Below are 230,686 nucleotides of genomic sequence, written 5' to 3'. Positions count from 1 at the left end.
AGAGCTTGCGGCCAAGGGTTATGTCTCCGGGTACGAGAATAACGAGTTTCGTCCGAATCAGACCGTGACGCGGGCGGAGTTTGCGGCGATGCTGGTCCGCATGCTGATGTCTCGGGAAGAAGCGGCGGAAGTACCGTTCAAGGATGTCACGGCGGAGGATTGGTTTTACCGTGAGATCGGTTACGGCTACCGGGAAGGACTAATCCAAGGGTCGGAAGAGGGGAATTTCCGCCCGGGGGAGGAAATCTCACGGCAGGAGATGTTTGCCCTTGCGGTAAGAGCAGCGGAGAGGAAGCGTTCCGTAGCCTTGACGGAGGCTGACCGGAAGCGGCAGCTGGAGGCATGGAGCGATACGGAGCAAATCAGCGACTGGGCGGAGGACCTACTTGCCAAAGCGGCTCTGGCAGGTCTGGCTGCCGGTGACGAGACGGGGAGAATATTGCCTTTGGCGTCCGGTACCCGAGCCGAGGCAGCAGCCATTCTTCTCCGGGTTCTGCACAGGCAGGAAGAACAATAAATTTCCTCGCGAAAGAGGCAATCCATGGAGTGGGTATCCACGCCGAGGATTGCCTCTCTTTTCATTCGGTCTCTACGCGGAGGATGGTTTTTCCTCCGGCATCTCAGCCCATTTTTTCAGCGTAACATAGTCGGTCTTTCCGCTTCCCAGAAGCGGGAGCTTGTCAACGACACGCACTTGTCCGGGAAGCAATAACGGCGAGAAGCCGTGGCTGGCCAAATAACTCTTCAGGCCGGTCAGGGTGACCCCGGAGCCGGCGGCGAACAGGACGATCCGCTCGCCCTTGCGGCCGTCAGCGATCGAAACCGCCGCCACTGCACCTCCGGGAGCGGATCTCTCGGCTAATTCCTCAAGGAGCTGCAGCGATATCATCTCGCCGCCGATCTTGGCGAACCGTTTCAGCCGTGCCCGGATGGACACATAGCCCTCTTCGTCAATACTGACGACGTCCCCGCAGTCATACCACTCCGGGCAAGGGACGAAGCCCTGCCCATGAATCAGATAGCCCTTCATAAGGTTCGGTCCCCGGACCAGCAGGTTGCCCGCCCCCTCAATTCCCTCTACCGGCTTCAGCTCATATTCAACGCCCGGCAGGAAGCGTCCCACCGTCCCCCGACGATAGGACAGCGGGGAATTGATCGTCAGTACAGGTGCGGTTTCCGTCGTACCGTAGCCTTCGAAGATGCGGATGCCGAACTTGGCAGACCACAGCTCAATCACTTCATCCTTCAGCTTCTCAGCACCGGCAACCACATACCGTACGGAGTAAAAGTCGTACGGATGGGCTGCGCGTCCGTATCCGGCCAAGAAGGTGGAGGTGCCGAACAGGATGGTTGCGCTTCGGTCATATACCACCTCGGGAACGACCCGGTAGTGCAAGGGGCTCGGGTACATGAACACGCGGACGCCGGTCAGCAGCGGCAGCAGCGTTCCCGCCGTCAGGCCGAACGAATGGAACATCGGCATCGCGTTGAACACTTTATCCTTGGCCGTGAAATCAAACACCGAACGCGCTTGCTGAATGTTGGCATACAGATTAGAATGCGAGAGCACGACTCCCTTCGGCTTGCTTTCACTGCCGGAGGTGAACAAAATCACCTCGCGAGGCCCGGGCTCCGCCCGGCGTCGAAGCAGGAGCTGCATAAGCCCGCCCAGCTGATCGGTCCGGCTGACGCGGCTGCGGACGTCCTCCAAATACACGATTCGTACCTTGGCCGATAACGCTTCGATCACAGGGGACAGCTTCCCCTTCTCGACGAACTGTCGGGAGGTCAGCACCGTTTGGACGGAAGCCGTTTCGCAGGCATCCAGTAAGTTCTGCACACCGGCGGAGAAGTTCAGCATGGCGGGGGTCTTGCCGAGCCGCAGCAGAGCAAACAAGGCAATGACCGAGCCGGCGGCGTTCGGCAGCAGTACGCCGGCGGTTTGCTGACCGAGCAGCAGGGGGCGAAGCTTGGCGGCAAATACATAGGCGGCGATCAGCAGCTTCCTGTAGGTGAGCGCAAGCGAAACGTCCTCCAGCACCTGCAGCCGGAAGCCGCTGCGCGATGCTTGCTCGAGCAGCTCGTCGAACAGCTGTACCTGCGGCTGGAGCCGGGCGCTCAGGAGCTGCCGCTGCAGGGCGCGGAGAATATCATCCGCCGCGCGTTCCTTCTGAAGCTTCATGGGAAGGCCCGGCCGCGATTCAAGCTGAAACGGCTCCCCGATCTCGATGGCAATCCGGGGGAACCACACCGTTTTGATTTTATCGGTTATATAAGAAAGCCTGCTTTGTTCCGCTCCGTTGATAGCGATGGGATACAGCTTCGCGCCGGTCTTCATGGCAACATAGCCCACTCCGGCATACACCTTCATCAAACCGCCGGTTAAGGTCACGCGGCCTTCCGGGAACAGCACCAGCGGGACGCCGCTTTGTACTGTACGGATCATGGAACGAACGCTGTAGGGATTCATCGGGTCAACGGCAATATGGGGAAAATGCTTCATGAACGGAGCCAGTCTCCGCGCCCAGCCGGTATTGATGACGAATGTAGCCCCCTTCGGCAGGAACAGCAGGAGCAGCACGCCGTCAATCAAAGATACGTGGTTCGGCATCAGCAGGGCAGGCTGGCCGGGCACCAGCTTCTCGATCCCGCTAATGCGTAAGCGGAACAAACGTCTCAGCAGGCTGCGCAGTACAAGAAACAAGAAGGACATATTGAATCCGCTCCTCCAAACCGTATCGTTACTAAGATATGAGAACTACTGTTATTGTAGCGCGGTTCGCAAATAAAAAAGAGTACTAAATTGAAGTAGTACCCTAATTCGGGCAGGACGGTGTACAATAGGAAAAACGGAAGGGACGGTGAGAAGTATGCTTTCAGATGGCAAGCCTAAAGTGGGAGACGCCGTTGTGTTCTATGACGGGGAATGCGGTTTATGCGATAAAGCGGTCCAGTTTATCATCCCGCGCGATCCGCAAGGGCGGTTTCAATTTGCGGCGCTGCAATCGGAGATTGGGGGCAAACTTTTGCGGGAGCATGGTTACGATGAAGCAGACATGAAAACCTTCGTCCTTCTGGAATCGGGGCGTGTGTATACGAGGTCCACGGCGGCACTGCGTGTGGCCCGGCGATTAAACGGCGGCTGGCCGCTGCTCTACGGGTTGGTCATCGTACCGAGGCTTCTTCGTGACGGGGTGTATCACGTAATTGCGAATAACCGCTACCGGTGGTTCGGCAAGGCCGATGCGTGCCGGCTGCCGAAGCCCGGTGAAAGGGGCCGCTTCCTTGACCGTTAGAGCCTGGCGGCCCTTTGCTGCCGTACGCGTGCGCGAAGCAATCGGAAGCGGTAGCGCACCAGAGCGAGGCTCAGGCTCTCCACCGCCAGCAGGAAGCCGATGAGACCGATCAGGGAGACGACGACCGACACTGGAAATACCCAGACCGACGCAGGGTTGGCGAAGAACGGGATTAGGGCGACCGCCATAATCGGAGGTGCCTGCAGATGATATCGGCGCAGAAGATGAATGGTCAGCAAGGCAGTGGCCAGAAAGCCGAGAATGCCGATATCCGAACGGTATAAGAGGCAGCCCATGAACGAAGCGATGCCTGCGCCCATCACGAGCTTGAGCAGATCCTTAAGGGCGTACGTTCGGCTGACGAATAAGTACGAGAAGGCTCCGAGCGTAGGATAAAATAACGGCTTCAGCACCTCAAAGTGCAAGGAGAGCCAGTAAATGAGCAACAGATACAATGAAATCGTTATGGTCTTGGAGTCCATTTCACTTGATCCTTTCCAATCGGTCATTGTTCGAAAACAAACACCAGAAAATCATACATCGGGACCGTTGGATCGTCAATATGTGAATAAGCTGTGATAAACAATTTAGGCAGGGAGCATCCGCATGTGATGCAGATCACCGCTGCTTCCGGTATTGTCCCGGCGGAACGCCGACAAAACGCTTGAACATGCGGATAAAGTTGGAGTAATCGTTGAAGCCGGACTGCTGGCAGGCATCCGTTACATTGCTGCCCTCTTGAAGAAGCTTCTTGGCCCGGGCGATGCGCTTCAGGACGATGTACTCATGGACCGTACTTCCGGTGCTTCGGCGGAAGAGACGGCTCAAGTAATAGCGGTTCATATAAAAGTGGCGCTCCAGCGTCTCGAGTGAAAGATCCTCATCAAGGTGGGAATCGATATAATCGAGCACCGGGCCCAGCTTCTCATGGACATCCGTAGGGACCGTATCCTGCGAGGACTTGTCCGAGTGAAAGCAGCGGTTAATAAGGACGAGCAGCTCGATCATATAAGCGGTCAGCAGCAAGCCGGATTCGCTCTGAGACTCGGGAGACAGCTGTTCTATTTTGTGAAAAATAGCCTGAGCCTCCTCTAACTGCTGATGACTCAGCCGTATGAGATTGGACTCTCCCTGAGGACGGTTGATATAACAATCGAGCAGCGGAAAATCGGACAGCCCTGTCAGCGCCTCCGAGACTGCAGGATCAAAGTGCACAACGATGTTTTCGTAAGTGGCGTTGGAGCGGAAGGTCGCTTTGTGCAGCTCGCGGTTATTCATAATGAGCAGGTCGCCGTAGCGTAGCGGGTATACCTTCTTTTCTATTAAATAATGAACGTCGCCGGACAGGAAGAAATACAATTCGTAGGAATCATGGAGATGGAAATCCATCCGGGGAGGCTGCTCCGTGCGGCGATGGCTGTAATGAAAATACTGATTCTGAATGCGGAAATGCATGGTGCGTCTCCTCCCGGATAAGAAGTCAAAAAAAGCAAGAAACTAAGCAATTGATGCAAGGAATCTGCTCTAATTATACGGCAAGATGAAAAGACAAGCGAGAGCCTTCTTACGTAGGGAAGGTCACTCGACTACTACATTTTTCGGAAGCTGGGTGAAAACGTGAAAAAGCTGGGGATTGCTATCATTGGCTGCGGCGCCATCTCGGGCGTTCATTTGAAAGCGGTGTCGGGATCTAAGCTCGGAGAACTGAAAGCGGTTGTCGACACGAACCTGGAGCTGGCCCAACGGGCGGCAGAGGAATACGGCTGCGATTACTATAGCGATTATCACGAAATGCTGAAGCGCGAGGACGTTGATATCGTGCATATTTGTACGGCGCATTTCCAGCACTCGCCAATGGCTGTTGACGTGTTGAAGGCCGGCAAGCATGTGCTCACAGAGAAGCCGATGGCGGAGAACGACGCGGCAGCCCGGCGTATGCTGGAGGCGGCCGAGCTGTATCCGAACGTGCAGCTTGGCGTTATTTTCCAAAACCGATATAATCCATCCGCCCGGAAGATGAAAGATTACGTTGACTCCGGTGAGCTCGGCAGGCTGCTCGGGATGAAGGGGCTGGTGGCCTGGAGCAGAACGGCAGCCTACTATCAGTCGGAATGGAAGGGCAAGTGGGAAACGGAAGGCGGCGGCGCGCTCATCAATCAATCGATCCATACGCTTGATCTGCTGCAGTGGCTTGGGGGAGATATCGAGTATGTGAAGGGCTCGATCTCCAATGATTCCCTGGAAGGCGTCATTGAGGTAGAGGACTCGGCGCATGCCTACATTGCTTTTAAGAATGGAGCGAAGGCGGTATTTTACGCAACGAACGCTTATATCAAGAACTCGCCCGTAGAGATCGAGGTCGTATTCGAGCGGGGTACGCTGTATCAGCGGGGAGATTACCTATACCTGGAGCAGGACGGCAAGCAAACCCAGCTCTGCGAGCCTGTGGTGAATGATCTTGGAGTCAAATCCTACTGGGGCGTAAGCCATAAAGTCCAAATCGAGGACTTCTATGAGCACATCGCCGAAGGCAGGAAGTTTTGGCTGGACGGCCCGGAGGGCTACAAAGGCTTTCGTCTCGTCATGGACATCTACGATTCCTCCCGAAGCGGGCAGAAGATTTTGTATTGATAGCTATAAAGCGACGCCTCTTTCCTTATCGGGGGGCGTCGCTTTCTACTATGTGCAGGAAATTACTTTCGAAATCGATGATACAGGTAAGAGACTGCAGCACCTAGGATGAACAGAATACTAGCGTTGACCCATAATCCCGATGCCGCTCCCAGAACTGCGGACAGGATCAGAAGAGTCAAGCTGTGAAGTAGGAACCGAACCGTTCTGGCCGAGCTCAGCTTCTGCTCCTCCGGGAGCGGGTACAAGTAAGAGCGTTCAGAATGAAGATACTGGCGCTGCAGCTCCCCCAGTTGAACTGCGGTGATGAACGCGAAGAAGCCCCAGAGAACATAACCGAGGACGCCTCCGCCGCTACATGCTGCCAGCACAGCGCCGAGAATCGTCAGCCTCAGAAGAATGCCGAACGATTCCGACCGAAGAAATACAAGCACATACAGGTAAAGATAGGCCCGATTCGGCCGAAACCCGAGCCACTCAGGCAGGCGGCGCGGCACAGGACGCCGTCTGGCGCGTCCCTGCACGGAAGGGACGTCGATAAATAAATTGAGCAGCCGGTAAAGCACGGTTCGATGGTGACGCGCAAGCTCAATCAGATTCATCCATGGCAGTCGCCGTTCTCCGCGGACCAGGGAAGAGACCGCCAGTAGATAGACGGCGGAACCCCCGGCAACGATCAAAACGCCCCACAGATGGGGAAGCTTCAGCAGACCGTAGGTCAGCAGACCCGCCATGATCCATCGGGCGGCGCCCAGGATGCGTCTGATCCGCGGTTCTGAAGCATGAAGCTCAAGCCACTTGCCGTGAAGCAGCACTTTTTTGAGCACGATCACCATCAGCAATCCAAGGAGAAAATAGCTCTTGATATCGGCATCCGACATCCGAATCAGGCGCCATACGATGAGCCAGCCGGCAGCTGTTGCGAGCGACTGCAGCCAGAACGCCTTCCGCTGGGCAGCACGGAAGTAATCGGCGAGCTCCGCCTCACGCGGCAGCAGGAAGATGATGTCCGGCTTCTGCAGGTAAGTCAGAATCGGCGTGACAGCCAGCACCGGCAGCATAAGAAGAGAGGCCGTCAGCAGCGTAGGAAACTGCGGCGGGATGCTCCCCAGGAGCTGGTCGTACACGTAGGATGACAGGACAATGAGCAGGATGGAGGAAAAGGACAGGCTTTGCAGCGCATATTTTAAGTAAGGAAGGATCTCCCGCATAAAAAGAGAAGATCGATGATGCCAAAGCTTCAATGGATTCATGAGCCAGTCACCAGCCGGAAGAAGACATCATCGAGCGGCGCATTCTCCATTCCTTCTCCGGCGGCTTGGCGAAGCTCCTCCATCCCTCCGCGCGCGATGAGCCGCCCCTGATGAAGCACGAGAAAGCCGTCGCAATACCGCTCAATCGTCGTAAGGATATGGGAGCTGATCAGAATAGCAGCCCCTTCGTCTTTCACCTGGACCATCAGCTCGAGAAGCGAGCGAATGCCGAGCGGGTCGAGCCCCAAGAACGGTTCGTCGATGATATACAGCTCCGGCTTGACCAGGAAGGCGCTCATGATCATGACCTTCTGCTTCATTCCTTTCGAAAGGTGGCCGGGCAGCTGCTTGCGGTGAGGCGTCATCTGGAAGCGCTCCAGCAGCTCTTCGGCGCGTACGGCGGCGACGGAGGGTTCAAGGCCGTAAGCCATGGCCGATAGCTCCATATGCTCCCCTACAGTCAGTTCTTCGTACAGCAGCGGGTTCTCGGGCACGTAAGCATAGGTGCGGCGATACTCTCCGATGCCCTCCTCCAGTAGCCGCTCTTTGAGACGGATCTCTCCGCTATGCGGCCGCATCAGGCCAAGGATGTGCTTGATGGTCGTGCTTTTGCCGGCTCCGTTCAGACCGATCAGTCCGATCATTTGGCCTGCGCCGACCTCGAATGAAATGTCGTGCAGCACCGGACGCTGAAGGCTGTAGCCTCCCGTGATGCGATTCAATTGCAGAAGCTTCTTCATAAGGAATCTCCTTCCGGAGGATAATTTCAAATCATTACCCAATTTGGTGTTGCCATGCCAATCAAAATGGGTTATGTATATATAACAGAACAATGAACCCAGGTGAATCAGGATGATCCTAGTAGATATCCGAACCGAGGATGATATTTATTATGCGCTCCATTGCGTGCGCTTCCTTATGAGGGACGTACCCTTTAACGAAAGCGAGAAGCAGAGCGTTTCGGTTACCGTACTTGAGCTAGCACGCAACATCATTCAGCATGGCGGTGCCAACGGGACCCTTCGCTGTGAATTGACGGAGGACAAGCTCCAGCTTACCTTCACAGATACCGGTTCAGGCATATCGAATCCGGAGGAAATCATGAAAGGTCGGTACCGTTCGGCCAGCGGATTAGGTCTCGGTCTCGCGGGGGCTAAGCGGCTTATGGACGAATTCACTCTGGAATCCTCTACGAAAGGAACCATCATTCATGCTGCGAAACGGATCAATGGAAATCGAAGAAGAACATCAACATGACAGTCATCTATCCAGGCTCGTATCGGTAGGGCAAGTGGCTGCCGGCATCGCTCATGAGGTACGCAATCCGCTTACGGCGGTGAAGGGCTTCCTTCAGCTGCTTCAACAGCAGTCCCCCCACCCGTATCTCGATATCGCGCAGGGGGAGCTGGAGAATGCCATCACCACGCTGCAAAATTTACTTCAGGTGTCGAAGCCGGACTTAGATGATGAACCGACGCAAGAGATTTTTCTGTGTGTAGAGCTGGAATCCATGCTTCAGCTGTTTCAAGATCAGATTTATCGGGTAACGATTAAGAAAGAACTGCACGACGGCGATCAGCCGATCTACGGTAAGAAGAATCAGCTGAAGAAGGCCTTCTTTAATTTACTGAAAAATGCATTCGAAGCCATACCGGACCGTGGTGTTATCACCATAGAGCATGCTATGCGCGACGGGAAAATCCATGTACTGATCCGCGATACCGGGCAAGGCATCCCGGAGGACAAGCTGGAGCTGATCGGGACGCCTTTTTTTACAACCAAAGAACAAGGGACTGGCATGGGACTCGCCCAAGTCTTCTCTACCATATACCAACATCAGGCAACAATTCAAGTTCGCAGCCGACTTGGACAAGGGACGGAGTTTCAGATTGTTTTTCCGATTGTAAGCGGGGCGGAGTGGGGAGTGACAGAAATGGAATTGACTTACATGGAGAACCAGTCGCTAAGAGATTATTTTACGGTGAATCAGGACAAGTTCGACGAATACCTGCTGCGTGAGGCGGTCAATGTCAGGGAGAAGCTCGATGAGATCAATACCAAGAGCAGTATCAATCTGATTGAGAATGCGCATAAGCTGGTGGGCCTTCTTCTGGGAAGGCATGAGCACGAGCTGGTGCAGTTCGCCAAGGACGAGGGAAAGCTGTGGGCTCGCCATTCGCTGACACTGGCCCTCAAGCTGGAATGGCTTCAGGTGTTTCGCAAGGTATTGTGGGATTTCCTGTACCATTACGATTTGCAATGCGGCAAGCCTGCCGACCGGGAAGAGTTTTACCGCCAGGAGCGACGAATCAATGTATCGCTTGATTCCTTCCTCCGTCATTTTTTTATGTCTTATACCCAGTTTAAAGAGGATATACTGCAAGCTCACCGCGAAATGATTGATGATTTGTCCGTGCCGTTGATTCCGCTTGCTCCTACCGTGTCGATTCTTGCCCTGGTCGGGACGATCGATACGTTTCGGGCGAAGAAAATTCAGGAAAAGGTGCTGGCTCAAATCGGTACAACGAAGATCCGCAAGCTGATCATCGACCTGTCCGGTGTCGCATATATGGACACGGCCGTAGTAACGCACTTGTTCCGTATCATCGACGGGATTTCCATGATGGGCTGCCGGGCGGTCGTCACGGGCGTTCGGGCGGAAATTGCCAATACGATGATCAATATGGGGATTACGTTCGCCGACAAGGTTGAGACCAAGGGGAGCCTGGAGCAAGCCCTGGAGGAGTATGGGATGAAAGTGGAAGTATAAGCGTAAGGAAACCGCCGTTCGACGATGCCTTCGGGTTTCGGTCGGGCGGTTTTTTTGTGCGATGGAAAAAGCAAGCAGCCCGCTGCTGGGCGGGCCGCTATCCGAAGGCAGCCTATCCGAAGGCAGCCTATTCGATGGCTGCGAATAAGGCTCCCTCCCGCTCTATAACGGAAAGGCTCTTTAAGCTTGCCGAAGGCACATTCTCACAAGCGCCGGTCTCAAGGTCGAACGTCCAGCCGTGCACCGGACATTCAAAGCAATCGTCCGCGGCCTCCACCCGCGCCCCGGCATGAGGACAGCGGCGGGAGAAGAGACGGTAATCGGCTCCATCCTTTACTAAATAATACGCTTGATTGTCCAGACTCACTTCCGCTGGGAATGAAGTGAAATCCATTACAGCTCCAATACGAGTTTCGGCCATAAGCCTGCTGTGCCCCCTTACAGGAGAAGAGTATACTGCTTTAGCTTCATCATATCATGTCCCGCCGGGAGGACCAAACACAGCAAGAAGACCCGGGCAGGGGGCTGCCGGGTCTTCTTGCTGTGTTATTCGACGGATGGCGTCATCGCTGTGCCGCCTGTGCTTACATAAGAAGCATCGGCGTCGGCAAGTGCCCCTTCCGGCTGCAGGCCGGTAAACTGCTTCTCGCTCTTGGCGATGACCACCGTAGCCACGCTGTTGCCGATCAGGTTCGTGATAGCGCGTGCCTCGGACATGAAGCGGTCTACGCCGAGCAGGAGGGCCATGCCTTCCACAGGAATCGGTGTTCCCGGGATGGCCGTCAGCGTCGCAGCCAAGGTAATGAATCCGGAGCCGGTGACGCCGGCGGCGCCCTTGGAGGTAAGCATCAGAATGCCGAGCACGGTAAGAATTTGAATCCACGTCAGCTCAATGCCGTATGCCTGAGCGATGAAAAGAGCGGCCATCGACAAGTAGATGGAGGTGCCGTCCAGGTTGAACGAGTAGCCCGTCGGCACGACCAGGCCGACTACGGATTTGGAGCAGCCATATTTCTCAAGGCGATCCATCAAGCGCGGCAGGGCGGATTCCGAAGAGGACGTACCGAGCACGAGCAGGATTTCATCCTTGATGAAACGCAGCAGGCTGAACAAGTTAAACTTATAGATTTTCGCAACCGTACCGAGGATCAGCACGATAAAGAGGAACATAGTAAGGTAGGTGGCTGCCATCATTTTACCGAGTGAGAACAGGGAGCCAAGGCCGAACTTCCCGATGGTGTAAGCCATTGCGCCGCCTGCCGCGAACGGGGAGAAACGCATGATGATGCCTACCAGCTTAAAGAATACTTCATTGAGCTTCTCAAAAAATTCGGTAACCGGCTTCCCTTTCGGACCCAGCATGGAAAGAGCGAGACCGAACATGACGGAGAAGAACAGCACCGGAAGCATTTCTCCCTTGGATAGAGCGGCGATAGCGTTATCCGGAATGATACTCATTAAGAAGTCCATAAATCCGTGAGGAGATTCGGCCGCCTGCTTCGTATATTTCGCTACATCGGCCGCCTTGGCGCCAACCTTGCTCGTGTCGATACCGGCGCCCGGCTGTACGATCATCACAACGGCGATGCCGATCGCCATGGCGAAGGTGGTGATGATCTCGAAATACAGCAGCGCTTTACCGCCGATGCGCCCGATTTTCTTCATGTCGCCCATACCGGCGAAGCCGATGACGATCGTGAAGAAGACGATGGGGGCGATGACCATTTTGATCAGCTTAATAAATATGTCGCCTAATACCTTCAATTCCACACCGAAGGCGGGGAAAAACTGTCCGACTAAAATACCGATCGCGATGGCGATGAGCACCTGCACAGTCAAATTTTTCAGGTTGATTCTCACCTGGAATCCCTCCATTTATCTCGTGTTGGTAGTAGCTGCCTGCTTGCGGGCGACGCCGGAATCGTAGGCAGCCTGGATAACGGCCTCGCGGACCTTCTCGACGACCGATTGATTGAATACGCTAGGTATAATGTAATACTCGTTCAGCTCCTCGTCGCTAACGACAGAGGCGATAGCCTTGGCGGCGGCGAGCTTCATTTCCTCGGTGACTCGGGAGGCACGGCAATCGAGAATGCCGCGGAAAATGCCTGGGAAGCAGAGGACGTTGTTAATCTGGTTCGGGTAGTCCGAACGGCCGGTAGCCATAACCCGGACATAAGGCTCGGCTTCCTCCGGCAAAATTTCCGGTGTAGGATTCGCCATCGCGAAAACGATCGGGTCCTTAGCCATGCGCTGAAGATCTGTCGTCTTCAGGACACCCGGACCGGAAACGCCGATGAATACATCCGCGCCGGCAATAACATCCGACAGCTGGCCGGTGAGGCCTTCCGGGTTCGTATGCTCCGCATACCACTGCCATGCGGGATTGTCGTAGGACTGGCCGCTGGAAATTGCACCGGCTTTGTCCACGCCGATCAGGTTGCGGACCCCTGCAGCGAGCAATATCTTCGAGCAGGCGGTGCCGGCGGCGCCGATGCCGCATACGACGATTTTGCAATCCTCGAGCCGCTTGCCGACGAGCTTCACGGCATTCATCAAACCGGCCAGCAGAACTACAGCGGTACCGTGCTGATCATCATGGAAAACAGGGATATCGAGTTCCTCAATCAGCCGCTGCTCGATCTCGAAGCAGCGCGGAGCGGAGATGTCTTCGAGATTAATGCCTCCAAAGGTAGGCGCAAGCGCTTTCACGATGCGGATAATTTCTTCCGTATCCTGTGTGTCGAGGCAAATCGGGAAGGCATCTACGCCGGCAAACTGCTTGAAGAGAACAGCCTTGCCTTCCATAACGGGCATCGCGGCTTCCGGGCCGATATTGCCGAGTCCCAGCACAGCGGAGCCATCGGATACGACGGCGATCGTATTGCGCTTGATCGTCAGGGAATGGGCCCGCGAAGGCTTCTCATGGATCGCCATACATACTCGGGCTACGCCGGGAGTATACACACGCGACAAGTCGTCGCGGTTTTTGATCGGCGTTTTCGGCGTCGTTTCGATTTTGCCGCCGATATGCAGCAGGAAGGTATGGTCCGAGACGTGAAGCACCTTGACGCCGGGAACGGCGTTGACCGCTTGTACGATCAGGTCGGTATGCTTCTGATCATAGACGTTTACGGTAATGTCGCGCACGGTGGTCTCTTTATCGGATCGGTTGACGTCAATTGCAACGATATCGCCGCCGGTTTCCCCGATCGCTGCTGCGATTTGAGCGAAGGATGCGGTTTCTTTATTCAGCTCAAGCCGAAGAATGATACTGGTATGTGCGCCTGATGGAATGGACATGGGGTTCACTTCCTAACCTTGTTCTTTGTCTGTGGACCCATGATATCGCTTTCAAGAGGAGAAGGGAATCATTAGAACATAATGGTTGTTTTGATCATTTTGGTCAGGGGAGAGGAAGAGGAAGGAACTACTGAAGCAGTGGCCGCCGGCTCGGGTTGTATATGAAGTGAGACTGCGCTGCGATACGGGCAAAGCCGCCTGCTGCGAAGCGAGGAGACGAGCGGAACGCTGGACAGCGGAATCATTGCGCCCGGAGGGTACGCGATCAATGGTCCGCAGGGCGTGACCTTTGTCGGCACCGGCTACAGCGAGCCGGTGCTGATTGCCATCGCCTACGCATACGAGCAGGCCACCAAGCATCGGGTGCCGCCGTTTCTTTAAAGGGGCTGTTACCGCCCTGTATACACGTATTTGTTCACAGGGCGGCCCACGCCGTACTGGAGGTCGAGGCGGAAGACGCCGCTTTTCTCCAAATGGTCGAGGTATCGTCTTGCCGTCACGCGGGCGATCCCGACGCCCTCCGCTACTTCCTCAGCCGATAGAGGCGTTCCTTGCTGAACGACGTACTGCACAATCTGCCTTAAAGTGGCTGCTTGCAGTCCCTTAGGCAGATCAGGAAGCAGTGCGGCAGGGTCCTGAGCTGACGGGGGCAAGCTGGGGTAAAGCCCGGTTTTGTCTTTACCCGTACCGGCTTGTCCAAACAGTAAGCGGTCCAGCTCCGTCTGAGATAAGGTGCTTCCCTCCCGGGGCTCCAGTGCCTCCTTTTTGCTCCGGTAGTGCTCGAGCGCCTGCTTTACCCGTTCGAATTTGAACGGCTTAATGATGTAGTCCACCGCTCCCTGATGAAGCATTCGCTGAATTGTCGTCATATCGTTAGCCGCGCTGATCACGATGACATCGACCGCCAGAGCTTCGCTGCGAATTTGCCTGAGCGTCTGTAACCCGTCCAGCACCGGCATGAAGATATCAAGGAACACCAGCTCCGGCTGCTGCCGGCGGACCAGCTCGATTCCTTCGGCGCCGCTTGAGGCGACGCCGACGATCCGGAAGCCTTCCACCTGTTCGACAAACTGGCGGTTGACCTCCTGCACCATCGGGTCATCCTCGATCAAAATCACATCTATCGTTCGCATAGCTTGGTTTCCTCCTAGTGAGCAGATGGATCCGGATTACCGGCTTGATCTTCAGGCAGGGAATGCATAGGGAAGGTCAGCATAAACGACGAGCCTTCCCCGGGCGTGGAGTCGATTCGTATCGTTCCGCCGCCTTTTTCCAGGATACCGGCAATGAGGTGAAGGCCGATCCCGCGCCCCGGTCCGCCCTTCGTCGTGAAGCCCCGCTCGAATAGCCGTCCCCTCGTCGTCTCCTCCATGCCGCAGCCGTTATCCTCCACCAGTAAGGACAGCACGTCGTCATCCTGCTCCATACTTACAAATACCCGCTTGTCCCGCTGCACCGTCTGAAGGGCATCGAACGCGTTCTCCATCAGATTGCCGATAAGAATGACCATATCATGATGATCCAGCCGTTCCGGGAACTGCTCCAGCCGGCTCTGCGGATCAATTTCCACCTCGATGCCCAGCTCGCGGCCGCGACTGATTTTGCCCAGCAGCAGTCCTGTCAGGCTGTCATCCTTAAACCTTCGGCTTAGGAAACGCGTCAGTTCCTCCCGCTGCTCCATCACCTCGAATAAATATTCCAGGGCCTTATCCTTATTGCCCAGCTGAATCAATCCGCCGATCGTATGAAGCTTATTCATGTATTCATGATTCTGTACCCGAAGCGCATCGACGAAAGCCCGGACGCCTGTCAGCTCCTCCGCCATGCGGGTCACCTCCGTGCGGTCCTGGAAGATGGCGACGGCTCCGACCGTATTCGCTCCGACTTTTATCGGGACACGGTTGCTCACGATAAGAGCGGTGCCGATAGTAAGCTCCTGATTATAAATCGGGTGGTTCAGCTGTAAAATTTCGGGAAGCCGCGTATCCGGTATGACGTCGCGGATCGGCTGTCCGATGACTTCTCCTTCGACACGGAGCATTTGCTTGGCCTTCTCGTTAAAGACGGTCACCTTCTCGTCCTTATCGATGGCGATGACGCCCTCGTGCATCGCGTTGAAGGTGGCGGTGCGCTCGACGAACAGCCTCGCGATCTCGTGAGGCTCCAGCTCGAACATCTGGTGCTTGATATGCCCGGCCAGCTTCCAGGAGCCCCAAAGCCCGAACAGCAGCGAAAGCAGCAGCACGATGTACGCTTGGCCCGACTGCTCCAGCACAACCTGCCCAAGTGTCGGCATGATGCGCCCGACAAGCGCGACGCCGATCTGCTCATGCTCGGCGCTCATGATCGGCACGAACGCGCGCAGCGCCGTGCCGAGCTCCCCCTTTGCCTTGGACACGTACGTGTGCTCGGCAAAGGCAGAGCCCTCATCGGCCCCCGTGGAGACGGTGCCGATCATGCGCTCGATCGGGTGGGACAGCCGCACCCGATGCATATCCATCACGACGACATACGTTGCGTCGTTGATGATGCGGATGCGCTCGGCGGCCGCCTGCAGTCCGGCGCGCTTCGCCGGGTCGGCAAGGCCGGCCGTGACCTCCGGCATCGCCGCAACCGTTCGCGCCGTCACGAGCAGACGGCGGCCGAGCTCCTCCTCCTTCAGCTTGACGATGCCGCCGAGCAGGATCGTGCCGCCGATACATAAGGCGAAGAGCACGATGCCGAACGAGAGAATCGCGATTTTCCAATTAATCCGTAAACGCTGCAGCATGAGCTGGAGGCTCCTTTATCCTGACGGAATCTTGGTATCATCATACAACAGCATGCGCTCTATTGAAAATACGACAAACAACCGCCCTTGCCGTCGCAAGCACGGTTGTTTATGTCTCGACGGGTTAGTCCTGCTGTTTCCCGCCGCCGGATTTGTCTTTTTGCTTCGACTCGCCGCCGCTGTCTCCGCCTTGTCCCCCACCGCCGGACTTGCCTCCCTCAGCTCCACCGCCGCCGCCTGCCGAGCCTTGATCTCCAGCCTGTTCCTTGCCGTACATGCTGCCGCTCTTTCCTTCGCCCTTTTGCTGCTCTTCCTTCTTCTCCTGCTCGAATTCTTTTTCCGGACTTCTGCCATAGATCGTGATTCCGCTTTTCGTGCGAACCTTTTCTTCTTCCTCGACCTCGCGCTCCAGCGTCTCCTGCTGATTCTTCAGCATTTGCTTCAGCTGTGCCTTATCGGCCTCCAGCAGCTTTTTCTCCCGCTCCTGCTCATGCTTCTTAATTTCCTGATACATCTTCATATAGAGCTGAAGCTCTTTATTAACGGGGTCTTCGCTGCCGGAGGATTGGCTTTGCGCTTGCTGCCCGCCGCCCCCTTCGGATGCCTTGCCCGAGCCGCCCCCGGTATTACCTCCACAAGCTGTCAACAGGAGGAGTAGAGCCAGACTGCTATGGAGAAAAAATAACCGCCGTGTCATGCATCATACGCCCCTTTCATTGCCTTTACTCTTAGGATGGCCTGTTTCTTCGAGAATAATTTATGCGTCTATACCTTGGGGCGATTTGTTGTATACTGATACCACAAGCACACAGACTGCCGGGGAAGGGGGTGGCGACATGAGGCCTTGGGCAGGAACCCTTGTTTTTGTTTTGCTCGGCTTGACCGCAGCCTTATTCATCGGCTTCTATCCTGCATTTACATGGGGATCCGTCCCGCAGGACGATGAGCAGCAAGGGTACGGAAATGAGCTTATCATCAAATTCAGCCATGTTGTTGCCGAGAACACCCCCAAGGGGTTAGCCGCGCAGCGGTTTGCCGATTTGGTCAAGGAAAAAACGGGCAATCGCGTCAAGGTGGAAATTTACCCGAACGGGGTTTTGTATGCGGAAGCCGGAGAGGTGGAAGCGCTGATGCGCGGGGAGATCCAGATGATTGCTCCTTCGACCTCGCATCTGTCCGAGCATGTACCCTCTTGGCTGGTCATGGACCTGCCCTACGCCTTCCTGTCCCAAGAGGCAGTGAAGGAAGCAATGGAAGGTCCTATCGGGCAGCAGCTCTTCAGCAGGCTGGAAAAGAAGAACATGATCGGACTGGCCTACTGGGGCAACGGTTTCAAGCAAATGACCTCGAACCAGGGTCCGCTTCGGCAGCCGTCGGATTTTCAGGATCAGAGGTTCCGCATCATCCCAAGCCGCGTCATTGAGGAGCAATTCAAGCTGCTGGGCGTCAAATCCGTTCCGATGCCGTTCAATAACGTGTACCGCGGTCTGGAAACGGGTCTGGTCGATGGCGGTGAGAATACCATCTCAAATATTTACACTAAAAAATTTTATCAGGTTCAACGATTTATGACATTAAGCAATCACGGCTATTTAGGCTATGCCGTATTAATGAATAAGAAGTTTTGGGCGCAAATCCCTCCGGAGCTGCAGCGAGGCATCAGAGAAGCGATGGCGGAGACTTCCGCATGGGCGAACGAGAATGCGATTCGGATGAATGAACGGCAATGGAACGACATTAAGGCCGCCGGCTCGGTAGAAATTCATACTTTAACTCCGCAAGAGCGGACGGAGTGGAGAAAAGCTTGGGAGCCACTGTATGATCAGTTTGAGAGGGAGATCGGACGCGACCTGATCGGAGAAATCCGGAAACTTCAGGACAAGTACGAGGGACATTGAACGTTGGGGCGTTTAATTTGGGCCAGTTGCCTCGGGCCGATAACGGATTTTGAGGGACTTATTTTACGGTGAAAGGGGCTGTAAATCGAAATAGCGGATTTTCGGGGAGTTATTCTGGGAAACATCATGAAAAATGTAGTTTGTCGAGCCGTTTGCCCAAGAATAACACCTTCGAAATCCGTTATTTAGCGCGGATGCCCTTACAATGCCCAAATAGAACCTCGAAAATCCGTTATTGTTAATTTTGGAGCGTTTGCCTGAATATTAATAAAAGCTTTTCTTATGAACTCGATAAAATATGCTGAATTGTCGCTTTTCACCTCATCAGGTATAGTACTAGTTAATAATGTTACTTAAACTGACATGGCAAACAACGGATAAAGGAGGGGAACCCGCATGTCCAGACTAGAGGGCAAACGAATCGCTTTGACGGGACCGCGCAAGGCCGCCGAGCTCAGTGTGATCGTAGAGAAGCTTGGCGGAATCCCATTGGTGCGGCCGGCGCAGGGGACGGTCACAACCGAGCAGGAAAAGGTAGCCGCCGAGGTTAGGAGGCTGATCGAGCACGGCGCGGACTGGGTGATTCTGACGACAGGCGTCGGGACGGAGATGCTGGTGCAGACGGCTGCGGCCATCGGCAAGGAAGCGGAGTTTATTGAGGCGTTGAGCCGAACGAAGCTTGCCGCAAGAGGCTACAAGACGGTCAAATATTTAAAATCGCTGGGGCTCGAGCCCACAGTCCGCGATGATGACGGTACGACCGTCGGCATACTCAGAGCTCTGCAGCCTTATCAAGTAACAGGGAAGCGGATTGCTCTGCAGCTTTATGGAGACCATGCGCCGAAGCTGGTAGGCTGGCTGCGGGAGCAGGGGGCGGACTACTATGAAATCCTGCCGTATGCTCACGTACCGCCGGAGCTCGCCGTTGTCGATACGCTTCTGAGGGAAGTACTTGAGCATGAAGTGGATGCCGTTACCTTTACCAGCACGCCCCAGGTACGGTTCTTGATGGCTTACGCAAGGGAGAAGGGGTTTGCGGACCGGGTCGTTGCAGCCTTCCGCGACCGCGTAGTAGCCGTGGCCGTAGGGAAGGTTACGGCCGAGGCGCTTCGGGAGGAAGGGATCGGGCGGGTTGTGGCGCCGGAGGAAGAACGCATGGGAAGCATGATCGTTGCTTTAGCCAAATATTACGCCGGCGCGGCGGAGTCAGCTGCGGAATAGCATCAGGCGATACGCTTGGTGCTAACCTTAGGGTATGGTATACTTTTCCTAATCATGGGAAGGAACCATATCCTTTTCTTTTTGATGCAGGAGGTCTAATGAACGATACTTCTTCAGTGGTAGTATTGCAAGGCGTAACGAAGCGAATCGGCGGCAAAACGATTGTGGACGGGCTCTCCTTCGAGGTCAAGCCGGGGGAGGTATTCGGCTTTCTGGGGCCGAACGGGGCAGGGAAAACGACAACCATCCGCATGATGGTAGGCTTGATTACGATGAGCGAGGGCGAAGTAACCATTCGCGGCATAAGCGTGCGTAACCAATTCGAGCAAGCGATGCGGCATGTCGGTGCGATTGTGGAAAATCCCGAGTTTTACGGCTTTATGTCGGGCTATCAGAACCTGCAGCATTTTGCCCGAATGAACGAAGGAGTTACTCCGGAGCGCCTGGATGAGGTAATACGCCTAGTTCGATTGGAGAGCCGGATTGACGATAAAGTAAGAACCTATTCCCTTGGAATGCGGCAGCGGCTTGGGGTCGCGCAGGCCATATTGCATAAGCCCTCCGTGCTCATTCTTGATGAGCCTACGAACGGTCTGGATCCGGAAGGCATCCGCGAGCTGCGGGATTATTTGCGCAGACTGGCACGGGAGGAGGGCTTGGCGGTAATCGTCTCGAGTCACCTGCTCTCGGAGATGGAGCTGATGTGCGACCGCGTCGCCATTATCCAGAACGGGAGGCTGCTGGACGTACGCTCGTTCCGTGACGAACCGGCAGCGGGAGGCTTGCAGGAAATCGGCTTCGAGGTGGACCGTCCGGAGGAGGCGCTGGCCTTGCTTTCCGCAGAAGGACGGATTGAGAACGGCTCTGAGCTGGTCGTACTGCTGCCGGACCGTCGGGAGGCGGTAGCCGCAATGAATGAGCAGCTGGTCAAGAACGGCATTCGGGTGTATGCCATTCGCTCCCGAAACAAAACCCTTGAGGATCAGTTCCTTGAAGTGACGAGGGGGAATCAAATTGTCTAGTCTGCTTCGGCTCGTGATGAACGAGCAGCAAAAAATTTACGCCCGCCTAAGAACCTGGATCATGCTGGCTATTTTGGTTCTTTCGGTCATCTCCTTGGGGGCGCTGCTGAAATTCGTGATCAATGCCGGCATCGGGCATGTATTGACCTTCATGGATATGGCGGTGAGCTTGTCGTCGCTGGTGTTTATCTTTACGATCATTTTGGCGGGGGACATCGTTGCTTCCGAATTCAGCTGGGGAACGATCAAGCTGCTGCTGATTCGACCCGCATCCCGCAGTAAGATTCTGCTGAGCAAGTATATCGCGGTACTGCTGTTTCTAATCGTTCAGCTGATTCTAGTGCTCGTATTTTCCTACTTTACGGGACTGCTGCTCTTCGGAGTGAGCGGACCTTTGAATCCGGGCTTCAGCGTAGGGGAACTGCTGGGGAGCTACGGCTTGGAGACGCTCCAAATCGTCATGGCCGCAACGATGGCTTTCATGATCTCAACGGTGTTCCGCAGCAGCTCGCTGGCGATCGGCATCTCGATTTTCCTGATGTTTACGGCAACTACCATTGTGGCGGCTATGGCGAGACTCAACTATACCTGGGTGAAATACGTGCTGTTTGCCAATACGGACCTGACGCCCTATTTCTCCGGGGGCAAGCCGATCGTGCCGGGAATGACCTTGGGTTTTTCCGTTACGATGCTGGTCGTCTACTGGATATTATTTTATGCAATTTCCTGGCTGATCTTTACGCGGCGAGACGTAGCAGGCGCCTAACCCCATGAACAAACGAGACCTCTTTCGGCGGCAGCCGGGACAGATCTCGTTTTTCGCATCAGGGGCACTCGCGTATTCCACGGTCCTCTAGCTCGAGGCGCAACAATTGAAGGAAGCTGTGAATCGCTCGGCCGATGACTTGACATGATATAAGGGAGAGGTAGCCATGTTAGTCTTCTTTTGGGTGAACGGGGTATGACGGGGCAGCTGCTGATCATCTGCTGCTTAACGGCCGTCATCCATTTGGCTGAAACGTTAGGCTATGCCGTCAGGCTGGCCGGTGTGAGGGCCGGCAAGCTAGCCGTTGCTTTATCGATTACCGGGATTATTCTCATAGTAGCTCGTACGTCGAACATGCTTCAGGGTGCGCTCTCCGGCAGCATCATCGATGATGCAAAAGCCGGCATCGGAATGGACCTAAGGACACAGCTCCATTTTATAATCGGCTCCGCTTCCGTAGGAACCATCCTGGCCATATTGCTTTTTCCTACAGCTGTCTTTATCTCCATGCGGCTGGTTGCGCATCTGGAGGCTGCGGGCTCCATGCCGCAAATGCTGCACGGGGTAACCGTCCGGAAGCTGAGGCACGTGCAGGCTCATCTACGCCGGCCCCGGCTCGAGATGCTGTCCCGTCTGCGCATCGGGGGGATTCCGAAGAGGCTCCTGCTGCTGAATACCCTAGTATCGGGTATTTATACCGTGGGTGTGCTTGCGGCGCTGTACGCATCTTATCTGGTTCCCGCATCCGCTACAGCGGCCTCCCAGTCCTCAGGGCTGATCAACGGGATTGCGACCATCCTGCTGACACTGCTGATCGATCCTCAGGTGGCCCTGCTGACGGACCGGGCTCTGTCGGACCCGTCGCATTTGACCGAGATGAACAAAATGTTCGGGCTGTTGATGCTGTCCAGACTGCTTGGAACATTGCTCGCACAAGTGCTGCTTCTTCCCGGTGCCTACCTCATCGTATGGGCCGTCGGATGGCTGTGACTTATGGCATAAAAAGGCAAAGTTAATGTTTAGTAAAGATGTACTGTGCAAAGAGGAAATGTGCGATTCGTGTCGAATCATAGAATGTTGGCCATTTCAATTGAGAAGGGATTCGTACGCTATGATTGAATTTAAGAACGTTTCTAAAGTATATCCCAACGGTACAGTAGGTCTGAAGGACATTAACCTGAAGATGAATAAAGGGGAATTCGTAGTGATCGTGGGCTTGTCCGGCGCGGGGAAATCGACCCTGCTTCGTTCGATCAACCGCCTGCATGAAATAACCGATGGACAAATATTGATTGACGGAAAATCCATCACGGCAGCCTCCGGCGTCAATCTTCGGCATCTGCGCCGGGATATCGGGATGATATTCCAAAACTTCAATCTTGTGAAGCGTTCTTCCGTTCTTCGGAACGTATTGTCAGGTCGGGTCGGCTATCACTCAACCTTGCGAACCCTTCTGGGCTTGTTCCCTAAGCATGATGTCGAGCTCGCGCTGAAGGCGCTGGAGCGTGTCAATATCCGCGAGAAGGCATACGCCCGGGCGGATGAGCTGTCCGGCGGTCAGCAGCAGCGGGTTTCCATTGCGCGCGCTTTGGCTCAGGAAGCAAAGATCATTCTTGCGGACGAGCCGGTTGCCTCGCTTGACCCGCTTACGACCCGCCAGGTCATGGACGACCTCAAGCGCATTAATCAGGAGCTTGGAATCACGACAGTCGTAAATCTTCACTTTATCGACCTGGCGCGCGAGTATGCCACAAGGATTATCGGTCTTCGTGCGGGACAAGTGGTGTTCGACGGTCCGGTATCGGAAGCGACGGATGAGAAATTCTCCGAAATTTACGGACGCGCCATTAAGAAGGATGAGCTGCTGGGGGTGGAAGCGTGAGCAAGCCTAACGCGCTCTCCTCGTCCGCCCCGCTAAGGAAGCCGCCGCGGACCAAAACCTATGTTACCATCTTGATCCTCCTGGCGCTGATGGTCTGGAGCGCCTTCAAGACGGAGGCGACTCTTACGGATTTGATCACCGGCATGCCGGAAATGGGCAAGCTTCTGGCGGACATGGTTCCGCCCGATTGGAGCTATATTGACGTCATCTTTAAGCCGATGATGCAGACGATCCAAATGGCCGTCATCGGAACGACCTTCGGTGCGCTCCTTGCGATCCCGGTTGCCTTCCTGGCGGCGGGCAATGTGACGAAGGCACTTTGGCTTTACTATCCGGCGCGGTTCATTCTCAACCTGATCCGTACGATTCCGGAGCTTCTGTTCGCGGCGATTTTCGTAGCGATCTTCGGTTTGGGGCCTTTAGCGGGTGTGCTTGCTATCGTATTCTTTTCGTTCGGTTTGATCGCCAAGCTGACTTATGAGTCCATCGAAGCCATTGATCCGGGACCGCTGGAGGCGATGACAGCCGTCGGCGCCAATAAGATACAGTGGATTCAGTTCGGTGTCGTGCCTCAGGTGCTGGCTCAGTTTTTGGCTTATCTGCTCTATACTTTTGAGGTCAATGTTCGTGCAGCGGCAGTTCTCGGTCTGGTAGGCGCCGGAGGGATCGGTCTGCTTCTCGACCGCTCGCTCAACCAGCTCCGATATGACCGCGCGTCGTTAATTATTTTGGTCACTCTGATCGTCGTCATTGTCATCGATTATATCAGTACGCGGATTCGCGAATACTTGCTTTACGGCAAATCGACCTCGGCGGCAACGGCAAGCAAGCCTTCCGGCTTCCGCATCCGTTTCTGGCTGGTGGCTGTTATCATCTTCGCCTTGTATGCATGGTCCTTTACCGGCATTCAATTTGAGGGCATTAAAGAGACAGCCGGACAAATCTCCAGAGCGATCGTCAGAGGGCTGTTCCACCCGGATTGGGCCTATGTGTACATTCCCGAGGGCGAGGATTTGCTGCGCGGTCTGCTGGATACGCTCGCGATTTCCATTCTCGGCACGTTCATTTCGGCGATTCTGGCCGTGCCGTTCGCTTTCTGGGCAGCTAACAATATGAGCAAATTCAAGTCCGTAACCGGCAGCGGCAAATTCATTCTCAGCTGTATCCGTACGTTCCCGGAGATCGTGATGGCGATCATCTTCATCAAGGCCGTAGGTCCGGGCGCTTATGCCGGGGTATTGGCTCTTGGACTTCACTCCATCGGGATGCTCGCGAAGCTGTACTCGGAGGCGATCGAGAACATGGATCTCGGGCCGACCGAGGCGCTGACCGCTTGCGGAGCGAACCGGCTGCAGGTGCTGTGGTTTGCCGTCATACCGCAGGTGCTGCCGGAATTTTTCTCCTTCTCGTTGTACCGCTTTGAAATCAATATCCGTTCGGCTTCCATTCTAGGTATCGTCGGAGCGGGGGGAATCGGTACGCCCCTGCTGTTTGCCTTAGAGGCGCGTGCATGGCCGCGGGTAGGGATCATTCTGCTGGGAATCATCGTAATGGTCACGCTGATCGATCTCATTTCCGGCTATATTCGCAAACGACTTGTATAATTAAGGATAGCTTTCTCCCGGATCCAGGTCCGGGGGAAAGCTTTTTTTCAACTTAGCCGCCTCGTTTCGCTTCACCTGCTTAAAACATTGCCATATGTAAGCGTTTTAATATATAATAGTAGGACTTCTAACCAAGAGCTATCTGTGAGGGGTTCATCCATCATGCGCACAAAGTGGAAACTGACGGGGCACGTTCCCCAGTACATGAAGCTGCTGCTTGCATTTAGCTTGTTTATCGGAGCCATCCCGGTGATGGCCCTCGGCTTGTATGCTTATTACATTGCGGCGGAGGATGTGGAGCACAAAACGAAGGAAAGCCACATGCAGCTCCTGGCCCAGACGCAGATGAGCATGGAGCAGAATATGAAGCAGCTCGAGCTTACCGCTATGCAGCTTGCCAATTCGCCCTCCATCACAGCAGCGATGGCCGAATCGCTTACGCCTGCCAATTATCTCCGGATTCGTGAACTTCATTCAGGCTTGTACAGCTTGCAGACTCCATTCAGCATTCAAGAAAGCTACCTTATTCACCAGCAGCAGGGCTGGGCATTGAACTACACTTCCTTCAGCTCTTTGCAGGAGCTGGATATTAACAAGCATCTGGCCGATTATGCCTCACACTCGAACAATATGTTCTGGGATACCGGCTACAGTGTGTCCTCCTTACAAGAAGGAGGGGGAGTCCATCGCACCGATACGCTACGACTTGTAGTGAAGCTTCCGATTTTACCTTACACGATGCAGCCCAAAGGCTTCCTAATCATCGATCTTTTAAAGTCGCAGCTAAGAACCAAGCTGGCTGACAGCACCGAAGGACAATCGGGCCATATTTATATGATGGATCGCAATGGGATCGATTTCCTGGCGCGAAGCGAGGATACGGCCGCTCCCTACCTGCAGGTCAATGCACAGATTATCGATAGTATTGCACAGACAGGTCAAACCGTCGGTTTTATTCAAGGCAAGCTGGGGGACGAAGAGATGGTGTTCTCTTACCGTCAGTCCAAATATAACGGTTGGATTTATGTCTCCGTTGCTTCCTTGGATGAGATAACGCGAGAATCCAGGAAAATCGGTACGGGTACCTTGGTAGCCTGCAGCGCGGTGCTTGTTGTCGTCGGCTTCATTGCCTGGGTGGTCAGCCGGAGAATGTACAGACCGATCAAAAGGCTGGCCGAAATGACCCAAGCGGTGCAGACGGAAGGGATGTCGGGGAAGGACGAATTCCGTTCGCTTGAAGAGCGGTTTCTTACCTTGTTTAGCAACGGACAGAGGCTTCAGCAGCAGATGCAGGATCATCTTTCCCAATTGAAGGACTACTTCATGCTGAAGCTGTTTACGGGGCAGCTGTCGGAGAAGGATATCGCTTCCCGCATCCGGCAGTACGGCTTCCCGTCCGATTGGAAACAATTAGCGGTCCTGACGCTGCAGATCGACACCTTACAGGATACCCGTTACCGGGAACCGGACAAAGAGCTGTTGTTATTCGCTATTCACAACATGGTCGGGGAGCTGATTCCCGCCCATCAGCGGTTCAGTCATGTGTTACTGGAGCAGTCGCAGGTCACCCTGCTGGCCACGAACTTCGAGCAGGAGTCCGATTGGCTGGAGTTCACGTACGAAGTAAGCGAGCTGATTAAATCCAAGGTCTCGGAATTTCTTCAAGTCAGTGTCAGCATCGGCATTAGCCGTCCGTTTCTAAGAGCGTCCGAAGCGCCGCGGGCTTACAATGAAAGCCTGGATGCGTTGAAGAGCCGCATTTATTTGGGGAATGGCTTAATTTTGCACTACGAGGGTCTGCGCTCCGGCATGAGCGAGATGGCTGCTACGGCATACAATCAGCTCAAGTGGACGGAGGATCAGCTGGTTCAGGCGATCCGACAGGGCAATATGGCCAGCGCCGTTCCGTGGCTGGATAAGTTTATGAACGAGCTTACGGAAAGCCAACTGAGCGTCAAGGAATATCCGGCCTTATTGATGCAGCTGGTGTCGCGCTTATATCAGATTGTTCAGGAGAAAGGCGGCACAGTGCAGCATGTGCTTGGGGAGGGCGCTTCCTTCGGCCGGCTGCTGCGGATGAGCACGCACGATGATATTCGGGAATGGTTCAAGAGCGAGCTGCTGGAGCCGATTGAATCGTTCCTTCAGCTGCAGTCGGAATCACAATACCTCAGTATTGCCCAAAGGGTCATTCAAATGATTCAGGAGCGGTACGATCAGGAAATCACGCTGGAGAGCTGCGCGGCGGAGCTGCATTTTCACCCGGTGTATGTCAGTCGTGTCTTTAAGAAAGAGACGGGCATGACCTTCAGCGATTATGTAACGGACTATCGAATGACGCTTGCCAAGCAATGGCTGGAGTCCACCAGCATGAAGGTGTCGGATATATCGGATAAGCTGAACTACTCCAACACAACCGCCTTTATTCGTACATTTCGTAAAATCGTCGGCATGACGCCGGGACAGTATCGAGAGAGTAATAATCCATATAATCCCTAGATTGGTTTGAAATCCCGTTTAACGGAATAAGCAGCGGCTGCTGCTGCTCCGGCGGGATTTTTTCTTTGTGCGGACTTGGTTATCTTGGGATAGCTGATGGTTGCTTCCGGTTCATTTCTTGAGAAAAAGCCCGCAGGACAGGCGTTCACGGCGCTTCGGGTCAAGAGGTTATCCCCGGTGTATAGCATGTTACGGCCGGGGACGACATAATGAGACTCAGAAAGCGAAAACAACACATTCGGAAGGAGGCGGGAGGATGAGCACACTCCAAAAAAAATACGTCCAGCCAACGGCAGCCGCACCATCAAGATGGCAAGGATGGGGCAAAGCACTGCTGAAGGACAGGTGGCTTTACTTTATGGCCTTGCCCGGCCTGGCGTATTTTCTAGTATTCAAATATGTGCCGATGTATGGACTCATCATGGCGTTTCAGGACTTTAAACCGCATCTTGGGTTTATGGACAGCCCTTGGGTTGGTATGAAGCATTTCGAACGATTCTTCAGCGAGGATCAGTTCTGGATGCTGTTCCGTAACACGGCTTTGCTGGCCGTCTACAATCTCGTCTTCTTTTTCCCGCTGCCGATTATATTGGCGCTCATGCTGAACGAGGTCCGTTTGGAGAGATACAAGAGATTCGTTCAAACCCTCGTTTACATTCCCCATTTTGTTTCGTGGGTAGTCGTAGTCGGGATCTTCTATATCCTCTTCACAACCGAAGGGGGAGCGGTGAACGAGCTGCTCTTTATGATGACGGGGGAGAAAATCCCTTTCCTGCTCGAGCCGGACTGGTTCCGAACGATGATCGTCGGTCAATCGATCTGGAAAGAGGTCGGCTGGGGCACCATCATTTTCTTAGCCGCCCTTGCGGGAGTCGATTTGCAGCTGTATGAGGCGGCCAGGATGGATGGAGCGGGACGCTGGCGGCAATTATGGCATATTACGCTGCCGGCCATTCGAAGCACAATCGTCATATTACTGATTCTGAGGCTCGGCAATTTCCTGGATTCCGGGTTCGAGCACATCTTCCTGATGTTGACCCCTACAAACCGCGAGGTTGGGGAAGTGTTCGATACGTATGTGTATGTCAAAGGCTTAACTCAAGGGCAGTTTAGCTACAGCGCAGCCGTAGGCTTGTTCAAATCCGCTGTGGGACTGGTGCTGGTTCTATCCGCTAACTGGCTGGCCAAGCGCTTCGGCGAGGAAGGCGTTTACTAATTTATGAAGGAAAGGAGGACGGAACGCCATGAATTATGATAAAACATGGGGCAATCGGCTCTTCGATGCTTTGAACTATAGTTTGCTCGGTATCATGGGGATTGTTTGTATTCTTCCCTTCGTATATGTTCTGGCGGTCTCCTTCACGGCACCGCATATCGTAGCGGAAGGCGGCTTTATCTTATACCCGAAGGAAATCTCCCTTGCTGCTTACCAATACATCTTTTCCACGGATACGCTGGTTCGCAGCTTGGGGGTGTCCATCTATGTAACGGTGGTGGGGACCATCATTAACCTGCTGTTTACTTCACTGCTTGCTTATCCACTTTCTCGTCCACATCTGAAGGGACGCCGGTTAATGCTCCTTGCCGTACTCTTCACAATGTTATTCAGCGGCGGGCTGATTCCGACCTATTATGTGGTGAAGTCGCTAGGCATGATCAACTCCTTGTGGTCTCTCATGATTCCGACGGCGATCAGCGCCTTTAACCTAATCGTGCTTAAGAACTTCTTCCAGCAAATGCCGGACGGGCTGGAGGATTCCGCCAAGATTGACGGGTGCAACGACCTGGGTATTCTCCTGCGTATCGTTCTGCCGTTATCGCTTCCGGCCATGGCCACCTTCGGACTATTTTATGCGGTCGACCATTGGAACAAATTTTTTAGCGCCGTAATGTACATCAATGACAATACCAAATGGCCGGTGCAGGTGTTACTGCGAGAGATCGTTATCAATGCCAGCAGCCGGGTGGGTGATGTGAGCGTCGACGAGATGAATATTCAGCCTCTTACCATTAAAATGGCTGTCATCGTTTTCGCTACGCTGCCGATTATCATCGTTTACCCGTTTTTACAAAAGCATTTTGCCAAGGGCGTTATGCTGGGCTCCGTAAAGGGGTAAAAATCAAAACCATATTATGGGAGGTCATGTCAAATGAAAAAAGTAAAGAAGCGTGCGTTGGTCAGCACGGTAGTTGTCAGCTCCATGCTGTTTACGGTTGCCTGCAGCAGCGGCGGAGAGAGCAAGGCTCCTGCTGCCGGTCAGCAAGGTCAAAATCAGAGCCAGAATCAAGCTCCGTTAGACCTGAGCATTGCGATTTCTCAGGTAGGCGATATCCCTTCGAAGGGAAATCCGGTCGAGCAGGCCATCGAGAAGTTTACAAATACGAAGCTGGATATCCAGTGGATCCCTTCCTCCGCTTATAACGATAAAATCAATGTCATGCTGGCATCCAACGAAATGCCGAAGCTGCTTCGTGTGACTCAGGGCCCTACCATTGTAAATGCGATCGAATCCCAGCTGTTCTGGGAGATCGGTCCGTATCTGAAGGAATACAAAAACCTGAGTGCCCAAAATCCTCAATTCTTCGAGAATATATCTGTCGAGGGCAAGCTGTACGGGGTACCGCTCTATCGCAACATGGGCCGCGGAGCCGTTGTATACCGTAAGGACTGGATGGATAACCTGAAGCTCGCTTATCCTAAGACCGTGGACGAATGGTACAACGTCATGAAAGCGTTAACGCAGAACGATCCGGACAAGAACGGGAAAAACGACACCTACGGTATCATCCTTCACAAAAAATATAATGAAGGCGCAGCATCCATGACGACACGTTTTGCCGTTATGCTTGGCGGCGTCAACAAGTGGGGAGTCGATAAGGACGGGAACTTCACACCGGAGTACACGACTCCTGAGTTCATGGAGACCTTGAAGCTGTTCCGCCGCTTGTATGCGGAGAACCTGATGAATCAAGACTTCGCCGTGCTTGATGCTGCCGAAGCGGAGAAGTGGATGGATACAGGCCGTGTCGGCTTCCGATTCGGCGTAGCCACCAACGGGAAAAGCCAGCAGGATCGTCTGAACAAGACAAATCCAAGTGCAGTGATCGATGTGGCCAGCTTCGAAGGGCCGAAGGGTATCCGCATCGCCTCCGAGAACGGAAACAACGGATTCTTCGTCATTCCGAAATCTTCCGTGAAGACGGAAGCGGAAATGAAGCGTGTGCTCGGCTTCCTCGATAAGCTGATGGAGCCGGAGATGTCGACATTGCTGCTGCGCGGTATCGAAGGTACGCACTTCGGTAACACGGCGGACGGCAAGACAGAATTCATTGGCGACGGCTTTAATATCTTCCAGCGCGAAGTGAAGCCTTACCGCGATAACCTGACTGTACTTGAAGGCTACAATGTGAAGCCGCTGAAGGACGTGCCGATCGGGGAAAAAGGAACCAAGATGGAATCCGACGGCATCAAGTATATTGTCTCGAATCCGGCGCTGACGCTGAAATCCCCGACCTATTCGGAGCGTGGCCAGGAGCTTGATCTGCAGATGATGGATGCTCAAACCAAATTCATCATGGGTAAAATCGACGAAGCCGGCTATCAAGAGGAAGTTAACAAGTGGAAGAAAAACGGCGGCGATAAGGTTATGGCTGAATACAAGGCTGCTTATCAAAAATTAAAGAAGTAAGTGGAAAGGGGCGAATCCTTCAAGCAGACAAACCTGCTTGAAGGATTCGCCCCTTCTTGCATATCGGTAAAAAATCCCCGAAGCTCAGGAGCTCCGGGGATCGTTGTCGTCTTATTTTTTACCTGACATCAGCTTGTTAGCGTCGCGTACGACATCAAACTTCTTGTCGTCGGATGCTACGTAACCGCGGTGAGAGTATACCTCGAAGATGATCTTGGAGCCTTCCGGATCCTTACCGAGTGCGATGAACGCGTCGGCGATCTTCTTGCGCCATTCCGGATCCATATCGTTACGTACGGAAATCGTATCGTTAGGAATACCGGCAGTGAAGAACAATACGCGAGTTTTGGAGAACACATCCGGGAAGTCCTTCATAACCGTATTACGAGCGTCTTGGAAAATGGCCGCTGCATCCACTTCGCCGTTCAATACGGCGAGAACGCCTTTGTCATGACCTTTTACCGTGATGCCTGTAACGTCCTTATCCGGGTCTACGCCATTTTTCTTCATTTCCAGACCTGGGTAGATGTAGCCTGCGGAAGAAGTAACATCCTGCCATGCGATTTTCTTGCCCTTCAGGTCAGCAATGGACTTGATCGGGGAGTCGGCTTTAACGATAATCATGGATTTATAGCTGTCAGCCAGTTTCGTAGGATCTTCTTTGCCTGTAGCGTCGTCGATCGCATAACGCTGAGCCTGAAGCAGAAGATCTACAGCCTTCTTCTCATCGTGAGCCAGCACATAACCGGTAGGAGGGAGGAAGCCGATATCTACCTTCTTGGAAGCCATCGCCTCAATAACCGTGTTATAGTTGGTGGATACGGAAACCTTCACAGGAATGCCCAGTTTGTCGCCAAGAAGCTTCTCAAGAGGCTTTGCTTTGGCTTCAAGCGTTTCAGCGCTTTGGGATGGGACGAATTGAACCGTCAGTTCTTTAGGAACGTAGCCCTTAGCGGCAGGAGCTGCTTGGTTTTTGTCTCCCCCTGCCGGTGCTGCCGGAGTCGGCTCCGCCTTTTGGCCGCAAGCTGCCAAAATTCCTGCAGACAGCATAACGGATAAGCTGATTGCTGCAAACTTTTTAAACATGTAAATTGACCTCCTGTAGATTACGTTTTTCTTTGGAAAATCCTTTCTTACTATAACATAACTTTGCCGGGCGAACAGTAAATTTTTTGTGAAGCAAGGTGTTTTTTGTCGGTTACTGGGTAAACTTGTCGACATTGAATACAATTAGCAAAGTTGTTACTATGGGAGTATGTTAGGAATGTCCAACTAAAAGTGAAATTATACCAAATATATTGGAGTGATCGGGATGAAGCAGGAATATACTCTCACCCTATTGGAGACAAGTGACATTCATGGGAATATGCTACCCATTCTATATGCGAATCATCAGCCTACAGAAACGGGCTTTGCCAAGCTGGCCACAGTGATACGAGAAGAGCGCAAAAAGGGAGGGCCGCTGCTGGTCATTGACAATGGAGACTTGATTCAAGGCACGCCGCTGGCATACCATCATGCGAAGCTGAACGGGGGCGTAATCAGTCCTATGATCGACAGCTTGAACGAGCTGGGCTACGATGCCGCTGTAATCGGCAACCATGAGTTCAACTACGGCCTGGAGCTGCTGGAGAAGGGAATTCGCGAATCGGCGTTTCCTTGGCTGTCCGCCAACATTGTGAACGAGCAAACGGGGGAGCCTTACTTCGGGAAGCCTTATCTGGTGAAGGAATTTGAAGGCGGCCTGCGGGTAGGAGTCCTCGGACTGACGACGAAATATATCCCGAATTGGGAAAAAGCGGAGCATATCCGGGGACTGCGCTTCGAGGATGCCGTCGAAACGGCCCGGAAGTGGGTGCGGGTGCTTCGTGAAGTAGAGCGGGCTGATATTGTGGTGGTTTCGTACCACGGCGGCTTCGAGCGGAACCTCGCAACGGGCGTGCCGACGGAGGCGCTCACGGGCGAGAACCAGGGGTACGCGCTCTGTACGGAAGTGGAAGGGATTGACGTACTGCTGACGGGTCATCAGCACCGGGTGCTGTCGGGGATCGAAGTGAATGGCGTCGTTATTGTGCAGCCTGGGGTTGCAGGCGCCTTCCTCGGGCGCGTCGAGCTGAAACTGCATAAGGATGATACGGGCCGGTGGCGCGTAGCGGAAAAGCGCTCCGAGCTGCTGTCGCCCGAAGGCGTCGTACCTGACGCAGCGGTCGTAGAGAAGGTGCGTCCTCATGAGGAGCTGACCCAGGTATGGCTCGACCAGCCGATCGGCAAGCTGACCGGGGATATGCTCGTCCGCGACCACCAGCAGGTACGCCTGCAGGAGCATCCGTTGATTGAATTTATCAACCGGGTGCAGATGGAGATATCCGGCGCGCCGATCTCCAATACGGCATTATTCGATAACGTATCGCCTGGCTTTCCTGAGAACATTACGATGCGGGACATCGTATCCAACTACGTGTATCCGAACACGCTGCAGGTCATTCGCGTGTCGGGACAGGACATTAAGGATGCGCTGGAGCGATCGGCGTCCTATTTTGCCGAGTATCATGGGGAAGGTCCGATCGAAGTGAGCCCCGATTTCAGCGATCCGAAGCCGCAGCACTATAATTACGATATGTGGGAAGGGATAACCTACCGCCTGAACATTTCGCGGCCTGTCGGCGAGCGGGTGGAACGGTTGGAATATGAGGGGAAGCCGCTGGATATGAAGGGCGAATACGACGTGGTGATGAACAATTATCGTGCGGGCGGCGGCGGCAACTACTCGATGTTCCAAGGGAAGCCTGCTGTGAAGGACATCCCGACGGATATGGCGGAGCTTCTGGCGAACTACATTATGGAGCGAGGCACGATCCAGGCGACGCTGAACAACAACTGGGAGGTTGTGTGGGACGGGAAGTAGAGCGTTTGTTTGGGGGACGGCGATAATACCGGGCAAATGGCGAGACGTCGGAGCCAGGGGATGTGCGAGAGCGATAACGGCCCGCGGTGCCGTTAACCGGCGATGTGCGGGGTTCCTGGGCAATAGAGGTACGCAGGGACGTTAAAGTAGGGGGAGAAGGTCGAAGTCGGGGAGTGTGGGAGCAGTAACGGCATGCGGTGCCGCTAACCGGGCGAGCGAGCGGGGATCCTGGGCAATAGAGGTAAGCAGGGACGTTAAAGTAGGGGGAGAAGGTCGAAGTCGGGGAGTGTGGGAGCAGTAACGTCACGCGGTGCCGTTAATCGGGCGAACGTGCGGGATCCTGGGCAAATAGAGGTACGTAGCTTAGGGACGGTACAGGTGGGTGCGACGGTGGAGCCGAATCCGATTCCATAAGGAGCGATTGGGGGTTCTACATTAGTATAACGGACTTTGAGGGACTTATTTTGCCGCGATGTGTGCGTTTTGATGAAATAACGGATTATGAGGAACTTATTCGGCGGAAAAATAACATGTGGGGCATCTTCTCGCATGTTTCGGCCAAAATAAGTCCTCCAGAATCCGTTATTTTCCGTTTTGGGCGTTATTTGCCCCGCATAACGGATCGAAAATCCGTTATGCTGCCGGCAAACCGCTCACAGCAAAAAGGTTTTATTGTCTATCGTCAGCTGGTAGGAGCGAATTCGCTTGGTTCCGCTCGCCGGAGCGAACCATTGCTTGGAAACCAGCTGATGGAGCAGCTTATAAGCGTACTTACTCTCTATACCCACATGCTCGCAAAGATCGCTGGGAGTAACAGGACGGCAGAGCCGGATTGCCAGGGTAACGATATCCTTCTCGATCCGGGTAAGATTCGGCAGCGCACGATCCTCCCCCAGCCATTTGCCCAGAAACTGCTGAATCATTTGCTGACACAAACGGGGCCGCTCACTGACATCATCCGCCGAAAATCGCAGAATGCGCCAGCCGTCGATGATGAGGTGATTTTGCCGCTGCCATTGGTCGGAGAACCGGTGCCTGCTCACATGACGCAGATGCGGACCATAGCCGTCAATCTCCATACACAGCTTCAGATGAGGACGGATGTAAGCAAAGTCAAGAAATCTCGTACCGTCCTTGTAGTCATATACCTCATACTCCGGATGCAAATACTGAAATGACCCTGTGGCGGGCCACCACACCTCCTTAATAAAATGCCTTTCCGCATAGGCATGACCCTCTTCAAGCCGCCGCAGCCGCTCGCCCCTTCTTGCTATGCGATGCCGGGTTATCCACTCCTCATACTGTAGCTCGAACGCTGACAAAGACAAATCTTCTACTCCTCCCTAATAGCAAATAAGCCGCTCTCCTGAGGGAATGACCCCTCATGGAAAGCGGCGTGTGCTTCACTGCCGATCGTATTCTCCTTGATTATATTGGAAAAAGGGGTTATGTGCAAACGGAAGATAGTGTATGATCATTTTGTAGTTATCCATGTAACCATTCATTAGGGAGGCTGAATCGATGGAACGTGAAAGACTGCTGTTATGGCCCGAAGGAACACCGAACGCACTAGGGGAAGAGGCAGAGGATAAGCCTACACTGGTTCCCTATCTCATAGAAAGCAAGGAGCCGGCTGCGGCTGTCGTGGTATGTCCGGGCGGAGGGTACGCGCGCAGAGCGGATCATGAAGGAGAGCCGATAGCGCTTTGGCTGAACTCGCTCGGCATTTCCGCGTTCGTAGTGCACTACCGTGTAGCGCCTTACCAGCATCCGAACCCGCTCTCCGACGCGCAAAAAGCGATTCGTATGGTGCGCCATAATGCGGCGGAGTGGAATATCGACCCGCAAAGGGTGGGGATTTTGGGCTTTTCGGCAGGTGGGCATTTGGCTTCGTCGGCAGGTACGCATTATGACCTTGGACAAGCCGATGCGGCTGATCCGATCGAGCGTCAGAGCTGCCGCCCGGATTTGCTGGTGCTTTGCTATCCCGTCATTACGTTCGGGGAGCATGCCCACGCCGGGTCAAGACGCAATCTGCTAGGCGAATCGGAGCCTGCGGAGCTGGTGGAGCTGCTCTCGTCGGAAAAGCAAGTAACAGCGGATACCCCTCCTACGTTCCTATGGCATACGGCGGACGATGCGTCTGTTCCGGTGGAGAATGCGTTGATGTTTGCGGCTGCGCTTCGCCGCCACGGGGTACCGTTCGACCTGCATGTATATGAAAGCGGGCGGCACGGGCTTGGCCTGGCGAAGGAGCATGCGGAAGCATCGACATGGCCGGAGCTGTGCGGCAGATGGCTGAAGAAACACGGCTTTGCAGGCTAAGAGAGCATGGTGAATCAGGAGGAAGCTGGGGGGCGGCTGTACGAGCTGTACCCGCTCGGGGAACAGGCCGTAGTCATTCGCTTTCCGGGCGGTATGGAGGATAAGAACCAGAGGCTCGTGGATCTGACGGTGCATCGCCTGCGCCGCCAAACTCCCGCTTATGTGACGGAATGGATTCGCGCTTATACGAGTGTCACGGTGTTCTATGATCCTTTGATCCTGTATCGGGACATGCTGAAGCGGGGAATCGGAGATGACAGGTCACCTCATGATCAGATGACCCTTTGGCTGGGAGAGCTGCTGACCGGCATCGGGAGCGAGCAGCCTGACGAAGGAGCGCGAACGGAGGGTCGTATCGTCACGATTCCCGTCCTCTTCGGAGGAGAGGCGGGCCCGGATCTGGCGGAGGTTGCCGAGCGTGCCGGGCTATCCGAAAAGGAGGCAGTCCAGCTGTACTGCGAGCCGTTATACAGCGTTCAGATGATCGGCTTTCAGCCCGGCTTCCCGTATCTCGGCGGACTGCCGGAGCGGCTGTTCAGCCCGCGGCGAAGGGAGCCGCGGGCGCTTGTCCCAGCGGGGTCGGTGGGCATCGCGGGACACCAGACCGGCATCTATCCGCTGCCCAGTCCTGGGGGCTGGCAGCTGATCGGCCGAACGCCGCTCAGGCTGTTCGGCCCGGACCGGGAGCCGCCGACGCTGCTTACGGCGGGCGACCGGGTGCGGTTTGTGCCGCTCGACGAAGCCGAGTATGCGGAGCTGGAGCGGCTGCAGCGGAAGGAGGCGAGCGACGAGTGAGCATCCTGGTGGAAAGCCCGGGCCTGCTGACGACCGTGCAGGACCTGGGCCGGTATGGCCATCGCGGCATCGGGGTATCGGTCGGCGGCGCCGTCGATACCTTCGCGCTGCGCGCGGCCAACGCCCTCGTCGGCAACGAGCCGCAGCATGCGGCGCTGGAGCTGACAATGCTTGGCGCGACCCTGCGCTTCCGCGAGGATGCGCTGGTCGCGCTGTGCGGCGCCGAGCTGGACGCGCGCGCCGTGGAGGGGCCGCCGCTGCCCGGCTGGCGGCCCGTGCTCGTGCGCGCGGCACCACGCGCGCCTCGGCCCCGCGCGCCGGCTTGCGCGCGGTGCTCGCGGTGGCGGGCGGCATCGCCGTGCCCGCCCCGCTCGCGAGCCGCGCACGCTCGTGCGCGCGCGGCTCGGCGGCTTGGCCGGCCGGGCCCTGGCGACGAGGCGACCTGCGCCCGTCGGCCCGCGCCGGCCCTCGCCGCCACGCAGCGCGCGCGACTCGGCGCGGCCGAGGGGCCGCTCACGCCCGCCCCATGGGCGCTCGCGGCCCAGGCGCGTCCACCGTATGCGGAGCATCCGGTGATCCGCGTCGTGCGCGGCCGCGAGGCCGAAGCGTTCGAGGCGAGCGACCTCGAACACTTCTTCTCCGCGACCTGGCGCCTGACCCCGCAGTCGGACCGCATGGGTCGCCGACTGGACGGCTCGCCGCTTGCCCTGCGCGCGCCGCTCGATATGATTTCCGAGGCCGTCGTGCCCGGCACCATACAGGTGCCTCCGGCCGGCCGGCCGATCGTCCGCTCGCGGACGCGCAGACGACAGGGGGCTATCCGCGGATCGCCCAGGCGGCCGCCGTCGACCTGCCGCTCATCGCCCAAGTACGGCCTGGCGGAACACTGCGCTTCGCGGAAATCTCACAGGCTGAGGCGCAGGCGCTGTATCTGGCGCGGGAGCATGAGAGCCGCAAGTCCTTCAGGCATCGGTACGAGCAAGGATAAATTCGTTATAACCATTCCTTCCCTTGAGGCGGATCGGCGAATATGAGTTAATAAGTACGTAGCCGGCCAGCTGACATTCAAGGAAAGGAGTGATCAGAGCAATGATTACAATGACAGAGGTGGTCTCTGCGTAAGCAGAGATCTCAAGTTACGGGGCCTTCGGGCCCCTTTATAAATGATCTATAAGAAAAGCTTCTATCGAAGCCCTCTCGGGGATGTACATTCGTGAGCAAGAGGAAGCTTTTCTTGAAACATTAGAATCCTTGAGCTCCGCTCAAAACTTATAAATTCTAATGTTATAAGAAAATACAAACGTCCGATGGACATTTTTCCCATACATAAGGTATAATGAAACAATGAGTCGCAATTTTGCGATATTCCAAATTTCAGGTGAAAGGAGTGTCATCAATGAAGAAGATTGTTGGAGGCACATTTAACGGAGGCACATTGGCAGGAAAAGAGTTTTACGAAACTGAATAGCGTTTTCTCCATTACCGACACCTGATCGTCATGAGAATCATGACACCATATGCGAGGCATTCAGGACACGAGCGGTTGATCGTGTTTTTTTATTTTTATGCCCCCTACAAACGACGAACGACGCACGCTTAGCCCCTAGACGGCGAGGCGTTCAGGAGGAGTGGATGGGAATGCTGTTAACTTTCGAGGCTCTTGCACAAGAAAGCGCGAAAGGAGGCATTCATCAATGGGGTACAAGAACGGAAAGGATATTTTGCCTGCGAATCTGCTGAAGCAGCTTCAGGATTACATCCAAGGTGAGATTATCTATATTCCCAAAAAGGACCAGGTCCGCGCCGGCTGGGGCGAGAACAACGGCACCCGGCAAACCATTCAACGGCGTAATCATGAGATCTTCCGGCTGTATCAGAACGGCTCGACCGTACCGGAGCTCATTCAGCAGTTTCATCTGTCGGAGGACAGCATTCGCAAGATCATTGTTAAAACACGCGGCTTGACCGGTCGCCAAGAAGCAGCCGGCCAGCGGCACTAATATAGAACGAACCGGAGGCCAAGAGCGTGCGCTTTTGGCTTTTATTCTTTGTCCGGCACTTACTCTCACGATAAAGGAGGCTCTCTCTCGATGACGACAAGCCCAAAACCGATGACCATTGACCTCAATGCAGATATGGGAGAAAGCTTCGGTGCGTACCGAATCGGTGCGGATGAGGCGCTGCTGCCTTATATCAGCTCGGCGAACATTGCCTGCGGGTTCCATGCAGGGGATCCGGCGACGATGCGCCGAACGGTGAAGCTTTGCGCCGACAGTCAGGTGGCGATCGGTGCGCATCCGGGGCTGCCCGACCTTCAAGGCTTCGGGCGCCGCACGATGCACATTACGCCGGAGGAGGCATTCGACCTGATCGTGTACCAGACGGGAGCGCTTCTCGGTTTTGTCAAGGCTGAGGGTCTTACGCTTCATCACGTGAAGCCTCACGGGGCTCTCTATAATATGGCAGCTGCCAGCAGGCCGCTGGCGGACGCCATCGCGCAAGCCGTTTATCGGCTGGACCCGTCCCTCATTCTGTACGGCCTCGCAGGCAGCGAGCTTGTCCGGGCCGCCGATGCGATCGGGCTGAGAAGCGCATCCGAGGCGTTCGCCGATCGAAGCTATGAGCAGGATGGGTCGCTCACGCCAAGAAGCCAGCCCGGAGCCGTGCTGCATGACCCGGAGGCAGTAGCGGAACAGGCGAAACGTATCGTGGTTCAGGGTCATGTCTTGGCAAGGCAGGGACATGTAGTGCCCTTGCAAGCGGATACGCTCTGCCTTCACGGCGATGGGCCGGAGGCACCCCGACTGGCCGAGCGGCTTCGAGCTTCGCTGGGACTGGAGCAGATTCGGGTTGCGCCTCCGTACAGTGCATAAGTATGGCTTGAGCCTTATTCGGCCGGCTGCCCGGACGCTTTGCGCAGCTCATTGGCCAGCCGGTTGAATTCCTTCCGCGCTTCCTCCGACTCGGTTGTGAAATAGGCCGCCGACAGAAAGCGTATGATTTTGTTAGCATCCTCAGGACTTAGCATCTGTCATCCTCCCCTTTCTTTCTCTCCAGTTTATGTACCGCAAAAACAAATGGTGAATCGTCGGCGTGGCAGGTTCTGTGCGAGTCCAGGTAATTATGATATGATGTAGGGGACCGCTAACCAATCGAGGTGAGCCCAAAGCATGCTCCGCGTATTCGTCTATGGAACGCTGTTGACGGGTGAAACCAATCACCATGTGGTATCGCCCTACTTGCTGTCCGTAAGGCCCGGTGCTGTCCGCGGCAAGCTGTACGATGCCGGGGAATACCCTGCGCTCGTCCTCTCCGGTCCCGAGATCCGGGAAACGGTCCTAGGGGAATGGCTGGTTGTTACGGAAGAAGGGCTGGCTGCCATGGATCAGCTGGAGGAATATTACGGCGCTGGCTGCAGCAATGATTATGAACGGGTTTGGATTCGCGATAACAGGGAGGAGGAGCTGGAGGGCTGGGTGTACGTTTGGACGGACTCCCGCGGCTGCTCCTGTATTCCATCCGGCTCGTGGAGAGCGCACCGCGAAATAGAAGCCTGAACTCCACCTTTAGAAACGTTTGGCGGAGTACGGCTTCCAGTCTTCTTTTTCCGACTTCTTTATAATTTCGGATATGCGCAAAGCGATGTTGTGGGATTCTTCGTCACCGTAGTGCTTCTTCAGCTGCTCGAATGTCAAATTATCCTGCAGCAGCTTCCGGGAAACCGTGCTTTCCCGATACCAGGCATCGGTGATCGCGAAGAGTCCATCCTTCTTCAACCACACTTCGTGGTAATGATTTTTATCGTCTTCTAAAGCTTTAAGCGACAAATAATAGGCGAGCATGGGGATCCGAGGATCCGACACCCGCTGGGATACGACGGAACCGGAAGCGATCGGCTGGCCGAAGGACACATACTTGGACACCTTGCGAATTAAGTGATCAATGTTGTCCATTCGAATCATCCTTCCTCAATAGGGCGTTTTTCCTAATATTACTAAAATTTAAATCAAGAATCGTTTATGCATTGATCATACCATAGTTCAAAGGGTCTATACATCATACTTTTGGCCCATATGTTTAGGTGTATTTTCACACACACAAGGAATAGGGCCATGACATGCTTTACACGAAAGAATTCATGTAGAGGTCTGAGAATGGGGGCTAGTTGCGTATGGAAAACTATCGGATCCTGCTTGCCGACGATGAAGCGGCACTGCGTTTTTTATTGACGGAAACACTCTCGGACGAAGGGTACCGGATTACGGAAGCTGAGGACGGAGAGCAAGCGAAGCAATATTTGGAATCGGAGCGCTTCGATTTAATTATTTTGGATTATATGATGCCGGAGAGGACCGGGGTCGAGGTATGCGAGTGGCTGCGAAGCGAGGAGAATGCGAATCGGGAGGCTCCGGTTATCCTGCTGACAGCCAAGGCCTTGGATAAGGATCGGGAACGGGCGAAAGCAGCCGGGGTGTCTCAATATATCGTCAAGCCGTTTAGCCCTTTGCAGCTGCTGGACATCGTGGAGGAGCTGATCCGCAAGGGCAGCTAGCGGCGCTTACCGGTAAAGATACGTTATCTATAATGATGAGAGCGGGAAGTGAAGAAATTGAGACATGCATCGGAGGAGGAGCGCATTGAACGGGAGGCCCGTTTGCTTAAGGAGGGACGCAAGCGTTACATTGCAGTTCTGCACAAGCAGCTGGCAGAACTCCAGGAGCTTCATCAGCTTCAAGTAGCGGATGATGCTTTGCAGTATGCGCGGCGCATCCATCGGCTGGTGCATACCTTGAAGGGAAGCGCGCCGATGTTCGGCTTCGAGCGTATCGGTACGCTGGGACAAGCTTGCGTTAAAGTATGGCAGTGGACGGAAGAGAAGCTCGAGGAGAACTCGTCGGCGGAAGCTCTGCTCAAAAAGTATGCATTGAGTATCGAGGCAAGCCTCCCGATCGTGCAGGAGCTTGAGATGGAGACGGACATTTATACCCGCGAGCTGGAGCTTGATGAGCATCAGGTTTTTACGATGACTGCACCGAGTGGAGAGCGACTGCTGATCATTGATGATGATGAAGTGCTTCGCTCCTATTTGGTTCGTTTGCTGAAGCTGGATGGCTATACGGTAGATGAAGCCGCTGACGTCGAAACCGCAGAGCGGCTCCTTCGGGAGCATGTGTATCATCTTATCACTTTGGATCTGATGATGCACCCGCAAAGCGGCTACGAATTGTTCGAGCAGTTGAAAGAGGATCCGACGCTAAAATGGATTCCGCTTATTGTCATATCCGGGCGCAGTGATGTGAACGACAAGGTTCGCTGCTTTCATCTGGGGGCGGATGATTACGTGTCCAAGCCGTTCCAGTATCGGGAGCTCAGCGCCCGGATTTACAGCCTGCTGAAGCGGACCAAAACCTTCGAGCAGATGGCGTTTCGCGACCCGTTAACCGGGGTATACAACAGGCGGTACTTTGACCACCAGATTCAAGCGGAGCTGCAGCGGATTTCCCGATATCCGGCACCGATTTCCTTGGGGTTCATCGATATTGACCGGTTTAAATCCATTAATGATACCTATGGGCATCATATTGGCGATCTGGTTCTTCAGGGGCTGGCGCACATGCTTCAGCATCATCTGCGGGCGACGGATCTCGTTGCGCGGTTTGGGGGGGAAGAATTTGTCGTCGTGCTGCCGAACACCCATGCCTCCGATGCGAGGAAAACCTTGGAGCATATTTTGCAGCTTACGAATCAAGGACCGGTAGCCCAGTATGAGGGACAAGCTTTTCATATCACCTTTTCCGCAGGGGTTTCCGAGTGGATGCCGGGCATGTCCGTCCAGCAATGGATCGAAAGATCCGACGCGGCGATGTACGATGCCAAGCAAACGGGACGCAACCGTGTGCTAGTGAAGGATAACAGGCCTGTCGCCGCAGTCGCGGAGTCCACTGCTTCCATTGAACTGCGTAAAACCGTCTTAATTGCAGACGATGACAAAATCCTGCGTTCCATTCTCATCGCTAAGCTCAAACATCTGCCGGTTGATTTCCTTGAGGCAACGAATGGGGAAGAGGCTCTGCGTATTCTCAAGGACAAGCCGGTAGATCTGACCGTCCTAGACGGGGTGATGCCGCGTATGGACGGGTTCGGCGTTCTGGAGCGTTTGCAAGAGTCGCGCACACGAAGCGTGGATACGAAGATTCTTATGCTCTCCGGCCGCACCCGCGAGGACGATGTGAGCCGCGGCTTGCAGCTGGGGGCTCATGCCTTTATGCACAAGCCCTTCTCCATGGTGGAGATGGAGCTGAAGGTGAAGGAATTGCTGGACCTGCCATCATAACAATGTCCAATATAAAAAGGAAAGGACCTTCCGACAGGAGGGTCCTTTCCTTTTGTAAGGCATATAGCCAAGTGACCTACAGGTCGTCCCAGTTCAGGTTGGAGGACTTACTGTAGTTGGTTACCTTTTGCTCGAAGAAGTCGGTCTTCATGCTGTTCATGTTGCTGAAGCTCTCGACCCATTTCATCGGATGGTCTACGACTTCCGGGTATAAAATTTCCAGACCCAGCTTCTTCATGCGCTCGTTGGAAATGTACTTGATGTATTGGTCGATGATCTCGTTGCTGAGACCGTTAATTTTGTTATTGGTGATATACTGGCCCCATTCGATCTCATGCTGTACGGCGGTGCGCATCATGCCGCGCAGATCCTCGATCAGCTGGTCGGTGAACATTTCCGGATTTTCCTTGCGAATTTCACGGAAGATGTTCTGGAACAAGGCCAAATGCGTCAGCTCGTCACGCTGAATATATTTGATCTCGGATACGGTGCCCAGCATTTTGCCTTGGCGACCCAGGGCATAGAAGAAGCTGAAGCCGCTGTAGAAGTAAATGCCCTCAAGGATGTAGTTTGCCATAATTGTACGCATCAGGTTTTCCGTCGTAGGCTCATCGATGAAACGCTCGTAGAGGTCAGTAATAAACCGGTTGCGGCGTGCGAGATGCTTGTCCTCGCGCCATTGGTTGTAAATATCGTCTCGAACCTCTGCAGAGCAAACACTGTCCAGAATGTAAGAGTAGCTCTGGCTGTGAACGGCCTCCTGGAACGTCTGAACGGTGAGGCAAAGATTTACTTCAGGCGCCGTAATGTACTCATTGATGTTCGGCAGGTTGGCTGTTTGAAGCGAATCCAGGAAAATCAGGAAGCTGATGATTTTATCGTAGCTTTGGCGCTCTTCCGGAGACAGGAACTTGTAGTCCTTCGCATCCTGGGCCAAAGGAATTTCTTCGGGTATCCAGAAGTTGTTCATCATGGTACGGTACATTTTGGTAGCCCAATCGTACTTCACGTTGTTGAGCTCAATCAGGTTGGTCGTATTTCCGCCGATCATGCGGCGCTTGCCCCAGTCACGGTCGCCATCCTCGTTAAAAAGCTTTTTCTTTTGCAAATCCAAGGCTGAGTCATCCCTTTCCATCCGCCTGTCTTGGTATCTCGTGACAAAGGCGGTACTATTGTTTCTTATACATCGTGTAATGCAAGGGCCGCATATCGTATGGGAAGTCCCCTGCCTAGCGGCAAGGGACTTCCTAATACAAGCACTACGTTAGAGTGACCCGTGATCACGTTGAACATTCGTTTCTCCAAGGCTGGCGCTTAGCACTACTTCAATCGCCTTACGCCGAGCAGCTCACACAATCTTCCACTTCCAAGCTCTTATTGCGGCAGTAATATACGGTCTTCAAGCCGTGCTTCCATGCTGCCATGTAGAGCTCCAGGAATTCCTTCGCCGAAAGCTCCGGAGTAATGTACAGGTTGAACGATTGCGACTGGTCGATATGGCGCTGGCGTGCGCCCGCTGCCTTGATGCTCCAGTGCTGGTCGATGCGATGCGCTTCCTTGTAAAACCACATGGTCTCCGGTCCGAGGTTCGGTGCCGTTTGCGGAATAACCGCGTTCTTCTTCTCTTCCACGAAAAACTTGTTGAAGATCGGATCGATCCCTGCGGTAGAGCCGGCGATCAGAGATGTCGAAGCCGTAGGGGCGATAGCGAACATCCAGCCGTTGCGGACGCCGTGCTGCTTCACCTGTTCCTTCAGCTCCTGCCATTCGGAGCCGGTGTAGCCGCGCTGGTCGAAGTAGGAGCCATCCTGCCACTCGCTGCCTTCAAAAGCAGGGTAAGGGCCTTTTTCCTTAGCAATCTCCATGGAAGCCTTGATCGCGCAAAAGTTCATCCACTCATAGATCTCGTTAGCCTTATCCACATGCTCGTCGGATTCCCATTGAATCTTCATTTGAGCGAGCATTTGATGGTAGCCGCTGGAGCCGAGGCCGACGGCACGGTACTTCTTATTCGTAATTTCCGCTTGCGGAATCGGATAGTAGTTCAAGTCGATGACATTGTCCATCATGCGCATTTGGGTTGTAACTACGCGCTCAATGTCTTCCTTTGTATAAGTGCGTCCCAGATTCGTAGAGGACAGGTTGCACACGACGAAGTCGCCGCTCTTCATTTTGGTAGTAATAATGCCGTCTTCATGAGTGGTCTGCTCCAGCTCGGTGGCACTCATGTTTTGGCAAATTTCCGTACACAGGTTGGAGCAATAAATCATGCCTGCATGCTTGTTCGGATTCGCACGGTTGACCGTATCGCGGAAGAACAGGAACGGCGTGCCGGTCTCGAAGGAGCTCGTCAGGATCCGCTTCATAATGTCGATGGCAGGAACCTCGTCCTTGGACAGCTTCTCGTCATTTACGCAATCCCAATAGCGCTGTTCGAATTCCTCACCCCACGAGTCTTCAATGGAGTAGCCTTTCAGCTTGCGAACCTCGTGCGGATCGAACAGGTACCAGCTTTGACGCTCTTCGACGGCCTTCATGAAGATGTCCGGGATACAAACGCCAGGGAAGATGTCGTGCGCCTTCATGCGGTCGTCGCCGTTGTTCGTCTTCAAGTTCAGGAAATCGAAAATATCCTTATGCCACACATCCAAATAGACGGCTACCGCACCGGATCGAACGCCGAGCTGGTCTACCGCGATCGCGGTATTGTTATAATTTTTGATCCAAGGCACAACGCCTCCGGCTACATTCTTAAAGCCACGGATGTTCGAGCCGCGGCTGCGCACTTTGCCGACGTAGATGCCCATGCCGCCGCCATGCTTGGATACCTGCGCGAAGCTTTGGTCGACGTTGTAGATGCCCCAGAGGTTATCCGGAACGGTATCGATGAAGCAGCTGGACAGCTGGTGCAGCGGCTTGCGTGCATTCGCGAGTGTCGGCGTTGCCACAGTCATCTCCAGCTTGCTGAGCACATCGTAGAATTGCTTGGCCCAGTGCAGCTTGTCCTGCTCCTTCATGGCCAGATGCATCGCTACGCCCATGAACAGCTCCTGGGGCAGCTCCAGCACTTCCTTGTCCAAGCCGCGAATGAGGTAGCGGTCGGATAAGGTTTTCAAACCGATATAATTCATCAGATAGTCGCGCTCTGGCTTGATATAAGCGCCTAGCTGAGAGATTTCGTCTTTGGTGTAATGCTCAAGAATGTATTTGCCGTAGAGGCCCATATCCGTTAAGTAAGTAACAAGAGAATAAAGATCTCCATAGCCGAAGTGCCCGTATTTACGGTTCAAGCGGGCCTCTTTATAAAGATCGTAAGTAAGGAGCTTCGCGGCGACATATTGCCAGTTCGGTTGCTCGACGCTGGTTTTCTCTACCGCTACTTGGATCAGGAGACGCTGGATTTCTTTGGTAGTGATGCCGTTGCGGAATAAAGGCAGCAACGCGGTTTCGAGCTCGAGCGGGTCGCATTCTGGATAGCCCTCGCAGGCGAAATCGATGACCTTCTTCATTTTGGAGAATACTAGCTCTTCCTTCGTGCCGTCGCGTTTGACGATGATCATGAGTACTTATCTCCCTTTCCTTCGCAAATAAAAAGCATGCCCTCCGCCCGGGTGGCGGATACATGCAGATTGCCCTTCACTCTGGTTGTCGCTCATGCGTCTGGCGCATAAGTTCGTGCCGATATGACAAAAAATTACGAATCTCGGATCATCCTTCGGTATGCAGTCATAGCGAAAATAGTTTCCACACTGTTCCATGACAGTCACACAATATATCGTAGTTCGTTGTTCCTAATAACACTATATATTGTTTCCGTCGAAGGCCGTAAGAAGAATTTACCTCATTTGCACCACCCCTGTCAATCTCTTAAATTTGCCTAAAATTTCGACATTTCGGTAGATTCCTAGGTGCATCAAGGGGTTTCGCCGATTCATGAAAATAAATGAAAATAAAAAAGGATTCGTCTCGGAAATATACCAAGCTCGAACCCTATACAAGCTAGCCGCCCCACCTGCGGCGGAACCGGTACAGCGCATACCCGGCGAAATTAAGAAGGGAGAACAGAAGCACCCATGCCAAGGAAAGTCTTCGTTGATGGTAGGCGGTAATGATTCCCCAAAGAGCGAACAGCACCCAATATACGGCGAAGAAGGGCAGACTCCAGCCCTGACGGTAGCCGGTATGCAGAGCAGGGTCTGTCTGAGACTGCATAGCCCATTCCGGACCGCTACCGCCGCCCGCGCCATGATATTCGTCGTATACCGCATCCCGCGGGTACAGATAGACCGCCTTCTCCAGCGCGGTAGGGAACGGATCCTCCAGCAGTGTTTCCGCGCGAAAGAGAGCGATATATTCGGTCCCGTACAAATTCTCGGAAGCCAGGCGATCGAGCCGCTCGCGCAGCTGCGGCGTGATTTCCGTTTGACCTTTAAGAAGCTCCCATACACCTGTATCCAGCTTGGATTTCTGAGCCATGTGCAGCTGCTCTTGAGCGAAGAAATATCCGAAGATCAAGACACCGATCAGAGCGAATGCCATTGACACATACAGAAGCCTGCGCGCGAACACATGCTGCACGGAGAGGGTACTCAGCATTTCATGCTGAAGCTGCTTCCCGCTGCCGAATCGCTCAAGAGCGAGCGAAACGCCGGCCTCCTCCGATAGCCCCTCCTCCTGCAGCTCCTTTACGGCTTCCAGCAGATGGACTCGCATCTCCTCCTTGAGCTCCTCCAGTTCCTGGGGATCCCCCTCGAACCCTCGAAATACGCTTTGTATGTAGTCTTCAATTCGACGCTTTGTCTTGTCGTTCATTCCCGGCTCCTCCTCCGAAAAAAGTATCCATAATGTCGCGCATAAATCGCCACTCCGCCTGTTTCTGCAGGAAGCGTTCTTCTCCGGGACGGAGGAGGCGGTAATACTTGCGTCTCCCGCCCCCGGACTCGGCCTCCTCGCCCCAGAAAGCCTCGATATAGCCGTGCTTTTCCAGACGCTTTAGAGCAAGGTAAAGCGTTCCTTCCTTCAGCTCGAACTGTCCGCGGCTCTTCTCGCGAACCCGCTTGGAGAGCTCGTAGCCGTACATGGGCTTGTCCAGAAGGAGAGAGAGCAGCATCGAATCGATATTTCCTTTCAAAAGCTCCTTGTCAACCTCCACAGCCGTCAAACCTCGCCTTCATATGATTAAGTACATAATAATATAGAGTACCTGGTTATGCAACGGTTAATTGTAAATTTGGTTTGTATCTCTGGAATATGCTACATTTAGTATATTGAAGAGAGAGGAAGAGAAGGTATGCAGGAAAAAGATACCCTCATTCGTTTCGGTATTTCTATGCCGCAGACGTTAATGGAGCAGTTTGACGCGAGAATTGTCGAACAGGGTTACGATAACCGCTCGGAGGCAATTCGCGATCTGGTCCGCAAGGCGCTTCTTGAGCCTTCGCTGATCCGTGGGGATCAACTGGCGGCGGGGACTATCGTGATGGTGTACGACCACCACATCAGCGATTTGCCGATGGTGCTTACGGAGCTCCAGCACGATTACCATCGTGAGGTCAACTCTACCCTTCACATTCATCTGAATGCGAAGCAGTGTCTGGAGGTCATCGTCGTTCGCGGCATCGTTAGCCGTCTGCGCGAGCTCCAGCAAAGGATTCAGGTTCAGAAGGGCGTATATTATGCGGAATTATCCGTAACTCATGTGGAGGGCGGCATGGAGGATCATACCCATGATCATCCACACACGCATTCCCATCACCACGAACATCACCATGGATATGGCCATGGGCAAGGCCAAGGACATGAGGGGGAGCCGTCGTTATGAAGAAATATTTTACACGGGAGGAAGCTGACGCGCTTCTCCCGACAATTAAGCTGGACTTATACCAGATTCAGAAGGTAAAGCACCGCTTCGAGGCCAAGTACTCGCAGCTTAAGGCATTGAAAGCGCATGTGAAAAGGCATGGCATGACGGAGGGGGAGGATCCTTTCTTCACGCTGGAGGCAGAGCTCGAGTTTATGCAGATGGAGGCGGACACCCTGCTGCACAGCTTCCGTATGAAGGGTGTACAGCTGAAGGATATCGATTCCGGACTGATCGATTTCCCTGCAGTTATGAACGGGCGAGAGGTTCTGTTATGCTGGCGGCTTGGCGAGGAGCGGGTGGAGCATTATCATGGGATGCACGACGGCTTCGCCGGACGGAGGAAGCTGACGGGGGATGCGCAGAATGAGACATAGCCGTATGGGAAGCACAGCAAAAATCGTAGGCAGATGGCTGCTTGTCATGCTCCTGGTCCTGATGGTTCCGATCGGGAGTCTCGCCGGCGGCTCCGCTGCCGATGCGCATGCTTCGCTGCTCGAAGCCGTTCCTGCTGCCGATAGCGAGCTCTCCAGCCCGCCGAAGCAGGTCGTTCTTACTTTTAATGAACGTCTGGAAGAAAGCTTGTATTCATTACGCGTACTGGACCGAAACAAAAAGAGCGTCACCGATCGACCACCGGTAATGAGCCAGAACCGCATGCAGCTCTCCCTGGAGCTTCCGCCGTTGAATCCAGGGACGTATGTCGTCACGTATCGCGTCATTTCCGCTGACGGACATCCGGTCGAGGGGACTTACGTTTTTGCCTCCGGCACCTCGCTGGACAAGCCGTCCGTGGGGGCTGCTCCACAGCTGGAGCATACCCACAGGCAAGAGGAGGCACCGTTTCAAACCTCCGGCTGGAAGGATCAACTGACCTATGCCGTTCGAATCCTTTATTATTTCATACTCCTTTCCTTCACCGGATGGCTGCTCTGGCTACGCTGGCTGCCGAAGGACGTTTCCGCGTCCGGCAAAGAGCGGCTCCAAGGCATAGGTACACGCCTGCAGCAGGCTTATCTGCTGGTGTTTATCGTATTTATTTGGGTACACTTATTTGCCCTCATTGGAGACGGCGGGCGTGAAGAGCTGCTCAGTCTCTTTACCCGTACGACGATCGGCCCTGCGTGGCTGGGTGGCCTGATTCTGGCGCTAGTGTCCTTCCTTATGCTGCATAGAAGCAGCGTACTGGATTATATCTGGGTCGCTTTGGCGTGGTTCTGCAAGGCGCTGCTTGGTCACGCCGCCGCATTCGAACCGGTAAGTGAGACACTGACCTTGGACTGGCTGCATTTGGCCTCCGCGTCCATATGGACAGGCGGGCTGCTGATGCTGATATTCTTGTGGCGTTATAGCCGAGACGATGCTAAGCGGCTTTATCCTTCCTTCTCCGCCGTTGCGCTGCTCAGTATTCTGCTTCTAGCGGTGTCCGGTGTGTTGTCGGTGTTTCTTTTTCTCCCGGATGTAAGGTATGTCGTGGAGACGGGCTGGGGTCAATTTGTTATAGCCAAAACCGTATTGGTTCTCGCCGTCGTTATGACTGCTTTCCTTATTAGAAGAGGGATCCGCAAGGGGGATGAACGGTCGCCCGGCGTGCTGATGATGGCCGACGGGGTGCTGATGAGTCTGATCGTGATCATTGTCGGTATCTTCACTTACTTGTCTCCCTTGCCGCCGAACAAGCCGCTTCAATGGCATGTAATGGGGGAACGCATTCATATGACGACGCAGATAACGCCGAATGCACCGGGTGTGAACGATTTTACAGTCAAGGTATGGCTGCCTGAAGAGCTGGGGAAACCGAAGCAGGTGATCCTTAAGCTGCAGGAGAGAAGTTCTTCTAAGGAAATCGCTCCGCTTATGGTGCCTCTTCAGCCTGTGGAAGATACAAGCGCGGACGAATCCTACGGAATGCCCAAACATACGTACAAAGCGAGGGGGCCTTACCTGCCTTATCCAGGGCACTGGAAGGTGGAGGTTCGCGTCATGGATCGGGAAGACAATGAAACGGTGTACGAGCAAGAAATGCGCGTTTACTAAAATATGAAGTGAGAAGGCTCCTTTCGACAGTATTCGAAGGAGTCTTTTGTTGTATTATTGGGACTTAAGAACTAAATGTTCGCTTGTCCTTTTATACTCCTAACGTTACAATAGAGATACTATTCGTTTTATATGAAGATGAGGGTCCCTATGTCGAAAAAAACACGAGCAACATTCGTCGATACTTGGCAGCATTCTCCGCCGGAGCGACCCCAATTTCTTTGCTTATTGACGGTGCTGATCAGCACGGAGTTGATTTTCCTGCTATTCCGGCATATGATCGGGCAGCCAGGCGATCGGCTGGACTATTTGGTATCTGCTGTGATCGCACTGCTATTGAGCGGTGTGCTAATGATAGGGGCAAAGCATGGCTCGTCTCGGGGCATTCGCTATATCCCTTTTTTGGTGCTGATTTTTGTGGGCATGGCAGGCGCTGAGATGGCGCTTCGGTTGAACGGCGGCATGGGCGGTGTTTCTAGGGGAGATTGGCTGGAGGCATCCGCGAGGCTTTTGATTACCGTTCCGCTTCTGTACTTTCTGTTCTCGGTTCTGAGACAGAGGGAGATTACGGAGCAGAAGCTCCATTACTTGTCACAGCATGACCAGCTGACCGGGCTGCCCAATCGAAGCATGTTCCAATCCATGGTGCAGAAGGCGATCAGTCAGGCTAAGCAAGATGATAGTATGCTCGGTGTCATGTTTATTGACTTGGACCGGTTTAAGAACATCAATGACACATTCGGTCATGAGATTGGCGACCAGCTGCTGATGGAAGCGGCGGAACGGCTCAGGCAAGGGCTGCACTCCACGGACTGGATATCGCGGCAGGGCGGCGACGAGTTCACGGTGGTGGCGGTCGAGCTGACGCATGAGGAGGATGCCGAGAAGGTTGCCCGTAAAATCATCGACCTGCTCAGCAGACCGTTCCGAATCGAAGGTCATGAGCTTCGGATCGGCTGCAGCATTGGAATTTCACTTTATCCTTCGGATGGTGAAGACGCGGTAACGCTGATGAAAAATGCGGATACCGCTATGTATCGTGTGAAAGAGCAGGGGAAAAACCATTACATAAGGTATAAGCCGGAAATGAACGATTCCGTGATCCGCAAGCTGGTGCTGGAGGAGTGGCTCAACAAGGCGCTCGATCAGGAAGAATTTATGGTGTACTACCAGCCTCAGGTTGATATTGATGTCGGCGGCATTAACGGAATGGAGGCGCTTCTGCGCTGGAATCATCCGGGAGTCGGATATATTTCGCCGGCGGAGTTCATTCCTTTAGCGGAAGAGACGGGGTTGATCGTTCCCATAGGCAAATGGGTGCTGCGCACCGCATGCCAACAGAATAAGGCTTGGCAGCGTGCCGGGTATGAGCCATTGAAGATTGCTGTGAACATTTCGCCGATTCAATTTTATCAGCAGGACTTCGTACAGGTTGTTGTCGACGCGCTGCGGGAGAGTGAGCTGGATCCTCAATATTTGGAGCTGGAGATCACGGAAGGCGTCGCCATGTACCAGGTGGATCAAGTGATTGAGAAGCTGAACGAGCTGCGGACGCTGGGAGTTCAAATTTCCATTGACGATTTCGGGACAGGCTACTCATCCTTGACTTATCTGAAGAAATTCCCGATTCAGAAGCTGAAGATTGCCCAGCAATTTGTCCGTGACGTTACGTTTGACGCGGACGATGCCGCGATCGTACAGGCGATCATGGCGCTGGCCCACAGCCTTAAGCTGAAGGTCATCGCGGAGGGTGTTGAGACGGAGGAGCAGCTGCAGTTCCTGACCGGGATGCGCTGCAAGGAAGTGCAGGGGTACATCTATAGCCGGCCGATTCCGGCTCAAGAATTTACTGCGCTGATGGAGCGCAGAAGTGCATAAGTGCGTAAGGAAGGATAAGCGCCTTCGGATCCGGTAACAGCTGTGTGCTGCGGGTTCGGGAGGCGCTTTTTTTGTCGTAGCGGCGAGAGGAAGGAAGTGGGGGGGAGGTTGGGGTGCCATTCCCGGCAGCTCAGAAGAGAGGGGTGGTGTTGAGGTCCGTTGGGTGCTTATCCCGGTGGCTCAGAAGAGAGGGGTGGTGTTGAGTTGCGTTGGGAGCTTATCCCGGTGGCTCAGAAGAGAGGAGTGGTGTTGAGTTGCGTTGGGAACTTGCCCCGGTGGCTTAGATTTGTTGGAAAGGGGAGGATCGGTACCATAGCTTAGAAGTGTCGGAAGCTAATGAGCTATTGCTAAATAACGCTGAATCGCACAAGTACGACCTAGAGCGGTAGGAGACGAAATAATGGCAAATATGCGATAACAGGCACCGAAAGTGCCGGAATAGCACCAGCAGTGGCAGAATTGCGATTATACGCCGAGTTTGGCTACCCGGAGAGCGGAAAGAGGCGAAATAAGGGCATATCTGCCACTACAGGCACCGAAAGTGACGGAATACCACCAGCAGTGGCAGAATTGCGATTATACGCCGAGTTTGGCTTACCGGAGAGCGGAAAGAGACGAAATAAGGGCATAGCTGCCATTACAGGCACCGAAAGTGCCGGAATACCACCAGCAGTGGCAGAATTGCGATTGCACGCCGAGTTTGGTTTCCCGGAGAGCGGAAAGAGACGAAATAAGGGCATATCTGCCATTACAGGCACCGAAAGTGCCGGAATACCACCAGCAGTGGCAAAATTGCGATTACAGATTACACGCCGAGTTAGGCTTCCCGGAGAGCGGAGAATCTCACGCACCCCCTACCTCCCTGCCTGAACCCCCGAACCCGCCGCCTCGAGCATACCCGCAGGTGCTGCTGCTTCCGAAGGCTGGAAGGCAAAGTACATAACCAAACGGCTGACCGCAATGACCACAAAGCAGCCCCACAGCGGAAGGACGGCGATCAAAGCACCGGCGAGCAACGCCCCGACGGCATTACCTACATTCATGACCAGCTGGAAGTCGGAAAAGTAAGCCATCTCCTTTTTGTGCTTGGCCGCCTCGTTCATCATGATGGAGTTGGAGGCTACCTCGTATATGGCGAGGCAAAGCCCCAGCCAGCCTTGCACGATGAGCAGCGCCCAGAAGGAATTGATCCATCCGTAGGGCAGCACGGCGGCCGCCAGACCGATGACAGCAACGCCGTACACCTTCATGACGCCGTACCGATCCATTGCCCGCCGAGCGACAGGGAGCATCAAAGTGGACACGATACCGGCGGTGACGACAAAGGAGGCGATCTGGGAATTGCTTAAACCGAGTTGATTGACATGGTAAATGATAAACAGCGGTGCAACCATAGCGGTGCCTACATGATTCAAGCCCATCCACCAGGTGCGGCGGTCGCATTCCTGAAACGGCTTCACCCAGGTGAGACGGATCGGTTGACGTTCCTTTGGCGCTAGCTCCGCAATGAGTGCCATCCCGGCGAAGGTAGCGGCACAGCCGACGAGCATAGAGATCACGTAATTTTTCGGGAACATCCATTGGAACGCATCGAGAAAATGGCCGATCGCAAAGCTGCCGATGGTGACGATGACGATCCCGATCATTTTCGTATTGCTGAAGATCTTGGGAAACTCCGCCGGCTCGACCCATCTTCGAAGGATCGCAGGCTGCTGCGCGCCGGTAACCATGACCGCTACGGCGTTGATCGACCAGAAGAACAGCAAATACGGTATGGGATTCGGCAGCAGCACGCTAAGAGCCATGGAGAGGAAAGCAAACTGCCGAATGTATCCGCTGACAAGAAAAACACCTCTGGTCACAGGCAGCTGCCGCGTTAGAAACGCAAGGGACAGCGCACAGAACAGAGGTGGCAAGGAGTTGGAAAGCGCGATTTCAAAATTGCTGGCCCCCAAACGGGCAATCAGCACTTGTAAGAACGTGAAGAAGCTAACGCTTTTCATATTTTGCAAAGCAGCATCCATATAGATTCGTGTCGATAGCTTCATCCTCATCAGAACCCTTCCGCGCAGTTGTACCTTCTGTATTCCCTAGCATACCGCGCGTGAGAGGGGATTCCCATGGACGTACCGACTGAAAAACATGGACTATCGTGCTTTAAAATGAAAACTAAGATTTGACTGCCTGCGGATGATTTTCTCCGACATAAGCGGCCGCCGAAGCATTGGAAATGACCTGCTCCGGGCTTTTGCAGCCAGGGATGACGGAGGTAACGGCCGGATGCTTCAAGCACCAGGCGAGCGCCCAGGTAGCCATATCCATGCCTTGCGGAACTTCATTCTCTCGAATGCGTTCGACCTCCTCGAGCTTCAGGCGGGTTTGCTCCTGATCATGGCGATGGCGTACATCGCTCTCGGAGAATACTGCGCCCGGCTTATACTTGCCGCTCAAGTAGCCGCTTGCCAGCGGTACGCGGGCCAGCACGCCAAGATCCTGCGCCTGACAGGACGGGAAAACGCGCTCCTCCGGCTTGCGGTCCAACCGGTTGTATACGACCTGAATGGCCTTGGAACCGACCTTGGTGGAATTTTCAGTTTGGTGCAAATTATCGTTGCTGCCGATGGAGGTGCCCAGATGGCGGATTTTCCCGGCCTGCACTTGTTTATCTAACAGAGTCCAGAGCTCGTCTTGGTCAAACGCCTCGTCCGTGCCCGAATGGAACTGATAAAGGTCGATATAGTCGGTTTGCAGCGCTTTCAGCGAAGCATCCAGCTGATCCAGCACCTGCTGCGGAGACCACTCCTGATCCCGTTCGAAATTCCGATGGAACTTATGACCGAACTTGGTGGCAATCACCCAATCCTCGCGTCGATGACGGGCCACGTAGCTCCCGATCAGTGCTTCCGACGTATGATCTCCATAACATTCGGCCGTGTCGATCAGATTGATGCCGGATTCCTTGGCTTGATTCAGAATCGCGTCGACCTCATCCTGTGTGAAAGGCTTGCCCCATTCCCCGCCGAATTGCCAGGTTCCTACGCCAATAACGGATACATGTAGCTCGGTTTTACCCAATCTGCGATATTTCATCAGTCGCCCTCCCGGATCTTAGTACTTCTCCTTCATTTAAAACGATCTTCGCCGCAAAGTCAAAAAATGGGTCTAGAAACCGATAACAAATTTGACAATGGGTTTACATGATTTTTACAGGACATTAATAGTTCGTCTCTACAATAAGGTAGTAGCATAACCAATTATGGACTGGGGAGGAAAGGCTGACTTATGAAATGGTTCGTCCAATGTACATCCGCCTTATTGGCGGCAGCACTAGCAGTAACACCCGTAGCATCGGCATCGGCGGCCGACACCTCTGCTGTATGGACAAGCTCCGGCACAAGCGAGCTTACCGCGAAGCTGATTGCGCGTTATGACACAGGCTCCGGCGCCACAGGGGCAGAGATCGTACAATATGATGCCAAATCCAAGAGAGCTTTCGTTATTAACGGTGCCGAAAAATCGGTGGACATCGTCGATCTGTCCTCGCTAAAGTCAAGTCCGTCAACCACTGTTGCGTTGTCGGAGGCGAAGCGAATTAAGCTGGAGTCGCTCAGCGGCCAGATCGCAGGGATCGGCGATATTACCAGCGTAGCGGTGAGCCCAAAGGGAGATTTTCTGGCACTTGCGCTGCCTGCAGCCGTTAAAACGGATCCCGGCAAGGTCGTCCTGCTCGGCATGGACGGAAGCCTCATCAGCTTTGTGGAAGTAGGGGCGCTTCCCGATATGGTTACTTTTACCCCGGATGGACGTTATGTGCTTGTTGCCAACGAGGGTGAGCCGAACGAGGATACCTCCATCGACCCGGAAGGATCGGTTTCCATTATTGATATATCGGCTGGAGCCGACAAAGTAACTCAAGGCAGCGTGGTGCATGCGCTTTTTGACAACGATGCCATCATCGATGAGAAGGTCCGTAAGGCGAAGCCGGGTGCGACAGCAGCTCAAGATTTTGAGCCGGAATATATTGTTGTAGCGCCGGATAGCAAGACAGCCTACGTGTCGCTGCAGGAGGTGAACGCGGTAGCCGAGCTTGATTTGGCTTCAAAAGCTTTTACCAAGGTGACCTCGCTTGGAGTGAAGCAGCATTATAAACTGGGCAACGGTCTGGACGCCTCTGACAAAGACAAGAAAATCAATATTCAGCCATGGCCGGTGCTCGGCATGTATATGCCGGACGGCATGGATGTGATGGCCTTGAATGGGAAGACGTATCTCTTCACGGCCAATGAGGGCGATAGCAGGGACTATAAGGGCTTTTCCGAGGAGGCTCGTGTAGCTGACCTGAAAGATAAGCTTGCGCTTCAAGCGGTGAACTACCCGGGGCTTACCCAAAAGCAGCTCGATGAACTCTCCAAAGCGGCTGCCGACGATACCAAGCTGGGACGTCTGAAGACGACGACAACAGCTGGAGTTAACGCGGAAGGCAAATATGAGGCAATCTACTCCTATGGGGCACGGTCGTTTTCCATATGGGATGCGTCCACGATGACGCAGGTGTTCGACAGCGGAGATCAATTCGAGCAAACGCTGGCGGTTCAATACCCGAAGCAATTCAACGTTTCGAATGACAATAACAAATTCGACGACCGCAGCGACGATAAAGGTCCGGAGCCGGAGGACGTGAAGGTCGGCCGCATCGGTGATGAGGCTTATGCGTTTGTGGGCGTTGAGCGGATGGGCGGCATTTTCGTATACAATGTAACCGATCCGTTAAAGCCTCACTTCGCCACGTACTTTACCAGCCGGGATTTCTCCGGAGGGGAGAAGGACATCAAGGGCGAGAGCGGGCCGGAAGGACTCAAGTTCGTCTCAGCAGATCAAAGCCCTACGGGTAAGGCGCTTCTGCTTGTCGGCAACGAGGTTTCCGGTACGATGGGCGTGTATGAGCTGACGCAGGGCGATAAGGCTGCCAAAAAGACGATTACGATTCTGCATACGAATGATTCCCACGGCCGTGCGGAGGAAGCTTCTAACGATGGCATGGGCTTTGCCAAGATCGCAACGCTGGTGCGGCACTATGAGCGCCAAAACCCGAACACGCTTCTCCTGGACGCGGGCGATACGTTCCATGGCACAACCTTCGCTACGCTTGTTCGCGGGGAGAGCATTGCCAGGGTCATGAACCAGACGGGGTATGATGCGATGGCAGCAGGAAACCATGATTTCAACTATGGCTATCAACGCTTGCTGGAGCTGGAGAAAATTGTGGAGTTCCCCATTCTCGCGGCCAATGTGCGGAAGGAAGCGGACAGCTCCCGGATTCTGAAGCCTTATGTGATTAAAGAGGTTAACGGCATTAAGCTTGGTATTCTAGGACTTGCCACGCCGGAAACCACCTATAAGACACACCCGAACAATGTAGCCGGCTTGAAGTTCGTCGATCCTGCTGTGGAAGCGAAGCCCGTGGTTGAAGAACTGAAAAAGCAGAAGGTCGATGCGATCATCGCGGTCACTCACCTCGGCATTGACGAATCCAGTACCGATACCAGCATCAAGCTGGCCAAAGAGGTGCCGGGGATTGACCTCATTGTCGACGGTCACAGCCACAGCACGCTGGTAGAGGGAAAAACCACCGACAATAACACCCTGATTGTAAGCGCAGGCGAATACACCAAGAATCTGGGCGTAGTCGAGCTGACGTTCGAAGGGAACAAGCTGGTCGGCAAAAAGGCACAGCTGGTTGCTAAGGATGCTGCCGGTCTTGTTATGCCGGATCAAGCGGTGGTAGGAACAATTAACGACATTAAGAAGGCGCAAGACGTTATTCTGAATGAAGTGATCGGCTCCGTACCGGTGAAGCTTGACGGAGATCGTGAGCTGGTACGCGTTCAAGAGACCAACCTCGGCAACCTGATCACCGATGCGATGCTGGATATAACGGGAGCGGATGTTGCCTTGACCAATGGCGGGGGCATACGAGCTTCGGTGGAAGCCGGTCAAGTAACCAAAGGAAGCATCATCACCGTGCTGCCGTTCGGCAACTATATCCAGACCAAGAAGGTTACGGGCGCAGAGCTGAAAGCGGCATTAGAGGTGGGCGCTTCGGCGTATCCGAAATCGCTGGGAGGCTTTGCCCATGTCGGAGGTATGTCGTACTCCATCGATGAATCGAAGCCTGCGGGAAGCCGCGTTCACTCTGTGAAGGTGAAGGGACAGCCACTGGAGCTGGAAAAGTCATATGTGCTCGCGACCAACGATTTCCTTGCTGCCGGCGGCGACCAATATTCGTCTCTCAAGACGGCGCAGCACTTGGGAGACTTCCCTGCGCTCGACGAAGCGTTGATTGCGTATATTCAGAAAAAAGGCGCGGTCTCCCCTGTGGTAGAAGGTCGCATTACGGTGAAGCCGGATCCTGCGGGAGCTGCACCGATTGCCCCTGCCCCTGCTCCTGCTGCTGGTTCGCAGCAAGAGTCTGCCGGCAGCGGCACCTACACCGTTCAGCCGGGCGATTATTTATCCGCCATTGCCCAGCGCTACGGAACGACGTGGCAGACACTGCAGGAGCTGAACAAGCTGAACAATCCGCACTTGATTTATCCAGGGCAGATCATTCAGCTGCCATAAGCTCACATCAGAAACGGCCGCTTTCGGTTTATTACGCCGAGGCGGTCGTTTTTTTATGGGCGCTTTCCCTTTTTACCGTAAATAGCTACAATGGATGTTGTTGTTCATCGTTGCACAGCCGGGCTGTGTCGCGCGGGATGGAATGAGAGGGGAGTGGGCGTTTAGATGAAGGTAGAGGACAGCGGGAAAGGGCTAGGGATGAAGCCGTGGAAGGCCTATGGGCTTCTTGTGTTGTTTAATGTAGCGTTTACCGTACTGATTCAATATTGGGAGCGGTTACTCTATTGGTGTTTGGAAGGCAGGGTGCCTCCCATCCTTATCTTTGGATCGATAGGGTTGATCGCCGGCGCTTGGCTGCTGGGCAATCGGTTGATTGTTCGTCGAAGCTCTCTTGATTGGCGGAAGGGGATCGGAGCGGTGGCGGTGGTGGTGGCTATAGTGCTGCTGGACCCGTGGGTGCGCCCGTTATATATGAACCAGCTGGATAATCTGGCGATGTTTCAGTCGTTTCGGATTTTGGAACATTTTCGCAAGGGGTAGGACTGGACAATGAACTCGGAAGGCGATATAATGATGCTTACGTAACGCTTTCATTATCATCGCGCGGGTGTAGTTCAATGGTAGAACTCCAGCTTCCCAAGCTGGTGGCGTGGGTTCGATTCCCATCACCCGCTTACAAGAAAAACCCTTGTATATCAAGGGTTTTTCTTTTTTCTGAATCGTATGAGTACATAATTAACTTTTGACTATTAATTAGAATAAAAACTCAACTAACAGAATAATTGAAGCGAATAATAAAAGAAGGACCCCCAAGCACATATTTCCAGTTCTTCTACCAAATGATTTATAAACAACAATCAAAATGAGAGTAAAGAAACACAAAAGACCAAATACAAAAATAGAATACAGATTATCAAAAAAGAATAGTAAGAAGTAACCCTTAAATGGAAAGTGCATCACCGATAACCACCAATTATTCATGAAAGTACATATATTATAATCTATTATTTAGAACCGCAAGATGAACTTCCGAATGGAGTTGTTATATCATGGGCAAAGGTACATCAATAATCTTGCTCTTCTTAAGTTATATTATCACTAAATTATTAGTTTACATTAATAATCCATTTGGCATTATTTTTGGTGTCCCACTTACTCTATTCGAGAAATCAATTCCAATAATCGTAATTATTGTGACTAGTGTCATAACTTCTATTATTTTTATTACAAAGTATGATTTAACTGACATAAAAAGATTTCTGTTCATAAAGTGGATAGTTATTATTTTAATTACTGCAACAGATTTGGGACCTCATATCGTAGACGAAATAGAAAATAAAAGATATCTAAATAAAACCGCAAAAAGCCGGCTACTGTCATCAATGACATATAGCCGGCTTGATTTCGTTACACCGTAAACTTGCCGACCGCGGTTTTGACTTGCTCGGACGTCTCCTTCAGCCCCTGGGCGGAAGCAGCCATCTCATTCATGGTTTCCAGCTGCTGCTGGACGAATTCGGCTACGCCTTCCGCATAGCTGCGGGACTCCTGAGAAATTCGCGCCAATTCCTCCATCGTCGCTGCGATTTCCTCGGAGCCGGCTGACATTTCCTCGGTGGCTGCCGAAATTTCCTGAATTTGCGAGGTGATGCCCTGAACGGACCCGGCAATCCGATCGAAGCCGGCATGGGCTTCTTTGACGATAGCTGCTCCGTTCATTGCCTCATTGGCACCGGCCTGCATACTCTCCGCTATGGATTCGGTATCTAGATTAATGTGACCGATGAGCTCGGCAATGGTTTCGGAGGAGCTCTTGGACTGCTCGGCCAGCTTGCGGATCTCGCCGGCTACTACGGCAAAGCCGCGCCCATGCTCGCCGGCCCTTGCCGCCTCAATCGAGGCGTTCAAGGACAGCAAGTTCGTTTGGGTGGAGATGTCCCCAATCACATCCACGATGCCCTTGATGTCAGCGGAGCGTTCCAGCAGCCGCTGCAGCTTCTGCACGGCTTCCTGAACGCTTGCGTTGATGCGTTCCATCTGCTCCACCGTTTCGGCCATGAGCTTCTGATTTGCCGTCGTTTCCTCGGCGACGGAGTAAGCCTGCTGGCTCACTTCACCTGCGGACTCTGCGATGCGCTGAACGCCGACGGTCATCTCGCTGATCGCACGCTTCGTCTCTTCCGTCGACTCGGATAACGTGTGAGAGCCTGAGGCAATCTGCTTAACGGACTCGGCGATATCCCGCGATGCGGCCAAGGTTTGGCTGCTGCCCTGCTGCATGTCGTTCGAGGCGGCAACGACATTATTCGTTGACACGGCGATGTCTTTAAGCAGAGCCGACACGTTCGTAAGCATTGTATTGAAATTTCCCTTCAACCGACCGAACTCATCCGTACGCGTAACCTTCATCTGGAAGGAAAAGTCGCCGTTCGCCGCGCGGTTGGTAGCGTTCGTCAGCTCTCTCAGCGGACTGAGCTGCTTCGCGATGACATACCAGATTGTGGCCGAGAAAAGAATTCCAAAGGCTAGGGAGATGCCTACCGATTTAATAATTTCCTTTTTCAATAGTTCCTTGATGTCATCGTAATTATAGTCTAGGCCGAAGATACCGATCACATTGTTCTTGCTGTCTGTAATTTTGGATAAGCTGCTGACGAATGTTCCGTTCTCATCTGTGTATGTATCGGTAATTGCCAATTCTGCATTGTTCAGCTGCTCAATGCCCGCTTTAAAGATGTCTGGAAGCTTGTAGCTGCTCATTGGAGGTAGTGCGGCAGCCAGCGAGCTGCTCGTGCCGATCATTTTTAGAAAGGGCTCCCCGTTCTTGGTTTCTACCTCCGGGAAAAAAACGTAAGCGTTCTCCACGAGCTCCTTTTGCGTCATGGAATCCAGTATGCTGGTAAGCGTCTTTACGTTGACATCGTCCTTTAAATCCGCTCCCGTCTTGCCCTTTTCCGCCACACCGCTAATGTAGGAACCAACCAGCTTAGCCGTAATAGCATCCGTTTCATGTATCGTGACCAGCTTGTTCATGTGCATCTGACGCATGGAAAAATAGGTGAACGACGCCGATGATAAGGAAAACACAAGCAGGATTACAAAGACCATGAGGGTCAGCTTTCGAGCGACGTTACGTGTAACCGTACCGAACATGAATAAATCCTCCCAACCTAGATTTCTGTCGAATTGTTAAAAATAATGTCGAATAATGTATTTTGATGTAATTCTATCATCCGCAGCTGTTATCCGTAAAGAGAAATATTGTAAATAGATCCTAAAATCTGTTTAATCATGACATCGTGCGGAATGGCACTTATCTGTTAAAAAGCAAAAGCCTTAACCCGACAGTCGGGCTAAGGCCTTCTCCTAGTTGATCTAGTTACTCGGCAGGGAAAACGAATCGCACACCTTGGCGATAAAGCTCCTCATGCAGAGCGGCAATCGGCACATCCTGCAGCGTGCAGCCGCTGTCGATTGCGAGGGAAGCGGCAACGCCGGCAGCCTGGCCGAGCGCATAACAGGTGGCTTGCACGCGCATCGACGACATGGCGACATGCGTGGCGGAAATGGCGCGGCCGGCCACAAGCACGCCGTCCAGCCCCTTCGGGAGCATGCAGCGATACGGAATGTCGTAGCCGTCGATATCGCGCTCATCCGTGACCTTTGCACCATCCGGACTGTGGATATCGATCTCGTAGTTGGTCTGTGCAACAACGTCGGCAAATCTTCTTCCCGAGGTGAGGTCCTCCTCGGTCAGCGTGTAATGACCGACGATCTGGTTAGTTTCTCTGACGCCCGTCTGGCTTCCGATGTGAGACAAAATGTAGTTCTCGAAGCCGTTGCGCTGCAGGTAATTAGCGACGGAGAACACTTGGCGGAGCGATTCCTGCTCGGCGAAGCTGACGTCGTCGATTTTTGCGCCGTTCCCTTTCACCCGGGTCATGTTGACTAGCAGCGTGCCGTCTCCCATCCGCTCCCAATACAAATGGCGGCCTTGCGGCAGGTCCTCGACCTTTTCATAATAATAACAGCCTTCCGGCAAGTAGAGCTCTGTCTTTTGACCCGTTTTTTGCATCATAAACATCAGTGTCATCGGCTGCGTCAATCCGTCGCCATCGCGCCCCGAGGTATATGCTGCGCCGGCGTCGATAGCAACCCGCGCATCACCCGTACAGTCCAGAAACACCGCACCTTCCACGGCGCGCAAGCCTTCGCGGGTATTGACGATCACCGCTTTGACACGGCCTTCTTCGGTAACGGCCGAAACGAAGGACATGTGATAGCATACCTTGACGTTCTCCTGCTCCAGCTTCCGGTTCAAATAATAGCGGAGGCGAAAGGGAGAAAACTGCGGGGCCGTATTCAAATCTTGTCCTTCCGGGACATGCTCCTTGATCATTTCAGTTACGATCTCCCGGTAGATTCCCGTGACGTTGCCTACCTTCATAAAAATGCTTACGTTCCCGAGCGTACCCATGCCGCCAAGCTGTGCAGATTGCTCCAGCACAATGACTTTCTTGCCGCTTCGGGCTCCCGAAAGGGCAGCGGCTACTCCCGCGGGGCCTCCTCCAACAACGACCAGATCGGCGCGGTCATACACCGGGATATCCCGTTTCAGTTCATAGGTTGTCGACACCACGTTAACAGCTCCTTCGCTCATTTTGCAAACAGTATAGCATTCATTTTTGTTGAGTTTTAGTTACATTTTACTTACACTAATGGGAGTGAAGCTGAAGGAGGTGGGAAGCGATGCGAAGGAGCAAGCCGGTGACCTTGAGGGATATCGCTGCGGAGCTGGAGCTGACCGTTCATACGGTTTCTAAGGCGCTTAGGGGACTGCCCGGTATGTCGGAGCGGACGCGGCAGGAGGTAATCGAAAAGGCGAAGGAGCTAGGCTACCATACGAAAGAACAGGAACGCAGCATGGCGGTTGAAAGGATCCCCTATCATTCGGTTAAGCAGCGAAGATTCATGATGCTTCTGAATGAGGATTCCCACTTTAACCGGTTGATGCTGACGGGGGTACAGGAACGGATGATTGAATTCGGACATTCGGTTCATCCGGTTGTCGTGCCTCCAGCCTCTTCCGTCAAGCTGTTTCGGGAATGGATGAAGCGTCATGAGCTCGATTATTGCGACGGCCTCTTTTTGAGCCCGGTCCTTCCGCCTGTAGCGGAATCGGAGCTGCTCTCGCAGCCGGTTCCCAAGATCATGCTGAACTTCCCGCCGCATACGGTGGAGGTGGACAGCGTCGTCTGGGACGTATACCACGCCGTTCATCAGTCGGTCCGGTACTTCATCTCCAAGGGGCACCGCCGGATCATGTATGTCGGAGATATCGAGTCGCATCGCGGCTTTCGGCTGCGCTGGCAGGGCTTTCAGGAAGCGATGAACGAAGCGGGACTTACGGTTGATCCGAAGGCCCACATGACGGCGCCGCCCCCAACGAAGGAACAGTGGATCGAGGAGCTGCGGGAGAAGCTGACCGAAACTAAGCCGACGGCCATTCTTTGCGCGCTGCAGCGAGACCCTGCCTGGTTCTACTACGCGTGCAGCACAATCGGGCTGTCCATCCCGGAGGACGTATCCCTCGTCAGTCTGGAGCATGAGCGGCCGTCCTTTTTCCCCGAGCTGACGCGCCCGATTTTGCTCGTCAAGGAAGCGGGTGAACGCGCAGCCGAGCGCATGCTATGGAGAATCGCCAACCCGGGAGCGCCCTATGAGCATATTCGCCTGCAAGGGGCTTTTTATGAAGGAGAAACGGTGAGGGCATTAAGGGGTAAGCGTTAGCGTCATCTTATGTGATATTGGAGATGACGTTTTTTTATCCGCACCGGACATTTTTTGCTCCACCTGCCATCCGGTCGGACGTTTTTTGCTTTTCCCCCACAACTTGTCCTTCTACTCGTAGCCCGGTCCATGAAAACAAGAACTGTCGGTTTTGCAATCGGGCATTTTCTTTTACAATGAAGATAGGCTGTAAATAAGCAAGAAGCTGCCGGCAGAGGAGGGGACCCATGAAGAATTGGTTGAACCGCTGGAGACGATGGTTTGATTTGGGTCGTGACAGACGCAGCGGGACCTATCTGCAGCGGCTGATTTGGGTCGGATGCTTGTCGGTATGTATACCGATTATGATTGCGGGTCTGGTATACTACCAGGTTTCGATGGAACGGACCAGGGAGCAGATTATTGGCGAGAGCCAATCTTCGCTCGTACTGGCCAAGGACCGGGCGGAGCGGATGCTTCAGGGGATTGAGAAGGACTCGCTGCAGCTGGCGGCTGACCCGATCATCACGGATTTATTCGCCGGGCGGATTCAAGATATGCCGCTGATTTGGCATCTGGGTCTGGTCAACAAGATTACGCTGGTCAAAAATGCGAATGACTTCATCAAAGAAATTTATTTCTACAGCACGCTGGAAAGCATCGTTCTGACGAACAATTACGGTTCCATGGAGCTGGATCAATATAAATACAAGGCGGACATTCAGCAGCTGATGAACGATGCAAGCCTGACCAGGTGGACCTACTTGCCCGCGAGCCGACAGGAGGGCTTGATCACGTTTGTCCGCAAGGTGCCAGTCGGCTCGAGCAGTAATGCACAGGGCATCTTGGGGCTTCAGGTGGACATTGGAGCGATTATTCGCTTCCTGCCTGAGGAGGCGGCGGTCATTCCTATGGGCAAGGAGCTGGTATTCCTCAGCACGATCGGTCATCTTAAGCTAGAGGAGAGCCTTGGCAATCTGGAGTCATGGGCCGGTTACGAGACGATTGCAGCTTCCGAGGACAGCATCGGCAGCTTCTATGAGACCCGGCAGGATGGAAGCAAAGCGCACGTCTCGTATATGAAAAGCATGTTCGGGCGCACGTATGTCTCCGTCATTCCGGAGGATCTTATTGCGGACAAATTGGCGTGGATTCGGGTGCTGACGATTACAGCGCTGCTTTTCATCATTGCGCTCGCCGCCATGTTTACGTATTTCAGCACGAAGCGGGTGTACAGCCCGATTGAACAGCTGATCAAGCACAGCAGATCGCTTGGGGCCGGACGCATCCAAGGAAGCGAGAACGAGCTCGAATATATTCGGGCCTGCCTCGATTACTTGAACAAGGAATCCCAAAGGCTCGGCAAATATATGGAGAAGGTGCAGCCGACCTTGCGGGAGCGCTGCCTGCAGCAGCTGGTAAACGGCGATTATATTCTTAGCGACGCGCTGCTTCATGATTGCGAAACGTACGGACTGACGGTGAAGGCAACGTACGGGGTCATGGTCGTCGAGGTGGAGAATGCCATCAGGGAAACCCGGTTTCTGCCGAGCGACAAGCCGATTATTGCGTTTACGCTGGCGAATGTCATTCAGGAGCTCATGGAGAAAAATCCGGATCTGCAGGGCTACGTTTTCCCCTATGAGGGAAGAGGCGTAGGCCTCATTCGATGGGACGATATGGAGGAGCAGGGCAAGCTGCCGCAGCGGATGATCGCCTTCGCCCAATCGGTATGCGATTCGCTCCAGAGCTACCTGTCCTTCGAGGTGTCCGTAGGCATCGGACGCTGTTACTCCCATATCGCTGACGTGCCGGTATCATACAAGGAGGCGGTCGTTGCGCTGCAATACCGGATCTACCAGGATACGGCTTCGATTCTGTACATTGAGGATTTGGAAAGCTCGAAAACCCGTTCGGTCTTCCGCTACCCAAGGGAGCTGGAAGGAGCGATTGTCGACTCGCTGTCCAAAGGGGAAACGAAGCTGGCGGAGCAGTCGCTTGAGAAATTCACGAAAGCGCTGCAGCAGTCGCAGTCGTATCATTTTATCCACCAAAGCTATTCGGTTCTGCTGTCCGCCATTATTACTTCCTTGGAGAAGCAGGGCGGCAGCATTCTTGATATTCTGGAGCACAATCTGTTCGGCCAGCTGGAGGGCAAGCGAACCTCGAGAGATATCATCGATTGGTTCACTGGAGTGCTGTTCCCGCTGCATAAGCGATTGACGGAGGAAACGTTGAACGATAACGGGCAGTCGGCGATCCGCCAAATCTGTCTGCATATTCGCGAGCACTGCAGAGAGGACCTGACGCTGGTGCAGTGCGCCGAGCTTGTCGGGATGAGTCCGTCGTACGTCAGCCGGCTGTTCAAAAAGGAAATGGGAATCAACTTCCTCGACTTCGTCGTGGAATGCAAGGTGGAGGAGGTTAAGCGGCTGCTGCTGGAGACGGACCTGAGCATCAGTGAGATCGCGGGCGTCATCGGCTATTCGGAGCGGAACCTTACACGCATTTTCCAGCGCAAGGTGCAAATGACTCCAAGTATGTTCCGATCCGCATACCGGTAATATCGTAAGCTCATCGGGGCCTGACTTATGTCGGGCCTCGATTTTTTGTGTTCCAAAGGCCGGCTGACGGGCACAAGACAGATTTTGACCTGCTCCCGCCGGAGCTTGTCCAAAGCAAGGATTGTCGCTATGCTGCCATGCTCGGCTGACTTATGATGAGCTCACAGGGGGAAACGTTTAACCCGGACTAACCGAAAGAGGTGCATAGAAATGATGGAGACTTCCAGAGCCCGACCCCGCCCGACGACAGCGGCTGCCCCCCGGCAAGGCTATTGGTTCCGGCTTCGGGACCGCATGGTGCAGCATAAATACATTTACTTGCTGGCGCTGCCGGGCATTCTTTATTTTCTTCTGTTCAAGTTTGTGCCCATGTGGGGGCTGCTGCTCGCCTTTAAGGATTACAACCCTTACAGCGGCTTCTGGGGCAGCGAATGGGTCGGGCTGAAGCATTTTACCGAGCTCTTTGGCGACAGCAACTTCTATATCATGCTAAGAAACACGTTTGCCATCAATATTTTCGGACTGGTTTTTATGTTTCCTCTTCCCATTATTTTGGCGCTGATGCTGAATGAGGTGCGTCACGAGACCTTTAAGCGGATCAACCAGTCCATTGTGTACCTGCCGCATTTTTTATCCTGGGTCGTTGTGGCGAGTATGACGTTCTTTATCCTTTCGACGGATGTAGGGATCATCAACAAGCTGATTACGGAGTCCGGCGGCGAGAGCATCGCGTTCTTGTCGAACCCGAATTACTTCTGGGGGCTGATTACGGCCCAGAACATGTGGAAGGAAGCGGGCTGGGGGACGATCATTTTCCTGGCGGCGATGGCGGGGGTAGATCCCCAAAGGTATGAGGCGGCTGTGGTAGACGGGGCGAACCGGTGGAGGCAAATTTGGCACGTCACGCTGCCGGCGATCCGGCCGACGATCCTGATCTTGCTCATTCTGCGGCTCGGTCAAATGGCGGATGTGGGCTTCGAGCAAATCCTGCTGATGATCAATCCGCTCGTCATTTCCATGGCGGAGGTATTCGACACCTATGCATACACCCAAGGGATTCTCAAGGGTCAGATCAGCGCCGGGGTTACGGTAGGCATGTTCAAAGGAGTGGTTGGCTTCGTGCTGGTCATGACCTCCAACTACATCGTGAAAAAGCTCGGACACGAAGGAATTTATTAACAAGGAGGAGCTGCCATGAGCTTTGTTTCGCGGAAAAAGAAGCTGGAGCTGTTCGATTATGTCAACTACACGCTCCTTGCCGTCATTTCTCTCGTATGTGTATTCCCGTTCTTCTATGTATTCAGCGTTTCGTTCACGGACCCGGAATCTTATGTGCCGCTGGAATTTTACATCTTCCCGGAGCAATGGTCGTTGTCCGCTTACAAGTACATTTTATCGACCAACAGCTTCTTGAATGCGCTGAAGAGCACGACGTTTATTACCGTCGTAGGAACGGTGCTGAATCTGGTGGTCTCATTCTCTCTCGCTTATGCGCTGACGAAAAAAACGATGCCCGGACGAGGGCTGATGCTGAGCGCGGTTATCTTTACGCTCGTATTCAGCGCCGGGATCGTGCCGAGCTACCTTCTGATTAAGCAGCTCGGTCTGTTGAATTCCTACTGGGCGCTGATCTGGCCGTCGCTTACGAATGCGTGGAGCCTTCTTGTCATCAAGAGCTTCATGGAATCACTTCCAGCCGAGCTGGAGGATGCGGCTAAGATCGACGGCTGCTCCGATATGGGAGTGTTCCTGCGCATTGTTCTTCCGTTGTCCCTGCCGGCGATTGCGGCCTTTACCTTGTTTTTTGCCGTATCCCACTGGAATACGTACTTCAATGCGCTTATTTATATTTCCGATTCCAAAAAGTGGACGCTTCAGGTGCTCGTCAAAACGCTCGTCATCGATTCGGACACCATCGGCGTCGGGCAATCCGGAGGCGGGGACGACAGGCTTGTGCCGCAGGAGACCATTCGCATGGCGTCGATCATGCTGGCGATGGGCCCGATTCTCGTCGTCTATCCGTTCCTGCAAAAGCATTTTGCCAAGGGAGTGATGCTGGGCTCGGTTAAGGGATAGCCGGTAGTGCAGTTCAAATTCGGCGGGTACCGAATCAGCCGAGCTGACGGACCCCCATTCAGGAGGAAGCTATGAGCGTAGAACGTAAAGCATGGTGGCAGAGGCCGCTGCGCGTCATCCAACCGAACCTGCAGGTGCGGGATACCGGATTGATCGAACCGGAGCAGCTGGCGGAGCAAATGAAGAACATGGGGGGCAATACGATTGTCTTTAATGTCGGAGGGATCTATGCGTGGTACCCGACCAAGGTGCCGTACCATACGGTGAACGAGCATCTTCCGGCATCGTTTGACCTGCTTCAGGCGGTGATCGAGGAGTGTCACAAGAGAGACATCCGCTTTATCGCCCGGCTCGACTTCAGTAAGGCCGAGGATTCGACTTACTTGAGCCGGCCCGAGTGGTTTGCACGCCAAGCGGACGGCGAGCCCTTGGTCATCGGGGCCAAGAGGCCGGGCCCGTGGTCGCTGCTGATGTCGACCTGCATTAACAGCGCCTACCGCAATGAGGCCGTGGCCATCCCTGTACTGGAGGAGGTGCTGCAAGGATACGATGTAGACGGCATCTTCTTTAATGCACCGGGGTATGTCACCTGCCATTGCGAGGGCTGCCGGAGGAAGTACCGGACTGTATATGGCAGAGAGCTGCCGCAGGACGCTAAGGAATTTGCGCCGGAGTGGGCATCGACTTGCATGAGAGACAACATGGATAACCTGTACAACACTATAAAGAAGACCCGACCTGAGGTCCCGATGATCCTGTACTACAATTTGTACAAGGACAATTTGTTTGACCGCGCGCAAACGACGGATATGCTTTGCACCGAGCCGCAGGATATTTTGTCGCTCGGCCACCGTCACATCCCCGAGTTCTGGAAGCCTGCGCTGAGCATCAAGCTGGGCAGGTCGCTGCCTGAGCGTCCGGCTCCGTTCGGCATCGTGCATTCCAGCCCAGGGATGGATTGGCGTCATACGGGACTGCCTCCGGCCGAATACCGCTTCTGGCTGTCGCAAATTCCGGCCCATGGCGGGAGCATCTGGCATTCGCTGACGGGGATCCCGGAGACCATTACCGATAAGCGCATCTTGGAGGTCGTTTCCGAGTTCAACCGGAATGTGGAGAAGGTGGAGAACTACATGGAGGATGCGCAAACGGTGGCGCAGGTGGCTCTCATGTGGACGGCGGATGCTTCGGCGGAGGGCTGGGCGGACGGGCTGATTGCCCGGCAAATTTTATTCGATGTGCTGCTGCTGGAGCAGGCGACGCCGGAAAGGCTGCTGCGGTATAAGGCCCTAGTGATTCCTGAGGGTATGAGCTATACCGACGAATTCCTGGAGGCGATTACAGCCTATGTGAAAGCGGGCGGACAGATCTTGGCGGAGGGGGGGATACCGGAGCGGAGAGAACTGCTATCACTGCTTGGCATCTCACAGGAGCTGTACGGCAGCGAGTATTTGGCGGCGTCTTATTTAAGATTCGAGGGCGACAGCAATCCACTGCAAAAGGGCTTGGAAGAAACGGAGCTCATTGCGCATCGCGGCAAGGTGATCTATACCCGTCCGGCCGATGCGGGCACGGAGGTGCTGGCGACGCTGGTGCCGCCGTTCTCGCCGATGGAGAGCGTAGGAGCGCCTCCGGAGCGGGCGTCGCTTGCCGTCAGCCACACCGACATACCGCTTGCCTTGCGTGCGGCTTCAGGCAAGGGCCATGCACTGTACTTCCCGTTCTCGCTCAGTCATCTCATCAATGAATTTAAGCTGGATGAGCATTACCGGCTGCTGGCAAACGCCATCGATCTGGTGCTTGGCGATGAGAAGCTCCTGGAGACGAGTCACTACCAAGGGCTGCAGGTGACGGCCTTTGAGAAGGGCTCCGACATCCTGATCCATCTGGTCAACGGCGCGGGCCGGCGGCCGCTCTCGACCGAGCTGCCGCTGTACGGTATCCAGGCGAAGCTGCGTTTGAACGGAAAAAGCGTCAAATCCGTCCGGCAGCTGATTGCAGGAGAGTCGCCAGCCTATTCCGTCAACGAGGGGATGCTCCATGTGGAAGTGCCGGAGCTGCGGATTTGGGAATGCCTGCTCATCGAAACAGAGGAATCGTGATATGATCATGAATAACGAAGGCTTTGCTAGTGCCGGTCAAGACCAACCATAATCCTTAAGGGGGATGTCATATATGAAAGCATTCAAGAAAAGCACGGCAACCGTTTCCTGTCTCGTAGCTGTATCCATGCTGGCTGCTTGTTCCGGATCGAATGAACCGGGGAAAGCGGGGACAACGGGCGGAACGAAGAACGATAACGGACCGCTGACAATCAAAATATTTGCCGGCTTGTATAACGAAGTGCCGGATATGAACAACGCGTACTGGACGGAGTGGCAGAAGCGCACGAACAGCAAGCTCGACATCGAATGGGTGCCGGACGGCGACCTGAAGACGAAGGCGGATCTGCTGTTCGCCTCAGCGGATCTTCCCGAGGTTGTGGCTTCCCCTGATTCCACATGGCCGACACTGCGCAGTGCGATCAAGAACGGTGCCTTCTGGGATCTCACTCCGTTCCTGGGGGATCTCAGCGAATATCCGAACCTGAAGAAAAATATGGCCCCGGACTGGCAGAAGTACTTATCCGTTGACGGCAAAATTTACGCGGTGCCGCGCTCCCGTTCCCGGATTGATAACGGCATCAAGATCCGCAAGGATTGGCTCGACAAGCTGAACATCCCCGTGCCGACTACGCTGGATGAATACGCCGCCGCCTTGAAGAAGATCATCGACAGCGATCCGGACGGCAACGGTAAGAAGGATACGCTCGGATTGATCGGCCACGGCGTCATTATCAGCGATGGGGACGATGCCTTCGCCGCCGGCTTCGGCGCTCTGGATCCGACCTACAACAGCGAGGGCGGTATGATCGATAAGCGGCTGACTCCGCAATATACCGAGATGGTCAATTGGTTCCGCGGACTGTATACCGACGGCGTGCTGTCGAAGGAGTTCGCGGTCATGAAGAAAACGCAGGCCGAGGAGCTGTATAAGACCGGCCGTGCGGCCTCCTACGCGCGAAGCGTATGGTGGGATAAGGAATGGGAGGATTCGATCAGCAAGACGCAGCCGAATCCGAAGATTCTCAATTTGACCCTGAAGGGGCCGAAGGACAATGCGATTGTTCTGTCAACGGGAGTATCCGGAGGGTATTACATCAGCAAGAAGGTGCCTGAGGCTAAGGTGAAGCAGCTGCTGAAATATTTTGACTACACGGCTTCCGATGAAATGACCGATTTCGGCTATTACGGCATTGAGGGCGTACACCATAAGGTGGTCGGCGGGCAGAAGGTATTGACGGACCAAGGCGTCAAGGAAGTCAATACGACAAGCAAGGGCGCAGGCGTGCTCGCTTATGCGAAGTGGGGCAAGGTGGAGAGCGCCTCCGGCGACAAGGCATACAACGACGCAAAGAAAAAGGAAGTCGAGCAGTACGACACGATCGGCAAGGTCGATCCGTTCCGTTACGTGTATTCCCCGACCTTCAACAGCATCTGGCCGAAGTATGAGAGCGAGTTTAAATCGATGGTGACCAAAGCAATCGTAAGCCAAATCTCCATGGACGAGTTCAAGGCTTATGTGGAGAAGCTGAACAATATGCCTGAGATGAAGAAAGCGTTCCAGGAAAATGCTGAAGCCTACAAGGAATTTCACAAAAAATAATACGGCTGTGCGGAAGCGGTTACCGGGGGAGTCCCCGGTAACCGTTTTACGAAAGAGGGGAGGAAAAGGGACATGGCTTGGTGGACAACGAACAGGCTGCGCCTGATTCAAAATAATTTACGCGAATCCGATGCCAATCTGGATGTGGACCTGTTAATGATGCAGCTGAAGGAGCTATCCGCGAACGTGCTGATGATGAATGCCGGGGGGATCGTGGCCTTTTACCCGACGGAGCTTGAATATCATTACCGGGCTGCCGGCCAGCGCAAGGATTTGCTTCAGGAGGCTGTGGAGAAGGCGCATGCGAACGGCATGAGGTTTATCGCGCGGTTCGATTTCAGCAAGGCGCATGAATCGATCTACGCGAAGCGGCCGGAATGGTTCTACCGGACCCGGGAGGGCAAGGAGGTCAACTATCACGGGATTGTGCATACGTGCGTCAACAGCTTTTATCAGCGGGAATACTCTCTGCAGGTTATCGATGAGGTGCTCACCCGGTACGAGGTGGACGGCATTTTCTTCAACATGTTCGGGTATCAGACGAGGGACTACAGCGGCAAGCATTACGGCATTTGCTTCTGCGGCAGCTGTCAGGCCGGGTTTAGGGAATTCAGCGGCGGCATGGAGCTGCCGGAGACGGAGAGCCTCGATGATCCTGTGTACCGGCTGTACAAGGAGTTCCAAGACGTGACGGTCAAACAGATCCTGGATCGAATCCATGAGCTCGTCAAAAGCAAGGACAGAGAGATCGCCATCTCTACCTATAACGAGTACAAGGTTGATATTGTCCGCAAGGAGTCGAATACGGACATTCACCGGCCGCATCCCGTCTGGCTGTACTCCGCTTCGGAGAACGTACAGTCACTGGAGGACAGCTGGGACGATAAGCTCGTCAGCAACTGCAGCATCAACGCGATTGATTTGGTTCACCGCTTCACGGGCGTTTCCAAGCATGAAATCAATATTCGTCTGAAGGAAGGGCTGGCCAGCGGTTCGGGTCTCGACTTCTGCATCATCGGTATATTCGACGATTATCCTGATGGGGAGAACCTGCCGGTCGTAGCCGACATTTTCCGTTATCACAAGGACAATGAGCGGTATTACGGGCAGTTTCATTCCATGGCGGATGTGGCGCTGGTGAAGCCGGGACGGCCGGTGCAGAAGCACACGAAGGAATATTTCGGCTTGTACAAAATGCTGAAGGAGGAGCACATCCTCTTCGATGTCATTCACCAGAACACGCTTGCCGCCAATGCGGAGCGGCTCAAGGGCTACCGGGCCATCCTTATTCCGGATACGGCCGGCTTCACTGCAGAGGAGCTGAAAGCGCTGGAGCTGGCACATGGGCAGGGTGTTAGCCTGCTGGCTACAGGAGGAGCCTTTACCGAAGGAGCGGAGGAGCAGGCGTTTTTGCGGCGTATATTCCACGCTAGTGTTGAGGGTGTACATTATTACCATCAGGAGGCGGCCTACCTCTGGACGGAAGACAAGCAAGCGTTCCCTCGGTTTCCGGAGCGGGATTGGATTTTTCTCGACGGGCCGTTCCACCGGCTTCAGCCGGAAGCGGGTGCGGTACGTCAGCTGCCGCTCGTGGAGCCTTCGACCTATGGTCCGCCGGAGCGGGCGTTCGGACACCGCATCTCGGGGCAGGCGGCGGGAGCCCTGGTTGCGGCGAAGACGAAGGGCAGCGCCATAATCCTTCCGTGGCAGCCCGGCACGCTGTATTACCGGCACGGCTTCGCCGACCATAAACACGTGGTGCTTGACCTTCTGGAGCAAGCGGCAGAGGGACCGTGGAAGCTTAGTACGAATGCTCCTCCTTCTGTGGAGGTGTTTTTCCACAGGCTGGATGACGACGCGTATTTGCTCCATCTGCTCAATCTGTCCGGGTTTAACGGCGTAACGTATTTCGAGCCGCTTCCGGTGTACGGAATCGAGCTGTCGCTTCGCGGGCTGGGAGATTGTCAGGGGGCTGAGGATTTGGTGACGAAGTCGAAGGTGGACTATTCGAGCACGGAACAAGGGGTAACGATTCGGCTGGCGGAGCTGAAGGATTTTGCAGCGATTGTGATTCGGACTTAATGGCGCTGCATGTCCAGAGTCCTGCTATAAACCGGCAAACTCTCGATGTCGCCCGAGGTACGGCTCATTTCCGCGCTGGCTTTCTGGCCGCCGCGTGACCCATAAGGTGACGCCAAGCTGCAAAAGTGCAGAAGCGCAGAAGCGCAGAAATCCGCGATCCCAAACGAAATTCTTGATATGTATAGGGAATATGGTTTTATTCCCTACGGCCCGTTTGGAACGCGTAATGGCAGATGTGCGATTACAGGTATCCAGCGGGCCGAGATTCGCGTGTGCAGTGGCAAATTTGCGATTAGGCTGGCCGTATGGCCAGTATTTCATGCTCTATGGCTCGGATGGCAGATGTGCGATTACAGGTATCCAGCGGGCCGAGAATGGCGTGTGCAGTGGCAAATTTGCGATTAGACTGGCCGTATGGCCGGTATTTCGTGCTCTATGGCTCGGATAATGGCAGATGTGCGATTACAGGTATCCAGCGGGCTGAGAATGGTGAGTGCAGCGGCAAATTTGCGATTAGGCTGGCCGTATGGCCGGTATTTCATGCTCTATGGCTCGGATAATGGCAGATGTGCGATTACAGGTATCCAGCTGGCCGAGAATGGTGAGTGTAGCGGCAAATTTGCGATTAGACTGGCCGTATGGCCGGTATTTCATGCTCTATGGACCTCTGTCAAGAAAGTAGACACAGAAACTATGAAACCTGGTGTTGTTCATAGTACCTCTTCTCGCACTGATGCGGGGTGAGATAACCAATCGTCGAGTGGATGCGGATCCGGTTGTAGTCGAACTCAATGTACCGGTAAATTGCATCATACGCCTGTTTTCGGGTGTGAAACTTTGTTTGGTACACGAGCTCTTTCTTCATTACGCTGTGGAAGGACTCGATACATGCATTGTCGTAGCAGTTGCCCTTACGACTCATGCTGCCAATCATCTCCTGCTTCGTCAGCCGCTCGCGGTATTCGTTTGAGGCATACTGTGAGCCTCGATCAGAATGGTGAATTAGACCTGGAGGAGGCTTTTGCCGTTCACAAGCCTGGTCAAACGCTTCCAACACTAGTTCTTTGGTCATTCGCTCCCCAAGCGCCCAACCGACGATTTTGCGAGAGTACAGGTCCATCACGCTCGCTAGGTAAACCCAGCCCTTAGATGTCCCAATGTACGTAATATCTGTTACCCATACCTTGTTCGGTGCAAGTACGGTAAAGCCGCGGTTTAACACATTGTCATACACCGGTTGATTATGTTTCGAGTTGGTGGTTGCTTTGTATTTCTTCACTGTGCAAGAGCGCAGCCCCATCTCTTTCATCAGGCGAGCCACTGTTTTCGTCGAGATGGTATCGCCTTCTTCACGCAATTTGGCTGCAATCTTATCACTGCCGTAACGACGCTTGTAGGCATAGAAATGATGCTGGATTCGCTTCATCCGTTTCTTGCGAAGCTTTTCCTGTTCGCTTGGCTTTCGGTTCAGCCACTTGTAGTAACCGCTTCGGGAAACGCCCATCACAGAGCACATCTTCTCAACACGAAACTGGAAGCGGAATTTACGGATAAACGCGTAAATCAGTCTCGGTTTTTCGTGAAGAAGTGCATCGCCTTTTTTAGAATCTCGTTCTCCTCTTGAAGTTCTCGATTCATCTCTTCGAGCTTTTTGAGTCGTTCGTAATCGACAAACAGTTGCGACTTTTCACCCGTGTTGGTAAACTGCTTTCTCCACGCTCGAATGCTGCTTACAGGGATATCCAATTCTTTGGACACTTCGGCTGGGGTTTTCCCACTCTCTTGCATATGTTTTACGGTTTGACGCTTGAACTCTTCATCAAAATGCTGACGAATATCTCCCATGACACACCTCGACCTTTTAGTTTATTTTATTGTACCAGGTCGCTGATAGAGTGTGTCTACTTTCTAGTCTAGCTCCACTATGGCTCGGATAATGGCAGATGTGCGATTACAGGATCCATTGGGCCAAGTTTCGCGTGTGCAGTGGCAAATTTGCGATTAGGCTGACCATATGGCCGGTATTTCATGCCTCGGGTAGGAGCGTAGGCTAGCTTTTGTTCATGCAATGTGTGTTGTCGCCTTGCTCCAGTAGCTGCGCTACCCTGCTCGGGAGGGCGGTCTAACCAAAAACCCTTGGCATCCTGCCAAGGGTTTTTGATTAGCACAGTTATTTCCCGGTAATCACAATATCCCACTCGTGGATTTCGTAGCGTCTCGCGCCTTCGATGACGAACGGATCGTTCTCCGCCAAGGACTTGGCTTCCTCTTCGGATTCTGCCATATAAATGACCAGTCCGCCCCAGCCGTCTACAAAGCGGCCGTTGGCAAAAATTTTGCCTTCGCTGCGCTTTTGCTCCAGGTAGTCGAGATGCTGGGGGCGGAACGTCTGGCTCTTCTCCGCATCGAGCATAGGCAGGAAGCATGCAAAGTATTTCATTGATTATTCCCTCCGTTAACTTTGGTTTGTTGGAACAAATACATCGCGGACATGTCCTTCTCGGCGAGCTCAGTCATCTTCACATCGCTTAGCAGCTGCAGCGCTTTGGCTCCCATCGGTAGCTCCAGCTTCAGCTCGCCGGCCACCTGCTGCACTAAGGCGACATCCTTATGCAGCAGCTTCAGGGCAAAGCCCGCTTCGAACTGATCCTTGGCGATGAAGCTGTTGTAGTGCCGGTCGAGGATGCGGCTTTGGGCGAAGCTGTTGCTTAAAATTTGCACCAGAGTATCCAAATTCGCACCCAGCTGCTGTCCGAGCACCAGCGCTTCGCTCGCGGCCTGGGTATGGATGCCGACCATCAGCTGGTTGATCAGCTTCACCACGGTGCCGCTGCCCACGTCGCCGACAAGGTATATATTTTTGCCGAGCGCCTCGAGCAAGGGCTTCACGGACTCGAACACCTCCGCTTTGCCGCCAACCATGATGCTGAGCGTGGCCGATACCGCACCCGCAGTACCGCCGCTGACCGGGGCATCCAAGAACTCCATGCCTTTCGCCTGAGCGGCAGCGGCAATTTTCTTGTTCAGGTCCGGGGATACCGTACTGAAATCGATGAGGATGAGCCCGGGACGTCCGTTAGGTACAATGCCGTTCTCTCCAAGATACACCTGTTCCACATCCTGAGGCAAGGGGAGGCAGGTCGTGAGCACTTCCATTTCCTGACTTAGCGCCTGCAGCGAAAGCCCTGTTCTACCGCCGGCCTCGGCGAAGCGCTGCTCCGCCCCGGGGCTCCGGTTCAAGCCGTATACTTCAAAGCCCGCCTTGGTTAAATTGGTTGCCATTGGCAAGCCCATGTTGCCGAGTCCGATAAAACCTACTTTTGTCATGATGATAGCCTCCCGTTTTAGTTAAGTAATCTTGCAATACTGCGTACACGATCGTATAAATAAGTCTGGGCGTTTGCCATGCAGTCCTCCAATGTCACCGGCTCGGGGACGATGGAGAAGACGGCCCGAAAATGGTCCAGCAGCTTCTCGGCTTCGGAGCCAAGGCTGCCTGAGATGAGCAGCGCGGGGACCCCGGCGGCTCGGGCCAGACCGGCGACGTGAATCGGAAGCTTGCCGTAAAGCGTTTGGTGATCGCTTCGGCCTTCGCCGGTGATGACCCAGTCGGCCCCCGCGATGTGCTCGCTCAGCTTAACGGCCTCTCCCAGCACCTCCGCGCCGGGCTTCAGCTTTGCACCAAGCACCAGCATGGCGAAGCCAAGTCCCCCTGCCGCTCCGGCGCCGGGCTGCAGGCTGAGTCCTTGCTGTCCCAGATGTCCCTCGACCAAGGCTGCATAACCACTCATGGCTGATTCCAGCGTTTGCAGCTGCTCCGGGGTCGCTCCTTTCTGAGGACCGAATACATACGTCGCTCCGCTTTCGCCGCAGAGCGGGTTTCTGACATCACACGCGACCTGGATCTCGCAGTCCTTCAGCCGGGCGTCCAGTCCCGACATTTCGACCGATCGTATGTCCGCCAGCGAGCTGCCGAAGCCGTCTACGGGCTTCCCGAATCCATCAAGGAATCGACCGCCTAACGCTTGAAGCATGCCTACCCCGCCGTCGTTCGTTGCGCTTCCCCCAAGTCCGAGGATGAAGCGGCGGTGACCCTGGTCCATGGCCGCCTGCAGCATTTCGCCGATGCCCCGCGAAGTGGTTTTCGTCGGGTCCCGCAGGGCGGGGGGAACCATCGTCAGGCCGCAGATGCCCGCTGCCTCCAGTACGGCCGTTCCGTCCGGAAGCAGGCCGAAGCGGGCTTCGACAAGCTCCCCCAAGGGTCCCGTTACCGTTAAGGGAACGAGAGCTCCGTCTGTGGCGGCCACCAGCGTATCCACCGTGCCTTCGCCTCCGTCGGCGATGGGAATGACTGTCACGACGGCGTGGGGAACCTCCCGTAGAATCGCCTGCTTCATGATGGTACCCGCCTTCAGGGAAGAGAGGCTGCCCTTGAAGGAGTCCGGCGCAATGACAACGTTCATGTGGGTGACTCCCTTTCTTTGAATATATCGTTATTATAGCTTGGCTTGGAATCCAAAGTCTTTATGGTCAGCAAACAAAAAGTACGAAAGATATACTTTCAATTTTAGTGATTTTGCTGAATAATAAGCATATAAGGTGAGGTGACCCGGTATGCTGACCCGTGAATTGGCGCAAGAGATCGTGCAAGAGACGATGAGACGCTTGAACCGCAATATCAACATTATGGACGACAACGGCAGCATTATTGCAAGCGGGGATGTGTCGAGGCTGGATACGTATCATGAAGCGGCCGCCGAGGTCATCCGTACGGGGCGCACATTGGTAATTACGCCGGACAACCAAGATCAGTGGCGGGGAGTGAACGTCGGTGTCAATCTCCCCATCGTGTTTCAGAATCGTACGGTCGGCGTCATCGGCGTCACAGGGTCTCCTGAGGAGATTTTGCCCTATGGGGAGCTTGTCAAAATGACGACGGAAATGATGCTGAAGCAAAATTATTTGAAGCTTCAAACGGAGTGGCAGCAAATAGCGATGGATATTGCGGTGGAGGAGCTCATTCGTGCGGAGAACCAAGACCTGCAGGGTGCGCTGCATCGGCTGGATGCGCTCAAAATCGCTATGAAGCCGCCTTACCAGCTGGCTGTTATTTCTCTACAGAACAGAACGTCGCAAACCCAGACGATGCTTCATCTTGCGGAGTCGGTTATGGGAGATACGCGGCTGGTCAGCAGCTTTCTCAATGTCCATACGTGGGTCATCGTCTTCTACGGCAGAGGGGAGTCCCGCGTACGAAGCTGCATGGAGCGGCTGCAGGAGCTGTTCCGTAAGACGGGCATCGAAGCGAAGTCCGGCGTAAGCTCTTCCGTGCGGTCGCTGGAGGATGTATCGTTTGCCTATCATGAGGCGTGCACGGCACTTAAGCTCGGATTGAAGCAGGGGAGAGAGCTTACCGGTTACCTCGAGGTGGAAACGGAGGCGCTTCTCAGCGAGGTGCCGGCCGAGTCCAAAGCGAGGTTTATGGAGCGGCTTTTGCCGAAGCTGCCCGAGAAGCTGCTGGAGACGCTGCAGGTATTCCTTGAATGCAACCTGAGCATCGCAAGAGCGGCAGAACGGCTGGAGGTTCATCGCAATACGCTCGTCTACCGCTTAGCTCAGGTAAAAGAAGCGACCGGCTACGATCCGCAGCTTTTTCAGGATGCCATTTCGCTGCAATTCCTCGTCTGGCTCAAGGAGGATGGCGTGCAGCACGAACAAACCGCCCGTTCCTGACGACTCAGGTTGGGCGGTTCTTGTTATTCCCCTCCGGTAGGGGAATGCTTCAAAATTATATCCTCGTGATAATAAGCGCCGCCAAAATACAGCATCCCGATGGAACGAGGCTTAGGCAGCAATGCTTCTTCTACGGGATTTCCCGTGTGATCCAAATAGGCATCCACAGCGATATGGTCGTGGTATAGACAGATATCATCGGTAAACTCCTCCGTTTCAATCCGTAGTGCCGTAGCCTCCCATGGCTCCAAATCTCTCCCATCCAACTGTGCCGGAAGACGAAGAACCTCTACCTTCGGCATCAGCGAGCCGTAAGGAACAATGACGGTTTCCATCGCAGCCCGCCCCGCTGCGGACAGCGAGCGCCTCACGACCGGATTGACCTTGTATTCGCCATTCAGGAAGAGGAGGCCGGACTCAAGCATCAGACGATCGTCTTCCGAGTGCCGTCCGGTAGGGAAGACCAGAAGCGCATTGGCCTCGGCCAGATTCGTGCGTATCTGCCGGCTGCTCCAATCCGCCGTGCTTTCCCCGACGGGGAGATGATAGTATTGATCATAGCGATGCTGCGCTTTGGCCTCGAACAAATCGACAACGAGCCAATACCGGTTTTTGACGAAGAGCACTTTGCGCGTATGGATAACCGGGTCTTCGTAACGGGTATAGCCATAGTGACTGGCGGTAAAATAATCGTATTGCCCGTTGGTGCGCACATCCCAAATTTTACATGCTGCGGTAGGCGGACTGTTCCAATGCAGACTGCGGACATGCTGGTCCTCCCCGTCGACGACAACGGTATTATGAGCACGGGTGGAAACAATATATTTGCGCTCCTTGTTCCATTCGAACAGTCCCATCCCCGAATCCGCAATCAGCTCCCGGCCGTTCGCATAGAGAACGAAGCTGAGCGCATCGGAATGCGCATGGCCGTTGATGCCGACGCCGGCCCGCATCGCCATATGCATTGCGTTACGGCTCCAATTTTCCCTGGACACGAGATAGCCTCCGATGGGAAAGCAGGCCAGGGTGTCATGGGGAGGCACGGCCTCAAGCCGGTTATACCGCTCCGCCGCCCCGGGACCCAGTCTCCATAGGAGGGAGAACGGAAGCTTCTCATGTCCTACATACTTGAAGTCTCCCCGCTCGAATAAATAAGCTCCCAGGCTCATCACGCTGCGAAGCTCGTTCTCCGAATGCAGATCCGTATCTCCGAAGCGTGCGAGCTGACCATCCGGCGTGATCAAGTGCATCATCACGGCAAACATCGATTCCAGGATTTCGTTATATTGTTCCGTCGGCAGCTCCAGCGCACGGAACAGAGGCACCAATTCATACAAATCCCGCATGACGACCAGATGGTAGTTGGGACTGGCCTCGAACTGGACCCCGTCCTCGTAGACGTTCTGACGAATGTATCCCGGCAATTCTCCCAGCCCGTACGCAAGCCACTGCTTCGAGACCTTAAGCTCCGGCAGGAGCAGCGCCACCTGGATTAAGCCCCTCAGCTGCATACACACATGATTCCCGTGGCTCGCATGGTACTTGCGCACATAGTCGCCGTGCTGATGAAAGGATTTAATCATCTTCATCTTGACTTCCGGGGTAAAGGAAGGGGAGCCAAAGAAGGTGATGAACGCCTCCGGCAGCATAAACAACCGGACCCCCACCGACAACGGGTCCCAAGTGCAGTGCTGCACCCGGAATGTGCCGTCAACCGGCATCGGACAATCTTCGATGAAGTGATCCATCATCTTGTTGAAGCATTCGGCGTATTTTTCATCGCCCGTTAAGCAATAAGCCCTCGAAAGGTGCTTCACGTAGACGAAGCGGGTCAGATGCAGCTGGTATTGCGAGCTGTCGTACAGCCAGCTGTTCCAGTCATAGGCGCCTTTGCCGAAATCCACCCGTTTTCCCTTGGGGAGCGGCAGGCTGCCTTCCGTAATGAGGTCCGCTTCCCGGATCGCCTGCCGGGCTTCTTCATCCAGGATATAAGCCTCCTGGGCATAGGCCATGAGCTCTGGCACCGCTTGTACGCCGAAGTAATAGCGTTTGACCGTGTCCTGCGTTATGAGATGCAAGTAAGCATCGCGGGCTTCCTCCGACTTCCCGGACAGGATTAGGCGACGTACGTCCTCCATCCCGGGCCGGTTCAGATCCAGCTCATCCCGCAGGAATGTCTCATCCGTCATAAGGGGCTTGGTATAGTCAGGGTTATGCCGAAGCTCTTTATAGCCCATAGATATCATTAGGGTTCACCTTCGTTTTCAACATAGTAGCCCATCGGCAGCCTTATTCCTTGATCGATCCGAGCATGGCGCCTTTGGCAAAATATTTTTGCAGGAACGGATATACCGCTACGATCGGCAGCATGGCCAGCAAAATCGCCGCATTTTGGACATTAGGGCCCAAATTGGCCGCCATTTGCGCATCCAGAGCGGCATCCGTAGAGATGTTGGAGGCACTGATCGCCACCATTTGTCTCAGCAACGGCTGGATCGGCCACTTGGACGGGTCGTTCAAATAAATGACTGCGGAGAAAAATTCATTCCAATATTGCACCATAAAGAAAAGGGCGAATGTGGCGATGATCGGCTTGGAGAGCGGGATCACAACCGAGAACAGGATCCGGAATTCTCCCGCCCCGTCGATTCGGGCCGCTTCATCCAGGCTTTCGGGCAGGCTTTGGAAGAACGAACGGATGACCATGATATTAAAGGCGCCGGTCGCTGCAGGCAGGATGATGGCCCAGTACGAATCGATCAGCCCCAGGCTTCTCACAACCAGATACGAAGGAATCATGCCGCCGTGAAAGATCATGGTAAAAAATATAAATAATAGCATGAATTTGCGGCCGGGCACGAATTTCTTTGACAAGGCATATGCCAAGGTGATAGAAATCACCAGATTTACGCACGTCCCGATGGCCGTAATGTACACCGAATTTTTAACGGAGGTAAGGAAGGTTTGTGCCTGCAGCAAGTAGTAATAAGCGTCCAAAGACCATTCCTTCGGCCATATAAAGAAGCTCCCGGCCATCGAATAGGCAGGCGGGCTGAAGGAAACGGCGATGATATAGAGAAAAGGCAAAATCACCGTCAAGCAGATCAGTAGGATGATGGCCGTCAGCAGACTGTCAAACCAGGTCACTTTTGCATTCATTAAGGTCCACTCCTGTCTAGAAAATGCCTTCTTCACCGAGCAATTTGGCAGCATAGTTGGCCGCCAGCACCAGGATCAGACTTGCTACAGATTTGAACATGCCTACGGTAATGGCGAAGCTGTAATTGAACTGCTCCAGCCCGATATGGTACACGAACAAGTCGAATACATTGGAAACCTCCTGATTCAAGCTGTTGGTCATCAGGAAAATTTGCATGAAGTTCGAATCCAGTGATGACCCGAGCCGCAGCAGCAGCAAAATTACGATCGTGCTCTTGATCCCCGGGAGCGTGATATTCCAAATGTTCTGAAGCCGGTTCGCCCCGTCCACCTTAGCCGCTTCGTACAGCTCCGGGTTAATCCCCGCCAGCGCAGCAAGGAAGATGATCGTTCCCCAGCCGGCATCCTTCCAGATGGACTGCAGCACGATCAAGGGCCGAAACCACTCGTTGCTTACAAGGAAGAGCGCGTTGCCGTTAAACCATTGCTCCAGATAGTGGTTAATGACGCCGGAAGGCCCGAAGAAGGAGATGGTGATCCCGTAGATGACTACCCACGATAAAAAATGGGGAAGATAAACAATGGTTTGGGATAAACGTTTGAACAGCTGCAGTCTCACCTCATTGAGCATGAGAGCCAGCAGGATCGTAAAGGGAAAATACACCGCCAAATTGAGAAAGCTGATCAAAAGTGTATTGTTTAGCAAAAGAAAGAAATCCGACGTGCTGAAAAACTGCCTAAAATTATCCAGTCCGACCCACGGGCTGTCCCAAATACCGATGAAGGGACTGTAATCCTTAAACGCCAGCACCAGTCCCCACATCGGAACGTAGTGAAATAAAATAAAGTAAACCAGGCCCGGGGCAGCGAGTAAATAAAAGGGCCAAAGCTGCTGAAATCGATGTATTCGCAAGGTTCTCTCCATGAGCTGCGCACTCCTCTCCTTCGCTGCGGATACGAAAAAGGGGGAGGGCTCCCCCTTTTGTGCACCCGCTTTTATTTATGATCCTCGTTGTATTGGTCCAGAAGCTCCTTCGTGATTTGTGCGCCCAAGCCGTTCGACCAAGCATCGATTTCCTTCTGCACGTCGTCCCACTTGGCTTCTCCCAGCACGTATTTGGTCATCGCGGCGCTCATTTTTTTGTAGGTGTCCGGGTTTTTGCTGGAGGTTTGCGAGCTGTAGCTTAAGAACGGATTCTCAATACCGAATTTGCTGATGGTATCCAAGGAAGCCTTTTGTCTTTGTAAAATGGCCGGATCCTTGGAACTCGCATAAACATAAGGGTCTACCCGATTCTGCAGAACGAATTGAGACGGCTTATCCAAATCGTACTGCTTTTTCTGCTCCTCGGTCTGAACGGCAATACCGTTCTTGAACTCACTGGAATGAATACCTGTAACTCCCGCCTTGGAGAAGGCCACATTCTCCTCCGATGCGCTGAAATCAAGGAAGTCTACGATCTTCTGAACCTTCTCCTTCGGTACGGAGCTTGGAATGGCCCACAGTCCGTAGTAGCCGCCGATCACTGCTACACCTTTCTTGCCTCCGGCGCCTTCCAAGATGTCAATGATCGCAATTTCCGCCTTCGGGTCCACTTGCTGCAGCTTCGCCAGGTTTGCCTCAGCCATATCGCTCACGTTACCTGCGAACACTCCGGCGACGCCTGCCAGAAACTTGCTTCGCGACTGCTGCTGGTTTTTCAGAACCGGTGCGTCCTTATCGATGAGTCCCTTGCTCCAGGCATCCTTCATCCAATCCAGGTAAGCCTTATATTCCGGTGTGAGGAAGTCGCGGACCGGTTTCCCGTTATCGAGCTTCCATGTGTTCGGAATACCGAAGGCGAATTGAAGCGGCAGCACGCCGGAAAAAGGTCCCGGTGATGCGGCGCCGTCCACGCCGAAGACGGTATACGGAATCGTTTTGCCTCCGCCTGCCGGATCGTTCTCCTTGAACACGGTCAATGCTTTGGTCAACTCATCCAAAGTTTTCGGTAAGGGGAGATTGTACTTATCCAGCCAGTCCTTCCGGATCAGCAGGCTGGCTTCTCCACCGCCGTAAAGACCGCGAGGTCTTGGAATCCCGTAAATTTTCCCTTGTACCTTCGTATTGTTCCATACAGCAGCTTCGATCTGATTAATATTTTTGGCATTTTTCAAATACGGGGTCAGATCATGGAAGGCTCCCATTTTGACCAAATTCATAAACTTGTCATCCTTGCCTCCGTCCAGCAGAAGCAGATCATAGGAATTTCCTGCCGAAATGGCAACCGAGAGCTTGTCCTTGTATGCTTCGGAGGGCACGAAAGTGACGTCGAGCTTTACGTTTCCGCGTTTCTCGATATCCTCCAAGGCCTTATTGTTCTCCACGGCCGGAGGGTTTCCGAACAAAATGGTCAGCGCCTTAATGGATGTGGGCTGCGAGGAGGCCGCCGGTTGATTGGATTCGCCTCCCGGCGCCGCCGATTTGCCGCCGGAGCAGCCCGAGAGTGCGGCGGTCAGTAGGACCGAAACTGCCGTTACAGGTAAGAGTACTTTTTTGAAAGACATGGTCATCCCCCATTTATCATTATTTATTTACGCTGCAGCATGCTTGCAATTTGGATTATAGAAGATCATGCGACACGACAACATGACCGATTCAAGCGAATGTGTCACCATTCTTACGATTTGTCGAATTAGCGGTAGGCTCCCGCCAGTCCATTGTACTATAATCAAGAAGAAGCTTCGTAATCCAAAGGAGCAAATAATTATTGACGGAAGTGGTCTGTATGTCTCCGTTTATTCAGTTTTTGACCCGAAGCTTTTATATCAGGATGATTCTTGTGATGCTGGCCGTTTCCCTTATTCCGCTGCTGGTTTTGTCTTATATTTCGATAGCCGTTTCAGGCAATACGGTCGAGAAGCAGGTGAACCGGCTGAATGCCCAGCTGGTCAATCAGGTTGTGGACCGTGTGGAGCTGACTATGTCGCGCTTCAGGGAACTAAGTGAACAATATTCGCGGATTTCCTCGATCCAGAGTGCGCTGGTGTCCCCCTCCGAGCATTATTTTGAAGAAGTGGTGCGCAAGAAAGACTTGATCTCCGTGCTCAGTACCGCTTCAGCCGTGATCGGCAATGTCGAAGGACTTCAGGTTTATTCCGCGATTACCGGAGAGGTGCTCTCCTCGGATGACGCCCCCTTTAAGCTGGACAGCTCGCCTTATAAGCCGCTGGTTGAGTATTTTCTCGCTTCAGGGAGCTCGGGGATGTTTTTGGATAAGAGCTCGATGCCTCAGCTGGGGCTGCTGCAAAACTCCACGTATTATATCGGCCGCATTCCGTTTGAGCCGTATGAGGAGATGAAGGGCGTTCTGCTGATTTCGATGAGCAACGAGCAATATAGGCACCAGATCGACAATATTCAGCTGGGCTCCAAGGGGTCCATCTCCTTGCTGACGCCGCAGGGTCAGACGATCGCCACCACCAGCAAGCTGAGCAGGACGGAGGATGACGCGCGAATCCAGCATATTTTGCAGCAATGGACCTCCCTCGGCAAGCCCAATCAATTCGGCCTGGAGTCGTCCATTATTTCCGTGAAACAGACGGAGACCTTCGATAAATGGATCGTCATTTCGGAAATTCCGTCCAGGGAGCTGCTCCAGAACACGGATATCATACGCAAAACGGTTACCTATTTTCTGTTCTTGCTCGTTGCTGTAGGTGTACTTTCCGTTTTCGGGTTCGGGTACCGTCTGTATCGGCCGCTTCAAGCGGTCAAACGACAGGTCGAAGCGATCAAAAAGGGGCGGTTCGACGCTCGAGTGACGCATTTTGCCAACAATGAAATCGGAGAACTCGGACGTATGCTGAACTCTATGGCCGTACGCATTCAGGATTTGCTGGACGATCTTCAAAATTCGGAGGATTTGAAGCGGAGGCTCGAAATCCGGGCGCTCCAGTCGCAGATTAATCCGCATTTCATGTACAACATGCTGAATACGATCCGGATGTTTGCAATGCTGAAGGATTACGACAAGATCAATACGATTATGGGGCGTATGGTATCGCTTCTCCGTTACTCCATGGAGAATTTTGATCAGACCGTACGGCTTCAGCAAGAGCTGGATTACCTTGAGGACTATATCGGGCTTCTCAATATGCGCTACAAGTGTCAAACCTTCCTGCACGCAGAGGTCGAAGAGCCGTTTCGGAGCATGCAAATCCCGAAGCTGAGCTTGCAGCCCTTAATTGAAAATGCCGTATTCCACGGGATCCTGCCCCGGAAGACGGCGGAAGGCCATATTTGTGTACGAGTGTACCGGTCTGAGGATCAGGAGCATGTGATTATGGAGCTGGAGGACGACGGGGTTGGAGTGGACGCTGCCGAGCTGGAGAAGCTTCGAGTACAGCTCCTGCTGGAGGATTACCGTGAAAGCATAGGCCTGCACAATGCCTGCATGCGGATACAGCTGATGTTCGGCAAGGAAGTCCGAATTGAGCTGAGCAGTGCGCCGATGGAGGGCCTGCGCATTCGCTTCGTTTTGCCGCTGGAGCATATTCGAGTGAAGGAGACGCCTCATGAACAACTATAAAGTACTGCTGGTCGAGGATGAGGTTCCGGCAAGAACCGTCTTTCGGCACATGATCGAGGAACGGGATGATTTGTTTACCCTCATTGGCGAAGCGGAGGACGGCCGCGAAGGACTGGAGCTGTTTCTGACGCTGAAGCCGCAGCTGATCGTCACCGATATCACGATGCCGGGGATGAACGGGCTGGAGATGCTGCACGAAATTGAACAAAGCGGACAGCCCCAGCCGCAAATCGTCATACTCACGTGTCATCAGGACTTCCATTATGCACAGCAGGCTATTCACCTGAAGGCCTCCGCCTATTTGATCAAGGACGATTGCCTTACGGATCCGTCACTCCTTGCCCGCACGCTTGAGGAGCTCGCAAACAAGGTAGTGTCGGAGGACGAAACCCGGGAGCAGCAGCTGCTGATGGAGCAGAAGCTCCGCTCTAACGAAATCGAGATTGAGCAGAGCCGGTTTCTGGAGATGCTGCGCGACCCTGCGTCCGAGGCCAAGTGGGTGGCTGAGCTGGAAGCGGGCCAGCTCCCCGTAACCAGCGGAAGTTGCGGCGCGCTGCTGCTGGAGTTTGACCGCAGCACCCTGCGCTTCCCGATCGATCAGCTGGAGGAGCTTAGGCTGTGGCAATTTGCCGGAGTGAACGTATTGAAGGAGCTCCTCGGAAATCGCGGTGCCAATAAAGTGATCGCTCTGGATAAGGGCCGCTTCTTGGCCGTATACGCTGCAGAACGGACGCAAGAGGATAGCGGCTTATTGGAGCAAGTCCTTCAAGCCTTTTCCGCTTATTTGAAAATGAATTGCTTTGCGCTTCAGGGTAGTCTCAGGCAGGGGGCAGGAGAGCTGTGTTCCGATTTGAAAAGGCTGGCGTTAGCTCCGTACCCGTTCTTTTATCGTAATAACGCTTCCGTTACCGGCGAGCAGTGGGAGCAGCTGAACGGCTTCCGGCATATTCCCGAACGTTACAGCCGCTTCTGGGTCAAGGTATTGAAGCAGGCGCTGCTTGAGCCGCACCTGAGCGCCGCGGCACTGGAGCAGGAGCGCAGCTCGTTCTACGGACAAGCCGTAGAGCATTCGTGGGACCCCGAGCAGATCAAATCGATCTACTTACGGATATTTCTGGATATCAGTCCGTATTTCACGGATGCGGGGGGAGGGACGGATGTGGAGGCTGCGTTCCGCAGGGAGCTGGGACAGTGCCAAACCTTTGATTCCGTTCACGACTGTGTCTATAAATACTTTCGCAAGCTGCAGCTGCTGCAGGGGGACGGCAGGAAGATGGATCTTTCCATCTCGAGAATGATTCAGCGCATGCGGGAGGATTTGAGCTATCCCTACAAGCTGGAGGAAATGGCCGCTACCATGAACTACAGTGTCCCCTACTTCAGCAGCATGTTCAAGAAGGCTACGGGGGAGAGCTTTATGCAGTATTTGACGCGCATCCGGGTGGAGAAGGCGAAGCTGCTGCTGCTCACCACCGACCTGAAAACCTTCGAGATTGCAGAAGCCATCGGATTTGAAAATTATCGTTCGTTTAATCGGATATTTAAAAAAGAAGCCGGCGTCACGCCTTCCGATTTCCGAAAGAATGGGACGCCGGCCGATTGAAGCGGAGGGGTCTGCAACTTTTCACAGAATCATGACGTTTCATTCAGTAAGAAACCTCTGACGGGAGTGATCATGGTGAGGAAGTTCGTTCTCGGCCTCGCTTGCGGGATCGGCCTGACGGCTGCGACCGCGGTGTATGCTTCGGACCTGGTCCAAGTATACTTATTTCCATCGAAGTACGTCATCAATGGACAGTTGAAAGAGCCGGACGGCGAATACGCGACCTTGAATCACAACGGGCATGCATACGTCCCTGTACGTTGGGTTGCCGAGAACCTGGGTAAGCTCGTCAAATATGAGCAGGCTAACCAAACCATAACGATCGAAGATACCAATCTGAGTAAACCCATTGTACTGGATAAGGAGTTTCTTACGATTGCCTCCAAAGGGAAAATCAAAGGGATTGAGTATGGCATAGGAGCGAACCGGGAGGAAGTCATCCGGCAATGGGGAGAACCCCATCAAGCAGGGTCATGGCAGACGTCTTACCTGAGATGGCACCATTATTACTATTTTTTCTGGGAGCCGGAAGGAAACGCCGGAGCGATTCGGATTGCGGGCGACGCTATTCCTTACCGCTTGCCGGAGGTGAGGGAGCTTCTCGGGAAGCCTACGATGGGAGAAGGCGAAGGCGTTGACGGGGGATGGTCCTATGTATATCAAGCCGGGGAGTATCAGGTGTTTTTCCATGCGGAATCGGCGGAGGGGAAGGTCACCTACATCACCCTGAAGAAAAAATAACGATACAGCCCTCGGTCTCGTTTTTTGAGAAATGCCCGAGGGCTTTCTTGAGCCATCGTTTGGGGAATATGGATTATTTTTATGGGAGTGGGGGCGGTGAAAAGCATGCAAAAGCATCAGTTGGGCTTGCTGGGCTTGGTTATATTCATTTTGCTTAGTGCTTGGTGCCCATGGCTTACGGAATCAGCTGCGGAACAGCGGGTTCTAGATGCCTTTCAATCCGGTCAAAAGGGGATGACGGACGGCTGCGGCTTTGCGTGTAAGGACTGCGGAAGCAAGCGGGCGGAGAAACGGATGTTTGGCTATTTCGTAGATATCGAATATGCATGCGGGCTGCTGCCGAAGGACGCGCCGGAATATCACAGAACGGAGCGGAGATTCGTTACGTTTTTAGGCACTGTGCACCCAATAGGGGCTCGGTAATTCGCGTTGGAAAGGGAGGAGAAGCAACGTGTCATTCAATCTTGGATCGGGGATCGTATCTTTGGTATCCTTGCTGATTAGCTTGCTGGTGGTCTACGCCTTGTTTAGTGTCATTAACTATATCAATTGGAAAAGGCGGCATGACCGGGAGATGGCTGAGAAGCTGGATCGCATCGTAGAACTGCTTGACGGCAAAAAGGTACGTTAGCCAGCAGCCGCTGCTTTGCAGGAATAACGGATTATGAGGGGCTTATTAGCCGGGATAGGCCTGTTTGGAGGCAAATAGCGGATTTCCAAGGACTTATTTTGCTGAAAATAGGTCCAGTCGCCCTTAAAAAGCCCGTTTCTGCTCGAAATAACGCCCTCAGAATCCGTTAATGCACTGAGAAGCAGCGTTACCCGGCATATTAAGTCCCCGAAAGTCCGTTATATTCTATTGCGCGGCTCCCGCCCTCATCCCACTCGCCCCCCACCTTTTTCTGAGCCAAGGGGATAAGGCCCAGAGAGTTCGGCCCCCCCCATGTCAGACGGCTCAGCGCCAACTTGATTTTCAAAACATCTGAGAGTATCGTTTGTAATAAAACGAACTTACGGAAAGGGAGAGCATAAACATGACGTTTGGACAACAGCTGCAGCACCTGAGGAAGCAGCGGGATATGACCCTGCGCAAGCTCGCGGAGAAAAGCGGGGTCAGCTACTCGCTCATCCAATCGATAGAGCGGGACGAGCGGGTTCCGACCAAGGAAGCGATCCTTTCCCTGGCCAGAGCGCTGCAGTATGATCAACCCGAGGAGCTGCTGCGATTGGCCGGCTATTGATGGGCCGCCGCGGCTATCCTTCGCTTCAAGTTTTCACCCTCGCCCCATCCCCGGTTCCCCTAAGCCCGCTCACTGCCCACTCCGCTGAGAAGGGGACGGCCAATAGAGCCTTCTCTTCTACAAAGACCATAAGATTTTCTCCCTAATCATAAGATTGGGATATAAAAAAGCGTTTCCATTTCCGGCAAAATGAAAGTAACCGAACTTACTTTGCTCAGGAAAGGATGGCGCATATGCAAGCACCACTGGAGGAGACAGCCAGCGCCCGGCCGGCCGTCAAAAGAGGCAGGGCGTGGACAGAGGTACGGAAGGATTGGGATCTGTATTTGCTGCTGGTCCCGGGGCTGCTGTTCTTAGCGATCTTTAAGTACACTCCCATGTACGGGTTGGTCATAGCCTTTCAGGATTTCAACATTTTCCAGGGGATTTCCGAAAGCCCATGGGTGGGGCTGAAGCATTTCGAGAAGCTGTTCGTGAATGATCAATTCCTGAATGTACTTTCCAATACGCTGATGATCAGCCTGCTGAAGCTGGCATTTTTATTTCCGGCACCGATCCTGCTGGCCATTCTGTTAAACGAAATACGCCGAATGGCGTTCAAGCGGGTCGTGCAATCGGTTATTTACCTGCCTCACTTCATTTCGTGGGTTATCGTAGGCGGTCTGTTCATCAACATGTTTTCCGTCAACGGAGGGATCGTTAATGCAGTGATCGTGAAGCTTGGCGGGGAACCGATTCCGTTCTTCATGCACCAGGGCTACTTCCGTCCGCTGCTTGTCCTCTCGGAGGGCTGGAGGGAGGTCGGCTGGGGAACGATCGTGTATTTGGCCGCGATTGCGGGGATCGACCCGCAGCTGTACGAAGCGGCCAAGATGGACGGAGCCAACAAATTCAAGCAAATGCTCCATGTGACGCTGCCCGGCTTGATCCCCACCATTACCCTGATGTTCATTCTAAAAATGGGCTCGCTGCTCGAAGCCGGCACCGAGCAAATTCTGGTCATGTACAACCCCGTCGTCTACGATGTGGCCGATACGATCGGCACCTATGTGTATCGAGTCGGGATCGGAACCTCGGATTACAGCTTTTCCACCGCCGTCGGCTTGTTCGAATCCGTCGTCGCGTTCCTGCTCGTCATATCCGGGAACTTCCTGTGCAGAAAGTACTTAGGAAGGAGCATTTGGTGATGGCAAAAGCAAATACGATCAAAGCGTCGCTCGGCGAACGTATCTTTTATGTAAGCAACTATTTCTTCTTCTTCTTGCTCGGGATCGCCACTTTGTTTCCGTTCCTCAATGTTCTGGCTAAATCCTTCAGCAGCGAAGCGGCCGTAATTTCGGGTCTTGTGACGGTATTTCCGATTGACTTTCAGACAGGCACCTATGAGCTCGTGCTCGGTAACAAGCAGTTCATGAACAGCTTTAAGGTAACCGTCCTGATTACGGTGTCCTATACGTTCCTTGCCTTGGTCATGACCGCCATGGCGGCGTATCCGCTCTCCAAGCCCGGCCTTCGGTGGCGGAAGCCGATTTTGCTGCTCTACGTATTCGCCATGCTGTTTAACGGTGGACTCATTCCCAACTACCTGCTCATGCAGAACCTTAATTTGATCAACTCCTTATGGTCGCTGATTTTGCCCGGCATGGTGCAGGTGTTCTACATGCTCCTCATTAAAAACTTCTTCGAAGGCCTCCCTGAAGGCCTGGAGGAATCGGCGAAGCTCGACGGGGCCTCCAACATGAGGATTTTGTGGAGCCTTGTGCTTCCTCTGTCCCTGCCGGTGCTGGCGACGGTCGCGCTCTTCTACGCTGTGCTTATGTGGAACAGCTATTTCAGCGCGATGGTGTATATCAGCAGACCGGAGCTGAAGCCGATGCAGCTGTATTTGAAGGAGCTGATTGCCTCCACGAACGACGTGCTCGGCCAGTCGGGGATGATTGACATAAGCCGGGATTTAAACCGGAGTCCGGAGGCAGTGCAGGCTGCGTCGATCATCGTCGCTACGGTACCGATCCTGTGCGTGTACCCGTTCCTTCAGAAATACTTCGTGAAGGGCGTACTGGTCGGCTCCGTGAAAGGCTGATAAAATAATACTAAACGTAGAGGGTGTGCCGTATCCGGCACCCCTCTTGCCTGTTTCGCAGTCAATCTACGAATCGTTAGCCGAAAGGGATGAGGCAGGTCATGTTCAAGGTGTTAATTGTCGACGATGAGGAGATCACCCGCGAAGGGTTGTGCTCGTTTGTTCCATGGGAGGAGCTCGGCATGGAGGTTGCTGCGGTGGCGGCGGACGGCCAGGAAGGACTTGAGGCGGCTCTTAGGGTCGTTCCCGACATCGCTTTATGCGATGTGCGCATGCCTAAGAAGGATGGAATCGGACTGGCTAAGGAATTGAGGGCGCAGCTGCCGGGCTGCAAAATCATTTTCCTCAGCGGTTATTCGGAAGTGGAATACTTACGCTCGGCCATACAGCTCCAGGCGATCGATTATGTGGAGAAGCCGGTCGATATGGAGCAGCTGCAGGCCGTACTGCTTCAGGCGGCGGAGGCGTGCCGCAAGGAGCGGGATGCCAAGGCTCGGCTTGAGGAAATGGAGCTGCAGGTCAGCCAAGCCAGGCCTTACCGGACGGGCAAAACGCTGCAGGCGATGCTGTCAGGAAGCGGAACGGCGGCGGAGCTGGAGGCGGAGTGGCGGGAGCTTTACCCGGATCGCCCTGCAGCCGGCAGCTATTCAGCCTTTGTGCTGAAGCTGCAGGATCGCAGGAAGCAGGCGGCTATGGTGCGGAAGCTGGAGGAGACACTGCCGCATTACGATCTGCACGCCTTATGGTGCGAATGGGAGCAGGTCCTCGCCTGTGTCTGCGATATGGGGGAGGCGGGGGAAAAGGAATCGATCGTACTCGCTATGAATGCCATGACGGCTTATTGCCGTGACGTGCTGCATACCGGGCTGTCCGTAGGTATTGGCGAAGCCGCAGCAGGCATGGAGGGAATCACAGTGTCCATGGAGCAGGCGCAGGAGGCGCTGCAGCTGGAGTTTTACCGCGGCTGGGGCTCGGTGATCCCGTTCGGGGACGCAACGCGGGGCGTCAGGCCGAAGCGGGTGTACGAGAAGGAAACGTTTCTCCGTTTCGAGAAGCTGCTTCAGCGGCAGGATTTCGAGGAAGCCGCCGAACTGCTAAGCGAAGTGGGCGATGAGCTGAGGCGGCTGGAGGCATCGGGCATTTCGGCCATTCGCAAAAGACTGTTCAAACTGTATATCGTTGTATCCAAGGTTTTCCCTGATGCGGTCGCCGAGCCGGAGAATGGGGAGCTTTGGGGCCTATTCGCGCAAGGCCGGCTGGAGGAGATTCTTGCCTTTCTTCAGGGGCAGCTGGAGGCGATCAAGGACGGGTTGACCCTGCTGGCCACACAGCCGGACAAGACGGTGATCCGTGAAGCGGTAGCCTATATCAACAATCACTACCAGGATGATTTATCGATCGACGCTATTGCGAAGCAGGTGTTTTTGACACCGACGTACTTTTGCTTGCTTTTCAAAAAAGAGCTCTCCATTTCCGTTAACGAATATATTACTCAGGTGAGGATCGAAAAGGCGAAGCAGCTGCTCAAGGACCGGAGCTTGAAGCTGTACGAAATCGCCCAGAAGGTCGGCTACTCCGATCCCAATTATTTCGCGAAGGTGTTTCGGAAGCTGACCGGCGCTAAACCGTCCGAATACAGGGAAACGTCGCCATGAGGCAAAGGGTTGCTTGGGTCGGAGCACGTTTTGGGAACCTGCGGATCAAATATAAGCTGCTGCTGTCCTACCTGCTGCTGATGTCCGTCACCATCTCTGCCGTTACCTGGTTCTCCTATGACAAGTCCAGGGATATGATGGAGAACCAGATAGCGGAATCGACAGGGCGGGCCTTCGAGCAGGCCAATCAATTTATCTCATACAAGCTGAACAACGTGAAGGATGTATCCAGCATGCTGGTCATGAATAAGGAGCTTGAGCAAATTCTTCGGAAGCGTCCCTCTCCCTATCCGTTAGCCGAGCAGATTGATGACTACAACCGGCTGCTCGACATCATACGCTCTGCACAAAACAGCCGGGAAATCTACAGCATTCGTTTGTTTGTCAATCATACCGGCATTTTCTCTAAGGAGAAAAGCACGATCTTCAGCATGGGGGAGTTCCGGGATACCGACTGGTTTCCCCGTGTGTTAGAGCAGAGCGGGGGGCTTTACTGTCGCCCGACCTATCTGCACGACTACGGGGACCAAAGGGAGGCGCAGCAGGTGATATCCTGCCTGCGGACGCTTCAGACGCAAGGCTTCTTCGGCGATATTCTCGGAATGCTCTCCATGGACATTCTTGAGGACAGCATCTACCGCATTCTGGAGCAAACGAACATCACTAATGGCGGGCAGGTCTATCTGGTGGATCGAGACGGCTCCGTCATTTCCGGCCTCGACCGGAAGTCTATCGGCTCCAGCTTGGCGTCGGCCCCATTTTTCAAGGAGATTGCGGGGGTGCAGGGGAGTGAAAGCTTCCGGCATATGACGGTGGACGGCAAGCCCTCCATGGTGACCTATAAGCAGGTCGAGGGGACGGATTGGCGATTGATCGCCATCATTCCGCATGAGGAGATGTTCCGGTCTACGAAGCAGATCGCCAGCTATATGCTGCTCCTGTTTGCGGCGGCAACGGTGGGTGCGGCTGTCATGGCCTTCTTCCTGTCCGGGGGCATCACCCGGAGAATCAGCACGCTGATCAAGCAAATGAAGCGAATTGAAGAAGAGAAGTGGGACGACAAGATTCCGGTCGACAGCACTGACGAAATCGGCATTTTGCAAGCTCATTTCAACCGGATGACGGACAATATCAAGCGGCTCATACTTGAGAAATACGAAGAGGAGGTCCGGAAGAAAAATGCGGAGCTGAAGGCGCTGCAGGCGCAGATCAATCCCCATTTTCTATACAATACGCTCGATATGGTGCACTGGCTGGCATTGAAGCACAAAGCGCCGGATATCAGCTATATCGCTCAAGGGCTGGCAAGGTTTTTCAGGCTAAGCTTAAGCAATGGCAGGGATGTCATTTCGATCCGAGATGAGCTGGCTCATGTGCAAATTTACCTGGATATTCAGAATAAGCGTTTCTCCGGGGGAATCGAGACGGTCATCGACGTGGAGGAGGAGCTGCTCGGCCTAGCGACGGTCAAGACCATCCTGCAGCCGATTGTGGAGAATGCGGTGCTTCATGGGATTCGCGAGCGGGATGATAAGCGGGGACTCATCCGCATAGCCGGAGTTCTTAAGGATGGACTTGTGCAAATGACTGTAGAGGATAACGGCGTGGGCATGTCGGAGGAAGCGTTGCAGTCGCTGCTGGCGGAAGGTAAGAGCGAAGGCTACGGCATCAAGAATGTGAACGACAAAATCAAGCTGTATTTCGGAGGGGACTACGGCCTCTCCTATGAAAGTGTAACGGGGCGCGGGACGAAGGTGACGATACGCTTCCCTGCGGCGGAGCTGGGTACAATAGGCGAATCCTGACAAACGAAGAAAGCAACTTCAGACAAATACGTGTTGATTAGCCCGTGATATAGTTAGCGAAGAGAGGAACTCTCAACATTCAGCATACGGGGGAGATTACATGAAAAAGCAGGTTACCGTGGCGCTTTCAGCAACGTTAGTCCTATCAGCCTTAGCCGGCTGCGGGAGCAATACCTCAGGGGGAGGCCAAACGTCCGCAGACTCATCTTCAGCTGCGAAACCGGAATTACGACAGCTCGGCTTCCAACGAAATTTCGATCCGAACAACGATCCCGTAGCCAAGATGCTTGAGGAGAAAACCGGATATAAAGTAAAATACGAGGCGCTGCCTCTGGAAAATCCAGATGACAAGCTGAACCTGCTCATGGCGAACAAGGAGCCGTACGACATTCTGAAGCTTTCCGGCTCGCAATACCGGAAGCTCGCATCGCAGGGGGCGCTCGAGCCGCTTGACGACCTGCTCAAAACCAGCGGCCAAACGCTCCAGAAGATCAATACGCCGGAATCGTTCGAAGCAGCCAAGGTGGACGGCAAAATCTACGGTATTCCGGAGCGTCATCCGCGGGGCTTCGTAGGCAGCTCGCTGGCCATTCGCCAGGATGTACTGGATGAGCTTGGCATGAAGGTGCCAACCACGCTCGATGAGTTTTATACGCTTCTAAAGGCGGTGAAAGAGAAGAAGAAGGATATGATTCCTTTTGCCGGCTTTGAAAGCTTGATTACGGAAATCTCGGGTGCTTTCGGCATCGCCACGCAATGGATTGAAAAGGACGGAAAGCTGATCAACCGACTTGACGATCCGGGCATGAAGGAATACCTCGATTTCATGAGCAAGCTGTACAGCGAAGGACTGCTAGATCCGGAATGGCCTGTGAATAAGGCGGCTACCGTACAGCAGAAATTTACGAGCGGCAAAGCGGCTGTCATACCTTATGGCTGGGGGATGGCACCTGCGGTAACGGATGCGATGAAGAAGACCTTCCCGAACAGCAAGATTACGCTGATCCCGGGGCTTAAGGGCAAGGACGGCAAGCAGACCCAATGGATTCAAGGCGGGGGCGTCAGCTGGTATATTGCGATACCTAAGGTATCCAAGAACAAGGAAGCCGCCATGAAGTATTTGGATCTGAAGGTACAGCCGGAGCTGTTCAAGAACTTGTCCATCGGCGAAGAGGGCGTTCACTACAAGAAGGAGAACGACAAGCTGTTCCCGATTTTGCCGAAGTTTAACGAGGAACGCGGCAATGCGGACTGGTTCCTGACCTCCAGCGATCCGGAGGCGTTCCAAGAGTATTGGCTGCTGCGCGTCCGGAAGGATCCGGTGCTGTATTCCACCTTCGAAGAAATTCAGAAGCAAATGTCGTTCGGCAAGCAGGATCCTTTGACGTTCGCTCCTCCGCTGCCGGTGCTTGGCACAAATATTCAGAAGCTGAACAAGCTTGAGAACGACTATATCATTAAAGTGTTCGCCGGTGCCGAGAAGATGTCGGGCTACGACAATTTTGTGCAGCAGTGGAAATCGCAGGGCGGCAGCGAAGTGATTAAAGAAGTAACCGAATGGTATGCCAAATTCAAAAAGTAAGTCGGAAAGCCTCGGATGGCGCAATTGCGCGGTCCGGGGCTTTTTTGATATACGAGTTCGCAATGCTGTCATTAAGGGTAACCGTTTTCATAAAACCGTAAGATTTTCTTGGTTATCGTAAGATTGCATTATGTCCACAACGGCCCGTTTTATTGAAAATAGAAAGTATAGCAGGTTAGGGTGGCAGTCGGTTATGCGGAGGATGGGAGGAGGGGTCGTCGTGGCGTACCAGTGGATCACGTATGAACGCAGCGACGCGGTAACGGACGCGGCGTGGAGCAGGGGACCGCTTGTTAATTCATCAGGAGGCAAAAAGGACATCGCGTTGCGCGCAGCATGGTACCTTGAGGAACGGAGCTTCAGCCTGAAGGAGCTTAGGGAGGTGGCGGACGTACTGGGCTACAGCTACTCTTACTTGTCCCATGTGTTCCGCGAGGAAATGGGGATGAGCTTGCAGTCGTATTACTCGCGCATAAAGGTCAGGAAAGCCATGGAGCTGCTGCGGAAGACCGATGCAACCGTAACCCGGGTTGCGGAGCTGCTGCATTACCAATCGATCCATTCGTTCAGCAAAGCGTTTAAAAGGCAAACCGGGCAGTCCCCATCGGAATACCAGCTCCAAGTATGGAACGAAAAGGATACCGATAAGAAGTCAAGGAAAATTGAAATCGTTTACAGGTAAAGGTGAAGGGAGGATTTTGATGATATGACCTTACATGTTGCTGTACTACCGGGAATTCATGTTACGCGCAGGGTGTTTACTCCGGCGGATCTCGAGAGGTTGTGTGCGCTGGCAGGCAAGGTAACACTCAACGAAGCGGAGGGCAACCCGACGCCGGAGCGGGTCAAGCAGCTCATCCGGGGAGCTGATGTGGCGATCACCTCCTGGGGCTGTCCCCCGCTTACGGCAGACGTGCTGGCGGAGGCCCCGCAGCTTAGGGCCGTGCTTCACGCAGCAGGCTCCATCAAAACCGTCATTACACCGGATTGCTGGGAGCGGGGGATGGATGTAACGGGAGCCGCCGGGGTGCTCAGCAAAGGTGTGGCGGAGACGGCCCTAGGGCTTACCATTGTGTCGCTAAAGAACATATGGGCCATCCGTGAGCACACCCGGACCAACGGTTGGTGGGGCTTCCAGAGCGATCCGGTCCGAGACCGGATTCGCGAGATGTTCGGCACCGTGATCGGGGTCATCGGAGGCGGTCACGCAGGACGCCACTATATCAAGCTGCTCCGGGGCTTTGATGTGCAGGTGCTGCTGAGCGATCCGACCTATACCGCAGCTCAGGCGGAGGAGCTGGGGGCCCAGCTGGTCCCGCTAGAGGAGCTGCTCGCAGCAGCCGATGTCGTAACGGTGATGGCTCCGGAAATCCCGGCAACGTACCGGCTTTTGAACGAGGAGCGCTTTCGGCTCATGAAGGAGGACGCCATCCTCATTAATCCGGCAAGAGGCTCTATTATCGACGAGGAGGCGTTAATTCGGCATCTCAAGCGGGGAAGGTTCTTCGCTTGCCTGGACGTGACGGACCCCGAGCCACCGGAACCGGACCATCCGCTGCGGACGCTGCCGAACGTCGTGCTTACGGGCCATATTGCCGGTGCCGTCAACAACGGGCTGAAACAAATCGGCCGTTTTATCACTCTGGAGCTGGAAAGGTATACCCATGGTGTCCCGATGGAAGGCCGCATCGATCCCGACAGGCTTTCCTACTTGGCATAAATCATAAAATTCAAGGAGGCTTAGGAATGAGTTTCATTCGAAAAGGGTTGTTCCTTGTAGTAGCGATTTTGCTTGCGGTGAGTATGATTCCCTTGGGTGCGGGTGCATTCGTTACATCGTCGGCGGCGTCCGGCGGCGGCGAACGGTATGTGCCTATTGAAGTGGTGAACGCCGGCTTTGAGGAGCTTGGCGCGAGTAACTCCCTTCCAGGCTGGCGAACCTTCTCGGCGGACCCGGCCAAGGGCACGTCCGTTGTTATCACGGATTCCCTTAGCCATAGCGGGGCTCGCAGCGCCCTCATGACGGACGGAAGCAGCTCATTGCCTCTCGGTCTGATCAGCAGTCCGATTCCGGTACAGGCAGGTGAAACTTACCGGCTGACGGCCAAGATTCATGTGGCCAAGACAAGCGTCAGAGCGTATATCAAATTTTTCGATAACGCCGGTAAAGAGCAGCTGCCGAACGCTACGGCGCTGGCGAGCACCTTGAATCAGTGGGCTCCGCTGGAGGTCGTGGGTACCGCACCGGCGGCGGCGACCAAAGCGGAAATCTGGTTTTATATGGGGGCTTCTGGCTTGAGCACGGCGTATATCGATGATGTGACCTTTTCCAAGCGTACAGTGGAGCCCGAGCCGGAGGTGCCCGTGAGCTTCGGGGCGCCGCTTGATCTGGGGGATGCGGTGAAAATTCCGCTCTCGCAATCCACGGTGTACGGGAAAAATGCAGCGGGTGAGAATGAGCAGTACATAGCGGTGGTAGGCTCGCCGGCCGTTTTCTATGCCGTGAATGCGGAGACCGGGGAGCGGAGGTTCAAGCAGGAGCTCCCGGGTACGGACGTCATCTGGGCGATGGCAGTCGGAACGGACGGCAACGTATATATTAGCGGCACGACCAACGGTATCCTGTTCCGCTATTTGCCAGACCAACGAAGGCTGGAGAACCTCGGCGTGAACCCTTCGGACAAATTCGTCTGGGACCTGAAGGCCAGTGCGGACGGCAAATTATACGGAGCTACGTATCCGAACAGCAAGGTGTTCGAATTCGATATCGCGACAGGCTCGTTCAAGGACCTTGGCTCTATGATGCCTGGTCAGCAGTACGCCAGAGGTCTCGGAGTCACGGATGATTATGTCTATGTCGGCATCGGCACCAAGGCGCACGTGGTACGTTACGACCGGAGGACGGGCGACAGGAAGGAAATCGCCATTCCTGTACAGGGAGAGAACGGCACCATTTCGGAAATTCAGGTGTATCAAGGGAAGCTGTTCGTGAATGCGGGCACAAAGCTTTACGTCATCGACGAGGCTACGGAACAGCATCTCCATACGATCACGTACCAGAGCAAAATTTCGGAGCCGTCTCCGTTCCAGCCCAACCTCATCTACTATAAGCTGGCGGACGGCTTGTACACCTACGACATGAACACGAACCAGACGGCCCGGGTGGAAGGAGCCCCGGCGCTTCCGGGAGATACGGCTGTGAAGAATCATGCCTGGATGAAGCTGACGCAGGGGGAAAAGGCGGGGAAGACCGTTCTGGTCGGCATGGCCGCCTTCACCGATTCCTTCTTCTACGATCCGTCCGACCATTGGTATCGTCTGATCTACCCCGAGGTAGAATCCCAGGGCGTAGCCGTCAATGCAATGGAAGCTTACGGGGATCGGCTGTATGTGGGGGGCTACCAGCGGGGTCTTAGCATATTCGATATGAAAACCCAGCAATTCACCTACACGAACAAAGGCTTCCATCAGCCGGAAGGCATAGGCTCTTATCGGGACAAGGTGATCTTCGGCACGTACAGCGGGGCCAAAATGTACGCCTATGACCCGTCCCGACCTGTCGATTACAACGAATTCGGAGCGGGCAATCCGGGCTTGGCATTGGATATTGAGGAAGAGCAGGACCGGCCGTTCACGATGACCGAAGGGGAAGGCAAGCTGTTTATCGGCACGTTCCCTTCCTACGGGAAGCTGGGCGGCGCACTAACGATCATGGAGCAGCAGACGGCCACGGACGGAACGGTAACGAATACGGTGTATGACGTTTACCGCGATATCGTGAAGGATCAAAGCATATTCGGCTTAGCTTACCATGACGGTAAAATTTACGGCGGCACCTCCCTGGTGGGCGGTCTTGGCATATCCCCGACGGAAACGCAGGCCAAGCTGTTCGTGTTCGATGTGGCGAAGCGGGAGAAGATCGCGGAATTTACGCCGATGATCCCGGGCTTGGAAGGGCCGCCGCAGCTGATCGGTGAGCTGAGCTTCGGTCCTGACGGCCTGCTGTGGGGGGCTATGGACGGCACGATTTTCGCGATGAATCCGGATACGTACCAGATTGTCAAAAGCAAGGTTGTGTATCCAACGCTGTATAACAGCAGTAAATACCGTCCGTTTTATCTCAAATGGGGCCAGGACGGGCTGCTTTACACGACGCTGGGCCGGAAGCTGACGGTAGTCGATCCGGCTAGCCTGGCGACGAAGCAGCTTGTGGACGGAACCGTGAACCTGATGGCGCTCGGCGATGACGGCAGCGTTTATTACGCCCTGGGCGCGAAGCTGTACCGCCTTCCCGTTCCGCTGAAGGAAGTGGCCGTTACCCTGGGCCGCAGCGATATCACACGCGGAGCAGCGTCTTCAGTTGAGGTGAGGGGAATCCTTGCGAACGGCAAGGCTGCGCGGCTGACAGAGGGGACCGTACTTCTGGAATCCTCCGACCCGGCCGTGGCCCGCATTCAGGACGGAGCATTGATCGGAGGCAACCCGGGAACGGCGGTGATCAGAGCAACGGTGTCGCTCCATGGAGTCACCTTAACGGCGTCCTCAGGGACGGTGCGGGTGACGAGCACGCCGGAATCGATCGCCGGACAGCTTGAGGAGGGCAAAGGCAAGGGAGCCATCTCGCAGCCTGTTTACATGCAGCTGAAGAACGCTCTCGAGCAGGCCGTACATCAGAAAGAGCTGGACGACATCGGCAAGTCCGTGAAGCATTGGGATGACATGCTGAAGCATTTAGAGCGCGCCGAGTCACAGGCGGGAGCCATTGATTCCGGTACTGCGGAAGCGATAAGAACAGACATCGAGTGGCTGATCGAAGCATATCGAAGCTAACGGAAAGAGGGAACGGAATTGTTCACGCATACGAATGAATCGGAACGGCTGAAGCATATGAGTTTAGAGGAAAAGGTAGGACAGCTGTTCACATTAACCAACCGGGGGACGGAGCTGACGGAGCGCACCCGCCGTCTGGTCGCAGAGCGGAAGGTCGGGGGCATCTTCCTCGACATGGACAGCTTGGTTACCCCGGAGCAGGTCCGGAGGCTGACAGCCGGCCTGCAGTGCACGGCATTGGAGGAGGGAGCGGGGCTCCCCCTCTTTATATCCGCCGATTTCGTAGCGGGAGCCGGCTGCAAGCTGCAGGGCGGAGCGGTTCATTTTCCGAAAAACAAAGCGATCGGCGCGGCCGGCGACGAGAGTCTGGCTTACGAATCCGGGAGGATTACGGCCAAGGAGTCCCTGGCGATGGGGGTGAATTTTAACTACAGCCCAGTCGTGGATATTAACAATAACCCGGACAATCCGGTTATTGGAACGCATTCCTTCGGCGAGGAGCGGGGGCTCGTGGCGCGGCTGGGCCGGGCGGTCATTCAAGGCTATCAGGAGCATGGCTTAATCGCAACGGCAAAGCATTTTCCAGGGCACGGAGATACGAATGTGGATTCCCATCTGGCGCTGCCGGTGCTGGATTTCGATACGGCGCGGCTGGAGAGCTTCGAGCTCTACCCGTTCCGCGAAGCGATTGACGCAGGCGTAGAGGCGATCATGGTAGGCCATATCGCCGTACCTGCCTGGGATGATTCTCTTCGTCCCGCCTCTCTGTCCAAGGAAATTACGACAGGCTGGCTGCGGGAAAGGCTCGGCTTCAAAGGGCTGATTGTCACGGACGGCCTCTCCATGAAGGGAGTCACTGCGGCTTACGCATTGCCGGAGGCATGCGTGCTGGCGCTGGAGGCCGGTGCCGATATCCTTCTCGCTACCGGAGAGACGCCGGAGGAAGAGGATGCGATGGTCGAAGCGGTTGTGCAGGCGGTTCGAAGCGGTCGATTGCCGCTCGAGCGGATCGAGGCATCCGTCGCGCGGATTCTGAAGACGAAGGAACGCTTTGGGTTAAGCCGGAGAAGCACCGAAGCCGGGCTGGCGGGAGCGGATTTCGCCAACGATCCTGCATATGAAGTTATCAGTCTGAAGCTGGCCAGGAAGGCGGCGGCTACCCTGAACGGCATGCGGCCTGTTCTTACGGAAAGGGAAGAGGGACTAAGCTGGACCCTGCTGTGGGATCGCCAGACGGAGGTATTCAGAGATTTGGTGAAAGAGAGCTTTCCTTTTGCAGGGGAACGCTGCTTGGATAGTTATAAGGATGCGGCGGATGCCCTGCAGGCATGCGGTCAAGGACCGGTGCTGCTGTCTCTGACGCATAACAAGCTGATGGATTCCGAGGTGCTGGAAGCCATCAGGCGGTTGTCTGCCGAAAGGAAGAACGTGTACCTCGTCCATTTTGGCTCAGGCTATGATTTGAGACACCTGACGGACGTTCCGGTATTGCTGATGTATGACCGAGCTCCTTCATTACAGAAGGCAGCCGCGGAATATGTATTAGATAAGGAGCTGCAGCCATGAGAAACGAGTTGAAGGCGGATATTGTCATTATCGGGGGAGGTACGGGCGGCTGCGCGGCGGCGCTGGCGGCAGCCCGGGCCGGCCGCAAGGTCATCATGACGGAGGAGACGGATTGGATCGGCGGACAGCTGACCAGCCAGGCGGTGCCGCCCGACGAGCATCCCTGGATCGAGCAGTTCGGCTGTACGGCGACGTACCGGGAATTCCGCAACCGCGTCCGCGACTACTACACGCGGCATTTCCCATTAGCGGAAGCGCGCGGTACAGGTATTTTCAACCCGGGCAACGCCATCGTCAGTACCATTGCTCATGAGCCTAGGACGGCATTGGCTGTGCTCACCGACATGCTGGCGCCGTATGTCCACAGCGGGCGGCTGGAAATTCTCACGGAGCATGTCCCGGTAAAGGCGGAAACCGAAGGGGACCGTGTCACAGCGGTTCATATCCGCGACGTGCGCACGGACGAGGTGACGGTGCTGCAGGCGCCTTATTTCCTGGACGCCACCGAAACGGGAGAGCTGCTTTCCTTAAGCGGTACGGAATATGTGACCGGAGCGGAATCCGTAGAGCAGACTGGCGAGCCTCACGCATTAAGCGGTGCTCCCGATCCGGCCGACATGCAGGCGTTCACCTACTGCTTCGCGGTCGATCATGTCGAAGGCGGAGAGTTTACGATCGATAAGCCGGAGCAGTACGATTTCTGGAGAAGCTACCGGGCGGATTTCTGGCCGGATCGTCAGCTCAGCTGGATGGGGCTGGTGCCCCATACGCTGGAGCCGGTAAAGTACAGCTTTTTCCCGGACGGCAAGTCGTTCTCGTTATGGAACTATAGAAGAATTATCGACAAGTCGAACTTCGCCGAAGGTGTATTCGAAAGCGATATGACCTTGGTTAACTGGCCGCAGAACGATTACTGGCTCGGCTCGGTCATTGACGTAACCGAGGAGGAGCGGGCGAAGCATCTCTACGGCGCGAAGCAGCTGAGCTTGTCACTGCTGTACTGGCTGCAGACCGAGGCTCCGCGGCCGGACGGCGGTCTGGGGTATCCCGGGCTGAGGCTGCGCAAGGATGTGGTCGGCACGAAGGACGGACTGGCCAAGGCGCCGTATATCCGCGAGTCCCGGCGCATTCAGGCGGTGACCACGATTGTAGAGCAGCACCTGAGCCCTGCTGTTCGCGGCGATAAGGGAGCGGAGGCGTATGCGGATTCGGTCGGAATCGGCTGCTACCGGATCGACCTTCATCCGAGTACGGGTCTTCGCACGTATATCGATGTATCCGCCTATCCGTTTCATATTCCGCTGGGAGCCCTGCTTCCGGTGCGAATGCGCAATTTGCTGCCGGCGGGGAAAAATATCGGGACGACGCATATTACGAACGGCTGCTACCGGCTTCATCCGGTGGAGTGGAATGTCGGAGAGGCGGCAGGCTGGCTGGCGGCGTATGCTTTAGACCGGGACTTGGAGCCGCATCAGGTTCGTGAGCGCGAGGAGGAGCTGACTTCCTTCCAAAGCCTGCTGAAGACGGCGGGAGTGGAGCTGTCTTGGCCTTCCATTCATGCCGTGTAAGGATACGGGGGTGGAAAGCATGGGGCTGTACGTAGAGAGGGGAGACCTGGTCACGGAGAAGGGAGTGCTGCGAGGAACCTCTTTACGCTCGAAGGATGGGGTCATTACGGAGCTGGGCGGCAGCCCAAGGCCAGGCGATCAAGTCCTAGAAGCCGAGGGGCTGCTCGTATTCCCGGGCTTTATCGATCTCCATGTTCACGGAGGAGACGGCGCCGATGTGACCGACGACAGTCAAGAGGCCATCGCCCGGGTGTGCCGCTTTCATGCGGCTCATGGAACGACGTCGCTGCTTCCGACGACGAGAACGCTCGGGCTTCCCGAGCTAAAGGAGGCTTTAAGGCGCTTAGCACGGTATTCGGAGGCTCCTGACCCGGCCGGGGCTGCGATGCTCGGCATTCATATGGAGGGGCCTTATCTGAATGAGCATTACAAGGGGGCACAGCGGGCGGATCTCCTGAGGACACCCTCTCTGCATGAATTGGAGGAGCTGATCGAGGCTGCCGGGTTAGCTCCTCTTCGGCTCGTAACCCTAGCCCCCGAGCTGCCTGGAGCGGCTCCGTTGGTGGAGTACCTTGCTGCTCGCGGCATCATCGTATCTGCGGGGCATTCCGGCGCGTCATATGAGCAGATGCTCCAGGCTGCGGACTGCGGTGTAAGGCACGTCACCCACGGCTTTAACGGCCTGCCCGGGCTTCATCACCGGGAGCCCGGTTTGCTCGGAGCCGTGCTGCTGGATGAACGGATCACGGTGGAGGTCATCCTTGACCTTCACCATGTTCATCCGGCTGCGGTTCAACTTCTGCTGCGCACGAAAAGTACGCGCGGTGTGGCGCTCATTACGGATGCCATGCGGGCGGCGGGCCTTCCGGACGGTACGTATGCATCGGCCGGCGGCAGGTCCGTCGAGGTGAGGCAGGGCATCGTCCGACTGCCCTCCGGGGTGTTGGCGGGCAGCACGCTTACGATGAACCGCGCGGTGAAGCACGCCGTGGAGGCGATGGGCCTCACACTGCCGGAAGCGGCGGAGGCGGCCGCCCTGACGCCGGCCAGAATCCTGGGGGAGGCGCAGCGCAAAGGCTCGATTGCGTTAGGCAAGGATGCAGACCTTGCCATCGTAGAGCCTTCTACTTATCAGGTTCAAGCAACGGTCGTTCGAGGCCGTATTATACAGAGGGGAAGATTCATCCATGACGAAGCTCCAAGCTGAGCAATTACGGATCCGGCAGGGAGAAACCGTGCTGTTTATCGGCGACAGCATTACCGATGCCGGACGACAATATGAAAACCCGAACGACCTTGGCAAGGGCTATGTCCTCATGGCCGCAGGTCTGCTTTCCGCCGCGCGGCCTGATCTTCAGCTGACCTTCTTCAATCGGGGCATCGGAGGCAACCGGGTGGGAGATTTGGAGCAGCGATGGCAGTCCGACTGCCTGGATCTGAAGCCGGACGTGGTTTCGGTACTGCTCGGAATCAATGATGTCGCCAGAGGGTTTGACAGGAACGAGCCGATCCCGGCGCCTGAATTTGCCGAGCGTTATGGGAAGCTGCTTACTGCAGCGAAGGAGCAGCTGGGCTCCCGGCTGATCATCCTTGAGCCCTTCGTGCTCCCGACCTCCGACATCCGGCGACAATGGAGAGAGGATTTGGACCTCAAAATTCATGCTCTTCGAGACCTGGCCAGGGAGATAGGAGCGGCTTATATTCCGCTGGACGGACTATTCGCCCAGGCATCTACTCAGGCGCCGTGCACCTATTGGGCGCCGGACGGTGTGCATCCATCCCCGGCAGGGCACGCACTGATTGCCTCGGCGTGGCTGAAGGCCGCAGGTATGGGAGGTGTCATCGGATGAAAATCGCCGTAGTTACGGAACGACCTTTGGACCGCTTACCCTGTGAAGGAGCGGAGCTGTTTCCTTGGTCGGAGCTGGGATCGCTTCCGCTGGAGAGCTTTGGCGCGGTGCTGCTGATCGGCTCTCCGCGAATCGATGAACCAACCAAGCTTACCGCGCCGGAGGCGGCTCGATTGTGGCGATATGTGGAAAAGGGAGGTAAGCTGTACGCCGAGCTGATAGAAGCGTTTGATTTTCCTTCGTCGCGATTGTTCGGTTGGAAGCAGGATTTCCCCAAAACGCGCAGACAGCTGGAGAAGCTTCGGATCGTGCGCGAGGATGACTCGCTGGAGCGGAACGGATTGCTGGAATGGAGCGGCGCTTATGCCGCGGGCTTCCCTGTCGGCAATGAGCCTTGGCTGGAATTCGGAGCTTACCGGGGGACCCACAAGGCAGAGGAGTCGGCGCCCCTTAGCGGCTATCCCGGATTATCCGTCCGCCGGTTGGGAGCAGGCCTGGTTGTGCACAGCGCCTTCGCGCTTTTCTCGAGCGACATGAAGGAGGCGTTCCGCCCGTACTTCCGCTGGAAGCAGGTCATCGCAGCGATAGCTGCCGAGACGGGAATTCCTTTTACCATATGGCCCCAGGCGATCCAACTGACCGGAAGCAATTCGGCCGCCGAGGCGGTAGAAGCAAGCATTCGTTGGTTTCAAGCCTCCGGCATTCTCCCGGCATTGGACGGAACCCAAGGGGTTCTGGAGAACGTACATTCGGTAACAGCGGCGCTCTCGACGGACCGCAGACCGGATTGTCACGCCCATACTGCCTTATGCTTTTATTTATACGGCCGGTGGAAGAAAGATCCCGCATGGATCGATGCTTCCCATCAGCTGCTGCAATATTTGTTTGACAACGGCTATCAGGATTTGGAGAAGGACTCTCCCTCCTACGGTTTTTTCAAATGGTATGACAATCCGGACCGTTATCCCGACCAGATGTTTACGGACGATAACGCATGGGTTTGCTTCGTGCTGTTGTACTTATACCGCAAGACGGGGCGGCCGGAATATCTTGAGCGGGGTCTGCCCTTGGCCGAGGCTCTGCTCGCTACGCAAGGGGAGCACTGCGTCAGACCGAATGTGCTGCTTCGCGGTCAGCTGAAGGAGCTGGGAAGGGAAGGAGCTGCGGAGCTGCCGCCGAGCCTGAACCCGCACTTTGAGAGCATCGCCCATGCGGCGTTCATTCAAGCCTACCTAGTGACGGGAGAGGAGTCGTACGTGCACAAAGCTGTTCAAGGGAGCCGTTACATGGCCGACCGGATGGAGCAGCTAAACTTCATGTACAGCCGGACCTCGGGCTTAAACCGCTTCCTTCTGCCTCTCGGCTATTTGAGCCGGAAGCACGACTCCAGCGGTGAAACGGCTGCGGCATTGGAGCACATTTTCCAGTACCTGTTGTCAAAGCAGCACCCCATGGGAGGAATCGAGGAGGCGGACAACCCGGATCCGGACCGTTTCGGGAAGGAGGATGCCGGCGTCTACATTCATAATGGCGAAGGCATTGCCGACCAGCTGTATACGAACAATTTTCTCCTGATGAACGCCTGGGAGGTATGGAAGGCTACGGGAGACGAGCGCTTTAAGACGTTCTACGACCGGCTGTCCGGCTTCCTGTGCGGGATTCAAATCAGCAGCGCGGATTCCCGTTACCATGGCGGGTGGATGCGTGCGTTCGATTTGCAGCATGGGGAGTATTTCGGCAACAACGGAGATACCGGCTGGGGACCTTACTGTCTGGAGAGCGGCTGGACGCAGGCGATCATCTCCGCCGGCTTGCTGCTGGGCTTATTGAACGAGTCTTTATTCGAGTAATTGTGTCCTGAGGAGGCACGGAAAGGAGCAGAAGCGATATGAGAAGCATGATTCCCAAAAGAGGGCTGGTGGTCTCCTGTCAGGCGCTGCCTTACGAGCCGCTGTACGGCTCTCACCACATGGCGGCCATGGCGAGGGCTGCGGGGGAAGGCGGCGCATGCGGCATCCGGGCCAACAGCCCCGAGGATATCAGCGCTATCCGCGAAGCGGTCGGGCTGCCGATCATTGGGCTGTGGAAACGGGATTACAAGGGCTTCGACGTATACATTACCCCAACGCTTGAGGATGCGATAGCTGTGTATGAAGCCGGGGCGGACATTGTTGCCCTGGATGCGACAAGCCGTCCCCGTCCGGACGGGCTGGAGCTGGCGGAGGTTCTCCGCGAGCTGAAGAAGCGGGGCATTCCGGTTATGGCGGATATCTCCACCTATGAAGAGGGTGTAAATGCGGCTGCCCTGGGGGCCGATTATGTTTCGACCACTCTTTCCGGCTATACGCCGTACAGCCAAACCAAGCTTCCGAATTTGGACCTGGTCGAACAGCTGTCGCAGGTGCTGGAGGTGCCCACGGTAGCCGAGGGAGGCGTCTCCACACCCGAGGAGGCCCGCAGCGCGCTCGACCGCGGCGCACACTTTGTCGTGGTGGGCTCTGCGATTACAAGGCCGCAGCTCATCACAGCCCAGTTCGCGGCAAGCTTAGGAGGGTTCGATGCATGAGGAAGCCTTGCATCGGCATTGACCTGGGCGGAACCGGCATTAAGGGCGGCGTAGTCGGTCCGCAGGGCGACGTCCTGATTGAACGGGTGAGGCGGACGCCGGTCGAGGAAGGGCGTGACGGAATTTTGCGGGAGCTGACGGCAATGATTCAGGAGCTGCTGGACGATCCTACCTCGGAAGGCGCCGCGGCTGCGATCGGTATCGGCTCTGCCGGCCGAATCGACGTATCCGCCGGAACTGTGCGGTATGCGACGGACAATTTGCCCGGCTGGACGGGAACCCCGCTGAGTGAGCTGATGGAAGACCGGTTCGGTCTTCCCGTGTACGTCGACAACGATGTGAATGCCGCCGCAGTGGGAGAAGCTTGGCTCGGGCAGGACACGGAAGAGTCCGCCGTCAGCGCTCCGGTGGTGTTTATCGCCCTAGGGACCGGTGTGGGGGGAGCCGTCGTGTACGAGGGGAACATCATTCACGGCGTGAACGGGGGGGCCGGAGAGGTCGGACATCTGCTGCTGAAACCGGGAGGTCATCCCTGCAGCTGCGGCCAAAGAGGCTGCCTTGAGCAGTACGCCTCAGGTACGGCATTGAACCGGATCGCTGCGGAGCTTTCACCGGATTGGAACAGCCGGATGCTGCTGCAGAGGTGCGCGGAGGGGGAGCCGCGTGCCGTTGCTGCGGTTCGGGCGTTCGCTGCGGATGTAGCCGCCGGGCTGATCAGCATTCGGAACGTCATCGACCCGGCCAAATTTATTCTTGGCGGCGGGTTAGTCGATTCGCACGAAGTTTGGTGGGACTATGTGACGGACAGCCTCGCCTCCATGTCCAAGCATCGGACGATCATCGAGAAGGCGAAGCTCGGCAATCGGGCCGGTATGATCGGGGCCGCGAAGCTGGCGATGACGAAAGCGGCCGTGGGTCACTAAAGGTTATATGTAAGCCGGGATCAGGGAAGAACGTTTTCCTGTTTCCCGGCTTTTTAGCGCTGCGGCTGGTTCAATTTTCCACAGGGTATGACATTTATCATATATACGCATTGACGTTTATGACTACTGCGAATAAGTACCAGCTCCTATAATAAAACTATAACCTAGTTTGTCATACGTCCGGACTACGGTCCTGAGCGTCGAAATCGAGGAGGAAACCGACCCATGCAGCATCCGAACATCGCCCAATTAAAGAAGGCCGTCGCACCTTATGAGAAAACCGACACAAAGGCGAGCGTCCGGCAAATGCTTAACACCTTAGTGCCTCTAGTGCTGCTTTGGTATGGAGCTTATCTGAGCTTGTCCGTTTCCTATTGGCTCACCTTGCCGCTGGCGATTACAGCTGCCGGTTTTGTGGTCCGCACGTTTATTATATTCCATGATTGCTGCCATCAATCGTTTTTCAAAAGCCGGCTGGCTAATGACGTCGTAGGCACCCTGACCGGCGTGCTGACGCTGTTCCCTTACGAGCAGTGGAAAAATGAGCATGCGATTCATCACGCCTCCAGCAGCAACTTGGATAAGCGCGGCGTCGGCGATGTCTGGATTATGACGGTTGACGAGTATGTGGCCGCCTCATTCTGGCGTCGTATGGCCTATCGGATTTATCGGAATCCCCTACTGATGTTTGCCTTCGGCCCGATTTATATTACGGCCGTTGCCTATCGCTTTAACCGCAAAGGCGCACGCCGCAAGGAGCGCATCAATAATTATCTTACCAATGTGCTGATCGCAGCTCTGTATACCGCGTTGATCATGACGGTAGGTTGGCAATCGTTCCTGCTGGTGCAAGGTCCCGTCGTTTTCGTTTCCGCATTACTGGGCATTTGGCTTTTCTATGTGCAGCATACGTTCGAAGACTCCTACTTCGAGAACGAGGAAGAGTGGAGCTACGTGAAAGCCGCCGTCGAAGGCAGCTCGTTCTATAAGCTTCCGAAGCTGCTGCAATGGATCACTGGGAATATCGGATTTCATCATGTGCATCACTTAAGCCCGAAGGTGCCGAACTATTTGCTGGAGAAGGCGCATGAGGAGACGCCGCCGCTGCAGAAGGCAACGACGATCACTCTCCGCACCAGCTTGAAGTCTCTTCGCTACCGTCTGTGGGATGAGAAGAACAAAGGCTTCGTCAGCTTCGGCGACATCAAGCACATGACCTCCCGGGAGGCGGTGAAGGTTCGCCGCGCCAGCTTGCAAGGTGAATAACCCTGTCCTACAATGGAGGTACAGGCATGCCAGCAGTGCCGGAAAAGGATGGACCGCCATGCAAAAATGGTATCAAATTTTTCAGCGAAGCACCGGCCTAAGCCCATATGTGTGGGTTGTGTTCTATATTTTACCGTTCTACTTCATCTTCCGCTCGTCGTCTCCCTATGAGATTGCGAGCGGAATTGCCATGATTATTTTATTTTTCATATGTTATGTCTTATCCTTCGTATCCCGCGGCTGGCTCGTTTATTTCTGGACCGGCGTGCAGGTGCTGATCTCGATTGCGATGACTTTGTTGTTCGGATACGTGTATTTTTCCTTGTTTCTGGCGTTTTTTATCGGGAACATTCAGAATCGCGTCGCCTTCTTCACGCTTTATTCCATTCACCTAGTCAGCACCTTCGTCACGATCAATGTGGGGTTTGTCAAGCAAACGTCCGTATTCATTACCCAGCTTCCCTTTGTTCTGGTCTGCTTGATCGCCGTGATTCTTCTTCCCTTCACAACCTATTCGCGAAATAAAAGGGATAAGCTGCAGGGCCAGCTGGAGGATGCGAACAAACGAATCTCCGAGCTGGTGAAGCTGGAGGAGCGGCAGAGGATCGCCCGGGATTTGCACGATACACTAGGCCAGAAGCTTTCGCTCATCGGGCTGAAGAGTGATTTGGCGGGCAAGCTTCTGACTATGAACCCGAGCGGGGCACAGCATGAGCTGGACGAGATTCGCCAGACCGCCCGTATTGCGCTCAAGGAGGTCAGGGAGATGGTGACCCAGATGCGCGGTACCCGGCTGGAGGATGAAATGTTCCGCGTTAAGCAGATTCTCAAGGCTGCGGACATTGAATTCACGCTTGACGGAGACCCTCAGCTGCTTAGCACGTCGCTGATGACGGAGAATGTACTCAGCATGTGTCTGAAGGAAGCGATCACCAACGTGGTGAAGCACAGCCAGGCTTCCGAATGCTCCGTCGTCATTCAGCCTTCTGCGAAGGAGCTCGTTTTGCGGGTGAAGGACAACGGGGTAGGTATTGCCGGAGAGACCGTTTGTTTTCGGGGCAACGGATTGCGAGGAATGAGAGAACGGCTGGAGTTCGTAAACGGATGTATGGAGATTGCCGGGGATAACGGGACGACCGTTACCATTACCGTACCGAATGTGCATCAGGCACAGGATAAGGAGGCAGGCACCTTATGATACGTATCGTAATTGCGGAGGATCAGCGCATGCTGCTCGGCGCTCTCGCATCCTTGCTGGAGCTGGAGCCCGATATGACGGTCGTGGGACGTGCCGCGAACGGAGAAGAGGCGGTCAAGCTGGTGAAGCAGCTGAAACCGGATATTTGCATCATGGATATCGAGATGCCGGCCAAGAGCGGACTGGATGCGGCCGAGGAGCTGCGCGGATCCGGCTGCAAAGTGATGATCCTGACGACCTTCGCCCGCCCTGGCTATTTCGAACGGGCGCTTCGCGCGGGGGCCCACGGCTACCTGCTGAAGGATAGCCCGAGCGAGGAGCTGGCCAGCTCCATCCGCAGCATCATGGCCGGACGGCGCATTTTCGCTCCCGAGCTTGTCGATGACGCTTACGCCGAGGAGAACCCGCTGACGGAGCGGGAGCGAGAGGTTCTCGGGCTGATGGCCGACGGCAAGAATACGAAGGAAATCGCAAGGCAACTGTATCTCACGACGGGGACGGTGCGCAACTATATTTCCGTGATCCTCGACAAACTGGATGTGACCAACCGGGTTGAGGCGATCAAGCGGTTTACCGAAAAAGGCTGGTTTAAGTAAAAACCGGAGCAAGTGTCCATTCGTTGGGCACGGGCTCCGGTTTTTTTTACTCTTCAGAGGCGAGACGGGACGGCCCGGGCAGGTGAAGCCGCTTCAATTGCCGATCCAACGCTGCGAATAACAAAGGAGACTGAGTCTCTACAAGCTAAGGGCATGTAGGGCTTCCTTCTCCTTGATTTCGTTCTTACTTTCCTTCCGCTTCTTCGATTTCCAGGCATGCCATGACGAATGGGGCGAAGCCCTTCGGATCGTCACGGCGAATCGGTTCACTGATGTAATATTCGAAGGAGCCGTCGCGGTACGGCTTGTTGCCGAGACCGGCTACGCTGCAGATGCCGTTCAGATGCATCGATCCGTCCTCGTCCTTCTCGACGTAGCGGTCCAGCAAGCCCTGATGCGCTTTGCGGGCCGCGTTCAGCGCCCAGCCGCCAAGATAGCCCTTATTGGCGCCTTTGGCCAGCGCACAGGTGAACATGGACGAGCAGGATGCCTCCAGGTAGTTGCCTTTGCGGTGCCCTTGATCTACCACTTGATACCAGAGGCCGCTTTCTTCATCCTGGAATTTTACAATCGCTTCCGACAGACGGTAGAAGATGCCGATGATGAGGCCGCGCTTCGGATGATCCAGCGGCAGGAAGTCAAGCACATCAACGATAGCCATTACGTACCAGCCTAAGGCGCGTCCCCAGAAATGCGGCGACAGACCGGTTACGGAGTCCGCCCAGCGCTCTTCCTTGCTCTCATCCCAGCCGTGATAGAGCAGACCGGTGCGAGGATCGCGGGAGACGCGCTCCATGAGAATGATTTCGTTGGCTACATCGTCATACCAGTGGTGGTCACCGAAGGTATGCGCGTACTGAGCCAGCAATGGAGAGGTCATATAGACGCCGTCCAGCCACATTTGGAACGGATAAATTTTCTTATGCCACAGTCCGCCTTCACTGGTGCGGGGATGACTTTTCATTTGTGTCACAAGCAGCTCGATCGCTTTACGATACTTTTCCTTGCCGGTTTCCGCGTAAAGCACGAATAGGGACTTCCCTTGATTGATCATGTCTACATTGTATTCGTTCAGCTCGTAAGTCGCGATGGAGCCGTCCTCTTGAATGAACAGGTCGTTGTTCTCCTGAATATAACGGAGATATTTGTCGTCCCCCGTGCGGCGCCACATCCGTTCGAAGGCTGTCAGGATCGTACCGTTCTCGTAGTTCCAGCAGCGTCTTTTCTGAAAAGGCATGTCCGATACGAGCGGATACTGCTGCATGAAGGATTCGGACATAATGGATGACCATGGCTTATTCGTAGTCAAGAATGTTCCCTCCCAAAGGATCTGTATACCATCATGTTATCGTATCCATTATTGGGAATACAATGCTCCGCTGATCACTTTGCGCAACTTCAAATGAGATGATTATCCCGGTTACTCTGCGAAAATAAGAAGCCGCCCTTCGCTGGAAGGACGGCAGAATCGTTTCGAATTATACGTTGCTGATGTATTGATTCAATGTTGCTTTGATCAATTCCAGTCGGCCGGATTGGTTGACGATTGGGTTGTTTTGCAGCGCGTAAGCCTCAAGTGTCTTGAAGTTCGCCTTGCCGGATACGATGTCCGCCCCGATGCCGGACTTGTAGGAAGCGTAGCGTGTATCGAGAATTTGCTCGAATACGCGGTCCTCGATCAGCTTGGCGGCAACCTGCAGCCCTCTTGCAAAAGCATCCATACCGGCAATATGCGCGTAAACGACGTCGATCGGCTCGAAGGACGTACGGCGAACCTTCGCATCGAAGTTTACACCGCCGCGGCCGATGCCGCCTTCGTTAAGCAAGATCTCGTACATGGCCAGCGTCGTGGAGTACAGATCCGTCGGGAACTCATCGGTATCCCAGCCGAGCAGCATGTCGCCTTGGTTGGCGTCGATGGAGCCGAGCACTCCGTTAATACGGGATACACGGAGCTCGTGCTCGAAGGTATGACCTGCGAGTGTCGCGTGGTTCGCTTCGATATTCAGCTTGAAGTAAGGCAGCAGATCGTATTGGCGCAGGAACGAAAGCGTAGTAGCCGCGTCAAAATCGTACTGATGCTTCGAAGGCTCCTTCGGCTTCGGCTCGATTAGGAATTGGGCGTCGAAGCCGATTTCCTTCGCGTAGTCAACCGCCATGTGCAGGAAGCGGGCCAGGTTGTCAAGCTCAAGGCCAAGATCCGTATTCAGCAGCGTTTCGTAACCTTCGCGGCCGCCCCAGAATACATAGTTTTCTGCGCCCAGCTCTTTACCGTGCTCGAGCGCCTTCTTCACCTGCGCCGCTGCGTAGGCGAATACGTCTGCGTTGTTGGAAGTCGATGCCCCGTGCACGAAGCGCGGGTTGGAGAACATGTTGGCTGTATTCCAGAGCAGCTTCTTGCCCGATGCCTTCATGTTGTCTTTAATTAAAGCGACGATGGCGTCGAGGTTCTTGTTCGTCTCTTGCAGCGTATCGCCTTCAGGAGCGATATCACGGTCATGGAAGGCGAAGTAGTCGACATCCAGAATGTTCAACAGCTCGAAGCATGCTTCTACGCGCGCCTTGGCGAGGTCCATGCCGGAAAATTTATCCCAATCGCGGATCGCTGTGCCCGCGCCGAACGGGTCGGAGCCGGAGCCTGTGAATGCGTGCCAGTAAGCAACAGCGAAGCGAAGGTGCTCGCGCATGCTTTTGCCAAGAACGACTTGGTCCGGGTTGTAGTACTTAAAGGAAAGCGGGTTGGTCGATTGTCTGCCTTCAAATTGAATCTTCGAAACGTTGCCAAAATAACTCACAGAGCATCCCTCCGGATAAAATGAATGATGACCGTTCCGCAGCCCGATCGCCGCGGACGAAACGCTTACAAATCCCATGATAGCATGCTTTGATTACTTTGTAAATTGATTAAACAAACTTAGTTCGTGCAAAGTGATGTCGATTCATGCTAGAATCGAAAGAAGAATGATTGGCAGAGGGTCGGAGGCAGCAGAATGAAGCAAACCGGGGATTTAACTTTAGTAAAACGTATGAATAAATCGATCGTGCTGAATCATATCCGATTTGATTCACCGATCTCGCGCGCGCGAATTGCCGAGCTGACCGGACTGACGAAGGCAACGGTGTCGAGTCTGGTGGCGGAATGGATTGAGAGCGGGCTGGTCCGAGAGATCGGGGAGGGTGCCTCAAGCGGGGGGCGCAAGCCGGTGATGCTGGTTTTCGATGCGACCGCAGGCTATGTGGTTGGAGTCGATCTGGGGACCGATTATGTACTGGCGGTGCTGACGGATTTGAACGGTAATGTGGTGGAGGAGTCTCGCTCAAAGCATGAGAATGAGTCGGTCGATGCGGTGATCGGTGCGGTGAAGGCGGGCATTCGGGAGGTGGCTGGACGCGTGCCGGATTGCCGCTACGGCGTCGTCGGCATCGGCATCGGCATCCCGGGGATCAGCGATGAAGAGGGGAATGTGCTGTTCGCGCCGAATCTCGGCTGGGAGAATGTGCCTCTGCAGCAGCGGATCGAGGAGGAATTCGGCTTGCCGGTCGTGATCGAGAATGAAGCGAACGCCGGTGCTGTCGGGGAGCAGCGCTTCGGGGCGGCGCAGGACTCGAGCTTCCTCGTGTATGTCAGTATCGGCAGCGGGATCGGCACGGGCATTCTGATCAAGGGTGAGCTGTTCCGCGGCTCCACCGGGTTTTCCGGCGAGCTCGGACATGTAACGATCGAGCATAACGGCAAGCCGTGCCGCTGCGGGAACGCAGGCTGCTGGGAGCTGTATGCCTCGGAGAAGGCGCTTGTGGAGGATGCTCGCAATGCGATCCCCGGCGTCAAAGTGGATGCACTGCTGCAGCTGGCGTCGGATGGAGAGCCCGCGGCAATAGAAGCCTTCGGCAGGCTCGGCCGATATTTAGGAATCGGAATGGTTAACATCATTAATGGTTTTAATCCTGAATCGATTGTGATCGGAGGACGGCTCGCCACAGCGGAGGCTTGGCTAAAGGAGCCGATCCGGGAAGTGATCGAAAGCCGCTCGCTCCCGTATCCGAGAGCATCGCTTAAAGTGCAGTTCTCCAGCCTTGGTATGAGGTCTACCGTGCTGGGCGTATGCTCGCTCTCGATCTCTCGCTTTTTTGCCGGGGCGACAGCGGAGTAGGGGAGGTCGTGTGAAATAGCGTCCCCGCGTGCCGTTAACCCCACGCCGCCGCCGTGATGAGGACTATCAGCTCGGAGATAGCGCCCCTCCGTGCCGTTAAAAGATAGGACCGCCCTTCTCCATCCGGAGAGAGCGGTCCTTGTGCTTTACGACGAGTTACCGCAAAGCAAACCTATAATGATTGACCCAACAAGACCATGAAATCCACCGTTATCGCTGTCCCGCAAAGCTGCAGAGCTTTTTGCCGCTGCTGCTCCGTAACCCCCCAGGACAGGGGCGTCATGTCAACTAAGGAGTCGAGCAGCGAAGGGTTCAAGCTCACGCGATAGCGAACGCGTTTCACCTCGGTCCGTTCAAAATACTTTTGAAATTGGGCGAGGGTATGATCGTTCGAATAGGTTTTCCTAGCGGAGCCTTTGTACAGCAAATCTCTAAGCTCCATCAGGTATTCGCTGCCGGGAATGACCTTGAGCACTGTTCCGCCCGCAGCGGCGATTCTTTGAAATTCCGTATAATTGGCGGGTGAAAGCACATTTAGAACAAAATGAAACTGTCGAGACGCAAAAGGACAATTCGCGATATCGGCAACAAACCACATCGCGCCTTTATATTCCGCGGCCGCCAGGCTGATACCCTCCTTCGAGAGATCGATTCCGACGGCGAGCGGCGGATGGCAAAGATCTTGCTCCAGCTTCATACGGATGCCGGATAAAAGCGAGCCCTCTCCGCATCCGGCATCCAGGATCGTAAGGGGCTGCCCAGGCGAATGCCTGCCGCGGATGCCCTCGACTAAGGCTTGGTTCAGCGGCTCAAAGAAGCCGCTCACAGCCATCCTTCTTCTGGAGTCAAACAGACGCTTATCATATTTGGATTGCATGCTTCGATTCAGTAGATTGACGTACCCCAGCTTCGAGATATCAAAGCAGTGCCGGCTCCCGCAAACGATACTGCGCGATTCGACTGTACGCATCGGACCTAAGCATAAGGGGCAACGTAAAACCCCGCTATGATGAGCCAGGAGGTCAATAAAGCTCACCTGGCTTTTGTTGTTGGACACAATAAATACACCCCATTCATTCGGATTCGGTGAATGAAAAAAGGCGCAGTCAAATAAACCCTCAAGCCGCAATTAAAAAAACGGATGGGGCCGCTGACCTGCACCTTCCATTACCTGTACCGAATGAATTGGATGATCATGGCGGCAATACTCCTAACGACAATTTTGCAAAGCCAGTTTATTATAGCACAGTAACCGGCGCCTGTCCCATTTCGCCGAAGCGTATTCCGCCTGGAGGCTTCCTGTGGTATGCTGGAAGCTACACGCCTGCAGCGCGGCTGCGAGGCAGGAAGGAGCCGGATGACCTATGCTTCGAAATTCACCGTATCTATTGTTAGTGCTGGCAACCTGTATATGGGGAGGCAATTTTGTCGCGGGAAAGGCGCTGGTCACTCTGATGCCGCCCTTGACCATGGCTGCCGTACGCTGGGGAATCGCCTTTCTGTGCCTGCTCCCGTTTTTCGGGAAGATGACCTGGGCGATGCGATCCGAATGGCTGAGGCATTGGAGGATGCTCGTGTTTTTATCCGTAACGGGAGTGGTCGGCTTTAACAGCCTTACGTATGTAGCGGTGCAGTATACGGGCTCCATCAACGCCTCCTTGATGAATGCGGCGACCCCGATTTTCGTGCTTATCCTATCATCCTTCGTACTCAAAGAAAGCATAGCTTGGTCGGCCTTACCCGGCATCGCGGTTTCCATTGCAGGGGTAGCATGGATCATCGGACGCGGCAGCCTGGATGCCGTACTTGGCCTTACCTTCAACCGGGGAGATCTCTGGATGCTGCTAGCGGTGCTTTGCTGGTCCTTATATTCCGTCGGCATGAAGAAGGCGGCCGGGCGATTCCCGGCTACGCCGCTGCTTTTTGCACAGATCGCCGTTGCGTTACTGCTCCTGCTCCCCATTTCGGCAGCAGAGCTGCTTATTCGCACTCCGGACATACACTGGAGTCCCTCCCTCGGAGCCGGATTGCTCTACATCGGCCTATTCGCTTCGATCGTGGCTTTCCTGTCGTGGAACCGGGCGATCGAGCTGATCGGTCCGCAGCGCTGCTCGGGCTTCCTCAACCTGATTCCGCTCTTCAGCGCTTTGTTCGCTACCGCCTTCACCGAGGAGACCATCCGCTGGTATCATCTGCTCGGCGCGGCTCTAATCGTCTCCGGCGTCTACTTGGCGAACCGTGCCATTCGAGCGGTCCAGCACAAACAAAAAGCTTAGTTAGAGAGCTTACGCCTTCTAAACTAAGCTTTTTGTTTTTAATGAAACAAATAACGAATGACACGGAACGTTTTCTTGCCGCCGGGAATTCGCATCAGCCAAACCGGTCTGCGGCTGCGTGCCGTCTTTGCCGTACGCTCCAGGAATTGGCCGAGCGTCATTGATTCTTTGGTCACTCTGATCACCTCTCGCCTAAGGTAGTATACTTAAGAGCCTATGTCGAAAAGGCGTTGTCCTATGTCAATTTTGCGGATTAGAGCTGAAAATGACGGATCGATGCTTTGAGTTCCTCGGCAAGCTCGGCCAGCTGAGCCGCGTTCTGCGAGATTTGCTCCATGGAAGCAAGCTGCTCCTCCGAGGCGGCTGCCACACTCTGGGCGTTGCTGCTGGACGAGCGGGCGATGCCGGCCGTTGCCGCAACGGAAGCGGATACTTCTTCGGTGCCCGCAGCGATTTGCTGCGAAGCGGCCGACACTTCCTGAATATCCCTGTTCAGCTGCTCGACAGAGCGGGCAATCTGCTGAAAGCTTCTGCCGGATTCCCCCGTCAGCTCCAGACCGGCCGTCACTTGGCGGCTGACGCCTTCCATCGCCTCCACAGCCGCTGCCGCTCCTTCCTGCATATGTACAATCAGCCCGCGAATCCGTTTCACAGATGCCTCAGACTGGGCGGAAAGCTTCTTGACTTCCCCGGCTACTACGGCGAAGCCCTTGCCATGCTCTCCGGCGCGAGCCGCTTCTATCGAAGCGTTCAGAGCCAGCAGGTTCGTTTGATAAGCAATGTCGTTGATTAAGGACAAAATGCCGCTAATCTCCTCCGATCGCTGTCCCAGCGCTTGAATGGACTGCAAAGTGGCATCGGAGGCATCGGCAATCGCCTTCATCTGCCGCTCCACCTCGCTGATCGCTTGAACTCCTTGTACTGCTCCCTGTGTCGTCTCCATGGATTGGGCCGCCATGCCTGCAGCGGTTTCGGAAATTTTACCGATCGCCGCGGCCATCTCTTCCATGGCCCGGGCGGTTTCCTCGGTGGCGGCCGTCTGCTCCTGCGCACCGGATGCGACCTCTTCAATCGAAGAGGAAATTTGCAGAGCGGAGGCGGTCGTTTGGGAAGCGCCGTTCGACAGCTCCTTGGAAAGAGCGGCGACGCTATCGGAGGCTTCGGCTGATCTCGCAATGGTGCTTTTCAGCTGGCCGGCCATTCGGTTTAAGGCTTCGCAAAGGTCGCCCACCTCATCCTTGCTTTTCGCCTGCACCGGCTCGAGGTGAAGCTTGCCCGCAGCGACCTGTACGATCCCTTGGGTTACCTCCCGAAGCGGACGGGCCAGCCGGATTAAGAAAAAGTAGCTAATCGCGGCGGTAATAAGAATCCCAAAGGCGATACTGCTATAAATCATGCGGTCGCTTTCTTCATGAGCTTGATAGGCTTCCATGGCGGAAATCTCCGAGCCCCTGCGATTGAATTCAATCAGAGCTTGTATATGAGGCTGCATTTGATTGAATATTTTTTGACCGTTGGATATTAAATAGTTGGATTCGGCCGCGTTTTTCGCTTTGTTGGCCACCAGCGTTTTCTGGGTATTCTTCATGAATTCCGCCCAGTGGTTTTGTACCACTTTAAAGTCAGCCGCTTCCTCTTCCGTCGATACACGGTCGCTATACTGCTTCAACGCGGCATCGATCCGGTCATAGCCGGCAGCGATTTGTTCCTCCAGAGCCTTGATCCTGCCGGGGTCCTGCTCTTCCTTATGCTGATACAGCAGATTGGTTACGTGCTCCGTGCTGTAATTCACCTCATGCATCAGCTGGATACCCGGAAGCCATATGGTTACGGGCCGTTCGGAGCGAATCTGGATATAGTCCATCCGATTCAATGAGAATAGTCCTGTCGCTAGGGTGATGAGCAGCATCCCCACAAACCCAACGACCAGCTTGACACTAACAGTCCAACGCATCGACATCATCCTTGTATGTAAAATAAAAAACCGTTATCTATATCGGAATTCTATCATTTGAACTTGAATTTTATGTAAAATATTTACACAGGTAAATGGTGGTAGACAGCTGCCGAGGGATCATGCTATCATAACTAGACTTTCAATTTCATAGGTTCGAAGCGTAGGTGACAGGCTGCAGGCAATACATGATGCCGTCTGTCTTAAAAGGGAAGCCGGTGTAATTCCGGCACGGTCCCGCCACTGTAAGCGAGGAGCCGATCTGCATTTTGGTGTCACTGTCGACCTAGGTCGATGGGAAGGCCGCAGAGAAGCGACGATCCGCAAGTCAGGAGACCTGCCTGCGTTGTTAAGTCACCGAATTGGCCGAACGGGCCAACAAATAACCTACGCGGATAGGGGGTGTCGAACGCGCTTACGGGGCAGCTGTACAGCTTTTCTCTATGCTTTGGTTTGGCTTATTACGTCAATGGGACGTATGGAGCCGGACAGGGCTTAGGGGAGCTGGAAGAAATCACGTACGAGGTTCGGGCATCTTCCATCGGAGGATGCCTTTTTTGTTGTATCAGCATTTTTGAATAAAAACGGAGGCTGGAAAGCATGGAGATGGTGATGGTTCCCTTAACGATGGTGATTCTCGGGCTTCGGCACGGGTTCGACTCCGATCATATTGCAGCGATTGCGGATATGGTTGGTACGGAAACAGGTAAGTTTCGACGAATGGTAGGTTTGGGACTGACGTATGCACTAGGGCACGGATTGATTGTTCTGGCGGTAGGTTTGCTTGTCTTATATGCAGGCTCCAGCTTGCCCGAGTCGCTGCTCGGCACGATGGAATCGCTCGTCGGCGTCAGCCTGGTGATCCTCGGCTTGGTGCTTGTGGCCGCCACGATTAAGCAGCGGCGGGAGGGTGTCTACATAAGCCGGTTAAAGCTCGTAGAGGGTATCATCCGGAAGCTGACGGGACGCAGGGAACGGACGGAGGCAAGTCTGAAGCGGTACGGATTGGCGGGAGCTTTTGTCATAGGCATACTTCACGGGATTGGGGCCGAAACGCCGACGCAGGTCGCGTTGATTTCCTCCGCAGCGAGTCTTAGCGATATAGCCGGAGCCGCACTGCAAATCATACTGTTTACGGTAGGACTGCTTGCGGCAACAGCGCTCATCACGCTCTTTGCTTCATGGGGCTTCACGATGGTCCGGCTGTACCGCAAGGTGCTGCTGGGGCTTGGCTTGCTGACCGGCGGGTACAGCTTGTATTTAGGCGGCTCGATGCTTTGGAACGGATAGCGGCGTTGAAGAAGGGAGCGGTTCAGGATGAAAGATCAAGGAAAGCTGCTTGTCATCGGCTTCGGACCGGGCAGCTTCGAGCATATTACGAAGCGGGCGCGCGAAGCGATTCAAGAAAGTGATGTCATCATCGGCTATAACACGTATGTTGATTTGATCCGCGGGCTGCTAAGCCACCAGCAGGTGGTGCGAACCGGGATGACCGAAGAGGTGAGCAGAGCTCAGGAGGCGGTTCGGCAAGCGGAGGCCGGGAAGAAGGTAGCCGTCATTTCCAGCGGGGATGCAGGTGTGTACGGGATGGCGGGTCTGGTCTACGAGGTGCTGATGGAAAAGGGCTGGCGGCGCGGAGACGGCGTAGAGGTGGAGATCATCCCGGGCATATCGGCGATCAACTCGACGGCTTCCCTGTTAGGAGCTCCCGTCATGCATGACGCATGCACGATCAGCTTAAGCGATCATTTGACCCCTTGGGAGACGATTCGAAAAAGGGTGGAGGCAGCGGCGGCGGCGGACTTTGTCATCGCACTGTACAACCCTCGGAGCGGCCGAAGGACACGGCAGATTGTGGAGACGCAGGCGATTGTGCTGCGGCATCGGCCGCCGGAAACGCCGGTCGGGATCGTAAAGAGCGCATACCGCGACCGCGAGGAAGTCGTACTGACTACGTTGGGCGGCATGCTGGAGCACGACATCGGCATGCTAACCACGGTTATTATCGGGAACTCCACGACCGTTGTGTACGAGGGGCTCATGATCACCCCGCGCGGGTACCAACGCAAATATACTCTGAATGCGGAAGTACAGCCCCTTCGGCCGAGCGAACGGCTGCAAGTGAAGGCGGAGCCTTGGTCATTGGAGGCTGCGATAAGCCAAGAACCGCGCGGTGGAGAAGTACGCCTGCCGACGCTCGAGCTTGCGCTTGAAGCGCTGCAGCGGGTGGATACAGCTCGGGCGTCTACTGCACCGGCGCTGTTCCGGCAGGAACAGATTCTTGAGTTCTATGTGAGCCCCGGGCTGGCGAACAAGAAGCTGTCCGCGTCGCAGCTGGTGGCCTTGGCCAAGTTGGTCGGGGACCAGGGGACGCTGGAGTATACCCCGCATCACCGTCTGCTCGTGAGGCTCGCAACGGACGAGCCTGAGCGAGTCAAGGAACGGCTGACGGCGGAGGGGCTGCTGCTGGAGCCGGCGGGGGACGTGGTACAGGTGAAGGCGTGCGATTTTTGCGACATGGAGAAGGCGGAATCCGTCCCTCAGCTGGAAGAACTGCAGCGCCGAATCGGCGGGCAGCGAGTACCGAAGGAGCTGAAGCTCGGCTTCAACGGCTGCGGCATGGCCTGCTACGGGGCGGTCAAGGAAGATATCGGCATTGTGTACCGCAAGGAGAGGTTCGACTTATTCCTCGGCGCTAAGACCGTAGGCCGCAATGCTCATGCGGCCCAGCCGGTGGCGGAAGGGCTGACGCCGGAGCAGCTGGTCGAAACCGTGGAACGGATCGTCCGGACCTATGCGCAGCAGGGACATCCGAACGAGCGGTTCCATAAATATTTTAGCCGGGTGAAGGAAGTGGAAGGGTATCGCTATGAAGCACCGCAAATAGCCCGGATCGAGAATGCGGCCTGCGGCGATTAAGGCTTTGTTTGGACAATGAGCAAGAGGAGGAGCGGGAATGAACGCTGTTTTATTTGTGGGACACGGAAGCCGTGATTCGGAAGGAAACGACGAGGTTCGAGCCTTCGTCGAGTCGATCGGGGAGCGTACGGGTCAGCCGATCGTCGAGACGTGCTTTCTTGAATTCGAGCCGCCTACGGTCGGAGCAGGCATCGAACGCTGTGTCGAGCGCGGTGCTACGCACATCGTGGTGATTCCGATCATGCTTTTCTCGGCGGGGCATGCGAAGCTGCACATTCCGGCGATGATCGACGAAGCGAAGCGGCATTATCCGAGTGTCCGCTTTACATACGCACGGCCTGTCGGCGTGCACGAGCAGGTGCTGGAGATTCTGGCCTCCAGGCTGGAGGCGGCGGGCATGCACGTGAGGCAGGAGGCGGAGGATACGGCTATTCTGCTGGTAGGCCGCGGGAGCAGCGATGCGGATGCGAACAGCGATTTGTACAAAATATCGCGGCTCCTGTGGGAGCGAATGCGCGTGAAATGGGTGGAGCCGGCCTTTATCGGCGTTACGTCGCCGCTTGTGGAGGAGGGCGTAGAGCGCTGCTTGCGGCTCGGGGCGAAGCGGGTAATGATCTTGCCTTACTTCCTGTTTACCGGCGTCCTGATCAAGCGGATGGAGGGGCTGGCTCAGGAGTATGCGGCTCTGCATCCGGGCGTTCGTTTTGAGCTTGCCGAGTACTTCGGCTTTCACCCGCTGCTTCGGTCCATTCTGCTGGAGCGGGTACAGGAGGCGCTGCTTGGTGAAGTGAAGATGAGCTGCGATATGTGCGTGTACCGAATCGAGGCGGCAAAGCATCACGGCCATCATCATCACGATCACGACCACGATCACCATCATCATGATCACAGCCACGATCATCACCACCACGACCATGACGATTCGCATGAACATGCGCACGGCCGCATTTCCGGGAAAGAGGAGGTATCCTGATGCTTCTGGTCTTAGCAGGAACCGGCGATGCCAGAGAGCTGGCGCTTCGCCTTCGGCAGGCGGAGTACCCGCTCCTGACGACCGTTGTCACGGAGAGCGCAGCTCAAAGCATGCGTGAGGTCGAGCTGCCGGTGCGGGTGGGGCGCCTCCAGGCCGAGGAAATGGCGGCGCTGATACGCGATAACGGCATGAAGGCAGTGGTCGATGCGAGCCATCCGTTCGCTGAGGAAGCTTCCCGCAATGCCAAGGCAGCGGCGGAGACGGCCGGGGTCCCGTATCTGCGGTACGAGCGGGCCGGAGGCGACATCGGGAAGCATCCGCTGCTCACGATGGCGGTCGACTACGAGCAGGCGGCGGAGCTGGCGGCAAGCAGAAGAGGCGTGATCATGCTGACGACAGGAAGCAAAACGCTGCACATTTTCGCCAAACGCCTGCTAGGCTTGGAGGCTACGACGCTTATCGCGAGAATGCTGCCCCGGAAGGACAACATGGAGAAGTGCGAGGAGCTGGGGCTGCCGCAGCGCAACATCGTTGCGATGCAGGGGCCTTTTTCCAAGGAGCTGAATCAGGCGTTATACCGGCACTTCGGCGTGACGCTCATGATTACGAAGGAGAGCGGCAAGGAGGGGGCCGTCGACGAAAAGCTGCAGGCGGCGATGGAAATGGGCATCGAAACCATCGTGATCGGGCGTCCGGATATCGAATACGGAGCTGTATTCTCCTCCTTCGATGGCCTGTTGGAGGAGCTGGACAACCATAGAAGCCGATGGGAGGCGCAGTGAGAATGGATTTTCATACGGAGTTTAAGCCGCTGACGGTACAGCCGCAGGAAATTGAGGAACGAAGCTTCGAGATGATTACGGAGGAGCTTGGAGCGCATGATTTTACCGAGGAGCAGTATCCGGTCGTCCAACGGGTCATTCATGCGTCGGCCGACTTCGAGCTGGGCCGCAGCCTGCGCTTTCATCCGAATGCGATAAGGGCGGGGGTGGAAGCCATTCGCAGCGGACGCATTGTCGTAGCGGATGTGCAGATGGTGCAGGTCGGTATCAGCAAGCCGAGATTGGCCCAATTCGGCGGCGAGGTGAAGGTGTACATTTCGGACAGCGATGTGATGGAGGAAGCCAAGCGGCTGAATACAACGAGAGCGATCATCTCCATGCGCAAGGCCGCCCGCGAAGCCGACGGGGCCATCTATGCCATCGGCAACGCGCCGACGGCGCTGCTGGAGCTGATCCGCATGGTGAAGGAGGGCGAAGCCAAGCCGAGCCTGATCGTCGGCGTACCGGTCGGCTTCGTCTCGGCGGCGGAGTCCAAGGATGAGCTGCTCAAGCTGGATATTCCCTTCATTACCAATATCGGCAGGAAGGGCGGCAGCCCGGTTGCCGTAGCGGCAGTCAATGCACTTTCCTTACTGGCAGTGAAGTAGCAGGGGGGACACTCATGCTTAAGAAGGAGCAGCCGGATGAAGGGAAGCCTCTCCGCCACGGCTACACTACGGGAGCCTGTGCGACGGCGGCGGCGAAGGCGGCGCTTATCGCGCTGATCGAGCAGGAGAACCAAACGGCCTCCACGATCCGGATCCCCGCGGGGCTGGAGGTGACGTTCGAGCTCGCACGCTGCGAATATGACCCCTCCCGCGGCTTGGCCGAGGTAATCAAGGACGGGGGCGATGATCCGGACGCAACGCATGGGGCCAGGATCATTAGCGAGGTGTATTGGTCGGAGAAGCCGGGGGTCGAGATCGACGGCGGCATCGGCGTCGGAAGAGTGACCAAGCCGGGGCTTCCCGTGGAGGTAGGCCAGGCTGCGATCAATCCGGTTCCGAGACGGATGCTGCGGGAGGCTGCAGAGGATGTCCTAAACCGGTACGAAATGAGCGGGCGGGGCGTTCGAATCATCGTATCCGTCCCCGACGGCGAGCAGATCGCGAAGAAAACGCTGAACGCCCGGCTCGGCATCCTGGGAGGCATATCCATACTCGGCACACGGGGCATTGTGGTTCCATTCTCAACCGCCGCCTATAAGGCCAGTGTAGCCCAAGCGATACGCGTGGCGGTTAAGGGGGGCTGCAGCCATGTCGTTCTGTCCACCGGCGGCCGCAGCGAATCGTACGGCATGCAGATGTATCCGAACCTTCCTGAGGAGGCCTTCGTCGAGATGGGCGATTTCGTCGGCTTTGCTCTCCAGCAGTGCCGCAGGCAAGGCATACGCAAGGCTACGCTGGTTGGCATGATGGGCAAGTTCTCCAAGGTCGCGCAGGGCGTGATGATGGTGCACTCCAAAAGCGCGCCGGTCGATTTTGGATTTTTGTCCCGTACGGCGGAGGAGGCCGGCGCATCCCCGGAGACCGTGCAGGCGATTCTCGGAGCGAATACCGCCGCATTGGTCGGTGACTGGATGCAGGAGCAAGGAAACACCGGCTTCTTCAGCAAGCTGTGTGAAAGCTGCTGCCGTCATGGCTATGCGGAGATTCAAGGCGGCATGGAGATCGAAACGGTGATCATTTCAATGAAAGGCACTCTGCTGGGCCGGGCTGAATGGACCGGCGAACCGGCAGACAAGCAAAGGGAGGATTAACGCACCATGAGCCATCGCATCAAAATCATCGGCCTCGGGGACGAGGGGGCAGCCGGATTGCCGCCCCAGTACGCGAAGTGGATCCGGGAAAGCGAGGTGCTGGTCGGAGGCGAACGCCAGCTCGCATGTTTCCCGGACTATCCAGGCGAGCGAATCACGCTCCAGGGAGGACTTGCGGACACGACGGCACGGCTTCGCAGCGAATCCCGGAGCGTCGTCGTCCTGGCCTCGGGGGATCCGTTATTTTACGGGATCGGCGGTTACTTGGCCGGGAAGCTTCCCGTGGAGATCTACCCGGCGGTCAGCTCGCTGCAGCTGGCTTTTGCCCGGATAGGGGAGTCGTGGCAGGACGCCTACCTCGCGAGCGTGCATGGCCGAAGCCTGCAAGGGCTCGCCCAGCGGCTGGACGGCAAGGACAAGGCGGCGCTCCTTACGGATGACACGAACACACCCGGGGTCATTGCCAGGTATCTGCTCTCCTACGGCATGTCGGAATATCGGGCTTTTGTAGCGGAGAACCTCGGCGGCCCGAACGAACGGACCGGCTGGTACTCGCTGGAGGAGCTGCAAGATGCTTCCTTCTCGCCGCTCAACGTGGTCATCCTTCGCAAAATGTCGGAGGCTCCCCACTGGTCCTTGGGCATCCCGGACGAGGAATTCGCGCAGCGCAAGCCGGATAAGGGACTCATTACGAAGCGCGAGGTTCGCATCTTAAGCTTAGCCGGCCTGAACCTTCGGCCTGACAGCATGGTGTGGGACATCGGTACCTGCACGGGGTCCGTTGCCATTGAAGCGGCCCGGATGGCGCGGGAAGGGCGGGTATTTGCGGTTGAGAAGAACGAGGCCGACCTGGCGAACGCCATGGATAACGCCCGGAAATTCAGGACGGACATCACGTTCCTGCACAGCAAAGCGCCGGAGGGGCTGGATGCATTCCCCGATCCCGATGCGGTGTTCATAGGCGGGAGCGGGGGAGAGCTGCGGGAGCTGCTGCAGGTGGTCTGCTCCCGGCTGCGGCCGCAGGGCTCGATCGTCTTGAACGCAGCGACGATTGAGAATCTGCATGAGGCGGTACAGGCTTTCGGAAGCAACGGCTATGAGACGTCGATTCTGCTATCCCAGCTGGCAAGAAGCAAGCCGATCCTCGGGATGAACCGGTTCGAGGGGCTCAATCCCGTCTATATCATCACCGCAAGACGCGCGGAAACTACGTCGAAGAAAGAAGGGACGTTCCAAGAATGAACCGTTTAGGCACACTCTATGGCCTGGGAGTCGGACCGGGTGACCCGGAGCTCATCACGGTTAAGGCATTCCGCCTGCTGAAGGAATCGCCTGTCATCGCCTACCCCCGCAAAAAAATGGGAGCCAAAAGCTATGCCCTCGGCATCGTCGAGCTTTACGTGGACACGTCGCAAAAGGAGATGCTCGGCCTTACCTTCCCGATGACGAAGGATAAGGAGGCGCTGGAGCTTCAGTGGACAAAGACCGTGGAGATCGTGTGGGCCCATATGCAGGCAGGGAAGGATGTTGCCTTCGTGACGGAGGGCGATCCGATGCTGTACAGCACCTTTGTCCATCTCATGCGGTTGATGAAGGAGCGGCATCCGGAAGCTGCGCTTGTCTCGATTCCGGGGATCTCCTCCGTGAATGCGGCGGCCTCCCGATTGGGCGTTCCGCTTGCGGACGGAGACGAACAAGTAGCGATCGTCCCTGCCACTGAGGATTACAGCGCTATGCGTTATGCCATCGAGCAGCATGACTGCGTCGTGTTTATCAAGGTGGCGAAGGTGATGGATCTTATGCTTCACGTGCTTCGCGATCTTCAAATAACCCGTAAGGCCGCTGTGCTTACGAAGGTCACCTCCTCGGAGGAGCAGGTTTGGCTGAACGTCGAGGAGCTGGAAGGCCAGCCGCTGGAATATTTAACACTGATGGTGGTGAGAAAATGAAAATACATATCATCGGGGCGGGACCCGGCGATCCGGATTTAATTACCGTGAAAGGACTGCGCCTCCTTCAGGAAGCCGATGTCGTCCTGTATACGGACTCGCTAGTCAATGACGAGCTGATTGCGAAGGCCAAGCCCGAGGCCGAAATCTTGAAAAGCGCCGGCATGTCGCTGGAGGAAATGGTGCAGCTCATGGCCGAACGGGTAAAGGCGGGCAAGCGTGTCGTACGCGTGCATACCGGCGATCCGGCGGTTTTCGGAGCGGTGATGGAGCAGGCCGCCCTTCTCAAGAAGGAAGGCATTTCCATCGAAATCGTTCCGGGGGTAAGCTCCGTCTTTGCCGCTGCGGCGGCCGTGGGTGCCGAGCTGACGATTCCCGAGCTGACCCAAACGTTAATCCTGACGAGAGCGGAGGGACGAACGCCGGTTCCGGACAAGGAGCAGCTCAAAGACCTCGCCGGGCACCACTGCACGCTTGCCTTGTTTCTAAGCGCCGCACTAACGAAGAAGGTGGTAAAGGAACTCACCGAGGCGGGGTGGAGCCCGCAAACTCCCGTAGCCGTCGTTCAAAAGGCAACCTGGCCGGATCAGGTCATCGTCCGCACAACGCTCGAACGCCTGGACGAAGACATGCGGGTGAACGGGATTCGCTCGCATGCGATGATTTTGGCAGGCTGGGCTCTCGACCCTGACATTCATGAACAGGATGCCTACCGCTCCAAGCTGTATGACCGCACGTTTACCCACGGGTACCGCAGGGGAGTGAAGGATTGATGTCCTCCGTATCTGCACAGGAGATGATTCAGTTGGAGGAAGGCGTCATCCCTGCCTTGCACAGGCAAGGTGACTATGCCGTGGTTGCCATCACCAAGCATGGGGTGGAGCTGGCAAGAAGGCTGCATGCCGGCTTTGCGCATGTCGATCTCTATTACATGAACAAATTCAGGCGGGGGGACGAGGGAGAGAAGGGCATTCAGCTGTTCGAGGGCAGCGTGCGGCTGCTCTTTCCTGCCCTTTTTCCCGCGTATAAGGGAATCATCTGCATCATCTCGCTTGGAGCCGTCGTTCGCATGATCGCACCGCTTCTCGTCGATAAGAAGAAGGACCCCGGAATCATTGTCATTGACGATAAGGGTGAGCATGTCATCAGCGTCCTGTCCGGTCATCTGGGCGGAGCGAACGAACTGACCCGCGAGGTGGCGGCGGCGCTGGGAGCAAGGCCGGTGCTTACCACAGCCTCCGATGTACAGGGGACGATTGCTGTGGATTTGTTCGGCCGGCGCTTCGGCTGGGTGTGGGAGTCGGACGAGAAGCTGACCCCTGTCAGCGCCTCGGTTGTGAACGAGGAACGGGTGGCCGTCGTACAGGAGTCGGGCGAGCCGGGCTGGTGGATCTATGATACGCCGCTGCCTTCGCATATCGGGGTGTATCGCAGCGTTCAGGAGGCTTTAGCTGCTGAACCGCAGGCCGCTTTGGTCGTCACCCACCGGCTGCTGGAGCCGTCTGAGGAACATATCCTTAGCAACGGAGTGCTGTTCCGCCCGAAGGTCATCGCGCTGGGAATCGGCTGTAACCGCGGCACCTCCGCCGAGGAGCTGGAGCAGGTCATCCGCGAAACGATGGACGAGCTTCGCTATTCGTTGCAAAGTGTGAAAGCGCTATGTACTATAGACATCAAGAAGGATGAGGAAGGGCTGCTGCAGCTTGCGGCCAAGTACGGCTGGCAGCTCATTGCCTATACTCCCGCAGAGCTGAACGAAATTGCCATAGAAGCCCCGTCGGAGACCGTGTTCCGGTTTACCGGGGCTTACGGGGTCAGTGAACCGGCGGTGAAGCGTTACACGGGGACGGACCGGCTGGCAGTTACAAAAAAGAAGTCCGGCAACGTCACCTTATCCGTAGGGTTACTACACTTTGAAGGTAAATAGAAGGAGAAGAGCGTCTTCATGGGAACAGCAGAGCATACCCGCAGACTGGTGATTGCCGGGACCGGGAGCGGGGCGGGAAAAACGACGGTGACCATCGGATTAATGGCCGCCTTGCAGCGTCGCGGGTGGAGAGTGCAAGGCTTCAAGTGCGGACCGGATTATATTGATCCGACATATCACACCGCGGTGACGGGAATTCCTTCGCGGAATTTGGACAGCTGGATGCTGGGCAAGGATGCGGTGAAGGAAATTTTCTGCAGGGCTGTCTCCTCTTCGGAGGCGCAGATCAGCATCATAGAGGGCGTCATGGGCTTCTATGACGGGAAGAACCCTCGTTCGAACGAGGGAAGCACGGCCGATATCGCCATGCTGCTGGATGCGCCGGTGCTGCTGGTGGTCAATTGCCAAAGCATGGCGAGAAGCGCTGCGGCGATTGTGAAGGGCTTCCAGGTGCTGGAGCCAAGGGCGAAGATTGTCGGCGTTTTCGCCAACAAGGTCGGAAGCGAAGGACACTACCGCATCGTGAAGGAAGCCATCGAGCAGGAATGCGGCATTCCGGTAGTAGGTTATCTGCTGAGAGAGGAAGGGGCCGAGGTGCCGGAGCGGCATTTGGGGCTGGTTCCGTCCATTGAGCGCGGGGAGCTGGACGGGTTGTTCTCGCTGTTAGCCGATCGCTTGACCGCTACGACTGACCTGGATATGCTGTGGCAGCTGGCTCTATCGGAGCCGGTTCACGCCGAGCCGGCCTTGTTTGCCTCGGGGGGAGCGATGTCCGCATCCCGAGTCCCGATCGCCGTTGCGAAGGATGCTGCCTTCCATTTTTATTACCCGGAAAATCTGGAGCTGCTGGAGGCCTCCGGTGCGGAGCTGCTGTATTTCTCCCCGTTAGCAGGGGAGTCGCTTCCTCCACAGGCGCAAGGCCTGTATCTGGGAGGCGGCTTCCCCGAGGAATTCGCCGGGACGCTCAGCGGCAAAGAGGAGGTGTTCACCTCGATTCGAGAGGCGCTGAAGGATGGTTTGCCTTGCCTGGCGGAATGCGGCGGCTTTATGTTCTTGACCGAAGCGATTGAGGATCGCGAGGGAAACCGTTACCCGATGCTGGGCATCCTGCCGGGGCATGTGCGCATGCAGAATAAGCTGGCGGCGCTCGGCTACCGCGAGGTGACCGGGGGACCCGGGAACTTCCTGCTGCCGGCCGGGGAACAGGCGCGAGGCCATGAGTTTCATTATTCGGTGTATGTACCGGACGAGACGGAGCCGCCGCCCCCTGCTTATGAAACGAAGGGGCTGCGCGGCTCGAAGGCGGAGGGAAGCCTCCTGTATAACATCGTAGCGGGCTACACCCATCTGCACTTCGGCTCGAATCCGGCGCTTCCGAAGCGCTGGCTGGACCGCTGCAGAGAAATCGCCAACCATTTAATATAATCGCTTTTCATAGCTTTCCTGCATGGCCGCTGCAACCTGACCCTCGGTCTTTCCGAGCTTTTTCGCGTGATCCGCAATGATGGCCGCGGGTTTGGGCAGCGATTCCTTCTCAGGCCATGTGGGGGGCTCCCATAGGCGGGATCTTTTCAAAGCCTTGGCACAATGGATGTAGCACTCCTCCGCTTCGACGCCGATCCCAAGAACAGGGCGCTTGCCGAACGCCTCCAAAGGCTCAAGCAGCTCAGGGTCCTTCACGATGCAAGCCCGCCCGTTGACCCGCAGCGTTTCCTCCAGCCCCGGGATGAGAAAGATCAAACCGATCCCCGGATTTTGCAAAAGGTTCTTGAGCGTATCGAATCGCCGGTTGCCGGGCCGCTCCGGAATGAGGAGATGCTTTTCGTCGATTACATGGACAAAACCCGCCTGATCCCCCCGAGGGGACACATCGCAGCTGCCGGAAGCATCGCTCGTGGCAACGAAGACGATAGGCGATCTCGATATGAAATCACGGCAGTGCCGATCAATCCGCGAGATGGTTTTGTGGTTCACAATCTCATTAGGAAAGCCGCATAATGCATGCAGCTCCTCTTCGGAACGTACCGTCTCTTTAAACAAGGCATCCATCTGTCATACCGCCGCCTCTCCGTTTCATGATTCCTTCAACCCAGGCATAACACTGCTCAAGCTGTTCGTCGCTGATCAGGTCCGACCTGTGCTCGAACACGATGTTCACTCGGTCGTTTTCCTCCATAATGATAGTTAAGTATTCTTCAATAGGCGCCAGCCGTCGGCAGGATCTAATTCCGGCAATGCTGGATAATGGTTGTGCGTAACGTTGTCACCGACACGGACATTCCACAAGTGCACCGTATAGGCGAATCGGGCATAAGTACGAAGCACGTTTTTGGCGTCGAAAAAAGGGTCCAGCCGTTCTTGCAAATAAAGCCTGCCCGTATCGAGGCACAATCGGATTCGGGGATACTTCTGCTGCAGCTCCGTGAGGAAGCCGGTTTCATATACGTACCGATTCAAAGCATCGAATTCGAGCACAGGGACGAAACGATACGTTTCACTTTTCTCGGAAAGCCATTGAAACAGCCGCTCCGTGTTCCGGGCCAGCTCCTCGTAAGAATATTGACTTTCATACACATATTCCAGCGGATCGGCAAACCGCCAACGGCTCCAATCCACCCGATCGTCCAGAATCACCGGTTTGGGATAATGAAATAAGATATAATCGGGCTTTATTCGGGTAAGATAGTCCAGCTCCTGTTGAATGATCTCGTAGGCTTCTTGCCGGATGGCGTCCTCTTGGGCAACAACCGGAGCGTCGCGCAGCTTGGATAAGCCCGAACGGAAGGGAAAATGAACGCCGATCCGGAATCCGCGTCTTTCCGATTCCTGCAGCAGCTGCCGGGTATCCTCCTCCGAGCCGAACAGGCAAGCCTCCACGCCCCAGAAGCCGTCGCGAAAGTCCCGCGCATCCTTTCTTCGGTCGAATGCTCCGTGCTGTCCGATCACAAATCGATTCTTCATCGGCTGCCCTCCATTGGCGGGTTTAGTCGGGTATGAGCTTTATTATACAATGGCTGGATTTTTTTGTGTGAAAAATAACGGCAGGAAGAGATTGGGCTTTACCTTTAACTAAACACTGGTTAATTATAGAACAAAGATAAGGCCGGACTAGGCCGGCCTCAATCAGTACAATTATTTCGTCTGAGTAACGACAGGAAACCAGCCCGGAGAGTTCATGATCGCCTGCCACAGCGGATCCGGAACAACGAGGCGCTCCTGATCCTGCGGACTCACAGTCGTGTAAATGTCGGCTTCACGGCCTTCCGTTACCTTCTGCACCCAGTCCGGCTCCATGATGAGCTCGCGTCCGAGAGCAACAAGCGGAACCCCGGCCTCAAGCGCCTTCAGGGCATCGTCAGCCGTATGCAGGGACCCGACGCCGATCAGTGGCGTTCTACCCGCAATCTTCTCCTGCAGCCATTCAACCCGTGTTTTGCTCGTATCCACGCCGCGGCGCGGTTTCGACCAGAAGTCCATCAGCGAAACGTGCAGGTAATCGAGCTCTTGATCCGCCAAGGCGTCCACCAGCTCCAGCGTCTCGGACATGGTGAAGCCCGGCGTCGATTCTTCCTCCGGCGAAAAACGGTAGCCGATCAGGAACGGCTGTTTGGCATGCTCGGCCACAACACGCTTTACTTCTTCGACAACGGCAAGAGGGAAGGCCATGCGCTTCTCCAGGCTGCCGCCCCAGCGGTCGTCACGGCGGTTCGAATGCGGGGAGAAAAATTGGTGGATCAAATAACCGTTTGCTCCGTGAATTTCAACGCCGTCATAGCCGGCTTCGATGGCCCTTCGGGTCGTTTCGCCGAAAGCGCGAATGATGTCCAGGATTTCTTGCTCCGTTAGAGCGCGCGGGAGAAGGCTGCCTTCTTTCTCCGAGGCAACTGCACTTGCGCTAACAACGTCCCCCCCGGGTACTAGAGCGCTTGGAGCCTCACGTCCGCCGTGGAAGATTTGGAGTACAGCCTTGGCTCCCTTGTCTTGGATTGCAGCTGCCAGACGCTTCAGGCTGGGCAGAAGGTCGTCGCGGTCGCCTCCGAACTCGCCCGGGAAGCCTTTGCCGTTCGGAGTGACGTAGGTGCACGCCGTTATGACCATGCCGGGGCCGGAAGAGCGGCGGGCGTAATAGCTTACCTCCGCATCCGTTACGTGACCCTCCTCGTCGGAAGAGAAGTTAGTCATCGGAGCCATAACGATACGGTTTTTCAGCTCGATTCCGCTCTTCAGCTTCATAGATTGAAACAAGGGATTGTATTTACTGTTCATTTCATGTTCCTCCATCCGAATGAGTATATAAGTGTGTAAGCCACTGGTTAGCATTTGCTTTTGCCAGCATTTTCATGATACGGCACAACTGATACAAAAACAATTACAGTTACATGGTTATCATATACGAAAAGGTAGTTAATTACAAATAAAAAGTTAAGGAGGCTTGCCTACACGTAAAAAAGCCCAGCCCTATCGTTGTTAGGGCTAGGCTTGCTGATTACGGATGAAGCATCAGAATTTCCCGAACCTCTTGCTCGGTGAGCGCCGAAAGCCTCTGCTGACCCGGCAGGGCGATTTCTTCAATCAAATGTTTCTTGCGCTGCTGGAGCTCGTACATTTTCTCCTCCACCGTTCCTTGAGCAACGAGCCGGATGACCTGAACTACGTTCTTCTGGCCGATCCGGTGCGCCCGGCCCGCCGCTTGCTCCTCCACGGCGGGATTCCACCACAGATCATAGAGAATTACGGTGTCTGCGCCCGTCAGGTTGAGGCCGGTGCCTCCCGCCTTAAGCGAGATGAGGAACAGATCGCCTTCCCCTTCATTAAACCTGCGGCATAGCTCGACGCGCTCCGCGGATGGTGTGTGGCCGTCCAGGTAGAAATGGCGTATATCGCGATAGCCCAGCTCCCGTCCGATCAGGCCCAGCATTTCGGTGAATTGAGAGAAGACGAGGGCCCGCCTGCCGGCGCTGCGACAGTCGTCGATGAGCTCGAGCAGCTGCTCGAATTTGGCTGAGCTTCCTTTGTAGTCCTGCACGAAAAGAGCGGGATGGCAGCAGAGCTGGCGAAGCCGGGTTAGACCGGCAAGTATTCGGATCCGGCTCTTTTCATCGAAGCCTTGGGTGCTAAGATGCTTCAAGGTTTCCTCCTGCAGCCGCGACAGATAAGCGGCGTACAGCTTCTTCTGCTCGGGCAGCAGCTCCGACGCCTGCAGCGTCTCGATTTTGTCCGGAAGCTCCTTCAGCACGTCGGACTTTAGCCTGCGCAGCAGGAACGGACGGATTCTTCTTGCCACCGATTCCCTCGAGAGCTCCTGAAACTGTTTCAGCGGCGGCAGCAGCTCAGGGAAAACCCCGTTGTAGATGGACCAAAGCTCCTCCAGCCGGTTTTCGACCGGAGTTCCCGTCAGAGCGAAGCGGTGGCGGGCGGTGATCTCCCTTACAGCCTGGGCGGTTTGGGTGGTGTAGTTTTTGAATGCTTGTGCTTCATCCAAGATCAAGGTGTGAAACGTCTGTTCGGCGTACCAAGCCAAGTCCCTGCGCAGCAGGGGATAGGAGGTGATAAGGACGTCCGTCTCCAAGGAATCGCGGAAAAGAGCGCTGCGTTCCTGCTTGCTGCCGTCCGCTACGACGGCTTTCAGCTGCGGGGCGAATTTGCGGATCTCGCTGAGCCAGTTGTACATAAGGGAGGCGGGGCAAACCACAAGGGCGGGCTGACCCTGCTCCCGCATCTCGCTTTGCACGGAAACCAGGAATGCAATGCTCTGCAGCGTCTTCCCAAGCCCCATATCATCGGCAAGGATGCCGCCGAACCGGTAGCGGGCAAGTGTCTTCATCCATTGAAACCCGTACGCTTGATAATCCCTCAGCACCGGAGCGAGCTTATCCGGAAGAGGAAACTCCAAGTGATCGGGGTTGCGCATATGCTCCAGCATCCGGCGAAGCGACTTCCCCAGGCGGAGGGCGCCGCTGCGGTCGTCGCGCTCCGTGAGGCGCAGCCCGTAGAAGGCGGGAACCCTGATTCCCGCTGCCGTGAGATCTCCTCGTCCAAGTCCCAGCTCTTGGAACGTCCGAAGCACCTCCTGAAAGGCATCTCCTTCCAAGGGCAGCAGTGAGCCGTCGGGCAGTCGGTGATAGCGCCGCTTTTCTTGGAGCGAGAACAGCACCTTCCGAATTTCGGATTCAGGAATGCCGGCCAGCTCGAATTGAAATTCCAGCCAATCGGTCCGTACATCGACCTCCGCCTTTAAGGTCGGGGTGATCGGGCCGCTATGGATCCGAAGCTTGACCGCCGTTGTTGCAAGCACCTGAGCGTATTTCTCCAGCATGGGGACAATCCGGTAGAGGAAGTCGTATTCCGACTCCTCTTCTTCCATGAAGTAGCCCGCTTCGGTTTTCGTGAAATTCCCGAGCTCCATCAGCTCTAGAATCCGCTGCTCCTTCTCTCCGTCGCGCATCAAAATGCGCCCTCCGTCCCGGATGCCGCCGGTCGGCTCGAGCGGATTGATAATGATGTCTCCATACTGAAATTCAAGCGCAGCCAGCAGACGCTCCCGCATCCGGTCAAGGTACAGCCTGGCCTTCAGCGGCGTGCGTACGATCCGCTCGGACACGGATTCCTCGATCCGCACGCTGCCGAGCCTCATTAGCCCGGGAACCACCTTCTCCATAAAGGGCTCGGCCTGCTCCGCGGCGATGAGAACCCGGCTGCGTCGGGCGCCTGCCAGCATGCGCTTCAGCTCGGCAACCCGGCGGCATTCCTCCTCCGGCAGCTTCATGAGTCCCCCGCCCGAAAGCACCAGCCTGTACTCCTCGAGCACAACAAGCCGCTCCAGTCCGGTCACCTCCAGCTGATAGGCCTCAGCTTGTCCTTGGACTTCCGTGAAGCGGAATTCCAGCGGCAGATTCTCTTCAAGCCAGCGGATGCCTTCGTAAGCTTCTCCGTCCTGTTCTATCTTCAAAGAGGGGGCGGCCTCCAGGCAGGGGCAGATCGTTTCCCACGCGTAAGGAGGAATCTCGACTGCGGACGGCTTCTGCGTACCGGCTTTCGTTTCCCTCTCCTGCGGTTTGCGGTAGAGCCCCTCATTGCGAACAATCTCGATGAGCTGGCGCAAGACCGCATCGTGCCCCGGCAAGAAGCTGTGAAGTCCGGGATCATATTCGAAGCCGCGGCTAACCGGAAAAGGCGTGCCCCGGCCGACGGCTTCTAGAAATTCTCTAATTCGCTGTACCGGGTACAGCCGTTTGAGACCTGCTTTCATCTCGATCCCGAGCAAAGCTTTTCCGTCTCCGTAGATAACAGGCTTGCAGATGAATTCCACCTGAAGCACCGCCCGGGTATCGAACAGCGGTCGCGCTCCGCTGGAGCGCCGCGGCTTGTGGGCGAACAGATCCAGCATACCTGCCGCCAACAGACGTTCCGCTTCCGAGCTTCGGATAGGGTCCGGGGGCGGGGCGTCAAGCAAATTCCAGAGCACCGCGGCTATGTGGGCGCAATACTTGTCATCCGGATGATACGCCGGGCAGGAGCACTCCGCGTACGCCTCGCCTTCACGGTCGAGATCTAAGGCGACCAGATACAATTCCCGCGAACCGGCTACCTCCGCTTCTTGAATCCAAGGCTCGGAATCGCAGGGCAGCAGGCTCACCTGGCCCTCACGGTAGAGCGCCTCCCCCTCTTCATAAGCAAAACGGCCGCAAAGCAGCTTGATTTTTTCAGTCGTAAGTGGAAAGCTCATGTTTCGGTTCCTTTCCGTAAGCAGCTCCGTCTTTTCGAATAACTCTATGATAACAGATCGGGGCGAAAAGGAGTATAACTGACACTATTTCAATTACAGTTAGAATGTGTTACGATACAAAAGTTAGTACATTACGAACTGATAGCAAGTCGCATCGTATTTTAGACGAATGTGATCCATACTACAAACAGTTATTACAGTGACAGAAAAAGGGATGGTGCCATATGACCGATCGTGAGCCACAAGCATTGAATTACTCCGATATTAAGCTGTCCGTGCTGGATTTAGCGCCTATTCCGCAAGGTACTACGGCAGCGGATACTTTCCGCCATTCGCTGGATTTGGCACAGCATGCCGAGCAGTGGGGCTACCACCGCTATTGGCTGGCCGAGCATCACAGTATGCCGGGCATCGCCAGCTCGGCTACGTCTTTGGTGATAGGGTATATTGCAGGCGGTACGAAATCAATCCGTGTCGGCTCGGGCGGAATCATGCTGCCGAATCATGCGCCGTTAATGATCGCGGAGCAGTTCGGAACGCTGGAATCGATGTATCCGGGACGCATCGATCTTGGCCTTGGCCGGGCACCGGGCTCGGACTTCCCGGCTACGAAGGCGCTTCGCCGAGGCTTAACCTCCGGCGGGGACGACTTCCCCGAGCTGCTCCGGGAGCTGCGGGCTTATTTTGACCCAGGCGCGATCGACGATCGTCCTACGGGAGTACGAGCGATCCCCGGCGAAGGGTTGAACCTGCCGATCTGGCTGCTGGGCTCCAGCGGCTTCAGTGCGAAGCTGGCGGGCGAGCTGGGGCTACCGTTCGCTTTTGCGAGCCATTTTGCTCCCGATTATTTGCTGCCTGCTTTGGAATTGTACCGCAGCACGTTCCGCCCGTCCGAGGTGCTGGAGAAGCCTTACGTTATGGTAGGCATGAACATCATCGCGGCGGAAACGGACGAGGAAGCCAGAAGATTGGCAACTTCCCACGAGCAAGCATTCTTGAAAATCATCCGCGGCCAAACGGGGATGCTGCAGCCTCCCGTCGACGACATGGAGCCGCTCTGGAACGAGAGGGAGAAGGCGATCATTCGCAAGCAGCTCAGCTATTCCATTGCCGGCAGCAAAGCGACGGTCCGGGACAGGCTGCCTGCCTTTATCAAGGAGACGGGGGCCGACGAGCTGATCGTGACCGCTCAGGTATATGACCATCAGGCTCGGCTGCGATCGTATGAGCTGTTGAGCGAGGCATTCGCGGAGCTCCGGGGGTAGGCTCGGAAGCGGGACCGTATTGCAATTTTCCTAGAGCCATCGGAGGAAATTTGTGGTAAACTAACCCTAACGCTGTTTAGGGGAGTCGTGAGGTTGTGTTTCAGGAGTCGAAGCCGAAGCTCTTTATCGGATCAGCCAGAGAATCGAAAAAATATGCCGCAGCCATCCATCGGGAGCTTCGGCGCTGCGCCGAAGTAACTCCTTGGTATGCGGGGGTATTCGGCCCGAACCGGTCCACCATGGAGGATTTGGAGGAGCAGCTGGATCAAAGTGACTTCGGCGTATTCGTCTTTTCTCCGGATGATGTGGTCACAATGAGAGGCAAGCGGATGCTCGTTCCGAGGGACAACACCGTTTTTGAGATGGGACTTTTCTGGGGGAAGCTTAGAAGAGAGAGGGTCTTCTTCATCGTTCCCGAGGCCTCGGGCGCAAGCTTCGAAGGGAAGGAATTGACGGAATTTCATATCCCTTCCGATCTGCACGGGCTGACCCTGCTGACATACGAGGTGCGACCGGAACAATATGATGCTGCTGTAAGCATAGCGTGCGATACCATCAGCGAGAAGATCGAGAGCCTGCGGTGTTATCAGCATCCGCAGCAGGCTTCGATGATGCATTTCCTGATTGATTTTACCAAGGAGATGCTCCGGGAGCCCGAGAGGAAGTACGAATTTCTGGCGGATGCCATCCGGATTGCTTACGATACGTCGAAGACGGGACATAAGGTAACCGGTGCAGCCATCTGGAAGGTGGATGGGGCTGACGGTCTCAGGCAGGTTGGCGGCAATATCGGACGCAACAAGTTTTACCCCTTTACCGTCAACGACGGGAAGCAGGAGGGGGAGCCGCGGGTACTCGTGGTGGATGCTTATTTAACGAGCACGCAGCAGGTCGTCCTGTATAAAAAGCATGTTGCCAACGTATATTTACTATGTTATCCTGTGGGTGAAGAGCTAGTCATTACGATCCATTTGTCCGGCAGGCATGCTACGGCTGCAGAGCTCGGGAAGCTGATGGATAGCAACGAAGGTTTGCTCAGCACAATTCATTATCTGTTTGGAGGCGAATCCACATGAACAGGAAGGGAACTGGAATTGGCATACATGGTTTTGGTAAGCTGATTGTTCAAGGCGCAGCCAGAATCGGTGAGGAATCGGTGCTTGAGAATGATAAGGTGATCGCTCCTTCGTTAGAAGGCGGAGATCAGGAATACACCGTCGTATTGAAGCGGAAGGCCCAGTATCGTAAGCCGGCTTTCGCATAGTTTATATATAGGTAAAAGGAGCCGCGGACATTTCGTCTGCGGTTTTTTTGTCGTTATTGTAAAAAAGGGGGGCTTGCGATCGACCCTGATTCTCAAATTTGCGATTAGTGGGGGGCTGGGGCTGTTTTTTCGCGCTCAAGGGCGAGATTAATCGCAAATGTGCGATTTGATGAGCCTTGAGGGGCCAGATGGCCATAGCAGTGGCAAATGTGCGATTACTGGGGGGCAGGGGCTGGTTTTCCACGCTCAAGGGCTTGGTTAATCGCAAATGTGCGATTACATGAGCCTTGAGGGGCCAGATTGGCGATAGCAGTGGCAAATATGCGATTAGAGGTGAGCGGGGTCTGGTATTCCGCGATCAGGGACTTGATTAATCGCAAATGTGCGATTAGAGGTGAGCGAGGGCTGGTTTTCCGCGCTCAAGGGCTTGATTAATCGCAAATGTGCGATTGCATGAGCTTTGAGGGGCCAGATTCGCGGGCGCAATGGCAAATGTGCGATTACTGGGGAGCGAGGACTTCGCTTCATGGTACCTACGCTAGCGGGTAAGCGGAACGCTTGCTACGATGGACTTTTACCGTTTCGGGTCGCTGCTCATACAGAACGCTTTTCCAGCAAGTTCCGGACACACCTCTATAAATTTTACAAATATTCTGACAATTGTTTACGTAAGCTTAACATTCAGCTGTTACACTAAAATCAGATACAGAATATGGGAGGCGATAACAATGGTATGGTTCTTCTGGGGAATGGTTGGGTACATCGTCCTGTCTGCCGTCATCACTTCGCTGTCCGCTCCGGCTTCTCGCAAAAAACGCAGACGCAGCAGCTCCAGCGACAGTTATGTTTCTTCAGGGGATACGAGTGGCTGGAGCTCCGGCAGCTGCGATACAGGCTCGGCCGGCAGCGACAGCAGCTGCGGAGGAGGCGGGGACGGCGGCGGGGGTGGCGGAGATTAAGGCTGCAATTGTAAAAAAGACCGTTCCACCGGCTTGGGAAAAGCAAAAGCCGATGGAACGGTCTTTTTTCGCTGTCCGGTTATCTGCTCCTTGCTTGCAGAACGCTAATCCTACGCAGCTGCCGGAGTGTGAGCGGACGGGTATATTGGCTCCCCCGGCCATTGACTCGCTTGACTTGGCCTACCCCGCCCGGACGGGCAACCCGCATGCGAAACGCCTGCATGAACCATTCAACGGGGTAAGCGATGGAGGTGCGGCCATCCGAGGTCCCGGCAAAGTTAATGGCGGCTGCATAGTTGTCACTCCTCCGGAGCCATACCGAGCCGGAGTCTCCCGGTTGAGATACGGGATTGTTTCCGCGAATCACCGTGACATTGTCGAACTGGACTGTGCCAAGGCCTCCGAAATCGCCGTAGTCGACACGCACATCGGTGTTGACGGACTCCACCCATCCGTTAACGTAACCCGAGGTGCGCCCGACCTTCTTCAGGCGTTCTCCGATGCGGTAGGCCGTTACGTGTCCGGGAACGATGCCGACCCTCGCATACTGCGGGGTGAGAAGACTGCTTCGCAGTGGTACGGATATCGCTCCGTCAATCAGATTCCCGCTGCGGCGAAGCTGGACGAACCGGTCCAGTCTGCCGATGCGGTCGCGGCTGGAGGGCGAGTCAGCGCCGCCGGGCTGGTACGTGGCGGTGTACCCGGTGCTGTTATTCAGATTCAGCACATGATTGTTGCTCAGCGCGTAGAGACGGCTCGACCCGACGCGCCTGACGATGAGCCCGGCGGTGCCGGAGCCGCTCGAGGTGCCGATGCTGTAGCCGGCCCTGACTGGCCGGATGCGGCGCGTGTATTGTGCAGCTGAGGCGGATGCGCGCAAACGAAACTTGGGCGTACGGACGAAACGCATCGGAATCTCTTTACCTCCCCCTGCCTGAGTGCTCCGAGGCTGCTTCCCCAGCCTAGCGGCGGCACGGCCGGAGGAATAAACGACAAGACAGGCGCCCTCCTTCGGCTTGTTCGGATTTTTATAGCCTACCCCTACACCATACACCCCGGATTGCTTCAACAGCTGCTTTGCCATACGCTTCTTTAAGCGTAACACCTCAGCAAACGTGGCCATGTTCCTATCCCCTTTTTTCATTCGGATAGAACAGTATATTACTTGTGATGAATTATTCCAGTGCATTTCCCCAGAAAAAAGGAAAAACCCCTCTCCGAAGGGAAGAGGGGCATTGGCCAAATTAGCCGATAATGGCGAAGGCGGCATTGCCGGCAGGGATCGTTCTGCGGCGAAAGAAGACACCGTTAGCATCATAGGTCCGGATGACAAGTGTGCGATTAGTCGGAGTAACGATCCGGGAGAAGACTACAACGCCGAAAGAATCAAAACGAGCGGTTTGCAGAATACGGCCGCCCACGGTACTGATGGTTGCGAAAAACCCTCTGGTATTAAACGGATTGCCTGAAGGGTCCACCCACACGACAGTGAGCCGGCGCAGCCGTTGTGTCGGCATGGCAAGACTGCGATGCTTGGACACGTTCAGCCTGGAGACAGCACCGGACGTGCTTCTTTTGGGAGGGCGCATAGCTTATCACTCCTTCGGTATATATAAATGAAGACTAGGACAGGCTGTGCAGCCTTCACTAGACTTGCTATAGTAAATGCATGCGGAGTAAGGAAGGAACGGGCGGATACAGCGGTTCAATCATCCAAATTTGCTGCGAACACGTGGGCAGGGGAAATGCGACAAGTTTATGAACAACTCTGCCGGAGCTTGGGGAAGCGATGCGTTCTACGTATAATGGAGGAAGAAACAGGCATTTTTTCAAAAGGGGGAGGTGACATCATGTGGAAAACGGCGATAGGCCGGCTGCGGTGGATCGGCAATGTCGAGGGAATCTCTTATTTATTGCTCTTATTTATAGCGATGCCTCTTAAGTATTGGGCGGACTTCCCTCAAGCGGTCAGCGTGGTCGGTGCGCTGCATGGATTGCTGTTTACGCTGTTTCTGGCGGCTTTGCTGCATGCGGCTATTGTGAAGCGGTTCTCGCTTTTGCTCGTGCTCGGAGCCTTCATCTCGGCATTTATTCCCTTCGGCACCTTTATACTGGATAAAAAGCTGCAGGCCCGTTAATAACGCATCAATCCCTTCTTCGCAGGCTGCCCCGCACAGAAGGGATTGATGACGTTCATCCGTAAAGCTAGTGATGCTTCTTCCACCAATCCCAGAACTTCCTCCACCAATCCTCCAGATCCTCATAAGGAATTTGGGGAAGCGGATGCTGGTGCCAACCGCCGCTAATCGTCGTTTCGAACTGAAGCGGTTCATGACGGAGCACCTTAGGAGAGTCATAGAGCTTTCGTTGGTACATAAAGAGCACCTCCTTAGTAGATACATTATGTATCAAAATCATTGTAAAGCATCCGTCAGACAATGGGTGTCGAATAAACGACGGCTTCCGAAAATCGTACGACAGACCTACTTGAAAGGATGGGCTTGCATCTGAGGAAGCTTTTGCATATAATACTTGATAAATTCGAATAACAGCAAAATGCAACGACGGAGAAAAGTACGCAGTGCTTCTACACAGGGAGGAATCGCCGGAGATTGAGAGCGAATCCGTAGAATACAGGCTGCCGAAGTTCGCTCCTGAGCAGTCCTTTGAAACCGGGCCCGATGAAGGCTCTGGCAAGTAGGGGGAACCGGCCGCGCCGCAAGCAAGCGTCACGGACCGTTACAGCAATGAGTGAGAAGATGCAAGCAGCATATTTGACTGCACAAGCGCTTCTAACAAGGGTGGTACCACGGCTTTTTCGTCCCTTATCCGGGATGGAAGGGCCTTTTTTGCGTTCGTATAATCGTAAACCAAAGGAGCAGAGGAGCCATGAAAGAGAAGCTGTTAGCACTTCAGGAAACGGCGCTGCAGGAGCTTTCGCAGGTAGAAAACCAGCAGCAGCTGAACGATCTCAGAGTTAAGTACTTGGGTAAAAAGGGGCCGCTCACCGAGATTCTGCGGGGCATGGGCGCGCTCAGCGCGGAGGAGCGTCCGGTCATCGGTCAAGTAGCGAACGATGTGCGCGGAGCGATTGAGGAAGTGATCGAAGCGAAGCAGGCCGCGTTCAGCGAAGCGGAAACGCAAGGGCGTTTGCAGGCGGAGACGATTGATGTGACGCTGCCGGGCCGTCCTGCGGCGCAAGGCGCAGTACACCCGCTCAGCAAGATCATTCAGGAGATCGAGGACATTTTCGTCGGCATGGGATATACGGTGGCGGAAGGACCCGAGGTAGAGCAGGATTACTATAACTTTGAAGCGTTGAACCTGCCGAAGAACCATCCGGCGCGCGATATGCAGGATTCCTTCTATATTACGGAGGAAATTCTGATGCGCACGCACACCTCGCCGGTGCAGGTACGCACGATGGAGAATATGAAGGGGCACGCTCCGGTCAAAATCATCTGCCCTGGCCGCGTATATCGCCGGGATGATGACGATGCGACGCATTCTCACGTGTTTACGCAAATCGAAGGGCTTGTGATCGACCGCGGCATCCGTATGAGCGACCTGAAGGGAACCCTGCTGCAGTTCATGCAGGAGCTGTTCGGTCCGAACACGCAAATCCGCATGCGTCCGAGCTTCTTCCCGTTCACGGAGCCGAGTGCCGAGGTGGATGTTACCTGCGCGATGTGCGGCGGATCCGGCTGCCGGGTATGCAAGCATTCCGGATGGCTTGAGATTCTGGGCTCCGGTATGGTGCACCCGCGGGTGCTGGAGATGGCCGGCTACGATCCGGAGGAATACAGCGGCTTCGCGTTCGGTCTTGGCGTTGAGCGCATTGCGATGCTGAAGTACGATATCGAAGACATTCGACATTTCTATACGAACGATCTGCGCTTCTTGAAGCAGTTCGTGCATTTGTGAGAAGAGGGAGCGTGAGCAAAGCATGAAGGTATCATACCAATGGTTGTCTCAATATGTGGACGTTAACGGATATACGGCAAGTGAGCTGGCGGAGAAGCTGACACGCAGCGGGATTGAGGTTGACGGCGTCGAAAACCGGAATAAAGGGGTTACGGGCGTCGTAGTGGGCTATGTGAAATCCAAGGAGAAGCACCCGGATGCCGACAAGCTGAACGTATGTATTGTCGATGCGGGAACAGGGGAAGATCTCCAAATCGTATGCGGTGCGAAAAATGTGGCCGCAGGCCAAAAGGTGCCGGTAGCTTTGGTCGGAGCGAAGCTGCCTGACGGGCTTGTCATCAAACGGGCGAAGCTGCGCGGCGTTGAATCGATGGGCATGATCTGCTCGGCGAAGGAGCTGGGTCTTAATGACAAGCTGCTGCCGAAGGAGATTCAAGAGGGCATCCTGGTGCTGCCGGAGGGTACGGAGATCGGGCTCAGCATTCTCGACGTGCTGGCGATTAGCGATGAAGTGCTGGATCTGGATCTGACGCCGAACCGTTCGGACGCGCTCAGCATGCTGGGCGCTGCCTACGAGATCGGAGCGATCATCGGGCGCGGAGTGAAGCTGCCGGAGCCGAGCCTTGGCGGAACGGACGGCGCGGGCCGTGCGGCGGATAAAATTTCGGTAGAAATTACGGCAAAGGACTTGTGCTCGCATTATGCTGCCCGACTCATTGAAGGCGTAAAGGTAGGCGTGTCTCCTCTCTGGCTGCAAAACCGTTTGATGGCTGCCGGCATTCGTCCTATTAACAATATCGTAGACATTACGAACTACGTCATGCTCGAGTATGGTCAGCCGCTCCATGCCTTCGACGCCGATCAGCTGGCGAACGGACATATCGACGTGCGCTCGGCCCGGGAAGGAGAAAAGCTGGTCACGCTCGATAATGTAGAACGCGCTTTGGACCCTTCGATGCTGCTCATTACAGACGGCGAGAAGCCGGTAGCGATCGCAGGCGTTATGGGCGGCTTGAATTCGGAGGTAACGGACGGCACGACCCGTATCCTGCTGGAATCGGCGAAATTCGACGGCGGCTCCGTTCGCAAAACATCGCGTCAGCTGGGCTTGCGCTCAGAAGCTTCTCTGCGCTTCGAGAAGGAAGTGAATCCCGAGGCGGTCATTCCTGCCTTGAACCGTGCGGCTGCTTTGATCGCTGAATTGGGCGGAGGCGTTGTCGCTGACGGAATCGTCGAAGCGGTAACGAAGGAGCATAAGCCGGTTCAGCTCGAGATCACGGCCGGCCGGATTAACGGATATTTGGGTACTTCGCTTTCGGTAGAGGAGATCAAAGGAATTTTCGACCGATTGGCCTTTGTTGTCGAGCCATTGGAAGGGGACGGCTTGCTGGTGCACGTGCCGAGCCGTCGGGGAGATATTACCCGGACCGTCGATCTGATTGAGGAAGTGGCTCGCCTGCACGGGTATGACAATATTCCGACGACGTTGATGAACGTAGTTACGACGCCGGGCTCCTTGACGAAGCAGCAACGCATCCGCCGTATCGTACGGACGCTAATGACCGGAAGCGGATTGCACGAAGCCATTACGTATTCTTTCACCCATCCGGATCAAATTGCAGAATATTCCGGCCTTTACCGCGAGGTCGAACCGGTATCGCTGTCCATGCCGATGAGCGAGGAGCGCAGCACCCTTCGTACCAGCTTGGTTCCTCACCTGCTCGATGCGGCGCTGTACAACCGGAACCGGAACCAGAACGATGTCGCATTGTTCGAAATTGGCAGGGTGTTTGTTACTCAGGAGAAGCAGCTTACCAAGCAGCCGGAGGAAAGATTGCTTTTGTCTGCCCTGTTGACGGGCAAACGGAGCGAGCTTCACTGGACGGGCAAGCCGGGTGATGTGGACTTCTACGATCTCAAGGGTGTACTGGAGAACGTGCTGGCTTACCTCGGCGTGAAGGGTGTCAGCTTCACCGCAGCTCAGCCGGAGGGCTTCCATCCGGGCCGTACGGCCCATATTGTTGCAGACGGCAAGGTGATCGGTGTCATCGGACAGCTGCACCCGGCCCTGCAGCAAAAGAAGGATCTTGCCGATACGTACGTATTCGAGCTGGAGCTGGATGTGCTCGCCGAGCTGGCCGACGAGAAGCTTACGTATACTCCGCTGCCACGTTATCCGGCCATCGGCCGCGATATGGCTGTGGTTGTAGACAAGAGCGTTGCGGTGGGCGAGCTGATCGGCAAAGCGCGCGAGGTGGCAGGCAGTCTGCTCGAATCCATTCAAGTGTTTGATATTTACACAGGCGAGCGTCTCGGCGCTGACAAGAAAAGCGTAGCGATCTCCTTCGTATACCGGACCTTGGAGCGTACGCTGACGGATGAAGAAGTCAGCGAGCTGCATGCGAAAGTGGTAGCGGCACTTGAGGACGGCTTCGGGGCCGAGCTTCGGAAATAAAGTCGGCATGGGCACGTCCTGCAAATTGACAGAAGTCTACAAATTGTAGAAGGAAAAAGGGTTCCCCGTATCGAATTATGTTAGATGCGGGGAACTCTTTTATGTTTTTTGCCCCGTCGAGTTATGAAAGGGGAGCATCCACAGTGAACGGTGAAGACAAAATCCGGATGACCGTCGACATTTATGGCACCCAGTACAAGCTGGTATCCAATTCCAGCCCTTCCTATATAAAAAACGTTGCAAACTTAGTAAATGATGAAATGCATCGGATAGCCGAGGCGAATCCGCGGCTTGATTTGCCGAAGCTGGCCGTATTGGCGGCGGTCAATATGGCCGACGAATGGACGCAGATGCGGACCGAGCTTGAGGCTTCGATCGGCCGGCAGCGTCAGCTGGAGCAAGCGCGTGAGGAGCTTGCCCGGCTCAATGATCGTTACGGCGCTCTGCAGCAGGAGCTTGCTTCGGCGCAGGAGCTTTACGGCGTAGCGGAAGGGGAGCTGGCCGACGTACGCGTAGCGTATGAAGGGGCAACCGCAGAGGCATCCGATTTGGCGCAGCAGATGGAGCGTCAGGCCGGACGAATCCGCGAGCTGGAAGCGGGGCAGACGGCGGACCGGGAGCGAATCGCTGTACTTGAGCAGGAGCTAGCCCAAGGGACGGAGGCTTTGCAGCAGGCGGCGGATGAGCACAGGCTGGCGCTGGAGCAAGCGGCTGACGAGCGTGCTGCTTTGGAGGAGCGCTTGAATACGCAAGCAGCGGAGGCGCTGGAGCTGCAGGGACGCATCGAGGCATTGGTGACGGCCAAAGGACAGCAGGAGCGCCGGTTGGCCGAGCTAACCGGGGAGCTGGACGGCGTACGGAAGCGCCTTGCAGAGCGGGAGCAGCAGCTGGCTGCGGCGGAGAAACGCGGCCAGGATACCGCCGGACGCCTTACGGCTTCCGAGCAGAAGGGCTCCGAGCTTGCCGGGCAGTTAGCTTCGGCGGAGAGCAGAGTAGCGGCGATTACCGCACAGCTGGAGGAGCGGGAGCAGGCCTACTTGGAGCTGAGCGAGCAGTATGACCAGCTGCAGGAGCAGTTTGGCTTGCAGCAGCTGGAGCTGAACGCGCAGGTCGAGCTTGTCGCGGAGCTTCGTACGCAGGCCGAGGCGCGCGAGGTCGTATTCGCTGAGCAGCTGTCCGCGGCGGAGGCACGCAGCCGCGAGGCGCTGGAAGCGGAAACGGCGCGCGGCGCCGAGCTGCAAAGGCGGCTGAGCGAGCTCGAGCAGGCGCATGCCGAGCAGCTGGCGGAGCAGCTCGAGCAGAAGCGGCAGCTGCAGGTGCAGCTTGGTGAGCAGGCCGAGCGCAGCCGCGTGCTGGCGGAGCGCTGCGAGACGCTCGAGCGGGACGGCGCGGAAGCGGCTGCGCGTGCGGAGGCGCAGGCGCGGGAGACCGCCGGGCTCGCGGAGGAGCTCAGCCTGCAGCAGCAGCTGTACGGCGAGCTTGAGGCGGAGCTGCAGCAGCTGCAGGAGCTGAGCGGGCGTACGTCGGCCGAGCAGGCGGCGCAGGTGAGCGAGCTGGAGCGGCAGCTGCAGACTGCAGCCGAGGAAGCGGCGGCTCGGCGCGAAGAGCAGGCGCGCGCAAACGAGGCGGCAGTGGCTGCGCTGGAGGCGGAGCACCGCCGTGCAGCTGAGGAGCAGGCTGCGCAGGTAAGCGAACTGGAGCGGCGGCTGCGGGCTGCGGCCGAGGAAGCGGCGGCTCGGCGCGAGGAGCAGGCGCGCGCTCACGAGGCGGCGCTGGCAGCGCTGGAGGCGGAGCACGTTCGCGCAGCGGAGGAGCAGGCGGCGCAGGTAAGCGAGCTGGAGCGGCGGCTGCAGGCTGCGGCCGAGGAAGCGGCGGCTCGGCGCGAGGAGCAGGCGCGCGCTCACGAGGTGGCAGTGGCTGCGCTGGAGGCAGAGCATTTCCGTGCAGCCGAGGATCAGGCGGCCCGCATGGCGGAGCTGGAGCTGCTGCTGAGCGAGCGCGAGCAGCGTCAGCAGCAGCTCGATCAGCAGCTGGCGCAGCAGCAGGCGTACAACCTGCAGCTGCAGGAGCAGCTGAGCCAGTGGCAGCGCCGCAGTGAGGAGCAGGCGGGACAGGCGGACGAGCTGCGCCTGCGGTTGACGGCGCAGCAGGAGGAGCTCGATTTGCAGCAGGAGCTCTACGACGAGCTGCAGGGGCAGCACGACGAGCTCGAGCGGCAGCTGCGCGGCGAGCAAGCCCGCGGCAGCGAGGCGCTGGCGGCGGCGGAGCAGCAGCACGCTGCGCTGGAGCGCCGCGTAGCCGAGCGCGAGGCCGAGCTGGCCGCGCTGCGCGAGCAGCTCGGCGCAGCGCAGGAGGCGGCGAGCGCGCTGCAGCAGCAGTGCGCGGCGCTCGAGCAGCGCAGCGGCAGCGCCGAGGCGGAGCGCAGCGAGCTGGAGCGGCGCCTCGCGGCGCAGGAAGCGCGCATGGCGGAGCTGGCCGCGCAGAGCGGCTCGCTGGAGGCGCTGCAGCAGCAGTTCCGCGAGCAGCAGGACGAGCTGGCGCTGCAGGTCGAGCTGTACAACGAGCTGCAGGAGCAGCTCGAAGCGCAGGCGCAGCAGCATAAAGCGCTGCAGCTGGAATACTCGCAGCAGCAGGAGCGAGCGGAGGAGGTCTACCGTGAGCTAAGCTCGCTGAAGTCCGAGTATGAGAAGCTGCAGATCGAATATAACGAGTGGATTGAGCTCGTAGAGAAGGAATAACGACCGATGAACGGACTGGATTGGGCCGCTGCGGTTCTCGTGGCGGCGGGCGTTGCCCTTGGTTTTTCACGCGGCTTGGTTGCACAGCTGGTCTCTTTTCTCGGCCTCTTTCTCGGCTATGTGGCGGCATTCATGTTTTATGATGAACTGGCGCCGGTGCTGAAGGAGCTTCTTGGGCTTTCGGAGAGTGAGACCTATAAAAAGTACGAGTTTTTGGCGAAGAACCTACACCTGGAAACCTATGTGTACAATGCCCTGGCCTTTGCTCTGCTCTTGTTCGGCGTGAAGCTGGCGCTTAGTGTGGCCGGGCGGTTTCTTGATTTGCTGGCAGCCGCTCCGGGACTGAAGCAGCTGAATAAGTGGAGCGGAGCGCTGCTGGGGCTGGTGGAGGCGGCATTGATCGTGATTATTGCCGTGCAAGTCATGACGGTGGTGCCAAATGACACAGCGCAGCGGCTATTAAAGGAATCTACGGCGGCACCGTATATTCTCGAACACACGCCCTTGATTTCGAATAAGCTGCAGGAGCTTTGGGAGAAACGGAGCGACGGCAAAACGAAAGTGTGAAGATAGCGGGGGCAGTTATAGGAAGGACCCTACGGTGTGGCTTAGCACGTATAATCGCATATCTGCCCTTGGCCGCGCCGACCATCCCAGTTTCACCCCGTGCAATCGCAAAAGTGCGATAAAGTCCCCCTCGGACCCCTGCGCATCACCGACCCCGATGGAATAATCGCATATCCGCCATTGCAGGAGCCGTACCGCACACTCTAACCCCGTGCAATCGCAAAAGTGCGATAAAATCCCCCTCGGACCCCTGCGCATCACCGAACCCGATGGAATAATCGCATATCCGCCATTGCAGGAGCCGTACCGCACACTTTCGCCCCGTGCAATCGCAAAAGTGCGATAAAATCGCCCTCGACCCCCCGCGCATCCGCGACCCGGAATCGCTCACAGCTCAAATAGAAAAGGCTAGACATCACATTTCCCCAGTGACGTCTAGCCTTTTTAGTATCCGCTGCCATCCCCTTTGAATAGGTTAGAACAACGACCTTGCCAAGGAGGGCTTTACCCATGTACCGCATTATCATCGATATTTCCGATTTCAAGCTGCATTTGCTACAAAACAACCGCGTCATCCGAAGCTTCAAGGTGGGCATCGGCATGCCGGATAACAAAACTCCCGTAGGGGAGTTTACCATTATAAACAAGGCACCGAATCCCGGCGGCCCCTTCGGCGACTTCTGGATGGGAATGTCGCATCCGCACTATGGCATTCACGGAACGAACAACCCGTCCTCGATCGGCAAAATGTCCTCCCACGGCTGTGTCCGCATGCACAATGAGGATGTAAGAGCCTTAGCTGCCATCGTACCGATCGGCACACGGGTAACGATCCGAAACTAATTGCCGGTTGCGGCAATTAGCTGACCGGACATCCCGTGCTCCGGCAGAGCGGCCAATCGAATGAGTGCGGGTGCGACCTCTGCCGGATCTTGACCGGTGGCATGCATTTCCGATTTGACCGTGCCCGGGTTGAAGAGGTTAGCCAATACGCCATGCTCGGACTCCTCTTCCGCCGTCGTGCGGGTAAGGGATTCGAGACCGGCCTTGCTGGCGCTGTAAGCGGCATAGCCGCCGGCGCCATTGCTTGCGAGGCCGGAGGTTATGTTGATGATGCGACCGTACTTCCGGGCTCTCATGTGCGGCAGCACCTCTCTCGTTGTCAGAAAAGCTCCTGTCAAGTTGATGCCGATTTGAAGATTCCATTCCGCCAGGCTCGTTTCCGCGACAGCGCCCGGCTCGAAGACCGCTGCATTGTTCACTAAAATATCGATCTGTCCGAAGGCTTCGACCGCCGATGCCACCAAGCGCCGGACGTCGGCCTCCGAGCTGATATCCGCCTGGATCGCCAGTGCCCTTCCGCCGGCAGCCGTAATTTCCGTAGCAACGACGTCCACTTTGCCTTTTCTACGCCCGGCAAGCACGACATTCGCACCCTCCGCAGCGAAAGCTAATGCCGCCGCCCGTCCGAGTCCCGTTCCCGCACCGGTGACGATCGCCGTTTTTCCCTGAAGTGTCCCGTTCCCCATCCTGCATAACCCCTTTGTTGTTAACATTTGCTCCATCTTACCAAGAAATGCCGGCCCGGGGAAATTACGAAATCTGATGGACTACATAAGAAATTCTTTTAATAAACGGCAAAAAGCCTCGCCGACAGCCGCAGCTGTCAGCGAAGCGGTAAACTTCTTTATACCATATTACTCGACAATCAATTTGGATTTCATGGTGATGTGGCCTGTTCCGCAAGGAACGTTACAAATGATATCGTAGGTGCCCGCTTTATCCGCCTTGAAGGTGCCGGACATGGTTTGCCCTTGCAGCTTGACGTTCAAGCCCTTGATTTCCACCCCGTGAATACCTTCTTTGTTTTCCAGCGTAACCTTCACGTCGGAGCCCTTTTTTACTTTATATTCCGCTTGATCAAACTTAAAGTTTGACGCCACAAGCTTCACCTCTTGGGCTGCTGCCCCAGCGGCACCGGCTGCGTTGCTGGAAGCTGCAGGAGCTGCTTCCTTCTGTCCGCAAGCGGCGAGTCCGAGCATCAAGCTAGTTGAGATGGCCAATACGATCAATTTTTTCATATGACTTCCCCTCCGTCTATCCACACCAGTTAGGTTCTTGTTCTTCTTACAATCCTAACTATAGCGCAGCGCTCCCGGAATTGCAGTGACGGGACCGTGACAGCAAGGTGAAAAAATCGTGAATTTCCGAGCCTCTCCTGTGAAATACGTCACACTTGGCCGTTCCTTCGTTCAATCTCTATGATGAAACGCTTCCTGCCTTGACCATCAGCGTCAATACGGCATACAGCACAGCGGCAACCCAGACCAGACGGTAGTCAATCTTCCTAGTGCTTCTCACGGACCATGCATCCTCTCTATAATGAACATTGTTTTCATCGTTAGGTTGAGTTCATTATAGCGCCCAATTGTGAAAAAATATCATGTTTTTTCTTAGAATTTTCTTAAAGTTTGTACCTTATTACCCTATCTCAGAAAAAAAGATCAGCAACGCGAATCGCTTCGCATTACTGATCTCCTTGGCCTGCCGTATATGCCGCCATGGTTACTTATTGTTCTCACGGCCGGTGATTCCGTGTTCGAACGGAGTCTTGACCGGGATGAACAAGTCGATGATCCCGATGACGAGGGCAGCCAAAATGGCACCGATGAAGCTGGAAGACACGCCGCTGACAATAAACTGCGACAACCAGATGACCAGCGCACTAACGAGAAAGCCTACGATCCCCCGGCCGAATGGGGTGATTTTTCTGCCAAAAACACCTTCAATGATCCATGCTGCAATCGCGATCACCAATGCTAAGAACAGGGCACTCCAGAAGCCGCCGACGGTAAAGCCCGGGACGACCCAATCCACAACCATAAGGATCAAAGCAGATACGATAAACCTGACGATATGTCCAAGCAAATGCATCCGGCGTTTTCCTCCTTCTTGTCTTGGGAAAGTTAGTGATTCTCCTGGTTCTTGCGTTCGGCCGTGCGCTGATTCTGCTACCAGGGGTGCACAGCTTAGGATGTCACTTCCTGCCTTGTTTTATGTATCCCTTGAATCGGAGGGTATTAGCGAAAGGACCTCCTTTTGGGATATAATATAAGGATAAGAACGAAAGGTTGGTCTTCTAAAGGTGACGCTTATGAAATCATATAATCAGAAAATATTAAAAACTCTCGACTTCGGCGCCGTACTGAACCGCTGTGCGGATTATGCCGCTACAAGCATGGGCAAAGCGCTGGTTGAGCAGCTGGAGCCGAGCGGTGATTTTACCGAGGTCAAACGCAGGCTTCAAGCGACGGACGAAGCGGTGAACGTGGACCGCCTGAAAGGCGGCGCTCCCTTCGGCGGCATACGCGATATTCGTCCCGCGCTGCACCGTGCCCGGATCGGCGGTATGCTGAATCCGACGGAGCTGCTCGACGTGGCCCTTACGAATCAAGGCGGACGCCGTTTGGTGAAGTTTCTCGAGGCGACGAACGACGATTATCCGCTCCCTTCCTTGCTGGAGCTGTGTGCCCTGGTTACCGATCACAAGCCGGTTGAGGACCGAATCAAGCTGTGCATTGACGAGAATGCGAACGTGATGGATTCCGCCAGTCCGGAGCTTGCCCGAATCCGGTCGGAGCTTCGCACCAGCGAATCCAGAGCCCGGGAGCGCTTGGAGCAGATGGTGCGTACGCCATCCATCCAGAAGATGCTTCAGGATAATCTGGTGACCATTCGGGGCGACCGTTACGTGATTCCTGTGAAGCAGGAGTACAGAGGTCATTTTGGCGGGATGATTCACGATCAGTCCGCTTCCGGTGCCACGCTGTTTATTGAGCCGGAGGCTGTCGTTCAATTGAATAACCGGGTTCGCGAGCTGAAGCTGAAGGAAGAGACAGAGGTTGAAAAAATTCTTCGCATGCTTACAGCGCAGGTCGGAGAAGTGGCGGATGCGCTGCTGGCCAATGTAGAGGCGCTTGGCGAGCTGGATTTTGCTTTTGCCAAGTCGGGTCTTGCGAACGCCATGAAGGCCACCCGGCCAATGATGAACGATCGGGGCTTTCTTCGAATTAAACGCGGACGCCATCCGCTCATCGCCTCGGACAACGTGGTTCCGCTTGATGTGGAGCTGGGGAATAAATACAGCACCATTATCGTAACGGGTCCGAACACCGGCGGTAAGACGGTTTCGCTGAAGACGGTCGGATTGCTGTCGCTCATGGCGATGTCGGGACTGTTCGTTCCTGCGGAGGAGGGGAGCCAGCTTTGTGTATTCGATGCGATATATGCGGATATCGGCGACGAACAGAGCATCGAGCAGAACCTGTCCACCTTCTCCAGCCATATGACGAACATCATCCGTATTCTGCGGGAGATGACACCCAAAAGTCTCGTCCTGCTTGACGAGCTCGGCGCGGGGACCGACCCTGCGGAGGGCTCGGCCCTGGCGATCGCAATACTGGAGTACATTCATAAAATGGGCTGCCGCATCGTAGCCACAACGCACTATTCCGAATTGAAGGCCTACGCGTTCGACCGCCAAGGCGTGATTAACGCCAGCATGGAATTCGATGTCCAGACGCTTCGCCCGACCTATCGTTTACTTGTCGGCGTTCCCGGCCGAAGCAACGCCTTCGCCATCGCCGAACGACTTGGGTTATCGAAGTCGATCATCGACTACGCTCGCGGCGAGGTGGGAGAAGAGGATCAGCGCGTCGAGTCGATGATTGCCACGCTGGAGGAGAACCGAATCCAAGCGGAGGCGGACCGCGAAAGTGCGGGGCAGCTGCGGCGCGAGGTTGAGCAGCTCCGGGAGCAGCTGGCCCGCGAACGGCAAAAGTTCGAGGAGCAGCGCGACCGCATGCTGGAGCGGGCAGAACGGGAAGCGGCGGATGCCGTGGCCAAAGCGCGGAGGGAGGCTGAGGAGGTCATCACGGAGCTCCGGCGCATTCAGCGTGAGGAGCGCAGCGGCGTGAAGGACCATCAGCTGAGCGAGATGAAGCGGCGTCTGAACGATGCGGTGCCGGACCTGCGGAAGAACAGCACGGCTAAGCTTCCGAAGCGCAAGCCGGATGCGGTCGAGGCGGGAGATGAGGTCCGCGTAGTGAACCTGGGGCAGAAGGGCCATGTGGTCGAGGTCGTGAACGACCATGAGGTCATGGTGCAGATGGGGATCATGAAGATGAAGGTCAACAAAGCCGATGTCGAGCTGATTAAAGCAGCTCCTGCCGAGAAGAAGAAGCAGCCCGTCCAGGCTACCTCAAGTCTGAAGCGGACACGAGACGACAATGCGAAGATGGAGCTGGATTTGCGCGGGGCTAACGTGGAGGAGGCTCTGCTTGAGGTGGACCGCTTTCTGGATGAGGCGTATCTGGCCAATTTCGGTAATGTCTACATCATTCACGGGAAGGGTACCGGCGTCCTTCGGACCGGAATTCAGGAGTTTCTGCGCAGGCACAAGCACGTGAAGAGCTACCGTATCGGCAATTACAATGAAGGCGGTCACGGCGTAACGGTTGCCGAGTTAAAATAAAATTTATTTTCCATTTCGAAACTCTTTGCACCTATCTGTCGTAATACCATGTGTAACGATCGATCGCTGAAGCCCTGCAGGCTTAAGGATAAATATAGGATCGGGAGGATTCTACGATGGGAATTTTTAAACGACTGCGTGATTTGACAATGGCTTCAATTAATGATCTGCTGGATAAAGCGGAAGATCCGGTAAAGATGCTGAATCAGTTCCTGCGTGATATGGAACAGGATATTCTCGAAGCGGAATCGGCGGTAGCCAAGCAAATTGCGATTGAGAAGAAATTCAAGCAGCAGTACGAAGAAGCGCTTGAGATGGTTCAGAAGCGCGAAGAGCAGGCATTGCAGGCACTTGAGAAGGGTAACGAGGATTTGGCCCGCCGCGCGCTGCAGGATAAGAAGGAGCACCAGGCGCGTTATGACGAGATGAAGCAGCAGTATGACGTAGCCAAGGGCAATGCGGACCGTCTTCGTCAGCAGTTGCAAGAGATGAAGGATGAATTCTCGAAGCTGAAGAGCAAGAAGGAAGTGCTGGTGGCGCGCGCGGAAGCGGCGAAAGCCCAGAAGCAGATCAATCAGGCGATGTCGGGCTTCGGTACGGACAATGGGGCTAAAGGCTTCGACCGGATGAGCGAAAAGGTGCTGCAGCTGGAAGCGGAGGCAGAGGCCAGCAATGAGCTTCGCTCCAAGAACAAGAGCCTTGATGACGAGCTGAATCAGCTCGGGAAGAACGATGGCGTCGATGACGAGCTTGCCGCTCTTCGGGCAAAGCTTGCAGCCAGAAACAAGACCGAATAAAATAGGATGGAAGGAAAGACTGGAAGGCTAGCTCCTTTCAGTCTTTTCGGTTGTAGGCCTTCGTAAGGACGAGGACGGGGGAGGTTGGATCGTATGGATGATGAGGTGGGGAAATTAATGGGAAATCCGTATGTTGAAACACTTGCTTTTTTTTCCGTGGCCGTGCTGGCTTTGGTTGTGTTCTTAACCATTTTTGAGCTGGTAACGAAGTACAAGGATTGGGATGAAATCAAAAGAGGTAATTTGTCCGTAGCCATGGCGACGGGAGGCAAAATCTTCGGGATCTGCAATCTGTTCCGGTTTGCCATTCTTAACAATGATTCCTTGATGCATTCCCTCATTTGGGCCGGTTTCGGCTTTGTGCTGCTGCTGGTTGCGTATTTTATTTTTGAATTTTTGACGCCCTACTTCAAGATCGATGAAGAGATCAAAAATGATAACCGCGCCGTAGGTTTCATTTCTATGGTCATTTCGATTTCCTTATCGTATGTCATCGGGGCAAGTGTAACCTGAGGAGGGCCTGAGCGGTGAAGTACTTATGGGGCACATTATTTGCGCTTGCCCTTGTGTTTGTGGGCTCCGGCGTATATTATTTTCTGAAATTTGCCTGATGCAGGGGGAGCCCTGTCGGCTAGGAGGAGTTTGCTGTGTCTGATCTGCATGACCAGATTTGTCCGTGGTGCCAGACGGAGATTGTGTGGGATCCGGAGCTGGGGCCTGAGGAAGCGTGCCCGCATTGTTTCAACGAGCTGGGCGATTATCGGAGCATTAGCCTGAAGCTCAAAAATTCAGGCCAAAACCTGATGCTTAGCGAAGAGGACGAGGAAGAATACGAAAGCGATATGGAAGCGATGGACGACTATGAGGAAGGAGTACAGCGGCTGCTTGATCAGCAGGAGGAGGCGCCGGAATGTCCGTCCTGCCATAGCTTTATGCTGTTCGCCGGCACCCAAAGCGCGCCGCAGTCCTTCCTGCCTTTCGTTCATGGGGGAATAAAGCAGCCGCTGCTGAAGGCCGCCTTCTCTACGAATGTCTATGTATGTCCTTCCTGCTTCAAGCTGGAGCAGATTGTGTCGGAGCCTGATCGCCTCGAGCTGATCGAAAAGCTCAAGATTCACGGTCAAGAGAAGCAACAATAAACAAATGGAAAGCACCCGCAAGGGTGCTTTTTTTCTATGTAGATAAGCATTGACCGTACCTGCGGGATTTTGCTCAGGAAGTGTGAAAGTGTAATTTTTGCAAAAGAGTGCAATAGCGCTTCCTTCGCAGGGAGACACGGTAACAAAAAAGTGTAATTGCCTGCAACTCCATGGGGACCTATAGTAGGCTCATCAATGCGAATCCAATGGGGAAGCGGTGAATGCTATGGATATGAACCGATTTACGAATCCGTCGCCGGAATACCGGATTCATCCGTTTTGGTTTTGGAACGGTGAGATGGAGGACGATCGCGTCCGAGAGCAGATTGAAGAGATGCACGACAAAGGTGTCGGCGGCTTTTTCCTGTGTGCCCGTCAAGGGATGACGGTACCTTATTTATCCAAGCAATGGTTCGATAAGGTGCGATACGCTGTTGAGGTAGCGAAGTCACTGGACATGCATGTCTGGCTGTACGATGAATATCCTTACCCAAGCGGCATTGCCGGGGGAGAAGTGGTGTTGGAGCACCCCGATGCGAAGCATAAGACATTGGAGCACAGGAATATTCGTACGGCCGGCGGACAACGATTGGATGTGGAGCTGCCCTGGGGAAGAGTGCTGTATGCCAAAGCCGCTCCCGTACAGGCGGACGGCTCCATCGACTGGACCCAAGCCATCGATGTCAAGGAGCATATCGGTAACTGGCAGGCGGATCCCATTTTTCAGAAAACAGGGCTCACCGGATACAATCAAAAGCGTTTCTTCACCTACCGAACGGTGTTTCGGCTAGTCTGGGAGGCGCCGCCCGGGGACTGGGAGGTCATGGTGTTCCAGGAGAAGGAAATCGACGATTTCAAATATTATGGGACGTTCGTCGACCCGTGTAACCGGGAGGCCATGGAGACGTTCATCCGCTTAACCCATGACAGATATGTGCCGGCTATAGGTGAGTATTTCGGCAGCACGGTCAAGGGCATGTTTACGGATGAAATCGGGCTGCTCGGGCGTATTCCATGGTCCCCTCGGCTTCCGGAGGAGTTTAAGCTGCGCAACGGTTACGATCTGCTGGAGCATCTGCCGGCGTTACTTGACCGTTCCGCCAAGGATGCGGTGAAGGTACGGTATGATTATTATCAAACCATCCACCTTCTGCTTCGGGAGTCGTATCACCTGAAGGTGCACGATTGGTGTGAAAGGTATGGAATGGAATATGTTGCGGAGGTGCCTGCGGTTCGCATGACTACGCAAAAATTCAGTCATGTACCTGGCGGCGATTCCGCGCATGAGAAGCTGGGGCGTTCGCTGGATTGGATTTTGCGCCGTTATATCGGGCACACACGCGATAACCCGAAGATGGTAAGCTCCCTTGCCCGCCAGCTGGGCCGTACCCGGAACCTCATTGAATGCTTTCACAGCGTAGGCTGGTCCATGACTTTGCAGGATGCACGCTGGATGATTGACCGGCTGGCGGCGCTCGGTACGAACTTTTTTAATTTTCACGCTTTCTATTACACGATGGACGCACTGGCGAAGCACGACGCGCCTCCTTCGCAGTTTTTGCAAAACCCTTATTGGGCGCATTTCCGCACATTGGGCGACTATACCGGACGCATTAGCTACATCATGACGGAAGGAAAGGCGAATATCCGAATGGCGTTCGTCGATCCGGTTACTTCCTACTGGACATATTTGGCCAATCCGTTTCATTCCTTTCACTTCGCAGGCACGTCCGAAGAAGAGAAAGCTCAGCTTGAGCGGCTGGTGCAGGATTGGACCGAGCTAGGTGTCAAGCTCATCCGAAATCGCTTCGACTATGATCACTTGGATCCGGAGCTGCTTGGTGAAGCGACGGTAGAAAACGGTGTGATCCGCATCGGAATCGCTGAGTATTCCGTTCTGATCCTGCCGCCGATGAGCAATATGGAGGCTGCCGCATGGGCGAATGTCCACAAATTCCTGCAAGGCGGGGGAACGGTGATCGGGCTGGGCTTGCTGCCGCACGATGTTATCGAGCCGGGCAGCCCCTCGGAGGAAGAATCCATGCAGATCTTCGGTGTGACGGAATCGCCGCGCACTCTATACTGGGATGGCCGCTTCACTGAATCACATTATTCAAATGGCGGAGCGCACTTCCTGCCGATATCCACGCAGGGCGGCATCGAAGCCGTCTGGCCGCAGCTTGCAGGGCTGCTGGAGGAGGCGTCGCCGCGCCCCGCGAGGCTGAAGCTGGCGCAGGATCCCCAGTGTTTCCTGATGCAGACAAGGTATCTGGGGGAAGGGGAAGCGGCCATTTTCATCAGTAATCAGGAGGGAGCATCGCATGACGGTCAGCTGCAGCTGGACCCTGAGGCGCTGTTTGGTGCCGGTTGCACGGGGCTTCGGGCATATGAGCTCTTTCTGGAGACCGGTGTGAGGCGGCCGATGGCGGTGAAGCACAGCGGCGAGGGGCCGTATGTAGATTTCGCTTTGGCACCTTATCAGGGCCTGCTGGTTTATGTGGAAGCTTGCTCGGAGGACGCCGAGGCACCGATTCCGCCACAAGCTCCGGATGTGATCGAACTGCAAACAGACGGTGAGTGGTTCATTAGGGCACTGCAGGATAACATCGTCCGGTTCGATGATTTGACGCTGAGGATCGCAGGGGAGCCGACAGGCAGGCCGGTGAAGGCAAAAACATTCATCGACCAGTGCGCGGATCTGGCCAAGCTGCAGGATTTCCCGGTCTCCTTTAAGCAGACCTTCGGTACTCCGCAACGGATGCAGATGAGCTACCCGCTTGATGCTGCCTATTCCGCCGAATTTATTATCAAGGAATTACCCGAACGGTGTGATATCTTCATGGACGCTAATGCGTTCCAGGGGGTTTGGAGGCTGCTGATCAACGGTCATCTGGTCACACCGGATCAATTCAAGCCTATGAGGGTCTACGACCATCGTAATGTAGGTTGCCCGGTTGCGTCATTGCTGAAGCAGGGAGTGAATGAACTGATCGTTCAGCTGACTATCGCGTCGGATTCGGACGGTGTTACGGATCCGTTTTACCTGAAGGGGAATTTCGGTGTGGCGTTCGATGAGCAGGGCCGTCAAGTGATTGGAGCTGCACCACGTTCGGTTGCGTGCCTTAACGGCGGTCCGCAGCCAGGCTATCCATACTTTGCAGGGACCATGAGCTACCGGCGGACCGTCGAGTTCGGCAAGACGCCGGAAGGCACGGAGTTTGAGCTCAGCTTCGCGGATTGGGATCCGCATTTCCATGACTGTGCGGAAGTAATAGTAAACGGTCATTCCTTGGGCGTACGTCCATGGACACCTTACCGATGGGCCGGTTCAACCGACTGGCTGCATCAGGGGGACAACGAGCTGGAGATTCGGGTGACGAACACGCTGATCGGGCTGCTTGAGGGCTTGACCTTCGACTACGAGACGCACACGCTGCAGAGGATTCAAGGTTAGCTCCATGAACAGAGCCAAAGTCGGATTGCAAACAAGGCAGTCCGACTTTTTTAAATTGCGGGAAAATGGAGGCTCTTAAGGTGAGGTACAAAAAAGGTTAGTGCGTGCAAAATAGTGTAGTCCGCGTCGCGGCGGGCTGAAATAGCGATCGGGCATGGCTTCGAGACCAGAAAACACAAGGCCGGACGGTAACAAAAAAGTATAGTTGAGGGCAATGAAAAGATGCTTTACCTTGAAGTCATGGAAGCCGTGCAGGATCACGGCACGCAGCGTAAACAATCTTAGGCTGACTTCATGAAGAAAGGGGATGTGCACATGCCGAAAGTCGATTCCTCCACTACATCCGGATCCTTGTCAATGAACCGACGTTCATTGAACCATGCGAAGGGCAGATCGCGTATCTGGTTTGATCTCAAAAGAGACAGGTACTTATACCTGCTTGCCTTGCCGGGGCTGATCTTCTTCCTGATATTCAAGTACGTGCCGATGTGGGGTGTGATCATTGCCTTCCAGAACTATTCACCTTATGTAGGTGTGCTTAAGAGCGAGTGGGTAGGCTTCGAGCACTTCGCCAAATTTTTCTCGAATCCCGAATTTATGCTTTTGTTTCGCAATACGATGGCCATCAACCTGATGAGCTTGACACTGTTCTTCCCGCTGCCGATTCTGCTGTCTCTTCTTCTGAACGAGGTCAGATCGGAGGCGTACAAACGATTCGTTCAATCGATCGTTTATATGCCGCACTTCTTATCGTGGGTTATCATCGCCGGATTGACCTTCCTGCTCTTCGCCAAGGGCGAGGGACTAGTCAACAAGCTGCTGGAGGCAGGCGGCTTCGAGCGGATGGACTTCCTGACGAATCCCGACGGCTTCTGGTTCATGCTTACCGTGCAATCGATATGGAAGGAAGCGGGCTGGGGCACGATCATCTTCCTCGCGGCGATTGCAGGCGTAGATCCGCAGCTGTACGAAGCGGCAAGAATGGACGGCGCCGGCCGAATTCGCCAAATGTGGCACGTGACGCTGCCTGCCATCCGCAACGTCGTTATCATCCTTCTCATTCTGAGGCTCGGTCATATGATGGATGTCGGCTTCGAGCAGGTGTTCTTGATGTATAACGGAGCGGTGTCCGAAGTGGCGGAGGTATTCGATACTTATGTATACCGGGTTGGTATTCAACAAGGTCAGTTCAGCTTTAGCACAGCCGCAGGCTTATTCAAGTCGATCGTAGGACTGGTGCTGGTTGTAGGCGCGAACAAATTAGCGAAAAAGATGGGTGAAGAGGGCGTGTACTAAGACAGTCGCCCGCCAATTTGACACAGTAAGGAGGAATTCCCATGATTAGCTCCAAAGGAGACCGGATTTTTGGCGCGATCAATATCACTGTACTCGCCATCGTAGCTATGGTGACGTTCTTCCCGGTGTACTATGTGTTCATCGTATCGTTCGTCGATCCGGTTGAATATATCACCAAACCTTTCATTCTTTGGCCGGAGACATGGTCTCTCGATTCGTATAAGTACCTGCTCTCGACCAAGTCGTTCGTCGGGGCGTTATACAACAGTACGTTTTTGGCTGTCGTCGGTACGATTTGCAGCTTGATCGTTACCGCTGCGCTTGCGTATTCTTTATCAAGAAAGCGCTTGCGGGGGCGCCGGACATTTCTTATGCTGATTCTATTTACGATCTTATTCAGTCCGGGCATCATCCCCCATTATCTGCTGGTACGCGACCTGCATCTGATCAACAGCATTTGGTCGCTCATTCTGCCCGCCTTGGCGAGCGGCTGGAACGTCATTCTCATGAAGGGCTTCTTCGACAGCCTTCCCGTCGAGCTTGAGGAATCCGCCGCTATTGACGGATGCAACGACATCTCGATTTTCTTGAAAATCATCCTGCCGTTGTCCTTGCCTTCTCTCGCTGCCTTCGGATTGTTCTACGCGGTGGGCTATTGGAACCAATTTTTTAATGCGCTGCTTTACTTGAACGATCCGACCAAATGGCCGATTCAGGTATTACTGCAGAACCTGCTCATCTCATCGTCCAACAGCGAGTTAACCTCCGATGTCTTCGTGAAGGCCCCGCCGACGGAGACGCTGAAGATGGCTGCCGTTATTATCGCTACCGTGCCGATCCTCCTGGTATACCCGTTCCTGCAAAAGCATTTTGCCAAGGGTGCCATGGTTGGCTCGGTTAAGGGATAATGATATATACAATTTCATTAAAAGGAGAGGGTCTATCAATGAAGTATGCAAAAACGTCGCTTAGCCTGTTTCTGGCACTTTCGACGCTGCTTGCCGCTTGCGGCCAGAGCAGCACACCCCCGGCAGCGAGTGGGGATGCAGCAGGACAGGCGGAGGCTCCTGTCGAAATCAGCGTAATGGTTCATTTCCTGACACAGCAGCCGATGGCTGAGGACAATGCTGTGAAGCAAGCGATCGAGAAGGCAACGAACAGCAAGCTGAAAATTCAGTGGGTTTCTTCCAACAACTACAATGATAAGCTGAACGTGACACTGGCTTCCGGAGACCTGCCTGACCTGACATACATCGGTGACCCGTTCTCGTCGGTATTTCGCAATATGGCGGCCCAAGGGGCATTCTGGGAGGTTGGTCCTTACATCAAGGATTACCCGAATCTGGCGAACGGCATCCCGAAGACGGCGTGGGAGCTCACCAAGATGCAGGACGGCAAAAATTACGTCATTCCAAGACCGCGTCCTTCCGAAGCGGATTCCTTCTTCGTGCTCCGCAAGGATTGGCTTGACAAGGTGGGGATGAAGGTACCGACGACCAGCGATGAGCTTTATCAGGTGATGAAAGCCTTCACGGAGAAGGATCCGGACGGCAACGGCAAGGCCGATACCGTAGGCTTCGCCGCCAATACGGACTCGAGCAGCACCGCAAGTCCCTATGGCGTGCTGGGTCATATCGACAGCATGTTCACCGGTGTCAACGGAAAATATAAATGGACCAATAACCAAATGACGCATATTGCGCTGCTGCCTGAATCCCGCAAAGCGCTGGAATTCGCCGTGAAGGCCTACCAGGAGAAGCTGATTCCGGCAGACTTTGCATCACTGAAAGGCACACAAATCCGCGATATGTTCGATGGCGGCAAGGCAGGCATCATTATCGAAAAAGCCGGAACGATGAAGGATCACTTCGACAAGCTGAAGAACGTCGATCCGAGCTTCAAGGAAGGCGATTTCTATCCGGTAACGAATATCAACGGCTATAATCCGAAGGGTCCCGGGTTCGCCGGAGCTCTGGCCATTTCCAAGAAGGTGCCTGAAGCCAAGATGAAGCGCATTCTGAAGGTGCTGGATACTTGGATGAAGCCGGAGGTGTTTGCCTATAACACGTATGGGCTGGAAGGCGTTCATCACACGGTGAAGGATGGCCAGAAGGTACTCAATACGGAAAAGCTTGCGGCAGATAGTGTTGCTGACCTGAATCAAATTCTGTATGTTGCCGATCCTTACGCCAGCTCGACGAAGCCCTCCTTCCCGAAGGAAGTTAACGAGCTGTATGCGAAAATTCAAGACGAGCGCGCGAAGTCCAGTGTGGCGGACCTTACCACCGGCCTCTACTCGCCGACGCTGCAGAAGGCAGGACCGGAGCTTGAGAAGAAAATCGCCGACCTGAAAACGAAGATTATCTTGGGCCGCGAACCGATGACAGCATGGGATGACCTTGTCTCCAAGCTGAAAACGGATGCCGACCTGCAGAAAATCAGCCAAGAGCTGACGGAGGCTTACAAGAAGCGGATCGGCCAATAATAAGAGCAAGCAGCTAGAATCTCAAGAAGCGGCAGGTATTGGCCGGAGGCGGATCTCAAGGATCTGTCTCCGGCCTGCGTATTTTACCAAGGAATCCGCCGGTTAGCATTGACAGGGGGCGGACATGTCTTCATCATGAAGCTAAGCCTTCCCCCTCGGGCAAGGCACAACAGCAATGAAACGGAGGACACCACATGCTGCAGACCCTAAGAAGCTGGCTAAGAATAGGACTGGAAAGCAGGCGCTCCAAACGTTTTTTCTGGAGGAGCCTAGCCTTGTTTCTGCTGGTTACCTGTATTCCGGGCATGATTACGGGCAGCATCATCTACTGGGCCTCAACAAATCAGGTCGAAAGCGAGCTTCAAAAGCTTCATGAAAAACAGGTTCAGCAGCGGGCGGGCAATATTGATGATCAGCTGTCCTATATGGAAATGCTGTTCACCCAATGGGCGTTTGACGCACAGTTCGATAACAAGCTGAAGGAGCTGGACTTTGTATATAACTATCAACAGGTGCATGACATTTATCGGACGCTATTCATCATGGAGGGCGCGCATCCGTTGATCTCCAGGGTAGAATTGTATCTAAAGCATCCGTACCCGCTGATTTTTCAGAAGGATGTTTACTTGGATATCAGCAATGCGAAGGTAAGTGAGCGTTTTGAAGCTTTATTGCAGCAGACCAAGTTTGCCTTCTGGACGGAGCACTACGAGCGATTCGACGGAAAAACGTGGGGCAAGCCGTCCCTTGCATTAGTGAACAAGGTGCCGGGAGGGAGCACGGAGCCCCTCGGGTATATCATTACCACGGTAGACAAGGCGAAGCTGAATAAGCTGCTGCAAACCTTGACGCCTTATAGCGACGGCACCACCTTCCTGCTGTCGGCAGGAGGGGAGCGATTCATTGTTCAAGATGCGCAGCAGCAGAGCGGACTTGAGCTGGCTTTAAGGGAGGCGATAACCAGCGGCCGGCAAAAGGGCGGTTCGTTTCTTTTTGACTATAACGGCGCGACATATTCCGTGTCCGTCGGCAAGCTGGCACGTATCGGCGAGGAGTGGACCTACGTATCCGCCGCTCCCTTGACGGCCGTCACCGCACCGGTGCTGTTCATCTCCAAGCTGATTCTGTCGATCAGCGGAATCGGCTTCATCCTGGCGCTGCTGCTGTCTCTCGGCGCTTCCTACCGGTTGTATACGCCGATAGGCAAGCTTGTCCGGCTGCTGCCGAAGGAAGAGGGTCACCGGGATGAGTTCGAGCAAATCGAGCGGCAGTGGCAGGATCTGACGAATGAGCGGGAGACGCTGCAGGGCCGACTGAAGACACAGCTGCCGCAAATGCGCGAAGGCTTCATGCTGCAGCTGGTACAGGGACATTTGTTCTCCATGACGGAAAAGGATATCAGGGAACGTCTGCTGCATTACGGCTGGGAGACGGAGGGAAAGCAATTCGTCGCCGTGCTGATTCAGCTTGGCGGATTTTCCAGTCAAGTAGGGCGGTTCAAACATGGCGATGAGAGCCTCGTTACCTTCGCCGCGGCGAACATTGTAACGGAGCTGTCCGATTCGCTTTCGTTTCAGCTTCTGAATTTTCATGACCTGACGATTGGGCTGCTGGTAGCTTTTCCGGAAGAGATGACCGTGAAGGAGCAGCAGACTACCTTGAACCGGATGGGAGAGGAATGGATTCAATCCGTCGGCCGTGTGCTCAAGATGCGCATGACCATTGCGATCAGCAAGCCTGTTGCTAACGTGAAGCATAGCCCAATGCAATTCGAGGAAGCGCGTCATGCGCTTAGCTACGCGGACCTTAGCTCGGAGAGCCAGATCATCGATTCCGAACGGATTGGCAAAAGCAATTCGGCACTGGAATTCCGATATCCCTTCGCGCTGGAAACGGAGATCATCAACGCCGTCCGCATTGGGTCTGAGGAGGAGGCGGCCCAGCTTATCGAGCGCTTCCTTAAGGAGCTGACGCAGGATGGAGCGGCGAAGCTAGTTTTGCAGCAAGGGATGATGCAGCTGCTGGGCAGTCTGCTTCATGCCATGCTGCATGCGGGGATGAATCCGATGAAGCTCTTTGAAGGCGTGAATTTGTATGAGCAGCTCGGTGCCTGCAACGAGCCGGAGGATATTCTTCGCTGGTTCCGAAGCAAAGTCGTCGGTCCTTTTGTTCATGAGCTGATCAGCAAGCAAGATTATCATTTGAAGCAGATGGCCGAGAAGACGATCATGCTAATCAGGGAGCATTATATGAGTCCCGGCTTATCCCTTGAATGGTGCGCCGATCAATTCAATACAAGTCCCTACACGCTCAGCCGCGTGTTTAAACAAATTACCGGCGTCAATTTCATTGATTTCGTAACGAACAGGCGTATGGAGAAGGCTAAAGAGCTGCTCCGCGAAACCGATATGAAGATTAACGATGTGGCGGGGAGCGTGAGCTACCAGCCGACGTATTTTCATCGGATTTTCAAAAGATATGAAGGGATTACACCTTTGCAGTACCGTGATTTGCATCAGGATAACTAGAATTTGCTGGGATATTATTCCTGTCGGACATGATTTTTGCGCTTTTGGGTAGCTTAACTAAGACATTACATAGATAAGGTGAGAGCGCATGCATTCCGATTCGTCAACGAAGCATTTTCCTCATAAATGGATTCAGGAAAACAAAAGCAAGCATGAATGGCTTCAGGTAGACAAGAAGGAAGAAAAACCGGCTAAAGATAATCATCCGCTCGACGGCCAATCCCGGCTGCTGTTAACTGTGCACGGCTTGTGCGCCGTGGCCAATGCTTTATCCGGTACCTTCGTCAACGTATACCTTTGGAAGGCAAGACATGATTTTGCCGTCATCGGCTGGTTCACGCTAATCCATCACTTGACGATGGCCTTCACGTTTTGGATTGCGGGCAAGTGGGTTAAGGAGCATAACAAAATGAACTGTTTGCGCGCCGGCGTTGCGGTTTCGGCCTTGTTCTATTTGCTGGTGCTCTGGTTTGGGGACAAGGCTGCCGACAATTACTTGATTCTGGGCGTGGTACAGGGCTTAGCGTCCGGATTTTTCTGGCTTGCCTTTAACGTCGTCTATTTCGAAGTGACGGATCCGGACAATCGGGACCGGTTCAACGGATGGGCCGGCCTGTTGGGTTCAGGGGCAGGGATGGTGGCGCCATGGGTATCCGGCTACTTGATCGTGCATATGCAGGCGGCAAACGGTTATCGTCTGATTTTTACCATCTCGCTCAGTGTGTTTGTCATTGGAGTCATTATCAGCTTCTTCTTGAAAAAAAGGAAATCGGAGGGCAGGTATGCATGGCTGCATACCTGGACCTGCCTGCAAAAGAAGAATACGGCTTGGCGGACGGTCGGACTGGCGCTGGTGGCGCAAGGGGTTCGGGAAGGAGTATTCGGGTTCATGATCGCGTTGCTGGTGTACGTTCACACGGGCAGCGAGATGAGTCTGGGCAACTTCTCCCTAATTACCTCGGCGGTGGCTTTAATCAGCTTTATGATCATCGGCCGGGTGCTGAAGCCGCAGCACAGGAAGGTGGCCATGCTCATCGGGTCGGCGGCCATGGTTATCGTGATATTGCCCTTCTTCTGGAAGGTCAATTATTGGACGCTGCTGACCTTCGGGATTGGAGTGGCCTTGTTCTTCCCGCTGTTCTCGATTCCTATGACCTCCTCGGTGTTCGACCTGATCGGCAGCGATGAGGAAAGCGTGAAGCGCCGCGAGGAATATGTGGTCATGCGGGAGCTCGCTTTGAATGCCGGCAGACTTCTTGGTACGGCCGTGTTCCTCATCTTCATCGCTTGGGTAAAGGCGCCGGCCGCCATGAACTGGCTGCTGCTCTTCATCGGAAGCTCGCCGCTGGCAGCCTGGTTCTTCATGAGGAAGGTGCACGCGCGGAAGCGGGCGGAAGCAGGGTGAACGTAAAAAGGGGCCGAACCTCAAAAGCAGCATTTCTACTTTTGGGTTCAGCCCCTTTTCGTGCCTTGAAAGGAAGAGGGAAATTCCCCTCTACATCTTGTATTGATTGATCACCATTCGCAGCTTGTGCGATACCTTGTTCAGCTCGTCGGCTGAAGCGGCGATCTCCTGCATGGAAGCCAGCTGTTGTCCTGCGGAGGAGGAGACATGCTGGGCGTTATCCGCGGAGGTGCGTGAGATCCCGACCATCTCGCCCATCGAAGCGGTAACCTGCTCCGTTCCGGCAGACATTTGTTCCGCGGCCGCCGAAACCTCTTGAATCTGTTCGGATACCTGCTGTACGGAAGAGACGATATGCCCGAGCATGGTGCCGGCCTGCTCAATCACCCGCTTGCCCAGCTCAACCTCCTTCACCCCGGATGACATTTTCGCAATAGCTCCTCCCGTTTGCTCCTGTATTTCCCGAATGAGCTCCGTAATTTGACGGGCGGAGGATTTCGTCTGTTCAGCCAGCTTCTTCACCTCGGAGGCGACGACCATAAAGCCAGCGCCGTGCTCGCCTGCCCGAGCGGCCTCGATGGAGGCGTTCAGTGCCAGGAGGTTCGTATGAACCGCAATTTCGGAAATGACGCTTATGATGGAACCGATCTCCTCGGAGCGGGCTCCGAGCTGCTGCACGACAGCGGCCGAATCGCCCACCGTCACATGAATGTTATTCATTTGCCCGATGGCTTGCTGGAGCGCATTATTGCCGTGCAGGGCTTGCTGCTCCGCTGCCGCGGCAGCCTCCGCTACGGTGGTGGAGGTCTCCGCGATCCGCTGAACGCCAATTGCCATTTCTTCCATAGCGGTGCTTGTTTCTTCGGCCCCCTTCAGCTGCGCATGGGCTCCTGCGGCAACCTCTTGAATGGCGCCGGAGATTTGGTTGCTCACCTCGGCGGAGGCATGAGCGTTGCGTGTGAGAAGCTCCGCGGCTTCGGCCACCTGCTCCGATACCTGCTGGCCGGTTACTATCGTAGCCCGGAACGTATCGGCCATCAGATTGAAGGAGGCGCCTACGATGGCAAGCTCATCCTTCGATCTCAATTCCACGTGGGTCGAAAGATCGCCCTGCGCGATTCGCGCAGCAGATGTTTCCAGTGCGCTAACCGCTTTTAACACGGATAAATAAAATGAGATAAACAAATAGATGACCGCGAGCAGAACAAGGACGGTTACGACGACCAAGGTTACCATTTGTGCATTGGCCAAGTTCACTCGGAGCTCCAGCAAGTCTCGCAAAAGCTTCAGCTGAGACTCGTAATGCTTGTACGTCTGCTCAACGGCGGCATGTAAGCTCGTGTAAGCTTCCTTCGGGGAAATCGACACCGTGGAGGTCAAGGTCACTCTGGCGTCGATGAATTCCATCAGCTTTGCGATCTCCGAGTCATTCGCCGAGAAGGCTTCCTGGAGCTTTTCGCCCTCCCTGGAATAGAGCTGAGCCGTGATCTCATTATTTGTTTTGATGGTATCCGATGTGGTTTTGATTTGATCAAGCAGCGTGGTAAGCGTCCTCTTATCGGCGGTGCTAGGCGTCTTCATGCCTGCGTAAGCCATGGTCAAGGCACGGGTACGACCTACACGATCCATGAGTAAAGGCATCTGCTTCATAGCGGAATCCATCAAATAATAGCTGCCGAGCTCGTTATCGAGCACCAGACCGGAGGTGTTCGTAATATGGGTAAGCAGAGACCGGATATCCGTCATGATCGCACTATGCTGATCCAAGCTTTCCTGAGAAGCGAGCTCAGTGCCTTTGTCCTTGAGCTCCTGCCATTTTTGCTTAATGCGGTTCCAGCGGTCATTCGTCTGGAGGTCTTCCCCCAGCTCTTCGTTCGTCCGTTCAACCGAAGAAAAGGCGATATCGATCGCCGCCTCTGCTTTGGTCAGCTCCTCCTTAAGAGAAGCATCGCCGAGAACGATACCGCTCACAAGCGCGCGACGTGTATCTATCGCGTATAGAAAATCATTCAGCTGCTCCGCGTACGATACACCCACCAGTTCATTCTTGATGTGGGCTGCCTCTTTGGATGCGTCGGAGTATTGTAAAATGGCCAACAGCAGCATCGGAACCGTAACGATGAGCCCGATCACGATAAACTTATGAACATACTTCAACCGGTTCATCAAAGCCTCGCCGGGAGTAAAGATGGCCCCAAATCGGTCAATGGAGCCTTGAGGTACTTTTTTGGACTTCATATGGTAGATCCTCCGTTTTATGTAGGTAATTGAACGTTTATAAAGCTGTGCATCAACCTCATTTCAGAAAAAAGTATTGTAATTTGTGTCTTTATACCTATGGTCAATTAACAGTATATACACAAAAGTAGGAAAAAGGTAGTGGCTTAACAGGGACTTGCCCTATTAATCAAAGCGATGAAAAAATGTTGGAAAAATAACATCGGACATGTTGCATAAATATACAAGTAAATGTATAATAATGAGTGTAGTCCTAAATGACATTATGTACATTGGAGCGTGGAAAAAGCATGAAAATTGCACTGCATAACGAGCTGCCGGCCCCTGAGCAATTTCAGCGGCTGATCCAATCCATTTCCGAATCGGATGTTCCTGCAGATGCAGCAAAATATGATATCTATAAAGAGAGCCCGCATGTCATTGCCGCTTATGATCAGGAGCAGCTGGTTGCCCTGGGACGGCTGGTTGCGAGGGGAGAAGCAGCTTCCGAGCTCGAATTTGCCGTATCCCCGAACTATAAGGGACGCGAGATCGAAGAGAATATGAGAAGATTGCTTCAGATTAGATCATTAAAGGTTTAGGCCGTAAATCATATACTATGCAAAGTCCTTTGCCCCGGGCCCGGAGTGAAGGACTTTTTTCGCTAGGGGAGCCGTTTAATTTTTTTTTGCCAAAGACAGGCTGCAGGGTGTAATATGTAGGAATAAGCTTTGGGATCCGAAGCTTGCAGTTCCAAGTAATTTACCAAAGGAGCGTATCAGACGATGGAACAATTTAAGATGAAGATTATTGAGCTGCTGAAGGAAGACGCGCGTCGTACCCCTGCACTTATCGCAACAATGCTCGGGGCGTCCGAGGCGGAAGTGGCGGAAGCGATTGCCGAGCTGGAGGAAGCGAACGTAATCGTCAAATACGCTACCGTCGTCAACTGGGCCAAGGTGGATAATGAGAAGGTCACCGCCCTGATCGAAGTACAGATAACCCCAGAGCGCGGCCGCGGCTTTGATGCCATTGCGGAGCGCATTTATTTATATCCGGAAGTGAAATCGGTCTATCTGATGTCCGGCGCTTATGACCTGCTCGTCGAGATTGAAGGGAAGACGCTGAAGGAAGTCGCTTCCTTCGTATCCAATAGGCTGTCCCCGATCGACCGGGTGCTTTCCACCAAAACGCACTTTATTTTGAAAAAATATAAACAGGACGGCATCACCTTCGAGGACCACGAGGACGACCGCCGGCTCCTCATCTCACCGTAAAGGAAGCTTGATAACATGCTAGAGCAAAAACAAAGTCAAGGTATCTCGTCCAGATCGATGTCAGGTTACTTGGCCCCGCTCGCCAGGGCGATTCCGCCATCGGGCATTCGGAAATTTTTTGACTTGGTCAGCGCAAGCAAGGATATTATTTCCCTCGGTGTAGGGGAGCCGGATTTCAGCACGCCGTGGCACGTTCGGGAGGCCTGCGTGTATTCGCTCGAGCGGGGCAACACGAAGTATACGCCTAATGCGGGGATGCTGGAGCTGCGTGAAGCCATTGCCGAATATTTGTACGATTCGTTCCAGCTGCTGTATGAGCCTTCCGATGAGGTGCTGGTCACGGTCGGCGGCAGTGAAGCGATCGATCTTGCCCTGCGCGCCTTGATCGCCCCGGGGGATGAGGTTCTCGTTCCGGAGCCCTGCTACATTTCCTACAGTCCGATTACCCGGCTTGGCGGCGGTGTGCCGGTAGGTATCGAAACCTTCGCCAAGGATCAGTTCAAGCTGACCGCAGAATCATTGAAAGCTGCAATTACACCTCGTTCCAAGGTGTTGATTCTCTGCTACCCCAGCAATCCGACAGGCGGCATCATGACGTATGAGGACTGGGTGCCGATCGCTAAGCTTGTAGAGGAGCACGATCTGATCGTTATCAGCGATGAAATCTATGCCGAGCTCACCTACGAGCAGAAGCATGTGAGCTTCGCTTCCCTCCCCGGCATGAAGGACCGGACGATTCTAGTCAGCGGCTTCTCCAAGGCGTTTGCCATGACCGGCTGGCGGATGGGCTATGCTTGCGGGCATAAGGATATTTTGTCGGCGATGCTGAAGATTCACCAGTATACGGTGATGTGTGCACCATCGATGGGGCAAGTGGCGGCGCTGGAGGCTTTAAGGAACGGCATGGACGAGAAGGATCGCATGGTGGAATCGTATAATCAGCGTCGCCGGTTGGTGGTCAAGGGCTTCCGGGAGATTGGGCTGGAATGCCATGAGCCGCAGGGCGCGTTCTACGCCTTCCCATGCATCAAGTCTACAGGCATGACATCGGAGGAATTTGCAACGAAGCTTCTTTATGAGGCGAAAGTCGCAGCCGTTCCCGGTGACGTGTTCGGACTCGGGGGAGAAGGGTTCCTTCGCTGCTCCTATGCCTATTCGGTCAATCAGCTGACGGAAGCGATCGATCGGATCGGAAATTTCCTAAAAAAACTGTAAATTCGACAAAAAAAGTCATTTCCATTCTTCTAAAAAACTGGTATCTTTATGATATAAGTTTCATATATTAATAGTTTTTGGGATAAATATATGGGGCTTATGATTCTAAAGCTACAGTGGGAGGGATGCAGTCATGGCTTTTCCGGAATACCAGCTTCGCCAGTATTTAAATATCGGATGGATTCGCGAGAAGGAAGATCAAGCCAAGTGGGTTTTTGGTAAAAGAAAACGCACCTCATCTACCCTGTCTTTGGAAGACGATATTTACAATTTGCGGCTGGAAATGGAGCGACTCGTGAAAGAAGGCTACAGTCTTACCTCACACAAGGTCGTCGAAATCAGCATGATATTAGATAAAAAGATTAACGAATATATGAACGCGAACAAGAAGGACCGATGAACAATCGGTTCTTTTTTCTTTGCGGGGGAACGAGGCGGAGTCATTGTCACTGGAAACGTATGCTGATCGGATTCGCCGTCTTCCGGAGACGGGGAAGCTGACGAAGGAGGATTTGTTAGTCCCCGAGTTTCTGCTGGAGCAGGAGGGGGAGCTGTCGATGTATTACGCCCCGCACAACGAGGTGGTGAATGAGGGCGCGCAGCTTGTGCTGATCGGCATCACCCCGGGGTGGACGCAGATGGAGCTTGCTTTCCGGTCCGTGCGGGATGACCTGCGCAGCGGGAAGGTTACCCTGCGTGAAGCGGAGGAGCGGGCCAAGAGAGCAGCCGGGCTGGCCGGACCTATGCGCTGCAATGTAGTGCAGCTGCTCGACCGGTGCGGAATGCATACCGCAATGGGCTTGTCTTCGACTGCATCATTATTTGAGGAACGGCGGGAGCTGCTGCATACGACGGCGGTGATCAAATATCCGGTTTTCGTTAAGGGGGTAAATTATACCGGCCACCAGCCCCCTGTCGGGCGATCGGCGCTTTTGCAGCGGTATGCTTACGAGGTGCTGCCGACTGAGCTGAAAAGGCTTCACAAGGTGAAGCTATGGGTACCAATGGGTCAGGCGGTATCCGAGGTGCTTACCGAGCTGGCCGAGCGCGGGGTGGTGGACAGGGAGCGTTGTCTGCTCGGGTTCCCGCACCCTTCCGGCGCCAATGCGCACAGGCACAAGCAATTGGAGGAGAGGCGGGAGGACTTCACGTCCCGTATTCGGAAGGTATGGCCGTAAGCCGGCTATGCTTTCCGCAAAGGTTCACATTTTCTTACTTTGATACCAGCCCCCGTTCTATGCTATCATCTAATGATAGAGAAGATGTAGGAGGGGAAGAGAACTGTGAAAGGTAAGCTGCTTCTTGTATCTCTGCTGATGACGGTTATGCTTGCGGTGGCCGGCTGCGGCGGCGGTCCGAAGCCCGATGTGGCGATTTTCATGATGTCCTCCAAGGGTATCCCGAACGAAGTGGGCGATAAGCTGCAGCAATGGCTTCATGGGAAGCTGGGCGAAACGCCGACCGTGAGAGTGTTAACGACGCCGATGTTCTCTATGGAGAAGCTGATTGTTGAAATTGCGGCGGGAGACAATGGAGTGATTGTCGTACCGACCGAGCAGTTTAAGGCGATCGGCCAACAGGGCGGTTACGTCGTTCTGGACGATCTCGCCAAGGCGGAGGATTTTCCCGGGGGTGTGCTGGAAATCGATGAGAACGGGACGAAGCTGAAGCATCTCTACGGCATTCCTCTCGAGGAAACCAAATGGTTCAAGGAAACAAATCTGAACGGCAAGGATTTGATTGCGTTTATTCCGGTGAACGCTCCAAATAAAGAGAAAGCGGTTCAGGTCATGAAGCTGATCGCTCAAAAGTAAGGAAAACAATAAGCCATCAGGTGCCCGCAGGCGAACGCCGTGCGGGTTAAAAGGGAAGCCGGTGCGATACCGGCGCGGTCCCGCCACTGTAATTGGGTGAAGCTCCGCGAGCAGCCACTGTCCGTAAGGATGGGAAGGCTGGAGCTATTGTGCTAGCTGTGTCAAGCACCCTCATGAGCCAGGAAACCTGCCTGATGCGTGTCATGCGGCCTTTCGAGGAAAAGGGGCGCACTGCTGCGGTTTGCAGATTCGCTTTGGCGGGGTACGATAACCTGCGGGCGTGGCTGCTTGGATCGAAGGGGTGCCCTCTGCTCGGAAGTAGCAGGGGGCTTTTTGCTATTTATTGTAGGAGAGGGAGAGGAAAAAAGAATGAAACAGAAGTTGGATATGGGGATGAATAAGGGGACAAAAAAGCTGCTGACCTTAGTATTGACCTTGGCGCTGGCCGGCTCGGCGATAGGCTGCGCCCAAACGGAGAAGTCACCGACGGGCTCCGGACAATTGGTCGACCCGCCGAAGGCTAGCGGCTCGGGCCAAGCAGCAGGGAGTACCGCGAAGCGCACAGTTTACCCTCTGAAGGTGAAGGATGCAACCGGCAAGGAGTTCACGTTCGAGAAGGCGCCGCAGAAGATCGCTTCCACCTCGCCTAGCGAGACGGAAACGCTGTTTGCTCTGGGGCTGGGAGATAGCATAGTGGGCGTATCGGATTTCTGTGATTTCCCGGCTGAAGCGAAGGCGAAGCCGAAGCTCGGCAGCATCACCAAGCCGAATGAGGAAGCGATGATCGCTTCCGGGGCGGAGATTATCCTGGGCGGCGTATCGATGAAGATGCCGACGGTAGAGAAGCTTCGCGAGCTGAAGCTGAACGTATACAAGGTAGAGCCGAAGACGATCGACGAGGTGCTGAGCAACATCCTGCTGCTCGGCCAAATTTTCGATAAACAGGAGCAGGCAGAGAAGGTTGTCGCACAAATGAAGGCGGAGCGCGATAAGGTAGTTACTGCCGTGAAGGATCTGAAGCCGGAGCAGAAGAAAAAGGTGTTCATCGAATTTTCCCCGGGCTGGACAGTAGGCCAAGGCGAGTTTATGGATGAGCTGATTACGTTGTCGGGCGGCATCAACGTGGCCGGCACGGAGAAGAGCTACGTGAAATTCAGCGAGGAGAAGATTATCGCCGATAATCCGCAGGTTATTCTGTATCCGAAGGATCTTATTGACTCCAAGCAGAAGAAAAACCTGGATGCGATCATTAAGGAGCGCGGCGGTTGGGAGAAGATAGATGCCATTAAGAACGGCCGTCTGGTCGGCGTGGACAATAACATGATGTCCCGTCCGGGCCCGCGTATTACCCAAGCGCTGACGGAATTCGCTAAGGGCATTTATCCGGAACTGGTGAAATAAATGAAACGAAGGCTGTTGCTGTGGGGCGGGTGCGGACTCGCCCTCCTTCTCATTTCCATGACGGCGGCGCTTGCGCTGGGATCGGTGAAGGTGCCTTTCGTGCAGGTGTGGAAAATCATGCTGTACCACATGCCGTGGGTGGGCGGCTCTATCGTGCCGGACTGGGCGGTGGCTTCCGAGCAGATCATCTGGAAGGTGCGTCTCCCCCGGGTGGTTCTGGGCTCCTTGGTCGGCGCAGCTCTTGCACTGGCGGGGGCTTCCTTTCAAGGAGTACTTCGAAACCCGCTGGCTGACCCGTATACGCTGGGGGTTTCGACGGGGGCTTCGGTAGGCGCCTCCTTTTTGATTCTCTTCGGGCTCCATTATGCGTTATTCGGCCAGTGGACGGTTCCGGTCGTTGCGTTTGTCACCGGTTCGCTGTCGCTTCTGGCGGTGCTGTCCTTAGCCAAGACGAACGGAAAAATGCAGATTGAGACGGTGGTGCTGGCCGGTGTCGTGATGCATGCGTTTCTAGGAGCTTTCGTCTCCTTGATGGTATCCATGTCGAAGACGGTCATTAATGAAATCGTGTTTTGGCTCATGGGCAGCCTGGCGCTGAGGGGCTGGGCGTACAGTTGGGTGCTGCTGCCGTATCTGGCTGTCGGCGCCGTGCTGCTGTTAAGCTTTGGCCGCGCGATGAATTTGTTCTCGCTGGGTGAAAGGCAGGCGGCTCACCTCGGGGTTAATGTGGAGCGGACGAAGATGTTGGTGCTGATCGCCGCGACGCTGATTACGGCGGCTGCCGTCTCCGTGTCGGGAGTGGTTGCCTTCGTGGGCTTGATCGTGCCGCACCTGCTCCGCATGCTGATCGGACCGGACTATCGGCTGCTGCTGCCGCTCTCGATGCTGGGCGGGGCGGTGTATGTCTTGTGGGCCGATCTGCTTGCCAGGACGCTGCTGAGTCCGACGGAGATCCCGCTCGGTGTCGTGACGGCTTTCTTGGGCGCGCCGTTTTTCGCTTACTTGCTGAAACGAAGAAAAAAGAAGCTGCAATAGATGCTCCAGCGATATAGCCATAGAGTGGAGGGGAACGTTCCGATGGATGTGCCGGCGGTACAGGTGGAAGGGATAGAGAAGACGTACGACGGGCGCAAGGTGCTTGGCGGCATCAGCTTCCATGTCGAGGCTGGGGAATGGTTCGGTATTCTGGGACCAAACGGCAGCGGGAAATCCACGCTGCTGCAGATCGTCACCGGGGTCGTGCCGGCCGACGGCGGACAGGTGCTGCTGCACGGCAAAACGCCGGAGACTTACGGTCGTAAGGAAATGGCCCGCCGGGTGGCGGTGCTTCCCCAGGATGCCCTGCCGCCGCTCGGCTTCACGGTGCGGGAGGTGATCGAGATGGGCCGATATCCTTATCAAAATTGGTTCGGGGATGAGAAGGGGGACGCCGGGGCGCTGGTAGACCGGATTATTGACCGGCTGCGTCTCGGACACCTGTGCGAGAGGTCGGTTGAGGCGTTAAGCGGCGGAGAGCGTCAGCGCGTTGCGCTTGGGAAGGTGATGGCACAGGAGCCGATGCTTCTGCTGCTGGATGAGCCCACGACCTTCCTCGATATCGGCTATCAGCTGGAAATGATGGAATTCGTCCGCACATGGCAGGAGGAATGCGGGCTGACGGTGGTATCGATCCTGCATGATCTGAATTTGGCGGCGCAGTACTGCGATCGACTGCTGCTGCTGCACGATGCGCAAGCTGCTGCTATCGGCACGGCCGAGGAAGTGATTCGTGCCGAGCTCCTGGAGCAGGTATACGGCACCGTACCTCACGTGATGAAGCATCCCGTCAGCGGGGTGCCGCAGGTGCTGTTAGGCACGGTTATGAAGAAAGGGAGGGTGTTCATATAATGTCACAGCATTCGGTTCGCTTGAAGGAAGTGCTGGAAGGAATAAAGCCTGTTGATACTGCGGCTATCGAGCAGGCAGCCAACCATTTGGATCAGCTGACGAAGCCGCCGGGCAGCTTGGGACGGCTGGAGGAGGTCGCACGGCAGCTGGCCGGGATTTATGGGGAGCTGATGCCCGACCTCGGACGGAAGGCCGTCATTGTGATGGCGGGCGACCACGGCGTATGTGAAGAAGGCGTCAGCGCCTTCCCGGCGGAAGTCACGCCGCAGATGGTGCTGAACTTCCTGAACGGCGGAGCAGCCGTGAACGTGCTGGCACGCCATGCGGGAGCCGATGTCGTGTGCGTCGACATCGGGGTGAACGCGGAGCTGTCTCATCCGCAGCTGCGCGGCAGGAAGATTCGCCGGGGCACGGCGAATCTGGCGAAGGGGCCGGCGATGACTCGCGAAGAGGCGGAGGCGGCCGTGCTTGTCGGCGTCGAGCTGGTGGAGGAGCTTGCGCCGAGGGTCGCAAGCTCCTCGCCACCGGCGAGATGGGCATCGGCAACACCACGGCCAGCGCCGCGCTGCTGATGGCCTTGGGCGGAGCCGATGCGGAAAGCGCCGCAGGCCGTGGGACGGGCATCGACGACCGGAGGCTTGAGCACAAGCAAGCGGTGATTCGCCGCGCGCTGGAGGTGAACCGGCCGGATCCAGAGGATCCGATGGATGCGCTGGCAAAGGTCGGCGGATTGGAGATCGCTGGCCTTGTCGGCGTCATTCTCGGCGCGGCGAGACACCGGCTGCCGGTCGTCATCGACGGCTTCATCTCCTCGGCTGCGGCTCTCGTGGCTTCACGGCTGGCTCCAGCCAGCGCAGGATATATGATTGCTTCGCACTTGTCTCAGGAGAAGGGCCATGGCCGCCTGCTCAGCGAGATCGGTCTGCAGCCGATGCTACATATGGACATGCGGCTGGGAGAGGGCACCGGGGCGGTGCTCGCGTTTCACCTTATCGAGGCGGCGGTCAAGATCATGAAGGAGATGGCGACCTTCTCCTCGGCAGGCGTCTCCGGGGCTGTAGAATCAGGGGAAGGGGCCGGCGTATGAGAGCGCTGGTTACAGGGGGAGCCCGCAGCGGCAAAAGCGGCTTTGCCGAGCGATATTCGGCGACGTTGGCCGAAAAAGGGATGTACATTGCCACCTGCCAGCCTTATGATAAAGAGATGGAAGCAAGAATTGCGCTGCATCGGGAGCAAAGGGAGCGGAGCGGTTATGCTTGGAGAACGGTAGAGGAGCCTTATTCGCTCAGTGAGTTCCTGTCCTCCGGCGCCGCCGAACCCGGTGAGGTCATTCTTGTCGATTGCTTGACGCTCTGGCTCACCAACTGGCTGCTCCGGTGGGAGCAGGAGGCCGATGCGGAAGCACGAGTGGAGGAGAAGATCCGGGAGCTCGTCGAGACGTTTCGTTCTTGCAGGGCCGATGTCGTTATGGTAACGAATGAAGTAGGCTATGGCCTGGTGCCGGAATACCGGCTGGGCCGGCAATTTCGCGATTTGTCCGGCCGGATGAATCAGCGGCTGGCGGAAGCGGCCGATCAAGTATTTCTGGTGACGGCCGGCATTCCGGTGGAGCTCAAGAGCAAGGCCTATATTTTATAGCATCGCGGGTGAGAGAAGTTGCTGTTTTACAGCTGGCAAGAGACGGTCCTGATGGTTCTCGCTGCGCTGGCGGTGGACTGGTGGATCGGAGATCCCCGTTGGCGCTGGTATACGCATCCGGTCATCGTGATCGGGAAATGGATCAGCTGGTGGGAGAAGCGTCTCCGGCGGGAGCAAGCCGGACCGGCAAGCCTGCGATTACGCGGAGTGCTTCTGACGGTGCTGACCTTAGGGGTTGCTTTCGGGACCGTAGGGCTTCTCGTTTGGGCGGCGCATCAGATTCATCCATGGCTCGGGTATGCTCTGCAGGTGTGGCTGATTTCCACAACCATTGCGGTTAAGGGATTAAAGGACGCGGCCATACAGGTATATATCCCGCTGGCGGACGGGAAGCTCACGGAGGCCAGAACCTATGTAGGCTATATTGTCGGGAGAGATACGTCGGAGCTGGATGAAGGCGAGATTGCGCGAGCAACCATTGAAACGGTGGCTGAAAATACGGTGGACGGCGTCGTTTCGCCGCTGTTCTACGCATTGCTTGGGGCCGCGCCGCTGGCGATGCTGTACCGTGCGGCCAACACGCTCGATTCCATGGTCGGGTACAAGAATGAGAAGTATATGTATTTCGGTTGGGCGTCCGCCCGTTGGGACGATGTGATGAACTGGCTCCCAGCCAGGTTGACGGGGGTGCTGATGGTGGCTTGTGCGGCGCTGCTTCCGGGTATGCGGGCTCGCCGATCGGCACAGGCGATACGGCAGTTTGCCCGTCTGCATCCTAGTCCGAACAGCGGCATTCCCGAATCGGCGGTGGCAGGGGCGCTCGGCATCGAGCTCGGCGGCTTAAATTACTACGGAGGCCGTGTGAGCGACCGGGCCCGGATGGGCCGGCCGCTTCGCGCCAGAACCAAAGAGGACATCAAAGCCGCCGTTCGGATGCTGTATGCGGTGAGCTTACTCATGGCGGGAGGATTGCTGTGCGCGCTTGGGCTGACATGATACGAAACGGGGGAGCCGCTATTGTGGCGGCTTTTCAATTTTTGACGAGACTTCCCGTGCCGTTGCATTTGAACTATACAGACGAGCTGTTTCGCCGCAGCACAGCCGCTTATCCGCTGGTCGGAGCTGTGCTGGGGCTTATTCTTGCAGGAGCGGCGTGGACGCTGCAGCATAGCGGCTTATCCACTCCTATCAGTGCGGTTTTGCTGCTGGTGCTCTGGGTAGCGCTAACCGGCGCCTTGCACCTGGACGGACTGATGGATACGGCGGACGGCGTTCTCAGCTACCGATCGCGTGAGCGTATGCTGGAAATTATGAAGGACAGCCGCGTTGGAGCGATGGGTGTGGTCGTGTGTGTGCTTCAGCTGCTGTTTAAATGGGCGCTGCTGACGGAGTGGCTTGAGCATCCCGAAGCGCAAGCCTTTCCTATGCTTATCCTTAGCTTGCTCTGGAGCCGGTGGTATATGGTAACGGCTATTGTCTGCTGGCCGTACGCCCGTTCCGAACAGAGCGGCGGGCTTGGCGGTCGATTCCGCGGGCTGGGAACCGCTCAGCTGCTGCTGAGCTCGGCAATTGCTGTGGCTCTGTCGGCCTGGCTGCTGCTTACAACCGGGACCCTACTGGAGGCTATTGTACTTGGTGTCCTTTACGCGGGGATTGCAACGCTGGCCGGCGCAGGGATGAGCATCTATCTCGCACGAAAGCTGGGAGGCTTGACGGGGGATACTTACGGCGCCTTGAACGAAATGCTGGAATCGCTGCTGCTGCTGCTTGCGATAATTTTACTTAGTTAAGAAATGAGGAGGGGAGACTGCATGAAGCTGGAACGATACGGGCACGGCGGTGATCTTCGAACCGCGGCGGAGGCTTTCGGACGAAGCAAGGAACAGTTCCTGGATTATAGCTCGAATATGAACCCGTGGGGGCCGCCGGAGGCGGTAGGGAGAGTGCTTCGATCGAGCTGGCAGGATGTGGTGCATTATCCGGATCCGGCGGTGCGCGAGCTGACCGCAAAGCTGGCGGCCAAGCACGGCGTGAAGGAAGCGTGTCTGCTCGTCGGGAATGGAGCCGCTGAGCTGATCGACCTGGCGGTCAGGGCGCTGCAGCCGACGACAGCGGGACTGGCGCGTCCGTCCTTCTCCGAATACGAGGAGGCGCTGCACAAAATCGGCTGCCGCATCCATGATCTTCCTTTAACGTCCGGCAACGGGTTCACGTTGCAATGGGAGATGGTACATGAAGCGCTGGACGCCTGCGATCTGCTGTTCCTCGGCCATCCGAACAATCCTACGGGGCGTCTTCTGACGCGGGATGTCATCGAAAGACTGAAGCGGACGGAAAAGCCGGTGATCGTCGATGAAGCCTTTCTTGATTTCAGTCCCCGGGAAGAGGAGCTGAGCTTGGCTCCGGCGGCTGCAGAAAACCCGAATTTGATCGTGATCCGCTCGATGACTAAATTTTACTCGATTCCGGGCCTTCGTCTTGGCTATGCGATTGCGCATCCGGATGTCATCAGCCGTATCAAACGCCTCCAGGTGCCTTGGAGCGTTAATGCTCTGGCCCAATGGATCGGCTGCGAGGTACTTGAGGATTATGGCTTCGCCGAGCGAACGAAAGCATGGCTTCCTCCGGAGCGTGAATGGCTGTCGGCAAGTCTGCGCGAGCTCGGGCTGCAGGTTACGGACAGCGACGTGAACTATATTTTGTTTTCCACGACTCCGCTCGGGCTCAAGGCGAAGGAGCTTCAAGAAACGATGGGACGGCTCGGTGTGCTGATCCGGGATGCCTCGTTGTTTCCGGGGCTGGGTGACACCTATGTCCGTGTCGCCGTGAAGCGCAGAGAGCAGAACGAGCAGCTATTGCAGGCGATGTCGCAGGCTATAGGGATGCTGCGGGGCAATGGCGTGAAGGCAAGGGTTAGGGAAGAGGCGGAGGGGGCGCCAGCAGCTGCGGGAAGAACGGTCATGCTGCAGGGTACGGCTTCGGATGTGGGCAAAAGTCTGCTGACCGCCGCCCTATGCCGTATTTTGCTGCAGGACGGGTACCGGGTGGCGCCGTTCAAGTCGCAGAACATGTCGCTGAACTCCTATGTCACTCCCGACGGTAAGGAAATCGGCCGGGCTCAGGGCATGCAGGCGGACGCCTGCCGCATCCCGGCAACAACCGATATGAATCCGATTTTGTTGAAGCCGAAGAAGGATATGGTGGCACAGGTCGTCGTCCACGGCAAGCCGTATAAGGATTTGAGCGCCAGAGAGTACCGGGAGCGCTATTTGTCCGAGGCGGAGCTCGTTGTGAAGGAGGCGCTCGGCCGATTACGGGAGCAATACGAGATTGTCGTGCTGGAAGGTGCGGGGAGTCCGGCTGAGGTGAATTTAAAAAAACGGGATATCGTAAATATGCGTCTTGCAGGCTGGGCCGATGCCCCGGTGGTGCTGGTGGCCGATATTGACCGAGGCGGCGTCTTCGCCTCCCTCGTCGGAACGCTGGAGATCCTGACGCCGGAAGAACGAGACCGGGTGAAGGGCTTCGTCATCAACAAGTTCAGAGGCGATGTGTCGCTGCTGAAGCCCGGCTTGGATTGGCTCGAGGAGCGGACCGGGAAGCCGGTGCTCGGGGTTATCCCGTATTTGCCGGATCTGGGACTGGAGGATGAGGATTCGGCTTCGCTTGAACGGAGATTGTCTGCTCCAGGACAAGAGGCTGCTCCTTCCGAGCTAGATATTGCCGTCATCAAGCTGCCTAGGCTTTCGAATTTTACAGATATCGATCCCTTATTGTTCGAACGGGATGTGCGTGTCCGGTTCGTCAGCTCTCCCGAGGAGCTCGGCCGGCCGGATGCGATCGTGCTTCCAGGCAGCAAGAATACGGTAGATGATTTGCTGTATCTGCGTGACAACGGGCTGGAGCAAGCGCTGAAAAACTACGTATCCGGCGGCGGCTTTCTTACCGGAATATGTGCCGGCTATCAAATGATGGGCGAGCGTCTGCTGGATCCGCTGCTGGTGGAATCGGATCAGCCGGAGCTTCAAGGAATGGGCTTCTTCCCTTCGGAGACGGTCTTTGCCTCGGAGAAGCGGACGGTGCAGTCCACCGCGGTGACGAGGCTGTATTGTGCCGAAAGCTCGGTCGTGACCGGGTACGAGATTCATATGGGCGAAACGACGTTCCTGCGACGTGTCGATCAGCCGTTCCTTCTCGAGGGCTCGAAGCCGGATGGCGCCTCCTTGGACGGGGGAAGAGTTTGGGGAACGTACTTGCACGGCATTTTGCATAATGATGCGTTTCGGAGGGGTTGGCTGAATCGCCTTCGCGAGAACAAAGGGCTGGCTCCTCTGCCTGAGGAGCTGCAGTTCCAGGCTAGGCGCGAGGCGGCGTTCGACCGGTTGGCCGCCCATGTCAGGGAGCATTTGGATTTGCCGAGGTTGTATGAGATGATGGGGATACCAACCTAATTTTTTTCCTACATGAGGGAGGGATGCGCAATGCGGATTTATACGAGAACGGGAGATAAAGGGCAGACGGGTGTGATCGGCGGTAGAGTCGATAAAGACGATGTGCGGGTCGAGGCTTACGGTACGACCGACGAGCTGAAGTGCTTTGTCGGGCAGGCGATGGGCTTTCTCGACCCGGAACGGTTCGAGGATCTGCTCGGCGATTTGCTCGAGATTCAGCATGAGCTGTTCGACTGCGGCTCTGACTTGGCGCTGCTGAAGCCGGAGCTGCGGCCCTACAAGGTCACGGCGGAGATGGTGGATCGTCTGGAGGCTTGGATCGACAAGTACGATGCGGAGCTGCCTGAGATTAAGAAGTTCATTTTGCCGGGTGGAACACAAGCTTCCTCGACGCTTCACGTATGCCGTACGGTGTGCCGGAGAGCGGAGCGCCGGGTCGTTACGCTTGCGCGGACGGCTTCGATCAATCAAGAGGTGCTGCGGTATTTAAATCGGCTGTCCGATTTTTTCTTTACCGTAGCTCGCACCGCGAATTACCGCTCCGGTGTAGCGGATGTAGAATATGTCCGGAGTGCCGAGGTGTTCAGACGCAAGTGACCACGACGAATTATTACAAGCCGCTCGAGTATACCGTTCCTCCGGAGGATGACGGCGTGCTGCTGCGAACGGTGCTGCAGAAGCGGCTGATGATCTCCCGCAAGCTCATGTCGCGGCTGAAGCTGACGGAGCAAGGCATTACTGTCAACGGGGAACGCAAATATATCGATTACAAGCTGAAGACCGGCGATCAGGTGGCGGTTCGGATGGCTCAGGAGGAGTCGGACGATATTTTACCGCAGGAGCTTCCCTTATACATTGTGTATGAAGACGAGGATCTGCTGGTGCTGAATAAAGAGGCCGGTAGGATCGTTCATCCGACGCATGGGCATTACCTGAATACGATCGCGAACGGGGTCGTGCACTATTGGCGGGAAAAAGGGGAGCAGGTGCGCTTCCGCCCGGTGCATCGGCTGGATCAGGAAACCTCCGGCACGCTGTGCATCGCGAAGAATCCGTACGTGCACCAGCAAATATCGGAGCAGATGCAGGAGCATACGGTGAAAAAAGAATACATTGCCCTGGTGCACGGCGTAGTTGAGGCAGATGAGGGAACCGTCGACGAGCCGATCGACCGGGATCCTGAGGCGCCGCACATTCGCATTGTGACACCGACGGGCTATCGCGCGGTTACACACTATCGGGTGGAGCAGCGCTTCATGTGGGCCACCATGGTGCGGCTCTGGCTTGAAACGGGGCGAACGCACCAGATTCGCGTCCATATGAAGCATTTGGGCCACCCGCTGATTGGCGACAAAATGTACGGCCCCGAAGAAAGGGCCGACGAGGCGCTGATCGGTAGGCAGGCGCTGCACGCGGCTACGCTGGGCTTCACACATCCGGGTACCAAGCTGTGGATGGAGTTTCATGCACCGCTGCCGGCAGATATGGAATCGTGCCTTCAGCTGCTGGGCCGACAGTAGCAGCGATTCAAATCTTGGCGATGAGCCGTGGGAAATACCTTCGTAGGGTTGCTTTCCCACGGACACACCGCCTTGCGGCATGTTATATCCACTTTTTCCTCCGCACTATGGTCCTGTCACCGCAGTTTCACTGCAAAAGTCCGATATACTCCTTAAGCGCCATGCTCAGCTTATCCAACGCATCCGCGGAAGGGATCAGCTTATTTACGTTGAAGGCTCCTTCTGCGCTTACGCGATACCCCGTGGGATAAGGAATGACCTCGATTCCCTGTTCCCGAAAATGCTTCACCGCCCGCTGCATATGGAAGGCGGACGTGACCAGCAGCGGCTTGCTCCAGCCGAGCTGCCGAAGCAGCACCTTTGAATTCGCCGCATTCTCCTGTGTGCTTCTGCTCTTGTCCTCCAGCACGATGCTTCTCTCCGCCACACCCAGCGCCACGAGCTTTCTCTTCGACAGCTGCCCCTCATTGCCCCCATCCTCGTAAACCAGCCCTTCGGACACCAGTACGGGAAGCTTGGTCTGCTTGTGCAGCAGTGCTGCCGTCACGACACGGGGCAAAGTGTGCTCGCTTACTCCACCTACTCCGTCGATGTCACGAATTCCTGCATTGGCTCCTCCGGTCAGCATGACGATTCCGTCAGCCTCGATGCGGCTCGGGACCGGATATTTTTGCTCGAGGGAACGAATCGCTGCATCTCCGACCAGCGGAATGGAACCGGCGCAGAGCAGCACTGCAGCCACACCGGCAGCCCACACGGTTCCTCGCCCCGAACCCTTCCGGTGAAGCCAATAGGCCAATCCGGCAAGAAGGACGATGAAGAGGCCGGGAGGAAGGATGAATCCGTACACATTTTTCAAAATATAAAGCATCATTTCCGCACTCCGCCTTATCCGTCATTTCACTCGGCACCGGGTCATTTGCAGTGCCTATCGTTTCATCGGTATAATTGTACTAATGTTTGCCTGCAAATACTACAATAATAGACAAGGATTGGTGTTATGAGCTTAACGGTGTATCAGTATCCTCAATGCGGCACATGTCGAAATGCGGTCAAGTGGCTGAAGGAGCATGGAGCCGAGGTGGAATCCATCAACCTCTTCGAGAATCCGCCATCGGTTGAGCGGTTAACCAAGCTGATTGAACAGAGCGGTCTGGAGCTCAAAAAGTGGTTTAACACCTCCGGCGAGGTATACAAAGAACAGAAGCTTAAGGATAAGCTGCCGGGAATGTCCAGGGAAGATCAGATTGCGCTGCTTGCTTCCAACGGCCGACTGATCAAGCGTCCTGTTGTGACGGATGGGGAGCAGGTTACGGTAGGCTTTAAGCCGGAGCAGTATGAGGCCGCCTGGAGCTCCGCCGGGAAATCTTAAGGGAAGGAACGTGGCATGTTGCAGGAGGAAAATAAGAAGCAAAATAAGAGGCAAAATCCCCTCTGGTTCCTGGGCGCGGCTTTGACATTTATTCTCGCCCAAGGGAAATGGCTGTTTTCCCTGCTGAAATTCAGCAAGTTCGGCGGGGCTCTCATCTCCATGGCCATCACGATCTGGGCGTATGCGATCATTTATCCATGGAGCTTTGCCATCGGCTTTGTGATCTTGATCCTTATCCATGAGCTCGGGCATGTGTTCGCAGCCAAACGCAAAGGGCTTCCCGTCAGCGCCCCGATGTTCATTCCGTTTCTTGGCGCGCTGATTAACATGAAACGGCATCCGAGAGATGCGGTGACAGAGGCTTACGTAGCGATGGGTGGCCCCGTGCTCGGAACGGCCGGCGCTGTCGTAGTGTTCGGTTTGGCGTATTATTTTCAAAGTCCGTTGTTATACTCGCTCGCTTATGTCGGATTTTTTCTGAACTTGATCAACCTGCTTCCGATTCATCCTTTGGACGGAGGAAGAATAGCTACGGCAGTGAGCAGATGGTTATGGCTGGTTGGACTAATCGGTGGACTTTACCTGATTATTTTTTATTTACGCAGCCCGATCTTCTTCATCATCTGGGCACTGTTCGCTTATGACCTTTATAAAAAGTATGTCAAGCGCAAGAAGCATATCGCGGAACGGTTCGTTACGGCAAGCTTCCTTGTACCTGCGGGTCCGCTTGTTGCGCAAGGCTACTTTATTCCGGGGCCGGAGCACAAGCGAGAGCTGCCGTTCGTGACGTATTCCGATCTGGAAGGCACGCAGTACGTGAGGGTAATATGGGAAGGGCTTGATTTTCAAGGGACGATCCCTCTGATGAATCAAGGCATTATTCACAGAACGCATGTGACGCGGCTTGAGCATTTGCATAAGGAAGACGGCTTCCATCTCATGATTCACTGCCAGGTCGATTATGAACCGCATGAGAACGACCGGTATTACGATGTGCCTGCCGCCTCCCGTTGGCGCTTCGGGCTCGGGTATCTCGGTCTGGCCTGCTTCCTCATTCTAATGATGATGCTCGTGCATGATCTGGGCGGGATTCCGCAGTCACGGTGAATCGCAGTAGTTCACCTGATTAACCATTTACTATCTAAAAAAAGAGGTTCTATCCACATGAAGCATATTGAATCGAGAAGGCTGGCCCGTATGGGTTCAGCTATTTTTTCTGAAATGGCCGGATGGAAACAGGAGGTCGTCTCCCGGGGAGTCGATGTGATCGACCTCGGGATCGGCAGTCCGGACCGTCCTCCTTCGCCAAAGGTGATGGCAGCACTCGAAGCAGCGGTTAAGGATCCGTCGATGTACGGATACCCGACCTCGGAGGGTTCGCTGCAGTTCCGCCAAACCGTATCGCGTTGGTATGAGCATCGCTTCGGCGTACAGCTGGATCCGGAAGAGGAGATTGTTTCCCTCATGGGCTCGCAGGATGGTCTTGCGCATTTGGCGCTTGCCGTCACGGATCCGGGAGATGTCGTGCTTGTGCCTGACCCGGGGTACCCTATTTATTCCGCCAGTCTCGTGCTTGCCGGTGTGGAGGCTCATTATGTACCGCTTCGGGCGGAGAATGATTTTCTTCCTCGGTTGGAGGAAATTCCCGAGTCGGTTGCGCGTAAGGCCAAGTTTCTTCTGCTGAATTACCCGAGCAATCCGCTCTCGGCGGTTGCTACGAGAGAATTCTTTGAGGAGCTGGTTGCGTATGCCAAGCGATACGACCTGCTCATCGTGCACGATCTGGCGTATTCGGAAATGGCCTTTGACGGGTTTCGCCCCCCTAGCATTCTGGAAGTCGAAGGGGCGAAGGACGTCGCCGTCGAATTTCATTCCTTGTCGAAGAGCTTTAACATGGCAGGTTGTCGGATTGCGTTCATGGTCGGGCGGAAGGATGTCGTTCGAGCGCTGCGTGTGTTGAAATCGAACATCGATTACGGTATTTTTCGTGCCGTTCAGCATGCAGGGATTGCCGCATTAGAGGAAGACATGGAGGCGGACGCGGTTTCGGTAGCTTCCTTGTATGAGCGCCGCCGCGATCTTGTTATCGAAGGGCTGGCGCGTGCTGGCTGGGAAATTCCCAAACCGAAAGCGACAATGTTCATCTGGGCGCCGATTCCGAAGGGCTGGACATCTCGACAAATTTCCCGGGAAATTTTGTTCAAGGCGGGGGTTGTCGTAATTCCGGGCGACGCCTTCGGTCAAGAAGGGGAAGGCTATGTCAGAATAGCGCTTGTTCAGGAGGAAGAACGTCTGATGGAAGCCGTAAGGCGGATTGCTGATTTTCTTCGGAGTTCCTAGTGAGCAGCAATAGAGTTAATTAAAAAGGGGATAACGGCATGGTGCGCCGCTATCCTCTTTTTGTCTTACTCAGAAGCATGCCACTAGTCGGTTAACTCTCGTTCCTGCCCATAAGTAGCGAACGGCTATTGAACGTTTCTTTGCTTATCTGAAATATACTTTGGCATGGGCACTACACGAAGGCTCAAAAAAAGGCGTTTGTCGATCGCGAACTATGTTACCTAACGTACAACGTGTCTAAATATTTTGCTGAATCATTTGAATATGAACATCCGTTTGACCAAACATGCCGCGTAATTTTTTTTGAAAATGTACACATCGAAATTGGCTACCTGCGGCAGACTTCAAATTGTAACGCGGTCTATATGCCGCAGGCAGAGATGCCGTAAATGCTGTTCTCCTTCTCGGGGTAATGCTCCTTGTAACGTTATGAAATCACCTGATATGAACGAAACCGTCAAGTGCTCAGCACGTACCCTTGATTTGGAGTGCTCTAAAGTAAGCCTGTCAAATGCCTTTTTTGACAGGCGGTTCACTCTGCCCATACTTTTTTACTTCGGTCTGGCTGATCAAGCCAGACCCCTGCCATACGGCGAGTAACGGGGTGCAGGGGGCGTGCTCCCTGCTGTCTTCCTTTAATTTGAGCTTGTGGTTCGAATGAGTTTCATTCCTTGGCACGAGGGCAAAATGGTTCTTTGCGCCGGTTGGCAACCTGATATTCGTGGGTTATCACAAGTGAATTGTATACGACCAGAGAGCTTACCTGCTAAACTTACGACGCGCATGAAGCCGCACTACCTGAAAGATTGACTTTGCGCAGGTGATTTCCGCGGATTATTACTCTCTGCCTTGCTTTAGTACTTTGCCCTCGAGCCAAAGAATGTAACGTAACGCATTGCCTAACTCACTAAGCCGGAATCACTTCCTTTTTCATTCAATCATACCCTTATTTTTTATGCTGTGATGCTGTTTTTTTGCTTATCTACTTCCTTGGCTATGGCCCATATGAAACCTATAAGCTCGGGCTACTGCGGCGATGATGGTTCCTTTGTGCTTTCCTTTGAAAAGGAGCTTCTTGTATTTGTGGTGTAATCGCTTTTGTGCTTTCCAGGAGATATTGACAATTTCCGAACTCAGTCCTTTTTGCCTATCTCGCATGACGTTTTCCGTATGGCAGGTGAGCTCCGATAGCTCCAGGCGGCTTCAACCAATACCCTTAGTATATGGGCATTTCCAGCTTTCGTTATCCCACCTTGCCAACGACTCCCCCGCTAGAACGTTCTGATGGCACCAGCCCCACATAACTCATGAGTCGCTGAGGGGATGCGAATCTTCCTGCAATGTGGCCAAGTTCCGAAGCTACAGTAACGGCTGTAATTAGGGCAACGCCATGGAGCCCCTGCAATGCTTGGATCATGGTCGCTTGGCATCCTTCACTCGTTTGCTTCTCCATCTCCGCTTCATATCTTCGGATCCGGTTCGTAGCTTCTTGGATGCTGTTTCGGTATTCTTGGAATACCATATCCTCACAACACCGAGAAAACCGTAAAGTATCTAACCAATTTTCATATGGCTGAGTCCACACTCGAACGCCCTTGGGCGGGTGGATCTGATGGCGAAGCAGAAACTTGGTTAAACGCTGTTTATGCCGATTCCTGTCTTGCACGGCATCTTCCCTGGCCCGAACCAAATCTCGCAAGGCTTCATCCTCGGGACGTGGTACATAGATCTCTGTCAATTCATTTGCTCTCCAGAGTCAAGCGCTAGACGTACAGCATCTCTCTTATCTGTTTTTATTCGAGTATTCCCCTCTAAGTCTGTTGGTGCGATGACGCCGCATTCCACATACATCTCCAAAAGCCATCGATACAAGACGAACCCCGTAGGGCCAGCCTCATAGCATATACTTAACTTTACGTCATCATCTTTCATTAACTGATTAACTAGTTTACGAACAGCCTCCTTCGTATGCGAGATGATACCATGGAACCTGACGGGTTCATTTCTATTTTCGGGGGCGATGGCTACAGCTATTTTTTCTTTGGATACGTCTAGACCAACATATTTTATGGTTATACTCATTACTAAACCGACTCCTTTTGTTTGTAGCTCTGTTTTGGAATATTGATTTGATTGCTCAATCAATTGATTTCCAAATTCACCCTACGTAATGCAAAATGGTAGTCGGTTTCGTTCATTTTAACTTACTGTGCCCAATATATGTTCATCTGCCGCTGTAAGATGAAAAAATCGCGTAACAATGCATCTGGTGCTTATCACTGCCCGGTAACGCTCCTTGTAACGTTATAAATTCGCCTTAACTGTACCCAATATGTGTTCATCTGCGACCTTAAGATGAAAAAATCGCGTTACAGGGTGTCTGGCGCTTATCTCGATCCGGTAAAGTGCAGAAATCCACCATCCCAAGCACGGTTAAGAGTGAAGTTTTGTGAGTAAAAGCATCTTTGAGGGAATACAATGGCTGGAAACGAGGCAAATGGTCTTGGAATGTTGTATAAACGCAGAAATTATCTCGTAGCCGCGGAACCGCATACCCATCCCTAAGCGCGCGGTGAATGTATGGAATCGCACCCGGAGACCTTCAAAGGTCAGTCCGGACTAGGACGGCGTAACTTAAAGCAAGCTTTTATAATACAAAACGGTAGCATCCAATCGCCCGCTCGCGGATTTCGCATAATCGGGGATACGGCCGGCCTGTACATAACCTAACGATTGATACAGCAGATTGGAGGGATCGCCTTCTCTCGTATCCAGCACCAGCAAAGAACGTCCCTCTTGCTTCGCATGCGCTTCTGCAGCCTCCATCAGGGCACGGCCGACACCTTGTCTGCGATAGTCAGAGTGCGTCATTAATTTGGCAATTTCCGCCCGGTGATCTCCGTTGCGCTTCATGCAAAGATGCAATTGTACGCTGCCGACAAGCTTGTCGTCGATCAGAGCAGCATACAAGACGACCTCGGGAGCCGGAACGCCTTGCCAGTATATCTGAGCTTCGTGACGCTCCAATGGCGGGAGGAAACCGATGGAGGCTCCATCCTCAACGACCAGCATAATCAATTCCGTAAGCTCATCGAAGCATTCATCTACCGATTCCAGCCGTTTGATATCTATATTGGGCATAGCTAATCGCTCCTCACCTTAGTAAATAATTCTAATTGTAATATACCTAGCTGCTACAGTAAACCGGATGGGAAGTAAAGGAGGAGTACCACTCTTTCGCTCAAGTATGTATCCGATGTCGCAATTTCTTACTCCGGACTGTCGCTAATTTGCAATTTCAAGCAGGGTAGCTTCGTGGTACTATGTTAGCAAGATACGAATTATACAAGGAGGATTTATGTATGTCTGCTAAGCTGAAAGTAGGAATTATCGGTTGTGGGGGGATTGCGAACGGAAAGCATCTGCCGAGCTTGGCTAAGCTGGAGCAGGTCGATATTGTCGCTTTTTGTGACATTATTATTGGACGTGCGGAGGAAGCCGCCGGAAAGTATGGGGCTGAAGGAGCAAAGGTGTACGAGGACTATCGCGAGCTGCTTCAGGATGCTTCGATTGATGTCATTCATGTATGTACGCCAAACGATTCCCACGCCGAAATCTCCATTGCTGCAATGGAGGCCGGCAAGCACGTGATGTGCGAGAAGCCGATGGCCAAAACCGCTGCAGACGCCCGCCGTATGGTAGAGGCTGCGAAGCGGACAGGCAAGAAGCTGACGGTCGGCTACAACAACCGTTTCCGTGCGGACAGCTTGTACCTCAAGCGGCTTTGCGAGGATGGGGAGCTTGGAGATATTTATTACGGCAAGGCTCATGCGATTCGCCGTCGCGCCGTACCGACTTGGGGCGTATTCCTTGACGAAGAGAAGCAAGGCGGAGGCCCGTTGATCGACATCGGTACGCACGCGCTTGATTTGACCCTTTGGGTGATGAACAATTATGAGCCGAAGGTAGTTCTCGGAACGAAGTTCCATAAGCTGTCCGGTAAAGAAAACGCTGCCAATGCTTGGGGCCCATGGGATCCTGCCAAGTTCACCGTGGAGGATTCGGCGATGGGCATGATCGTGATGAAGAACGGTGCGACGATTGTTCTGGAATCCAGCTGGGCCTTGAATACTTTGGATGTGAAGGAAGCGAAGGTTACGCTGTGCGGCACGGAGGCCGGAGCGGACATGGAGGACGGACTGCGGTTAAACGGAGAGAAACACAGCCGCCTCTATACGAACAAGATTCAGCTCGAATCCGGCGGCGTGGACTTTTATGCGGGCAAGAAGGAAAGTCCTCAGGATACGGAAATGCGGATGTGGATCGATGCGGTGATTCACGATAAACAGCCGGTAGTCACGCCGGAGCAAGCTTGCGTCGTTTCGGAAATTTTGGAAGCGATCTATGAATCCGCTCAAACGGGCAAGGCTGTCTATTTCGAATAACCAAGTGGGACCGATTGGAGGAAATCGACGTGATTAAAGTAGCCAGCTTGAGCTTCTGGCATGTGCATGCAAGGGATTATGCAAAACAAGCGACAGAACATCCGGATACGGAGATCGTCGCCGTCTGGGATGAAATCCCGGAGAGAGGGCGGAAGGAAGCGGAGGAGCGGGGCGTTCGTTTCTATGAGAATCTGGAGGAGCTGCTGGCTCAGCCGGATATCGCCGGGGTCATCGTAGATACGCCGACAAATATGCACCGGGATGTCATGGTAGCGGCAGCGCAGGCCGGTAAGCATATTTTTACGGAAAAGGTAATTGCCCCTACGCTCAAGGAGTGCGACGAAATCTTGGCTGCTGTGGAAGCGGCGGGCGTGAAGCTGACGGTTTCGCTTCCCAGGCTGAATGAAGGCTATACGCTGGCTGTTCAGGAAATTCTGGAGCAAGGGCTGCTGGGCGAGCTGACACTTGTTCGCACCCGTCTCTCGCACAATGGAGCGGTTCCGTCCGAACGCGGTGAGCTGGGCTGGCTCCCGTCTCACTTTTATAGTCTGGAGCAATGCGGCGGAGGTGCCTTGATCGATCTGGGCTGCCATCCGATGTATCTGGCCAATCTGTTCCTTGGTGAGCCCGAGAGCGTGACCGCAAGCTTCGGTTACGTCACGGGAAAGGAAGTCGAGGACAACGCGGTGGCGGTTCTGCGCTACCCGAATGGGGCACTTGCCATCGTGGAGGCAGGCTTCGTGAATCGATTCTCACCCTTCGTGATTGAAATTCACGGTACGGAAGGCAGCCTGCTGTACTCGACTCATGACGACAAGCTGCTGGTGCGCAGCTCGAAGCTTGGGGCGGAAGCGGCGAAGGAATGGCAGGTCCAGAAGAAGCCGGAGGCAAGAAAGTCCGCCTTCCATCAGTGGGTTTCCCATATCCAGAACGGAACTACGGCGGAGGAGAATATTCGCTTGGCCCGTGATCTTACACGGCTGATGGAAGCCTCCAATCTATCGGCTCGATCCGGAGCAGCTTTCAAGCTGTCTGATTTGCAGCCATGAATACGTTGACCCGGGGCGGCGTCAAGCCGCCATATCCTTATGAGCTGATGCTTAGCAATCCTTTCGCGTTAGACCGGCTGGACGTGCAATTCCGGTGGGGGAGATACGGGATTCGTATGATTAAGTTCCATCATACCAGCTTCGCCCCGGGTAAAATTGTTGCGTTTCACAAACATTCAGATTACGAGCTGCATTTCATTCCCCGCGGAAAAGGCAAGGTTATTCTGGGAGATGAGCCCTTTCAGCTTCATGAGGGGCATATGTATTTAACGGGTCCGGGTCTGATGCATTATCAGGAGGCCGATGTTTTCGAGGTGATGGATGAGCTTTGCCTGCATCTGGATATTAAGCGGATCGACGATGCGCCGGAGCTGGAGGAGGCCGAGGATTGGGGGGAGAGATGGGAGATAGCCGAAGCGGATGCCTGCATCCGCCAGCTGGAGCAGCTTCCGTCAAAACCTGCCGTCGACCAGTACCGGGCGATGGAATGTTTCCTGACCGCCTATCGTGCCTGGCACGAGAACCAGCCTGGGCTGTACACGGTGATTAAGCAATCGATCATCCAGATTTTGCTGCGAACGACTAGGGCGTACGCCTCCGTGCCTCAGCCGGATTTGCCGTCGCGGGATATGAAGCACTACCGTTATCAGCTTGCCGTGCAGTTCATCAAGGACAATTACATGGCGCCGTTGACCTTAGAGGTCGTTGCCGAAAGGGTGCAGATTAGCGCGCGGCAGCTTCAGCGCATTTTTCGCGAGCAAACGGGAGGCACCTTCAGTGAGTATATCGAGCAGATCAGACTGACGCATATTTGCGAGGAGCTGGCGACGACCGACAGCACGATCGATCATATTGCCTTCCAGAATGGATTTTCCAGTCCAAACTATCTGCATTACGTGTTCAAAAAGAAGCTTGGCACTACACCTATGCAATATCGGCTGCAGCACCGCAAATCCGCGGAGCTGTAATAACGAAGCATCCCGGAGGTTTAACCTCTGCGGTGCTTTTTTGTTATGAAAAACATTCCAGACCTTATTAATTCGACAACATATGACAAAATCATACAAGGGTGATATGATATTGATTACAATATAGAACTTGAAGCTCTTGGAGGTACATCATGAGATTTATACATATCACACAGTATGACGAGCAGCTAATGATGCTGGCTAAGCCGGTGTATGACCGGTTTCGGCGGATTCTTCTCAGTGCGAACAGCCGGATTAATCCGAAGTACCTGGACAAGCTGAAGGAGATTGGGATCCATAGTCTTATCGTCGAGGACGCCATTTCCAAAGGAATCACGATGGAGGAGCTTGTGGATATGCCGACATGGATGGATGTCATCCAGACGCTGAATGAGACCTACGACGCCGTTCAGACGAAAAAGCCGTTTCCCCTGAAAAACGTTCAGGCCGCTATTGGCAAGCTTATCCTGGAAACACGGCAAAGAAGCCTGGTTCTTCCGATTCCGGCCAGCTCGGTAGCGACGGAGCTTAAGCCCTACGCACATTCCGTGAATGTTGCGATACTGGCGCTGCAGGTGGCCAAAGGATTGAATTATAACGATATGATGCTAAGGGATTTGGCGTTAGGCTGCCTGCTGCATGATATCGGCAAGGCCGTTACCGCCGATAGCAAAAAACATCCGGAGGAGGGATTTGAGGTCATCCGCAGGGTGAGAGAGGCGAGCCTTCTGTCTGCTCACATTGCGTTTCAGCATCATGAGAGGGTGGACGGAACCGGTTATCCTCGCGGAATTGCAGGCAAGGATTTTCACGAGTATGCTCAGATCTGCGGCATGTGCAATAGGTATGAGAATATGACCTCAGCCGAAGGGATCCCGTCTCATGATGCGATAGAACGTTTAATGGCGTTAAGCGGAAGCGCGTATGACGTTCACTTGCTGCATGCTTTCGTTACGTCCGTTCCTTCGTATCCGCCAGGCAGCAAGGTATTGCTGAACAACGGCAAGTACGCCATTGTGACCAAAATCGTCAGTCACATGCAGCGTCCCATGGTCCGTTATCTGGAAACGGAGGAGGAGCTATTGCTCGCCGACCACCCGACCGTAATGGTTACCCAAACGATATAACGACAACAGATCTCTCCTCGGAGGGATCTTTTTTGTTGTTACCTGTTGACTTGGATTCGTAATGACTGTTATTATAATGAACTATAATCGTAAAAATTACTATTAATTAATGGAGGGCTAAGGAATGACCGAAACAAATGCAAGTAGGAAAATACCGGTTACTGTGCTAAGCGGATACTTGGGTGCAGGGAAGACGACGGTGCTGAACCAGATTCTAACGAATAAACAAGGCTTGAGGGTAGCTGTCATCGTGAATGATTTGGGAGAGGTGAATGTGGATGCCGATTTGATCAAAGAAGGAGGAGGTCTCTCGCAAACGGAAGAGAAGCTGGTGGAGATGTCTAACGGCTGTATTTGCTGCACGCTTCGAGAGGACCTGCTGCGGGAGGTGGAGCGGCTTGCGAGGGACGGCAGATTCGATTATATCTTGATCGAATCTACAGGTGTAGGCGAGCCGATCCCTGTAGCGCAAACCTTCTCCTATATCGATGAGGAGCACGGCATCGACCTCACGCGGTTTTGCCGCTTGGATACCATGGTGACGGTGGTGGATGCATACCGCTTTTGGCATGACTACTCCAGCGGCGAATCGCTGCTGGATCGTCAGCAGGCGGTAGGCGAGGACGATACTCGCGACGTGGTCGATCTGCTGCTTAGCCAAATCGAATTTTGCGATGTGCTGCTTCTGAACAAGTGCGATCTCGTCGAGGAAGAGGAGCTTGCTGAACTGGAGCAGGTACTGCGGAAGCTTCAACCGCGGGCAGTGATTTTCCGCACAACGCGGGGCATGGTCGATCCGAAGCATCTGCTGAATACGGGACGGTTCGACTTCGACGAAGCCAGCACATCCGCCGGATGGATGAAGGAACTCGAGCAGGGCCATCATACCCCGGAGACAGAGGAATATGGAATTTCTTCCTTTGTTTATGAGCGGAGGAGACCGTTTCACACGGAGCGGTTGACCGAATGGATGACCGATTGGCCGGAGGAGGTCGTTCGGGCGAAGGGGATGGTATGGCTCGCGTCAAGAAATGACATGGCCCAGAGCTTAAGCCAGGCAGGTCCATCCATTCAATTCGGGCCCGCCGGAATGTGGGTTTCCGCACTTCCTTCAGAAGAACGCGAGGCGCTGCTGGCGGAGGAGCCGGAGCTTTTGCAGGCTTGGGACCCCGTGTACGGGGATAGAATCACGCGTTTTGTGCTGATCGGTATTCATATGAACAAGACGGTGATCACGGAGAAGTTGGATCAATGCCTGCTGACGGACGAGGAGATGCGCTCGGATTGGAGCCAAATTCACGACGGGCTGCCGAACGCATCCTCGGAGCAGCTGGAGCAGATTCTGGCTGCGGCTGCCGGACCGTCAGGAGAGGAGGTTTAGCTATGCGAGTTATCGTTACGCTGGCATGCACGGAAACAGGCGACCGGAACTATACGACTACCAAGAATAAGAAGAACCATCCAGGCCGCCTGGAGCTCAAGAAATACTGTCCGCGGTTGAAAAGAGTGACACTGCACCGGGAAACCCGGTAATCATGCTTTGCGAATTACACTTTATTTCCTATCATGATACCAGCCAATACTCGGCGATCCTATGCTATAATACTAGAAAAACGAGTAAGGCGTTGATAAAGTCGATGGATCAAGAAAAGAAGGTATTGCTGGTAGACGGTATGGCGTTGTTATTCAGAGGGTTTTATGCCAACTCCTATGGAGGGTACATAAGAAAAACGAAAGCGGGATTGCCGACGAATGCGGTGTTCGGGTTTTTGAAATATTTTATGGATGCGATTAAGCAGTTTCAGCCGACGCATGTGGTTTGCTGTTGGGATATGGGCAGCAGCACGTTCCGCACGGAAAAATTCAGCGACTACAAGGGGAACCGTCCCGAGGCTCCGCTCGAGATGATCCCTCAGTTCGATCTGGTGAAGGAAGTCGTGGCCAGCTTTGGCGTGCCGAATGTAGGGATCCAAGGCTTCGAGGCCGACGATTGCATCGGCACACTGGCGCGCCACTACAGCAGTGATGCGGACGTATATGTGCTCACCGGCGACCACGATATGCTTCAATTGGTGACGGAGAAGACTAAGGTTATTATTATGAAAAAGGGCGCTTCCAATTACGCGGTCTATGACCCTGACGCTTTGCTTGAAGAGAAGCAGCTGACACCGGCGCAGTTTATTGATCTGAAGGGACTGATCGGGGATACAAGCGATAATTATCCGGGTGTCAAGGGGATCGGCGAGAAGACGGCCGTCAAGCTGCTGCTTGAGTATGAGTCCATCGACGGGATTATAGCCAATCTTGCCTCGCTACCGAAGGGTGTGAAAAGTAAGATCGAGGCGGATCTGGAGATGCTGCATTTGTGTCGCGAGCTGGCTACGATCTGCTGCGACGCTCCGGTCGCATGCTCCTTGGAGGAAGGCGTGTGGAGTCCGGACAGCCGAACGGTACAAGCCAAGTTTGAGGAGCTGGAATTCAACTCGCTCACGAAGGAAATCGGCCGTATCGGGGCGGTTTCTTAAGAAAAAAAGAGGCGTTGTCCGCGCTTGTTGCGGGATACGCCTCTTTTTTTCATGGACATTACGTGGATTGGGTTGGCTGAGAAACGCTGCTGCTGCTGCCGACCAAACGCTGAACGGGGAACACACGCCGTAAGGAAATGACAATGACCGTAGCTGCCAAGGCTTTTATGGCATCACCAGGCAGGTAAGGATAACACCCGGCTACCATCGCCTTGTCAAACGGAAGCTTGGCCACGTGCGCAAGCCATGGAACTCCGGATACATACAGCAGCAGGGAACCGAACACTTCCATGACAAGGAAGATCAACAGAAATTCGACAACCCCCTTCTGCTTCAGCTTCTGCACGATCCAACCGATTAAGAGAGCGGCAATCGGCCACATCCAGACGTAGCCCGCCGTCGGTCCCAGCAGTACGGAAATGCCGCCTTTGCCCCCGAGCAAGGGAAAACCGAGCGCCGTTAAGGCAACGACGATAAATAAGCTGAAAAAGCCATAAGCGGCGCCTAACAGGCCGCCTGCCAGCATGACGGCTAATGTTTGAAGGGTGATAGGTACCGGGGTAAAGCCGAGCGGGATGCTCACAAATCCGAACACAACGACCAGTGCGGCGAACAAGCTGCTGAAGGCAACTCCGCGCAGTGTCAATCCTCTCATTGTCTCTCTCTCCTATTGATGATATAGTAGTATTACTTGATTGTTAACCTAAAAACAAATATTACTGGTTAACAATTGGCATTATAGCATGGTCTCTCAGAAAATGGTAGAGAGGGGACGAATTTTATTTCGTATGGCTATGATCTTCGAAAATGTACATATGATCTATGAAAGCGGATTGTCGGGGCACGTTTATGCGCTTCGCGGTGTGACCGCGTTTTTCCCTGCCGGCTCCTGGACGGCGGTTGTCGGCTCGAACGGCAGCGGCAAAAGCACGATGGCGAAAGCCGCAGCAGGCTTAGGTACGGTCAGCAGCGGAAGGATCATGAAAGAGGACGGAGTCCTCACTTATATCGTTTTGCAAAATCCGGACAGCCAGTTGATCGGAGAAACGGTGCTGGAGGAGGTCAGCTTATGCCTCGCCGCAGATGGCTCTATTGCAGGGAAAGTACAGCTGGTCCGGGAGCTGCTGGAACAGGTGGGCCTGCATGTGCCGCTGGATACCCTAGTCACTACCTTATCCGGCGGGCAAAAGCAGCTGTTGAATTTGGCCTCCTGTCTTGCGGCGGGAGCCAATTTCATCATTCTGGATGAAATTACGTCAATGCTGGACCCGGCGTCGAGGGCGCTGGTGCTGGAAGCCGTTCAGCGGATTCACCGCTCGGGAACGGCGATCCTTTGGATCACCCACCGGCCGGAGGAGCTTGGCTTCGCGGACCGGGTGCTTGCGATGGAGGCTGGACAAGTTGTCTACGACGGAGAGAGCCGTCATTTCTTCTATCCTCAGGACGGGGAAGAAGGAAGTCCGTGCGAGCGGCTTGGGATGGAGCTGCCTTACACGGTCCGGGTAGTCAGACAGCTCGAGCGCAAGGGCTATTCTATCCCTGAGCGGCCCGTTCATGCCCGCGAGCTGAAGGAGGTCGTGCGCGCACTATGCCTATCGTAATGAAAGACGTCACGGTTAGAGCGGAGGGGAAAGCAGGGCGGACGCTCCTGCATCCGGTAAGCAGCGAAATTGCGGAGCGTTCGTTGACGCTGCTCATCGGTCGTACGGGCTCGGGGAAATCGACATTGTTGAAGGCGTTGGCCGGACTTACGCCCATCGCCTCCGGTACGGTTCACTACAATGGCACCTCCTTATGGCGCGAAGGAAAGCCCGTGCGCGAGGCGCTGCTGCTTAGCGGCATGGCCTTTCAGTTTCCCGAGCAGCAGCTGTTTGCTCAGACGATTCAGGGGGAGTTCGATTATTCCCTTCGTCCGTATAGGCTTGGCAAGCCGGAGCGGGAGGAGCGTATCGACAAGGCGATGTCCTCAATGAAGCTGCCGCGGGAGCTGTTGGAGGTGTCACCCCTGACGCTTAGCGGCGGGCAGAAACGGCGTGTGGCGCTGGCTTCTCTATCCGCTACACAGCGGCCGTGGCTCTTCCTCGATGAGCCGTCTGCCTGCCTAGACGCGGCCTCCTCCGCTCGGCTGAAGGAGCAGCTGCTTGAGTGGAAGCGAAGCTCCGGTGTGGTGATGGCAACGCATGATTGGGAGGCGTTCCTGGAGGTGGCGGATCGCGTCTTGATCCTGAACGAAGGCCGCCTTGTGGCGGATATGACGCCGGAGGAGCTTCGGTGGCATCCGGAGCTGCTGGAGCAGGCCGGAGTCGGGCTGCCGGGCGCTGCCGAGCTGGCAAGAGAGCTTCGCAGCGCCGGGCTGGACGTGCCGCTGCAGATGCTGGAGCCGGAGAAGATGGCGGAGCAGCTGGCGCTGGCGATGGACAGACGCCCTTTCGAGGCTGGGCCTCAAGAGGCGGCGGCAGCGTTGTCGCCGGTTAGCGAGCGGGTCGAAGTGACGCCGGTGAATCCGCTTGAGCAGTCCGGTACTGCAACCGGGCGCAAGCTCGTCTACCTGTTGGATGCGCGGGTGAAGTGGCTGGTGTATACGCTGCTCTCCGCCGGCTTTGTGCTTCAGACGGAGCGGGTCGGCACTGTCTTATCGCTGCTGCTTGCTTTCGGTGCGGTGCTGCTGCTGGACCGGGAGCATGCCGGCAGAGTGCTGAGGCTGTGCAAGCCGCTGCTCTTTTTTATGGCCTTCGCCTCGAGCTTTGCCGGACTTCGGATTCAAACCGATCAAGGCTTCCCTTTATTCTTTGCCTGGGAAGGAGCCGCGGGCAGCTTCGCCCATCTGCTGCCTTTCTTCTCGGTGACACTGCTGGGGATTGTGTTCACCTTATCGACCAGTCCGGCCGAGATGAAGCAGGGGCTTCAGAAAGCGTTGTCCGTCTTCGACCGGATCGGCTGGTCTACCTCGATGCTGGCGCTGGCCGCCTCGCTCGTCCTGCGATTTATCCCGCTCATTCTGGAAGAAACCCGGCGCTTTGCGCTGATCGCGCAAGCCCGGGGCAAGAGGGCCGCCCGCCGCGGCCAGATTGCCGTCAGGGATATCCCTGTTTTCGTGATCCCGCTGCTCATATCGCTGTTTCAGACGGTGGAGGATTTGATCATGGCGATGGAGATTAAGGGCTATATCCACCGCAAGGGGCTGTCCCTGTCCGATCTTCAGGAGCGAAATCGTACGGCGGACGCGACTGCCGCAGGCGGGGGCTTGGTGTTATTTTGCATCCTGTTGGGGGTGAGACTATGGAGCGTATGACGGTTCGTTTGCGGGGCCATCATCTGCTCTGCTTGCTGGGGTACCGGGGCATGGGCTATTCCAAGGCCTATACGGACAATATGACGGCGGTATACGTACAGCTTCGGGAAAACCCTTTGACTTCTGTGACGATTGTGGAGGGTGTGGACGATTTATGCTCGTGCTTTCCGTCCGATCAGGAATACCACTGCGATCGAGAAGGGGTATTTCGGCATGACCGTCTCGTGCTGGATCACCTGGGGCTGGCCTTCGGGGATACGCTGCCTTGGGAACAGCTGCTCGAACGGATCCGCCGATTGGTGGCACCGGAGAGGATAGGGGAATGGTGTGCCAGCTGCCGCTGGAGAAGCTACGGCGTATGTGAGGCGGGCTTGGCCCGGCTCGCTGCGGGAGGCGAAGGCTTGCCTGCTTTGCCTACATTGACTTCATCGCCCCAAAAAGAATCCAAGCAAACCTAAACGGAATCGCTTCTGTTTATAGCGAATTTGCGATATACTGTGGGTGGCAATGGACTACTTGTACGCGAAAGGAAGGTAGGTAGGAGCTATGAGCAACATTAACGTATGGGAAAACGCCGAGCCTGGCGTGAAGCGCAAAATTTTTGAGCCGGGCAAAGGGATTATGATGATGGAAGTGCATTTTGAGGAAGGTGCGGAGGGGTATCTTCACAGCCATCCTCATGAGCAGCTGTCCTACTGCCTGAAGGGTAAGCTCGAATTTTCCATCGACGGCGAAAAAAAGGTGATCACAGCAGGGGAGACGATTTATATCCCCAGCGGAGCGAAGCACGGCTGCCGCGCGCTTGAGCCAAGCGCATTGCTGGACTCCTTTACCCCGGTCCGGGAAGATTTAGTAAAACGATAACCATGTCAAAAGGTCGTACCTCCAAATGATGTTATTTGGGGTACGGCCTTTTTGTTTCCGTTCGATCGATTAAGGCTCGTATTTGCTAAGGGCAATCACGGCATTGTGTCCTCCGAAGCCGAAGCCGTTGGATAGCGCCACTCGGATGTCCTTAGCGCGAGCTACGTTTGGAACGTAATCCAGATCGCAGGTTGGGTCAGGGCTTTCATAATTGATCGTTGGAGGTAGAAGGCCTTCCTGCAGCGCCCGAACGGTCGCAATGGCTTCTACGCCGCCTGCGGCCCCGAACAAGTGGCCTGTTACGGATTTAGTCGAGCTGACGGCCAGCTGATACGCATGCTCCCCGAAAAGCCGCCGGATGGCTGCCGTTTCCGCCTGGTCTCCCAGCGGCGTCCCGGTAGCGTGAGCATTGATATAATCGACCTGCCCGGGGGATAAGCCCGCGTCCCGCAGCGCTTCCGCCATAGCGCGGTAGGCGCCGGAGCCCTCCGGATCGGGAGCGGTCATATGATAGGCGTCCGCCGAAAGACCGTATCCGATGATCTCCGCCAAGATCGGGGCACCTCGGCGCAATGCGCCGTTTAGCTCCTCCAGCAGCAGCACGCCGGCTCCCTCCGACATGACGAAGCCGTCCCGCTGTAGATCGAACGGCCGGCTGGCGCGCTCAGGCGCATCGCTCTGGGTGGACATGGCCTTCATATTGGAGAATCCGGCGAAGGAAAGCTCGCAGATCGGAGCCTCGGTGCCGCCGGCGAGCATAGCATCCGCACGTCCGCTGCGGATGAGGTGAAAGGCGTCGCCGATCGCGTTGTTGCCGGTAGCGCAGGCGGTAGCCGGCGAGCTGTTCGGCCCTTGCGCCCCGAAACGGATGGATACTTGCCCGGAGGCCATGTTCGGAATCATCATCGGCACCATGAACGGGCTGACTCGCCGGGCTCCGCGGTCCAAGAGCTGCCTGTGATTGTCCAGCAGCGTGGAGATGCCGCCGAAGCCGGAGCCTATATACACGCCGGTTCTCTCGGCATTGCTTTCCGTGATCCGATAACCGGACTGCTGCAGCGCCTGGGTTGATGCGGCAATGGCAAATTGAAGAAAGCGGTCATACAGCCGAAGCTCCTTCGGTTCCAGGTAGAGCTCGGGCTGAAAGCCGTACGCTTCCCCTGCAATCCGGGTGGCAAACGGAGCAGTATCGAACCCGGAGACAGGGCGGATGCCGGAGCGGCCTTCGATCAGGTGTGTCCAGAAGTCCTGAACGGTAGAACCGACAGGGGAGACGACGCCCATGCCGGTAATGACGACACGGCGGGACATTGCGGAGGAATCGTTTGGCGAAGGCATAATAGACATAACGGGTGCACCTCTTTTTCTGAAATGAAAGGCGGTTGATATGAGACCGAATGGTCTGTTTTTTCGGTAAAAGGAAGCCCCTGCAAGAGGGGATTAATCGGTTTAATTTATGATGGGACACATGCGGAATGCAGCACGCCGGTTATATGCTGAGCCGCGATCCGAAGATGGTGATCGTTCCCGTGCAAGCGGCTCATCATGAGGGCTCCTTCCATGGTGGCTACGATGACGGAGGCCAAGGCCCCGGCGTCAAGCTCCGGCTTCAATTCGCCGGATGCGATCCCGTCTTGGAGCGTACGCTGCACCATACCGACCATGCGATCCATCGCTTGTTTGGCCAGCTCCCGCAGCTCGGGCGAAGTATCGTCCGCTTCTACCGCCGCGTTCATGACCGGACAGCCTCCGGGAATCGGCACACCGAGGAGCAGCTCCTGGCTTACCTGCATAAAACGCAGAACCTTCTCGGTGACGGTTCCTTCCGCGCTCAAGGCTTCCTTGAGTCGATGACCGAGCAGCTGAACGGCGTAGCTGAGCGCTTCCCGGGCCAAGTCTTCCTTGCTCTCGAAGTGGTTGTAAATGCCCCCCTTCTTTAATCCCGTAGCTTCCATAATTTCCGATACGGGAGCATGAAGATAGCCCTTGCGGTTCAGGAGCTCCGCCGATTGAGCAATGATCCGCAGCTTGGTGTTTTCCCCTTTACGCATAAATCTAATCCTTTCGGCATTATAAGACCGATCGGTCTTAATTGTAAGATAACGAATGAGCAGCCCCTTTGTCAAGTTTTATATATGGTTAGGGCCGCACCCATTTTGCTCCTTGCCACGTATGGATGTAATACCAAGTCTCTCCGTGTGGAGACGTCCACTCCCGGGAAGCGGTCACCGTTTGCGGGCTGAGCAGCAGCTCGGTGCTCCCCTCGAAGAAAGGCTTGCTCAGGATGACAGACGTTTCCGTCAGGTGAAGCTCCGCCTGGGATTGCTTTACGCCAAGCTTGACGTCGTTGTCCCATTCACCCGTGATGCGGGAGGCCGCTTCCATGGACGGATTGACCCAGCTTCCTTTCTCACCCGTCAGCACGAATAACCACCCCCCTTCTCTGGAACCAACCGCCTGCAGCTGACGCGGAACCTGTTCTTCAGTCGCTGAATCGGAGCTAAAGGGACTCTTGTAGAACTGGAAGGGGACTGGTATGTTTATTGATTGCTCAACCGCCTGAGCCCGTTCGTATCCAAGCCCATATTCGCTTCCGAGATGGATCCAACGGAGCCCTCTAGGCGTTTCCACCTGATACCACACGCTTGGTGGCACCATTCGCGCCTGTTGGATGTATTTGCTCACCGGCTTCACCACCTGCGGTTGGAAGCGAGGCTCGTCGGCTATCGGCTTATCGAAGGGGTGAAGGAACACCTCGCTGGGCTCGGCCACCGCGATCATTCCTTCTACAGCTGAGCCGACGTATTTTTCCGCATAATGACCCGGACGGATCCACTGATCGCCGAGCCAGGATGTCCGGATCAGGAACCATCGGTCATTCGAATAGCAAGGGGTGTAAGGGTCGCAAACCGGTATGGAGGCGATCGCTTGCACCCTTTGGGGAGCCAGTGTATATGGCGAAGGCTGAGATTGGATGTTCGCGTACAGCTCCGTCTGCTCCTGCAATAACGTAAGCTGCTGCTCCCGCTGTTCCAGCTTGCCGAATTTGTACGAGCCTTCGTCCATATTCAGCCAGGCGGTGCCGAGCCATGTCTCTACGGCTATCTTCCTTTGGCTTGCGACGCCGAGCAGGCTCTGCTCCTCTACGTCGGCCAAAAGGACGGACTGCAGCGGGGTAAGAGCGCCGATTGCCTCGGCCGGCTTGGTTTCCTTGCTGGGATACAGCGTAAACTCGCTGAGCAGGGTGACATAAGGCACATGGACGGACTCCCCCGGCAGGGGCTCGCTTTCCGCATGAACGGGCAGCCGGGGAACCAGCAGCAGTGCCGCAGCCAGCAGTATTTGTATGCTTTTCTTCATAGCTTCACACTCCTTGCTTCGATAGACGCCGATGGGCGGCAAGAAGTTACGGCGATAACGCAAACTTAATCTAACGGTCAACAGGCAGCTCCGGCAGCAACAAGAAAAAGCCGCAGAGCAGCTGCCTTTGCGACTTTTTGCGTTACCTTTATCGGTGTTTCTGGCGGTGTCCACTTAAATATCCGTGAAATTCACCGGTCCGACGATTTGCCCGAGAAACTCCCTCAGCTCGTTCGCTTCCTCTTCGTTCAGCTTGTACACGTGCTCGAGGTAACCCTCTTCCTCGAGGTCATCCGGTCCGATCACCGCCGTGCGGCCAAGCTGCATATCCGTCACCAGCTTCTTTCCGTAGAAGCGATTCGTCGTGGTAATGGCAAGATCGAATCGGCGCATCGTTTCTCCGACAAAACACACAAAACGCGTCTTCGTCTCCTCTACGCCATCGTATAAATAATCAAATTCCGTTGCGGACATGCCGGCTACGCCTCCTTCATCTGCCCTCATTATACTCGAAACGCTCTCCTTCGGCAAAAACAGGACCCGGCGGCGGTACTTCAGATCGTCTGGTTTTCCCAAATGGGATTTCGTTTTCAATTTACTAGAAACATGGTACAATCATATGAAGCAAATTGAAGTAGCATAGAAGCTTGGGAGGGTTATACGGTAATGGCTAACGGTAAAATGAGAAGCGACATGATCAAAAAAGGCTTTGACCGCGCGCCGCACCGCAGCTTGCTGCGTGCCGCAGGGGTAAAGGAAGAGGACTTCGGCAAGCCGTTTATTGCGGTTTGTAACTCTTATATCGACATTGTTCCAGGTCACGTGCACCTTCAAGAATTCGGCAAAATCGTCAAAGAAGCGATTCGCGAAGCGGGCGGCGTACCTTTTGAATTTAATACGATCGGTGTGGATGACGGCATCGCGATGGGTCATATCGGTATGCGTTATTCTTTGCCGAGCCGCGAGATTATTGCGGACGCTTTGGAAACCGTCGTTTCCGCCCACTGGTTCGACGGTATGGTTTGTATCCCGAACTGTGACAAAATCACACCGGGCATGATGATGGGCGCACTCCGCGTCAACATTCCGACGGTATTCGTCAGCGGCGGCCCGATGAAGGCCGGTAAAACGTCCGACGGCCGTTCCATCTCCCTGTCCTCCGTATTTGAAGGCGTGGGCGCTTATCAGGCCGGCAAGATTGACGAGAAGGGCCTGCAAGAGCTTGAGCAGTACGGCTGTCCGACCTGCGGCTCCTGCTCCGGTATGTTCACGGCGAACTCCATGAACTGCTTGGCTGAGGTGCTCGGTTTGGCGCTTCCAGGCAACGGTACGATCCTGGCTGTTGCTCCTGAACGCAAAGATTTCGTTCGCCAGTCCGCAAAGCAGCTGATGGAGCTGATCAAGCTCGATCTGAAGCCGCGCGATATCGTGACAATGGAAACGATCGACAACGCGTTCGCGCTGGATATGGCGATGGGCGGCTCCACGAACACCGTGCTTCACACGCTGGCTCTGGCCAAGGAAGCGGGCTTCGATTATCCGATCGAACGCATCAACGAAGTGGCTGAGCGCGTGCCGTATTTGGCCAAGATTGCCCCGGCATCCGAGCATCACATTGAGGATGTGCACAACGCAGGCGGCGTAAGTGCGATCATCAATGAGCTGCTGAAGAAACCGGGCGCCCTTGACGGTGACCGCATTACCGTAACCGGCAAAACGCTCCGCGAGAATGTGGCCGGCTGCGAGATTTTGAATAAGGAAGTCATTCGTCCGATCGACGACCCGCACTCCGCACGCGGCGGCTTGGCCGCATTGTTCGGTAACCTGGCGCCGGAAGGCTCCATCATCAAGGTTGGTGCGGTGGACAAGTCCGTCGGCGGCTATCACAAGGGCCCTGCAATCTGCTTCGATTCCCAAGAGGATGCACTGGCGGGAATTGCGAACGGCAAGGTGAAGGAAGGCCATGTCGTGGTCATTCGTTACGAAGGACCGAAGGGCGGACCGGGTATGCCGGAAATGCTCGCGCCTACATCACAGATCGTAGGTATGGGTCTTGGCGCGAAGGTCGGCTTGATTACCGACGGCCGTTTCTCCGGCGCATCCCGCGGCATCAGCATCGGGCATATCTCTCCGGAGGCGGCTGAAGGCGGTCCGATCGCATTCGTTGAGGATGGAGACGAGATCGAGCTGGATCTGGAGAACCGCAAGATTCAACTGCTGATCAGCGACGAAGAGATGGAGCGCCGCAAGGCCAACTGGAAGGGCTTCGAGCCGAAGGTGAAGACCGGTTATTTGGCCCGTTACTCGAAGCTTGTAACGAATGCAAGCAACGGCGGGGTTCTGAAAATCTAATCCCTTATAATTGAAACCAAGCTTGGAGCTTAAGGTGCTCGCACCTTGAGCTCCAAGCTTTTTTTAAAATGACGGCTTCGTTAGGGGACAGCTCTCAAACGAGCCGGCCGACGGATCGTACAGTGCCAGCTTCCGAAGAAAGTAGCACGATTCCGGAAAGTGGTGCTCGAGAAAACGCAGCGTTGTCCGGCTTAGTACGGTCGTCCCTCGATACCGGCGGACCACCTCCACTACGAAGGCATAAAATTGCTGTACCGTCTCTCTGACCTCTTTGGCAAATTGCTGCTGATCGGGGAAGCCCGGTGCGATGAACCGGAGGTAGCCCGTGAGGGCCCGATTTTTCGTCATATGTACTTGAAACAGCTGAGAGAATCCGGAGGCCTTCTCCGTAAGCAGAAGCTCCACCGGGTCCAGCACATTCCGAAGCAGCACGGCATGCCCCAATTGGTCTTCCAGCCACATATCCATGAGCGCTGCCAACGGAAGCTCCGGAAACTCCATGCCCTGCATGTAAAAGCTTAGGATACGTAAATATTCCTCATTTTCCAGCAATGTTCCATTAAAGTAGGTGGGGGTTAAATTGATGTTGATCCGGTTTAAAATGCGCCTGCTCTGCAGCGAGCCCTCGAACCGAAAATAACCGTTCGCTACAGGATATGCTTGCCTGCTGAATTGGATCATGTCCGCATGTGCAGCCGGAAGTCCGGGAGGGATTGCCGCCAGCTGCCTTCTCAATGCCCCGAACGCCTGTATGTACAAAGCGGCTTGCTGAATATCCGCCGTTTCCTGCGGCGCCAGATGGTCATGCGCGAAATGTGCGTGATCCTCCAAAATCTCCAGCCAAAAGGCATGCTCCTCGCGGGGAAGTAATGCCCGATTCATAAGCAACCGTCCTCCTTTTTTAGTACTACTACAGTACATATGTTCAACTTTCAATTTATTGCTAACGGCGGTGGGGTAAACCTAAAATTTCTTTAACAATTCTTTTGTAAAATAATGACGAGTCTATGGTAAGGTATAGGTACAAATACCTATGTGATTGATTGTGGAACTATTTGGACATCACAAGAAATACTTAAATAAGATATATTGATGGATAGGGATCAATAGGATTGATATACGGAAAATACAAGGTGATGTTATGACTTACCAACAAGCATTGAAACGCCCCGTTGTTTGTATACTGAATGACAAAGCTCATAAAATAACGTTTCCTCCTGATTTTGATTGTCAAGTCGTTACAATAATTTCCGATGAAAGTCGGGAATTGTTAGATAGAATTGACCTCATGAATCCGGATTGTACGGTAATGCTTATAGATCCACAGGAACCTGGCGTTTCATTAACAGACTGGGTGGAATTGAGACAATATTGTGAAGTGAGGCATATCCCTGTTGTTGTTATCGTTCATGAAAATGACCAGGAAACGATAACAGAAGTTATGGCTGATGCTGCCTTCTACCTCCCATTACAAATAGACAAGCTGCTCCCCCATATCCAGCGCTTACTAAAAAGAAGACAAAGAATACTTGATCAGATTCTTATTGATCCGTTAACCGGCGCGTTTAATTATCGATATCTGAGGGCTGAGGTCGATAAGCAGCTTACCGATATGAAACGATCTCACGAAACATTCTCTATGGTATATATGGAGCTGGACGCAGTTGGCACGATAGACTATGAGGGCCACCGGGTCTTAAGACAGAAACTTGTTGAATTCATTCAGAAAAGTATTCGTCCTACAGATTGTGTGGCGCATTATTCGAACCACGGTTTTATTCTGGTACTTCCCAAAACGGCCAAAGAGGATGCAATGAAATTAATGAATCGGTTGACCAAAAAATTTGCTGAACAACCGATACAAATAACTAGTGGGATTCATTTTGCAACTTTTTCCTGTAAAATAGTGGAATTTGTGGATGCAGACAAATCATCAGAAGATTGCTTGAAGGTTATGCCTTTTACTGACTCTACTCTTGTTCGATCGAGTCTTGTAATGGACGGCACGCTAGCCGGGAAGGATACTTCCGCACGAAAGCTGAAGTTAGCTATTATTGATGATGACCGGCTAATAAGGGAGATGCTCAGGCATCAGCTTTCCGATATTGGTGATCGTATATTCGATGTTGAGATTAAGGTGTTCGCTGACGGCGAGGAGTTTTTCAACGATCCGTGGCATCGGCAAAATGAACGTTTTCTTTTGATTGTTGACCGAATTTTGCCCAAGATGGACGGTCTTGAGATTTTAAGTAGAATACGTGCGGGTTACGACAGAAGAAGGTACTTGATCTTGATGCTCAGCAGTAAGGGGAAAGAGGCTGATATTACACTAGCCATTCAAAGAGGTGCTAACGACTATATGACGAAGCCCTTCAGCTTAAATGAGCTTCGTGCCAGGATCACAAGATTAATCGGTGGTTTCCGATGACGAATATTCTTTTTGTACTGCTGCTTACCGCAGCCTCCCTTGTTTTATTAGTAACGATTTATATCTATTTATTTTGGAAAAAGATTCATAATCAATTGCGATCCCGTAAGAAAGCAATGTGGGTGCATCAAAATTCTCACGATATCGATAATTGTTTAACCACCGGAAGAGGCTCTCACTTGGTTATAGTTACGGAGGAGTACCAATTTGAGGCGCTCGAGGATAAGCTAAGCGAGTTCCTCAGTAATTTCAAGCTTGAAAAAGACTTTAATCCGCTTCAAGATTTTGTTGATCGGCACTTGGTTCCGAGATATAAAAAACAGCTGCGGCATAGGCGCTGGAGCACACGAATGAATGCATTGTATTTTATCGATTTGTTCCAAATAAAGGCGATGCAGGATGAACTGATCGGACATTTATCAAGTAAGCTGTGTTCTCCAGAAGAAAGATATCAAATCTATCTTATGCTTGCTTCCTTTGAATACCCGAAATTATTGGAGCTCTTACAAAAGTCCAAAGAGATTCCATCCTTCTTGTTAACCGAAATTATGAGCCGTGTAGTCCATCAAGGGAATGTAGATCAGTATGTGAAGCATTTCTTCCAATTGGAAGATTCATGGAGGGAGGCTATGCTGGACGTTGTCCGTGATAAAAACTTACGGTCGGAGGAACTTCAAGTTCTGCTGGAGCAATTAATCGAATCCCCTCACAGCGAGCTTAGAGTTAGAGGCCTAAAAACCATTGCATCTCTAGGATACATTACTTCCATCGATCCGATTATCATCAGAATGGAAAGTATGATCGAAAGCGGACAGTGGGATCATCCCCGGGAAACAGGGGAGAAGCTAATGCTTGCCAGACTTATGGGAAGTATCCGTCATGAGAGGTTCATGCCCTTCCTTCTGCGTCTTGTAGGAGATAAAGTCTACAGTGTCCGGTCGGAGGCGGCCAAATCCATTCGGAAATATAAAGATGGAATCAGTATTTTGGAGACAATTACTTTCACCCACGCGGACCCGTTCGCAAGAAGCATATCCCAGGAATGGATGGAGAGGAGTATGGACTATGAGTGAGATTCTGAATGTTCTTCGGCATCCATTCCTCTTGTTCAATCAGATCATCTTTATTTATTTTATCGCTATTTGCGTTATTTATATGATATTGTTTGCTATGTCATTTGTCCGGTTGAAAAAGGAGAGGGGTCTTCATCAGGTAGAGCCATATAAAAGAATGAGGGATTCCTCTTTTACTCCGCCGCTGTCTATCATCGTGCCAGCCTATAATGAGGAAGCCGGGGTGATCGGCACCATATTATCACTGGTTACCGGCAATGGAAGATTGGATTATCCGCAATACGAGATCATCGTTGTTAATGACGGCTCCACCGACCAAACCCTGCAAAAAGTTATCGAACGGTTCCATATGGTGCCTATCAAGAATAAAGTGTTTCAAAAACGCAACGGTATCGAGACTAAGCCGATTCGGAATGTATACCATTCGGAGATTCATCCATATTTGTTTCTTATTGATAAAGAAAACGGGGGAAAAGCGGATGCTTTGAATTCGGGTATTAACTTGTCCAAATACCCTTATTTTGCTTCAATTGATGGAGATACTGTTCTAGACCCTGATTCGTTTCTAAAAATTATGAAGCCTATCGTAGAGAACACGGATGAAGAAATATTGGCGACAGGCGGAAATGTACTTATTGCCAACGGAAGCAAGGTCATTCAGGGACAAATGAAAGAAATGAGGCTTTCTCATAATCCACTTGTCATTATGCAAAGCATCGAATACATGCGCGCGTTCTTGATGGGGCGTATCGGCTTAAGCCGGGAGAATCTGCTGCTCATCATTTCCGGCGCGTTTGGAGTGTTTAAAACCTCCAGAGTGATTCAAGCGGGCGGATATAAGGCGGATACCGTCGGTGAGGATATGGAGCTGGTCGTGAGGCTTCACCGGATGAACATAGAACAGAAATGGGGGGCGAAAATTGAATATGTGGCTGACCCCGTTTGTTATACGGAAGCACCGGAAACATTGAAATATTTGCGGAGACAACGGTATCGCTGGCATCGAGGCCTGTTTGAGAGCTTATGGACGCATCGGAAAATGCTATTCAACCGGAAGTATGGCAGTATCGGCTTTGTAGCCATGCCGTTCTTTTTTCTTGTTGAATTTCTCGGGCCATTCATTGAGTTTATCGGATATCTGACCCTCGTTTTAGATCTTCTCTTAGACAGAGTCTATATTCAATTTTCCTTGATGCTCTTTGCACTCATGGTTGTATACGGATCCTTTTTATCTATGGGCGCCGTGCTTTTGGAGGAATGGCGGCTCGGCAAATACAAGAAGTTATCCGAGATGAATTTATTGTTTTTTTATGCTCTTTCGGAGGCGTTTTGGTATCGTCCGATGCTTACGTTCTGGAGAGCCGGGGCTACGGTTTCCGCCTTACTGGGTCGGACGCAGGGCTGGGGTGAAATGAAGCGCAAAGGAATTTCAGCCTAGAAGGAGGAACAACAATGAAGCGGGCCTGGTTTGGATGGGTCGCCGGGTTTCTGTTATTGCTATCCGTATTGTCTATTCCAGTATTCGTTTGGGCTTTGCAGCCCTCTCATCTGCTGAATGTGGCAATATTGGACAAAACAGTCCCGGATACTACATTTCGTGAACATAAGGGCCTTATGTGGCTCTTAAATCACATGAAGTATGTGAAGCATGACAAAACGGCTTATACCGTGGAAAAAGATTATTATGGCTATGTTCCCGAGCCTGAAGGACATAGTATTCGGGAGCTTGATCTTTCGAACGATTACGATCTGCTTTATATTGCCGATACCTATGGCGTATATAAAGACGACATCTCAGGAGTGATTGAGCACGGTAATCGTTCGAACAAAATTTATGGAGGACTCCAAGCCTCTGACATCGACCAGGTGAAGAATGCCCTATTTAAAGGAACAACCCTGATTGCTGAATTCAACACCTTTGGGAGCCCCACGGACCCCGAAGCTAAGAAGGCGTTGTATGAAATTTTGGGCTTGCGCTGGTCAGGCTGGATCGGCCGGTTTTTTCCTGAGCTGTCCGGTGGCGGCGAGCTTCCAGAATGGGCCAAAAGCAATTATGAGCATCAAACCGGGACAAAGTGGTCCTTCGCTGGCCCCGGCTTTGTTTTTGTGAGCGAACAAGATCAAATCATCGTATTGGAAGAAGGGAAAGATACAGGGAAAAGCGGGAATGTATTCCGTTTAACGGAAGAAGGAGAAGCCTTTGTCGGTTCTTCGCTGAAGGCAAGATATAACTATTGGTTTGACGTAATCGAGCCCGAAGACAGTAAGGAAGTATTGGCTTATTATCAACTCGACGTTACGGATGCGGGAGAGGATAAGCTGCGGGAGCAAGGGCTGCCATCCACGTTCCCGGCCGTGATCCGGCATGACACCGGGATCTATCGAGCCTATTATTTCGCAGGTGATTATGCGGATAACAATGAGGTGCCCGGCTTCTACAAGGCTTCTTGGCTGGATAGTATATTTCGTGCGGTTTCTTGGGATTCGGGTAAAAGCGAGCAAAGCTTTTATTGGAGGGCTTACCTGCCGCTGATGAAACGGATTTTTAAGGAAGCAACCGATCTGCGGGAGCAGCCGAACGTCCCGAAGGAAAATACGTTTCCGGTTACAGCGGACGGCATCACGATTCCTGCTAAGGTAGGCGGGCAGTATCTGCAGTTATACAAAGATAATCGCTGGAACGACTTTTTGATCAAGGGTGTGAATCTGGGGATAGGTAAACCGGGTCACTTCCCGGGAGAAGCTGCTATTTCCAAGGCCGAATATATGCGTTGGTTCAAATATATCGGAGAAATGAAAGCCAATGTGATAAGGAATTATACGCTGCATCCTCCTGCCTTTTATGAAGCGCTGCTGGAATATAACCTCAAGGCGGAGGAGCCAATCTATCTGCTTCACGGTGTGTGGGTTAACGAAGAGAAGCTGGTTTCCTTGCAGGATGCTTATGCTGCGGAGCTTTCCGACGAGTATAAGAAGGAAATTCAGCTAACAGTTGATGTGATTCACGGGAACGCTAGTCTGCCCGCCAAGCCTGGGCATGCTTCGGGCGTGTATCGGGCGGATATTTCCAAATATGTACTTGGTTGGGTGCTGGGGATCGAATGGGATCCAGAGGTGGTAGTTGGAACCAATGAGAAGCACCGTGACATCGGGGACTTTAACGGCCGCTATTTCCAGACAGAGAAGGCTTCACCGTTCGAAGCCTGGCTGGCGGGAACGATGGATGAGGTCGTAGCTTATGAAACCGATAAGTATCATTGGCAGCGGCCGGTAAGCTTTACGAATTGGACGACGACGGATTTGCTGAATCATCCTTCCGAACCACTCTCAAAGGAAGATATGGTTTCGGTTGATCCCAATGTTATTAATCAGAAACCGTCATTCCAGGCCGGTTACTTCGCCTCCTATCATACTTACCCGTACTACCCTGATTTCATGAATTATGAAACGAAATATACGGATTATGTTGATTTCCGAGGGGTAAAGAACAGCTATTCCGGCTACTTGCATGATTTGAAGCAAGCGCATCGAATGCCCGTGCTCATTGCCGAGTTCGGAGTTCCCTCTTCAAGAGGAATGACGCATAGGAATGTTCACGGCTGGAATCAGGGGAAGCACAATGAGCAAGAGCAAGGAAATATTGCCGCTGGATTGTTTGAGGACATATATCATGAGGGCATGGCGGGAGGAATCGTGTTTACCTGGCAGGATGAGTGGTTCAAGCGCACATGGAATACTATGGATTTGGACAATCCGGACCGTCGTCCGTTTTGGGCCAATACCCAAACGAGCGAGCAAAGCTTTGGTCTCCTCACCTTTGACCCTTCCGAACCGAAAGCAGCGATTTATGAGGATGGGGATGTGAGTGATTGGACCCGAGCGGGAATTTCCCCGGTAGCAATGAAGCCGGCCGTTCCTGTAAAGGTCCTGGATAGTAACGACAAACAAAGGGAGATAAAGCAGCTATTCGTAACCAGTGATGCCGGCTATGTTCACTTCCGAATTGATTTTGGAGAAAATGGCGGTCCTTTGGATTGGTCCAAGACAGGGGCTATGATTTTGCTTGACACGATTCCCGGTCAAGGGCAGTATCGTATTCCGGGAGGAAGCGGGCTTACGACGGATGCGGGGATCGATTTCGTCATCGATTTGAAGGGGCCGAAGGAGTCCCGAATTTGGGTGGACAGCTACTATGATTCAACCTACTATCAGTATGGCCATCAATTGAAATTCATGCCTTTCCTTGATTATGCGTCTAAGAAGGATAATGGAGTCTTTCATAAAATGAAGCTGGTGCTGAACCGACCTTTAACGATTCCTAATGTACGCGGACAAACGCTTGAGCTTCCGTTAGAAACGTATGAAACCGGGTTTCTGCGATACGGTAATGCCAATCCGAAAAGTCCTGATTTCGATTCTATGACGGATGTGGCTTATCATGAGAATGGTCATGTGGTCGAGGTCCGTATTCCGTGGCAGCTGCTTAATGTGAAGGATCCCAGCCATCGTCAAATTATGGGGGATTTATGGGAGAAGGGGCTGCAAGGCAGTGAACAGGTAGATCATCTGAAAATGGCGGTTCTTTCCTACCGGCCTTTATCCCAGGGAAGCTCCGATACACCGGGTAGTCCTGATATCGCCTATTCCCTGCCGGGAATCTCTCAGGGTCAGTTAAAGGCAGAGGATATGTACAGGTATCAATGGGAGAAGTGGGAGACGCCAAAGTACCAGGAACGGTTAAAGAAGTCGTACTACATCATGAAGCAGCTATATGAAAAGGTAGCTTTGTCGAAGTGATTATCCTATAATAAAGATGAATAATAGCATTCCGTCAGGGCAAATCTATCGAAAGGTAGAGACGCAAAGCCACGGGTCTACAGCGGACTTAATAAGTCTGCCATGATAGCCGGGCTGCCGATTCTGGACCTGATAGGCGAATCGAAGGAGTGTCACCCTGTGTTTCCACGTCGACGACTGCCATATGCTGTTCTCTTGTCAATGGTAACCATAATTGCTTTCTTCTATGCTACACCTGGAGCGAGCGCTGATATGAAACCGCATGTTAAGGCAACATGGGTCTGGAATACATGGGACATTGTCCATAAACCTCAGGACCTGATATCCTTTGCTAGTAGCAAAGGAGTTCAAGAGCTTTATTTACAAGTGTCAAACGAAGTAGAGCTGCCTTTTTATAAAGCTTTTAATAACATGGCCTTAAAGCAGGGGATTCGTGTTTATGCGTTAGACGGGTCTCCCTCAATGGCTTTGGAGAGAGAGAGAACTCAGGTAAAGGCCTTCTTAAGCTGGGTTGCCGAATTTCAATCGAAGGCACAGGAATCAGAGAAGTTTAGTGGTGTCCATGTAGATATTGAACCGTACTTGCTCCCGGAGTGGCTGAGTGACCGGGATTCGGTTATACGGCAGTGGCAAAGCAGTATGGAGTTTATATGCAGATTTGCCAAACAGGAGCAGCTGCATGCAGGCGCGGACATGCCGTTCTGGTTTGATGAGATTCCAGTCCCTGGTCAGGACAGCTCATTAAGCAGCTGGATGATTAATCAGTTCGACTCCATCACGATTATGGCGTATCGCGACTCGGCGGAGCGGATCTTATCCGCATCCGAGCAAGAGCTGCAGGAAGCAGCCTTGCTTGGAAAACAGGTGATACTTGCGGTGGAGACCAACCCAAGCCGTGAGACGCCTTCGGTAACCTTTTATGAAGAAGGTAGACTGTACATGGAGGAGCAGCTCATGGCTGTTCAGCGGCTGGCAGACGAATACGCTTCCTTCGGAGGATTTGCCGTACATGATTATCATGGATGGAAATCATTAAAATAGTAAATATAAAAGAACGAGCACTGGGAGAATGCTTCCAGAGCTCGTTTTCTTTTAGTGCGGCTGATCATCCCCAGACGAATCGTGAGTGGGATGATCCCCGGGATACTCGCGGGACCTGCCCGCGTGAAACTCGCGGTCCTCGTAAGTGAAGCGATTGTTCGAACGCTGACTTTCTCTCCACGGAGTGCTTTTCCCTAAGGATTCCAACGGTAAAGAGGAGCCGTAGGGACCCTCCGGGAATTCCTCGGCGGTAAGATCGTTCCTTTGAGATTCTACGGTAGCCAGATCCGTATAAACGTGCTTATCTTCCTCAATGAAGCCGTCTTGACTGCGGTTTTCTTCCATTGGTGCAGGCCTCCTAAGCTTCTCGTTTTCTGGTAACAGTTTGTCCGGTAAAGGTCGAACCTATCCAAAATTGGTAGTTGCGAATCAGGATTTTCTATGTTAATATGGTAATAATTTCAAACCGAAAGAGGAAGCACCTCTTCTACGATTTCGTAGGAGAGGTGCTTTTTGCGTTTGGAAAATCTAAATTGCATTGAAGGGGGACTCATCTTGAATTTGATGTTTCTGAACAGCTTGGAGAAGAAGACAGAGGAGGAACGGGTAAGAACGGCCCAGGTATCGATCGGCGAGGCCCAGGGGACATGGTACGTGATGTGGAGTGATGTAAAGGAGGACGGGAGAGCCTCGCAGGAGTCCTGGTACGAGGGTATTCATTGGGATGAGATGCTGGCCGTGTTCCGCGAACGGATCCTGGAGAAGCAGCTGGAAGGGTTTATCCCTTTGCTGGAAATGGGTTCCGGTGATCTTACGGTGGACGGGAGGACCATGTACATTCAGCGTCTCCACTACTATAGCGAAGCGAATAGCAACGAGGAGCTTTACGACCAGCTTCGCCAATGGAGACTGAAGCAGGCCGGCAAAGAGGGGAAGGCGCCCTTCATCATCGCAACGAACCGGGTATTGAAGCTGATCAGCACCTTCGTTCCGAAAACGGAAGAGGAGCTGCTGCAGCTTCCGGGCATCGGGAAGAACAAGGCGGGGCTCTATGCGGCGGATATTTTGTCCATGACGGCGGAGCAGGAGCAGAAGCGTGCTTTCCCGCTGTCATGGGTAGCGGAAGAGGTCACGCAGGGGGAGTTCTTCGCATGGCTGCTGCAGGAGAAGGAGAGGAAGCGGAAGGCGGAGGCGGACAAGCAAGAGACCAAACGCAAGCTTCTCGAGGTGATTACGAAGGGGGAAAAGATCGATTCGCTCCAGGAGCAATCGCGCATTCAACGAAGGGATTTGCTGCTGTGGATTGAGGAGCTCGATCGAGAGGGCTATGATCTGGAGCCTTACATCGATAGGATGCTGAACGAGGTGCCGGAGAAGGAACGCGAAGCGGCTTGGCAGGCCTTCGAGCTGCAAGGGGATCGGTACCTGAAGCCAATATTGCAAGCGATGTACAAGCAGGAGGAGCTGTCGGCTAAGGATGCAGATCGGGTATACGAATGGCTTCGGCTATTGAGGCTGAAATTCCGCAGGACGAATGCTGCGACTACGGCAAGAGAGGCAGGGTAAGAGCAATAATGTAAAGGAAAGGTGGGGCTTCTGTCTGGAGCCCTCTCTTTTTCCGTGAAACAGCTGGAAATCTATTGAAGACGTGCAGGTACTGGAGTATCATGAAGCTAAGAGAGTCCAAGGAGGATACAGAACATGGAAGAAATCAAATCCATTCTGCAAGCCGTGCTAAAAAACCAGGAGATCACGAACGCCAAATTGGATGCATTATACACGCGAGTTGACACAATGGAGAACAGACTGGACGGTAGAATCGATACATTAGAAGGCAGAATCACTTCATTGGACAACAGAATGGATTCATTGGATAGTAGAATGGATTCATTGGACAGCAGGATGGATTCCTTGGAAAACCGGCTTGACCGCGTTCATCACAGCTTGCAGCTTCAGATCGATGAAGTGGCCCTCGACGTCAAGCATATTAAGCGGGGCATACGGATGCTTGAAACGGATCTTGATTCAACCATCGATCGGGTTCGCCGGATCGAGGATCAGCGCAGTATCGGTTAACCGCAGCAAACAACAAGAAAAAAGGATCGGCTCTACAGCCAATCCTTTTTGCGAAAATACCACAGCATGGTCAGTCCTACAACCACCATAAAGCATACGGCATATAAGCCGCCCAGCTCGGAATGGAGACCGGGGATGTAATCAAAGTTCATTCCATAAATGCCAGTGATGAAGGTCAACGGCATGAAGATCGTCGTCAGCGCCGTAAATACGCGCATAATTTCGTTGGCGCGGCTCGCAATACTGGACTGGTAAGCTTCTCGCAAGTTGCCCATCAAATCGCGGAACGTATCGAACGTTTCCGAGATTTTTACAGCATTCTCGTAAATATCGCCGAAGTACTTGCGAAGTGGCTCGCTGATCAGCCGCAAATCCTTGCGGTTCAGCGTGGCGATAACCTCTTTCTGAGGAATCAGCACCTTCTTTAACCACAAAATTTCACTTCGCAATCCGATAATCTCGTTCAGATGCGATTTCTTCGTGTGCATCAGAATATCCTCTTCCAGCTTCTCAATCTTCGCTTCGATCCGATCGCCGACATTGGTATAATTATCGACAACGAGATCCATCAGGTGATAGAGAAATTGGTCGGGCGAGGTAACTTCCTCTTCCCACAGAATTGGCTTCAACGCACGGATCTCATTGATTTTCTGGCGCGTAACCGTGATGATGTAATGCTTCCCCAAAAAGATGTTCAAGGCGCGAAGAAAAATCTCTTCGTCGTCAAAACGGATGCTGTTCATGACGATAAAATAGTGCGTGTCATAGAGCTCAATCTTCGGACGCTGCTCCTCCTCGGATAAGCAATCCTCAACAGCCAGCTCATGAAGGTGGAATAAGGGCTGAAGCAGCTCAAGGTCCTCGATATCGGCGTCGATCCAATAAAATCCCCGTTCGGGCGCCTCCATCGTTAAAGTGATATCCTCCACCAGTGTAAAAATGCCGTCCTGCACCAAGCGTGCTTTCATGGCGCTCTCCCCCTTGTACGAAGTGTTCCGTCAAGGCTTCGAGGCAGCAGCGGTCGGCTGTCGGCAAACTGGCGGACTACAGGCGTAGCATGTCAGCGGATGCCGAACGAACGTAACGCGAGTGGCCGCAACGTCCTTGACGGAATTGTATGCGGTTGTTACAAACAGAGATACTACTCCTCGGGTCTCCGTCCATTCGAAATACTGCACCCCTTTTACACGATTTGTCCAAGATACTTGTCTAGTATAAACCTTCATTTTTCACAATTCAAGGAGAAAACGGCAGGAGTTGCGTTGAAATCCTTGCCTTTTGCTTAGTATATGAGTGCTGAGGACGTTTGGTGCCGCATTATGGGGGCCTAAGGGGTGTAGGCGTCCCAATATCGATGCTTGACGAAGACCGTAATTTCGATTACATTAGTATTAACCCAAAACAATTGAATAGATTCGGTTTCAAACTCTTATCAAGAGCAGGTGGAGGGACTAGCCCGATGATACCCGGCAACCGACAATATCTTTGCGCACGATGACGACGACACGACGAAAAGGCAAAGAATTGCACGGTGCTAAATCTTGCGGAAGCGGTATGTAAGCTTCTGAGAGATGAGAGAGGACGATGTGATATATACAAAGGCCTCTTCTCGCCCGCGCGAAGACGGCCTTTTTTGGTGCTCCGCGGCAGGCGCAGGAAACGACGAATCCCAATCCTACATTCGAAGGAGTGAGCCTAATGCCTATTAAGATTCCTGATTTTTTACCGGCGAAAGAAGTGCTGATTAATGAGAATATTTTCGTGATGGATGAAAGCGTGGCCTTTCATCAGGACATTCGTCCTCTGCGCATCGCGATCCTGAATTTGATGCCGACGAAGGAAACGACCGAGACTCAGCTGCTGAGACTTATCGGCAATACTCCCCTTCAGGTCGAATTCGTGCTCCTGCACCCGAAAACGCACACCTCGAAAAATACGTCGCAGGAGCATTTGGCTCAATTCTACAAAACCTTCGAGGATGTCAAGCACGAGCGGATGGACGGGATGATTATTACCGGGGCTCCGGTAGAAACGCTTGATTTCGAGGACGTGTACTACTGGCAGGAGCTGCAGCAAATCATGGAATGGTCCCGCGAGAACGTAACCTCGACGCTGCATATTTGCTGGGCGGCCCAGGCCGGTTTGTATCACCACTTCAATGTTCCCAAGTATGCGCTGGATAAGAAGCTGTTCGGCGTGTTCCCTCATACAGTGAACCGCCCTAATGTGAAGCTGCTGCGCGGCTTCGACGAGTTGTTCTTAGCTCCACAGTCACGCCATACGGAAGTGCGGCGGGAGGATATCGAGCGTCACCCTGAGCTGGAGATTTTGTCCGAATCCGAAGAAGCCGGCGTTTATATTGCGGCGACGCGGGACGGGAAGCAGATCTTCATTACCGGCCATTCTGAATACGATGCGTGTACACTGAAGAATGAGTATGACCGCGATGTGAACAAAGGAATGCAGATTGATATCCCCCAAAATTATTACCCGAACGACGATCCTTCGAGACAGCCGTTGAATACTTGGCGGGCGCATGCGAACCTGTTGTTCTCCAACTGGCTGAATTATTATGTGTATCAGGAAACGCCGTTTGATCTTCACAAAGGAGAGTACGTTATATGAGTCATGAGAAGTGGAAAATCGAGAGCCGTCTCGCACAGATCGGCTCTCAAGAAGAGCCGGTGACAGGCGCGATCAGCTTTCCTGTCTACCAAGCGACGGCATTCCGCCATCCGAAGCTCGGACAGAGCACGGGCTTCGACTATGCCCGTACGAAAAGCCCGACGCGCAAGGTGCTTGAGGACGCCATCGCTCAGCTGGAATCCGGCGACGCCGGATTCGCCTGCAGCTCAGGCATGGCGGCATTACAGACGATTTTCGCCTTGTTCAGCCAAGGTGATCATTTGATCGTTTCGTTAGACCTTTATGGCGGTACCTACCGTTTGCTTGAGAAAATCATGTCCAGGTTCGGCGTGACCGCAACCTACGTGGATACGAATGATTTGGATGCACTTGAATCCGGCGTGCAGCCGAATACAAAGGCGGTATTGATCGAGACTCCGACCAATCCGCTGATGATGGTTACCGATCTCGAGCTGGTGTGCGGATGGGCGAAGAAGAAAAACATCCTTACTATCGTTGATAATACGCTTCTGACGCCTTTCTTTCAGCGTCCTCTGGAGCTCGGGGCCGACATCATCATCCATAGCGCGACCAAGTATTTGGGCGGACATAACGACGTGCTCGCCGGACTTATCGTGACCAAGGGTAAGGAGCTCTCCGAGCAAATGGCCTTCCTGCACAACTCGATCGGCGCCGTTCTGGGACCGCAGGACAGCTGGCTGCTGATGCGCGGGATGAAGACGCTGGCGCTTCGTATGGAGCGTCATCAGGAGAATGCAACGAAGATCGCCAACTTCCTGCAGAATCACCCGCAGGTAGAGTCTGTGTATTATCCTGCGTTGGAATCCCATCCGGGTCATGAAATCCAGAAGAAGCAGTCCTCCGGCAATACCGGGATCTTCTCTTTCAAAATGAAGGATGCGCGGTACATCGAACCGATCCTTAGGCACATCAAGCTCATCGCCTTCGCTGAGAGCTTGGGCGGAGTAGAGTCGCTAATGACGTATCCGGCGGTGCAGACTCACGCTGACATTCCGGAGGAAATTCGCCGCAAGGTCGGGGTAGACGACAAGCTGCTGCGATATTCCGTAGGGATCGAGCATGCTGACGATCTGATTGCCGACCTCTCCCGTGCCATTGATTTGGCTCAGGCTGAGCTTGAAGGGAATAAGTAAGG

194 protein-coding genes, 1 tRNA gene, 5 pseudogenes and 4 riboswitches (1 of these 204 running past the window's edge) are annotated in these 230,686 nt (G+C 54.5%); of the genes and pseudogenes, 139 read left to right on the top strand and 61 right to left on the bottom strand.

The window, feature by feature from the left end:
* Positions 1 to 517 carry the 3' portion of an S-layer homology domain-containing protein gene (locus RAC89_RS07590; RefSeq protein ID WP_306612783.1) on the top strand. Its footprint begins 3,560 nt before the window's first position, so 517 of the gene's 4,077 nt are visible here — the last part of the coding sequence; its start codon lies beyond the left edge, outside the window; the stop codon is at positions 515 to 517.
* Positions 518 to 589: 72 nt separating this feature from the next.
* On the opposite strand, the gene RAC89_RS07585 is transcribed toward RAC89_RS07590, so the two are convergent.
* Positions 590 to 2,713: an AMP-binding protein gene (locus RAC89_RS07585; protein ID WP_306612781.1), complete on the bottom strand. Its 2,124-nt coding sequence runs from the start codon at positions 2,711 to 2,713 to the stop codon at positions 590 to 592.
* A gap of 181 nt (positions 2,714 to 2,894) precedes the next feature.
* Between RAC89_RS07585 and RAC89_RS07580 the strand changes: the two genes are divergently transcribed.
* Positions 2,895 to 3,296, top strand: coding sequence for a thiol-disulfide oxidoreductase DCC family protein (locus RAC89_RS07580; protein ID WP_306612780.1), 402 nt, complete (start codon positions 2,895 to 2,897; stop codon positions 3,294 to 3,296).
* On the opposite strand, the gene RAC89_RS07575 is transcribed toward RAC89_RS07580, so the two are convergent.
* Both RAC89_RS07575 and RAC89_RS07570 read right to left on the bottom strand, forming a co-directional pair.
* Complete coding sequence (locus tag RAC89_RS07575; RefSeq protein ID WP_284641648.1) at positions 3,293 to 3,805, bottom strand: hypothetical protein; 513 nt, start codon at positions 3,803 to 3,805, stop codon at positions 3,293 to 3,295. The two genes, RAC89_RS07580 and RAC89_RS07575, sit on opposite strands and share 4 nt — an antisense overlap.
* Positions 3,806 to 3,914: 109 nt before the next feature.
* A complete protein-coding gene (locus tag RAC89_RS07570; protein WP_306612779.1) occupies positions 3,915 to 4,751 on the bottom strand; it encodes a helix-turn-helix domain-containing protein in 837 nt (278 codons plus the stop codon).
* Positions 4,752 to 4,913: 162 nt separating this feature from the next.
* Between RAC89_RS07570 and RAC89_RS07565 the strand changes: the two genes are divergently transcribed.
* On the top strand, positions 4,914 to 5,927 hold the full coding sequence (locus tag RAC89_RS07565) for a Gfo/Idh/MocA family protein (RefSeq protein ID WP_306612778.1): 1,014 nt from the start codon (positions 4,914 to 4,916) through the stop codon (positions 5,925 to 5,927).
* 62 nt (positions 5,928 to 5,989) lie between these two features.
* Here the strand turns inward: RAC89_RS07565 and RAC89_RS07560 are convergent, their stop codons facing one another.
* Together RAC89_RS07560 and RAC89_RS07555 are read right to left on the bottom strand one after the other, a co-directional pair.
* Positions 5,990 to 7,180: an ABC transporter permease gene (locus RAC89_RS07560; RefSeq protein WP_306612777.1), complete on the bottom strand. Its 1,191-nt coding sequence runs from the start codon at positions 7,178 to 7,180 to the stop codon at positions 5,990 to 5,992.
* Complete coding sequence (locus RAC89_RS07555) at positions 7,177 to 7,920, bottom strand: ABC transporter ATP-binding protein (RefSeq protein ID WP_306612776.1); 744 nt, start codon at positions 7,918 to 7,920, stop codon at positions 7,177 to 7,179. Before RAC89_RS07555 ends, RAC89_RS07560 begins: the two co-directional genes overlap by 4 nt.
* Positions 7,921 to 8,032: 112 nt before the next feature.
* On the opposite strand from RAC89_RS07555, the gene RAC89_RS07550 reads away from it, so the two are divergent.
* Positions 8,033 to 8,437 (top strand): ATP-binding protein, encoded by a 405-nt coding sequence (locus tag RAC89_RS07550; protein ID WP_306612775.1) that lies wholly within the window; start codon positions 8,033 to 8,035, stop codon positions 8,435 to 8,437.
* Entirely contained in the window at positions 8,409 to 9,950 is a 1,542-nt protein-coding gene (locus tag RAC89_RS07545) for an ATP-binding protein (RefSeq protein ID WP_306612774.1), read from the top strand. The genes RAC89_RS07550 and RAC89_RS07545 overlap by 29 nt, the downstream gene beginning before the upstream one ends.
* A 127-nt stretch (positions 9,951 to 10,077) precedes the next feature.
* Here RAC89_RS07545 and RAC89_RS07540 read toward each other — a convergent pair whose 3' ends face one another.
* The 3 genes from RAC89_RS07540 to RAC89_RS07530 all read right to left on the bottom strand — a co-directional run bounded on the left by RAC89_RS07540 (position 10,078) and on the right by RAC89_RS07530 (position 13,253).
* A complete protein-coding gene (locus RAC89_RS07540; protein WP_306612773.1) occupies positions 10,078 to 10,371 on the bottom strand; it encodes a Rieske (2Fe-2S) protein in 294 nt (97 codons plus the stop codon).
* A 125-nt stretch (positions 10,372 to 10,496) separates the two neighbouring features.
* On the bottom strand, positions 10,497 to 11,810 hold the full coding sequence (locus RAC89_RS07535; protein ID WP_306612772.1) for a dicarboxylate/amino acid:cation symporter: 1,314 nt from the start codon (positions 11,808 to 11,810) through the stop codon (positions 10,497 to 10,499).
* Positions 11,811 to 11,825: 15 nt separating this feature from the next.
* Positions 11,826 to 13,253, bottom strand: a complete 1,428-nt coding sequence (locus RAC89_RS07530; RefSeq protein ID WP_306612771.1) for an NAD-dependent malic enzyme — start codon at positions 13,251 to 13,253, stop codon at positions 11,826 to 11,828.
* A gap of 222 nt (positions 13,254 to 13,475) precedes the next feature.
* Between RAC89_RS07530 and RAC89_RS31645 the strand changes: the two are divergent.
* Positions 13,476 to 13,634 (top strand): annotated as a pseudogene (locus RAC89_RS31645) (amidase); the annotation flags it as partial.
* An 8-nt stretch (positions 13,635 to 13,642) separates the two neighbouring features.
* Here RAC89_RS31645 and RAC89_RS07525 read toward each other — a convergent pair.
* The 3 genes from RAC89_RS07525 to RAC89_RS07515 all read right to left on the bottom strand — a co-directional run bounded on the left by RAC89_RS07525 (position 13,643) and on the right by RAC89_RS07515 (position 16,720).
* Positions 13,643 to 14,386 (bottom strand): response regulator, encoded by a 744-nt coding sequence (locus RAC89_RS07525; RefSeq protein WP_306612770.1) that lies wholly within the window; start codon positions 14,384 to 14,386, stop codon positions 13,643 to 13,645.
* A 14-nt stretch (positions 14,387 to 14,400) separates the two neighbouring features.
* Positions 14,401 to 16,023, bottom strand: a complete 1,623-nt coding sequence (locus RAC89_RS07520) for an ATP-binding protein (protein ID WP_306612769.1) — start codon at positions 16,021 to 16,023, stop codon at positions 14,401 to 14,403.
* Positions 16,024 to 16,147: 124 nt separating this feature from the next.
* Positions 16,148 to 16,720 (bottom strand): hypothetical protein, encoded by a 573-nt coding sequence (locus RAC89_RS07515; protein ID WP_306612768.1) that lies wholly within the window; start codon positions 16,718 to 16,720, stop codon positions 16,148 to 16,150.
* A gap of 139 nt (positions 16,721 to 16,859) precedes the next feature.
* Here RAC89_RS07515 and RAC89_RS07510 point away from each other — a divergent pair, with 139 nt between their 5' ends.
* The 12 genes and pseudogenes from RAC89_RS07510 (at position 16,860) to RAC89_RS07455 (ending at position 30,604) form a co-directional block, all read left to right on the top strand.
* A complete protein-coding gene (locus RAC89_RS07510) occupies positions 16,860 to 17,921 on the top strand; it encodes a TRAP transporter substrate-binding protein (RefSeq protein ID WP_306612767.1) in 1,062 nt (353 codons plus the stop codon).
* A gap of 396 nt (positions 17,922 to 18,317) precedes the next feature.
* Positions 18,318 to 19,142 (top strand): uroporphyrinogen-III synthase, encoded by an 825-nt coding sequence (locus tag RAC89_RS07505; RefSeq protein ID WP_306612766.1) that lies wholly within the window; start codon positions 18,318 to 18,320, stop codon positions 19,140 to 19,142.
* A gap of 98 nt (positions 19,143 to 19,240) precedes the next feature.
* Positions 19,241 to 20,164, top strand: a complete 924-nt coding sequence (locus RAC89_RS07500) for an ABC transporter ATP-binding protein (protein WP_306612765.1) — start codon at positions 19,241 to 19,243, stop codon at positions 20,162 to 20,164.
* Positions 20,157 to 20,930, top strand: coding sequence for an ABC transporter permease (locus tag RAC89_RS07495; RefSeq protein ID WP_306612764.1), 774 nt, complete (start codon positions 20,157 to 20,159; stop codon positions 20,928 to 20,930). Before RAC89_RS07500 ends, RAC89_RS07495 begins: the two co-directional genes overlap by 8 nt.
* A gap of 195 nt (positions 20,931 to 21,125) precedes the next feature.
* Positions 21,126 to 21,920, top strand: a complete 795-nt coding sequence (locus RAC89_RS07490) for a lipid II flippase Amj family protein (protein ID WP_284641612.1) — start codon at positions 21,126 to 21,128, stop codon at positions 21,918 to 21,920.
* A 121-nt stretch (positions 21,921 to 22,041) separates the two neighbouring features.
* Positions 22,042 to 22,812, top strand: a complete 771-nt coding sequence (phnC, locus tag RAC89_RS07485; RefSeq protein WP_284641611.1) for a phosphonate ABC transporter ATP-binding protein — start codon at positions 22,042 to 22,044, stop codon at positions 22,810 to 22,812.
* A pseudogene (gene phnE, locus RAC89_RS07480) lies at positions 22,809 to 23,606 on the top strand (phosphonate ABC transporter, permease protein PhnE); the annotation flags it as partial. The gene phnC and the pseudogene phnE (RAC89_RS07480), both read left to right, overlap by 4 nt.
* Positions 23,607 to 23,669: 63 nt before the next feature.
* Positions 23,670 to 24,416: a phosphonate ABC transporter, permease protein PhnE gene (phnE, locus tag RAC89_RS07475; protein ID WP_372516719.1), complete on the top strand. Its 747-nt coding sequence runs from the start codon at positions 23,670 to 23,672 to the stop codon at positions 24,414 to 24,416.
* A 162-nt stretch (positions 24,417 to 24,578) separates the two neighbouring features.
* Positions 24,579 to 26,915 (top strand): helix-turn-helix domain-containing protein, encoded by a 2,337-nt coding sequence (locus tag RAC89_RS07470; protein ID WP_306612762.1) that lies wholly within the window; start codon positions 24,579 to 24,581, stop codon positions 26,913 to 26,915.
* 256 nt (positions 26,916 to 27,171) lie between these two features.
* A complete protein-coding gene (locus RAC89_RS07465) occupies positions 27,172 to 28,131 on the top strand; it encodes an ABC transporter permease (RefSeq protein WP_306612760.1) in 960 nt (319 codons plus the stop codon).
* 28 nt (positions 28,132 to 28,159) lie between these two features.
* Complete coding sequence (locus RAC89_RS07460; RefSeq protein ID WP_306612758.1) at positions 28,160 to 29,032, top strand: carbohydrate ABC transporter permease; 873 nt, start codon at positions 28,160 to 28,162, stop codon at positions 29,030 to 29,032.
* A gap of 33 nt (positions 29,033 to 29,065) precedes the next feature.
* Positions 29,066 to 30,604, top strand: a complete 1,539-nt coding sequence (locus RAC89_RS07455) for an extracellular solute-binding protein (protein WP_306612757.1) — start codon at positions 29,066 to 29,068, stop codon at positions 30,602 to 30,604.
* 111 nt (positions 30,605 to 30,715) lie between these two features.
* Here the strand turns inward: RAC89_RS07455 and RAC89_RS07450 are convergent, their stop codons facing one another.
* Complete coding sequence (locus RAC89_RS07450; protein WP_306612756.1) at positions 30,716 to 31,690, bottom strand: phosphate/phosphite/phosphonate ABC transporter substrate-binding protein; 975 nt, start codon at positions 31,688 to 31,690, stop codon at positions 30,716 to 30,718.
* A 226-nt stretch (positions 31,691 to 31,916) separates the two neighbouring features.
* Here RAC89_RS07450 and RAC89_RS07445 point away from each other — a divergent pair, with 226 nt between their 5' ends.
* Complete coding sequence (locus tag RAC89_RS07445; RefSeq protein WP_306612755.1) at positions 31,917 to 33,509, top strand: bifunctional metallophosphatase/5'-nucleotidase; 1,593 nt, start codon at positions 31,917 to 31,919, stop codon at positions 33,507 to 33,509.
* Between the two features lie 653 nt (positions 33,510 to 34,162).
* On the opposite strand, the gene RAC89_RS07440 is transcribed toward RAC89_RS07445, so the two are convergent.
* Complete coding sequence (locus tag RAC89_RS07440) at positions 34,163 to 34,837, bottom strand: DNA-binding response regulator (protein ID WP_306612754.1); 675 nt, start codon at positions 34,835 to 34,837, stop codon at positions 34,163 to 34,165.
* Positions 34,838 to 35,030: 193 nt separating this feature from the next.
* On the opposite strand from RAC89_RS07440, the gene RAC89_RS07435 reads away from it, so the two are divergent.
* The 5 genes and pseudogenes from RAC89_RS07435 (at position 35,031) to RAC89_RS07410 (ending at position 39,502) form a co-directional block, all read left to right on the top strand.
* Positions 35,031 to 35,834 (top strand): alpha/beta hydrolase, encoded by an 804-nt coding sequence (locus tag RAC89_RS07435; protein ID WP_306612753.1) that lies wholly within the window; start codon positions 35,031 to 35,033, stop codon positions 35,832 to 35,834.
* Between the two features lie 6 nt (positions 35,835 to 35,840).
* Positions 35,841 to 36,629, top strand: a complete 789-nt coding sequence (gene pxpB, locus RAC89_RS07430; RefSeq protein ID WP_306612752.1) for a 5-oxoprolinase subunit PxpB — start codon at positions 35,841 to 35,843, stop codon at positions 36,627 to 36,629.
* A pseudogene (locus RAC89_RS07425) lies at positions 36,626 to 37,617 on the top strand (5-oxoprolinase subunit C family protein). The gene pxpB and the pseudogene RAC89_RS07425 overlap by 4 nt, the downstream one beginning before the upstream one ends.
* A 706-nt stretch (positions 37,618 to 38,323) precedes the next feature.
* Complete coding sequence (locus tag RAC89_RS07415; RefSeq protein WP_284641591.1) at positions 38,324 to 38,629, top strand: CD3324 family protein; 306 nt, start codon at positions 38,324 to 38,326, stop codon at positions 38,627 to 38,629.
* Between the two features lie 90 nt (positions 38,630 to 38,719).
* Positions 38,720 to 39,502, top strand: coding sequence for a LamB/YcsF family protein (locus RAC89_RS07410; protein WP_306612751.1), 783 nt, complete (start codon positions 38,720 to 38,722; stop codon positions 39,500 to 39,502).
* Between the two features lie 14 nt (positions 39,503 to 39,516).
* On the opposite strand, the gene RAC89_RS07405 is transcribed toward RAC89_RS07410, so the two are convergent.
* Entirely contained in the window at positions 39,517 to 39,657 is a 141-nt protein-coding gene (locus tag RAC89_RS07405; RefSeq protein ID WP_306612750.1) for an N-acetylmuramoyl-L-alanine amidase, read from the bottom strand.
* A gap of 142 nt (positions 39,658 to 39,799) precedes the next feature.
* Here RAC89_RS07405 and RAC89_RS07400 point away from each other — a divergent pair, with 142 nt between their 5' ends.
* On the top strand, positions 39,800 to 40,186 hold the full coding sequence (locus RAC89_RS07400) for a gamma-glutamylcyclotransferase family protein (RefSeq protein WP_306612749.1): 387 nt from the start codon (positions 39,800 to 39,802) through the stop codon (positions 40,184 to 40,186).
* A gap of 9 nt (positions 40,187 to 40,195) precedes the next feature.
* Here RAC89_RS07400 and RAC89_RS07395 read toward each other — a convergent pair whose 3' ends face one another.
* A complete protein-coding gene (locus tag RAC89_RS07395; protein ID WP_284641584.1) occupies positions 40,196 to 40,582 on the bottom strand; it encodes a hypothetical protein in 387 nt (128 codons plus the stop codon).
* A 218-nt stretch (positions 40,583 to 40,800) separates the two neighbouring features.
* Here RAC89_RS07395 and RAC89_RS07390 point away from each other — a divergent pair, with 218 nt between their 5' ends.
* Both RAC89_RS07390 and RAC89_RS07385 read left to right on the top strand, forming a co-directional pair.
* Positions 40,801 to 41,181, top strand: a complete 381-nt coding sequence (locus tag RAC89_RS07390; RefSeq protein ID WP_284641582.1) for a response regulator — start codon at positions 40,801 to 40,803, stop codon at positions 41,179 to 41,181.
* Between the two features lie 48 nt (positions 41,182 to 41,229).
* Positions 41,230 to 42,963 carry a diguanylate cyclase gene (locus RAC89_RS07385; protein ID WP_306612748.1) on the top strand — a complete coding sequence of 578 codons (1,734 nt, stop codon included), beginning with the start codon at positions 41,230 to 41,232 and terminating at the stop codon, positions 42,961 to 42,963.
* A gap of 76 nt (positions 42,964 to 43,039) precedes the next feature.
* Here the strand turns inward: RAC89_RS07385 and RAC89_RS07380 are convergent, their stop codons facing one another.
* The 4 genes from RAC89_RS07380 to RAC89_RS07365 all read right to left on the bottom strand — a co-directional run bounded on the left by RAC89_RS07380 (position 43,040) and on the right by RAC89_RS07365 (position 48,115).
* Positions 43,040 to 44,077 (bottom strand): ribonucleotide-diphosphate reductase subunit beta, encoded by a 1,038-nt coding sequence (locus RAC89_RS07380; protein ID WP_284641578.1) that lies wholly within the window; start codon positions 44,075 to 44,077, stop codon positions 43,040 to 43,042.
* Between the two features lie 220 nt (positions 44,078 to 44,297).
* Positions 44,298 to 46,523 carry a ribonucleoside-diphosphate reductase subunit alpha gene (locus tag RAC89_RS07375; protein ID WP_306612747.1) on the bottom strand — a complete coding sequence of 742 codons (2,226 nt, stop codon included), beginning with the start codon at positions 46,521 to 46,523 and terminating at the stop codon, positions 44,298 to 44,300.
* A 439-nt stretch (positions 46,524 to 46,962) separates the two neighbouring features.
* Positions 46,963 to 47,775: a permease prefix domain 1-containing protein gene (locus RAC89_RS07370; protein ID WP_306612746.1), complete on the bottom strand. Its 813-nt coding sequence runs from the start codon at positions 47,773 to 47,775 to the stop codon at positions 46,963 to 46,965.
* Complete coding sequence (locus RAC89_RS07365; protein ID WP_306612745.1) at positions 47,747 to 48,115, bottom strand: PadR family transcriptional regulator; 369 nt, start codon at positions 48,113 to 48,115, stop codon at positions 47,747 to 47,749. The genes RAC89_RS07370 and RAC89_RS07365 overlap by 29 nt, the downstream gene beginning before the upstream one ends.
* Before the next feature lie 138 nt (positions 48,116 to 48,253).
* On the opposite strand from RAC89_RS07365, the gene nikR reads away from it, so the two are divergent.
* The 4 genes from nikR to RAC89_RS07345 all read left to right on the top strand — a co-directional run bounded on the left by nikR (position 48,254) and on the right by RAC89_RS07345 (position 52,738).
* Positions 48,254 to 48,784: a nickel-responsive transcriptional regulator NikR gene (nikR, locus tag RAC89_RS07360; protein ID WP_306612744.1), complete on the top strand. Its 531-nt coding sequence runs from the start codon at positions 48,254 to 48,256 to the stop codon at positions 48,782 to 48,784.
* Entirely contained in the window at positions 48,781 to 49,200 is a 420-nt protein-coding gene (locus RAC89_RS07355; protein WP_306612743.1) for a DUF2203 domain-containing protein, read from the top strand. The genes nikR and RAC89_RS07355 overlap by 4 nt, the downstream gene beginning before the upstream one ends.
* Positions 49,190 to 50,860: a copper resistance CopC/CopD family protein gene (locus RAC89_RS07350; RefSeq protein ID WP_306612742.1), complete on the top strand. Its 1,671-nt coding sequence runs from the start codon at positions 49,190 to 49,192 to the stop codon at positions 50,858 to 50,860. The genes RAC89_RS07355 and RAC89_RS07350 overlap by 11 nt, the downstream gene beginning before the upstream one ends.
* A gap of 150 nt (positions 50,861 to 51,010) precedes the next feature.
* Positions 51,011 to 52,738 carry a putative bifunctional diguanylate cyclase/phosphodiesterase gene (locus RAC89_RS07345; RefSeq protein WP_306612741.1) on the top strand — a complete coding sequence of 576 codons (1,728 nt, stop codon included), beginning with the start codon at positions 51,011 to 51,013 and terminating at the stop codon, positions 52,736 to 52,738.
* 854 nt (positions 52,739 to 53,592) lie between these two features.
* Here the strand turns inward: RAC89_RS07345 and RAC89_RS07340 are convergent.
* Together RAC89_RS07340 and RAC89_RS07335 are read right to left on the bottom strand one after the other, a co-directional pair.
* Entirely contained in the window at positions 53,593 to 54,786 is a 1,194-nt protein-coding gene (locus tag RAC89_RS07340; protein WP_306612740.1) for an MFS transporter, read from the bottom strand.
* A 121-nt stretch (positions 54,787 to 54,907) separates the two neighbouring features.
* Positions 54,908 to 55,828: an aldo/keto reductase gene (locus RAC89_RS07335; protein WP_284641565.1), complete on the bottom strand. Its 921-nt coding sequence runs from the start codon at positions 55,826 to 55,828 to the stop codon at positions 54,908 to 54,910.
* A 192-nt stretch (positions 55,829 to 56,020) separates the two neighbouring features.
* Here RAC89_RS07335 and RAC89_RS07330 point away from each other — a divergent pair, with 192 nt between their 5' ends.
* The 3 genes from RAC89_RS07330 to RAC89_RS07320 all read left to right on the top strand — a co-directional run bounded on the left by RAC89_RS07330 (position 56,021) and on the right by RAC89_RS07320 (position 60,033).
* Positions 56,021 to 59,359, top strand: a complete 3,339-nt coding sequence (locus RAC89_RS07330) for a choice-of-anchor I family protein (protein ID WP_306612739.1) — start codon at positions 56,021 to 56,023, stop codon at positions 59,357 to 59,359.
* 165 nt (positions 59,360 to 59,524) lie between these two features.
* On the top strand, positions 59,525 to 59,899 hold the full coding sequence (locus RAC89_RS07325; protein WP_306612738.1) for a hypothetical protein: 375 nt from the start codon (positions 59,525 to 59,527) through the stop codon (positions 59,897 to 59,899).
* A gap of 63 nt (positions 59,900 to 59,962) precedes the next feature.
* Positions 59,963 to 60,033, top strand: a tRNA-Gly gene (locus RAC89_RS07320).
* A gap of 733 nt (positions 60,034 to 60,766) precedes the next feature.
* On the opposite strand, the gene RAC89_RS07315 is transcribed toward RAC89_RS07320, so the two are convergent.
* On the bottom strand, positions 60,767 to 62,512 hold the full coding sequence (locus RAC89_RS07315) for a methyl-accepting chemotaxis protein (RefSeq protein WP_306612737.1): 1,746 nt from the start codon (positions 62,510 to 62,512) through the stop codon (positions 60,767 to 60,769).
* 226 nt (positions 62,513 to 62,738) lie between these two features.
* On the bottom strand, positions 62,739 to 63,998 hold the full coding sequence (locus RAC89_RS07310; protein ID WP_306612736.1) for an FAD-dependent oxidoreductase: 1,260 nt from the start codon (positions 63,996 to 63,998) through the stop codon (positions 62,739 to 62,741).
* Between the two features lie 110 nt (positions 63,999 to 64,108).
* Between RAC89_RS07310 and RAC89_RS07305 the strand changes: the two genes are divergently transcribed.
* The 7 genes from RAC89_RS07305 to RAC89_RS07275 all read left to right on the top strand — a co-directional run bounded on the left by RAC89_RS07305 (position 64,109) and on the right by RAC89_RS07275 (position 75,555).
* Positions 64,109 to 65,149 carry a LacI family DNA-binding transcriptional regulator gene (locus tag RAC89_RS07305; protein WP_306612735.1) on the top strand — a complete coding sequence of 347 codons (1,041 nt, stop codon included), beginning with the start codon at positions 64,109 to 64,111 and terminating at the stop codon, positions 65,147 to 65,149.
* Positions 65,150 to 65,376: 227 nt separating this feature from the next.
* Positions 65,377 to 67,692 carry a helix-turn-helix domain-containing protein gene (locus RAC89_RS07300; protein ID WP_306612734.1) on the top strand — a complete coding sequence of 772 codons (2,316 nt, stop codon included), beginning with the start codon at positions 65,377 to 65,379 and terminating at the stop codon, positions 67,690 to 67,692.
* A 213-nt stretch (positions 67,693 to 67,905) separates the two neighbouring features.
* Complete coding sequence (locus tag RAC89_RS07295) at positions 67,906 to 68,871, top strand: ABC transporter permease (protein ID WP_373430009.1); 966 nt, start codon at positions 67,906 to 67,908, stop codon at positions 68,869 to 68,871.
* Positions 68,872 to 68,886: 15 nt separating this feature from the next.
* Positions 68,887 to 69,768, top strand: a complete 882-nt coding sequence (locus tag RAC89_RS07290; RefSeq protein ID WP_306612732.1) for a carbohydrate ABC transporter permease — start codon at positions 68,887 to 68,889, stop codon at positions 69,766 to 69,768.
* 71 nt (positions 69,769 to 69,839) lie between these two features.
* Entirely contained in the window at positions 69,840 to 71,870 is a 2,031-nt protein-coding gene (locus RAC89_RS07285) for an alpha-amylase family protein (RefSeq protein WP_306612731.1), read from the top strand.
* Positions 71,871 to 71,943: 73 nt separating this feature from the next.
* Positions 71,944 to 73,473 (top strand): type 2 periplasmic-binding domain-containing protein, encoded by a 1,530-nt coding sequence (locus RAC89_RS07280; protein ID WP_306612730.1) that lies wholly within the window; start codon positions 71,944 to 71,946, stop codon positions 73,471 to 73,473.
* Positions 73,474 to 73,545: 72 nt separating this feature from the next.
* On the top strand, positions 73,546 to 75,555 hold the full coding sequence (locus RAC89_RS07275) for a beta-galactosidase (RefSeq protein ID WP_306612729.1): 2,010 nt from the start codon (positions 73,546 to 73,548) through the stop codon (positions 75,553 to 75,555).
* Positions 75,556 to 76,246: 691 nt separating this feature from the next.
* On the opposite strand, the pseudogene RAC89_RS07270 reads toward RAC89_RS07275, so the two are convergent.
* From RAC89_RS07270 to RAC89_RS07250, 4 genes and pseudogenes are all read right to left on the bottom strand, one after another.
* Positions 76,247 to 77,391 (bottom strand): annotated as a pseudogene (locus RAC89_RS07270) (IS3 family transposase).
* Positions 77,392 to 77,725: 334 nt separating this feature from the next.
* Positions 77,726 to 77,995, bottom strand: coding sequence for a YciI family protein (locus RAC89_RS07260; RefSeq protein WP_306612728.1), 270 nt, complete (start codon positions 77,993 to 77,995; stop codon positions 77,726 to 77,728).
* Entirely contained in the window at positions 77,992 to 78,882 is an 891-nt protein-coding gene (locus tag RAC89_RS07255; protein WP_306612727.1) for an NAD(P)-dependent oxidoreductase, read from the bottom strand. Before RAC89_RS07255 ends, RAC89_RS07260 begins: the two co-directional genes overlap by 4 nt.
* Positions 78,883 to 78,899: 17 nt before the next feature.
* Entirely contained in the window at positions 78,900 to 80,018 is a 1,119-nt protein-coding gene (locus tag RAC89_RS07250) for a glycerate kinase family protein (RefSeq protein ID WP_306612726.1), read from the bottom strand.
* A gap of 151 nt (positions 80,019 to 80,169) precedes the next feature.
* On the opposite strand from RAC89_RS07250, the gene RAC89_RS07245 reads away from it, so the two are divergent.
* On the top strand, positions 80,170 to 81,288 hold the full coding sequence (locus RAC89_RS07245; protein WP_306612725.1) for a CdaR family transcriptional regulator: 1,119 nt from the start codon (positions 80,170 to 80,172) through the stop codon (positions 81,286 to 81,288).
* A gap of 23 nt (positions 81,289 to 81,311) precedes the next feature.
* On the opposite strand, the gene RAC89_RS07240 is transcribed toward RAC89_RS07245, so the two are convergent.
* From RAC89_RS07240 to RAC89_RS07225, 4 genes are all read right to left on the bottom strand, one after another.
* On the bottom strand, positions 81,312 to 83,534 hold the full coding sequence (locus tag RAC89_RS07240; RefSeq protein ID WP_306612724.1) for an alginate lyase family protein: 2,223 nt from the start codon (positions 83,532 to 83,534) through the stop codon (positions 81,312 to 81,314).
* A 43-nt stretch (positions 83,535 to 83,577) separates the two neighbouring features.
* Positions 83,578 to 84,447, bottom strand: coding sequence for a carbohydrate ABC transporter permease (locus RAC89_RS07235; protein WP_306612723.1), 870 nt, complete (start codon positions 84,445 to 84,447; stop codon positions 83,578 to 83,580).
* A gap of 16 nt (positions 84,448 to 84,463) precedes the next feature.
* On the bottom strand, positions 84,464 to 85,372 hold the full coding sequence (locus RAC89_RS07230) for an ABC transporter permease (protein ID WP_306612722.1): 909 nt from the start codon (positions 85,370 to 85,372) through the stop codon (positions 84,464 to 84,466).
* 71 nt (positions 85,373 to 85,443) lie between these two features.
* A complete protein-coding gene (locus RAC89_RS07225) occupies positions 85,444 to 86,994 on the bottom strand; it encodes an extracellular solute-binding protein (protein ID WP_306612721.1) in 1,551 nt (516 codons plus the stop codon).
* 212 nt (positions 86,995 to 87,206) lie between these two features.
* Between RAC89_RS07225 and RAC89_RS07220 the strand changes: the two genes are divergently transcribed.
* From RAC89_RS07220 to RAC89_RS07105, 24 genes are all read left to right on the top strand, one after another.
* A complete protein-coding gene (locus RAC89_RS07220; RefSeq protein WP_306616062.1) occupies positions 87,207 to 89,018 on the top strand; it encodes a cache domain-containing sensor histidine kinase in 1,812 nt (603 codons plus the stop codon).
* Complete coding sequence (locus RAC89_RS07215) at positions 89,005 to 90,621, top strand: helix-turn-helix domain-containing protein (protein ID WP_306612718.1); 1,617 nt, start codon at positions 89,005 to 89,007, stop codon at positions 90,619 to 90,621. Before RAC89_RS07220 ends, RAC89_RS07215 begins: the two co-directional genes overlap by 14 nt.
* Before the next feature lie 72 nt (positions 90,622 to 90,693).
* On the top strand, positions 90,694 to 91,362 hold the full coding sequence (locus RAC89_RS07210; protein WP_306612716.1) for a stalk domain-containing protein: 669 nt from the start codon (positions 90,694 to 90,696) through the stop codon (positions 91,360 to 91,362).
* A gap of 96 nt (positions 91,363 to 91,458) precedes the next feature.
* Entirely contained in the window at positions 91,459 to 91,785 is a 327-nt protein-coding gene (locus RAC89_RS07205; RefSeq protein WP_306612714.1) for a hypothetical protein, read from the top strand.
* A 28-nt stretch (positions 91,786 to 91,813) separates the two neighbouring features.
* Positions 91,814 to 91,993 carry a DUF4083 family protein gene (locus RAC89_RS07200; RefSeq protein ID WP_306612712.1) on the top strand — a complete coding sequence of 60 codons (180 nt, stop codon included), beginning with the start codon at positions 91,814 to 91,816 and terminating at the stop codon, positions 91,991 to 91,993.
* A 403-nt stretch (positions 91,994 to 92,396) separates the two neighbouring features.
* Complete coding sequence (locus RAC89_RS07195) at positions 92,397 to 92,603, top strand: helix-turn-helix domain-containing protein (RefSeq protein WP_284641515.1); 207 nt, start codon at positions 92,397 to 92,399, stop codon at positions 92,601 to 92,603.
* Positions 92,604 to 92,836: 233 nt separating this feature from the next.
* Complete coding sequence (locus RAC89_RS07190; protein ID WP_306612710.1) at positions 92,837 to 93,790, top strand: ABC transporter permease; 954 nt, start codon at positions 92,837 to 92,839, stop codon at positions 93,788 to 93,790.
* On the top strand, positions 93,790 to 94,686 hold the full coding sequence (locus RAC89_RS07185) for a carbohydrate ABC transporter permease (protein WP_306612708.1): 897 nt from the start codon (positions 93,790 to 93,792) through the stop codon (positions 94,684 to 94,686). The genes RAC89_RS07190 and RAC89_RS07185 overlap by 1 nt, the downstream gene beginning before the upstream one ends.
* Positions 94,687 to 94,787: 101 nt before the next feature.
* Positions 94,788 to 96,341, top strand: a complete 1,554-nt coding sequence (locus RAC89_RS07180; protein WP_306612707.1) for a response regulator — start codon at positions 94,788 to 94,790, stop codon at positions 96,339 to 96,341.
* Positions 96,338 to 98,146: a cache domain-containing sensor histidine kinase gene (locus RAC89_RS07175; RefSeq protein WP_306612706.1), complete on the top strand. Its 1,809-nt coding sequence runs from the start codon at positions 96,338 to 96,340 to the stop codon at positions 98,144 to 98,146. Before RAC89_RS07180 ends, RAC89_RS07175 begins: the two co-directional genes overlap by 4 nt.
* 100 nt (positions 98,147 to 98,246) lie before the next feature.
* Complete coding sequence (locus RAC89_RS07170) at positions 98,247 to 99,728, top strand: extracellular solute-binding protein (RefSeq protein ID WP_306612704.1); 1,482 nt, start codon at positions 98,247 to 98,249, stop codon at positions 99,726 to 99,728.
* A gap of 220 nt (positions 99,729 to 99,948) precedes the next feature.
* The gene (locus RAC89_RS07165) at positions 99,949 to 100,410 is read left to right on the top strand and encodes a helix-turn-helix transcriptional regulator (RefSeq protein WP_306612703.1); all 462 of its coding nucleotides are present in this window, start codon (positions 99,949 to 99,951) and stop codon (positions 100,408 to 100,410) included.
* 24 nt (positions 100,411 to 100,434) lie between these two features.
* Positions 100,435 to 101,448: a hydroxyacid dehydrogenase gene (locus RAC89_RS07160; RefSeq protein ID WP_306612702.1), complete on the top strand. Its 1,014-nt coding sequence runs from the start codon at positions 100,435 to 100,437 to the stop codon at positions 101,446 to 101,448.
* Between the two features lie 26 nt (positions 101,449 to 101,474).
* Positions 101,475 to 104,558 carry an FIMAH domain-containing protein gene (locus RAC89_RS07155; protein WP_306612701.1) on the top strand — a complete coding sequence of 1,028 codons (3,084 nt, stop codon included), beginning with the start codon at positions 101,475 to 101,477 and terminating at the stop codon, positions 104,556 to 104,558.
* Between the two features lie 18 nt (positions 104,559 to 104,576).
* Positions 104,577 to 106,124: a glycoside hydrolase family 3 protein gene (locus RAC89_RS07150; protein ID WP_306612700.1), complete on the top strand. Its 1,548-nt coding sequence runs from the start codon at positions 104,577 to 104,579 to the stop codon at positions 106,122 to 106,124.
* Complete coding sequence (locus RAC89_RS07145; protein WP_306612699.1) at positions 106,121 to 107,692, top strand: FAD-dependent oxidoreductase; 1,572 nt, start codon at positions 106,121 to 106,123, stop codon at positions 107,690 to 107,692. The genes RAC89_RS07150 and RAC89_RS07145 overlap by 4 nt, the downstream gene beginning before the upstream one ends.
* Positions 107,682 to 108,899, top strand: a complete 1,218-nt coding sequence (gene nagA, locus RAC89_RS07140; RefSeq protein ID WP_306612697.1) for an N-acetylglucosamine-6-phosphate deacetylase — start codon at positions 107,682 to 107,684, stop codon at positions 108,897 to 108,899. The genes RAC89_RS07145 and nagA overlap by 11 nt, the downstream gene beginning before the upstream one ends.
* The gene (locus tag RAC89_RS07135) at positions 108,880 to 109,542 is read left to right on the top strand and encodes an SGNH/GDSL hydrolase family protein (RefSeq protein ID WP_306612696.1); all 663 of its coding nucleotides are present in this window, start codon (positions 108,880 to 108,882) and stop codon (positions 109,540 to 109,542) included. The genes nagA and RAC89_RS07135 overlap by 20 nt, the downstream gene beginning before the upstream one ends.
* Positions 109,539 to 111,392, top strand: a complete 1,854-nt coding sequence (locus RAC89_RS07130; RefSeq protein ID WP_306612694.1) for a hypothetical protein — start codon at positions 109,539 to 109,541, stop codon at positions 111,390 to 111,392. Before RAC89_RS07135 ends, RAC89_RS07130 begins: the two co-directional genes overlap by 4 nt.
* 38 nt (positions 111,393 to 111,430) lie before the next feature.
* The gene (locus tag RAC89_RS07125) at positions 111,431 to 112,108 is read left to right on the top strand and encodes an N-acetylmannosamine-6-phosphate 2-epimerase (RefSeq protein WP_306612693.1); all 678 of its coding nucleotides are present in this window, start codon (positions 111,431 to 111,433) and stop codon (positions 112,106 to 112,108) included.
* Positions 112,105 to 113,031, top strand: coding sequence for an ROK family protein (locus RAC89_RS07120; RefSeq protein WP_306612691.1), 927 nt, complete (start codon positions 112,105 to 112,107; stop codon positions 113,029 to 113,031). Before RAC89_RS07125 ends, RAC89_RS07120 begins: the two co-directional genes overlap by 4 nt.
* A 225-nt stretch (positions 113,032 to 113,256) precedes the next feature.
* On the top strand, positions 113,257 to 114,297 hold the full coding sequence (gene desA, locus RAC89_RS07115) for a Delta(5) desaturase DesA (protein WP_306612689.1): 1,041 nt from the start codon (positions 113,257 to 113,259) through the stop codon (positions 114,295 to 114,297).
* Between the two features lie 58 nt (positions 114,298 to 114,355).
* On the top strand, positions 114,356 to 115,495 hold the full coding sequence (locus RAC89_RS07110) for a sensor histidine kinase (protein WP_284641508.1): 1,140 nt from the start codon (positions 114,356 to 114,358) through the stop codon (positions 115,493 to 115,495).
* A complete protein-coding gene (locus tag RAC89_RS07105) occupies positions 115,492 to 116,091 on the top strand; it encodes a response regulator transcription factor (protein ID WP_306612688.1) in 600 nt (199 codons plus the stop codon). The genes RAC89_RS07110 and RAC89_RS07105 overlap by 4 nt, the downstream gene beginning before the upstream one ends.
* A gap of 184 nt (positions 116,092 to 116,275) precedes the next feature.
* Here RAC89_RS07105 and RAC89_RS07100 read toward each other — a convergent pair whose 3' ends face one another.
* Together RAC89_RS07100 and xylA are read right to left on the bottom strand one after the other, a co-directional pair.
* Entirely contained in the window at positions 116,276 to 117,370 is a 1,095-nt protein-coding gene (locus RAC89_RS07100) for a glycoside hydrolase family 88/105 protein (protein ID WP_373430008.1), read from the bottom strand.
* Between the two features lie 199 nt (positions 117,371 to 117,569).
* On the bottom strand, positions 117,570 to 118,886 hold the full coding sequence (xylA, locus tag RAC89_RS07095; RefSeq protein ID WP_306612685.1) for a xylose isomerase: 1,317 nt from the start codon (positions 118,884 to 118,886) through the stop codon (positions 117,570 to 117,572).
* Positions 118,887 to 119,081: 195 nt separating this feature from the next.
* Between xylA and RAC89_RS07090 the strand changes: the two genes are divergently transcribed.
* The gene (locus tag RAC89_RS07090; RefSeq protein ID WP_306612684.1) at positions 119,082 to 120,242 is read left to right on the top strand and encodes an ROK family transcriptional regulator; all 1,161 of its coding nucleotides are present in this window, start codon (positions 119,082 to 119,084) and stop codon (positions 120,240 to 120,242) included.
* Between the two features lie 172 nt (positions 120,243 to 120,414).
* Here the strand turns inward: RAC89_RS07090 and RAC89_RS07085 are convergent, their stop codons facing one another.
* Positions 120,415 to 121,278: a putative RNA methyltransferase gene (locus tag RAC89_RS07085; RefSeq protein ID WP_373430007.1), complete on the bottom strand. Its 864-nt coding sequence runs from the start codon at positions 121,276 to 121,278 to the stop codon at positions 120,415 to 120,417.
* A 328-nt stretch (positions 121,279 to 121,606) separates the two neighbouring features.
* Here RAC89_RS07085 and RAC89_RS07080 point away from each other — a divergent pair, with 328 nt between their 5' ends.
* Positions 121,607 to 122,518: a DMT family transporter gene (locus RAC89_RS07080; RefSeq protein ID WP_306612682.1), complete on the top strand. Its 912-nt coding sequence runs from the start codon at positions 121,607 to 121,609 to the stop codon at positions 122,516 to 122,518.
* A gap of 38 nt (positions 122,519 to 122,556) precedes the next feature.
* On the opposite strand, the gene RAC89_RS07075 is transcribed toward RAC89_RS07080, so the two are convergent.
* On the bottom strand, positions 122,557 to 122,694 hold the full coding sequence (locus RAC89_RS07075; protein ID WP_284641490.1) for a hypothetical protein: 138 nt from the start codon (positions 122,692 to 122,694) through the stop codon (positions 122,557 to 122,559).
* 77 nt (positions 122,695 to 122,771) lie between these two features.
* Positions 122,772 to 124,472: a methyl-accepting chemotaxis protein gene (locus RAC89_RS07070; protein WP_306612681.1), complete on the bottom strand. Its 1,701-nt coding sequence runs from the start codon at positions 124,470 to 124,472 to the stop codon at positions 122,772 to 122,774.
* Between the two features lie 148 nt (positions 124,473 to 124,620).
* A riboswitch (cobalamin riboswitch) is annotated at positions 124,621 to 124,831 on the top strand.
* A gap of 241 nt (positions 124,832 to 125,072) precedes the next feature.
* Between RAC89_RS07070 and RAC89_RS07065 the strand changes: the two genes are divergently transcribed.
* Genes RAC89_RS07065 through RAC89_RS07015 form a run of 11 tightly spaced genes read left to right on the top strand, consistent with a single transcriptional unit; the run spans position 125,073 to position 136,245 of the window.
* A complete protein-coding gene (locus tag RAC89_RS07065) occupies positions 125,073 to 125,762 on the top strand; it encodes a HoxN/HupN/NixA family nickel/cobalt transporter (protein WP_306612679.1) in 690 nt (229 codons plus the stop codon).
* A 27-nt stretch (positions 125,763 to 125,789) separates the two neighbouring features.
* Positions 125,790 to 127,391, top strand: coding sequence for a precorrin-3B C(17)-methyltransferase (gene cobJ / locus RAC89_RS07060; RefSeq protein WP_306612678.1), 1,602 nt, complete (start codon positions 125,790 to 125,792; stop codon positions 127,389 to 127,391).
* A 37-nt stretch (positions 127,392 to 127,428) separates the two neighbouring features.
* Positions 127,429 to 128,364 (top strand): sirohydrochlorin chelatase, encoded by a 936-nt coding sequence (locus RAC89_RS07055; RefSeq protein WP_306612677.1) that lies wholly within the window; start codon positions 127,429 to 127,431, stop codon positions 128,362 to 128,364.
* Positions 128,364 to 129,146, top strand: a complete 783-nt coding sequence (cobK, locus tag RAC89_RS07050; RefSeq protein WP_306612676.1) for a precorrin-6A reductase — start codon at positions 128,364 to 128,366, stop codon at positions 129,144 to 129,146. The genes RAC89_RS07055 and cobK overlap by 1 nt, the downstream gene beginning before the upstream one ends.
* A gap of 2 nt (positions 129,147 to 129,148) precedes the next feature.
* Positions 129,149 to 129,793: a precorrin-8X methylmutase gene (locus tag RAC89_RS07045; protein WP_306612675.1), complete on the top strand. Its 645-nt coding sequence runs from the start codon at positions 129,149 to 129,151 to the stop codon at positions 129,791 to 129,793.
* Between the two features lie 14 nt (positions 129,794 to 129,807).
* Positions 129,808 to 130,944 (top strand): cobalt-precorrin-5B (C(1))-methyltransferase, encoded by a 1,137-nt coding sequence (locus RAC89_RS07040; protein WP_306612672.1) that lies wholly within the window; start codon positions 129,808 to 129,810, stop codon positions 130,942 to 130,944.
* Between the two features lie 6 nt (positions 130,945 to 130,950).
* The gene (cbiE, locus tag RAC89_RS07035; protein ID WP_306612670.1) at positions 130,951 to 132,186 is read left to right on the top strand and encodes a precorrin-6y C5,15-methyltransferase (decarboxylating) subunit CbiE; all 1,236 of its coding nucleotides are present in this window, start codon (positions 130,951 to 130,953) and stop codon (positions 132,184 to 132,186) included.
* Positions 132,183 to 132,893, top strand: a complete 711-nt coding sequence (gene cobI / locus RAC89_RS07030; RefSeq protein ID WP_306612668.1) for a precorrin-2 C(20)-methyltransferase — start codon at positions 132,183 to 132,185, stop codon at positions 132,891 to 132,893. The genes cbiE and cobI overlap by 4 nt, the downstream gene beginning before the upstream one ends.
* Positions 132,890 to 133,666: a precorrin-4 C(11)-methyltransferase gene (cobM, locus tag RAC89_RS07025; protein WP_306612666.1), complete on the top strand. Its 777-nt coding sequence runs from the start codon at positions 132,890 to 132,892 to the stop codon at positions 133,664 to 133,666. The genes cobI and cobM overlap by 4 nt, the downstream gene beginning before the upstream one ends.
* Complete coding sequence (locus RAC89_RS07020) at positions 133,666 to 134,820, top strand: cobalt-precorrin 5A hydrolase (protein WP_306612663.1); 1,155 nt, start codon at positions 133,666 to 133,668, stop codon at positions 134,818 to 134,820. The genes cobM and RAC89_RS07020 overlap by 1 nt, the downstream gene beginning before the upstream one ends.
* Before the next feature lie 18 nt (positions 134,821 to 134,838).
* A complete protein-coding gene (locus RAC89_RS07015) occupies positions 134,839 to 136,245 on the top strand; it encodes a cobyrinic acid a,c-diamide synthase CobB (protein WP_306612662.1) in 1,407 nt (468 codons plus the stop codon).
* Here the strand turns inward: RAC89_RS07015 and RAC89_RS07010 are convergent.
* From RAC89_RS07010 to RAC89_RS06990, 5 genes are all read right to left on the bottom strand, one after another.
* On the bottom strand, positions 136,237 to 136,869 hold the full coding sequence (locus tag RAC89_RS07010) for a pyridoxamine 5'-phosphate oxidase family protein (RefSeq protein WP_306612660.1): 633 nt from the start codon (positions 136,867 to 136,869) through the stop codon (positions 136,237 to 136,239). The two genes, RAC89_RS07015 and RAC89_RS07010, sit on opposite strands and share 9 nt — an antisense overlap.
* Complete coding sequence (locus RAC89_RS07005) at positions 136,853 to 136,978, bottom strand: hypothetical protein (protein WP_306612658.1); 126 nt, start codon at positions 136,976 to 136,978, stop codon at positions 136,853 to 136,855. The genes RAC89_RS07010 and RAC89_RS07005 overlap by 17 nt, the downstream gene beginning before the upstream one ends.
* A 26-nt stretch (positions 136,979 to 137,004) precedes the next feature.
* Positions 137,005 to 137,781: a sugar phosphate isomerase/epimerase gene (locus tag RAC89_RS07000; RefSeq protein WP_306612656.1), complete on the bottom strand. Its 777-nt coding sequence runs from the start codon at positions 137,779 to 137,781 to the stop codon at positions 137,005 to 137,007.
* A 171-nt stretch (positions 137,782 to 137,952) separates the two neighbouring features.
* A complete protein-coding gene (locus tag RAC89_RS06995) occupies positions 137,953 to 139,086 on the bottom strand; it encodes an NADH-dependent flavin oxidoreductase (RefSeq protein ID WP_306612655.1) in 1,134 nt (377 codons plus the stop codon).
* Between the two features lie 220 nt (positions 139,087 to 139,306).
* The gene (locus RAC89_RS06990) at positions 139,307 to 142,546 is read right to left on the bottom strand and encodes a DEAD/DEAH box helicase (RefSeq protein ID WP_306612653.1); all 3,240 of its coding nucleotides are present in this window, start codon (positions 142,544 to 142,546) and stop codon (positions 139,307 to 139,309) included.
* 224 nt (positions 142,547 to 142,770) lie between these two features.
* Here RAC89_RS06990 and RAC89_RS06985 point away from each other — a divergent pair, with 224 nt between their 5' ends.
* From RAC89_RS06985 to RAC89_RS06970, 4 genes are all read left to right on the top strand, one after another.
* On the top strand, positions 142,771 to 143,811 hold the full coding sequence (locus RAC89_RS06985) for an LLM class flavin-dependent oxidoreductase (RefSeq protein ID WP_306612650.1): 1,041 nt from the start codon (positions 142,771 to 142,773) through the stop codon (positions 143,809 to 143,811).
* A 95-nt stretch (positions 143,812 to 143,906) separates the two neighbouring features.
* Positions 143,907 to 144,887 (top strand): TIR domain-containing protein, encoded by a 981-nt coding sequence (locus tag RAC89_RS06980; RefSeq protein ID WP_306612648.1) that lies wholly within the window; start codon positions 143,907 to 143,909, stop codon positions 144,885 to 144,887.
* Positions 144,884 to 145,075, top strand: a complete 192-nt coding sequence (locus RAC89_RS06975) for a hypothetical protein (protein WP_284641450.1) — start codon at positions 144,884 to 144,886, stop codon at positions 145,073 to 145,075. The genes RAC89_RS06980 and RAC89_RS06975 overlap by 4 nt, the downstream gene beginning before the upstream one ends.
* Before the next feature lie 728 nt (positions 145,076 to 145,803).
* Positions 145,804 to 146,034, top strand: a complete 231-nt coding sequence (locus RAC89_RS06970) for a hypothetical protein (RefSeq protein WP_306612646.1) — start codon at positions 145,804 to 145,806, stop codon at positions 146,032 to 146,034.
* Between the two features lie 79 nt (positions 146,035 to 146,113).
* Here RAC89_RS06970 and RAC89_RS06965 read toward each other — a convergent pair whose 3' ends face one another.
* Together RAC89_RS06965 and RAC89_RS06960 are read right to left on the bottom strand one after the other, a co-directional pair.
* Positions 146,114 to 147,157, bottom strand: a complete 1,044-nt coding sequence (locus RAC89_RS06965) for a chymotrypsin family serine protease (RefSeq protein ID WP_306612644.1) — start codon at positions 147,155 to 147,157, stop codon at positions 146,114 to 146,116.
* A gap of 121 nt (positions 147,158 to 147,278) precedes the next feature.
* Positions 147,279 to 147,623 carry a hypothetical protein gene (locus RAC89_RS06960; RefSeq protein WP_306612642.1) on the bottom strand — a complete coding sequence of 115 codons (345 nt, stop codon included), beginning with the start codon at positions 147,621 to 147,623 and terminating at the stop codon, positions 147,279 to 147,281.
* Between the two features lie 261 nt (positions 147,624 to 147,884).
* Between RAC89_RS06960 and RAC89_RS06955 the strand changes: the two genes are divergently transcribed.
* Positions 147,885 to 148,172 (top strand): DUF3817 domain-containing protein, encoded by a 288-nt coding sequence (locus tag RAC89_RS06955; RefSeq protein ID WP_306612640.1) that lies wholly within the window; start codon positions 147,885 to 147,887, stop codon positions 148,170 to 148,172.
* Between the two features lie 67 nt (positions 148,173 to 148,239).
* Here the strand turns inward: RAC89_RS06955 and RAC89_RS06950 are convergent, their stop codons facing one another.
* Positions 148,240 to 148,410: a hypothetical protein gene (locus tag RAC89_RS06950; protein WP_306612638.1), complete on the bottom strand. Its 171-nt coding sequence runs from the start codon at positions 148,408 to 148,410 to the stop codon at positions 148,240 to 148,242.
* A 513-nt stretch (positions 148,411 to 148,923) separates the two neighbouring features.
* On the opposite strand from RAC89_RS06950, the gene pheS reads away from it, so the two are divergent.
* The 5 genes from pheS to RAC89_RS06925 all read left to right on the top strand — a co-directional run bounded on the left by pheS (position 148,924) and on the right by RAC89_RS06925 (position 156,561).
* On the top strand, positions 148,924 to 149,958 hold the full coding sequence (pheS, locus tag RAC89_RS06945; protein ID WP_306612637.1) for a phenylalanine--tRNA ligase subunit alpha: 1,035 nt from the start codon (positions 148,924 to 148,926) through the stop codon (positions 149,956 to 149,958).
* 22 nt (positions 149,959 to 149,980) lie between these two features.
* A complete protein-coding gene (gene pheT / locus RAC89_RS06940; protein WP_306612635.1) occupies positions 149,981 to 152,413 on the top strand; it encodes a phenylalanine--tRNA ligase subunit beta in 2,433 nt (810 codons plus the stop codon).
* A gap of 143 nt (positions 152,414 to 152,556) precedes the next feature.
* Entirely contained in the window at positions 152,557 to 155,151 is a 2,595-nt protein-coding gene (gene zapA, locus RAC89_RS06935; RefSeq protein ID WP_306612634.1) for a cell division protein ZapA, read from the top strand.
* Positions 155,152 to 155,157: 6 nt separating this feature from the next.
* Complete coding sequence (locus tag RAC89_RS06930; protein WP_284641429.1) at positions 155,158 to 155,718, top strand: CvpA family protein; 561 nt, start codon at positions 155,158 to 155,160, stop codon at positions 155,716 to 155,718.
* 510 nt (positions 155,719 to 156,228) lie between these two features.
* The gene (locus RAC89_RS06925) at positions 156,229 to 156,561 is read left to right on the top strand and encodes a L,D-transpeptidase (protein ID WP_306612632.1); all 333 of its coding nucleotides are present in this window, start codon (positions 156,229 to 156,231) and stop codon (positions 156,559 to 156,561) included.
* On the opposite strand, the gene RAC89_RS06920 is transcribed toward RAC89_RS06925, so the two are convergent.
* The 4 genes from RAC89_RS06920 to RAC89_RS06910 all read right to left on the bottom strand — a co-directional run bounded on the left by RAC89_RS06920 (position 156,558) and on the right by RAC89_RS06910 (position 158,652).
* On the bottom strand, positions 156,558 to 157,247 hold the full coding sequence (locus RAC89_RS06920; protein ID WP_306612631.1) for an SDR family NAD(P)-dependent oxidoreductase: 690 nt from the start codon (positions 157,245 to 157,247) through the stop codon (positions 156,558 to 156,560). The genes RAC89_RS06925 and RAC89_RS06920 overlap by 4 nt on opposite strands.
* Before the next feature lie 168 nt (positions 157,248 to 157,415).
* Positions 157,416 to 157,799, bottom strand: coding sequence for a cupredoxin domain-containing protein (locus tag RAC89_RS06915; RefSeq protein ID WP_306612630.1), 384 nt, complete (start codon positions 157,797 to 157,799; stop codon positions 157,416 to 157,418).
* Between the two features lie 58 nt (positions 157,800 to 157,857).
* Entirely contained in the window at positions 157,858 to 157,974 is a 117-nt protein-coding gene (locus tag RAC89_RS31640; RefSeq protein ID WP_373429897.1) for a hypothetical protein, read from the bottom strand.
* 309 nt (positions 157,975 to 158,283) lie between these two features.
* The gene (locus RAC89_RS06910) at positions 158,284 to 158,652 is read right to left on the bottom strand and encodes a phage holin family protein (protein ID WP_284641421.1); all 369 of its coding nucleotides are present in this window, start codon (positions 158,650 to 158,652) and stop codon (positions 158,284 to 158,286) included.
* A gap of 220 nt (positions 158,653 to 158,872) precedes the next feature.
* Here RAC89_RS06910 and RAC89_RS06905 point away from each other — a divergent pair, with 220 nt between their 5' ends.
* The 10 genes from RAC89_RS06905 (at position 158,873) to RAC89_RS06860 (ending at position 174,355) form a co-directional block, all read left to right on the top strand.
* Complete coding sequence (locus RAC89_RS06905; protein WP_306612628.1) at positions 158,873 to 161,251, top strand: endonuclease MutS2; 2,379 nt, start codon at positions 158,873 to 158,875, stop codon at positions 161,249 to 161,251.
* Positions 161,252 to 161,367: 116 nt separating this feature from the next.
* The gene (locus tag RAC89_RS06900) at positions 161,368 to 162,048 is read left to right on the top strand and encodes a PspA/IM30 family protein (RefSeq protein WP_284641417.1); all 681 of its coding nucleotides are present in this window, start codon (positions 161,368 to 161,370) and stop codon (positions 162,046 to 162,048) included.
* Positions 162,049 to 162,141: 93 nt separating this feature from the next.
* Complete coding sequence (locus RAC89_RS06895) at positions 162,142 to 162,561, top strand: DUF350 domain-containing protein (RefSeq protein WP_306612627.1); 420 nt, start codon at positions 162,142 to 162,144, stop codon at positions 162,559 to 162,561.
* Between the two features lie 134 nt (positions 162,562 to 162,695).
* Positions 162,696 to 163,187, top strand: coding sequence for a hypothetical protein (locus RAC89_RS06890; protein ID WP_306612626.1), 492 nt, complete (start codon positions 162,696 to 162,698; stop codon positions 163,185 to 163,187).
* 226 nt (positions 163,188 to 163,413) lie between these two features.
* The gene (locus RAC89_RS06885) at positions 163,414 to 166,641 is read left to right on the top strand and encodes a glycosyl hydrolase (protein ID WP_306612625.1); all 3,228 of its coding nucleotides are present in this window, start codon (positions 163,414 to 163,416) and stop codon (positions 166,639 to 166,641) included.
* A gap of 357 nt (positions 166,642 to 166,998) precedes the next feature.
* On the top strand, positions 166,999 to 167,937 hold the full coding sequence (locus RAC89_RS06880) for an ABC transporter permease (RefSeq protein ID WP_306616061.1): 939 nt from the start codon (positions 166,999 to 167,001) through the stop codon (positions 167,935 to 167,937).
* A gap of 41 nt (positions 167,938 to 167,978) precedes the next feature.
* Positions 167,979 to 168,845 (top strand): carbohydrate ABC transporter permease, encoded by an 867-nt coding sequence (locus RAC89_RS06875; protein WP_306612623.1) that lies wholly within the window; start codon positions 167,979 to 167,981, stop codon positions 168,843 to 168,845.
* Positions 168,846 to 168,883: 38 nt separating this feature from the next.
* Complete coding sequence (locus RAC89_RS06870; protein WP_306612621.1) at positions 168,884 to 170,422, top strand: extracellular solute-binding protein; 1,539 nt, start codon at positions 168,884 to 168,886, stop codon at positions 170,420 to 170,422.
* Positions 170,423 to 170,697: 275 nt separating this feature from the next.
* Entirely contained in the window at positions 170,698 to 172,950 is a 2,253-nt protein-coding gene (locus RAC89_RS06865) for a helix-turn-helix domain-containing protein (RefSeq protein WP_306612620.1), read from the top strand.
* 88 nt (positions 172,951 to 173,038) lie between these two features.
* Complete coding sequence (locus tag RAC89_RS06860) at positions 173,039 to 174,355, top strand: MFS transporter (protein WP_306612619.1); 1,317 nt, start codon at positions 173,039 to 173,041, stop codon at positions 174,353 to 174,355.
* Positions 174,356 to 174,445: 90 nt separating this feature from the next.
* Here the strand turns inward: RAC89_RS06860 and RAC89_RS06855 are convergent, their stop codons facing one another.
* Positions 174,446 to 176,593 (bottom strand): methyl-accepting chemotaxis protein, encoded by a 2,148-nt coding sequence (locus tag RAC89_RS06855; protein WP_306612617.1) that lies wholly within the window; start codon positions 176,591 to 176,593, stop codon positions 174,446 to 174,448.
* A 290-nt stretch (positions 176,594 to 176,883) separates the two neighbouring features.
* On the opposite strand from RAC89_RS06855, the gene RAC89_RS06850 reads away from it, so the two are divergent.
* The 16 genes and pseudogenes from RAC89_RS06850 (at position 176,884) to RAC89_RS06775 (ending at position 191,775) form a co-directional block, all read left to right on the top strand.
* The gene (locus RAC89_RS06850; RefSeq protein ID WP_306612616.1) at positions 176,884 to 177,174 is read left to right on the top strand and encodes a hypothetical protein; all 291 of its coding nucleotides are present in this window, start codon (positions 176,884 to 176,886) and stop codon (positions 177,172 to 177,174) included.
* 183 nt (positions 177,175 to 177,357) lie between these two features.
* The gene (locus RAC89_RS06845) at positions 177,358 to 177,849 is read left to right on the top strand and encodes an Lrp/AsnC family transcriptional regulator (RefSeq protein WP_284641400.1); all 492 of its coding nucleotides are present in this window, start codon (positions 177,358 to 177,360) and stop codon (positions 177,847 to 177,849) included.
* Positions 177,850 to 177,864: 15 nt separating this feature from the next.
* Complete coding sequence (locus RAC89_RS06840; RefSeq protein ID WP_306612614.1) at positions 177,865 to 179,064, top strand: aminotransferase class I/II-fold pyridoxal phosphate-dependent enzyme; 1,200 nt, start codon at positions 177,865 to 177,867, stop codon at positions 179,062 to 179,064.
* A 133-nt stretch (positions 179,065 to 179,197) separates the two neighbouring features.
* The gene (locus RAC89_RS06835; RefSeq protein ID WP_284641396.1) at positions 179,198 to 179,464 is read left to right on the top strand and encodes an aspartyl-phosphate phosphatase Spo0E family protein; all 267 of its coding nucleotides are present in this window, start codon (positions 179,198 to 179,200) and stop codon (positions 179,462 to 179,464) included.
* A 43-nt stretch (positions 179,465 to 179,507) separates the two neighbouring features.
* A complete protein-coding gene (locus RAC89_RS06830; protein WP_306612613.1) occupies positions 179,508 to 180,242 on the top strand; it encodes a hypothetical protein in 735 nt (244 codons plus the stop codon).
* Positions 180,243 to 180,347: 105 nt separating this feature from the next.
* Positions 180,348 to 180,878: a hypothetical protein gene (locus RAC89_RS06825; protein ID WP_306612611.1), complete on the top strand. Its 531-nt coding sequence runs from the start codon at positions 180,348 to 180,350 to the stop codon at positions 180,876 to 180,878.
* A gap of 1 nt (position 180,879) precedes the next feature.
* Positions 180,880 to 181,087: riboswitch (cobalamin riboswitch) on the top strand.
* Positions 181,088 to 181,247: 160 nt separating this feature from the next.
* Complete coding sequence (locus tag RAC89_RS06820; protein WP_306612610.1) at positions 181,248 to 182,279, top strand: ABC transporter substrate-binding protein; 1,032 nt, start codon at positions 181,248 to 181,250, stop codon at positions 182,277 to 182,279.
* The gene (locus RAC89_RS06815) at positions 182,280 to 183,314 is read left to right on the top strand and encodes a FecCD family ABC transporter permease (RefSeq protein ID WP_306612609.1); all 1,035 of its coding nucleotides are present in this window, start codon (positions 182,280 to 182,282) and stop codon (positions 183,312 to 183,314) included. It begins immediately after the preceding gene.
* Positions 183,315 to 184,166, top strand: coding sequence for an ABC transporter ATP-binding protein (locus tag RAC89_RS06810; protein WP_373429896.1), 852 nt, complete (start codon positions 183,315 to 183,317; stop codon positions 184,164 to 184,166).
* Positions 184,166 to 185,253, top strand: a pseudogene (gene cobT, locus RAC89_RS06805) (nicotinate-nucleotide--dimethylbenzimidazole phosphoribosyltransferase). The gene RAC89_RS06810 and the pseudogene cobT overlap by 1 nt, the downstream one beginning before the upstream one ends.
* Positions 185,250 to 185,804 (top strand): bifunctional adenosylcobinamide kinase/adenosylcobinamide-phosphate guanylyltransferase, encoded by a 555-nt coding sequence (gene cobU, locus RAC89_RS06800; RefSeq protein ID WP_284641382.1) that lies wholly within the window; start codon positions 185,250 to 185,252, stop codon positions 185,802 to 185,804. Before cobT ends, cobU begins: the two are co-directional and overlap by 4 nt.
* Before the next feature lie 18 nt (positions 185,805 to 185,822).
* The gene (gene cbiB, locus RAC89_RS06795; RefSeq protein ID WP_306612608.1) at positions 185,823 to 186,800 is read left to right on the top strand and encodes an adenosylcobinamide-phosphate synthase CbiB; all 978 of its coding nucleotides are present in this window, start codon (positions 185,823 to 185,825) and stop codon (positions 186,798 to 186,800) included.
* Positions 186,797 to 187,594: an adenosylcobinamide-GDP ribazoletransferase gene (gene cobS, locus RAC89_RS06790; RefSeq protein WP_306612606.1), complete on the top strand. Its 798-nt coding sequence runs from the start codon at positions 186,797 to 186,799 to the stop codon at positions 187,592 to 187,594. The genes cbiB and cobS overlap by 4 nt, the downstream gene beginning before the upstream one ends.
* Before the next feature lie 21 nt (positions 187,595 to 187,615).
* On the top strand, positions 187,616 to 190,255 hold the full coding sequence (locus RAC89_RS06785) for a cobyric acid synthase (RefSeq protein WP_306612604.1): 2,640 nt from the start codon (positions 187,616 to 187,618) through the stop codon (positions 190,253 to 190,255).
* Positions 190,256 to 190,285: 30 nt separating this feature from the next.
* Positions 190,286 to 190,852, top strand: a complete 567-nt coding sequence (locus RAC89_RS06780; protein ID WP_284641375.1) for a cob(I)yrinic acid a,c-diamide adenosyltransferase — start codon at positions 190,286 to 190,288, stop codon at positions 190,850 to 190,852.
* Positions 190,849 to 191,775, top strand: a complete 927-nt coding sequence (locus RAC89_RS06775) for an RluA family pseudouridine synthase (protein WP_306612602.1) — start codon at positions 190,849 to 190,851, stop codon at positions 191,773 to 191,775. Before RAC89_RS06780 ends, RAC89_RS06775 begins: the two co-directional genes overlap by 4 nt.
* 127 nt (positions 191,776 to 191,902) lie before the next feature.
* Here the strand turns inward: RAC89_RS06775 and RAC89_RS06770 are convergent, their stop codons facing one another.
* Positions 191,903 to 192,649: a YdcF family protein gene (locus RAC89_RS06770; RefSeq protein ID WP_306612600.1), complete on the bottom strand. Its 747-nt coding sequence runs from the start codon at positions 192,647 to 192,649 to the stop codon at positions 191,903 to 191,905.
* A gap of 126 nt (positions 192,650 to 192,775) precedes the next feature.
* On the opposite strand from RAC89_RS06770, the gene RAC89_RS06765 reads away from it, so the two are divergent.
* From RAC89_RS06765 to RAC89_RS06755, 3 genes are read left to right on the top strand one after another with little or no spacing between them, the layout of a single operon-like run.
* Positions 192,776 to 193,147: an arsenate reductase family protein gene (locus RAC89_RS06765; RefSeq protein ID WP_306612598.1), complete on the top strand. Its 372-nt coding sequence runs from the start codon at positions 192,776 to 192,778 to the stop codon at positions 193,145 to 193,147.
* Positions 193,148 to 193,162: 15 nt separating this feature from the next.
* Positions 193,163 to 194,254, top strand: a complete 1,092-nt coding sequence (locus tag RAC89_RS06760; protein WP_306612596.1) for a site-2 protease family protein — start codon at positions 193,163 to 193,165, stop codon at positions 194,252 to 194,254.
* A 57-nt stretch (positions 194,255 to 194,311) separates the two neighbouring features.
* The gene (locus RAC89_RS06755; RefSeq protein ID WP_306612595.1) at positions 194,312 to 195,487 is read left to right on the top strand and encodes an LL-diaminopimelate aminotransferase; all 1,176 of its coding nucleotides are present in this window, start codon (positions 194,312 to 194,314) and stop codon (positions 195,485 to 195,487) included.
* Positions 195,488 to 196,730: 1,243 nt separating this feature from the next.
* On the opposite strand, the gene RAC89_RS06750 is transcribed toward RAC89_RS06755, so the two are convergent.
* The 3 genes from RAC89_RS06750 to RAC89_RS06740 form a co-directional block, all read right to left on the bottom strand.
* Complete coding sequence (locus RAC89_RS06750) at positions 196,731 to 197,225, bottom strand: transposase (RefSeq protein ID WP_306612593.1); 495 nt, start codon at positions 197,223 to 197,225, stop codon at positions 196,731 to 196,733.
* Positions 197,222 to 197,569, bottom strand: a complete 348-nt coding sequence (locus RAC89_RS06745; protein ID WP_306612592.1) for an IS110 family transposase — start codon at positions 197,567 to 197,569, stop codon at positions 197,222 to 197,224. Before RAC89_RS06745 ends, RAC89_RS06750 begins: the two co-directional genes overlap by 4 nt.
* Before the next feature lie 552 nt (positions 197,570 to 198,121).
* A complete protein-coding gene (locus tag RAC89_RS06740) occupies positions 198,122 to 198,628 on the bottom strand; it encodes a GNAT family N-acetyltransferase (RefSeq protein WP_306612591.1) in 507 nt (168 codons plus the stop codon).
* Positions 198,629 to 198,849: 221 nt separating this feature from the next.
* Between RAC89_RS06740 and RAC89_RS06735 the strand changes: the two genes are divergently transcribed.
* The 7 genes from RAC89_RS06735 (at position 198,850) to RAC89_RS06705 (ending at position 205,601) form a co-directional block, all read left to right on the top strand.
* Positions 198,850 to 199,932 carry a Gfo/Idh/MocA family protein gene (locus tag RAC89_RS06735; protein ID WP_306612590.1) on the top strand — a complete coding sequence of 361 codons (1,083 nt, stop codon included), beginning with the start codon at positions 198,850 to 198,852 and terminating at the stop codon, positions 199,930 to 199,932.
* Positions 199,933 to 199,961: 29 nt separating this feature from the next.
* Positions 199,962 to 200,981 (top strand): Gfo/Idh/MocA family protein, encoded by a 1,020-nt coding sequence (locus RAC89_RS06730; protein WP_306612589.1) that lies wholly within the window; start codon positions 199,962 to 199,964, stop codon positions 200,979 to 200,981.
* Positions 200,978 to 201,949 (top strand): AraC family transcriptional regulator, encoded by a 972-nt coding sequence (locus tag RAC89_RS06725; protein ID WP_306612587.1) that lies wholly within the window; start codon positions 200,978 to 200,980, stop codon positions 201,947 to 201,949. The genes RAC89_RS06730 and RAC89_RS06725 overlap by 4 nt, the downstream gene beginning before the upstream one ends.
* Before the next feature lie 152 nt (positions 201,950 to 202,101).
* A complete protein-coding gene (locus RAC89_RS06720) occupies positions 202,102 to 203,076 on the top strand; it encodes an HD-GYP domain-containing protein (RefSeq protein ID WP_306612585.1) in 975 nt (324 codons plus the stop codon).
* A 124-nt stretch (positions 203,077 to 203,200) separates the two neighbouring features.
* Entirely contained in the window at positions 203,201 to 204,457 is a 1,257-nt protein-coding gene (locus tag RAC89_RS06715) for a GTP-binding protein (RefSeq protein WP_306612584.1), read from the top strand.
* Between the two features lie 2 nt (positions 204,458 to 204,459).
* Positions 204,460 to 204,609, top strand: coding sequence for a 50S ribosomal protein L33 (rpmG, locus tag RAC89_RS06710; protein WP_306612583.1), 150 nt, complete (start codon positions 204,460 to 204,462; stop codon positions 204,607 to 204,609).
* Positions 204,610 to 204,713: 104 nt separating this feature from the next.
* A complete protein-coding gene (locus tag RAC89_RS06705; protein ID WP_306612581.1) occupies positions 204,714 to 205,601 on the top strand; it encodes a 5'-3' exonuclease in 888 nt (295 codons plus the stop codon).
* A gap of 58 nt (positions 205,602 to 205,659) precedes the next feature.
* Here the strand turns inward: RAC89_RS06705 and RAC89_RS06700 are convergent, their stop codons facing one another.
* Positions 205,660 to 206,256 carry a biotin transporter BioY gene (locus tag RAC89_RS06700; protein WP_306612580.1) on the bottom strand — a complete coding sequence of 199 codons (597 nt, stop codon included), beginning with the start codon at positions 206,254 to 206,256 and terminating at the stop codon, positions 205,660 to 205,662.
* 139 nt (positions 206,257 to 206,395) lie between these two features.
* On the opposite strand from RAC89_RS06700, the gene RAC89_RS06695 reads away from it, so the two are divergent.
* From RAC89_RS06695 to RAC89_RS06680, 4 genes are all read left to right on the top strand, one after another.
* The gene (locus RAC89_RS06695; RefSeq protein ID WP_306612579.1) at positions 206,396 to 207,202 is read left to right on the top strand and encodes an ATP-binding cassette domain-containing protein; all 807 of its coding nucleotides are present in this window, start codon (positions 206,396 to 206,398) and stop codon (positions 207,200 to 207,202) included.
* Complete coding sequence (locus RAC89_RS06690; RefSeq protein WP_306612578.1) at positions 207,190 to 208,893, top strand: ATP-binding cassette domain-containing protein; 1,704 nt, start codon at positions 207,190 to 207,192, stop codon at positions 208,891 to 208,893. Before RAC89_RS06695 ends, RAC89_RS06690 begins: the two co-directional genes overlap by 13 nt.
* Complete coding sequence (locus tag RAC89_RS06685) at positions 208,881 to 209,351, top strand: DUF1284 domain-containing protein (protein ID WP_306612576.1); 471 nt, start codon at positions 208,881 to 208,883, stop codon at positions 209,349 to 209,351. The genes RAC89_RS06690 and RAC89_RS06685 overlap by 13 nt, the downstream gene beginning before the upstream one ends.
* A gap of 88 nt (positions 209,352 to 209,439) precedes the next feature.
* The gene (locus RAC89_RS06680; protein WP_306612575.1) at positions 209,440 to 209,757 is read left to right on the top strand and encodes a cupin domain-containing protein; all 318 of its coding nucleotides are present in this window, start codon (positions 209,440 to 209,442) and stop codon (positions 209,755 to 209,757) included.
* A gap of 69 nt (positions 209,758 to 209,826) precedes the next feature.
* Here the strand turns inward: RAC89_RS06680 and fabF are convergent, their stop codons facing one another.
* The 4 genes from fabF to RAC89_RS06660 all read right to left on the bottom strand — a co-directional run bounded on the left by fabF (position 209,827) and on the right by RAC89_RS06660 (position 213,621).
* Complete coding sequence (fabF, locus tag RAC89_RS06675) at positions 209,827 to 211,068, bottom strand: beta-ketoacyl-ACP synthase II (protein ID WP_306616059.1); 1,242 nt, start codon at positions 211,066 to 211,068, stop codon at positions 209,827 to 209,829.
* Between the two features lie 143 nt (positions 211,069 to 211,211).
* A complete protein-coding gene (locus RAC89_RS06670; protein ID WP_306612574.1) occupies positions 211,212 to 211,808 on the bottom strand; it encodes a TetR/AcrR family transcriptional regulator in 597 nt (198 codons plus the stop codon).
* Positions 211,809 to 211,896: 88 nt separating this feature from the next.
* Entirely contained in the window at positions 211,897 to 213,117 is a 1,221-nt protein-coding gene (locus RAC89_RS06665; RefSeq protein ID WP_306612573.1) for a hypothetical protein, read from the bottom strand.
* A gap of 174 nt (positions 213,118 to 213,291) precedes the next feature.
* Positions 213,292 to 213,621, bottom strand: coding sequence for a DUF3055 domain-containing protein (locus tag RAC89_RS06660; protein WP_372516671.1), 330 nt, complete (start codon positions 213,619 to 213,621; stop codon positions 213,292 to 213,294).
* A gap of 162 nt (positions 213,622 to 213,783) precedes the next feature.
* Between RAC89_RS06660 and ilvD the strand changes: the two genes are divergently transcribed.
* On the top strand, positions 213,784 to 215,469 hold the full coding sequence (ilvD, locus tag RAC89_RS06655) for a dihydroxy-acid dehydratase (protein WP_284641348.1): 1,686 nt from the start codon (positions 213,784 to 213,786) through the stop codon (positions 215,467 to 215,469).
* Positions 215,470 to 215,532: 63 nt separating this feature from the next.
* Here ilvD and RAC89_RS06650 read toward each other — a convergent pair whose 3' ends face one another.
* Entirely contained in the window at positions 215,533 to 216,351 is an 819-nt protein-coding gene (locus tag RAC89_RS06650; protein WP_306612572.1) for a DUF2935 domain-containing protein, read from the bottom strand.
* Positions 216,352 to 216,610: 259 nt separating this feature from the next.
* Between RAC89_RS06650 and RAC89_RS06645 the strand changes: the two genes are divergently transcribed.
* From RAC89_RS06645 to RAC89_RS06625, 5 genes are all read left to right on the top strand, one after another.
* Positions 216,611 to 217,897, top strand: a complete 1,287-nt coding sequence (locus RAC89_RS06645; RefSeq protein WP_306612570.1) for a response regulator — start codon at positions 216,611 to 216,613, stop codon at positions 217,895 to 217,897.
* A complete protein-coding gene (locus RAC89_RS06640; RefSeq protein WP_306612569.1) occupies positions 217,894 to 218,970 on the top strand; it encodes a HEAT repeat domain-containing protein in 1,077 nt (358 codons plus the stop codon). Before RAC89_RS06645 ends, RAC89_RS06640 begins: the two co-directional genes overlap by 4 nt.
* Complete coding sequence (locus tag RAC89_RS06635; protein WP_306612567.1) at positions 218,963 to 220,408, top strand: glycosyltransferase family 2 protein; 1,446 nt, start codon at positions 218,963 to 218,965, stop codon at positions 220,406 to 220,408. Before RAC89_RS06640 ends, RAC89_RS06635 begins: the two co-directional genes overlap by 8 nt.
* Before the next feature lie 14 nt (positions 220,409 to 220,422).
* On the top strand, positions 220,423 to 223,767 hold the full coding sequence (locus tag RAC89_RS06630; protein WP_306612566.1) for a glycoside hydrolase family 113 protein: 3,345 nt from the start codon (positions 220,423 to 220,425) through the stop codon (positions 223,765 to 223,767).
* 28 nt (positions 223,768 to 223,795) lie between these two features.
* Positions 223,796 to 223,889, top strand: a riboswitch (cyclic di-GMP riboswitch).
* 340 nt (positions 223,890 to 224,229) lie between these two features.
* On the top strand, positions 224,230 to 224,808 hold the full coding sequence (locus tag RAC89_RS06625; protein WP_306612564.1) for a hypothetical protein: 579 nt from the start codon (positions 224,230 to 224,232) through the stop codon (positions 224,806 to 224,808).
* Positions 224,809 to 224,859: 51 nt separating this feature from the next.
* Here the strand turns inward: RAC89_RS06625 and RAC89_RS06620 are convergent, their stop codons facing one another.
* Entirely contained in the window at positions 224,860 to 225,153 is a 294-nt protein-coding gene (locus tag RAC89_RS06620; RefSeq protein ID WP_306612563.1) for a hypothetical protein, read from the bottom strand.
* A 219-nt stretch (positions 225,154 to 225,372) separates the two neighbouring features.
* Here RAC89_RS06620 and RAC89_RS06615 point away from each other — a divergent pair, with 219 nt between their 5' ends.
* Both RAC89_RS06615 and RAC89_RS06610 read left to right on the top strand, forming a co-directional pair.
* Complete coding sequence (locus RAC89_RS06615; RefSeq protein ID WP_306616058.1) at positions 225,373 to 226,374, top strand: HRDC domain-containing protein; 1,002 nt, start codon at positions 225,373 to 225,375, stop codon at positions 226,372 to 226,374.
* Between the two features lie 135 nt (positions 226,375 to 226,509).
* Complete coding sequence (locus RAC89_RS06610; RefSeq protein WP_306612562.1) at positions 226,510 to 226,884, top strand: hypothetical protein; 375 nt, start codon at positions 226,510 to 226,512, stop codon at positions 226,882 to 226,884.
* 32 nt (positions 226,885 to 226,916) lie between these two features.
* On the opposite strand, the gene corA is transcribed toward RAC89_RS06610, so the two are convergent.
* Positions 226,917 to 227,852 (bottom strand): magnesium/cobalt transporter CorA, encoded by a 936-nt coding sequence (corA, locus tag RAC89_RS06605; protein WP_284641335.1) that lies wholly within the window; start codon positions 227,850 to 227,852, stop codon positions 226,917 to 226,919.
* Between the two features lie 458 nt (positions 227,853 to 228,310).
* A riboswitch (SAM riboswitch) is annotated at positions 228,311 to 228,462 on the top strand.
* Positions 228,463 to 228,582: 120 nt separating this feature from the next.
* Between corA and metA the strand changes: the two genes are divergently transcribed.
* On the top strand, positions 228,583 to 229,509 hold the full coding sequence (metA, locus tag RAC89_RS06600; protein WP_306612561.1) for a homoserine O-acetyltransferase MetA: 927 nt from the start codon (positions 228,583 to 228,585) through the stop codon (positions 229,507 to 229,509).
* Positions 229,506 to 230,684, top strand: coding sequence for an aminotransferase class I/II-fold pyridoxal phosphate-dependent enzyme (locus RAC89_RS06595; RefSeq protein WP_306612559.1), 1,179 nt, complete (start codon positions 229,506 to 229,508; stop codon positions 230,682 to 230,684). Before metA ends, RAC89_RS06595 begins: the two co-directional genes overlap by 4 nt.
* Positions 230,685 to 230,686: the final 2 nt, after the last annotated feature.

The sequence above is a fragment of the Paenibacillus sp. GD4 genome (assembly GCF_030846225.1).
Classification (GTDB): Bacteria; Bacillota; Bacilli; order Paenibacillales; family NBRC-103111; genus Paenibacillus_G; species Paenibacillus_G silviterrae.
This window is presented reverse-complemented; position numbering and strand designations above follow the sequence as displayed.

Coding starts and splice junctions, on each gene's coding strand:
- RAC89_RS06780 (WP_284641375.1), top strand. CDS start 190,286: ATGCGGATTTATACGAGAACGGGAGATAAAGGGCAGACGGGTGTGATC.
- RAC89_RS07445 (WP_306612755.1), top strand. CDS start 31,917: ATGAAGCAGGAATATACTCTCACCCTATTGGAGACAAGTGACATTCAT.
- RAC89_RS07235 (WP_306612723.1), bottom strand. CDS start 84,447: ATGAATGCAAAAGTGACCTGGTTTGACAGTCTGCTGACGGCCATCATC.
- RAC89_RS06850 (WP_306612616.1), top strand. CDS start 176,884: ATGAAAATTGCACTGCATAACGAGCTGCCGGCCCCTGAGCAATTTCAG.
- RAC89_RS06745 (WP_306612592.1), bottom strand. CDS start 197,569: ATGAGTATAACCATAAAATATGTTGGTCTAGACGTATCCAAAGAAAAA.
- RAC89_RS06820 (WP_306612610.1), top strand. CDS start 181,248: ATGAAACAGAAGTTGGATATGGGGATGAATAAGGGGACAAAAAAGCTG.
- RAC89_RS07455 (WP_306612757.1), top strand. CDS start 29,066: ATGAAAAAAGTAAAGAAGCGTGCGTTGGTCAGCACGGTAGTTGTCAGC.
- RAC89_RS06900 (WP_284641417.1), top strand. CDS start 161,368: ATGGGAATTTTTAAACGACTGCGTGATTTGACAATGGCTTCAATTAAT.
- RAC89_RS07395 (WP_284641584.1), bottom strand. CDS start 40,582: ATGGACAACATTGATCACTTAATTCGCAAGGTGTCCAAGTATGTGTCC.
- RAC89_RS06920 (WP_306612631.1), bottom strand. CDS start 157,247: ATGGGGAACGGGACACTTCAGGGAAAAACGGCGATCGTCACCGGTGCG.
- RAC89_RS07505 (WP_306612766.1), top strand. CDS start 18,318: ATGTCCAGACTAGAGGGCAAACGAATCGCTTTGACGGGACCGCGCAAG.
- RAC89_RS06985 (WP_306612650.1), top strand. CDS start 142,771: ATGACCGATCGTGAGCCACAAGCATTGAATTACTCCGATATTAAGCTG.
- RAC89_RS06855 (WP_306612617.1), bottom strand. CDS start 176,593: ATGAAGTCCAAAAAAGTACCTCAAGGCTCCATTGACCGATTTGGGGCC.
- RAC89_RS07340 (WP_306612740.1), bottom strand. CDS start 54,786: ATGAAGCTATCGACACGAATCTATATGGATGCTGCTTTGCAAAATATG.
- RAC89_RS07295 (WP_373430009.1), top strand. CDS start 67,906: ATGGAGACTTCCAGAGCCCGACCCCGCCCGACGACAGCGGCTGCCCCC.
- RAC89_RS07290 (WP_306612732.1), top strand. CDS start 68,887: ATGAGCTTTGTTTCGCGGAAAAAGAAGCTGGAGCTGTTCGATTATGTC.
- ilvD (WP_284641348.1), top strand. CDS start 213,784: ATGGCTAACGGTAAAATGAGAAGCGACATGATCAAAAAAGGCTTTGAC.
- nikR (WP_306612744.1), top strand. CDS start 48,254: ATGCAGGAAAAAGATACCCTCATTCGTTTCGGTATTTCTATGCCGCAG.
- RAC89_RS06725 (WP_306612587.1), top strand. CDS start 200,978: ATGAATACGTTGACCCGGGGCGGCGTCAAGCCGCCATATCCTTATGAG.
- RAC89_RS07315 (WP_306612737.1), bottom strand. CDS start 62,512: ATGTTCGGTACGGTTACACGTAACGTCGCTCGAAAGCTGACCCTCATG.
- RAC89_RS06610 (WP_306612562.1), top strand. CDS start 226,510: ATGGAAGAAATCAAATCCATTCTGCAAGCCGTGCTAAAAAACCAGGAG.
- RAC89_RS07090 (WP_306612684.1), top strand. CDS start 119,082: ATGAAGCAAACCGGGGATTTAACTTTAGTAAAACGTATGAATAAATCG.
- RAC89_RS07230 (WP_306612722.1), bottom strand. CDS start 85,372: ATGGAGAGAACCTTGCGAATACATCGATTTCAGCAGCTTTGGCCCTTT.
- RAC89_RS06965 (WP_306612644.1), bottom strand. CDS start 147,157: ATGGCCACGTTTGCTGAGGTGTTACGCTTAAAGAAGCGTATGGCAAAG.
- RAC89_RS07435 (WP_306612753.1), top strand. CDS start 35,031: ATGGAACGTGAAAGACTGCTGTTATGGCCCGAAGGAACACCGAACGCA.
- RAC89_RS06620 (WP_306612563.1), bottom strand. CDS start 225,153: ATGGAAGAAAACCGCAGTCAAGACGGCTTCATTGAGGAAGATAAGCAC.
- RAC89_RS07155 (WP_306612701.1), top strand. CDS start 101,475: ATGAGTTTCATTCGAAAAGGGTTGTTCCTTGTAGTAGCGATTTTGCTT.
- RAC89_RS06860 (WP_306612619.1), top strand. CDS start 173,039: ATGCATTCCGATTCGTCAACGAAGCATTTTCCTCATAAATGGATTCAG.
- RAC89_RS07510 (WP_306612767.1), top strand. CDS start 16,860: ATGAGGCCTTGGGCAGGAACCCTTGTTTTTGTTTTGCTCGGCTTGACC.
- cbiE (WP_306612670.1), top strand. CDS start 130,951: ATGAGCCATCGCATCAAAATCATCGGCCTCGGGGACGAGGGGGCAGCC.
- RAC89_RS07245 (WP_306612725.1), top strand. CDS start 80,170: ATGCTGACCCGTGAATTGGCGCAAGAGATCGTGCAAGAGACGATGAGA.
- pheT (WP_306612635.1), top strand. CDS start 149,981: ATGAAGGTATCATACCAATGGTTGTCTCAATATGTGGACGTTAACGGA.
- RAC89_RS07410 (WP_306612751.1), top strand. CDS start 38,720: ATGACGACAAGCCCAAAACCGATGACCATTGACCTCAATGCAGATATG.
- RAC89_RS07130 (WP_306612694.1), top strand. CDS start 109,539: ATGAAAATCGCCGTAGTTACGGAACGACCTTTGGACCGCTTACCCTGT.
- RAC89_RS06950 (WP_306612638.1), bottom strand. CDS start 148,410: ATGTACCAACGAAAGCTCTATGACTCTCCTAAGGTGCTCCGTCATGAA.
- cobS (WP_306612606.1), top strand. CDS start 186,797: ATGATACGAAACGGGGGAGCCGCTATTGTGGCGGCTTTTCAATTTTTG.
- RAC89_RS06815 (WP_306612609.1), top strand. CDS start 182,280: ATGAAACGAAGGCTGTTGCTGTGGGGCGGGTGCGGACTCGCCCTCCTT.
- RAC89_RS07545 (WP_306612774.1), top strand. CDS start 8,409: ATGGAAATCGAAGAAGAACATCAACATGACAGTCATCTATCCAGGCTC.
- RAC89_RS07210 (WP_306612716.1), top strand. CDS start 90,694: ATGGTGAGGAAGTTCGTTCTCGGCCTCGCTTGCGGGATCGGCCTGACG.
- RAC89_RS07100 (WP_373430008.1), bottom strand. CDS start 117,370: ATGTCCGAATCCTTCATGCAGCAGTATCCGCTCGTATCGGACATGCCT.
- metA (WP_306612561.1), top strand. CDS start 228,583: ATGCCTATTAAGATTCCTGATTTTTTACCGGCGAAAGAAGTGCTGATT.
- RAC89_RS07345 (WP_306612741.1), top strand. CDS start 51,011: ATGTCGAAAAAAACACGAGCAACATTCGTCGATACTTGGCAGCATTCT.
- RAC89_RS07135 (WP_306612696.1), top strand. CDS start 108,880: ATGACGAAGCTCCAAGCTGAGCAATTACGGATCCGGCAGGGAGAAACC.
- RAC89_RS07415 (WP_284641591.1), top strand. CDS start 38,324: ATGGGGTACAAGAACGGAAAGGATATTTTGCCTGCGAATCTGCTGAAG.
- RAC89_RS07055 (WP_306612677.1), top strand. CDS start 127,429: ATGAACGCTGTTTTATTTGTGGGACACGGAAGCCGTGATTCGGAAGGA.
- RAC89_RS07260 (WP_306612728.1), bottom strand. CDS start 77,995: ATGAAATACTTTGCATGCTTCCTGCCTATGCTCGATGCGGAGAAGAGC.
- RAC89_RS06615 (WP_306616058.1), top strand. CDS start 225,373: ATGTTTCTGAACAGCTTGGAGAAGAAGACAGAGGAGGAACGGGTAAGA.
- RAC89_RS07175 (WP_306612706.1), top strand. CDS start 96,338: ATGAGGCAAAGGGTTGCTTGGGTCGGAGCACGTTTTGGGAACCTGCGG.
- RAC89_RS06640 (WP_306612569.1), top strand. CDS start 217,894: ATGACGAATATTCTTTTTGTACTGCTGCTTACCGCAGCCTCCCTTGTT.
- RAC89_RS07470 (WP_306612762.1), top strand. CDS start 24,579: ATGCGCACAAAGTGGAAACTGACGGGGCACGTTCCCCAGTACATGAAG.
- RAC89_RS07065 (WP_306612679.1), top strand. CDS start 125,073: ATGGAGATGGTGATGGTTCCCTTAACGATGGTGATTCTCGGGCTTCGG.
- RAC89_RS07020 (WP_306612663.1), top strand. CDS start 133,666: ATGTCCTCCGTATCTGCACAGGAGATGATTCAGTTGGAGGAAGGCGTC.
- RAC89_RS06630 (WP_306612566.1), top strand. CDS start 220,423: ATGAAGCGGGCCTGGTTTGGATGGGTCGCCGGGTTTCTGTTATTGCTA.
- RAC89_RS07575 (WP_284641648.1), bottom strand. CDS start 3,805: ATGACCGATTGGAAAGGATCAAGTGAAATGGACTCCAAGACCATAACG.
- RAC89_RS07525 (WP_306612770.1), bottom strand. CDS start 14,386: ATGCGAACGATAGATGTGATTTTGATCGAGGATGACCCGATGGTGCAG.
- RAC89_RS07355 (WP_306612743.1), top strand. CDS start 48,781: ATGAAGAAATATTTTACACGGGAGGAAGCTGACGCGCTTCTCCCGACA.
- RAC89_RS07080 (WP_306612682.1), top strand. CDS start 121,607: ATGCTTCGAAATTCACCGTATCTATTGTTAGTGCTGGCAACCTGTATA.
- RAC89_RS07125 (WP_306612693.1), top strand. CDS start 111,431: ATGAGAAGCATGATTCCCAAAAGAGGGCTGGTGGTCTCCTGTCAGGCG.
- cobM (WP_306612666.1), top strand. CDS start 132,890: ATGAAAATACATATCATCGGGGCGGGACCCGGCGATCCGGATTTAATT.
- RAC89_RS07000 (WP_306612656.1), bottom strand. CDS start 137,781: ATGAAGAATCGATTTGTGATCGGACAGCACGGAGCATTCGACCGAAGA.
- RAC89_RS07530 (WP_306612771.1), bottom strand. CDS start 13,253: ATGTCCATTCCATCAGGCGCACATACCAGTATCATTCTTCGGCTTGAG.
- RAC89_RS06835 (WP_284641396.1), top strand. CDS start 179,198: ATGGCTTTTCCGGAATACCAGCTTCGCCAGTATTTAAATATCGGATGG.
- RAC89_RS07560 (WP_306612777.1), bottom strand. CDS start 7,180: ATGAATCCATTGAAGCTTTGGCATCATCGATCTTCTCTTTTTATGCGG.
- RAC89_RS06690 (WP_306612578.1), top strand. CDS start 207,190: ATGCCTATCGTAATGAAAGACGTCACGGTTAGAGCGGAGGGGAAAGCA.
- RAC89_RS06870 (WP_306612621.1), top strand. CDS start 168,884: ATGAAGTATGCAAAAACGTCGCTTAGCCTGTTTCTGGCACTTTCGACG.
- RAC89_RS06845 (WP_284641400.1), top strand. CDS start 177,358: ATGGAACAATTTAAGATGAAGATTATTGAGCTGCTGAAGGAAGACGCG.
- RAC89_RS07170 (WP_306612704.1), top strand. CDS start 98,247: ATGAAAAAGCAGGTTACCGTGGCGCTTTCAGCAACGTTAGTCCTATCA.
- RAC89_RS07185 (WP_306612708.1), top strand. CDS start 93,790: ATGGCAAAAGCAAATACGATCAAAGCGTCGCTCGGCGAACGTATCTTT.
- RAC89_RS07145 (WP_306612699.1), top strand. CDS start 106,121: ATGAGAAACGAGTTGAAGGCGGATATTGTCATTATCGGGGGAGGTACG.
- cobJ (WP_306612678.1), top strand. CDS start 125,790: ATGAAAGATCAAGGAAAGCTGCTTGTCATCGGCTTCGGACCGGGCAGC.
- RAC89_RS06670 (WP_306612574.1), bottom strand. CDS start 211,808: ATGCGTAAAGGGGAAAACACCAAGCTGCGGATCATTGCTCAATCGGCG.
- RAC89_RS06735 (WP_306612590.1), top strand. CDS start 198,850: ATGTCTGCTAAGCTGAAAGTAGGAATTATCGGTTGTGGGGGGATTGCG.
- RAC89_RS06875 (WP_306612623.1), top strand. CDS start 167,979: ATGATTAGCTCCAAAGGAGACCGGATTTTTGGCGCGATCAATATCACT.
- phnC (WP_284641611.1), top strand. CDS start 22,042: ATGATTGAATTTAAGAACGTTTCTAAAGTATATCCCAACGGTACAGTA.
- RAC89_RS07040 (WP_306612672.1), top strand. CDS start 129,808: ATGCTTAAGAAGGAGCAGCCGGATGAAGGGAAGCCTCTCCGCCACGGC.
- RAC89_RS07045 (WP_306612675.1), top strand. CDS start 129,149: ATGGATTTTCATACGGAGTTTAAGCCGCTGACGGTACAGCCGCAGGAA.
- RAC89_RS07540 (WP_306612773.1), bottom strand. CDS start 10,371: ATGGCCGAAACTCGTATTGGAGCTGTAATGGATTTCACTTCATTCCCA.
- RAC89_RS06885 (WP_306612625.1), top strand. CDS start 163,414: ATGGATATGAACCGATTTACGAATCCGTCGCCGGAATACCGGATTCAT.
- RAC89_RS07195 (WP_284641515.1), top strand. CDS start 92,397: ATGACGTTTGGACAACAGCTGCAGCACCTGAGGAAGCAGCGGGATATG.
- RAC89_RS06990 (WP_306612653.1), bottom strand. CDS start 142,546: ATGAGCTTTCCACTTACGACTGAAAAAATCAAGCTGCTTTGCGGCCGT.
- RAC89_RS07550 (WP_306612775.1), top strand. CDS start 8,033: ATGATCCTAGTAGATATCCGAACCGAGGATGATATTTATTATGCGCTC.
- RAC89_RS07570 (WP_306612779.1), bottom strand. CDS start 4,751: ATGCATTTCCGCATTCAGAATCAGTATTTTCATTACAGCCATCGCCGC.
- RAC89_RS06905 (WP_306612628.1), top strand. CDS start 158,873: ATGAAATCATATAATCAGAAAATATTAAAAACTCTCGACTTCGGCGCC.
- RAC89_RS07490 (WP_284641612.1), top strand. CDS start 21,126: ATGACGGGGCAGCTGCTGATCATCTGCTGCTTAACGGCCGTCATCCAT.
- cobU (WP_284641382.1), top strand. CDS start 185,250: ATGAGAGCGCTGGTTACAGGGGGAGCCCGCAGCGGCAAAAGCGGCTTT.
- RAC89_RS06650 (WP_306612572.1), bottom strand. CDS start 216,351: ATGAATCGGGCATTACTTCCCCGCGAGGAGCATGCCTTTTGGCTGGAG.
- RAC89_RS06660 (WP_372516671.1), bottom strand. CDS start 213,621: ATGAGGGCAGATGAAGGAGGCGTAGCCGGCATGTCCGCAACGGAATTT.
- RAC89_RS06645 (WP_306612570.1), top strand. CDS start 216,611: ATGACTTACCAACAAGCATTGAAACGCCCCGTTGTTTGTATACTGAAT.
- RAC89_RS06840 (WP_306612614.1), top strand. CDS start 177,865: ATGCTAGAGCAAAAACAAAGTCAAGGTATCTCGTCCAGATCGATGTCA.
- RAC89_RS07335 (WP_284641565.1), bottom strand. CDS start 55,828: ATGAAATATCGCAGATTGGGTAAAACCGAGCTACATGTATCCGTTATT.
- RAC89_RS07010 (WP_306612660.1), bottom strand. CDS start 136,869: ATGGATGCCTTGTTTAAAGAGACGGTACGTTCCGAAGAGGAGCTGCAT.
- RAC89_RS06770 (WP_306612600.1), bottom strand. CDS start 192,649: ATGATGCTTTATATTTTGAAAAATGTGTACGGATTCATCCTTCCTCCC.
- RAC89_RS07070 (WP_306612681.1), bottom strand. CDS start 124,472: ATGCGTTGGACTGTTAGTGTCAAGCTGGTCGTTGGGTTTGTGGGGATG.
- RAC89_RS07225 (WP_306612721.1), bottom strand. CDS start 86,994: ATGTCTTTCAAAAAAGTACTCTTACCTGTAACGGCAGTTTCGGTCCTA.
- RAC89_RS07105 (WP_306612688.1), top strand. CDS start 115,492: ATGATACGTATCGTAATTGCGGAGGATCAGCGCATGCTGCTCGGCGCT.
- RAC89_RS07300 (WP_306612734.1), top strand. CDS start 65,377: ATGAAGAATTGGTTGAACCGCTGGAGACGATGGTTTGATTTGGGTCGT.
- RAC89_RS07330 (WP_306612739.1), top strand. CDS start 56,021: ATGAAATGGTTCGTCCAATGTACATCCGCCTTATTGGCGGCAGCACTA.
- RAC89_RS07160 (WP_306612702.1), top strand. CDS start 100,435: ATGACCTTACATGTTGCTGTACTACCGGGAATTCATGTTACGCGCAGG.
- RAC89_RS07015 (WP_306612662.1), top strand. CDS start 134,839: ATGGGAACAGCAGAGCATACCCGCAGACTGGTGATTGCCGGGACCGGG.
- RAC89_RS06910 (WP_284641421.1), bottom strand. CDS start 158,652: ATGCATTTGCTTGGACATATCGTCAGGTTTATCGTATCTGCTTTGATC.
- RAC89_RS07375 (WP_306612747.1), bottom strand. CDS start 46,523: ATGATCATCGTCAAACGCGACGGCACGAAGGAAGAGCTAGTATTCTCC.
- RAC89_RS06680 (WP_306612575.1), top strand. CDS start 209,440: ATGAGCAACATTAACGTATGGGAAAACGCCGAGCCTGGCGTGAAGCGC.
- RAC89_RS07215 (WP_306612718.1), top strand. CDS start 89,005: ATGAACAACTATAAAGTACTGCTGGTCGAGGATGAGGTTCCGGCAAGA.
- RAC89_RS06765 (WP_306612598.1), top strand. CDS start 192,776: ATGAGCTTAACGGTGTATCAGTATCCTCAATGCGGCACATGTCGAAAT.
- RAC89_RS07120 (WP_306612691.1), top strand. CDS start 112,105: ATGAGGAAGCCTTGCATCGGCATTGACCTGGGCGGAACCGGCATTAAG.
- RAC89_RS07275 (WP_306612729.1), top strand. CDS start 73,546: ATGGCTTGGTGGACAACGAACAGGCTGCGCCTGATTCAAAATAATTTA.
- RAC89_RS06715 (WP_306612584.1), top strand. CDS start 203,201: ATGACCGAAACAAATGCAAGTAGGAAAATACCGGTTACTGTGCTAAGC.
- RAC89_RS07400 (WP_306612749.1), top strand. CDS start 39,800: ATGCTCCGCGTATTCGTCTATGGAACGCTGTTGACGGGTGAAACCAAT.
- RAC89_RS06915 (WP_306612630.1), bottom strand. CDS start 157,799: ATGAAAAAATTGATCGTATTGGCCATCTCAACTAGCTTGATGCTCGGA.
- RAC89_RS06595 (WP_306612559.1), top strand. CDS start 229,506: ATGAGTCATGAGAAGTGGAAAATCGAGAGCCGTCTCGCACAGATCGGC.
- RAC89_RS07190 (WP_306612710.1), top strand. CDS start 92,837: ATGCAAGCACCACTGGAGGAGACAGCCAGCGCCCGGCCGGCCGTCAAA.
- RAC89_RS07305 (WP_306612735.1), top strand. CDS start 64,109: ATGCGAAGGAGCAAGCCGGTGACCTTGAGGGATATCGCTGCGGAGCTG.
- RAC89_RS06975 (WP_284641450.1), top strand. CDS start 144,884: ATGAACAGGAAGGGAACTGGAATTGGCATACATGGTTTTGGTAAGCTG.
- pxpB (WP_306612752.1), top strand. CDS start 35,841: ATGGTGAATCAGGAGGAAGCTGGGGGGCGGCTGTACGAGCTGTACCCG.
- RAC89_RS06695 (WP_306612579.1), top strand. CDS start 206,396: ATGATCTTCGAAAATGTACATATGATCTATGAAAGCGGATTGTCGGGG.
- RAC89_RS06700 (WP_306612580.1), bottom strand. CDS start 206,256: ATGAGAGGATTGACACTGCGCGGAGTTGCCTTCAGCAGCTTGTTCGCC.
- RAC89_RS06960 (WP_306612642.1), bottom strand. CDS start 147,623: ATGCGCCCTCCCAAAAGAAGCACGTCCGGTGCTGTCTCCAGGCTGAAC.
- RAC89_RS06895 (WP_306612627.1), top strand. CDS start 162,142: ATGGATGATGAGGTGGGGAAATTAATGGGAAATCCGTATGTTGAAACA.
- RAC89_RS07585 (WP_306612781.1), bottom strand. CDS start 2,713: ATGTCCTTCTTGTTTCTTGTACTGCGCAGCCTGCTGAGACGTTTGTTC.
- RAC89_RS07555 (WP_306612776.1), bottom strand. CDS start 7,920: ATGAAGAAGCTTCTGCAATTGAATCGCATCACGGGAGGCTACAGCCTT.
- RAC89_RS07255 (WP_306612727.1), bottom strand. CDS start 78,882: ATGACAAAAGTAGGTTTTATCGGACTCGGCAACATGGGCTTGCCAATG.
- RAC89_RS07515 (WP_306612768.1), bottom strand. CDS start 16,720: ATGACACGGCGGTTATTTTTTCTCCATAGCAGTCTGGCTCTACTCCTC.
- RAC89_RS06810 (WP_373429896.1), top strand. CDS start 183,315: ATGCTCCAGCGATATAGCCATAGAGTGGAGGGGAACGTTCCGATGGAT.
- RAC89_RS07390 (WP_284641582.1), top strand. CDS start 40,801: ATGGAAAACTATCGGATCCTGCTTGCCGACGATGAAGCGGCACTGCGT.
- RAC89_RS07520 (WP_306612769.1), bottom strand. CDS start 16,023: ATGCTGCAGCGTTTACGGATTAATTGGAAAATCGCGATTCTCTCGTTC.
- RAC89_RS07250 (WP_306612726.1), bottom strand. CDS start 80,018: ATGAACGTTGTCATTGCGCCGGACTCCTTCAAGGGCAGCCTCTCTTCC.
- RAC89_RS07405 (WP_306612750.1), bottom strand. CDS start 39,657: ATGCTAAGTCCTGAGGATGCTAACAAAATCATACGCTTTCTGTCGGCG.
- RAC89_RS07325 (WP_306612738.1), top strand. CDS start 59,525: ATGAAGGTAGAGGACAGCGGGAAAGGGCTAGGGATGAAGCCGTGGAAG.
- cobK (WP_306612676.1), top strand. CDS start 128,364: ATGCTTCTGGTCTTAGCAGGAACCGGCGATGCCAGAGAGCTGGCGCTT.
- RAC89_RS06880 (WP_306616061.1), top strand. CDS start 166,999: ATGAACCGACGTTCATTGAACCATGCGAAGGGCAGATCGCGTATCTGG.
- RAC89_RS07500 (WP_306612765.1), top strand. CDS start 19,241: ATGAACGATACTTCTTCAGTGGTAGTATTGCAAGGCGTAACGAAGCGA.
- RAC89_RS06720 (WP_306612585.1), top strand. CDS start 202,102: ATGAGATTTATACATATCACACAGTATGACGAGCAGCTAATGATGCTG.
- RAC89_RS07240 (WP_306612724.1), bottom strand. CDS start 83,534: ATGATATCTATGGGCTATAAAGAGCTTCGGCATAACCCTGACTATACC.
- RAC89_RS07450 (WP_306612756.1), bottom strand. CDS start 31,690: ATGTTTAAAAAGTTTGCAGCAATCAGCTTATCCGTTATGCTGTCTGCA.
- RAC89_RS07180 (WP_306612707.1), top strand. CDS start 94,788: ATGTTCAAGGTGTTAATTGTCGACGATGAGGAGATCACCCGCGAAGGG.
- RAC89_RS06970 (WP_306612646.1), top strand. CDS start 145,804: ATGGTATGGTTCTTCTGGGGAATGGTTGGGTACATCGTCCTGTCTGCC.
- cobI (WP_306612668.1), top strand. CDS start 132,183: ATGAACCGTTTAGGCACACTCTATGGCCTGGGAGTCGGACCGGGTGAC.
- nagA (WP_306612697.1), top strand. CDS start 107,682: ATGCCGTGTAAGGATACGGGGGTGGAAAGCATGGGGCTGTACGTAGAG.
- rpmG (WP_306612583.1), top strand. CDS start 204,460: ATGCGAGTTATCGTTACGCTGGCATGCACGGAAACAGGCGACCGGAAC.
- RAC89_RS06930 (WP_284641429.1), top strand. CDS start 155,158: ATGAACGGACTGGATTGGGCCGCTGCGGTTCTCGTGGCGGCGGGCGTT.
- RAC89_RS06755 (WP_306612595.1), top strand. CDS start 194,312: ATGAAGCATATTGAATCGAGAAGGCTGGCCCGTATGGGTTCAGCTATT.
- RAC89_RS07280 (WP_306612730.1), top strand. CDS start 71,944: ATGAAAGCATTCAAGAAAAGCACGGCAACCGTTTCCTGTCTCGTAGCT.
- RAC89_RS06925 (WP_306612632.1), top strand. CDS start 156,229: ATGTACCGCATTATCATCGATATTTCCGATTTCAAGCTGCATTTGCTA.
- RAC89_RS07460 (WP_306612758.1), top strand. CDS start 28,160: ATGAATTATGATAAAACATGGGGCAATCGGCTCTTCGATGCTTTGAAC.
- pheS (WP_306612637.1), top strand. CDS start 148,924: ATGAAAGAGAAGCTGTTAGCACTTCAGGAAACGGCGCTGCAGGAGCTT.
- fabF (WP_306616059.1), bottom strand. CDS start 211,068: ATGTCCCGCCGTGTCGTCATTACCGGCATGGGCGTCGTCTCCCCTGTC.
- RAC89_RS06955 (WP_306612640.1), top strand. CDS start 147,885: ATGTGGAAAACGGCGATAGGCCGGCTGCGGTGGATCGGCAATGTCGAG.
- RAC89_RS07350 (WP_306612742.1), top strand. CDS start 49,190: ATGAGACATAGCCGTATGGGAAGCACAGCAAAAATCGTAGGCAGATGG.
- RAC89_RS07465 (WP_306612760.1), top strand. CDS start 27,172: ATGAGCACACTCCAAAAAAAATACGTCCAGCCAACGGCAGCCGCACCA.
- RAC89_RS06685 (WP_306612576.1), top strand. CDS start 208,881: ATGGAGCGTATGACGGTTCGTTTGCGGGGCCATCATCTGCTCTGCTTG.
- RAC89_RS06995 (WP_306612655.1), bottom strand. CDS start 139,086: ATGAACAGTAAATACAATCCCTTGTTTCAATCTATGAAGCTGAAGAGC.
- desA (WP_306612689.1), top strand. CDS start 113,257: ATGCAGCATCCGAACATCGCCCAATTAAAGAAGGCCGTCGCACCTTAT.
- RAC89_RS07370 (WP_306612746.1), bottom strand. CDS start 47,775: ATGAACGACAAGACAAAGCGTCGAATTGAAGACTACATACAAAGCGTA.
- RAC89_RS06635 (WP_306612567.1), top strand. CDS start 218,963: ATGAGTGAGATTCTGAATGTTCTTCGGCATCCATTCCTCTTGTTCAAT.
- RAC89_RS06740 (WP_306612591.1), bottom strand. CDS start 198,628: ATGCCCAATATAGATATCAAACGGCTGGAATCGGTAGATGAATGCTTC.
- RAC89_RS07110 (WP_284641508.1), top strand. CDS start 114,356: ATGCAAAAATGGTATCAAATTTTTCAGCGAAGCACCGGCCTAAGCCCA.
- RAC89_RS06785 (WP_306612604.1), top strand. CDS start 187,616: ATGAAGCTGGAACGATACGGGCACGGCGGTGATCTTCGAACCGCGGCG.
- RAC89_RS07285 (WP_306612731.1), top strand. CDS start 69,840: ATGAGCGTAGAACGTAAAGCATGGTGGCAGAGGCCGCTGCGCGTCATC.
- RAC89_RS06665 (WP_306612573.1), bottom strand. CDS start 213,117: ATGAAGAAAAGCATACAAATACTGCTGGCTGCGGCACTGCTGCTGGTT.
- RAC89_RS06705 (WP_306612581.1), top strand. CDS start 204,714: ATGGATCAAGAAAAGAAGGTATTGCTGGTAGACGGTATGGCGTTGTTA.
- RAC89_RS06760 (WP_306612596.1), top strand. CDS start 193,163: ATGTTGCAGGAGGAAAATAAGAAGCAAAATAAGAGGCAAAATCCCCTC.
- corA (WP_284641335.1), bottom strand. CDS start 227,852: ATGAAAGCACGCTTGGTGCAGGACGGCATTTTTACACTGGTGGAGGAT.
- RAC89_RS06625 (WP_306612564.1), top strand. CDS start 224,230: ATGGCTTTGGAGAGAGAGAGAACTCAGGTAAAGGCCTTCTTAAGCTGG.